Source organism: Flavobacterium sp. AC267 (assembly GCF_979258715.1).
This window is the reverse complement of the sequence record NZ_OZ409875.1, coordinates 2,649,165-2,879,850: the sequence shown is the minus strand read 5'-3', so window position 1 is coordinate 2,879,850 and position 230,686 is coordinate 2,649,165. Positions and strand designations below refer to the sequence as shown.

196 protein-coding genes and 46 pseudogenes (1 of these 242 running past the window's edge) are annotated in these 230,686 nt (G+C 33.3%); 124 read left to right on the top strand and 118 right to left on the bottom strand.

Annotation, left to right across the window (positions count from 1 at the left end; all coding sequences use genetic code 11):
- Positions 1-17: 17 nt before the first annotated feature.
- The 5 genes and pseudogenes from ACZZ95_RS15100 (at position 18) to hemN (ending at position 4,717) form a co-directional block, all read left to right on the top strand.
- Complete coding sequence (locus ACZZ95_RS15100) at positions 18-1,646, top strand: acyl-CoA carboxylase subunit beta (protein ID WP_463469670.1); 1,629 nt, start codon at positions 18-20, stop codon at positions 1,644-1,646.
- A gap of 121 nt (positions 1,647-1,767) precedes the next feature.
- A pseudogene (locus ACZZ95_RS15095) lies at positions 1,768-2,200 on the top strand (DoxX family protein).
- Between the two features lie 100 nt (positions 2,201-2,300).
- Complete coding sequence (locus ACZZ95_RS15090; RefSeq protein WP_463469669.1) at positions 2,301-2,648, top strand: hypothetical protein; 348 nt, start codon at positions 2,301-2,303, stop codon at positions 2,646-2,648.
- A gap of 107 nt (positions 2,649-2,755) precedes the next feature.
- Positions 2,756-3,232 (top strand): hypothetical protein, encoded by a 477-nt coding sequence (locus ACZZ95_RS15085; RefSeq protein WP_463469668.1) that lies wholly within the window; start codon positions 2,756-2,758, stop codon positions 3,230-3,232.
- Between the two features lie 119 nt (positions 3,233-3,351).
- Positions 3,352-4,717, top strand: a pseudogene (hemN, locus tag ACZZ95_RS15080) (oxygen-independent coproporphyrinogen III oxidase).
- Positions 4,718-4,735: 18 nt separating this feature from the next.
- On the opposite strand, the gene ACZZ95_RS15075 reads toward hemN, so the two are convergent.
- The 8 genes and pseudogenes from ACZZ95_RS15075 to ACZZ95_RS15040 form a co-directional block, all read right to left on the bottom strand.
- The gene (locus ACZZ95_RS15075; protein WP_463469667.1) at positions 4,736-5,437 is read right to left on the bottom strand and encodes a sulfite exporter TauE/SafE family protein; all 702 of its coding nucleotides are present in this window, start codon (positions 5,435-5,437) and stop codon (positions 4,736-4,738) included.
- A 15-nt stretch (positions 5,438-5,452) separates the two neighbouring features.
- Positions 5,453-5,904: pseudogene (locus ACZZ95_RS15070) on the bottom strand (FixH family protein).
- 12 nt (positions 5,905-5,916) lie between these two features.
- Complete coding sequence (gene ccoG / locus ACZZ95_RS15065; protein WP_463469666.1) at positions 5,917-7,335, bottom strand: cytochrome c oxidase accessory protein CcoG; 1,419 nt, start codon at positions 7,333-7,335, stop codon at positions 5,917-5,919.
- An 18-nt stretch (positions 7,336-7,353) separates the two neighbouring features.
- A complete protein-coding gene (locus ACZZ95_RS15060) occupies positions 7,354-8,283 on the bottom strand; it encodes a cbb3-type cytochrome c oxidase N-terminal domain-containing protein (protein ID WP_463469665.1) in 930 nt (309 codons plus the stop codon).
- A gap of 2 nt (positions 8,284-8,285) precedes the next feature.
- Positions 8,286-8,480, bottom strand: a complete 195-nt coding sequence (locus ACZZ95_RS15055; RefSeq protein WP_057118631.1) for a cytochrome c oxidase subunit IV — start codon at positions 8,478-8,480, stop codon at positions 8,286-8,288.
- 7 nt (positions 8,481-8,487) lie between these two features.
- Positions 8,488-10,676 (bottom strand): annotated as a pseudogene (gene ccoN / locus ACZZ95_RS15050) (cytochrome-c oxidase, cbb3-type subunit I).
- 2 nt (positions 10,677-10,678) lie between these two features.
- Entirely contained in the window at positions 10,679-10,870 is a 192-nt protein-coding gene (ccoS, locus tag ACZZ95_RS15045) for a cbb3-type cytochrome oxidase assembly protein CcoS (protein WP_095953298.1), read from the bottom strand.
- Between the two features lie 113 nt (positions 10,871-10,983).
- Positions 10,984-13,372, bottom strand: a pseudogene (locus tag ACZZ95_RS15040) (heavy metal translocating P-type ATPase).
- 199 nt (positions 13,373-13,571) lie between these two features.
- On the opposite strand from ACZZ95_RS15040, the gene ACZZ95_RS15035 reads away from it, so the two are divergent.
- Positions 13,572-14,255 carry a Crp/Fnr family transcriptional regulator gene (locus ACZZ95_RS15035; protein ID WP_463469664.1) on the top strand — a complete coding sequence of 228 codons (684 nt, stop codon included), beginning with the start codon at positions 13,572-13,574 and terminating at the stop codon, positions 14,253-14,255.
- On the opposite strand, the gene mazG is transcribed toward ACZZ95_RS15035, so the two are convergent.
- From mazG to def, 3 genes are all read right to left on the bottom strand, one after another.
- Positions 14,252-15,022 (bottom strand): nucleoside triphosphate pyrophosphohydrolase, encoded by a 771-nt coding sequence (gene mazG, locus ACZZ95_RS15030; protein ID WP_095953295.1) that lies wholly within the window; start codon positions 15,020-15,022, stop codon positions 14,252-14,254. The two genes, ACZZ95_RS15035 and mazG, sit on opposite strands and share 4 nt — an antisense overlap.
- Positions 15,023-15,096: 74 nt before the next feature.
- Positions 15,097-15,612: a DUF5606 family protein gene (locus ACZZ95_RS15025; RefSeq protein WP_463469663.1), complete on the bottom strand. Its 516-nt coding sequence runs from the start codon at positions 15,610-15,612 to the stop codon at positions 15,097-15,099.
- 58 nt (positions 15,613-15,670) lie between these two features.
- Positions 15,671-16,261, bottom strand: coding sequence for a peptide deformylase (gene def / locus ACZZ95_RS15020; RefSeq protein WP_463469662.1), 591 nt, complete (start codon positions 16,259-16,261; stop codon positions 15,671-15,673).
- Between the two features lie 201 nt (positions 16,262-16,462).
- Between def and ACZZ95_RS15015 the strand changes: the two genes are divergently transcribed.
- A complete protein-coding gene (locus ACZZ95_RS15015; RefSeq protein ID WP_463469661.1) occupies positions 16,463-18,745 on the top strand; it encodes an FUSC family protein in 2,283 nt (760 codons plus the stop codon).
- Here the strand turns inward: ACZZ95_RS15015 and ACZZ95_RS15010 are convergent.
- From ACZZ95_RS15010 to ACZZ95_RS14995, 4 genes and pseudogenes are all read right to left on the bottom strand, one after another.
- Positions 18,683-20,226: pseudogene (locus ACZZ95_RS15010) on the bottom strand (malate:quinone oxidoreductase). The gene ACZZ95_RS15015 and the pseudogene ACZZ95_RS15010 sit on opposite strands and share 63 nt — an antisense overlap.
- Positions 20,227-20,352: 126 nt before the next feature.
- On the bottom strand, positions 20,353-20,766 hold the full coding sequence (gene ruvX, locus ACZZ95_RS15005) for a Holliday junction resolvase RuvX (protein WP_463469660.1): 414 nt from the start codon (positions 20,764-20,766) through the stop codon (positions 20,353-20,355).
- A 112-nt stretch (positions 20,767-20,878) separates the two neighbouring features.
- A complete protein-coding gene (locus ACZZ95_RS15000) occupies positions 20,879-21,112 on the bottom strand; it encodes a hypothetical protein (RefSeq protein ID WP_463469659.1) in 234 nt (77 codons plus the stop codon).
- 133 nt (positions 21,113-21,245) lie between these two features.
- Positions 21,246-21,875 carry a PAS domain-containing protein gene (locus ACZZ95_RS14995; protein WP_463469658.1) on the bottom strand — a complete coding sequence of 210 codons (630 nt, stop codon included), beginning with the start codon at positions 21,873-21,875 and terminating at the stop codon, positions 21,246-21,248.
- 272 nt (positions 21,876-22,147) lie between these two features.
- Between ACZZ95_RS14995 and ACZZ95_RS14990 the strand changes: the two are divergent.
- The 3 genes and pseudogenes from ACZZ95_RS14990 (at position 22,148) to ACZZ95_RS14980 (ending at position 24,030) form a co-directional block, all read left to right on the top strand.
- Positions 22,148-22,965, top strand: a pseudogene (locus ACZZ95_RS14990) (2,3,4,5-tetrahydropyridine-2,6-dicarboxylate N-succinyltransferase).
- A gap of 362 nt (positions 22,966-23,327) precedes the next feature.
- Entirely contained in the window at positions 23,328-23,546 is a 219-nt protein-coding gene (locus tag ACZZ95_RS14985; RefSeq protein ID WP_463469657.1) for a glycosyltransferase, read from the top strand.
- A complete protein-coding gene (locus tag ACZZ95_RS14980) occupies positions 23,533-24,030 on the top strand; it encodes a hypothetical protein (RefSeq protein WP_463469656.1) in 498 nt (165 codons plus the stop codon). The genes ACZZ95_RS14985 and ACZZ95_RS14980 overlap by 14 nt, the downstream gene beginning before the upstream one ends.
- A gap of 122 nt (positions 24,031-24,152) precedes the next feature.
- On the opposite strand, the gene ACZZ95_RS14975 is transcribed toward ACZZ95_RS14980, so the two are convergent.
- Positions 24,153-24,905: a glycosyltransferase family 2 protein gene (locus ACZZ95_RS14975; protein ID WP_463471690.1), complete on the bottom strand. Its 753-nt coding sequence runs from the start codon at positions 24,903-24,905 to the stop codon at positions 24,153-24,155.
- A 127-nt stretch (positions 24,906-25,032) separates the two neighbouring features.
- Here ACZZ95_RS14975 and ACZZ95_RS14970 point away from each other — a divergent pair, with 127 nt between their 5' ends.
- From ACZZ95_RS14970 to ACZZ95_RS14955, 4 genes are all read left to right on the top strand, one after another.
- The gene (locus tag ACZZ95_RS14970) at positions 25,033-25,410 is read left to right on the top strand and encodes a glycosyltransferase family 9 protein (RefSeq protein WP_463469654.1); all 378 of its coding nucleotides are present in this window, start codon (positions 25,033-25,035) and stop codon (positions 25,408-25,410) included.
- A gap of 87 nt (positions 25,411-25,497) precedes the next feature.
- The gene (locus tag ACZZ95_RS14965; protein WP_463471689.1) at positions 25,498-26,097 is read left to right on the top strand and encodes a glycosyltransferase family 9 protein; all 600 of its coding nucleotides are present in this window, start codon (positions 25,498-25,500) and stop codon (positions 26,095-26,097) included.
- A 17-nt stretch (positions 26,098-26,114) separates the two neighbouring features.
- Entirely contained in the window at positions 26,115-26,558 is a 444-nt protein-coding gene (locus ACZZ95_RS14960; protein WP_463469652.1) for a glycosyltransferase family 2 protein, read from the top strand.
- Between the two features lie 28 nt (positions 26,559-26,586).
- Entirely contained in the window at positions 26,587-26,889 is a 303-nt protein-coding gene (locus tag ACZZ95_RS14955; RefSeq protein WP_463469650.1) for a hypothetical protein, read from the top strand.
- On the opposite strand, the gene ACZZ95_RS14950 is transcribed toward ACZZ95_RS14955, so the two are convergent.
- A complete protein-coding gene (locus ACZZ95_RS14950; RefSeq protein ID WP_463471688.1) occupies positions 26,870-27,589 on the bottom strand; it encodes a lipopolysaccharide kinase InaA family protein in 720 nt (239 codons plus the stop codon). The two genes, ACZZ95_RS14955 and ACZZ95_RS14950, sit on opposite strands and share 20 nt — an antisense overlap.
- A 242-nt stretch (positions 27,590-27,831) precedes the next feature.
- Between ACZZ95_RS14950 and ACZZ95_RS14945 the strand changes: the two genes are divergently transcribed.
- On the top strand, positions 27,832-28,110 hold the full coding sequence (locus tag ACZZ95_RS14945; RefSeq protein ID WP_463469649.1) for a hypothetical protein: 279 nt from the start codon (positions 27,832-27,834) through the stop codon (positions 28,108-28,110).
- Entirely contained in the window at positions 28,073-28,930 is an 858-nt protein-coding gene (locus ACZZ95_RS14940) for a glycosyltransferase family 4 protein (RefSeq protein WP_463471687.1), read from the top strand. Before ACZZ95_RS14945 ends, ACZZ95_RS14940 begins: the two co-directional genes overlap by 38 nt.
- Here ACZZ95_RS14940 and ACZZ95_RS14935 read toward each other — a convergent pair.
- Positions 28,927-29,622 (bottom strand): DUF5672 family protein, encoded by a 696-nt coding sequence (locus tag ACZZ95_RS14935; protein WP_463469648.1) that lies wholly within the window; start codon positions 29,620-29,622, stop codon positions 28,927-28,929. The two genes, ACZZ95_RS14940 and ACZZ95_RS14935, sit on opposite strands and share 4 nt — an antisense overlap.
- A 259-nt stretch (positions 29,623-29,881) precedes the next feature.
- On the opposite strand from ACZZ95_RS14935, the gene ACZZ95_RS14930 reads away from it, so the two are divergent.
- Positions 29,882-30,442 carry an L-threonylcarbamoyladenylate synthase gene (locus ACZZ95_RS14930; protein WP_463469647.1) on the top strand — a complete coding sequence of 187 codons (561 nt, stop codon included), beginning with the start codon at positions 29,882-29,884 and terminating at the stop codon, positions 30,440-30,442.
- Positions 30,443-30,551: 109 nt separating this feature from the next.
- On the opposite strand, the pseudogene ACZZ95_RS14925 reads toward ACZZ95_RS14930, so the two are convergent.
- Positions 30,552-31,678 (bottom strand): annotated as a pseudogene (locus ACZZ95_RS14925) (cysteine desulfurase family protein).
- Between the two features lie 87 nt (positions 31,679-31,765).
- Here ACZZ95_RS14925 and ACZZ95_RS14920 point away from each other — a divergent pair.
- Positions 31,766-32,755, top strand: coding sequence for a hypothetical protein (locus ACZZ95_RS14920; RefSeq protein WP_463469646.1), 990 nt, complete (start codon positions 31,766-31,768; stop codon positions 32,753-32,755).
- A gap of 146 nt (positions 32,756-32,901) precedes the next feature.
- Here ACZZ95_RS14920 and ACZZ95_RS14915 read toward each other — a convergent pair whose 3' ends face one another.
- Together ACZZ95_RS14915 and ACZZ95_RS14910 are read right to left on the bottom strand one after the other, a co-directional pair.
- Positions 32,902-33,453: a Smr/MutS family protein gene (locus ACZZ95_RS14915; RefSeq protein ID WP_095953279.1), complete on the bottom strand. Its 552-nt coding sequence runs from the start codon at positions 33,451-33,453 to the stop codon at positions 32,902-32,904.
- Position 33,454: 1 nt separating this feature from the next.
- Positions 33,455-33,628 (bottom strand): hypothetical protein, encoded by a 174-nt coding sequence (locus ACZZ95_RS14910; RefSeq protein ID WP_463469645.1) that lies wholly within the window; start codon positions 33,626-33,628, stop codon positions 33,455-33,457.
- Positions 33,629-33,752: 124 nt separating this feature from the next.
- Here ACZZ95_RS14910 and ACZZ95_RS14905 point away from each other — a divergent pair, with 124 nt between their 5' ends.
- Positions 33,753-34,019: a DUF2752 domain-containing protein gene (locus ACZZ95_RS14905; protein WP_463471686.1), complete on the top strand. Its 267-nt coding sequence runs from the start codon at positions 33,753-33,755 to the stop codon at positions 34,017-34,019.
- A 225-nt stretch (positions 34,020-34,244) separates the two neighbouring features.
- On the opposite strand, the gene ACZZ95_RS14900 is transcribed toward ACZZ95_RS14905, so the two are convergent.
- Positions 34,245-34,922 (bottom strand): DUF1003 domain-containing protein, encoded by a 678-nt coding sequence (locus ACZZ95_RS14900; protein ID WP_463469644.1) that lies wholly within the window; start codon positions 34,920-34,922, stop codon positions 34,245-34,247.
- A gap of 215 nt (positions 34,923-35,137) precedes the next feature.
- Between ACZZ95_RS14900 and epsC the strand changes: the two genes are divergently transcribed.
- The 3 genes and pseudogenes from epsC to ACZZ95_RS14885 all read left to right on the top strand — a co-directional run bounded on the left by epsC (position 35,138) and on the right by ACZZ95_RS14885 (position 37,945).
- Entirely contained in the window at positions 35,138-35,929 is a 792-nt protein-coding gene (gene epsC, locus ACZZ95_RS14895; RefSeq protein WP_463471685.1) for a serine O-acetyltransferase EpsC, read from the top strand.
- Positions 35,929-36,818: pseudogene (gene cysM, locus ACZZ95_RS14890) on the top strand (cysteine synthase CysM). The gene epsC and the pseudogene cysM overlap by 1 nt, the downstream one beginning before the upstream one ends.
- Positions 36,819-36,958: 140 nt before the next feature.
- On the top strand, positions 36,959-37,945 hold the full coding sequence (locus ACZZ95_RS14885; RefSeq protein ID WP_463469643.1) for an aldo/keto reductase: 987 nt from the start codon (positions 36,959-36,961) through the stop codon (positions 37,943-37,945).
- Between the two features lie 50 nt (positions 37,946-37,995).
- Here ACZZ95_RS14885 and ACZZ95_RS14880 read toward each other — a convergent pair whose 3' ends face one another.
- The gene (locus ACZZ95_RS14880) at positions 37,996-38,871 is read right to left on the bottom strand and encodes a sensor histidine kinase (protein ID WP_463469642.1); all 876 of its coding nucleotides are present in this window, start codon (positions 38,869-38,871) and stop codon (positions 37,996-37,998) included.
- Between the two features lie 331 nt (positions 38,872-39,202).
- Between ACZZ95_RS14880 and rlmD the strand changes: the two are divergent.
- The 4 genes and pseudogenes from rlmD to ACZZ95_RS14860 all read left to right on the top strand — a co-directional run bounded on the left by rlmD (position 39,203) and on the right by ACZZ95_RS14860 (position 41,944).
- A pseudogene (rlmD, locus tag ACZZ95_RS14875) lies at positions 39,203-40,616 on the top strand (23S rRNA (uracil(1939)-C(5))-methyltransferase RlmD).
- 9 nt (positions 40,617-40,625) lie between these two features.
- Complete coding sequence (locus tag ACZZ95_RS14870; protein ID WP_463469641.1) at positions 40,626-40,847, top strand: hypothetical protein; 222 nt, start codon at positions 40,626-40,628, stop codon at positions 40,845-40,847.
- Positions 40,831-41,160 (top strand): DUF6452 family protein, encoded by a 330-nt coding sequence (locus ACZZ95_RS14865; RefSeq protein ID WP_463469640.1) that lies wholly within the window; start codon positions 40,831-40,833, stop codon positions 41,158-41,160. Before ACZZ95_RS14870 ends, ACZZ95_RS14865 begins: the two co-directional genes overlap by 17 nt.
- A complete protein-coding gene (locus tag ACZZ95_RS14860) occupies positions 41,132-41,944 on the top strand; it encodes a DUF6048 family protein (RefSeq protein WP_463469638.1) in 813 nt (270 codons plus the stop codon). Before ACZZ95_RS14865 ends, ACZZ95_RS14860 begins: the two co-directional genes overlap by 29 nt.
- Before the next feature lie 171 nt (positions 41,945-42,115).
- On the opposite strand, the gene ACZZ95_RS14855 is transcribed toward ACZZ95_RS14860, so the two are convergent.
- Positions 42,116-42,352 (bottom strand): hypothetical protein, encoded by a 237-nt coding sequence (locus ACZZ95_RS14855; RefSeq protein WP_463469637.1) that lies wholly within the window; start codon positions 42,350-42,352, stop codon positions 42,116-42,118.
- Between the two features lie 174 nt (positions 42,353-42,526).
- Positions 42,527-43,690, bottom strand: a complete 1,164-nt coding sequence (locus tag ACZZ95_RS14850) for a THUMP domain-containing class I SAM-dependent RNA methyltransferase (RefSeq protein WP_463469636.1) — start codon at positions 43,688-43,690, stop codon at positions 42,527-42,529.
- Between the two features lie 151 nt (positions 43,691-43,841).
- Here ACZZ95_RS14850 and ACZZ95_RS14845 point away from each other — a divergent pair, with 151 nt between their 5' ends.
- Together ACZZ95_RS14845 and ACZZ95_RS14840 are read left to right on the top strand one after the other, a co-directional pair.
- Entirely contained in the window at positions 43,842-44,606 is a 765-nt protein-coding gene (locus ACZZ95_RS14845; RefSeq protein WP_463469635.1) for a class I SAM-dependent methyltransferase, read from the top strand.
- 95 nt (positions 44,607-44,701) lie between these two features.
- Positions 44,702-45,373 (top strand): annotated as a pseudogene (locus tag ACZZ95_RS14840) (ZIP family metal transporter).
- A gap of 181 nt (positions 45,374-45,554) precedes the next feature.
- Here the strand turns inward: ACZZ95_RS14840 and ACZZ95_RS14835 are convergent.
- The 3 genes from ACZZ95_RS14835 to ACZZ95_RS14825 all read right to left on the bottom strand — a co-directional run bounded on the left by ACZZ95_RS14835 (position 45,555) and on the right by ACZZ95_RS14825 (position 49,238).
- A complete protein-coding gene (locus tag ACZZ95_RS14835; protein WP_463469634.1) occupies positions 45,555-47,288 on the bottom strand; it encodes an outer membrane beta-barrel family protein in 1,734 nt (577 codons plus the stop codon).
- A 73-nt stretch (positions 47,289-47,361) separates the two neighbouring features.
- Positions 47,362-47,940 (bottom strand): carboxypeptidase-like regulatory domain-containing protein, encoded by a 579-nt coding sequence (locus ACZZ95_RS14830; protein WP_463469633.1) that lies wholly within the window; start codon positions 47,938-47,940, stop codon positions 47,362-47,364.
- Positions 47,941-48,095: 155 nt separating this feature from the next.
- On the bottom strand, positions 48,096-49,238 hold the full coding sequence (locus ACZZ95_RS14825; RefSeq protein WP_463469632.1) for a helix-turn-helix domain-containing protein: 1,143 nt from the start codon (positions 49,236-49,238) through the stop codon (positions 48,096-48,098).
- Between the two features lie 177 nt (positions 49,239-49,415).
- Here ACZZ95_RS14825 and murQ point away from each other — a divergent pair.
- The 12 genes and pseudogenes from murQ (at position 49,416) to ACZZ95_RS14765 (ending at position 58,765) form a co-directional block, all read left to right on the top strand.
- Positions 49,416-50,227: pseudogene (gene murQ, locus ACZZ95_RS14820) on the top strand (N-acetylmuramic acid 6-phosphate etherase).
- A 188-nt stretch (positions 50,228-50,415) separates the two neighbouring features.
- Positions 50,416-50,637, top strand: coding sequence for a DUF6095 family protein (locus tag ACZZ95_RS14815; protein ID WP_095953266.1), 222 nt, complete (start codon positions 50,416-50,418; stop codon positions 50,635-50,637).
- A 148-nt stretch (positions 50,638-50,785) separates the two neighbouring features.
- A pseudogene (locus ACZZ95_RS14810) lies at positions 50,786-50,836 on the top strand (hypothetical protein); the annotation flags it as partial.
- A 36-nt stretch (positions 50,837-50,872) separates the two neighbouring features.
- The gene (locus ACZZ95_RS14805; RefSeq protein WP_463471684.1) at positions 50,873-51,163 is read left to right on the top strand and encodes a pentapeptide repeat-containing protein; all 291 of its coding nucleotides are present in this window, start codon (positions 50,873-50,875) and stop codon (positions 51,161-51,163) included.
- Positions 51,117-51,275: a hypothetical protein gene (locus tag ACZZ95_RS14800; protein WP_463471801.1), complete on the top strand. Its 159-nt coding sequence runs from the start codon at positions 51,117-51,119 to the stop codon at positions 51,273-51,275. The genes ACZZ95_RS14805 and ACZZ95_RS14800 overlap by 47 nt, the downstream gene beginning before the upstream one ends.
- A gap of 204 nt (positions 51,276-51,479) precedes the next feature.
- Complete coding sequence (locus ACZZ95_RS14795) at positions 51,480-52,064, top strand: DUF1572 family protein (RefSeq protein WP_463469630.1); 585 nt, start codon at positions 51,480-51,482, stop codon at positions 52,062-52,064.
- Between the two features lie 125 nt (positions 52,065-52,189).
- A complete protein-coding gene (locus ACZZ95_RS14790; RefSeq protein WP_095953261.1) occupies positions 52,190-52,561 on the top strand; it encodes a DNA topoisomerase IV in 372 nt (123 codons plus the stop codon).
- A gap of 157 nt (positions 52,562-52,718) precedes the next feature.
- Entirely contained in the window at positions 52,719-54,638 is a 1,920-nt protein-coding gene (locus ACZZ95_RS14785) for a DUF294 nucleotidyltransferase-like domain-containing protein (RefSeq protein ID WP_463469629.1), read from the top strand.
- Positions 54,639-54,640: 2 nt separating this feature from the next.
- The gene (locus tag ACZZ95_RS14780; protein ID WP_463469628.1) at positions 54,641-55,270 is read left to right on the top strand and encodes a 3'-5' exonuclease; all 630 of its coding nucleotides are present in this window, start codon (positions 54,641-54,643) and stop codon (positions 55,268-55,270) included.
- 164 nt (positions 55,271-55,434) lie between these two features.
- The gene (locus ACZZ95_RS14775; protein ID WP_463469627.1) at positions 55,435-56,913 is read left to right on the top strand and encodes a PhoX family protein; all 1,479 of its coding nucleotides are present in this window, start codon (positions 55,435-55,437) and stop codon (positions 56,911-56,913) included.
- A 66-nt stretch (positions 56,914-56,979) separates the two neighbouring features.
- Entirely contained in the window at positions 56,980-58,599 is a 1,620-nt protein-coding gene (locus ACZZ95_RS14770) for a cytochrome-c peroxidase (RefSeq protein ID WP_463469626.1), read from the top strand.
- Positions 58,556-58,765 carry a hypothetical protein gene (locus ACZZ95_RS14765; protein ID WP_463469625.1) on the top strand — a complete coding sequence of 70 codons (210 nt, stop codon included), beginning with the start codon at positions 58,556-58,558 and terminating at the stop codon, positions 58,763-58,765. Before ACZZ95_RS14770 ends, ACZZ95_RS14765 begins: the two co-directional genes overlap by 44 nt.
- Positions 58,766-58,828: 63 nt before the next feature.
- Here the strand turns inward: ACZZ95_RS14765 and ACZZ95_RS14760 are convergent, their stop codons facing one another.
- Positions 58,829-59,602 carry a hypothetical protein gene (locus ACZZ95_RS14760; protein WP_463471800.1) on the bottom strand — a complete coding sequence of 258 codons (774 nt, stop codon included), beginning with the start codon at positions 59,600-59,602 and terminating at the stop codon, positions 58,829-58,831.
- 26 nt (positions 59,603-59,628) lie between these two features.
- Here ACZZ95_RS14760 and ACZZ95_RS14755 point away from each other — a divergent pair.
- Positions 59,629-60,277 (top strand): annotated as a pseudogene (locus ACZZ95_RS14755) (AAA family ATPase); the annotation flags it as partial.
- 66 nt (positions 60,278-60,343) lie between these two features.
- Here the strand turns inward: ACZZ95_RS14755 and ACZZ95_RS14750 are convergent.
- The 14 genes and pseudogenes from ACZZ95_RS14750 to ACZZ95_RS14685 all read right to left on the bottom strand — a co-directional run.
- Positions 60,344-60,583, bottom strand: a pseudogene (locus ACZZ95_RS14750) (hypothetical protein); the annotation flags it as partial.
- A gap of 199 nt (positions 60,584-60,782) precedes the next feature.
- Positions 60,783-61,544 carry a hypothetical protein gene (locus tag ACZZ95_RS14745; RefSeq protein WP_463469624.1) on the bottom strand — a complete coding sequence of 254 codons (762 nt, stop codon included), beginning with the start codon at positions 61,542-61,544 and terminating at the stop codon, positions 60,783-60,785.
- Positions 61,545-61,705: 161 nt separating this feature from the next.
- On the bottom strand, positions 61,706-63,958 hold the full coding sequence (locus tag ACZZ95_RS14740) for a DNA gyrase/topoisomerase IV subunit A (protein ID WP_463469623.1): 2,253 nt from the start codon (positions 63,956-63,958) through the stop codon (positions 61,706-61,708).
- Entirely contained in the window at positions 63,930-64,424 is a 495-nt protein-coding gene (locus ACZZ95_RS14735; protein ID WP_463469622.1) for a DNA gyrase subunit A, read from the bottom strand. Before ACZZ95_RS14735 ends, ACZZ95_RS14740 begins: the two co-directional genes overlap by 29 nt.
- 22 nt (positions 64,425-64,446) lie before the next feature.
- Positions 64,447-65,550 (bottom strand): PDDEXK nuclease domain-containing protein, encoded by a 1,104-nt coding sequence (locus ACZZ95_RS14730; RefSeq protein ID WP_463469621.1) that lies wholly within the window; start codon positions 65,548-65,550, stop codon positions 64,447-64,449.
- 21 nt (positions 65,551-65,571) lie between these two features.
- Positions 65,572-67,441: pseudogene (locus tag ACZZ95_RS14725) on the bottom strand (DNA topoisomerase IV subunit B).
- 159 nt (positions 67,442-67,600) lie between these two features.
- Positions 67,601-68,778, bottom strand: a pseudogene (pncB, locus tag ACZZ95_RS14720) (nicotinate phosphoribosyltransferase).
- A 51-nt stretch (positions 68,779-68,829) separates the two neighbouring features.
- Positions 68,830-69,753, bottom strand: a complete 924-nt coding sequence (locus ACZZ95_RS14715) for a transglutaminase domain-containing protein (protein ID WP_463469620.1) — start codon at positions 69,751-69,753, stop codon at positions 68,830-68,832.
- 52 nt (positions 69,754-69,805) lie between these two features.
- Positions 69,806-70,330, bottom strand: coding sequence for an NADPH-dependent FMN reductase (locus tag ACZZ95_RS14710; RefSeq protein ID WP_463469619.1), 525 nt, complete (start codon positions 70,328-70,330; stop codon positions 69,806-69,808).
- A 106-nt stretch (positions 70,331-70,436) separates the two neighbouring features.
- Positions 70,437-71,368: pseudogene (locus ACZZ95_RS14705) on the bottom strand (YihY/virulence factor BrkB family protein).
- Between the two features lie 91 nt (positions 71,369-71,459).
- Complete coding sequence (locus ACZZ95_RS14700; RefSeq protein ID WP_463469618.1) at positions 71,460-72,110, bottom strand: hypothetical protein; 651 nt, start codon at positions 72,108-72,110, stop codon at positions 71,460-71,462.
- Positions 72,111-72,148: 38 nt separating this feature from the next.
- Positions 72,149-72,826 (bottom strand): TIGR02117 family protein, encoded by a 678-nt coding sequence (locus tag ACZZ95_RS14695; protein ID WP_463469616.1) that lies wholly within the window; start codon positions 72,824-72,826, stop codon positions 72,149-72,151.
- A 239-nt stretch (positions 72,827-73,065) separates the two neighbouring features.
- Positions 73,066-73,584, bottom strand: a pseudogene (locus tag ACZZ95_RS14690) (DUF933 domain-containing protein); the annotation flags it as partial.
- An 86-nt stretch (positions 73,585-73,670) separates the two neighbouring features.
- Positions 73,671-74,164: pseudogene (locus tag ACZZ95_RS14685) on the bottom strand (GTPase); the annotation flags it as partial.
- A 257-nt stretch (positions 74,165-74,421) separates the two neighbouring features.
- Between ACZZ95_RS14685 and ACZZ95_RS14680 the strand changes: the two are divergent.
- Positions 74,422-77,057 (top strand): annotated as a pseudogene (locus tag ACZZ95_RS14680) (TonB-dependent receptor).
- 105 nt (positions 77,058-77,162) lie between these two features.
- Here the strand turns inward: ACZZ95_RS14680 and ACZZ95_RS14675 are convergent.
- From ACZZ95_RS14675 to ACZZ95_RS14665, 3 genes are all read right to left on the bottom strand, one after another.
- Positions 77,163-78,104 carry a hypothetical protein gene (locus ACZZ95_RS14675; RefSeq protein ID WP_463469615.1) on the bottom strand — a complete coding sequence of 314 codons (942 nt, stop codon included), beginning with the start codon at positions 78,102-78,104 and terminating at the stop codon, positions 77,163-77,165.
- A complete protein-coding gene (locus ACZZ95_RS14670) occupies positions 78,094-78,324 on the bottom strand; it encodes a hypothetical protein (RefSeq protein ID WP_463469613.1) in 231 nt (76 codons plus the stop codon). The genes ACZZ95_RS14675 and ACZZ95_RS14670 overlap by 11 nt, the downstream gene beginning before the upstream one ends.
- A gap of 173 nt (positions 78,325-78,497) precedes the next feature.
- Positions 78,498-78,848, bottom strand: a complete 351-nt coding sequence (locus tag ACZZ95_RS14665; protein ID WP_463469611.1) for a 4Fe-4S dicluster domain-containing protein — start codon at positions 78,846-78,848, stop codon at positions 78,498-78,500.
- 143 nt (positions 78,849-78,991) lie between these two features.
- On the opposite strand from ACZZ95_RS14665, the gene ACZZ95_RS14660 reads away from it, so the two are divergent.
- From ACZZ95_RS14660 to ACZZ95_RS14625, 8 genes and pseudogenes are all read left to right on the top strand, one after another.
- Entirely contained in the window at positions 78,992-80,065 is a 1,074-nt protein-coding gene (locus ACZZ95_RS14660) for an acyl-CoA reductase (protein WP_463469610.1), read from the top strand.
- A gap of 93 nt (positions 80,066-80,158) precedes the next feature.
- A pseudogene (serC, locus tag ACZZ95_RS14655) lies at positions 80,159-81,231 on the top strand (3-phosphoserine/phosphohydroxythreonine transaminase).
- A gap of 159 nt (positions 81,232-81,390) precedes the next feature.
- Entirely contained in the window at positions 81,391-82,341 is a 951-nt protein-coding gene (locus ACZZ95_RS14650; protein WP_463469609.1) for a D-2-hydroxyacid dehydrogenase, read from the top strand.
- A gap of 580 nt (positions 82,342-82,921) precedes the next feature.
- Positions 82,922-83,485: a DUF937 domain-containing protein gene (locus tag ACZZ95_RS14645; protein WP_463469607.1), complete on the top strand. Its 564-nt coding sequence runs from the start codon at positions 82,922-82,924 to the stop codon at positions 83,483-83,485.
- Positions 83,486-83,806: 321 nt separating this feature from the next.
- Positions 83,807-84,274, top strand: coding sequence for a DUF6146 family protein (locus ACZZ95_RS14640; RefSeq protein ID WP_463469606.1), 468 nt, complete (start codon positions 83,807-83,809; stop codon positions 84,272-84,274).
- The gene (locus tag ACZZ95_RS14635; protein ID WP_463469605.1) at positions 84,274-84,579 is read left to right on the top strand and encodes a DUF6787 family protein; all 306 of its coding nucleotides are present in this window, start codon (positions 84,274-84,276) and stop codon (positions 84,577-84,579) included. The genes ACZZ95_RS14640 and ACZZ95_RS14635 overlap by 1 nt, the downstream gene beginning before the upstream one ends.
- A gap of 371 nt (positions 84,580-84,950) precedes the next feature.
- Positions 84,951-86,720 (top strand): hypothetical protein, encoded by a 1,770-nt coding sequence (locus tag ACZZ95_RS14630; protein ID WP_463469604.1) that lies wholly within the window; start codon positions 84,951-84,953, stop codon positions 86,718-86,720.
- Positions 86,689-87,732 (top strand): T9SS type A sorting domain-containing protein, encoded by a 1,044-nt coding sequence (locus ACZZ95_RS14625; protein ID WP_463469603.1) that lies wholly within the window; start codon positions 86,689-86,691, stop codon positions 87,730-87,732. The genes ACZZ95_RS14630 and ACZZ95_RS14625 overlap by 32 nt, the downstream gene beginning before the upstream one ends.
- Before the next feature lie 24 nt (positions 87,733-87,756).
- Here the strand turns inward: ACZZ95_RS14625 and ACZZ95_RS14620 are convergent, their stop codons facing one another.
- A complete protein-coding gene (locus tag ACZZ95_RS14620; RefSeq protein WP_463471683.1) occupies positions 87,757-88,053 on the bottom strand; it encodes a hypothetical protein in 297 nt (98 codons plus the stop codon).
- Between the two features lie 266 nt (positions 88,054-88,319).
- Between ACZZ95_RS14620 and ACZZ95_RS14615 the strand changes: the two are divergent.
- The 4 genes and pseudogenes from ACZZ95_RS14615 to ACZZ95_RS14600 form a co-directional block, all read left to right on the top strand.
- Positions 88,320-88,532: pseudogene (locus tag ACZZ95_RS14615) on the top strand (ATP-binding cassette domain-containing protein); the annotation flags it as partial.
- 216 nt (positions 88,533-88,748) lie between these two features.
- Positions 88,749-89,198: pseudogene (locus ACZZ95_RS14610) on the top strand (ABC transporter ATP-binding protein); the annotation flags it as partial.
- 133 nt (positions 89,199-89,331) lie between these two features.
- On the top strand, positions 89,332-90,096 hold the full coding sequence (locus tag ACZZ95_RS14605) for a TIGR02757 family protein (RefSeq protein ID WP_463469601.1): 765 nt from the start codon (positions 89,332-89,334) through the stop codon (positions 90,094-90,096).
- Between the two features lie 201 nt (positions 90,097-90,297).
- Positions 90,298-91,650, top strand: a complete 1,353-nt coding sequence (locus ACZZ95_RS14600) for a DEAD/DEAH box helicase (RefSeq protein WP_095953238.1) — start codon at positions 90,298-90,300, stop codon at positions 91,648-91,650.
- A 119-nt stretch (positions 91,651-91,769) separates the two neighbouring features.
- Here the strand turns inward: ACZZ95_RS14600 and ACZZ95_RS14595 are convergent, their stop codons facing one another.
- Together ACZZ95_RS14595 and ACZZ95_RS14590 are read right to left on the bottom strand one after the other, a co-directional pair.
- Entirely contained in the window at positions 91,770-92,042 is a 273-nt protein-coding gene (locus ACZZ95_RS14595; protein ID WP_463469600.1) for a lactonase family protein, read from the bottom strand.
- Complete coding sequence (locus ACZZ95_RS14590; RefSeq protein WP_463469599.1) at positions 92,029-92,883, bottom strand: lactonase family protein; 855 nt, start codon at positions 92,881-92,883, stop codon at positions 92,029-92,031. Before ACZZ95_RS14590 ends, ACZZ95_RS14595 begins: the two co-directional genes overlap by 14 nt.
- Positions 92,884-93,150: 267 nt before the next feature.
- On the opposite strand from ACZZ95_RS14590, the gene ACZZ95_RS14585 reads away from it, so the two are divergent.
- The 5 genes and pseudogenes from ACZZ95_RS14585 to ACZZ95_RS14565 all read left to right on the top strand — a co-directional run bounded on the left by ACZZ95_RS14585 (position 93,151) and on the right by ACZZ95_RS14565 (position 98,128).
- Complete coding sequence (locus ACZZ95_RS14585; protein WP_463469598.1) at positions 93,151-95,079, top strand: BatA domain-containing protein; 1,929 nt, start codon at positions 93,151-93,153, stop codon at positions 95,077-95,079.
- A gap of 68 nt (positions 95,080-95,147) precedes the next feature.
- Positions 95,148-96,398: a dihydroorotase gene (locus ACZZ95_RS14580; protein ID WP_463469597.1), complete on the top strand. Its 1,251-nt coding sequence runs from the start codon at positions 95,148-95,150 to the stop codon at positions 96,396-96,398.
- A 4-nt stretch (positions 96,399-96,402) separates the two neighbouring features.
- Positions 96,403-96,729, top strand: coding sequence for a hypothetical protein (locus ACZZ95_RS14575; protein WP_463469596.1), 327 nt, complete (start codon positions 96,403-96,405; stop codon positions 96,727-96,729).
- 141 nt (positions 96,730-96,870) lie between these two features.
- Positions 96,871-97,516 (top strand): annotated as a pseudogene (locus ACZZ95_RS14570) (alpha/beta hydrolase).
- Between the two features lie 48 nt (positions 97,517-97,564).
- Positions 97,565-98,128: a cysteine hydrolase family protein gene (locus ACZZ95_RS14565; protein WP_463469595.1), complete on the top strand. Its 564-nt coding sequence runs from the start codon at positions 97,565-97,567 to the stop codon at positions 98,126-98,128.
- Between the two features lie 57 nt (positions 98,129-98,185).
- Here the strand turns inward: ACZZ95_RS14565 and ACZZ95_RS14560 are convergent, their stop codons facing one another.
- The 3 genes from ACZZ95_RS14560 to ACZZ95_RS14550 are packed head-to-tail and all read right to left on the bottom strand — an operon-like array spanning position 98,186 to position 99,936.
- Positions 98,186-98,611 (bottom strand): hypothetical protein, encoded by a 426-nt coding sequence (locus ACZZ95_RS14560; protein WP_463469594.1) that lies wholly within the window; start codon positions 98,609-98,611, stop codon positions 98,186-98,188.
- 44 nt (positions 98,612-98,655) lie between these two features.
- A complete protein-coding gene (locus ACZZ95_RS14555; RefSeq protein ID WP_095953231.1) occupies positions 98,656-99,159 on the bottom strand; it encodes a hypothetical protein in 504 nt (167 codons plus the stop codon).
- 12 nt (positions 99,160-99,171) lie between these two features.
- The gene (locus ACZZ95_RS14550; RefSeq protein WP_463469593.1) at positions 99,172-99,936 is read right to left on the bottom strand and encodes an MBL fold metallo-hydrolase; all 765 of its coding nucleotides are present in this window, start codon (positions 99,934-99,936) and stop codon (positions 99,172-99,174) included.
- 90 nt (positions 99,937-100,026) lie between these two features.
- Here ACZZ95_RS14550 and ACZZ95_RS14545 point away from each other — a divergent pair, with 90 nt between their 5' ends.
- Positions 100,027-101,487: a TonB-dependent receptor gene (locus ACZZ95_RS14545; RefSeq protein WP_463469592.1), complete on the top strand. Its 1,461-nt coding sequence runs from the start codon at positions 100,027-100,029 to the stop codon at positions 101,485-101,487.
- Positions 101,488-102,024: 537 nt separating this feature from the next.
- Here ACZZ95_RS14545 and bcp read toward each other — a convergent pair.
- Positions 102,025-102,477, bottom strand: a complete 453-nt coding sequence (gene bcp / locus ACZZ95_RS14540; RefSeq protein ID WP_095953228.1) for a thioredoxin-dependent thiol peroxidase — start codon at positions 102,475-102,477, stop codon at positions 102,025-102,027.
- Between the two features lie 336 nt (positions 102,478-102,813).
- Here bcp and ACZZ95_RS14535 point away from each other — a divergent pair, with 336 nt between their 5' ends.
- Positions 102,814-103,497 (top strand): endonuclease III domain-containing protein, encoded by a 684-nt coding sequence (locus ACZZ95_RS14535; protein WP_463469591.1) that lies wholly within the window; start codon positions 102,814-102,816, stop codon positions 103,495-103,497.
- Between the two features lie 69 nt (positions 103,498-103,566).
- On the opposite strand, the gene ACZZ95_RS14530 is transcribed toward ACZZ95_RS14535, so the two are convergent.
- From ACZZ95_RS14530 to ACZZ95_RS14515, 4 genes are all read right to left on the bottom strand, one after another.
- The gene (locus ACZZ95_RS14530; protein ID WP_463469590.1) at positions 103,567-104,106 is read right to left on the bottom strand and encodes a hypothetical protein; all 540 of its coding nucleotides are present in this window, start codon (positions 104,104-104,106) and stop codon (positions 103,567-103,569) included.
- The gene (locus tag ACZZ95_RS14525) at positions 104,066-104,611 is read right to left on the bottom strand and encodes a hypothetical protein (RefSeq protein WP_463469589.1); all 546 of its coding nucleotides are present in this window, start codon (positions 104,609-104,611) and stop codon (positions 104,066-104,068) included. The genes ACZZ95_RS14530 and ACZZ95_RS14525 overlap by 41 nt, the downstream gene beginning before the upstream one ends.
- A gap of 586 nt (positions 104,612-105,197) precedes the next feature.
- Positions 105,198-105,341: a hypothetical protein gene (locus ACZZ95_RS14520; protein ID WP_463469588.1), complete on the bottom strand. Its 144-nt coding sequence runs from the start codon at positions 105,339-105,341 to the stop codon at positions 105,198-105,200.
- A gap of 49 nt (positions 105,342-105,390) precedes the next feature.
- Positions 105,391-105,975 (bottom strand): RNA polymerase sigma factor, encoded by a 585-nt coding sequence (locus ACZZ95_RS14515; protein ID WP_463469586.1) that lies wholly within the window; start codon positions 105,973-105,975, stop codon positions 105,391-105,393.
- A gap of 541 nt (positions 105,976-106,516) precedes the next feature.
- Here ACZZ95_RS14515 and uvrA point away from each other — a divergent pair.
- Positions 106,517-109,311: pseudogene (gene uvrA, locus ACZZ95_RS14510) on the top strand (excinuclease ABC subunit UvrA).
- An 81-nt stretch (positions 109,312-109,392) separates the two neighbouring features.
- Here the strand turns inward: uvrA and ACZZ95_RS14505 are convergent.
- From ACZZ95_RS14505 to ACZZ95_RS14475, 7 genes and pseudogenes are all read right to left on the bottom strand, one after another.
- Positions 109,393-109,695, bottom strand: coding sequence for a hypothetical protein (locus ACZZ95_RS14505; RefSeq protein WP_463469585.1), 303 nt, complete (start codon positions 109,693-109,695; stop codon positions 109,393-109,395).
- Between the two features lie 304 nt (positions 109,696-109,999).
- Positions 110,000-110,134, bottom strand: a complete 135-nt coding sequence (locus tag ACZZ95_RS14500; protein ID WP_463471682.1) for a hypothetical protein — start codon at positions 110,132-110,134, stop codon at positions 110,000-110,002.
- 19 nt (positions 110,135-110,153) lie between these two features.
- Positions 110,154-111,578 carry a mechanosensitive ion channel family protein gene (locus ACZZ95_RS14495; protein ID WP_463469584.1) on the bottom strand — a complete coding sequence of 475 codons (1,425 nt, stop codon included), beginning with the start codon at positions 111,576-111,578 and terminating at the stop codon, positions 110,154-110,156.
- A gap of 95 nt (positions 111,579-111,673) precedes the next feature.
- A complete protein-coding gene (locus ACZZ95_RS14490) occupies positions 111,674-113,143 on the bottom strand; it encodes an oligosaccharide flippase family protein (protein WP_463469583.1) in 1,470 nt (489 codons plus the stop codon).
- Positions 113,144-113,188: 45 nt separating this feature from the next.
- A pseudogene (locus tag ACZZ95_RS14485) lies at positions 113,189-114,477 on the bottom strand (glycosyltransferase family 4 protein).
- A 63-nt stretch (positions 114,478-114,540) separates the two neighbouring features.
- Positions 114,541-116,996 (bottom strand): annotated as a pseudogene (locus ACZZ95_RS14480) (YfhO family protein).
- Between the two features lie 49 nt (positions 116,997-117,045).
- A complete protein-coding gene (locus ACZZ95_RS14475) occupies positions 117,046-117,327 on the bottom strand; it encodes a DUF4834 family protein (protein WP_463469582.1) in 282 nt (93 codons plus the stop codon).
- Between the two features lie 228 nt (positions 117,328-117,555).
- Here ACZZ95_RS14475 and ACZZ95_RS14470 point away from each other — a divergent pair, with 228 nt between their 5' ends.
- From ACZZ95_RS14470 to ACZZ95_RS14460, 3 genes are all read left to right on the top strand, one after another.
- Positions 117,556-117,702: a hypothetical protein gene (locus ACZZ95_RS14470; protein WP_463469581.1), complete on the top strand. Its 147-nt coding sequence runs from the start codon at positions 117,556-117,558 to the stop codon at positions 117,700-117,702.
- A gap of 26 nt (positions 117,703-117,728) precedes the next feature.
- On the top strand, positions 117,729-118,373 hold the full coding sequence (locus ACZZ95_RS14465) for a transporter (protein WP_463469580.1): 645 nt from the start codon (positions 117,729-117,731) through the stop codon (positions 118,371-118,373).
- Between the two features lie 78 nt (positions 118,374-118,451).
- Complete coding sequence (locus ACZZ95_RS14460) at positions 118,452-119,570, top strand: GTP cyclohydrolase (RefSeq protein ID WP_463469579.1); 1,119 nt, start codon at positions 118,452-118,454, stop codon at positions 119,568-119,570.
- Between the two features lie 231 nt (positions 119,571-119,801).
- On the opposite strand, the gene ACZZ95_RS14455 is transcribed toward ACZZ95_RS14460, so the two are convergent.
- Positions 119,802-120,287 (bottom strand): hypothetical protein, encoded by a 486-nt coding sequence (locus ACZZ95_RS14455; RefSeq protein WP_095953217.1) that lies wholly within the window; start codon positions 120,285-120,287, stop codon positions 119,802-119,804.
- A 120-nt stretch (positions 120,288-120,407) separates the two neighbouring features.
- Positions 120,408-121,672, bottom strand: a pseudogene (locus ACZZ95_RS14450) (aminotransferase class I/II-fold pyridoxal phosphate-dependent enzyme).
- Positions 121,673-121,942: 270 nt separating this feature from the next.
- On the opposite strand from ACZZ95_RS14450, the pseudogene nirK reads away from it, so the two are divergent.
- The 3 genes and pseudogenes from nirK to ACZZ95_RS14435 all read left to right on the top strand — a co-directional run bounded on the left by nirK (position 121,943) and on the right by ACZZ95_RS14435 (position 124,798).
- Positions 121,943-123,390: pseudogene (gene nirK, locus ACZZ95_RS14445) on the top strand (copper-containing nitrite reductase).
- A gap of 66 nt (positions 123,391-123,456) precedes the next feature.
- A pseudogene (locus ACZZ95_RS14440) lies at positions 123,457-124,181 on the top strand (formylglycine-generating enzyme family protein).
- Between the two features lie 14 nt (positions 124,182-124,195).
- Entirely contained in the window at positions 124,196-124,798 is a 603-nt protein-coding gene (locus tag ACZZ95_RS14435; RefSeq protein WP_463469578.1) for an SCO family protein, read from the top strand.
- Positions 124,799-125,231: 433 nt separating this feature from the next.
- On the opposite strand, the gene ric is transcribed toward ACZZ95_RS14435, so the two are convergent.
- The 3 genes from ric to ACZZ95_RS14420 form a co-directional block, all read right to left on the bottom strand.
- Positions 125,232-125,963 carry an iron-sulfur cluster repair di-iron protein gene (gene ric, locus ACZZ95_RS14430; protein WP_463469577.1) on the bottom strand — a complete coding sequence of 244 codons (732 nt, stop codon included), beginning with the start codon at positions 125,961-125,963 and terminating at the stop codon, positions 125,232-125,234.
- 125 nt (positions 125,964-126,088) lie between these two features.
- A complete protein-coding gene (gene azu / locus ACZZ95_RS14425; protein WP_463469576.1) occupies positions 126,089-126,613 on the bottom strand; it encodes an azurin in 525 nt (174 codons plus the stop codon).
- Positions 126,614-126,635: 22 nt separating this feature from the next.
- Positions 126,636-127,085: an RrF2 family transcriptional regulator gene (locus ACZZ95_RS14420; protein WP_463469575.1), complete on the bottom strand. Its 450-nt coding sequence runs from the start codon at positions 127,083-127,085 to the stop codon at positions 126,636-126,638.
- Positions 127,086-127,286: 201 nt separating this feature from the next.
- Between ACZZ95_RS14420 and ACZZ95_RS14415 the strand changes: the two genes are divergently transcribed.
- Together ACZZ95_RS14415 and ACZZ95_RS14410 are read left to right on the top strand one after the other, a co-directional pair.
- On the top strand, positions 127,287-128,066 hold the full coding sequence (locus tag ACZZ95_RS14415; protein ID WP_095953211.1) for an NYN domain-containing protein: 780 nt from the start codon (positions 127,287-127,289) through the stop codon (positions 128,064-128,066).
- Between the two features lie 37 nt (positions 128,067-128,103).
- Positions 128,104-129,618: an FMN-binding glutamate synthase family protein gene (locus ACZZ95_RS14410; RefSeq protein ID WP_463469574.1), complete on the top strand. Its 1,515-nt coding sequence runs from the start codon at positions 128,104-128,106 to the stop codon at positions 129,616-129,618.
- 118 nt (positions 129,619-129,736) lie between these two features.
- On the opposite strand, the gene ACZZ95_RS14405 is transcribed toward ACZZ95_RS14410, so the two are convergent.
- The 4 genes from ACZZ95_RS14405 to ACZZ95_RS14390 all read right to left on the bottom strand — a co-directional run bounded on the left by ACZZ95_RS14405 (position 129,737) and on the right by ACZZ95_RS14390 (position 132,742).
- Positions 129,737-130,108, bottom strand: coding sequence for a hypothetical protein (locus tag ACZZ95_RS14405; protein WP_463469572.1), 372 nt, complete (start codon positions 130,106-130,108; stop codon positions 129,737-129,739).
- Between the two features lie 255 nt (positions 130,109-130,363).
- A complete protein-coding gene (locus ACZZ95_RS14400) occupies positions 130,364-130,765 on the bottom strand; it encodes a hypothetical protein (RefSeq protein WP_463469571.1) in 402 nt (133 codons plus the stop codon).
- Between the two features lie 7 nt (positions 130,766-130,772).
- The gene (locus tag ACZZ95_RS14395; protein ID WP_463469570.1) at positions 130,773-131,951 is read right to left on the bottom strand and encodes a glycoside hydrolase family 88 protein; all 1,179 of its coding nucleotides are present in this window, start codon (positions 131,949-131,951) and stop codon (positions 130,773-130,775) included.
- Positions 131,952-132,139: 188 nt separating this feature from the next.
- On the bottom strand, positions 132,140-132,742 hold the full coding sequence (locus ACZZ95_RS14390) for a transposase (RefSeq protein WP_463469569.1): 603 nt from the start codon (positions 132,740-132,742) through the stop codon (positions 132,140-132,142).
- 175 nt (positions 132,743-132,917) lie between these two features.
- On the opposite strand from ACZZ95_RS14390, the gene ACZZ95_RS14385 reads away from it, so the two are divergent.
- A complete protein-coding gene (locus tag ACZZ95_RS14385; RefSeq protein WP_463469568.1) occupies positions 132,918-133,292 on the top strand; it encodes a ribosomal maturation YjgA family protein in 375 nt (124 codons plus the stop codon).
- 35 nt (positions 133,293-133,327) lie between these two features.
- Here ACZZ95_RS14385 and ACZZ95_RS14380 read toward each other — a convergent pair.
- Positions 133,328-135,106, bottom strand: a pseudogene (locus ACZZ95_RS14380) (ABC transporter ATP-binding protein).
- Between the two features lie 75 nt (positions 135,107-135,181).
- Here ACZZ95_RS14380 and ACZZ95_RS14375 point away from each other — a divergent pair.
- The 3 genes from ACZZ95_RS14375 to ACZZ95_RS14365 all read left to right on the top strand — a co-directional run bounded on the left by ACZZ95_RS14375 (position 135,182) and on the right by ACZZ95_RS14365 (position 138,868).
- Complete coding sequence (locus ACZZ95_RS14375) at positions 135,182-135,760, top strand: non-canonical purine NTP diphosphatase (RefSeq protein WP_463469567.1); 579 nt, start codon at positions 135,182-135,184, stop codon at positions 135,758-135,760.
- A 204-nt stretch (positions 135,761-135,964) separates the two neighbouring features.
- Positions 135,965-137,887: a DEAD/DEAH box helicase gene (locus tag ACZZ95_RS14370; protein ID WP_463469566.1), complete on the top strand. Its 1,923-nt coding sequence runs from the start codon at positions 135,965-135,967 to the stop codon at positions 137,885-137,887.
- 207 nt (positions 137,888-138,094) lie between these two features.
- A complete protein-coding gene (locus ACZZ95_RS14365) occupies positions 138,095-138,868 on the top strand; it encodes a carboxypeptidase-like regulatory domain-containing protein (protein ID WP_463469565.1) in 774 nt (257 codons plus the stop codon).
- A 302-nt stretch (positions 138,869-139,170) separates the two neighbouring features.
- On the opposite strand, the pseudogene ACZZ95_RS14360 reads toward ACZZ95_RS14365, so the two are convergent.
- From ACZZ95_RS14360 to ACZZ95_RS14350, 3 genes and pseudogenes are all read right to left on the bottom strand, one after another.
- Positions 139,171-140,630, bottom strand: a pseudogene (locus ACZZ95_RS14360) (aminoacyl-histidine dipeptidase).
- Between the two features lie 156 nt (positions 140,631-140,786).
- On the bottom strand, positions 140,787-141,080 hold the full coding sequence (locus tag ACZZ95_RS14355) for a type II toxin-antitoxin system RelE/ParE family toxin (protein ID WP_463469564.1): 294 nt from the start codon (positions 141,078-141,080) through the stop codon (positions 140,787-140,789).
- A complete protein-coding gene (locus tag ACZZ95_RS14350; RefSeq protein WP_463469563.1) occupies positions 141,070-141,288 on the bottom strand; it encodes a hypothetical protein in 219 nt (72 codons plus the stop codon). The genes ACZZ95_RS14355 and ACZZ95_RS14350 overlap by 11 nt, the downstream gene beginning before the upstream one ends.
- 84 nt (positions 141,289-141,372) lie before the next feature.
- Here ACZZ95_RS14350 and ACZZ95_RS14345 point away from each other — a divergent pair, with 84 nt between their 5' ends.
- The 4 genes from ACZZ95_RS14345 to ACZZ95_RS14330 are packed head-to-tail and all read left to right on the top strand — an operon-like array spanning position 141,373 to position 143,612.
- On the top strand, positions 141,373-141,888 hold the full coding sequence (locus ACZZ95_RS14345) for a DUF3810 family protein (RefSeq protein WP_463469562.1): 516 nt from the start codon (positions 141,373-141,375) through the stop codon (positions 141,886-141,888).
- Positions 141,869-142,435, top strand: coding sequence for a DUF3810 domain-containing protein (locus tag ACZZ95_RS14340; RefSeq protein WP_463469561.1), 567 nt, complete (start codon positions 141,869-141,871; stop codon positions 142,433-142,435). The genes ACZZ95_RS14345 and ACZZ95_RS14340 overlap by 20 nt, the downstream gene beginning before the upstream one ends.
- 41 nt (positions 142,436-142,476) lie before the next feature.
- A complete protein-coding gene (locus ACZZ95_RS14335; RefSeq protein ID WP_463469560.1) occupies positions 142,477-142,971 on the top strand; it encodes an RNA polymerase sigma factor in 495 nt (164 codons plus the stop codon).
- 8 nt (positions 142,972-142,979) lie between these two features.
- On the top strand, positions 142,980-143,612 hold the full coding sequence (locus ACZZ95_RS14330; protein ID WP_095953197.1) for a hypothetical protein: 633 nt from the start codon (positions 142,980-142,982) through the stop codon (positions 143,610-143,612).
- A gap of 100 nt (positions 143,613-143,712) precedes the next feature.
- On the opposite strand, the gene ACZZ95_RS14325 is transcribed toward ACZZ95_RS14330, so the two are convergent.
- Complete coding sequence (locus ACZZ95_RS14325; protein ID WP_463469559.1) at positions 143,713-144,522, bottom strand: lysophospholipid acyltransferase family protein; 810 nt, start codon at positions 144,520-144,522, stop codon at positions 143,713-143,715.
- Positions 144,523-144,647: 125 nt separating this feature from the next.
- On the bottom strand, positions 144,648-145,298 hold the full coding sequence (locus ACZZ95_RS14320) for an NUDIX hydrolase (protein ID WP_463469558.1): 651 nt from the start codon (positions 145,296-145,298) through the stop codon (positions 144,648-144,650).
- Positions 145,299-145,389: 91 nt separating this feature from the next.
- Between ACZZ95_RS14320 and ACZZ95_RS14315 the strand changes: the two genes are divergently transcribed.
- Entirely contained in the window at positions 145,390-145,830 is a 441-nt protein-coding gene (locus ACZZ95_RS14315) for a DUF4268 domain-containing protein (protein ID WP_095953194.1), read from the top strand.
- A 55-nt stretch (positions 145,831-145,885) separates the two neighbouring features.
- Here the strand turns inward: ACZZ95_RS14315 and ACZZ95_RS14310 are convergent, their stop codons facing one another.
- From ACZZ95_RS14310 to mnmA, 5 genes and pseudogenes are all read right to left on the bottom strand, one after another.
- Positions 145,886-146,344, bottom strand: coding sequence for a DUF6896 domain-containing protein (locus ACZZ95_RS14310; RefSeq protein WP_463469557.1), 459 nt, complete (start codon positions 146,342-146,344; stop codon positions 145,886-145,888).
- Positions 146,345-146,350: 6 nt separating this feature from the next.
- Positions 146,351-146,761 carry a hypothetical protein gene (locus tag ACZZ95_RS14305; protein ID WP_095953326.1) on the bottom strand — a complete coding sequence of 137 codons (411 nt, stop codon included), beginning with the start codon at positions 146,759-146,761 and terminating at the stop codon, positions 146,351-146,353.
- A gap of 19 nt (positions 146,762-146,780) precedes the next feature.
- Positions 146,781-147,727 (bottom strand): annotated as a pseudogene (locus ACZZ95_RS14300) (NAD(P)H-dependent flavin oxidoreductase).
- Between the two features lie 9 nt (positions 147,728-147,736).
- Positions 147,737-149,344: a S8 family serine peptidase gene (locus tag ACZZ95_RS14295; protein ID WP_463469556.1), complete on the bottom strand. Its 1,608-nt coding sequence runs from the start codon at positions 149,342-149,344 to the stop codon at positions 147,737-147,739.
- 42 nt (positions 149,345-149,386) lie between these two features.
- Positions 149,387-150,577 (bottom strand): annotated as a pseudogene (gene mnmA, locus ACZZ95_RS14290) (tRNA 2-thiouridine(34) synthase MnmA).
- A gap of 141 nt (positions 150,578-150,718) precedes the next feature.
- Here mnmA and ACZZ95_RS14285 point away from each other — a divergent pair.
- The 3 genes from ACZZ95_RS14285 to ACZZ95_RS14275 all read left to right on the top strand — a co-directional run bounded on the left by ACZZ95_RS14285 (position 150,719) and on the right by ACZZ95_RS14275 (position 152,596).
- Positions 150,719-151,621 (top strand): hypothetical protein, encoded by a 903-nt coding sequence (locus tag ACZZ95_RS14285; protein ID WP_463469555.1) that lies wholly within the window; start codon positions 150,719-150,721, stop codon positions 151,619-151,621.
- A gap of 86 nt (positions 151,622-151,707) precedes the next feature.
- Positions 151,708-151,959 carry a hypothetical protein gene (locus ACZZ95_RS14280; RefSeq protein WP_463469554.1) on the top strand — a complete coding sequence of 84 codons (252 nt, stop codon included), beginning with the start codon at positions 151,708-151,710 and terminating at the stop codon, positions 151,957-151,959.
- Positions 151,946-152,596, top strand: coding sequence for a PEP/pyruvate-binding domain-containing protein (locus ACZZ95_RS14275; protein WP_463469553.1), 651 nt, complete (start codon positions 151,946-151,948; stop codon positions 152,594-152,596). The genes ACZZ95_RS14280 and ACZZ95_RS14275 overlap by 14 nt, the downstream gene beginning before the upstream one ends.
- Here ACZZ95_RS14275 and ACZZ95_RS14270 read toward each other — a convergent pair.
- Together ACZZ95_RS14270 and ACZZ95_RS14265 are read right to left on the bottom strand one after the other, a co-directional pair.
- On the bottom strand, positions 152,561-153,151 hold the full coding sequence (locus tag ACZZ95_RS14270) for a DUF4956 domain-containing protein (RefSeq protein WP_463469552.1): 591 nt from the start codon (positions 153,149-153,151) through the stop codon (positions 152,561-152,563). The genes ACZZ95_RS14275 and ACZZ95_RS14270 overlap by 36 nt on opposite strands.
- 89 nt (positions 153,152-153,240) lie before the next feature.
- The gene (locus tag ACZZ95_RS14265) at positions 153,241-153,951 is read right to left on the bottom strand and encodes a toxin-antitoxin system YwqK family antitoxin (RefSeq protein ID WP_463469551.1); all 711 of its coding nucleotides are present in this window, start codon (positions 153,949-153,951) and stop codon (positions 153,241-153,243) included.
- Between the two features lie 310 nt (positions 153,952-154,261).
- On the opposite strand from ACZZ95_RS14265, the gene ACZZ95_RS14260 reads away from it, so the two are divergent.
- On the top strand, positions 154,262-155,314 hold the full coding sequence (locus ACZZ95_RS14260) for a fasciclin domain-containing protein (RefSeq protein WP_463469550.1): 1,053 nt from the start codon (positions 154,262-154,264) through the stop codon (positions 155,312-155,314).
- On the opposite strand, the pseudogene yidC reads toward ACZZ95_RS14260, so the two are convergent.
- The 5 genes and pseudogenes from yidC to ACZZ95_RS14235 all read right to left on the bottom strand — a co-directional run bounded on the left by yidC (position 155,296) and on the right by ACZZ95_RS14235 (position 162,559).
- Positions 155,296-157,210: pseudogene (gene yidC / locus ACZZ95_RS14255) on the bottom strand (membrane protein insertase YidC). The gene ACZZ95_RS14260 and the pseudogene yidC overlap by 19 nt on opposite strands.
- A gap of 78 nt (positions 157,211-157,288) precedes the next feature.
- Positions 157,289-158,904, bottom strand: a pseudogene (locus ACZZ95_RS14250) (CTP synthase).
- A 240-nt stretch (positions 158,905-159,144) separates the two neighbouring features.
- On the bottom strand, positions 159,145-159,378 hold the full coding sequence (locus tag ACZZ95_RS14245; protein WP_463469549.1) for a DUF3820 family protein: 234 nt from the start codon (positions 159,376-159,378) through the stop codon (positions 159,145-159,147).
- Between the two features lie 436 nt (positions 159,379-159,814).
- Complete coding sequence (gene nagB, locus ACZZ95_RS14240; RefSeq protein WP_463469548.1) at positions 159,815-161,743, bottom strand: glucosamine-6-phosphate deaminase; 1,929 nt, start codon at positions 161,741-161,743, stop codon at positions 159,815-159,817.
- A 24-nt stretch (positions 161,744-161,767) separates the two neighbouring features.
- Complete coding sequence (locus ACZZ95_RS14235) at positions 161,768-162,559, bottom strand: MFS transporter (protein WP_463469547.1); 792 nt, start codon at positions 162,557-162,559, stop codon at positions 161,768-161,770.
- Here ACZZ95_RS14235 and ACZZ95_RS14230 point away from each other — a divergent pair.
- Positions 162,559-162,777, top strand: coding sequence for a hypothetical protein (locus ACZZ95_RS14230; RefSeq protein WP_463469546.1), 219 nt, complete (start codon positions 162,559-162,561; stop codon positions 162,775-162,777). The genes ACZZ95_RS14235 and ACZZ95_RS14230 overlap by 1 nt on opposite strands.
- Positions 162,778-162,797: 20 nt before the next feature.
- On the opposite strand, the gene ACZZ95_RS14225 is transcribed toward ACZZ95_RS14230, so the two are convergent.
- The 4 genes from ACZZ95_RS14225 to ACZZ95_RS14210 all read right to left on the bottom strand — a co-directional run bounded on the left by ACZZ95_RS14225 (position 162,798) and on the right by ACZZ95_RS14210 (position 165,296).
- A complete protein-coding gene (locus tag ACZZ95_RS14225; RefSeq protein ID WP_463469545.1) occupies positions 162,798-163,148 on the bottom strand; it encodes a hypothetical protein in 351 nt (116 codons plus the stop codon).
- A gap of 166 nt (positions 163,149-163,314) precedes the next feature.
- Complete coding sequence (locus ACZZ95_RS14220) at positions 163,315-163,560, bottom strand: hypothetical protein (RefSeq protein ID WP_463469544.1); 246 nt, start codon at positions 163,558-163,560, stop codon at positions 163,315-163,317.
- Positions 163,517-164,197, bottom strand: coding sequence for a sugar phosphate nucleotidyltransferase (locus ACZZ95_RS14215; protein ID WP_463469543.1), 681 nt, complete (start codon positions 164,195-164,197; stop codon positions 163,517-163,519). Before ACZZ95_RS14215 ends, ACZZ95_RS14220 begins: the two co-directional genes overlap by 44 nt.
- 1 nt (position 164,198) lies before the next feature.
- Complete coding sequence (locus ACZZ95_RS14210) at positions 164,199-165,296, bottom strand: GHMP family kinase ATP-binding protein (RefSeq protein WP_463469542.1); 1,098 nt, start codon at positions 165,294-165,296, stop codon at positions 164,199-164,201.
- Positions 165,297-165,529: 233 nt separating this feature from the next.
- On the opposite strand from ACZZ95_RS14210, the gene ACZZ95_RS14205 reads away from it, so the two are divergent.
- The 3 genes from ACZZ95_RS14205 to ACZZ95_RS14195 are packed head-to-tail and all read left to right on the top strand — an operon-like array spanning position 165,530 to position 166,572.
- The gene (locus tag ACZZ95_RS14205; RefSeq protein ID WP_463471681.1) at positions 165,530-165,649 is read left to right on the top strand and encodes a LacI family DNA-binding transcriptional regulator; all 120 of its coding nucleotides are present in this window, start codon (positions 165,530-165,532) and stop codon (positions 165,647-165,649) included.
- Positions 165,606-166,376: a substrate-binding domain-containing protein gene (locus ACZZ95_RS14200; RefSeq protein ID WP_463471680.1), complete on the top strand. Its 771-nt coding sequence runs from the start codon at positions 165,606-165,608 to the stop codon at positions 166,374-166,376. Before ACZZ95_RS14205 ends, ACZZ95_RS14200 begins: the two co-directional genes overlap by 44 nt.
- Entirely contained in the window at positions 166,333-166,572 is a 240-nt protein-coding gene (locus ACZZ95_RS14195; RefSeq protein WP_463471799.1) for a hypothetical protein, read from the top strand. The genes ACZZ95_RS14200 and ACZZ95_RS14195 overlap by 44 nt, the downstream gene beginning before the upstream one ends.
- A gap of 2 nt (positions 166,573-166,574) precedes the next feature.
- On the opposite strand, the gene ACZZ95_RS14190 is transcribed toward ACZZ95_RS14195, so the two are convergent.
- Complete coding sequence (locus ACZZ95_RS14190; protein ID WP_463469541.1) at positions 166,575-166,904, bottom strand: hypothetical protein; 330 nt, start codon at positions 166,902-166,904, stop codon at positions 166,575-166,577.
- A gap of 37 nt (positions 166,905-166,941) precedes the next feature.
- The gene (locus tag ACZZ95_RS14185) at positions 166,942-167,226 is read right to left on the bottom strand and encodes a hypothetical protein (RefSeq protein ID WP_463469540.1); all 285 of its coding nucleotides are present in this window, start codon (positions 167,224-167,226) and stop codon (positions 166,942-166,944) included.
- Between the two features lie 641 nt (positions 167,227-167,867).
- Here ACZZ95_RS14185 and ACZZ95_RS14180 point away from each other — a divergent pair.
- The 5 genes from ACZZ95_RS14180 (at position 167,868) to ACZZ95_RS14160 (ending at position 175,507) form a co-directional block, all read left to right on the top strand.
- Positions 167,868-169,637: a SusC/RagA family TonB-linked outer membrane protein gene (locus ACZZ95_RS14180; RefSeq protein ID WP_463469538.1), complete on the top strand. Its 1,770-nt coding sequence runs from the start codon at positions 167,868-167,870 to the stop codon at positions 169,635-169,637.
- Complete coding sequence (locus tag ACZZ95_RS14175; protein WP_463469537.1) at positions 169,549-170,931, top strand: SusC/RagA family TonB-linked outer membrane protein; 1,383 nt, start codon at positions 169,549-169,551, stop codon at positions 170,929-170,931. Before ACZZ95_RS14180 ends, ACZZ95_RS14175 begins: the two co-directional genes overlap by 89 nt.
- Positions 170,932-170,941: 10 nt before the next feature.
- Positions 170,942-172,639 (top strand): RagB/SusD family nutrient uptake outer membrane protein, encoded by a 1,698-nt coding sequence (locus ACZZ95_RS14170; protein ID WP_463469536.1) that lies wholly within the window; start codon positions 170,942-170,944, stop codon positions 172,637-172,639.
- A gap of 90 nt (positions 172,640-172,729) precedes the next feature.
- The gene (locus tag ACZZ95_RS14165; RefSeq protein WP_463469535.1) at positions 172,730-174,052 is read left to right on the top strand and encodes a DUF3472 domain-containing protein; all 1,323 of its coding nucleotides are present in this window, start codon (positions 172,730-172,732) and stop codon (positions 174,050-174,052) included.
- A gap of 117 nt (positions 174,053-174,169) precedes the next feature.
- Positions 174,170-175,507, top strand: coding sequence for a Gfo/Idh/MocA family protein (locus tag ACZZ95_RS14160; protein ID WP_463471679.1), 1,338 nt, complete (start codon positions 174,170-174,172; stop codon positions 175,505-175,507).
- 346 nt (positions 175,508-175,853) lie between these two features.
- Here ACZZ95_RS14160 and ACZZ95_RS14155 read toward each other — a convergent pair whose 3' ends face one another.
- The 5 genes from ACZZ95_RS14155 to guaA form a co-directional block, all read right to left on the bottom strand.
- The gene (locus ACZZ95_RS14155; protein WP_463469534.1) at positions 175,854-176,255 is read right to left on the bottom strand and encodes an OsmC family protein; all 402 of its coding nucleotides are present in this window, start codon (positions 176,253-176,255) and stop codon (positions 175,854-175,856) included.
- The gene (locus ACZZ95_RS14150) at positions 176,255-178,318 is read right to left on the bottom strand and encodes a PBP1 and LysM peptidoglycan-binding domain-containing protein (protein WP_463471678.1); all 2,064 of its coding nucleotides are present in this window, start codon (positions 178,316-178,318) and stop codon (positions 176,255-176,257) included. The genes ACZZ95_RS14155 and ACZZ95_RS14150 overlap by 1 nt, the downstream gene beginning before the upstream one ends.
- A gap of 96 nt (positions 178,319-178,414) precedes the next feature.
- On the bottom strand, positions 178,415-178,870 hold the full coding sequence (locus ACZZ95_RS14145) for a hypothetical protein (RefSeq protein WP_463469533.1): 456 nt from the start codon (positions 178,868-178,870) through the stop codon (positions 178,415-178,417).
- Between the two features lies 1 nt (position 178,871).
- Entirely contained in the window at positions 178,872-180,329 is a 1,458-nt protein-coding gene (locus ACZZ95_RS14140; RefSeq protein WP_463469532.1) for a LysM peptidoglycan-binding domain-containing protein, read from the bottom strand.
- A 63-nt stretch (positions 180,330-180,392) separates the two neighbouring features.
- Complete coding sequence (gene guaA, locus ACZZ95_RS14135) at positions 180,393-181,922, bottom strand: glutamine-hydrolyzing GMP synthase (protein WP_463469531.1); 1,530 nt, start codon at positions 181,920-181,922, stop codon at positions 180,393-180,395.
- 27 nt (positions 181,923-181,949) lie between these two features.
- Here guaA and ACZZ95_RS14130 point away from each other — a divergent pair, with 27 nt between their 5' ends.
- From ACZZ95_RS14130 to ACZZ95_RS14115, 4 genes and pseudogenes are all read left to right on the top strand, one after another.
- Entirely contained in the window at positions 181,950-182,243 is a 294-nt protein-coding gene (locus ACZZ95_RS14130; protein WP_463469530.1) for a hypothetical protein, read from the top strand.
- Between the two features lie 122 nt (positions 182,244-182,365).
- Positions 182,366-182,893 carry a hypothetical protein gene (locus ACZZ95_RS14125; RefSeq protein ID WP_463469529.1) on the top strand — a complete coding sequence of 176 codons (528 nt, stop codon included), beginning with the start codon at positions 182,366-182,368 and terminating at the stop codon, positions 182,891-182,893.
- A 305-nt stretch (positions 182,894-183,198) separates the two neighbouring features.
- Positions 183,199-184,937 (top strand): annotated as a pseudogene (locus tag ACZZ95_RS14120) (thiamine pyrophosphate-dependent enzyme).
- A gap of 32 nt (positions 184,938-184,969) precedes the next feature.
- On the top strand, positions 184,970-186,232 hold the full coding sequence (locus tag ACZZ95_RS14115; RefSeq protein WP_463469528.1) for an MFS transporter: 1,263 nt from the start codon (positions 184,970-184,972) through the stop codon (positions 186,230-186,232).
- Positions 186,233-186,285: 53 nt separating this feature from the next.
- Here ACZZ95_RS14115 and ACZZ95_RS14110 read toward each other — a convergent pair whose 3' ends face one another.
- Positions 186,286-186,990 carry a hypothetical protein gene (locus ACZZ95_RS14110; protein WP_463469527.1) on the bottom strand — a complete coding sequence of 235 codons (705 nt, stop codon included), beginning with the start codon at positions 186,988-186,990 and terminating at the stop codon, positions 186,286-186,288.
- A 315-nt stretch (positions 186,991-187,305) separates the two neighbouring features.
- Between ACZZ95_RS14110 and ACZZ95_RS14105 the strand changes: the two genes are divergently transcribed.
- From ACZZ95_RS14105 to ACZZ95_RS14040, 14 genes and pseudogenes are all read left to right on the top strand, one after another.
- On the top strand, positions 187,306-188,238 hold the full coding sequence (locus ACZZ95_RS14105; protein WP_463469526.1) for a DnaJ C-terminal domain-containing protein: 933 nt from the start codon (positions 187,306-187,308) through the stop codon (positions 188,236-188,238).
- Positions 188,228-188,497: a chaperone modulator CbpM gene (locus ACZZ95_RS14100; protein ID WP_463469525.1), complete on the top strand. Its 270-nt coding sequence runs from the start codon at positions 188,228-188,230 to the stop codon at positions 188,495-188,497. Before ACZZ95_RS14105 ends, ACZZ95_RS14100 begins: the two co-directional genes overlap by 11 nt.
- 187 nt (positions 188,498-188,684) lie before the next feature.
- A pseudogene (locus tag ACZZ95_RS14095) lies at positions 188,685-189,069 on the top strand (RidA family protein).
- A 155-nt stretch (positions 189,070-189,224) separates the two neighbouring features.
- Positions 189,225-190,466, top strand: a complete 1,242-nt coding sequence (locus ACZZ95_RS14090; protein ID WP_463469524.1) for a voltage-gated chloride channel family protein — start codon at positions 189,225-189,227, stop codon at positions 190,464-190,466.
- Positions 190,467-190,693: 227 nt separating this feature from the next.
- Positions 190,694-191,698: a DHH family phosphoesterase gene (locus tag ACZZ95_RS14085; RefSeq protein ID WP_463469523.1), complete on the top strand. Its 1,005-nt coding sequence runs from the start codon at positions 190,694-190,696 to the stop codon at positions 191,696-191,698.
- A gap of 7 nt (positions 191,699-191,705) precedes the next feature.
- Positions 191,706-192,377 (top strand): gliding motility-associated peptidyl-prolyl isomerase GldI, encoded by a 672-nt coding sequence (gene gldI, locus ACZZ95_RS14080; protein WP_463469522.1) that lies wholly within the window; start codon positions 191,706-191,708, stop codon positions 192,375-192,377.
- Between the two features lie 16 nt (positions 192,378-192,393).
- Positions 192,394-193,467: pseudogene (locus tag ACZZ95_RS14075) on the top strand (peptidylprolyl isomerase).
- A 33-nt stretch (positions 193,468-193,500) separates the two neighbouring features.
- On the top strand, positions 193,501-194,649 hold the full coding sequence (locus ACZZ95_RS14070; protein ID WP_463469521.1) for a peptidylprolyl isomerase: 1,149 nt from the start codon (positions 193,501-193,503) through the stop codon (positions 194,647-194,649).
- Positions 194,650-194,871: 222 nt separating this feature from the next.
- Entirely contained in the window at positions 194,872-195,780 is a 909-nt protein-coding gene (locus tag ACZZ95_RS14065; protein WP_463469520.1) for an EamA family transporter, read from the top strand.
- Between the two features lie 77 nt (positions 195,781-195,857).
- Complete coding sequence (locus tag ACZZ95_RS14060; protein WP_463469519.1) at positions 195,858-196,214, top strand: DoxX family protein; 357 nt, start codon at positions 195,858-195,860, stop codon at positions 196,212-196,214.
- A gap of 24 nt (positions 196,215-196,238) precedes the next feature.
- A pseudogene (aqpZ, locus tag ACZZ95_RS14055) lies at positions 196,239-196,963 on the top strand (aquaporin Z).
- A gap of 140 nt (positions 196,964-197,103) precedes the next feature.
- Positions 197,104-197,931 (top strand): sterol desaturase family protein, encoded by an 828-nt coding sequence (locus ACZZ95_RS14050; protein ID WP_463469518.1) that lies wholly within the window; start codon positions 197,104-197,106, stop codon positions 197,929-197,931.
- Between the two features lie 120 nt (positions 197,932-198,051).
- Positions 198,052-198,330, top strand: coding sequence for a DUF2805 domain-containing protein (locus ACZZ95_RS14045; protein WP_095953147.1), 279 nt, complete (start codon positions 198,052-198,054; stop codon positions 198,328-198,330).
- A 111-nt stretch (positions 198,331-198,441) separates the two neighbouring features.
- A pseudogene (locus ACZZ95_RS14040) lies at positions 198,442-200,299 on the top strand (M61 family metallopeptidase).
- A 296-nt stretch (positions 200,300-200,595) separates the two neighbouring features.
- Here the strand turns inward: ACZZ95_RS14040 and ACZZ95_RS14035 are convergent.
- The 3 genes and pseudogenes from ACZZ95_RS14035 to ACZZ95_RS14025 form a co-directional block, all read right to left on the bottom strand.
- Positions 200,596-201,040: pseudogene (locus tag ACZZ95_RS14035) on the bottom strand (hypothetical protein).
- Between the two features lie 301 nt (positions 201,041-201,341).
- Complete coding sequence (locus ACZZ95_RS14030) at positions 201,342-203,696, bottom strand: GH92 family glycosyl hydrolase (RefSeq protein WP_463469517.1); 2,355 nt, start codon at positions 203,694-203,696, stop codon at positions 201,342-201,344.
- A gap of 14 nt (positions 203,697-203,710) precedes the next feature.
- Entirely contained in the window at positions 203,711-205,996 is a 2,286-nt protein-coding gene (locus tag ACZZ95_RS14025; RefSeq protein WP_463469516.1) for a GH92 family glycosyl hydrolase, read from the bottom strand.
- A gap of 126 nt (positions 205,997-206,122) precedes the next feature.
- Here ACZZ95_RS14025 and ACZZ95_RS14020 point away from each other — a divergent pair, with 126 nt between their 5' ends.
- Positions 206,123-206,746 (top strand): M949_RS01915 family surface polysaccharide biosynthesis protein, encoded by a 624-nt coding sequence (locus tag ACZZ95_RS14020; protein ID WP_463469515.1) that lies wholly within the window; start codon positions 206,123-206,125, stop codon positions 206,744-206,746.
- A gap of 21 nt (positions 206,747-206,767) precedes the next feature.
- Here ACZZ95_RS14020 and ACZZ95_RS14015 read toward each other — a convergent pair whose 3' ends face one another.
- The 3 genes from ACZZ95_RS14015 to ACZZ95_RS14005 form a co-directional block, all read right to left on the bottom strand.
- Positions 206,768-207,124: a hypothetical protein gene (locus ACZZ95_RS14015; RefSeq protein WP_463469514.1), complete on the bottom strand. Its 357-nt coding sequence runs from the start codon at positions 207,122-207,124 to the stop codon at positions 206,768-206,770.
- A gap of 87 nt (positions 207,125-207,211) precedes the next feature.
- On the bottom strand, positions 207,212-208,390 hold the full coding sequence (locus ACZZ95_RS14010; protein WP_463469513.1) for an AIR synthase related protein: 1,179 nt from the start codon (positions 208,388-208,390) through the stop codon (positions 207,212-207,214).
- Between the two features lie 402 nt (positions 208,391-208,792).
- Complete coding sequence (locus tag ACZZ95_RS14005; RefSeq protein WP_463469512.1) at positions 208,793-210,982, bottom strand: glutamine synthetase III family protein; 2,190 nt, start codon at positions 210,980-210,982, stop codon at positions 208,793-208,795.
- Between the two features lie 428 nt (positions 210,983-211,410).
- On the opposite strand from ACZZ95_RS14005, the pseudogene ACZZ95_RS14000 reads away from it, so the two are divergent.
- Positions 211,411-212,428 (top strand): annotated as a pseudogene (locus tag ACZZ95_RS14000) (glutamine synthetase beta-grasp domain-containing protein).
- Between the two features lie 335 nt (positions 212,429-212,763).
- Positions 212,764-213,732, top strand: coding sequence for a TerC family protein (locus tag ACZZ95_RS13995; RefSeq protein ID WP_463469511.1), 969 nt, complete (start codon positions 212,764-212,766; stop codon positions 213,730-213,732).
- Between the two features lie 78 nt (positions 213,733-213,810).
- Here ACZZ95_RS13995 and ACZZ95_RS13990 read toward each other — a convergent pair whose 3' ends face one another.
- The 4 genes and pseudogenes from ACZZ95_RS13990 to ACZZ95_RS13975 form a co-directional block, all read right to left on the bottom strand.
- Positions 213,811-214,056: a hypothetical protein gene (locus ACZZ95_RS13990; protein WP_463469510.1), complete on the bottom strand. Its 246-nt coding sequence runs from the start codon at positions 214,054-214,056 to the stop codon at positions 213,811-213,813.
- Positions 214,043-214,339 carry a hypothetical protein gene (locus ACZZ95_RS13985; RefSeq protein WP_463469509.1) on the bottom strand — a complete coding sequence of 99 codons (297 nt, stop codon included), beginning with the start codon at positions 214,337-214,339 and terminating at the stop codon, positions 214,043-214,045. The genes ACZZ95_RS13990 and ACZZ95_RS13985 overlap by 14 nt, the downstream gene beginning before the upstream one ends.
- Before the next feature lie 88 nt (positions 214,340-214,427).
- Positions 214,428-215,213, bottom strand: a complete 786-nt coding sequence (locus tag ACZZ95_RS13980; protein ID WP_463469508.1) for an alpha/beta hydrolase — start codon at positions 215,211-215,213, stop codon at positions 214,428-214,430.
- Positions 215,214-215,607: 394 nt separating this feature from the next.
- Positions 215,608-216,481: pseudogene (locus ACZZ95_RS13975) on the bottom strand (AraC family transcriptional regulator).
- Between the two features lie 450 nt (positions 216,482-216,931).
- On the opposite strand from ACZZ95_RS13975, the gene ACZZ95_RS13970 reads away from it, so the two are divergent.
- The 6 genes and pseudogenes from ACZZ95_RS13970 to ACZZ95_RS13945 all read left to right on the top strand — a co-directional run bounded on the left by ACZZ95_RS13970 (position 216,932) and on the right by ACZZ95_RS13945 (position 220,790).
- Positions 216,932-217,297, top strand: coding sequence for a DUF3244 domain-containing protein (locus ACZZ95_RS13970; protein ID WP_095953136.1), 366 nt, complete (start codon positions 216,932-216,934; stop codon positions 217,295-217,297).
- A gap of 551 nt (positions 217,298-217,848) precedes the next feature.
- Positions 217,849-218,254: pseudogene (locus tag ACZZ95_RS13965) on the top strand (T9SS type A sorting domain-containing protein).
- Between the two features lie 609 nt (positions 218,255-218,863).
- Positions 218,864-219,265, top strand: a complete 402-nt coding sequence (locus tag ACZZ95_RS13960; protein WP_463469507.1) for a T9SS type A sorting domain-containing protein — start codon at positions 218,864-218,866, stop codon at positions 219,263-219,265.
- 425 nt (positions 219,266-219,690) lie between these two features.
- A complete protein-coding gene (locus tag ACZZ95_RS13955; protein ID WP_463469506.1) occupies positions 219,691-219,879 on the top strand; it encodes a hypothetical protein in 189 nt (62 codons plus the stop codon).
- Positions 219,830-220,054, top strand: a complete 225-nt coding sequence (locus tag ACZZ95_RS13950) for a hypothetical protein (RefSeq protein WP_463469505.1) — start codon at positions 219,830-219,832, stop codon at positions 220,052-220,054. Before ACZZ95_RS13955 ends, ACZZ95_RS13950 begins: the two co-directional genes overlap by 50 nt.
- A 244-nt stretch (positions 220,055-220,298) precedes the next feature.
- Positions 220,299-220,790 carry a GNAT family N-acetyltransferase gene (locus ACZZ95_RS13945; RefSeq protein ID WP_463469504.1) on the top strand — a complete coding sequence of 164 codons (492 nt, stop codon included), beginning with the start codon at positions 220,299-220,301 and terminating at the stop codon, positions 220,788-220,790.
- A 419-nt stretch (positions 220,791-221,209) separates the two neighbouring features.
- On the opposite strand, the gene ACZZ95_RS13940 is transcribed toward ACZZ95_RS13945, so the two are convergent.
- The 5 genes from ACZZ95_RS13940 to ACZZ95_RS13920 all read right to left on the bottom strand — a co-directional run bounded on the left by ACZZ95_RS13940 (position 221,210) and on the right by ACZZ95_RS13920 (position 227,314).
- Positions 221,210-221,788, bottom strand: coding sequence for a hypothetical protein (locus ACZZ95_RS13940; RefSeq protein ID WP_463469503.1), 579 nt, complete (start codon positions 221,786-221,788; stop codon positions 221,210-221,212).
- A gap of 102 nt (positions 221,789-221,890) precedes the next feature.
- Complete coding sequence (locus tag ACZZ95_RS13935; RefSeq protein ID WP_463469502.1) at positions 221,891-222,571, bottom strand: glucosaminidase domain-containing protein; 681 nt, start codon at positions 222,569-222,571, stop codon at positions 221,891-221,893.
- Positions 222,486-223,721, bottom strand: coding sequence for a hypothetical protein (locus ACZZ95_RS13930; protein WP_463469501.1), 1,236 nt, complete (start codon positions 223,719-223,721; stop codon positions 222,486-222,488). The genes ACZZ95_RS13935 and ACZZ95_RS13930 overlap by 86 nt, the downstream gene beginning before the upstream one ends.
- Before the next feature lie 150 nt (positions 223,722-223,871).
- Positions 223,872-226,976 carry a methylmalonyl-CoA mutase family protein gene (locus ACZZ95_RS13925; RefSeq protein WP_463469500.1) on the bottom strand — a complete coding sequence of 1,035 codons (3,105 nt, stop codon included), beginning with the start codon at positions 226,974-226,976 and terminating at the stop codon, positions 223,872-223,874.
- A gap of 23 nt (positions 226,977-226,999) precedes the next feature.
- Positions 227,000-227,314, bottom strand: a complete 315-nt coding sequence (locus ACZZ95_RS13920; RefSeq protein ID WP_463469499.1) for a cobalamin-dependent protein — start codon at positions 227,312-227,314, stop codon at positions 227,000-227,002.
- A gap of 292 nt (positions 227,315-227,606) precedes the next feature.
- On the opposite strand from ACZZ95_RS13920, the gene ACZZ95_RS13915 reads away from it, so the two are divergent.
- The 5 genes from ACZZ95_RS13915 to ACZZ95_RS13895 form a co-directional block, all read left to right on the top strand.
- A complete protein-coding gene (locus ACZZ95_RS13915; RefSeq protein WP_463469498.1) occupies positions 227,607-228,518 on the top strand; it encodes a L,D-transpeptidase family protein in 912 nt (303 codons plus the stop codon).
- Positions 228,502-229,155: a L,D-transpeptidase family protein gene (locus ACZZ95_RS13910; protein ID WP_463469497.1), complete on the top strand. Its 654-nt coding sequence runs from the start codon at positions 228,502-228,504 to the stop codon at positions 229,153-229,155. The genes ACZZ95_RS13915 and ACZZ95_RS13910 overlap by 17 nt, the downstream gene beginning before the upstream one ends.
- A gap of 193 nt (positions 229,156-229,348) precedes the next feature.
- Positions 229,349-229,702 (top strand): hypothetical protein, encoded by a 354-nt coding sequence (locus tag ACZZ95_RS13905; protein WP_463469496.1) that lies wholly within the window; start codon positions 229,349-229,351, stop codon positions 229,700-229,702.
- 114 nt (positions 229,703-229,816) lie between these two features.
- Positions 229,817-230,326 (top strand): hypothetical protein, encoded by a 510-nt coding sequence (locus ACZZ95_RS13900; protein ID WP_463469495.1) that lies wholly within the window; start codon positions 229,817-229,819, stop codon positions 230,324-230,326.
- A protein-coding gene (locus tag ACZZ95_RS13895) for a hypothetical protein (RefSeq protein WP_463469494.1) crosses the window boundary here: on the top strand, positions 230,292-230,686 show its 5' portion. Its footprint extends 4 nt past the window's final position; the window shows 395 of its 399 coding nt (coding positions 1-395); it begins with the start codon at positions 230,292-230,294; the stop codon falls past the right edge of the window. Before ACZZ95_RS13900 ends, ACZZ95_RS13895 begins: the two co-directional genes overlap by 35 nt.

The window sequence follows — 230,686 nt, the reverse complement described above, 5'->3', positions numbered from 1 at the left end:
AAAATCAATACGATATCATGGATTTAAACTTCAATAAAAACGAAGATCACAATAAACTGCTCCTTTCTGAATTAAAACAAAAATTTGCCAAAGTAAAATTGGGCGGAGGCGAAAAAAGAATTGAAAAATTACATTCTGAAGGTAAAATGACAGCTCGTGAGCGAATTGCTTACTTATTGGATGATAATGCTAAAAGTATTGAAATTGGTGGTTTTGCCGGCGAAGGAATGTATCCTGAACACGGCGGATGCCCTTCTGGAGGTGTTGTCGTTAAAATTGGCTACATTAAAGGAAAACAATGTATTGTAGTTGCTAATGATGCCACGGTTAAAGCTGGTGCCTGGTTTCCGATAACAGGAAAAAAGAATCTTCGAGCGCAGGAAATTGCAATGGAAAACAGACTTCCAATTATTTATCTTGTAGACAGCGCCGGCGTTTATCTTCCAATGCAGGACGAAATTTTTCCAGATAAAGAACATTTCGGAAGAATATTTAGAAACAATGCTCAAATGAGCAGTATGGGAATTACCCAGATTGTCGCCGTTATGGGAAGCTGTGTTGCCGGCGGTGCTTATCTTCCAATTATGAGCGATGAAGCTTTGATTGTAGATAAAACCGGAAGTATTTTTCTTGCCGGAAGTTATCTTGTAAAAGCCGCAATTGGCGAAACTATTGATAATGAAACCTTAGGCGGTGCTACAACGCATTGTGAAATTTCTGGTGTAACCGATTATAAAGCTAAAGATGACAAAGATGCTTTAGATAAAATTAAAAATATAGTAGATAAAATTGGTGATTATGACAAAGCTGGCTTCAGCCGAATAAAAGCAGAAAAACCTGCTTTAGATCCAAACGATATTTACGGAATCCTTCCAAAAGCCAGATCGGAACAATATGATATGATGGAAATTATCAAACGCTTGGTTGATAATTCAGAATTTGAAGCTTATAAAGATGGTTACGGACAATCTCTTCTTACTGGTTACGCCAGAATCGACGGCTGGGCTGTAGGAATTGTGGCGAATCAGCGAAAGGTAGTGAAAACCAAAAAAGGCGAAATGCAGTTTGGTGGTGTTATTTATTCTGACAGTGCTGATAAAGCAACGCGTTTTATTGCCAATTGCAATCAAAAGAAAATTCCGTTAGTTTTTCTGCAAGACGTTACAGGTTTTATGGTTGGTTCCAAATCAGAACACGGAGGAATTATTAAAGACGGTGCGAAAATGGTAAATGCGGTAAGTAATTCTGTTGTACCTAAATTCACTGTTATTGTTGGAAATTCATACGGAGCAGGAAATTATGCAATGTGCGGAAAAGCTTATGATCCTCGATTAATATTTGCCTGGCCAAGTGCAGAACTTGCCGTTATGGGCGGCACACAGGTCGCAAAAGTATTAGCACAAATTGAAGCTTCTTCGCTTAAAGCGAAAGGAGAAATAGTAGACGAAGAAAAAGAAGCCCAATTATTTAATAAAATAAAAGCACGCTACGACGAGCAGACTTCTCCTTACTACGCCGCTTCCAGACTTTGGACAGATGCTATAATTGATCCTTTAGAAACTCGTAATTGGATTTCATTAGGAATAGAAGCGACAAACCATTCTCCTATCCAAAAGCCATTTAATTTAGGCGTAATTCAGGTATAACATTTAAGTATTCTCAAAACACGCAGTTCAAAATGGTAAAAAACTCAATTTCAGACTGTTAAAATTAAATATATTACTAAAATTTAGTAACTTAGTATATAATTTTTAATCACACAGCATCATGGAAAATGTAAAAAGTTTGAATAAGTGGGCCAATTCGCACACTTATTTACCGGTTGATTTAGTACGTATTGTTTTGGGTGGATTCTTATTTATGAAAGGTGTCTCATTTGTCACCAATATTCAATACCTGCATGAGTTAATTTCTCCAATAGATAGATTTGGCGGAGGTATGTTTATGCTTGCATTACATTGCTCCAGCTCACATGATTGGCGGCATAATGATTATTTTCGGACTACTAACCCGTTGGGCAATTGCGGCTCAATTACCTATATTGTTTGGCGCTGTTCTCATAAATTTCATGGGGAAAATGCATTCCGAAAGTTTAATTCTAGCTCTTGTAGTTTTACTAATCTGCATCTTTTTCTTGTTTTATGGAAGTGGCAAACATTCTGCAGATTACTATTTTAAGATGCGAGCAATAACTTCATAAATCCTCAGCTTTTTATAAAAATGGGCTGAGGATAGTTTTTGAGTGTTAATTAATTCTATAAAATTTCTTTAATTGTGTTTTATGACTTAAATTCGCCGACATGAATTGGATTCGTAAAACTGTTATTTTTATTGCACTTTTGATTGCAGGTTTGTTTGCTTATCAAGCAGACGCGACTTCTGTGCATATAACTGAAACGGAAAAATCAGATTCAAATTTCTGCAAAGACATAGCAGATTCGTCCGCATTTATTCAGCCTCAGGGAAGTTATCAGTTTGCGGCGAACATCAAAACAAATCCTTCTGGAATTATTAAATGTTTTGATTCTCTCTTACCTCTTATCCCTCAGCATCAAACTGTTACAAATACTACCGTTTATACTAAACTATTTACAACTCAAAGTAAAAAAGTCTTAGTCATACTCTATGCTTTCCATTTTTTCTGGTAAATAAATATTTGATTTTCACTTGAAGATTCATTCTTCAATTACCTCTAAACCGTTTTCTAACTGAGAACTGTTTTGTATATCATTTATTTATTTCATTAAAAAATAGTATGGAAACCACTACAACAATAATGGGTATTGTGATTTTAATAATTGTCGCAATTCCAGTATACTTTTCTGCTCGCTCAAGCGCGACAAGCAAATCAAGAATTTTGAACATTAAAAAGAGATTCAATCCGACAAATCCAGAAAGCTTTGATTTAACTGAATCAATCAATAATAAAACATTAACGCTGGATCAGAAAAACAACAAATTCATTCTAATGAATTTCAATCCAAACCAACAAGAATCTACTTTTGTCGATTTGAATACAGTTACTTCCTGCAAATTGATTCCGACAACAGATGCGCATTCTGATACCATCATTAAAATTGATTTTGAATTTCAAGATAAAGAAACATCTAAAAAAATAATAATCCCATTCTATGATTTTGACGATGACCGCATCAAACAGATAAGCGTCTACCAAGATCATCAGTTTGCAAAAAAATGGCATAAAATCATCCAAGATTCTATTTCACGTTAGTTATTTAATTCACTAAAGAGGCTCAAAATTGAGCCTCTTTTTTTTGTTGGTTATATGATATTTGTCATTTTCTGTCTCTCAATGATGTTTTAATTTTGATGTAAACTAAATCCGTCATTATGAAAATCTCTTTGACTCAAAAATACAATGTCCCAGGTCCAAGATATACTAGCTATCCAACAGTTCCTTACTGGAATGAAGCTGATTTTACAGCAGAAAGATGGATAACTTCTTTACAAAAATCATTTTCAGAAAGTAATTCAAAAAACGGAATTAGTTTATACATCCACCTCCCCTTCTGCGAAAGCATGTGTACTTTTTGCGGATGCAATAAACGTATAACAAAAAATCATTCTGTTGAAGAAACCTACATTAAAGCACTTTTAAAAGAATGGAGTTTATATTGCAGGGTACTTCCAGAAAAACCAATTATAAAAGAAATACATTTAGGCGGAGGAACGCCGACATTCTTTTCCAAAGAAAATATCGAAAGTCTTATCAACGGAATTTTTAGTTATGCAGTAAAAGCAGAAAATCATGAATTTAGTTTTGAAGGACATCCTAATAACACCACTTATGAACAGCTTAAAAAACTGTATGATTTAGGCTTTCGCCGAGTGAGTTTTGGCGTTCAGGATTATCTTGCTAAAGTTCAAAAAGCCATCAATAGAATTCAGCCCTTTCATAATGTTGCCAAAGTAACATTTTGGGCAAAAGAAATTGGATATACTTCTATTGGCCATGATATTATCTTTGGTCTTCCCTTTCAAACTGTTGAAGATGTAATTGATACAGTTGAAAAGACAAATTCTTTAAAACCAGACCGTTTAGCATTTTATAGTTACGCTCACGTACCTTGGATAAAAGGAAATGGACAACGTGGCTTTAATGATGAAAATCTTCCTAAAGATGCCGAAAAAAGAGAACTGTACGAAACTGGCAAAAAAGTCGCTGACTAAAAACGGTTACCAGGAAATTGGTATGGATCATTTTGCATTAGAAAGCGATACTTTGTATAAAGCAACTCATAATGGAAATTTACACCGAAACTTTATGGGTTACGGCGCTTCTAAAACACAGGCGATGATTGGCCTAGGAGTTTCCTCAATTAGTGACAGCTGGTACAGTTTTGCTCAAAACACTAAAAATCTGGAAGACTATTATCAATTATTAGAATGGGATAAATTACCTGTTGTAAAAGGTCATATTCTAAATGAGGAGGATCTAATTATTAGAAAACACATTCTAAATTTAACTTGTGAATTAGAAACTTCCTGGACAAATGATTCTCTTTATTTTAAAGAACTTCCGAGTGTATTAGAGGATTTAGAAGAAATAAAGAAAGATCAATTAATCGTTATTGAAGAAGGAAAACTTAAAATTACTAAAGAAGGAAGACCTTTTGTACGTAATATTTGCATGGCTTTTGACTTGCATCTAAAAAGAAAGTCACCAGAAACCAATTTGTTTTCGATGACTGTATAGCTTTTTACATTCTATTTGTTAGTGGCAGTTTGGAGTCTGCTGTACAAACAAACTCATACTTGAAGGTGAAATATAAGGGATTCCCAAACCTAAACCTCTAAGGATAAATAAAACTCCAATTACAATTGCTACATATGGAATTGCTTTTTGAATCTTATTTCTAAAAGGTAATTTTAATAAGGTGTTGACATATACCACAATCGTCATCAAAGGTATAGTTCCAATTCCGAATAAGAGCATATAGAGAACTCCATAAGAAGCACTCTGCATAGCAATTGCACCAAACAGCGCCACGTAAACCATTCCGCATGGTAAAAATCCATTTAGAAGACCAATTGTAAAAAGAGATTTGTAACTCTTATTTCTAAATTGAGCGCCAAGATTAGTTTTGATTTTTGAAATGATTTTATAAACGGGTTTTGAAAAGTTATATTCTGCAAATTTTTTCTCTGGAATCAAGACCACAATAATCATAATTACACCGATTATTATGGACATTTTTTGCCGCAATCCAGCTAGAAAAAAACCTCTGCCCAATAATCCAAAAATCAGTCCAATTGAAGCATAAGATGTCAACCTTCCAAAATGATAAGTCATAATCTGCGTTACCTTTTTCGCTTCATTTTGTCTATCTACCGGTAACATCATAGCAATTGGTCCGCACATTCCAACACAATGCAGACTACTTATTAGGCCGAGAAAGAAAGCTGAGAATAACATTTTTTTGAGATTAAATTAATTCACGTAGATAACTTCTTTAGTTAGATATTTTTTGCCTTCGTACTGCCATTCCATATTGACATCCCAACGGCCTTTTATCAATTTTTTCTGCGGAATCATTAATACTGAATTGGTTAAAGCAATTTGCGTATTAAAATCAAATTTTTTATTTGAAGGTCTGTACAACAGTATATTTCCTTTTACTTTATCACTTTCAAATCCAGCAGGAAAAGTTACAGCCACACCATTATCGGTGTATTTGATTGAAGGTTTATGCTTCGCAAATCATGTGCATTTTGAATTCGAGCCATTTCTTCTTGAAAATGCGTGTCGTGTTTGTAATATTCTTCTACAACCAAATCATTATCGTATTTAGAATTTGATTGTACTTCAAAAACAAAATATAAAATAAACGTCATGAACAATCCAAATGCTATGACAATTCCGGTACCCCAATTAATTTTCATGGTATAAATATTTTAATTAAAACTGCGTGGTCCTAAGAAATTTGTAGTTGTTGTTTCCAGGAGTTCAGAACCGTTATAAACTCCAATTTTTACTTTTGTTTTATCACTTTCTAATAAAACTTCTTTTATTTCTATAAATAATGTTCCTTGAGAAATCGCTTCTTTTGCAATTTTAAAATGCTGTTTTCCAACATTTTTAATTTCTCCCTTCTGATCTATTAATTCGAAATGAATGTTGCTGTAATCTTTCATGGTTTTGTTTACAATTTTATAAGTGTAAACATTACTAATTTTATCACCGTCATGTTGAAAAAGCTGTCCCGGCAAACGCAGAATAACAGCTTGAACATTAGTTCTTAAAAATAACATTCCAACAAAAACACTCAATAAAATAAACAGAACTGCAGTGTAACCTTTCATTCTTGCCGTAAATTTAAAAGGTTCTTTTTTAGCAATTTCATCTTCAGAAGCATATCGAATAAGACCTTTTGGCAATCCTACTGATTCCATTATATGATCACATTCATCAATACAAGCAGTGCAGTTTGTGCATTCTAACTGTGTTCCATTTCTAATGTCAATTCCCATTGGGCAGACATGAACGCATTGAAGACAATCAATACAATCTCCTTTTCCTGTTAAAGCCCTGTCTTCTTTTTTACTAAACTTTGCACGTCCTTTTTCTTTTTCTCCACGAACAAAATCGTATGCAACATTTATCGATTTATCATCCAAAAGAACGCCCTGCAATCTCCCGTACGGACAGGCAATTATACAAACCTGCTCTCGAAACCAGACAAAAACAAAATAAAAAACTCCAGTAAAAATTAGAAGTGCAATAAAATTACTTGCCTGCTGAATTGGCCCCTGCTCAATCATCAAAAACAAAGTATCACTTCCCACTAAATAAGCAAGAAAAACATTAGCTATAAGGAAAGAGATTAAAAAGAAAACAGTCCACTTTATTAGTCTTTTTCTAATTTTTTCCCCATTCCATTCCTGTCTTGCCAAACGTGATTGCGAACCACGGTCTCCATCTATCCAATATTCAATACGACGGAAAACCATTTCAAGGAAAATAGTCTGCGGGCAGATCCAGCCGCAAAATATTCGTCCAAAAACAACTGTAAATAAGAGTATGAATACAACGCCGATTAGCATTGAAATAACGAAGAGATAAAAATCCTGAGGCCAAAAAGGGAATCCAAAAATATTAAAACGACGTTCGAGAATGTTGAACATCATAAACTGGTTCCCATTTATTTTGATAAACGGATTTATGATTAAAATTGCCAGCAGAATATAGCTGACAATTTTTCTGTAATTGTAAAATTTACCAGACGGTTTCTTCGGAAAAACAAATTTCCGTTTACCACCTTCATCTATAGTTCCGATAGTATCTCTAAAAGCTCCGTCTGGTAAATTTGACATGGTATTTTATTTTATTTTTTAACTTCTGTGGTATCTTTTTGTGTATTTGAAGCATCTGTTTTCAGCGGCGCTTTCATCTACCCAAACTTCTCCTTCTGCTTCTTTCGGGTCTTTTGGATTCGATCCTTGCGGCGATAAAATGTAACTTGCTACTTTCTGAATCTCTTTTGGTTTTAAGGTTCCTTTCCAGGAAATCATTCCTTTTCCATCACGACCTCCATTTGTAATGGTGTGGAATAGGTTTTTAATTCCACCTCCTAAAATCCAATGATTATCTGTCAAGTTTGGACCAATCTGTCCTCCAGCATCGGCTCTGTGACAGGTCGCGCAATTGGTTGTGAAAATTTCTTTTCCTGCGACTAAACTTGGTTCATCAGTAAGTAAAACAACTGTTTTTTCGTCCATTAAATCTGGAGCTGTTTTTAAATATTCTTCAACATCAATTTTTGCCTGAGCCATTTCTTTTTTCAACTCCATCTCTTGGTTATCAGCCCCTAAGACTTCATAACGAACCACATAGATTACACCAAAAATGATACAGATGTAGAATAAATATACCCACCACGGCGGTAAATTATTATCAAGCTCTTTAATGCCGTCATAATCATGATCCATTAATAAATCGCCTTCTTTTTCAATTGGTGAAGTTTTCGTCAATTTTTGCATTAGGTTTTTAAACCATGTACTTTCTTTGAAACTTAAACTTTCTTCATGTTCTAATTTTGCCTTTTCTTCTGGTGACAATAATTGGTACATTACTTTATTTACGGCACTCAAGGTAATTTCAATTGCAATCAAAATAAATAAGAAGACACACAAAAAGAGTGAAACCATTGGGTATTTTATAAAAGCAGGTCTATCGCCCGAATCTATAAAATATTCCATTAAGGCAAATACGATGAAGAAAATCAACGGTACTCTAACATATACTGGGAAAAACTTTTTCATTTTTATCTGTCTTTTGTAATTACAACTAGTCCTTCATCTAAAGGTATACTACTCATTTCCTGAATTTTATCTTTTCTGTAAGAGAACACCCAAAAGCCTAATCCTACGAAAAAGAAGAAGAAAATCAAGAGAGAAAGAATCGGGTAAATTTCTATACCCGATATTGTTTCCATATTGTGTTTTATTTGTTCAAACATAATGCTGTTATTTAGAAGTTTCTTTTACTTTAATATCAGTACCAAGTCTTTGTATGTAAGCGATCAAAGCAACGATTTCTCTTTCATTCATAGGAATGAATTTTTCTCCTTTTGCAAGAGCTTTTTTCTTGCTTTCTTCATAACTTTTTACAAAGTCAGGATCGTTTTCTAAGCTTTTTTCTATTTTTACAGCCTGCTCTCTTAAAGTCTTTTGTGCATTTGTAACTTCTTCAGGAGTATATGGCACACCTAATGAAATCATTGCCTGCATTTTCTTTTGTGTTAATGAAATATCCATTGGTTTATTATCAAACAACCATTTGTATCCCGGCATAATAGATCCTGCAGAGATACTCTGCGGATTCCAGAAGTGGTTAAAGTGCCAGTTATCATTGTACTTACCACCTACTCTTAATAAATCTGGACCTGTACGTTTTGATCCCCATAAGAATGGATGATCGTACACAAATTCTCCAGCTTTAGATTGTACGCCATAACGCTCAACCTCACTTCTAAATGGACGAACTGATTGTGAGTGACAACCTACACATCCTTCTCTAATATATAAATCACGTCCTTCAAGTTCTAGCGGTGTATAAGGTTTTACACTTGAAATTGTTGGAATATTAGATTTTACCATAATAGTTGGTACAATTTGTATAATACCTCCAATTAAAATAGCGACTGTAGCCAAAATGGTTAATTGAATAGGTTTTCTTTCTAACCAAGAGTGGAATTTTTTCGCCTCTTACTCGACTGCTCGCTGATCCTTTGTAAAGCAGGTGCTTGAGCCAATTCATCTTCTACAGGAGATCCTGCTCTTACTGTCATTATAATATTATAAACCAATGTCAGCATACCTATTAGGTACAAAGTACCACCGATAGCTCTCATCCAGTACATTGGCATAATAGCTGTTACTGTTTCAAGGAAGTTACCATACGTTAAAGTCCCGTCTGGATTAAATTGTTTCCACATAGATGCTTGTTGAAAACCAGCAACATATAAAGGAATTGTATAAACGATAATACCTAAAGTACCAATCCAGAAATGGAAGTTTGCCAATTTCTTAGAGAATAAATTCGATTTTGTCATTCGAGGAATTAACCAATAAATGATACCAAACGACATGAATCCATTCCAAGCTAAAGCACCAACGTGTACGTGAGCAACGATCCAGTCTGTATAGTGCGCGATAGCATTTACGTTTTTCAAAGAAAGCATCGGACCTTCAAAAGTTGCCATTCCGTAACCTGTAATCGCTACTACGAAGAATTTTAAAACTGGTTCTTCACGAACTTTATCCCATGCGCCTCTTAAAGTTAAAAGACCATTAATCATACCTCCCCAAGATGGAGCAATTAACATTACCGAAAATGCAACTCCTAAATTCTGTGCCCAGTTTGGCAATGCAGAATATAATAAGTGGTGTGGTCCTGCCCAGATGTAAATAAAGATCAAAGACCAAAAATGTATAATAGAAAGTCTATATGAATAAACTGGTCTGTTTGCCACTTTAGGAATGAAGTAATACATTAAACCTAAGAATGGAGTTGTAAGGAAAAATGCTACCGCATTATGTCCATACCACCATTGTACAAGTGCATCCTGAACTCCGGCATAAACAGAATAACTTTTAAAAGCAGAAACTGGAATTTCAATATTATTAAAAATATGAAGCACTGCAACCGTTACAAATGTAGCAAGGTAAAACCAGATTGCAACATACAAGTGACGCTCTCTACGACGCGACATTGTACCAATCATATTTATTCCCATTACAACCCATATTAATGCAATTGCAATATCGATAGGCCATTCTAACTCTGCATATTCTTTAGAAGAAGTGTAACCTAACGGAAGTGTAATGGTACGCGCGACAATAATTAACTGCCAGCCCCAGAAATGAAGATTACTTAAAAAATCACTAAACATTCTGGCTTTTAGTAATCTTTGCAGTGAATAATAAAGTCCTGCAAAAAAGGCGTTACCTACAAAGGCAAAAATTACTGCATTGGTGTGTAATGGTCTTAATCGGCCGTAACTAAGCCATGAAATCCCATCTGTCATGTTGGGAAAAAGGTACATTACCGCCAAGGTAAGTCCCACTAACATACCCACAACTCCAAAGAGGATTGTGGCGTAAATGAATTTTTTTACAATTTTGTTGTCGTAATAAAACTGTTCCATTTCCATAATTATACTTGTTTTTCTTCGATTGGTGAATTATTATTTGGGGAAATAATTTTGGTCTCATCGTCAAAAAGAATTCTGACTGAGGGTGTATAATCGTCGTCGTACTGCCCAGACTTGACAGCAATAATGAAAGCAATAAAGAAGCAAACTGCCACGAAAATACTTACTGAAATTAATAGATAAATAACACTCATACCGTAAATTTATGTTAACAAAATTACAAGGTCAGCGGCGTTTAAAATATGATAATTATCATAGTCAAAGAAGAATGTTAAAAATAAAAAAAAATCTTTTTAATTATTTAAAATCAATATAAATTTCTCTTGCTTAAGTAGTTAGACATTAAAGTAACAAAACTGACGATAGTAATTGTACTCAACGGCATAATGATCGCAACAACAATTGGAAGAAGATTACCAGTAACCGCAAATGCAAGTCCAACCACGTTGTAGAGCAATGACAAAGCAAAGCTCATCTTGATTACCAAAATTGCTTTATGAGAGAGTTTTAAAAAGTAATTCAAACGAGAAAACTCAGAAGCATCTAAAATTGCATCGCAGGCAGGTGAAAAAACATTCACATTCTCTGAAATGGAAATTCCAACATTACTTTGCGCTAATGCTCCGGCATCGTTTAGACCATCCCCAACCATCATCACGTTATGTCCTCTTTCCTGAAGTTTCTTAATGAATTCAAGCTTTTGTTCTGGCTTTTGATTGAATATTAGTTCAGTATTTTTTGGCAGAATAACTTCTAAATTTGCTCTTTCACCATCATTATCTCCCGAAAGCACCTTGATTTGATATTCTTTACTTAAAGTAGAAAAAAGCTTCTCTAAACCTTCTCGATATTGATTTTGGAACACAAATTTTCCGAAATAAATCCCATCAATTTTAATATGCAAAGCCGTTTTTTCAATTTCTGAACTACCTATAACTATATCACTTATAAATTGTCCCGAACCTATTTTAATTTCTTTGCCAGCGGCATTTGCCAAAATTCCTTTTCCGGTAATCTCTTGAAAGTGATCAATATTAATTCGTTTTGTTTCTGGCAGAAAATCGTAAAGCATACGGCTCAGAGGATGATTTGAAGCACGAAGTACATTCTTAATTAGTATAATATCTGAATCAGAAATACTACTTCCTTCATATACTATATTCGATTTTTTATTGGTTGTAATCGTTCCCGTTTTATCAAAAACAATTGTATCAACTTTGGCAAGCTGTTCTATTACTACGGCATTTTTGAGATAGAATTTCTTTTTTACCTAAAATTCTCAAAATATTTCCAAACGTAAATGGAGCCGTAAGCGCCAATGCACAAGGGCAAGCCACAATTAAAACTGCTGTAAAAACATTAAAAGCAGTATTTGCATCTATAAATATCCAATAACCAAAACCAGCAAATGCAATCAGCAGTAAAATTGGGGTGAAATACCGGCTTATTGCATCTGTTATGGTTTTGTGTTTTTGATCTACTTTTTTCTGAAAAATTTCGTTACTCCACAATTGCGTCAAGTAACTTTGAGAAACAGAATGCAATACTTCCATTTCAATCACTTTACCAATTTGCTTACCTCCTGCAAACACTTTATCGCCAGATTTTTTAGTAATCGGCACTGCTTCGCCTGTTACGAAACTATAATCTATTTCGGCGCTTTCGCTGATTAAAATTCCATCAACGGGAATAAGTTCTTGATTTCTAATTAATAATCTATCGCCTTTTAAAACATCATAAATGGCAACATTTTCTTCTGAGGCATCTTTATTGATTTTGGTAACCGCAATTGGAAAATAGGATTTAAAATCTCTTTCGAAACTTAAAAAACTATAGGTTTTAATTTGAAACATTTTACCAAGAAGCATAAAAAATACTAAACTTGCTAAACTATCAAAAAATCCAGGTCCGTGATCCATCAGCATATCATAAGAACTGCGAATAAACATTACAATAATTCCCAAAGCAATTGGAATGTCGATATTGAGCATTCTGGTTCTAATACTGTGATATGCCGAAACATAATAACCACTCGCAGAATATAAAAAACTTGGAAGAGCTAAAATAAAAATCAGCAGTCTGAAAAACGGTTTATAACTATCTAACCAAAATTCTTTCATTTCGAAATATTCTGGAAATGAAAGCGACATAATATTTCCAAAACAAAAAAATGCTACACCAAGTTTATACGTTAAACTTCTGTCTATCTTGTTTTTTGTTGTTTCGTAATTTTCTAGACTTATATAAGGCTCGTAACCAATTGAGCATAAAAGATTAACTATTTCTTTTAATGAAACAGTTTCTGGATTAAATGTAATTCGGACTTTCTTTTCATGAAAATTAACTTGTGAAGTACTTATTCCTGACTGAAGTCGGTTTAGGTTTTCTAAAATCCAAATACATGAACTGCAGTGAATATGAGGAATATTCAAAGAAACAATAGCGGTATTTCCTTCTTGAAATTCTAAAATTTTTGAAAGTATTGATTCATTTTCTAAAAAATCATATTTGCCTGCAATGTCTTGTGGAGTGGCACCAGGCGATTTTTCGAAGTCGTAATAAGAGGTTAAGTCATTAGTGCTGAAAATTTCGTAAACGGTTTTACAGCCCGTGCAACAAAACTTCTTATCATCAAAATCGATTTCTTCATTTTTTTCAATGGATAAACCACAATGAAAACAACTTTGCTCCTTCATAAATTTGTTTTTATGTCGCAAATTTCAGATTAACTATCAATTATTTAGATGACAAATATCATGTATTTTGAAATTGAGTTCTAATTTAATAAAATAAAAGAGCCAAATTACCCTCTACTATTTTTTCTGAATATTTTACCCTATATTGATACCTTAAAACCTTAAATATCCTTAATTTTGCAAGCAAACAAATATTGTCATGAACAAATGTGATCAATGCATTGTACGTCAGCTAAGCTCATTAAAAGCTCTTAATAAAGAGGAAGTTATAAAATTAGCAAACAGCAAAACCACTTACAAAATTAAAAAAGGTGAAGCTCTTTTTGAAGAAGGCGAAGTAACTAATGGTGTGTTTTGTGTAAAAGATGGCGTTGGTAAACTCTCCAAATTAAGTGCAAACGGAAAAGACCAAATCGTAAAACTGGTAAAATCCGGCGAACTTCTTGGGCGGCGTTCTATGATTAGTAATGAGCCGGCAAATTTAACTGCCAAAGCCATCGCTGACATGGAGGTTTGTTTTATTCCTAAAGCTGAAATAATCAATTTCTTTAATAGCAACAATCAGTTTTCTTTAAATATGATGCAGTCTGTCTGCGAGGATTTAAAAGAATCTGAAAATGAAAAAATTGCTTTGGTTCAAAAAACCGTTAAGCGACGATTAGCTGAAACTTTACTTCATCTTCATGATGCTTTTGGTGAAGACACTGATAAAACCCTTAAAGTCCAACTAACTAGAGAAGAACTGGCAGGAATTATTGGTACAGCAACAGAAAGCTGTATTCGTTTATTATCTGATTTTAATAAATTAGAATTGATCGGATTAGTTGGAAAAAAGATTATGCTTAAAGATGTACGAGCTTTAAAAAAATTAGCTGATAATTAGAGCTTTTTAGCTTCATTCCAAAAAACATCCATTTCTGTAAGCGTCATATCCATTAAAGGTTTTCCTAGTTCACCTGCTTTGCTTTCCAGATATTGGAAGCGTTTGATAAACTTTTTATTAGTTCTTTCTAAGGCATCTTCTGGATTTACATTTAAAAATCGAGCGTAATTAATCATAGAGAATAAAACATCTCCAAATTCGTCTTCGATTTTGTCCTGATTTCCAGCTTGTACTTCGTCTTGCAGTTCTTGTAATTCCTCTTGTACTTTATCCCAGACTTGATGCGGTTCTTCCCAATCAAATCCTACGCCTTTCACTTTATCTTGAATTCTGCTGGCCTTAACCAAAGCAGGAAGACTTCTTGGAACGCCTTCTAAAACCGATTTTTTACCTTCTTTGAGTTTTAATTTTTCCCAATTTTGTTTTACTTCTTCTTCATTTTCCACTTTTACATCTCCGTAGATATGAGGATGACGGTGAATTAGCTTTTCGCAGATTTCATTGCAGACATCTGCAATATCAAAATCGTTTGTTTCGCTTCCGATTTTAGCATAAAAAACAATATGTAAAAGCAAGTCTCCAAGTTCTTTTTTAACTTCATTTAAATCGTTATCGAGAATAGCATCACCAAGTTCGTAGGTTTCTTCAATTGTTAAATGTCTCAATGTCTGCAGGGTTTGTTTTTTATCCCACGGGCATTGCTCACGAAGTTCATCCATGATATTTAATAATCTTTCAAACGCTTTTAACTGGTTTTCTCTATTCATTTTGAAGTTCTTTTAAATTAACTCGGTCTTGTAAAATTAAAAAATCCTGTCAAGAAAACTATCTTAACAGGATATTATATATTTAAAAAAGAATATTTATTATTCTTCTTCTTTTTTAGCTTTAGCTTTTTTAGGTTCGCTGGAGCTTTTTTAGGCTTTTCTGCGGCAACTGGAGCTTCTTCTTTAGTTTCTTCAACTGCAGGAGCTAAATCTGTAACTAATCCTTTTGATTGAAGTGTATTGTACCAGTTTAATACTTTTTTGATATCTGAAGGGTAAACTCTTTCTTCGTCGTAATCTGGAAGAATTTGTTTAAAATATGCGGCTAAAGTAGCATTATCCTCTTTGTGAGAAATAGCTTGTCCTTTATTTTCTTTAACGGCAATTTGTTGCATTACTTCAGTTAATGGTTTTTCACCTTCATAAGTATAAATCGAAATTTCAGACAATAAACTTACATTGCTTTTTAGATTTACAGTAATCTTCTTCCCATCAATTAATGATTCCGCCACAAAACCTGTACGAGTTTGTACTTTCAATTCGTATAGACCTGGTTTACCTGAAATGGCTAAAATTTTCGTTAAATTCATTTTTATTAAAATTAGTATTAAGAATTTGATTTATTTTTTGTTTCTAAGTATAGAAAACTTATCTCCCTTTTTTGGTCGCAAAAAACTTCATTCTATATTCCTGAAACGTTTTTCCCTCAGTAATATTTTTAAGTTTCTTTTGAATTAAACGTTTTTTAAGAGATGAAATTTTATCCGTAAACAAAATTCCTTCAATATGATCATATTCGTGTTGAATAACTCTTGCAATTAAACCATCGAATACTTCTGTTTTCATTACAAAATCTTCTTCGCAATATTCTATTGTCACTGTTGGTTTTCTGTATACGTCTTCGCGCACATCTGGAATACTTAAACAGCCTTCATTAAAACCCCATTCTTCACCTTCTTCCTTAACGATTTTAGCATTGATAAAAGTCTTTTTAAAACCTTTCAAATCTTTTTGTTCAGCTGAAGGAAGATCCTCATCATCACTAAAAGGCGTTGTATCAATAACAAACAAACGAATTGGTAATCCAACCTGCGGTGCGGCAAGTCCAACTCCATACGCATTATACATAGTCTCGTACATATTTGCGATCGTTTCTTTTAGATTTGGATATTCTGGTGTAACGTCCTGCCCTACTTTTCTCAAAACAGGATCACCGTATCCTACAATTGGTAAAATCATTTGTTTTTATTTATGTTTTTTATGTGCTGTAAAACAGAACTAAAATTCTAATATTTCAGCTGGCAAAAATAGTAAAAAATAGTCAATGAATAATTCGAATACTATTTTATATCATATTTTTTCCAAATCGTTAAAAATCTCAGCTATAATTGTGCCAAATTCATTCGTACAATTCTTACCTTTGCTAGTAAACCTCTCTTTATGTTTGATAAAATTTCGAAATTTACTAACAGTACTTCTTTTTTCAATGCTTCCAAAGTAACTATTGCTTCTGTTGTCCCTGTTTTAGTTTTAAATTTTTTAGGTCATTTTGAAATTGGTTTTACAATTGCATTGGGAGCTTTTTATACTTATCCCAGCGATATTCCAAGTTCACTGAGCCATAAAATTAAAGGACTTATTCTTGCATCTTTTATCGTTTCAGGTGTTAATCTTTTGGTTAATCTCGTTTATCCTTATCCGTTTCTGTTTTATATCTTTTTAGGTTTTCTATTGTTTCTTTGTTCTATGATTTCGGTCTACGGACAGCGTGCGACTTTAATTTCTTTCTCCGCATTATTATCCATTTCACTTTCGTTTGGACATCTGCACGAGGGCTGGGCGGCATTTGAATATTCTGGTTTTATTTTTATTGGTGGAATTCTTTATTTAATTGTTTCTCTAGTTTTTCATTTTGTACAGCCTTATAAATATGTAGAACTGCAGATTGCCGAAGGCATAAAACTTACTGCAAAATATTTAAAATTAAGAGGCGATTTATGGAGTCCGGAAGCAAATAGAAGAGCAATTATCGAAAAACAACTGGCCGTTCAGGTTGAGCTGAATCTTATTCATGAAGATTTAAGGAAAATGCTGATTGGAAATCAGAATGCGTCAGGAATTACGAGTCAGAACCGTAAAATGCTTTTGGTTTTTATTACTTTGGTTGAAATTCAAGAATTAGCACTTTATACTTCTTTTGACCACAGCAAACTTCACATAAAATTTGCTAGACATCCAGATGTTTTAAGAACGTATCAAAATGTGGCCTACAAACTGGCTTCGACTTTAAAAAAGCTTTCAAAAAATGTGAATCACATTAGTACTTATGTGGACAAACATGATTTGAAAAACGAACTTGACGCACTTGAATTTGCCATTTTTGACTACGAAAAAACATTAGGAAAAGAAGAAGGCGCAGAAGGTGTTTTGATGCTGACCAATATGCTGAAATATGCTAAAAATCAGGTTGGAAAAATCAAAATTATTCAACGTGCCTTTTCGCTGGCAATGCAGTCTTATAAATTAAAAGACAAGGATAAAGAACTTGAAAAGTTCTTAACACCACAATATTATCCATTGCGAACTTTAATTGAAAATTTAAGTTATTCTTCTTCTATTTTCAGGCATTCGCTAAGGCTGACAATTACGATTTTGATTGGTTTTTTCCTGGGACAAATTCTTCCTTTTCAAAATGTTTACTGGATTCTGCTTACTATCGTCGTAATCATGCGACCTGGTTATGGTTTAACCAAAGAACGTTCTTACAACAGAATGTTCGGAACCGTTTTGGGAGGTATTTTAGCTTTCGGAATTGTATCTATTATTCAAAATCACGTTGCACTGAGTATTTTCTCTATAATTTGCATGCTTTTGGGAATATCATTTACTCAAATCAATTACAAAATAAGCGCAACATTTGTGACCATGTATGTGGTTTTTATCTACGGAATTTTAACTCCAGACATAAACGAAGTTATTCAATACCGAATTTTAGATTCACTTGCAGGGGCAGTTTTAGCTTTTATTGCCAACCAATTTTTATGGCCGGCATGGGAATTTATTAATACACCTATTCATATTGAAAACGCCATTCGCGCCAACCGAAATTATCTTAAAGAGATTGCTGATTTTTATAATAAAAAGGGAGAAGTTCCAACTTCCTATAGATTAGCCCGAAAAAATGCTTTTGTTGAGATAGGGAACTTAATGACCTCTTTCCAAAGAATGATGCAGGAACCAAAATCAAAACAGAAAACAATGCCTTTGGTAAACAAATTGGTGGTTTTAAATCACTCTTTGTTGTCTGCATTGGCATCGTTATCAACTTACATTCAGTCTCATCAAACGACTTCTGCTTCTGAGTCTTTCAATTATATCATTAAAACTATTTTGGCCAATCTTGATCATTCTATTTCTATTTTAAGAAATGAAGTTATTCTAAAAGATACTTTTTTTGAAAAAGAAGATGTGACTTTACAATTTGAAGAATTAAAGCGAAGAAATTTTACACGATTAGCCGAAGATGATGATCTTGACAAAGAGACGCGTCAAGCGAAAATGCAGGAAGCCTCGATGGTAATTGAACAATTAATTTGGATGAGTAATCTGGCTGAAAAAATTCTTAAAAACACAACCGACCTAAAAAGCAACAAATCCAGATTAATTCATCTGGATTTGTTTTTTTATTCTATTATAAGTAAAGAAGTTTATTTTATTTTTTAAAACTTCTGCTGTATGTTTTCTAAGCTCCGCTAAAAGCTCCGGCTTATCATTTAAAGTCTGTCCGTAAGAAGGAATCATCGTTTTCATTTTAGCTTCCCATTCTGGTGTTTTAATTTGATTTCCAAAACATCTGCCAATTAAATCAATCATAATCGCTACGGCTGTAGAAGCACCTGGAGAAGCACCTAATAAAACTGCTAAAGTTCCATCGTGTGTATTAATTACCTCAGTTCCAAATTCTAAAACGCCACCTTCTTTTTCATCTTTTTTAATAACCTGAACACGTTGCCCAGCTTTTTCTAATTTCCAATCTTTAGAACGTGCCGTTGGTAAATATTCACGTAAAGCTTGCATTCTGTCTTTTGGAGACTGACGAACCTGCTCAATTAAATATTTTGTAAGCGGTATATTATGATATCCTCTTGCCAGCATCGGAATTAAGTTGTTACCCTTAATAGATAAAGGAAGGTCTAAATAAGAACCATTTTTCAAGAAACGAGTCGAAAACCCAGCAAATGGTCCAAAAAGAAGCGCTTTTTCGCCATCAATTACACGAGTATCAATATGCGGAACAGACATTGGAGGAGCTCCAACACTTGCTTTTCCGTAAACTTTTGCTTGATGTTTTGCAATTACATCCGGATTAGTACATTTCAGCCATTGTCCGCTTACCGGAAAACCGCCGTATCCATTTCCTTCTGGTACGTTTGCTTTTTCTAATAAAGGTAAAGAACCTCCACCAGCTCCAATAAATACGAATTTAGTATACGCTTTACGTATTTTTCCCGTAGACAAATCTTTAATTTTTATTCTCCAAGATTTATCTTCACGCTGTCTAAGTTTTTTAACCTCGTGATTGAAAAATAAAGAAACACCATCTAGTTTTTCTAAATAATTGAACATACTTCTAGTTAGAGCACCAAAATTTACATCGGTACCAATTTCCATATGTGTTGTTGCTAATTTTTCATCAGCATTACGTCCTTCCATTACCAGCGGCATCCATTTCTGAAGTCGCTCAAAATCGGTACTGAAAGTCATTTCAGAAAAAATGGGATTACTTTGAAGAGCTTCAAATCTCTTTTTTAAATAATTTACGTTTTTATCACCCCACACAAAACTCATATGAGGCACGCTTTTAATAAAATTATCAGGAGAAGGCACTTTGTTTTCCTGCACTAAGTAAGACCAAAACTGGCGCGAAATCTCAAATGATTCTGCAATACTTATTGCTTTTTTAGGATCGATACTGCCATCTGCCTTTTCTGGAGTATAATTTAGTTCACAAAAAGCAGAATGTCCAGTTCCTGCATTATTCCAAGCATCAGAGCTTTCTCTTTGCTGACAACATCTAATCTTTCGTAAATTTCAATTTTTATATCCGGTTGTAATTCTTTCAAAATTACTCCAAGAGTGGCACTCATTATTCCAGCGCCAATGAGTACTACATCACTATTTGAACGTATGGTTTCGTCAGGCATAACAGTATTTTTATTTAAAGTGCAAAGGTACTTTTTTAATTGCAAAAAAAAACTAATTTTTACATGATAAAAGTTAGGATTTTCTAAAAACCATTAAATTATAAACAAAAATTACGACGAACAACGTTATTTTTTTGAGGAAAGATAATCTTGAAGCAGAATTGTAGCAGAAATTTCGTCTATCAAACCTTTATTCTGACAGCGCTTTTTACTCAAACCACTGTCGATCATGGTTTGAAATGCCATTTTTGAAGTAAAACGTTCATCTACCCGAATTACTTTTATATCAGGAAATACGTTCGAAAAATGCGTTGCAAAACCATTAATCACAGAAGCACTTTCTGAGGGCTGACCGTTCATTTGCTTTGGTTCTCCAATCAAAACCGCTTCTACTTTTTCTTTTGCGAAATAATCTTTCAAAAAATCGACCAAAGTATGAGTCGGAATTGTTGTTAACCCAGAAGCAATAAGTCGCATTTCGTCTGTGACAGCGATTCCTGTGCGTTTTTGTCCGTAATCTATCGAGAGGATTCTTGGCATGTTTTATTTTTTTTCAACAATTCATTCTTAAATTTCCTTCTTTGCTTTAGGTTTGTCTTTCGAAATAAAATCCACTATATCCTTTAAATCAAAATTAAATTCAATAGTTGGTTTAATCTTCATACTTTTTAATTGTATCTTCGAGTAAACTATCTAATTCTTCAAAAGTACTATAGTGAGCAGTTCCATCATTTATTTTTTCTGCACGCTCCAACATTTTTTTTCTGTTTTCATCAAAATAGGGATCTTCCAGAGTTATTTTTAGTTCATCTGATGAAAATGAATTCAAAAAATTTAAGATTTTCTCTTTAATTTCTGGCTGAAATTCTAATCTAATCGCCTCCATAATACTTTCATTTTACAATACAAATATAAACCATTTTAAATTCATGTTTTTTAAATTAAATTTAAAAAAAAATCCGCCTCGAAAATTCAAGACGGATCCTATCCAAATATTCAAACCTAAAAAATAACTCCAATTATCTACCGAACAATCGACCAAAAAAACCTCTCTGTTCTTCCTCTTCTCCATCCTCTTCTTCAACATAATTAGCAAATTTTGATTGTGCTTTCTCATGTTCGTAAATCAACTCCTTAATATATTCAACATAACTTCTCTTCTTTTCTTCCAAAAATCCGATCAGGTATTTTTCGCTGAATTCAACTCCGCTCGTTGCTTCGATTTGTAATAGTTTTTTATACAATGGCTCAATATGCATAGCAATTACTTCCTGCGGTACTGATTGTCTTCGTCCAAAATAATTTACAATTACGTCATTTTCGTCACGGGCAATTTCAAAATCGGTAATCACCCAATAGTATCTTCCCGATTTAGCCAGATTTTTTACAATCGCATGAAAGTTTTTACCATTTTTAAGATTCTCCCAAAGCACTTTAAAAATAACTTTTGGCATATCTGGGTGACGTATAATATTATGGGGCTGTCCCATTAATTCGTAATCTTCGTAACCACAAACATCTACAAATACTTCATTGGCATATTCGATAATACCAAAAGCATTTGTTTTGCTCATAATAACTTGCGTTTTATCCCAAGTTACCTCTTTGTCAATAATTACTCTGTTCTGAAGTTGATTTTCTTGATTCATATTTTACTGCTTATATGATTAATTTTATTGAATGGAATGTTTTTCAATGGTGCGAAATTAGAGAGAAGAAAAAATAGAAAATCTGACTTTTGTCATATTATGACATAAAAAAAACTTCTAGAGGTAGTTAGAAAATAAATTATAAATAGCAAATTCAAAATTCCAAAAGACTTTACAAATAAGAAACAAAAAGTTAAACCTGTAACATTTTCAAGTCGTTTTGCTTTTTTGCATTTATACAAATACGTTATCTTTGCCAAAAATTTAAACGTATGAATTCTTTACAGACTATAATTGAACAAGCTTGGGAAAACAGAGCTTTACTACAAGAAACTACAACAACTGATGCTATTAGAGAAGTTATCGAATTGGTTGACGCTGGAAAATTGCGTGTTGCAGAACCAGTTGGAGACAAATGGCAGGTAAACGAATGGGTTAAGAAAGCTGTTGTTATGTATTTCCCAATTCAGAAAATGGAAACATGGGAATCTGGTATTTTTGAATATCACGATAAAATGTTACTAAAAAGAGATTATCTTTGCAAAAGGAATTCGTGTCGTACCAAATGCTGTTGCTCGTTATGGAGCTTACATTTCAAGCGGCGTTATCTTAATGCCTAGTTATGTAAACATTGGTGCTTATGTTGACGAAGGAACTATGGTTGATACTTGGGCAACTGTTGGAAGCTGTGCACAAATTGGTAAAAACGTTCACTTAAGCGGTGGTGTTGGTATTGGTGGTGTTCTTGAACCATTACAAGGTTGCTCCAGTAATTATCGAAGACGGTGCTTTTATCGGTTCTCGTTGTATTGTTGTTGAGGGTGTTCACGTTGGTAAAGAAGCAGTTCTTGGCGCTAACGTATGTTTGACTGCATCTACAAAAATTATTGATGTTACAGGTGCTGAACCAGTAGAAATGAAAGGTTTTGTTCCTGCACGTTCTGTAGTTATTCCTGGAAGTTACACTAAAAAATTCGGCGCCGGAGAATTTCAAGTTCCATGCGCTTTAATTATTGGTACTCGTAAGCCATCTACAGATTTAAAAACATCTTTAAACAATGCGTTACGTGAATATGATGTAGCGGTATAGATTTTAAAAAATCCAATATATAAAAATCCAAATTCCAATCTTATCAATTGGAGTTTGGATTTTTTTTATTTGGAATTTTTCTGTTGCAGTTTTAAAAAGCACTCTAAATTTCGCGGTTCTGTTTTCAAAAATTTTCTTCTTCTGTTAAAAATTACAATTATCTCTTTTGCAAAAGAGCTAAAACCCTCTTTTTATGACATTTAAAATTTGTAAGAATTTTTACCTTCTAATTATTGTAAACAATAAAAACTCATCATACATTTGTAATAAAAATATTACTTTATTTTTATATTTAAATACAAATAATGATTCCAAAAAAAATACATTTTTGTTGGTACGGAAGAGGTGAATATAATTATGCAATGAAAAAATGCATTGATACTTGGAGAAATATTCTTCCAGATTATGAAATAAAAAAATGGGATGAGTCCAATACTCCTTTTGACAAACTACCTTTTTTAAGATTATTATATAGACAAAAAAAGTGGTCGTTTATATCTGATTACATGAGATTATATTCTATTTACACAGAGGGCGGTATTTATTTAGATACTGATATAGAAATGCTTGCAAAATTTTGACGCTTTACTTACTGAGGAATCTTTTCTCGGTTTTCAAACAACTTTAGATAATAAGTATCCTTTGAATTCCGCAGTACTTGGAGCTGTAAAAAACAGTTCATTCATATTAGACTGTCTTAAAGCTACTGAACGCAAACAAAGATTGTTCTTTAATGCAATGGGTGGTCCTTCGGTTGTTACTACTGTTTTGTATGATTATGGTTTGAATAGCTATAAAAAACAATACCTTAAGAGTGTCCTTTTACTTCCTACTGAATATTTTTATCCGTTTCCCTGGTTCAAAAATTTTACTCCAGATTGTATCACCGAAAATACTATCTGCATTCATTGGTGGGAAGATTCGTGGAAAAACAAAAAGAAAGGCACTTCTTATTTTATTGAAAACATAAAACAAAAAATGCGGCGAGTGCCCTTAATTTTTATTAGCAGGCTTAGACTTGCCTTGAATGAAGAAAAATTTTATCATATAAATAATGACATTTAATTAATCTAATAAATTTATCTTTTGCAAGAATATAAATATGATGACGCGGTATAGATTTTAAAAAATCCAATATATAAAAATCCAAATTCCAATCTTATCAATTGGAATTTGGATTTTATTTTTTATTTGGAATTTTTCTGTTGAAGTTTTAAAAGCTTTGCATATTTCATATAAGAGAAAAATGCCTGAATCATTGCTATTGATAATCCGTCGATTCCGTTAAAAATACCTTTCTTAAAAAAATAACAGCGAATAAAGGCTACGGTTCCATTTAAAACTGGTTTAAAAGCATTTATTCTTTTTCCCTGATCAAATAATTGTTGTGCGTGCCAGCCAGAATACTGGTTTTTCTTAGCTATAATCTGGTCTAAAGAATCCCAGCCATAATGCAGAATATGCACAGCAACCTTTTTCTCGTTTTGTGTAATAATTTTTTGATGGACTTTAGAATCTGAAGGATGTGCAGTTTGTTTATTAAAGAAACGAACTTTATGATCTGGATACCATCCTGAAAAGTCGATTAATTTGTCTGCCAAAAAGTTTTTAACCCTAAAACTAAAGGCATCATAATTTCCTTCCAGATATTTTCCTTTTAGTATAAATTCTTCGGCATCTTTATCCAGAAATTCATCTGCGTCTAAATTTAAAATCCAGTTGTTTTTACAATACGGAAGACCATGCGTACAGCGCGGTCCGTCTCCTAAAAAGCTTTGCTGAATAACTATTGCGCCTTTTTCTTTGGCAATTTCAACTGTACGATCCTTGCTGAAAGAGTCTACTATAATTACTTCGTCACATACTTTTAACAAAGCATCGATACATTTTCCTATGTTTTTTTCTTCATTGAAAGTAATAACCAGACCACTAATTTCCATTACAAAATTTAATTTATGAGCCACAAAAATATAACATTTTTATTTTAGTTTATTCTTAATCTTCCGATACGGTTGCACACTTCATAAAATAGTTTGTAATTTAGCCCATAAATTGAATTTTAAATAGATGAGAATATTAGTCATTCAGCAAAAAAGAATTGGAGACGTTTTAACCAGTACAATAATCTGCAACAACTTAAAAACTAAGTTCCCTGATTCGGTGATCGATTATATGTGCTATCCTAATTCGGTAGATGTACTAAAAGAAAATCCAAATATTGACAATATTATTCCAATGACCAGTAAGGTCAGAAAATCTATTCCTGCATTATTTAAATTTATTTTTGAGATTCGCGACAAAAAATATGATGCTGTAGTAGATGTTTACAGTAAGCTCGGAACTAATTTAATTACTTTTTTTCTGGGGCAAAATACAAAGTTTCTTATCGTAAATGGTATACCAAAATATTTTACAATTATACTTACGAACGTTTTGATGCCGTAGAATCGGAACATGGATTAGCTATTGAAAATAGATTATTATTGCTTAAACCTTTTATTTCTGAAAAAATAACAGATGTAAAACCAAAAGATATTTTTAAAAGAATCTGAAATTGAAGAAGCCAAAAAACTTCTGAAAAGCCATAACGTAGACAGCGAAAAGCCGTTAATTATGTTCGGAATTTTAGGAAGCGAAGTTTACAAAACTTATCCTTTGGAAGGAATGGCAAAAATTATTGATTTTACAGTAGCTAAAACTAATGCAACCATAATTTTTAACTACGTTCCGTTTCAAAAAGATTTGGCTCTGGAAGTTTATAATTATTGCACTGAAGATTCAAAAAAGAATATTGTTTTCGATTTATATTGTACCGAACTACGTCCGTTTCTGGCTGTGCTTTCGCAATGTGAAATGCTGATTGGAAATGAAGGTGGCGCTGTAAATATGGCAAAAGCACTTGAAATTCCGACTTTCTCTATTTTTACTCCTTCTGTTAGAAAAGAAACTTGGCAATTGTTTGAAAACGAAGCTAAAAATGCTTCCATTCATCTAAAAGATTTAAAACCTGAGATCTACGAACAGCATACAGAACAATATATTAAAGAACATACTTTTGAATTCTACGCTGAGTATCCTTTACCCTTAATGCTGGAAAAATTAGAAGCTTATTTTCAAGAATACAAAAATTGAAAAAGTAAAAGCATCAGATGAATAGTTTTGAAAAACAAAAGTTATCGGTTTTAATTATTACTCTTAACGAGGAACGTTATATAAAATCTTTACTTGAAGATGTTGACTTTGCTGATGAAATAATTGTAGTTGATTCTTTTAGTTCAGATGCTACAGCCGAAATAGTAAAGTCCTTTACAAATGTCCTATTCATTGAAAACCGATTTATAGATTACACTTCGCAAAGAAATTTTGCTTTAGATCAGGCAAAAAACGAATGGATATTATTTATTGATGCTGATGAAAAGTTGACTCCTCAACTTAAAGAGGAAATAATCTCGACTATAAACAATAAAAACTCTGTAAGTGCTTATTTGATGTATAGAACTTTTATGTTCAAAAACAGCAAATTACATTTTAGCGGCTGGCAGACTGATAAAATATTCAGGCTTTTTAAAAAAGCCGATTGCTCGCTACACTGAAGACAGAATGGTTCATGAAAAACTAATCGTGAACGGAGAAATTGGTGTTTTAAAAAATAAACTAGTTCACTTTTCTTATACATCTTATGAAGATTATAAACTAAAGATGAAAAAGTATGGCATTCTAAAAGCCAGCGAAAAAATAAAAAAAGGACAGAAACCATCTATTTTTTTAATGGTTTTCCATCCTATTTATACTTTTTTATATCAGTACTTAATCAGACTTGGATTTTTAGATGGCATCAAAGGCATTACGATATGCTATTTAAATGCTTATAGTATTTATATACGTTACAAAGAGCTCAAAAGAATTACTTCTTCCAAAATTTAAGTTTCTTTTTTAAGCGTTTTTTTCTGTAAAACTGCTCTTGAAAATCGGCTGTGTATTTCCATAAAGTATCAAAAATCTTTTGCTCCGATTCTTCATAAAATTTAGCATATTCATTACTCATTACTGCTACCATTTCTTTTAACGGAGTCAAACGGCGGAGATTATGCATACGCTGTTCAAAAGTCAATTGCGAATGAAATTCCATTCTGTTTAAATCAACGAGAAAAAAATCATAAGTTCCTTCGCTATTCTTTTTAATTAAAGTATTTCCAGGCGAATGATCTATAAATTCAATTCCTTTTTCGTGGAGTTCAAAACTGAATTTGGTAAATTGTCTTAAAATATTTTCACGATCTGGATAATCTGGAATTTCTACAAGTTCTCTGTAAGTCAAATCAGCATTTAAGTGTTCGCTGACATAATAACTGTCTTTTAATCCAATGATATTAAAATTTTCGAGAAATGCGATTGGTTCTGGTGTTCCAATTCCTTTTTCTAACAATATAGTTGCGTATTCAAATGAACGTCTTGCTTTTGATTTTCTAAAATATCTATAAGCAACTTTATTAATTAAGTTCGGAATTTTAAATGATTTTATATTGATCGTTTTACCGTTCAAATCAAACAGTTTTATTTTATTACGATCTCCATTTCCAAAAAGTTCGCCTTCAGTTTGGAAATTATCAATAATATGCTTTATATCATTCTCTTTGGACTTAAATGCTCTGCATTAATTTTCAAAGACATATTGAGTGTTTATTTTTTAAAGTTCAAAAATAACTAAATGCATTCAAACTACTAATAAAAGACAATCTTTTATTATCGAGTCACTTTATTTATCCTCATTTAAATTGGCTTATTCTATTACTTTTAAATCTTCATGAAGCAACTGAAAATCCGTCGTTCTTTACTTTTACGTTGCTAAAAAACAGAACTAAAGAAATGAAGATATTAAATGTAACATCAATAACTGGATTACGCGACGGTGATGCCCAGATGTACACCATTTATAAACTTTTAAAGGAAAAAGAAGACCTAAAACAATTCATTTTATGTCCACATGATGCAACGCTTGCGTCTATTTGTAAAAATGATAAAGTCGCTTATTTTACTTATCATAAAAACTCATTTAAACTTATAAATCTTGTCCGTTCGATAATTAAAATCTGCAAAAAAAGAGTCTATCGACATTGTACATATTCACGATTCTACAGCGCTTAACGCAGGACTTATCGCGATGAAATTCCTAAAAAACACTTCTTTAATTTTAAGCAGAAAAAGAAACAATAAAATCAAAGATAAGTTTCTGAATAAATACAAATACTCGCATCCGAGCATAAAAAAAATAATTTGTGTTTCTAAAGCTGTTGAAGAAATTTTTGACAACATTATTAAAGACAAAGAGCGTTTACTTACAATTTACGACGCTATTGATGTCGAAAAATTTGCTCAAAAAACCAATCAAAACCTGCTCCATAAAGAATTTGGATTATTACCAGATACCAAAATTATTGGGAATATTGCGGCTCTTACTGATCAAAAAGACATTTACACTTTTATAGATACAGCAAAAAAAATTAAAGTTAGCGGTAAAATTAATTGTCCTGTAAAGTTTTTTGTAATTGGAGACGGTCATTTAAAAGCGGATCTAATCCAATATACAAAAGAGAATGATTTAGAAAACGATTTATTTTTTACTGGATTTAGAAATGTAATCGATTTACTTCCAGAATTAGATATTCTTTTACTGACTTCAATTACAGAAGGTCTTCCTCTTGCTGTTTACGAAGCGTTTGCGTGTAAAATCCCAGTTATCTCAACGAAAGCCGGCGGCATTCCTGAGGTAATAATTCATGGAGAAACTGGATTACTGGCTTCAATAAAAGACACCGAAACATTATCTCAAAATGTAATCGAAATGCTGTGCAATCCTATTTTGAATGAATCGATAAAAACAAAGTCTTTTGAATTAGTAAAGAAAAATCATGATTTACATGTGATGCAAAAAAACTATTATGACTTTTACAAAAACAACATTTAGTACTGATCAAGTATTGGTTTCCAAAACTCAATTACCTTTGGTTTATTTATTGCGTGACAGCCAAAAGGAAGTTCGTTATTTGTTAATTTCATAGCCAGTTCCGGCTTTCTGTCAATAGCAAAATAAACCGCTTCTTTATAATCTGGAATCTTAAAATTAGGATCAAATTCTATTGCTTTCAAAGACCAAAAAACATCTTCTGTAGCATAAATTTTCTTTTCTTTTTCAGTTAAGAAATCAGAAATAAATTGTTTTTGCTCTTTTGAAATTGCATAATGCGAAGCCACTTTACGAAGTGATAAACCTCCGTTACCCACTTTAAAGAAAATCTGCTGGCGCTCTCTTTTCTTTTTGGACCAAAATAAACTTGAAATTTTATTACCCAAAGAATCTGGCGAAGTTGCTATCCATGGTGCTCCAATGTAATCGTAACCTTTATTACACCATTTCATTAAATCATCTTTAAAAACAAAAGCATCTAATTGATAGATCAAAATATATTCTGAATCTAAAAAACTTTCATAAAACACAGAAGATAATAACAATTCATTATAACCGTCTATAGTACCAAAATACGATTTTGGAAAACTTTTAAAAGTTAAATCGCTGGAGATCTCTGAAAGATAAGAATGATTTAACCCTTCTGGATGTACAATTACAATTTCATAATCTTTTAGGACTTTGCAGAGCATTGCACAAATGATTTTTCTTCAAGTTCTCCAAAATATTCCTTATAAACTGGAATAACAATTTTTACTGTATTTTTAGACATGTGGTATTTTAAGATTAATCTTGTTTTTAAGATTTAAGCGAAAATTTCCTGCGAAAATCTGAACTTCAGGACAAAAATAATCTTATAAATTACAAAAACTAATTATTGTAAATTAAATTTAAACTTTTTACCAATTAGAAAGATTATTTTTGTGCCTCAATTACTTATTACTTTTTACAATGAACGAAGAAATAATCAACGCTTACGAAGTTATTAAAGAAGGCGGCATCATTCTTTATCCAACAGATACTGTTTGGGGAATTGGCTGTGACGCAACTAATCCTGAAGCGGTTGCTAAAATCTACAAACTCAAAAAACGTGCAGAGACTCAAAGCATGATTGTTTTGATGAATAGTGAAAAAATGATGTACAATGTTTTTAAAAACATTCCAGAAGTTGCCTGGCAGATCTGGGATTTATCAGACAAGCCAACAACTTTAATCCTTGATGATGCGAGAAATGTTGCCCCAAATATTATTGCCGCCGACAAATCGCTGGGTGTTCGATTGGTAAAAGAACCTTTCTGTTTCAAATTGATGGAAAGAATGAAAAAACCTTTAGTTTCAACTTCGGCAAATATCTCGGGACAACCAACACCTATTGCTTTTAAAGATATAAGCCCAGAAATTATAAATGGAGTGGATTATGTTGTAAAATTAAACCAAGATAAAATCAACGGAAAATCGTCTACAATAATCAAGTTAACGAACGATTCTCAGGTAAAAGTAATCCGTAAATAAATGGCTTCGACTTCGCTCAGCCTGACAATTCCTTAATGTCATTCTGAGCGAAGTCGAAGAATATTTTCATAAAAAACTTAGAATCTCAGCCTCTTAGAACCTTAGCATCTTAGATTGTCTCTAAACTCTCAATCAGCCAGTCGATATCTTCTTTTGTGTTGTAATGACTAAAGGAAATTCGGAGATTTGGTAATTTCAAATCATCTTCTGAAAGCATTTCTTTTAAAACGTGTGAAGGTTTTATACTTCCAGATTGGCAGGCGCTTCCTCTTGAAACCGCAATTCCTTTCATGTCTAAACTAAAAAGCAACGATCGAAGTTTTATCTGATGAAAAAGGCAGAATGATATTGATGATATTATAAAAACCCTCTTTTTTGCCGTTAATTCTAAAATCTGGGAAATGAATTTCAAGTCTGCGAAATAAGATATTTTTTCAGGTCTGAAATGTAAGCTCTTTCTTCCTCCAATTTTTCATACGAAATTGACAAAGCTTTTGCCATTCCGGCGATTTGATGTACAGCTTCTGTTCCTGCGCGAAGCCCTTTTTCCTGTTCGCCTCCAAAAAGCAATGGCTGTAATCCCGAATTTTTTCGAATAAAAGCAAAACCAATTCCTTTTGGTCCGTGAAATTTATGTGCACTAGCCAAAATAAAGTCAACTGAAGTCTTTTGCAGGTCGATTTCTGTTTTTCCAATAGACTGAACCGTATCAGAATGAAATAAGGTATTATACTGCTTACAAATAACACTTACTCTGTCTAAATCTAAAATGGTTCCAGTTTCGTTATTAACGTGCATCAAACTCACCAATGTCTTTTTTTCATCAGACAATAAATTTGATAAATGCGTTAAATCTATACTTCCATCAGAATTTATATTTACATAATCAACCTGAATATTGTATTCTTCCTGAAGTGCCAAAACGGGATACAAAACAGCATGATGTTCTATTTTAGAAGTAATAATTCGCTCGATCTTTAAATCTTCAACAGCAGAACGCAGAATCCAGTTATCAGCTTCGGTGCCTCCAGAAGTAAAAATTATTTCTTGGGCAGTACAATTTAAATGTTTAGCAATACTTTTTCTGGAAAGTTCCAAAATTGTCTTGCCATTTCGTCCAAAACTATGAGTAGACGACGGATTGCCAAAATCCTCGGCCATTATTTTTGTCATTTCCTGAATTACTTCGGGACGTATTGCTGTTGTTGAGGCATTATCTAGATATACTTTTTTCATCGGCACAAAGTTAAGAAATATCAATTGTCAAATCTTAAATATCATTTGCCATTTTTTTCACTATTTTTGACCCAAATAAATTTTACGATGAAAAAATATGCGACTCTTTTATTATTCGCCTTTTTATTGAATGGATGCGATGATGGAGATTTAATAGTAGAAACAATAGATTTTGAAAGCGTTACTGATTCTCAAGCCTGTGATCCATTAACGAATACATTAATTTACAAATTAAAAGCGCAAGAAGCCCTTTTACTGCAATTGCCACAAGATAAAATAATTAATGATAATGGATATTACGAATATCCAATTGATGCAAAAGGTAACGGACTATATCGTGTAGTTTACAGAGCCTATGATGGAACAGTTACCGCGACCAATATTTGCGGGGCAATTCCGCCAAGTACTCCAAAGGTAATGGAAGAATGGATTGCTACTGACGGAATAATCACAATTCAAAGTACCCAAATTGACAAAAAAAATGCCAACGATGACGGTACAAGAATTACAGGTTATGAGCATAGTATTATAATTAATAATGTGACATTTGCAAAACCATCTGGAGATCAAACTCAGGCTAAATATGTTTTCGGAACTTACAACACAACTGTAACTCCAGCTACTCTGACTTTTAGAACCAATACAAGCGGTTTGGCTTATTCTTGTTCCAACGTAAAAAGGATATTTAATTACAATACTTCGTTTTATTTGTCAATTGAAGATATTGATCCGGCCTTACTTGTAAATACAGTTACACCTGCTAACGAGCCAAGAAGAAGTGCAATAACCACTACAATGAACAAGGTTTTTTATAAAACAGCAAAAGCAGAAACAGGGATATTTACAGAAGATAATATCTGTACTCCAACATCATCATCTCCAGTTGTAGAGCAAACTTGGACTGGGCAAATTGGTGCAGGAGATAAAGGAATTATTGAGGTAACAACAACATTAGTTGGAACTACTTACACCCATACTATTGTTCTTAAAAGTGTAGCTTTAGAAAGAGGCAACAGCAGTTTTCAACTAGGAAGCAGTTTTCTTCTTGGAAAAATTGAAGTTAATACCGCTAATTAAAACTATAGATTATTCAGTATAATCTTAAAAAATAATTCTTACAAAAAACGTCTGTTTTTCGAAACTGATTTTAAACTAAATCAGATAGAAAAACAGACGTTTTTTTATGCCTTAAAATAAGATATTCTAAGCGTTTAAAACCAATCTTATTTATTATTTTGTCTAAAATAAACTTCAGTTGCACCAAGGCCATATTTTTGATAATTGGCATCTTGAAAATCAATTCCGTCGTAACGGCCTAATAAAAAATCCAATTCTGCTTTTAAAATCCCTTCACCAACACCATGAATAAAAACGATTTTCGGAATGCGGTTTCGAATCGCAAATTCGATATGTCTTTTTGCCGTTTCGGTCTGCAGTGTCAAAATATCATAATTCGACATACCTCGTTTATTTGGAACCAATTTTTCGATGTGTAAATCAAATTCTGGAACGCCGACATCGCGTTTTTCTTTCTTTTCTTTGACAAAACTTCTTGGTTTTGGCTCTGTTTTTTCTTTTGAAACTTGTTCTAAATCTATTCTTTTAATAGAATTCATTAAATTACTGGAATCCTGAATTTTAAGCAACTCATTGACAAAAAATGTCATCATAAATCCATCCTCAGTTTCAATTAAAACTTCATTGTTTTTAACCGAAACTACTGTTCCGTTTATGGCTTCGTCAAGTACAGAAACCTTATCTCCTTTTACCAGCATCCTACTCTTCTTTATCGTTATTTTTACTTGGTGTTTTTGCGCTCAGTCGCATCATTCCAAACATGAAAACTACAATGGCAATTATCATGATATAGATATTTTTTTCTTTTGAAACCTGCTCATAGAACGCAACCGAAATCGCAAGAATCATTATTATAATTTTAAAAGCTTTCATCAAATCAAAGTTTAAGATTTCAAAAGTATAAAACTTTCAAGTAGTACTTCTATTCTACTCCAAACGTTTGTCATATTTTTTTAGTAAAATTGCAAAAAGATCTGCTGTGAGTTTAGAAAAATATATGATCCCCTGCCTGTTCAAAACCATCTTCGGATTTGAGTGTCTGGGCTGTGGATTTCAGCGCTCTTTATTCTTACTTTTTCAGGGCGAGTTTTTAGTCGCTTTTAAAATGTATCCAGCGATATTTACCTGCCTTTTACTTTTCGTTTTTATAACATTTCATTTTTTAGACAAATCTAAAAATTACAAAAAATTAGTTTGGAAAATGGCTGTTGTAAATCTCATTTTTATGCTGGGAGGTTATTACTTCAAACACTTTTATTTTTAGATTTTAGCCCCGAAGCCTCGGGATAGATTTTAGTCCCGAAGCCTCGGGATAGATTTTAGTCCCGAAGCCTCGGGATAGATTTTAGTCCCGAAGCCTCGGGATAGATTTTAGATTTTAGATTTTAGATTTTAGATTTTAGATTTTAGATTTTCTAAAAATCGCTCCGCTCTTTTTTGGAATTTGGAATTTATCCCGAGACTTCGGAATTGGAATTTTAACTAACTTTCACTTCTTAATCTGATCCAAAATATCATTCATCATCTCGATTTGCACTTTCTGAATTTCGATTAATTCTTGTCGCTGATGCATAATCAAGTGATCAATTTTATCGTGAATCATTCTAATTTCCAATTCCGATTTTAGATTAATCATATAATCTTTTTTAGCACGATTTCTGTCTTTTTCTTCCTGGCGATTTTGGCTCATCATAATTACCGGCGCCTGCAAGGCCGCAACGCAGGAAAGAATTAAATTTAAAAGAATAAACGGATACGGATCAAAACCTTTATTCAAAAAAAGAAAAACATTTGAAGCAATCCAGATAGTAATAAAAACAACAAATGAAATAATAAAAGTCCAGCTTCCACCAAAATCGGCTACTTTATCGGCAATTCTCTGTCCAAAATTTCTATTTTCTTCTTCATCTTCCACAATGCTGACAATCGATTTATCTTGTTTCAATGACGAAATTACATTCTTCTCCATTGCCGAAAGCGCTCCAATTTCTGTAGAGAGATAATTTGAAATATACTTCTGGCGGTACACATTTAATTCATTTACAGCAATACAGTCTTCATCATTAAAGTTAGGAAACTCTTGTTTGATTAAACCCAAAATAGGATCATGAATTGATTTTCCGCTTATTTTCTCATTTTCAGAAAAAAGAAAGTCCCGAAATTGCACTCTTAAATGTTTGATTATTTTTCATTTTTTTATGTTTTGAAGGCTAATTTACGCAATAAACTTCTTAAGAATTACATAAATAAGAACGTTCTGGCTTTGGTTTTTTATCACAAATAGAGCATTCTACAGAAAATTTCTTTAGTTAAATCGTGACTTTATTTCCAAAAAACGCCTTACTTTTAACGTTCCAAAATTATTCATTCATTTTTACCATTGTGACAAAAGACACTATCATACAAAACATAAAGGCTCTAAAGAGCCATTCGCACATAAACTACGGCATTAAAACCAAAACAGAAGACTTTACAGAAAAGCTTTTTTACACCCTTTTTGATTCTAATGCGGCATTAGATGAAAGCATTGATGAACTCGAAAAATGTTTTAAAGAAATCGCTGTTTTAGCCTGCAAAAAACCAGAAAATTTATGCGAATCGATTTGGGATAAGTTTCTAGAAAAACTGCCGAGTGTTTTAGAAAAACTAAATCAAGATGCCGCGTATATTTTAGAAAACGATCCCGCTTCAAACAGCATTGACGAAGTTTATTTGGCCTATCCCGGTTTTTATGCCATTGCCATCTACAGGTTAAGCCACGAACTGTATTTGTTAGATTTATTATTGTTTTCTCGTTTAATGAGCGAATATGCGCATAGAATTACAGGAACAGATATTCATGCCGGAGCAGATATTGCTTCGCCATTTTTTATCGACCATGCAACTGGAATTGTAATTGGAGAAACAACGGTAATTAAAAAACACGTCAAAATTTATCAAGGTGTTACGCTGGGCGCACTTAGCGTAAGCAAAGAAATGAAAAACGCTAAGAGACATCCTACCGTTGAAGCAAATGTCTGTATTTATGCCAATGCCACAATTTTGGGCGGAGGCACAATAATAGGCAAAAACAGTGTTATTGGAGGAAATTCATGGGTAACAAAATCAATCCCTGAAGATTCGATAGTATTAAACACCACTACAACAGAAGTTAAAATAAAAGAAAAAAGATAATGGGTCCACAGAAATTATTAAACCTAATTGGGAATACTCCTTTGATGGAAACCGTCAATTTGGTTCAAAATAAAAATGTAAAGCTTTTACTGAAACTGGAAGGAAACAATCCCGGCGGAAGCGTAAAAGACAGAGCGACATATAATATGATCGCGGTAACGCTTTAGAGAGAGGCGAGATCAAAAAAGGAGACAAATTAATTGAAGCAACCAGCGGTAATACTGGAATTGCCCTTGCAATGATTGCGCAGTTATTTGGTATAGAAATAGAATTGGTTTTACCAGAAGATTCTACAAAAGAACGTACACAAACGATGCGTGCTTATGGCGCCACAGTTATTTTAACGCCTGCCAGCGAAGGAATTATTGGCTCTCGTGATTATGCTGATAAAAAAGTAGAACAAGGCGGTTATTTGATGTTAAATCAGTTTGCGAATGACGACAACTGGAAAGCACACTATAAAACAACCGGCCCTGAAATATGGAATGACACAGAAGGAACTGTAACCCATTTTGTTTCGGCAATGGGAACTACGGGAACTATTATTGGTACTTCGACTTATTTAAAAGAAAAAAATCCAAACGTTCAGATTATCGGTGCGCGACCAAGCGACGGTTCTCAAATTCCTGGAATTCGTAAATGGCCGGAAGAATATCTTCCTAAAATTTTTGATGCTTCGAAAGTGGACACCGTTGTTGACGTAAGTGAAGAAGAAGCACGCGAAATGACAAAAAGACTAGCTCTTGAAGAAGGCGTATTCGCTGGAATGAGCATGGCTGACTCTGTTGCGGTTGCCCTCAAAATTGCCGAACAATTAGAATCTGGAGTTGTGGTTGCCATTATCTGCGATAGAGGCGATCGTTATTTGTCTTCGGATTTATTTGATTAGAAAAAGGTTCAAAGTTGCAAAGCTTCAAAGGTGCAAAGGTTTTACAGAAGTCCAAAAACTTTGTGCCTTTGAAGCTTTGAGCCTCGAAAAAAACCTTTGCCACTTTGCACCTCTGAGCCTTTGAACCTTTAAAAAAAAAAATGAACTACAGAAAACTAGGAAAAACAAACTTTACTATCTCTGAAATCTCACTTGGCACTTGGCAGGTTGGAGGGAAATGGGGATCGGGTTTTGATGATAAAACTGCAGATGAACTTTTGAATACCGCTATTGACAATGGCGTTAATTTTATTGATACTGCCGATGTTTATGAAAATGGTTTAAGCGAAACTGCTGTCGGCAGAGTGGTTCGATCTCGATCGGAACGAATTTATGTTGCAACAAAATGCGGCCGTCAGGTAAACCCGCATGTAAATGAAGGGTATACCCCAAAAGCGCTTCAGAAATTTGTGGAAGACAGTTTAAAAAGAACCGGACTAGAAACATTCGACCTTATTCAGCCGCACTGCCCGCCGACAGAAGTATATTATCGTCCTGAAATCTTTGAACTTTTTGACCGATTAAAAGAACAAGGAAAAATACTTAATCTGGGCGTAAGTGTGGAAAAAGTCGAAGAAGCCTTAAAAGCAATAGAATATTCTAATGTAACGACTGTTCAGATTATTTTCAATTTGTTTCGCCAGCGTCCATCTGAATTATTTTTCTCTGAAGCTAAAAAGAAAGATATTGGAATTATAGCAAGAGTTCCATTGGCAAGCGGACTTTTAACGGGTACATTTAGCGAAAAAACAACTTTTGATCCTCAGGATCATCGTAACTTTAATCGTAACGGAGAAGCATTTGATAAAGGAGAAACATTCTCTGGAATTGATTATGAATTGGGCTTACAAGTGGTTGAAGCATTAAAAGCCTTATTTCCAGAAACACCAAACCTTGCTCCTATTGCTTTGCAGTGGATTTTAAGTTTTAATGAAATCAGCTGTATTATTCCTGGTGCATCAAAAGTCGATCATGTTGTATCGAATTTATCGGTTTATGATACTCCTAAATTAACTTCGGAACAAATTTCAGAAATGAATAAAATATATAATGAATACATTAAACCGTCTGTTCACCAGCTTTGGTAATATTTTACTCAAAAAAAGGTTATTAAGATTTACATTCTTAATAACCTTTTTTATATATCAAACTCAATTCTAAATTCGGCTCCTTTATTTTTACCTTCGCTTGTAGCACTCAATCGGCCTTTGTTTCGTTCTATGATTTTTTTGCATAAATACAACCCTATTCCTGTAGAACCTTCGCTGGCAGTTCCAAGTCTACTCATTTTGGTAAACTTTTTAAATAATTCTTCAATCTGATTTTTATCGAAGCCTATTCCAGAATCTTGAACAGTTAAAATCAATTTTGAATCTTCAGAAAAAATTCTGACCTTGATTTCACTGTCAAAGTAAGAAAACTTAACCGCATTACTGATCAAATTAACCAAAACCTGAATCAGAAGACCTTCGTCAATTTTTAGTTTTGCTTCAACACATTCTAAAACCAAATTCAATTTTATATTTTTATCGAATAAACGCTGTTCTACCTGCTGATTTATAAAAGGAAAAATATTAGGAAATAAAACTGTTTTTATCTCTGGATTAACTTTTACGACTTCATCCTGCTCTTTTAACAGTTTAATAAAATTTTCTATATATCGAAACTGTAGATCAGTTGATTCACAGATTAATTCTGCCAGATTTTTTACGGAGTCTGAAGGATTTTCGCTTATAATTAATTTGGCCAGACCCTGCGGATTTCCAGCAAAATTTTTCAAATCATGCGAAAGCATATATACTAAATCCTGTTTCTCATTAATAAAATTTTCTGCTTCATAAATAGACTCTTGTATATTACACATAAGTAATCCTGCTTCGTCTGAATATTCTGTTGGTAAAACAGATAATTTTCTGGTACTGCGATAATCATCTAAAGCTTTTGAAGCAGTTGCAATAGGTTTTATAAGCTTATTTAAAACTAAAAGTGTTATCGCCGTGGCAAGCAAAGTCATTATTAACGAAAAAACCAGTATTGAGGTTGGCGAAATACTGTATTCAAAGTATAAAACAAAAAACAATATTCCGATTAAAGGAATGTGAATCCCAATAAAAGCAACAAATAAAAATTTAAATGCATAACTTTTTTTCAGAAAGCTGATTTGGGAGAGCTTGTGGTACAACTTCATAAAAAGCAACAATATTGTAGGTTAATTCTAGTTTTAATGGGCAAATTTGGGTAAACAAAATTAACTTTTAAAGCTTAGCAAACTAATTTTTTGAAGAATTTCTAAAATATTTTTAAAATAAAATTTGTAAAAGTTTTCAAAGGCTTATTTTTGCGCTATGGGAAGAAAAAATACAGACAAAGTTGTCTTTCATCAAATTCAAGTTCTTGATGCTGGTGCAAAAGGAGTTTCAGTTGCCAAAGCACCGGACGGAAAAGTAATCTTTATTCCGAATGTGGTACCTGGAGATGTGGTTGACGTGCAGACATTTAAAAAAAGAAAAGCTTATTACGAAGGTAAAGCTGTAAAATTTCATGAATTATCTGATTACAGAGTAGAGCCGGTATGCGAACATTTTGGAGTTTGCGGAGGTTGCAAATGGCAGAATATGAAATACAGCCAGCGACTTGCATTCAAACAAAATGAAGTTAAAAATCACTTACAAAGAATAGGAAAAATTGAACTTCCGGAATTTGAAACCATTTTAGGTTCTGAAAAACAGTTTTTCTATAGAAATAAAATGGAATTTTCTTTTTCTAACAGCAGATGGCTTACAGAAAAAGAAATTGAAAGCACAGAAGATTTAGGAAATAGAAATGCTTTGGGATTTCATATTCCTAAAATGTGGGACAAAATTCTGGACATCAATAAATGTCACTTACAAGAAGATCCTTCGAATGCAATTCGTAACGAAATCCGTGCCTTTGCAAACGAACATAATTTAGCTTTTTTTAATCCGAGAGAACATTCTGGATTATTGAGAACTGTAATGATTCGTACTGTTTCGACTGGAGAAATTATGGTTTTAATTCAGTTTTTTGAAGAAGACAAAATAAACAGAGAATTAATCTTAGATCACTTATACGAGAAATTTCCTCAAATTACTTCATTGCAATACGTTGTAAACGGAAAAGCAAATGATACCATTTACGACCAAGATGTTGTTCTTTATAAAGGAAGAAATTATATTTTGGAAGAAATGGAAGGTTTGAAATTTAGCATTAATGCAAAATCTTTCTATCAAACCAATTCAGACCAGGCTTACGAATTGTATAAAATCACCCGCGATTTTGCAGATCTAACTGGAAACGAAGTCGTATATGATTTATATACAGGAACAGGTACAATTGCTCAATTCGTTTCTAAAAAAGCAAAAAAAGTAATTGGAGTAGAAAGTGTTCCAGAAGCAATTATTGATGCAAAAGCAAATGCAGAACGCAATAATATTACCAATTGCGAGTTTTTTGTTGGAGACATGAAAGTTGTATTTAATGAAGCTTTTATAGCGCAGACATGGCAAACCTGATGTAATTATCACAGATCCGCCTCGCGACGGAATGCATAAAGATGTAGTAGAACAAATCTTGAAAATCGCTCCTAAAAGAGTCGTTTATGTAAGCTGTAATTCTGCAACTCAGGCTCGTGATTTAGCTTTAATGGATGAAAAATACAAAGTTACACGTGTTAGACCTGTAGATATGTTTCCGCAGACGCATCATGTTGAAAATGTTGTACTTTTAGAACTTCGATAGAAAATATACATGAAAAAAATAATCTCTATTTTGCTTCTCTTTACTTTTGGCTTATCAAGCTGTGAGAAAGATGATATCTGCGATGGAAGTACTCCAACTACACCAAGATTGGTAATTACATTTTACGATAGCGCCAACCCTACAAGAACTAAAAATGTCAGCAATTTAAAAGTAATTGGTGAAGGCATGGACGAGGGAATTGTTTTCAACGAAAATGCTTGCAGAAGATGATGAAACAAGATATTTGACCAGCGGTTCAACAGTATCAATTCCTCTAAAAGTTAATGACAGTACAGTTACTTATAAATTTATTTATAACGCAACCAGCACAAATCTAAATACGGATGTGCTAACTATTAACTACACTGGCCAAAATGTATATGTATCTAGAGCTTGTGGTTTTAAAACTATTTTTGATTTAAAGCCCGGAAGCGAATTTCTACGCACAGATCCAGATGGAGACAGTGTTTGGATGACTGATGTACAATTAAAAAACCCTAATATTGAATCTGAAGATGAAACACACATTGAAGTTTATTTCTAGTTTTTGTTTATTGTTTTCAGTGCTTTTAGGACAGGCTCAAGAAATTCCTGAGACTACAGTAAAAAAGGAAACCACAACGGCAAAACCTAAAACGGAAGTCGCCAAACCACAAATTCAGGAAGTTAAAAAAGACAGCGTTATAAAAACAGATCGTTACGGTCTTCGTGTTGGTGTTGATTTATACAAACTTACTCGCGGTCTTTATGATAAAGATTATAAAGGTGTGGAATTTGTCGGAGACTGGAGATTAACAAAAAAATATTATCTGGCGGCAGAATTGGGTTATGAAAATAAAACAACAGATGACGACCGATTAAATTCGTCGGCTTCTGGAACATATATTAAAGCAGGTTTTGATTATAATTTTTATGAAAACTGGCTCGACATGGAAAACTTAATCACAATTGGTCTTCGTGGTGGTTTTAGTTCTTTCAGCCAAGATCTAAACAGCTATAAAATTTATAATCCTAATCCGTATTGGGGAGAATTGCCTGCTGTAGATGTAAATCAAAAATACAGCGGACTTTCTGCTAGCTGGCTTGAGGTTGCTTTGGGATTAAAAGCGGAGGTTTTTGACAATATTTTTGTTGGTTTTGGCGTACAGCTAAAACTTCTGGCAACTAATAAAAAACCTAGCGGTTTTGACAATCTTTATATTCCAGGTTTCAATAGAACATATGACGGAAGTTTTGGTGTTGGTTTTAATTATACTGTTTCTTATTTCATTCCAATTTACAAGAAAAAAATAAAAATACCACAAATCCAAGAGATTGAGAAAAAATAAGGTACTTAGAGTTTAAGGTACTGAGGCACTAAGGTGCTGAGGTGCTGAGATTGAAAAAGCAGCCAATTTAAGAATTGGCGGCTTTTTATTTCAGTCAAAAACTTAAAATCTCAAAGTATCAGAACCTTAGAACCTCAGTACCTCAGTATCTTAGAACCTTAGTTCCTTAACCTACCCTATTTCTTTAATTCCTTTTACGAAAATCCATTTCATAAAAAGTTTTTCTCCCTCTTTGGTTTTTACCGCCTGAAATTTTGGACCAATAATCGTAGCCACCACAAAAGCAGTCAGCGGAATCCAAAATCCAGTTAATCCTGTATATGCGGCAACTATAAATCGTACTAAAATAAATAGAATTGCGAAAGTTCCTAATTGATATAAAAAAGCTCTTACTTGTAGTTTTGACATTTTTTTCTTTTTTGAGGTACAAAGTTACAAAGGCTCAAAGGTGCAAAGGTTGTTCGCCTCTTTAATTTTGTTGTATTTGTTCCAAATTTTTAATATTCTTATCGAGTGAAAGTTTTAAGGTGGAAAGATGCAAAGTAATTCCCTTTGCCTCTTTGCACCTCTGATCCTTTGCACCTATTCAGAGACCTGAAATTTCGTTCTCTTACTTCCTTCGTACATTTCGTATTTCACCAAACGCGCTTCTAAACTAGCGTTGAAAAGTTTAATTTTTCTTGAAGGTTTTAGTCCAACGAATTTTAAAGCTTCTAGGTTTGCTGTAATAAACCAAGCATTTGTTCCTGGATAGTTTTTCTTTAGTGTATCTCCAATACTGGTGTAGAATTTCTCCATCTGAATATCCAAACGCTCATCATACGGCGGGTTGAACACAATATGAAGTTTTCCTTCTGTTTCTTTTTCCGTATCAAAAAAGTTATCCTCACGGATTGTTACATAATCCTCCAGATTTGCATTTCTAATATTGTCTTTTGCTTTGCTTACTGCACTTGGCGCTTTATCGTAACCTTTAATAGTATAATGAAACTCTTTTGTTTTTTTCATCAAACTATTTATAATTTCATCGAACAAATCATTGTCCCAATCTTTCCATTTTTCAAAAGCAAATTCTTTTCTGTTGATATTTGCTGGAATATTGCAGGCAATCATTGCCGCTTCTGCCAAAAAAGTTCCAGAACCACACATCGGGTCCAAAAAGTGACTTTGACCTTCCCAGCCTGACAACAATAAAATTCCCGTCGCCAAAACCTCATTAATAGGTGCAATATTCGTAGCGGTTCTGTAACCACGCTGATGCAGTGAGTTTCCAGAAGTATCTAAAGCAACCGAAACCTGATCTTTATCAATATGAACGTTAATACGTAAATCTGGATATTGTTTATCAATACTTGGGCGTTGTCCTGTTCTCTCTCTAAACTGATCTACAATGGCATCTTTACATTTTTGAGAAACAAACTCAGAATGATTGAAATACGTAGAATGCACTGTGGCATCAATTACAAAAGTCTGATTTGCATTTAAAAATTTCGACCAGTTTACACCCGAAATTCCTTTATACAATGCCTGCTCATTATTAGCTCTAAAAGAGTAAATTGGTTTTAAGACTTTAAGAGCCGTACGCAAAGACAAATTGGCTTTATACATAAAACCTTTATCTCCCTTAAAACTTACCATTCTCACTCCCTTTTCAACATCCTGAGCTCCAAGTGCGCGTAATTCTTGTTCTAATATTTCTTCAAAGCCAAAAAAACACTTGGCGATCATTTTAAAATTTTCTTCCATCTTATCTATTGATTTAAAAAAAACTAAAATTTAAAAAAGATGCATTACAGCGCATCTCTAGATAATGCAACAATGTATCGTTGCTAAATAGTTATTTTTCGGCAAAAATACACTAAATTTGCCGGACTTTGAATTAATTGAAATAGAATAAATGTCTGAAAAGCATAACGCATCAAACCCAAATCAAGAAGATGACAACCAAAATTGGTATACTTCGTGGTTTGACACTCCTTATTATCACATACTTTATAAGGACCGCAATTATCGTGAAGCTCAGGTTTTCATGGACAACTTAACGCACTACCTTAATTTGCCGGAAAAAGCAAAAGTGCTTGATTTGGCATGCGGAAAAGGCCGTCATTCTATTTATTTAAATCAGCTGGGGTACGATGTTCTTGGTGCAGATTTATCTGAAAACAGCATTGCAGAAGCCAGCAAAAACAGCAATGAAACACTTCATTTTAAAGTGCATGACATGCGCGAACCCTTTGAAGAAAAGTTCGATGCTATTTTTAATTTGTTTACAAGCTTTGGTTATTTTGAAAATGACGATGACAATCTCACTACGCTGAAAGCAGTTAAAGAAAGTTTATCTGAATATGGTTTTGCCGTAATCGACTTTATGAACGTAACTCAGGTAATTGAAACTTTAGTTCCTGAAGAAACTAAAACGGTAGACGAAATTGATTTTCATATTAAAAGATATATTGAAGATGGACATATTTTTAAAGAAATTGATTTTGAAGACCAAGGACGAAAATATCATTTTACCGAAAAAGTAAAAGCACTAAGTTTAAAAGATTTTCAGGATTTAATGGACGAAGCTGGTATTTACCTTTTAGATATTTTTGGAGATTATAAACTCAAAAAATTCCACAAAACCGAAAGCGAAAGATTAATCATGATTTTTAAGTAAGTTTATTCGTTTTAACTGTTAATTTGTTTAATCACTTAATCAAATTGACAAAAAAACCGATTAAACGATTAAACAAAAAACCGATTAAACATAAAATGAATTATCTACTACCCTTATTTTCTGTACTTTTAGGATATAGCGTGGCTTTGTTTATTAAACCAAATAACAAAAGCAATTTAAAACTTCTTGCTTGCTTTCAGCGGTTCATTTTTGTTGTCATTAACGGTAATGCATTTCGTCGCCGGAGGTTTACAAATCTCACAATCATAATATTGGTATATTTATAATGGTCGGGATTTTATTCCAGATTGTTTTGGAATTTTTCTCCAAAGGAGCAGAACACGGCCACGTTCACGGACACGCAAAAATGTCTCAAATTCCGTGGTTATTATTTATAAGTCTTTGTATTCATGCCTTTTTAGAAGGTTTTCCAGTAAGTCATCATCACGATTTAGCTCTTGGAATTGCCATTCATCATTTGCCGATTGCGGTAATTTTAACGACATTTTTCATCAATGCCGATTTAAACAAAAAAGCCATTTTTGCTTTTATGCTGACTTTTGCCATTATGACACCGCTAGGAACTGTCGCATCTGAATATTTACCATTTCTAAACGATTATTACACCGAAATAACAGCAATTGTAATTGGTATTTTATTCCATATTTCGTCAACTATTATATTTGAAAGCGGCTGAAGGACATAAATTTAATATTGCCAAAGTTTCCATGATTGTTCTCGGAATTTTATTGGCATTCTTTCTATAGATTTCCTAACAGGTTTTAAAAACCTGTTAGGTATAAATTTATAAAGTCTTATAATCTGTTGTATTGAAAAAAACCTGTTAAGTATAAATTTTATAATTCTTAGATATAATCTGTTGTATTAAAATACCTAACAGGTTGAAAAAACCTGTTAGGATAGTACATTAAATTTCAATTATCTAATTTAATTACCTGCTCTCTTTTTCTCTTCCTGATTTCCAAAAGCACGCTCTTTTACATTTATCTTTTTGTTTCCGAAATTATACACTACAGATAAACGTACAAACCTGTTGCTCTCTTTTTGATCATACACCTGTTTTACACCATTTACAACCGAAGTAAAATCTTTTAAATAAGATGTATTAAAAATATCATTTGCTAAAAACGCAACCTGCATCGTTTTATTAAACAAATCCTGTTTAAAACCAATATCAAAACTAGAGGTATAACCTACTTCATACAAACCACTTTTAAAAGGCGAACTATAACTAAAATCAATTTGCAGTTTTGTTGTTTTTCCTACTACAAAAGTATTGTTTGTAGAAAAATCAATTTGTAAACTATTTGACGGCGATGCATTTATATCTTTTATAAACTCTGTTTTTGCTCCCAAAAAGTACAACGAATTTTCACTTGACCACCATTCTGCAAAACTTGCCGAATAACTTTCACCAATTCCATAATTTACGTTTTTAAAATAGTTTTCGCGCGTTACAATCTGAGTATTCGTTTCTGGGTTTGCAGTAAACAAAACGCCATAACCGTTGGTAACCACATTTACAAAAACACTTGTTCTCAATATTTCTTTATAAGAATGCGCAAACTCAAAATTATCACTAAATGAAGGCCTTAAAAACGGATTTCCTTCTGAATAACTATTGCTGTTAATGTAAATTCTAAACGGATTTAATAAATCAAAACGAGGTCTGTTAATTCTTTTTCCATAATTCAAACTAAAAGTGTTATTTTCATTTTTCTTGTACGAAGCATAAAACGTTGGAAATAATTTCAAATAATTATTTTCTGTTTCCTGATTCATAGTTTCAGAAAATCCGTTTGTCTGTGTGTTTTCCAATCTTAATCCCATTTGGAAATTCCATTTTGAACCGAATTTTTTATCTCCATTAATATAAACCGCCTGATTATTTTCGGTGTATTTGAATCGGTTTGACTGCGCAGAATCTAATTCTGGAGTTCCTGTAATAGTATTGTAATACAGTACATCGCTTATACTATTTGTAAAACTCATTTTTGCGCCATACGATAAATTTAAAGCTTGAAATGGATGTTCCATATCGGCCTTAAAACTCCAGTTGTCAATATCTTGATTTGAAATATTCCTCCCCGACTGATTTACATCTACAAATACCATTTCTGGCGTATAATTATTGGCAATAAAATTTCTATCGAATTTCGAGTTGTAATCAAAATAATCCACATCAAAAGATAATTTTCTTTTTAAAGAATCCAATTTGGTTACCAAATGTGCATTGTAGGTTTGATTTTTAGATCCTTTATCCGTAAAACTATTATTCAGCGTAACATTATCCAATTTGTTTTGAATCGTATAATTATCAATTCGAATATCCGATTTAAAATCAGGGTTATTTCTGTCATTTAAATATTGAAAACCAATTGAAGTACGTTCAGAAAGATCATAATCTAAAGCCAGTTTTCCAGAAAGGTTTTCCGTTTTTACTTTCGTTACGCTTTTCATATGCGAAAGTCCGTCAGGAAAATACATTTTCAAATCATCAGTAGCATTCAAATAACCTGTTTTTGCATTTACGCTGGCAGAAAATCTAAATTTATTCTTGTTGTAAAAAAAGTTATCCCTTAAAGTGTAAATTCCGAATTTATTTTGATCGTAAGAAACTGTCGTTGCATTTTTCCAAGAATCACGTACCCCTTTTTTCATAATAATATTTATCAATCCGCCAGTTCCTTCTGCATCATATTTTGCCGGCGGATTACTAATGATTTCAATATTCTTAATATCGAGTCGCCGAAATAGATTTCAAAAAGTTGTTCAATTCCTCCCCTGCCAACTCAATTATTCTTCCATCAATCATCACGCGGGAAGTCCCTTTTCCTAATATTGTGATCATATCATTTTTTACCACGACACCAGGCGCTGTATTAATAGCACTTAAAGCATCTCCGCCAACTGTAGTCAAATTGTTTTCTAAATTGTAAACCAAACGATCTGGTTTCTGTTCGACTGTTTTCTTTTTAGATTGAATAACAACTTCTACTAAATTGGTTGTGCTTTCTTTCAAAATAATTATTCCTAAATCTGTATCCTTTTCAATTGTAATTTCTTTGTCATAATCTTCAAATCCTAACAGGCTTATTCCAATCTTATAAGAGCCTTTTTTGAGGTTAATTTCAAAATTGCCATTTTGTTTTGTTGTGGTTCCGTTAATGATTTTTCCTTCAGAATTTGATATCGAGATATCTGCCCATTCTAATGGAGTTCTTTCGCTGGCAATTTTCCCTTTTAATTGAAATGATTGTGCTAAACAAAATAAAGGCAGTACTAAAAAGATAAGAAGGTTTAATTTTTTCATGATTTCTAATTTTAAAACTTGTTCGATTAATTTGAAGCAAAGTTGCCTTAGAAATTTTCAGATATCGACCGACAAAAAAAAGTCGAACCAATTTCTGCAGTAGAAATCAGTTCGACTTTATAGGGTATGAAGTACGACTTTTTACAAACCTTTTATTATGAAGCGTTTCGGTAGGCGGTCGGCGTTAAATTCGTATATTTTTTGAAAGAAGTATTAAAGGACGATTTGGAGTTAAAACCAACTTCATATAAAATTTCCAGAACAGTAAGCTGGCTTTTGGACTCATCTTTTAAAATATTCATTGCTTTTTGAATGCGGTATTCATTCACAAAATCAAAAAAATGCTGATCCATTTTATGATTAATCAAAACAGATAAATCCCGAACCGGAATATCAATTTGGTTGGCCAGTTCTTGAATCGTAAGTGATGGATCTAGAAAAGGTTCTTTCTCTGCCATATATTGTTTCAATGTCGAAATTTGAGCGTCGACAACTTCATCTTGATGTTCTTTTACTTCAATTGTATTTTCATTCTTTTTCGGCAGAATATCTTTGGTTAATTTCAATTTGGAATTAACACCTCTAAAAAGTTCTGGATGTTTTAACGCTTTCATTATAAACCAACACGTTATAAACAAAGCTATACTGCCAACGAGTACATTTGACCATAAAAAAACTTCTCGAAAACCGCTGTAACGGATTATGTTTTTTAACGCTACTATAAAATGTGCCGCAAGAAATACACAAGTAATCTGAAAAAGCCATTTATAGGTAGAAGTGCTTGCATTGGCATAATTTTCCATATAGATTTCTCGATATTTCTTCAAAATCAAGAAAACACTCACGATATAAAATGCGTATTGAAATTCGATCAAAATCTGAATAAAATAAATTTCCGCCATTTGATTAAGCGATGGTAAAAAAGTCTCTAAATCTGTATCGTTTAAGTAAATTCTTGGAAGAAAAGATAAATTGACCACGACAAAAGGAATTGCATGCACTAAATGTTTCCATTTTAATCTAAAATCAGAATAACAAACGGCTAAAACAAAAAGATAAAACAAGGGCATACCAAACAAACAAGCTGTAGCTCTAAAAATCTCTAGATTTAATTCCATCCGCGTACTCGTGTCAATAAAAAAACCGCTGAGATCAATAGCAGAGAAAATAAAAAACCAAGCAAATAATCGGTTAGCTAATTTATTTTCCGTTTTTACGGTTAACAAAAAAAATGCTAATAATAAAGAAACGAAAACTGATATTCGAGCTATTCCTTGTAATAAATCTAATTTGTCCATTTATCTTTTAATATTAAACAAATATAATATTTTAGTTCATTTAATGAAGATGTAAGAAAGCATTCGCAACATCATAAATAAAACATAAAAAGATCTTTAATTCTTTGTGACTTTGCTCACATAATTTCGCGATTGATAGAAAAAAGATTAATTTTGACCAGTCTAAATAACGATAAAATGACATTTACGAAAACTACTGAGCAAGCATCAAAGTATGAACATTTAGAAAAAATGTCTGTTCATGAATTGTTATCCAATATTAATCAAGAAGACAAAACTGTTCCTTATGCAGTCGAAAAAGCGGCTACGCAAATAGAAACTTTGATTCCGCAAATCGTCGCTAAATTAAAATTAGGAGGCAGATTATTTTATATCGGAGCAGGAACTTCTGGTCGACTTGGTGTTGTTGATGCTTCTGAGTGTCCGCCAACATTTGGCGTTCCTTTTGATTTGGTAAATGGCATAATTGCCGGCGGTGATACAGCCATAAGACGTGCTGTAGAAAACGCTGAAGACAGCACTACAAACGCTTGGATTGATCTTCAAAATCATAATATCGATTCTAATGATGTCGTGATTGGAATTGTCGCTTCTGGTACAACTCCTTATGTTATAAGCGGTTTAGAAGCTTGTAATCAAAATAATATTATTACGGGCTGTATTACTTGTAATGAAGGAAGTCCGCTGGCATTGACGGCTCAATTTCCGATTGAAGTAGTTGTTGGACCAGAATTTATTACCGGAAGTTCGAGAATGAAAGCCGGAACTGCACAAAAATTGGTTTTGAATATGATTTCTACCGCGACGATGATTCAGCTTGGAAAAGTTAGAGGCAACAAAATGGTAGATATGCAGTTAAGTAATATAAAACTGGTTGATCGCGGCGTTAAAATGATTATGGACGAAATTCCAGTTTCATACGAAGAAGGTTCAGAATTACTAAAAAAATATGGCGCGTGAGAAATGCTGTTGATAATTATAATAGGTAAAAGGTTTTCTTTAATTTAACCGCAAAGCACGCAAAGTTTTTTGTTTGTAATGCTTTGTATAAAACACAAAGTCCGCTAAGCTTTATCAAAAAAACTTTGCGTCCCGAGGCTTCGGGATTGCGTAAATCTTAGCTCAATTTGCGGTTAAATGTAAGTCCAACAACCTGAAACAAAAAATTATAAAAATAATGTCTACAAATAAAGAATTACTGAGAAAAGGAGTAAAATATCTAACAGGCGCTCTGCCTTTGATGTTTTTGGGGCCATCGTTGATTTATAATGCTTTTATGAATCAGCATACCGATTGGCACTATCTTGTTCTGGGAATCGGAATTGTGGCTTGTTTGTGCTCTATGTTTTTGATCTTTTTAGGATTGAAAATCATTATGAAAGGTTTATTTAATGACTAAATAGTCTTCAAATAAACCTGACAGGTTTAATCATCTCTACACTTTTAATCTTTAGGAAGCAAAATGGAAAGTTTAATTCACATTCAGAAAACATTCGAAAAAGTTGTTTACATCGACAAAAAAATAAACAATCGAGAGTTTGAAGATTGTGTTTTTAAAAAATTGTGATTTTTCAAACAGCAACTTTGCGTATAATACCTTTTTGGACTGCGAATTTATTGACTGCAATCTTTCTATGACAAGTTTAGCCGGAACGAGTTTAAAAAATGTCACTTTTAAAGATTGTAAACTTCTCGGAATCGCTTTTAACGAATGTGATGACTTTTTGTTCCAAGTTTATTTTGAAGATTGTACTTTGGATTATGCTTTATTTTCGAATAAAAAAATGCCAAAAACAAAGTTCATCAATTCTTCTGTGCGTGAAGTAACTTTTATCGGAACCAATTTAACGAGTTCGGTTTTTGATAATTGTAATCTTGATGGCGCCATTTTTAACGAAACGCAGACTGGCTTCAGTCGATTTTAGAACAGCCTATAATTATAAAATTGATCCTGAATTTAATCCGATGCGAAAAGCGCAATTTTCTAATGATGGAATTATAGGATTATTGGATAAATATGATATTAAGATTGTATGATAATTATACTTCTAATGATATCGCCTCCATGAGGCTTAAAAAACTAATTCAATTTTGTTTTTTTCTATAAAGATGTTACTCCTAACGGAGTTTAGATTAGATTTAAAAAAATTCAAGCTCTATAAGAGCGCTATATTTATAGAAAATTGATTTTTGTTTAGTAAGAGCTCCTTCGGAGCGGTATAGCAACATAACTTTATAATCATGAAATCTGATCAGCATTATTTAGAAAGTGTCAAAAAGCAATTTTTATATTATAAAATGCTTGGACAAAAAGCTATCGATCAATTACAGCCAGAACAACTTTTTGCGGCGGTAAATGAAGATACAAACAGCATTGCCACAATTGTAAAACACATTTCTGGCAATATGCTTTCGCGCTGGACTGACTTTTTAACTTCTGATGGAGAAAAAGACTGGCGAAACCGCGATGCTGAATTTGAGAATGATTTACAGTCAAAAGAAGAAGTTCTGGAAGTGTGGAACAAAGGCTGGACTTGTCTCGAAAATGCTTTGGAAGGCTTACAGCCAGAACAGCTTTCAGAAATTATTTATATTCGAAATGAAGGCCATACTGTTATAGAGGCAATAAACCGTCAATTGGCGCATTATCCGTATCATGTGGGGCAAATTGTTTTTTATGCCAAACAATTGAAAAACAGTGAATGGGAAAGTTTATCGATTCCGAAAAATAAATCGGGAAATTACAATGCTGAAAAGTTTGCCAAAGAAAAAGAAATTAAGAACTTTACCGATGATGAATTAAAAAAGATTGAAATAACTTATTGACTGCGCTCAAGATGACACAAAGTATATCACTAGCCCTGATGGAAGCAGCATCCTTTTGTGCTGGGGTTCAGCACAAAAGATATAGCGGACAGCAGGATTAGCTTCTAACAAAACAACTTATTTAAATGAAAAAATTTATATTCTTATTTCCTTTTCTGGCTTTGGTTTCGTGCTATAATACAGAACACAATTGTAAAGATTTCAAAACTGGAAAATTCAAATTTGAGTTTGAAGTTAACGGCGTAAAAAAAACAACTTATTTTGAGCGTAAAGACGATATCGAAATCGAAACTTTTGACGGGAAAACTGATACTGCGACAATACGCTGGGTAAGTGACTGTGAATATGTACTGCAAAAAAAACATCCGAAAAATATGGCAGAGGAAAAAGCGATCAGTATGAAGATTTTAAACACTTCTAAAGATTCGTATACTTTTGAATTCGGAATGGTTGGTTCTGAAGAAAAACAACGAGGCAAGGTTTACAAAGTTGACTAATATATTAAAGTTCCATTTCGGGACTTTTTTTATGGGCGCAAAATGCAAAACCTCTGTCCCTCTGCGTCTTTGTACCTTTGCTCCTTAATAAAAAAATAAAACGTGTTTCTTTTACATTTCTATTTAAAATAGTATTTTAGAACTCTAATCTAACCCAATGAAAAATACCATTTCGCAAAGAGTTGCCGACTTTTTAAAAAGTTATCCGCCTTTCAATTTTTTACACCAGAAAGACTTAGAAAAACTCTCTGAACAGATTTCTATTATTTATAAAGATAAAGATGCTGTAATTTTTGCTGAAAATGACAAAACACATGATTCTTTTTATGTGGTTCATAAAGGTGCAGTTGCTTTGAAAAAAAGTACTAAAAATACAGTTTTAGATATGTGTGATGAAGGTGATATTTTTGGCCTTCGCCCGCTTTTGGCACAGGAAAATTATATTATGGAAGCTGTGGCTCATGAAGAAAGTATTTTATACGCCATTCCAATTGCGGTTTTTAAACCTTACGCGCTTGAGAATAGAAATGTCGGTAATTTTTTGATTGAAAGTTACGCTTCCAACACACGGAATCCGTACTCTGATATTCATAAAGACAAATTATATGGTGATGATCTGCTCAATGAAAATCTAAATTCAAGCAATCATTCTTTTGATTTAGCGCCAATTAAATATTCCAAAAAAATTGTAACCTGCAGTCCGTCAACTACGGTAAAGGATATTGCTAAAATCATGGGGAAAAAGAAAGTTGGTGCAATTTTGATTGTGGACGAAATGCTTCCAATTGGTATTTTGACAGATAAGGATCTTCGAAATAAAATTGTTACGGGAGATTTTCCGATAACAACGACTGCCGAAACGATAATGACAAAACCAGTTATTACGTATTCCAAAAAAATGACGGTTACAGAGGCGCAGATGGCAATGATGAAGAGCAATATCAGTCATTTGTGTTTAACGAAAGATGGTACAGTCAATACCAAAGCGGTCGGTATTTTATCGAAACATGACGTTATGGTGGTGCTTGGAAATAATCCAGCGGTTTTGATCAAAGCGTTGAAACGTACCAAAAAAATTAAGGAAATAAAACCTATCCGCAACCAAATAATGCAATTGCTTCAAGGTTATCTGGATCAAAATATTCCAATGACTTTGATAACCAAAATCATAACCGAACTTAATGAGGCTTGTACCACTCGTGTAATCGAAATTTGTATCGAAAAAATGAGCAGTCCGTCGCCGGTAAAATTTGCCTGGCTGGCACTAGGAAGTCAGGGTCGCGGCGAACAAATGTCGCATACCGATCAGGACAATGCCATTGTGTACGAAAATGTAAATGACGTTTTTAGGGATGAAACTAAAATCTATTTTCAAAAATTTGCCAGTCTTGTTAATAAAGGTCTTTTTGAAATTGGCTACGATTACTGCCCTGCAGAAATGATGGCGTCAAACCCGAAATGGTGTATGAGTCTGGATGAATGGAAAAGTCAAGTCCACCATTGGATCACCAATCCTGGTAAAAATGAAGTTTTGTTATCGTTTATTTTCTTTGATTACAGTATGACGTATGGAGATGCCGAAATTGTAAATCAATTGTCTGATTCTATTTTTGAAAACGTAAAAGCCAATCCTATTTTTTATATGCATTTGGTAAGCGGTGCTTTGCAAAGCCCTTCGCCTACTGGTTTCTTTAGACAATTTTTGGTTGAACAAGATGGTGCAAACAAAGATAATTTTGATATTAAAAGAAGAGCTTTAATGCCATTGACAGATCTTGCACGTGTTTTAATTTTATCTCATTCTGTAAAATCAATCAGCAATACGGCCGAACGTTTTGAAAAATTGGCTGAATTAGAACCAAATAATAGCGAATTGTATTTGTCATGTTCGTATTCGTTTAAAGCTTTGTTGAAATTTAGAACTAAACAAGGGTTATTGCATCATGATTCTGGTCAGTTTATCGAATTGGAATCTTTAACTAAAATGGAAAAAATTAAACTGAAACGTACTTTTAAAACCATAAAAGAACTTCAGGAACTTATTTCGGTACGTTTTAATATTTCAAATCTGGTATAGCAATGAGTTTATTTAATTTTTGGAAGAAAGAAGAAGACAATCTCTTTGATGAAAATATCACCATTGAAGAAACTCGTTTTGTTGTTTTAGATACTGAAACAACTGGTTTTGACTACGAAAATGACCGAATGTTATGCATTGGTGCGTTGGTGCTTCAAAATGGAATTATTTCTGTTCAAGACAGTTTTGAGATTTATCTTGAACAGGATCATTATGATAAATCGACCGCTCAGATTCATGGTATTTTAAGAGATTTATTAGTTAGACGTCCAACTGAATTAGAAGCTTTACAGCAGTTTTTAGATTTTTTGGGAGATTCAATTATCATTGCACATCACACCATTTTTGATGTTACGATGATTAACAAAGCCTTGGAAAGAAATGGGCTTCCGCATTTGACTAATAAAACGTTAGATACCGCATACTTGTATAAAAAGACTTTAATTCAATCGCATTTATTCGAACGTAAAGATCATTATACTCTAGACGATCTTGCCGATAAATTTGATATTTCTAAAAAAGACCGTCACACTGCTTTGGGTGACGCCTATATAACTGCCATTGCTTTTCTTAAAATTGTAAAAAAACTAAGAGAAAAAAAAGCGGTTAACTTAAATCAGCTTTTTAAATGATTTTAAGTTTTTTTTAGGAGTCTTAAATTTACATTCAAATACTATTTTTTACCATTTAATAATATAAGACTTATAAAAATTAGCAATAAGAAAAAATAGCCTTAACCTGTATTTTGTTTTTGTGAGATAGCTTTGTTCTGATCAAAAAAAACAAAAAAACAATTATGAAAGCTAACTTTTTAAAATCTATTACCTTGCTTGGACTTGCAGGTTTTTCTGCAATCAGTTGTCAGGATGATGACAAAAAATCTTCTAACGATGTAAATACCAGCATCGATTTTACTTCACATTCAAAAGTACCTGCTTTTGTTTATCCAATGACTGGATTCGAAAACCTAAAAATCAGTACTTTAATTGCAAGTTCAGACGTACTTCCAGAATCTCCTACATTCGTTTATGGTGCACAGCCAGATGGTGCCGGATTAATGAAAGACCCAAATGGAGACGGATATATCATGATTACGAATCACGAAATTCTTCAATCGGTTTCTAGAGTTTATTTAGACAAAACTTTCAAACCTGTAAAAGGAGATTACTTAGTTGATGGTGTTGGAGGTTTAACTCGTTTGTGTTCAGCAACGTTGGCTACACCAGAAATTCACGGATTTGGTCCAATCTTTTTAACTGCAGGAGAAAGCGGTCAGGAAAGTATGGTTCACGGAATCAATCCATTAGGATTATCTTCAGATAAAGGCAGAACTGACAGAGTTTTACCCGCTTTAGGAAAAGCAAGCATGGAAAACGCTGTGCCGCTTCCAAAAGAAGCTTATCCAGGAAAAACGGTTATCCTTATTGGAGAAGATCAATCGTATGCAACTTCTCACGTAAGTGCTGGACAATTAATTATGTACATGAGTACGGTTGGCGATTTATCAAACGGAAAATTATATGCTTTAAAAAGAACAGACGGAAATCAGGTTGAAACAACTATGACATTAAACAATTCATATCCTGTTCAATTTGTTGAAATTCCGAATGCTAAAAACTTAACTGGAGCGGTAATCAATACAACTGTAAATGATTTAAAAGCAATTCGTTTTTCGAGAGTTGAAGATGTAGATTACAGAAAAGGAAGCGCAAGCAACAATAGAGAAGTTTATTTTACTGCAACAGGTCAGGCAACTAATAATGCTCCAGTTGATGGATACACGATGTGGGGAAGAGTTTATAAATTGAAAATGGATGCTGCAGATCCGCTTAAGGGAACTTTAGAATTAGCTGTTGAAGGCGACAGTACTCCTGGAACTGGAATCATTAATCCTGATAACTTATGTGTAACAGAAAACTTTGTATACATTCAGGAAGATGGTGATAGTTATTATGCTGATGCTAAACATGACTCTTACATCTGGCAGTACAATATTGCTTCAAAACAAAATAAAGCGTGGTTAAACATGAACCACAAAAGAACTGACGTTGCTTGGAATACTTTATACAACCAATCTGGTGAAATGAGATTTGGAAGCTGGGAATTTGGTGCAATGGAAGATATATCTGATATCATTGGTGTTCCAGATACTTTTACCGTAAATATTCACCCTCACACTTGGCAGAGCGATGCATTTAAAAATGCTGACGGTTCTGGAACTCAAACTAACAAAGAAGGCGGACAAACTGTAATTATCAGAAACGTACAACGATAATAATTTGTTCCAACTATAAAGCAACCCTTATTTTTCGATAAGGGTTGTTTCTATTACAGTACTATTATGAAATTTAAATACCTTACATTTCTATTTTTAACAATTTGTTTGTTTTTTTCATGCAAAGAAAGTGAAACTTCAAAAGCAACAATCAAACAAGATTTACTGATTGATTTAACGAAATTAAATAACGAAATTGTTGATTTTCAAAAACTAGTAACGAGTAATTCTTCCCAAAAAGAAATAGTCGAACAATTCAAAAAATCACGTTTGGTTTATAAAAAAGTCGAATGGGCAATTGAATATTTTATTCCAGAAACAGCCCGATTTATGAATGGTCCTGCTTTGGATGAAATGGAATTAGAAGAAAACAGATCTTTTGAACCACACGGTTTTCAGGTGATGGAAGAAATGATTTATCCAGAATATAATCCAGAAAGCAAAGAAGATTTAATAAGAGAAATAAATATTTTTAAGTCGAATATTGAACAGCTGAAAAGGACTTTTGACGTTATTACCATCAGCGATGATTATGTTTTAGATGCAATTCAGCAAAATGTATTTAGAGTTATAGCTTTAGGAATTACAGGCTTTGACAGCCCTATTTTGCAATCTTCAATTCCAGAAGCTGGACAAAGTTTGGTTGTGATTCCAACATCACTTGAAAAAATTAATGCCAGTAATAAATCATTACAAGTATTAAAAAAATTAACTTCTAAAGCGCAAAAATATTGTCAAGAAAATAGCAATTTCAACGCTTTTAACCGTGCTGTTTTTATTACCGAATATCTGAATCCGATTTCGAAAAACTTAAAAGCTTTTCAAAAAGAAGATCATATTAAGAATGTAAAAAAAAGCAGTCCGCTAAAACCAACTATTGAAACTTTATTCGACCAAGATGCTTTTGATGTAAACGCTTTTGTACTTTCAGAAGAGTATAATTATACAAAAGAAAAAGCCCTTTTGGGAGAAAAATTGTTTTACGACAAAAGCCTTTCTAAAAACAATGACCGAAGCTGTGCGACTTGTCATAATCCAGAAAAAGCTTTTACAGACGGTTTGAAAACAAACCTTTCGCTAACTGGTTCTAACTTAGCCCGAAACACTCCTACTCTAACTTACGCTTCACTGCAAAATGCGCAATTTTGGGATATGCGTCAATTAGATTTAGAAAAACAAAGTGTCGATGTGATCCAGAATAAAGATGAAATGCATGGTTCTATGGAAAATATTCATGCTAAAATTTTATTAGATCAGGATTATATAAAACTATTTAAAAAGGCTTATCCTAAAACCTCTAAAGCTGAAGCATGGCAGATTCAAAATGCTATTGCCAGTTATGTACGCTCTTTAAATTCTTTTGATTCCAGATTTGATGACTATATGCGTGGAAATAAAAATGCCTTAAACAATCAGGAAATTGAAGGAATGAATCTTTTTATGGGAAAAGCAAAATGTACTACTTGTCATTTTACACCTTTATTTAACGGAACGGTTCCGCCAAGTTATTCTAAAACGGAACATGAAGTTATTGGAACTCCAAATGAAGCTTCTGGAAAATCATTGAGTCCAGATCAAGGTCGTTATTTATACAATAAAATGCCGCAGTTAGTAGGTGCTTTTAAAACACCCACTGTTAGAAATGCTTGCAGTTACTGCGCCCTATATGCACAACGGGGTTTTTAAAACTCTAGAAGAAGTGGTTTCTTTCTATAACAAAGGCGGTGGTCAAGGTTTAGGATATGAAGTAGAAAATCAAACTTTACCTTTTGACAAACTGAACTTAACAGTGAAAGAAGAACAAGATCTTGTTGTTTTTATGAAAACACTTACGGATAAAAAATACCAATAAAAACCAGTAATAACTTCCAATTGCAAAAACGCCAGAAATTATTTTTCTGGCGTTTGTTATTTCTTAGTCTATAATCAATCGATACGGAAACACGTTTGATGATCTATTTTTAAGATGCTTCATAAAGCTGTCACACAAATATTCCCATTCTGAATTTGACAAATTTTGTTTTTCTTCCTGATTTGTTTTTATGAAAATATCTACAGTACGGCTAAAACCAGCTTTTACCGAAATTTCTTTTCGCGTTCCCTTTTCAATTGTAATATCGGCTATTGAACTTTTAAAATGATTAAATCCAAAAGCTTTAATGTCTGCAAAAGTTACAATTCTGCCACGAGTCAGCAAGGCATTTCTATAGGCCAGAATTCTGTCTTTATTGTTTTGTTTGTTTAAACCTCCTACTGTATTGGTCATAAGAGTTGCTTCTTTACTTATAAAAGATAAATCTTTGCATTCTAAAACAGTTCCAGCTTTTATATCATTGCCTTCTTCTGCACATGTTGACCAATAATTAATTGAAAATTCTTTCCCAACACTCTCATCACTTTTAGGTTTAATCATTAAGTAAGGATCATTGTTTTGCGAAAAACGGCTTTCTTTTGCCTGTTGTTCTACAGACGCCAGCGACTGATTGATCTCAACCAATGAACTATTCATAAAATCTTTTCCTAATCCGGAGAAAGAAGAGCTTTCATCTTTTAAAACATCTAAAACATTTTGTAATAATTCTGATGCGCTTCTTGAATCAAACCGTGAAACTCCTCCTGTTCGTAAAACCGCGCTTCCTTCTTCGAGCACGCCGTCTTTAAATTCTTTTATCTCATAGTGATTGTTCAAAGGATCAATAACGGACTCTAAATCGTGGAGCTCCCCCAGGGTATGTTGGGTATGAGTCTGGCTGACTTACTAGTAAATAAAATTCGCCAAAAACCATATTCAATAGTTTTATTTGATGAAATTGAAAAAGCACATCCATCTGTTTTTGATGTTTTCCTGCAGATTATGGATGAAGGAAAACTGCATGACCGATTAGGTAAAGAAGGTGACTTCTCAAATGCCATAATTCTTTTTACCTCGAATATTGGAGCAGATCATATTGTCAGCACTTTCACTAATGGAGAAATTCCAACTTCAACTTCCTTAATGGAGATTATGGCAAATTATTTTAGACCTGAGTTTTTAGGACGTTTGACAGAAATTGTACCTTTTGCGCCTATCAGTAAAGAAAATGCTCTAAAAATATTCGAGATTCACCTTAAAAAAGAGTTTACTGATTTATTGAAAAATATCAATATTATAGTCGATATTCCGATGGAATCTAAAGTTTATCTTGCAGAAAATGGATACAATGCTAAATACGGGGCAAGACCAATAAAAAGTATTATTAGAAGCCATTTAAGAAGACCATTAGCTAAAAAAATAATTTCAGGTGAAGTCAAAGATGGCGATACTATTTCGGTTAGTATTGAAAATAATGAAGTAAAATGGACTAAAAAAGAAGTTTTAAATTAAACTACATTAAGTCAAAAAATAAAAAGCGCTAAGAATTATTATTTTTTTAGCGCTTTTTACTTATTATTAATCTAAAACGAGTCCTATTTGGCCATCATCATCCAATTCTGTTTCTACGGGATCATCATCTGATAATTCTGGTTTCTCTGGAACTTCTTCGACTGGTTCTTCATAAGGCAATGGATCTAATAAATTAACTTGTTTTAATTTATCTGTAGTTAATTGATTTCCTAAAGCTTTAAAACCTTTTACGGCTATGAAGTCTTCTACATCAATATGTAAATCTTCTTTTTGAATGCCTTTTACTTACTCAAAAACTAATTGAACAATCTCAAAAACTAAAAAATGTAAACAAAAAAACAAGTATTTTTTTCAGCATTAATTAATGTGATTTATTTGTATTCAAAAACAGAAGAATAAGTAGGTGAGATTTATTTTTATATAAAAAACCAAACACTTCGAATTTTAATGACGAAGAGTTCGGTTTTTTTACATTTAAGTTGTACTAATAAGCAAACTGGCTAGTCTCCGTAGAAATTGATCTTCCAATTTCATAGCTTCTTACCTGTTCTGTTGGGTAATTGTTTGCATCATACTTATAACTATAAGTTGTTGTATTTGTATAAATATCTGCTCCAGTTCCTGAAGTGTAGGTTTCTTTCATTACATTATTTAAAGTTGCTTCATTTAATAATGATTTAAAACCTGTAATATTTTTAAATGGATTATGATTATTATCATATTCATATATAGTCAAATAATTTGAGTCATTATATGACCTTTCTTTTTTTACTAAATTCCCATCTTTAAATGTAAATTTCCCCACCTCTCCATATAATTGCTCAATTCCTGTTGAAATATCAGTTCTAAATTCAGTGTAAGAAACTGTATCATCTGAATTATAAACAAACTTTGTTTTATAAGTATAAAATGTATAAAAATTTCTTCTAGTTAGGCTTATCAACTTATCACCAGAATACTCATAATTAATTATATAATAAATATTCCCATCATTTTCAAACTCTTCCATTTTTGTTATTAGATTCCCTGTGTAAGTGTACCTTTTTACAGAGCCATCTTTTTCTGTAATACTAACTATTTTATTTCCATTGTATACAATATTTTGAATATCTGAGTCCCCATCACTATATACAGTTGTTACTGTTTTCGGTAAAACTGAAGAAGTTGAATTGGATGAATCATCATCTTTTGAACAAGAAGTAAATACTAGTAAACTAGCAACAAATAAATAAAGTAATTTTTTCATGGTTTTTATTTTTCAAATTATTCCTGCAAAGAATATCATAAATCAATAATTACCTCTACTCTATAAGTTTTTAAAGTATCATAATAGGACACATTAGCTAACAAAAAAGTATTGACATAAAAAAAACGCTAAGAAGATTTCTTAGCGTTTTTTACTTATTATTAATCTAAAACGAGTCCTATTTGGCCATCGTCATCTAATTCTGTTTCTACGGGATCATCATCTGATAATTCTGGTTTCTCAGGAATTTCTTCAACGGGTTCTTCATAAGGCAATGGATCTAATAAATTAACTTGTTTTAATTTATCTGTAGTTAATTGATTTCCTAAAGCTTTAAAACCTTTTACGGCTATGAAGTCCTCTACATCAATATGTAAATCTTCTTTTTGAACGCCTTTTACTTTCGCAAATACCAATTGTGCAACCGGACGATAATCTGTCGATACAATTTCTAATTGCGAATTTGGATGGTCTGTTATAAAACTTTCTTCTTTACCTTCATTTTCAACAAGGAAACGTTTTAAGAAATAACGCTCTTTTTCTCCATCAAAATAAATCGCAGAAATTGGTTTTTTAGGTTTCCATTTCTCCAAAATAATCATATCTTCCTCAAAATGAGTCGACAATTCTGGAATAATTACTTTCAATTTACCTGTCTGACTTATCACTAAGATTTTATCACTTGGTTTAAACTCTCCCAGCAATTCTCCTCGCCCGTCAACATTCAAACGTTTTACGGTATCATCAAACCAAACTTTTCTTGGCGGCAAAGTTGAAATTCCTTTTTCTTTTAATTCTATTTTCTTAATTGGATATTTGGTTACCAAATTACCTTTAGAAGCACGGCCTTTAATTGCCAGTTTCGCAAAATCAATATCGAATTTTAGTTTTTTGATTGTTCCTATTTGACGTAATAAAATCGTAACAACCTCAGCTTCTCCATTGGGGTTATGCGAAAAATAAACCACTTGCGAGCCATTTGTTCCGTTTGTCAAATCGTAAGCCTTATCACGCGTTACGCCCGAAACATTAAAACGTTTGATATAAGAAGGGCCTGATTTACCATCACGATACATCATATTGTAAATCGTACGTTTATCGCTCTTATCAAAAACGGCGACATGTATAATATCTTTTCCAATAAATGTTTTGGCATCGACTTTTGTAATCATCATCGTTCCATCTCGCAAAAACACAATTACATCGTCAATGTCAGAACAATCAGCTACGTATTCGTCTTTCTTCAAACTTGTTCCTACGAATCCTTCTTCACGGTTTACAAAAAGTTTTGTGTTACGTAAAACTACTTTTGTAGCTTCAACGTTATCAAAAACACGAAGCTCTGTCTGACGTTCGCGTCCTTTTCCGTATTTCTCTTTTAATTTGGTAAAATAAGCAATTGCAAAATCGGTTAAGTGCTCCAGATTATGCTCTACTTCTTTCATTTCGTCTTCTAATCTTGCAATCAAATCATCGGCTTTATCAGAATCGAAACGCGTAATACGAATCATCGGGATTTGAGTCAAACGCTGTAAATCGTCGTCATTGATTTCTCTAACGAATGATTTTTTGAAAGGCTCAAAACGGTCGTATAAATATTTGTAAAGTGATTCTCTGTCTCCATACAATTTGAAATCAATATACATTTCTTCACGAATGAATATTTTTTCTAAAGTAGAGAAATGCCACTTATTTTTTAATTCTTCTAATTGAATTTCTAATTCCTGACGAAGTAAATCAACTGTTCTGTGAGTCGAAATTTTCAACATTTCAGAAACTCCAATAAACAACGGTTTATTATCTTCAATAACACATCCTAAAGGTGCAACAGAAGTTTCGCAAGCCGTAAAAGCAAACAAGGCATCAATTGTTTTGTCTGGAGAAACACCTGGGAAAAGATGAATTAAAATCTCAACATCGGCCGCAGTATTATCTTCAATTTTCTTGATTTTGATTTTACCTTTATCATTGGCTTTCAAAATACTGTCAATTAAACTCGACGTATTGGTAGAAAACGGAATCTGCGTAATCACCAATGTGTTTTTATCTAATTGCGAAATTTTAGCACGCACACGCACACGTCCGCCGCGAAGTCCGTCATGATAATTCGACACATCGGCGATACCTTGTGTCATGAAATCAGGGTATAATGTAAAAGGTTTTCCTTTTAAAATCTTGATAGAAGCATCTATTAGCTCATTAAAGTTATGAGGAAGTACTTTAGTTGAAAGTCCAACTGCAATACCTTCTGCTCCTTGCGCCAAAAGTAATGGAAATTTTACCGGGAGATTGTTCGGTTCTGCACGACGACCGTCATACGAAACACCCCAATCTGTAATTTTTGGAGAATACAAAACCTCTAAAGCAAATTTAGATAAACGCGCCTCAATATAACGCGAAGTCAGCTGCTCCATCACCTGTTAAGATATTTCCCCAGTTTCCCTGACAGTCAATTAATAAATCTTTCTGGCCAATCTGCACCATAGCATCTCCAATACTCGCATCTCCGTGAGGGTGATACTGCATGGTGTGACCAACAACATTGGCAACTTTATTATAACGACCATCATCCAGCTCTTTTAAAGAGTGCATAATACGACGCTGAACCGGTTTAAATCCGTCCTCGATAGCAGGAACTGCACGTTCCAGAATTACATACGAAGCATAATCCAAAAACCAGTCTTTGTACATTCCGGTTACTTTTGTAATAACGTCCTCGCCTTCTTCTTCCTGATTTTCGTAAAAATGCTGTCCTTCGAAATTCTTTGCATCTACATTTATAATTTCATCTGAATCATCTTGATTTTCATCAAATTGATTTTCATCTGAATTATTCTCGTCGTCGTTTGGAATTATGTTATCGTCTTCTTCGTCTTTCATTTAATTATCTCTAATTATAATTTTATTTGTTTTCGAGCAGTTCTTTTAAAGCTTCAACGCTTGGTAAAACGGTTTTATATTTACTGGCAAATATTTGCTCGTTGTTTTCTGGTAAAGTATATTTTACTACGGCTTCGCTTTTAGTTTGGCAAAGTACAATTCCGATAGTTTTATTTTCATCTTCCAAACGCATTTCTCTGTCATAATAATTCACATACATTTGCATTTGACCTAAATCCTGATGTTTTAATTCGCCAATTTTCAAATCAATAAGAACAAAACATCGTAAGATTCTATTGTAAAAAACTAAGTCAATTCTAAAGTGTTTATCATCAAAAGTAATTCTTTCCTGTCTTGCTACAAAAGTAAAACCATGACCTAATTCTAATAAGAAATGTTCTAGTTTACTAATGATTTCTTCTTCTAACTGAGATTCTGAATATTGATGCAATTCTGGTAATCCTAAAAATTCAAGAATATAAGGATCTTTAGTAATGTCTTTCGGTTTCTCGATAATCTGGCCTTTCTCTGAAAGCTTTAAGATTCCTTCTTTATCTCTGCTTAAAGCCAATCGTATATAAAGTGCCGTATCATATTGACGTTTTAATTCCCGAACACTCCAATTATGTTTTTCAGATTCAATTTTATAGAAACGTCTTTCTTTTTCATCTTCAATTCGCATTAAAAAGACATAATGAGTAAATGTCAATTTAAAAAAGGAAGACAAAGTTTGATAATCTACTTTATTAAATTCCGCAGTCACTGACTGTTTTTTTTGAGATTTGAATTCCGCTGACCCTGTCTGCGCTTTTTGAATTTGTAAAATCCGAGTCAGTGACTCGGAAATTGAGAAAGTCAAATAAAACTTTCTCATATTACTTAAATTATCAACTGAAAATCCTTTACCAAACTCTTTTGTCAACTGCTGAGAAAGACTTTGTAAAAGCTGTTTTCCATATTCAGCTCTATCTTTTCCATTTTGTTCTTCTTCAACAATTATTCTTCCTATTTCAAAATAAGTAATTGTCATGGTTGAATTTACGGTACGTAAAACCTGTTGTCGGGCATTTTGCAATAGCTCGGCAACTTGTTGGAAAATAACTTTATTTTGAAGACCGTCTGACACTATTTATTGTTCTAAAAATTCTTAAACCTCCTCCAATTCATCAATCTCCACTTTCAAATTCTTGATAATAAACTCTTGTCTATCCGGTGTGTTTTTCCCCATGTAGAAAGATAATAATTGCTCAATAGAAGTGCTTTTATCCATCATAACCGGATCAAGACGAATAGTTTCTCCAATAAAGTTCTTGAACTCATCTGGCGAAATCTCTCCCAAACCTTTAAATCGAGTGATTTCTGGTTTTGGCTTTAGTTTTTCGATCGCGTCTTTTCTTTCTTCTTCAGAATAACAATAAATCGTTTCTTTTTTGTTTCTAACCCTGAAAAGTGGCGTTTGTAAAATATATAAATGGCCTTCTTTAATTAATTCTGGGAAAAACTGCAAAAAGAAAGTAATTAAAAGCAAACGAATGTGCATTCCGTCGACATCGGCATCGGTTGCGATTACGATATTGTTGTAACGCAGTTTTTCCAATCCGTCTTCAATATCTAATGCGGCTTGCAGTAAATTAAATTCCTCATTTTCATACACGATTTTTTTAGTCATTCCGTATGAATTCAAAGGCTTACCACGCAAACTGAAAACAGCCTGAGTATTTACGTCACGCGACTTAGTAATTGATCCGGAAGCCGAATCTCCCTCGGTAATAAAAAGCGTACTTTCTAAGTTTCTTGGGTTTTTTGTATCTGGAAGATGCGCTCTGCAGTCTCTTAATTTTTTATTGTGAAGATTGGCTTTTTTAGCACGATCTGTCGCCAGTTTTCTAATTCCCGATAGTTCTTTACGCTCGCGTTCTGCCTGCAAAATTTTACGCAATAAAGCCTCAGCGGTTGTTGGATTTTTGTGCAGGTAATTATCTAACTTGGTTTTGATAAAATCGTTTACAAAAGTACGAACAGAAACCGCTGGCGTTCCGTCATCAGAACCCATATCTGTAGAACCTAATTTGGTTTTGGTCTGAGACTCAAAAACTGGTTCCATAACTTTAATACTTATCGCACTCACAATCGATTTACGAACGTCTGATGCTTCGAAATTCTTATTGTAAAACTCACGAATCGTTTTTACAACAGCTTCACGATAGGTCGCTAAGTGCGTTCCTCCCTGCGTTGTATTTTGACCGTTGACAAAAGAGTGATATTCTTCGCTGTACTGCGTTTTACTATGCGTTAACGCAACCTCGATATCATGTTCTTTTAAGTGGATAATTGGATATTCTAAATCTTCTTCACTGATTGTTTCTTCTAATAAATCACGAAGTCCGTTTTCTGAAAGGTATTTTTCTCCGTTGAAAAGAATAGTCAAACCATTGTTTAGGTAACAATAGTTTTTGACCATTTTGATCACATATTCTAAACGGAATTTATAATTTTTGAAAATTGTTTCATCTGGCGTAAAAGTTACTTTTGTTCCTTTACGTTTTGTAGTATCAATTACATCTTCTTCTGAAACTAAATTTCCCGCAGAAAACTCTGTCGCTTTTTGTTTATCATCACGAACAGATTCTACTCTGAAATAATTCGAAAGCGCATTTACCGCTTTTGTTCCGACACCATTCAAACCAACTGACTTCTGGAAAGCTTTAGAATCGTATTTTCCACTCCGTATTCATTTTCGAAACTACATCGACTACTTTCCCTAACGGAATTCCACGTCCGTAATCACGAACCGAAACCGTTTTATCTTTAATAGTTACTTCAATAGTTTTTCCAGAGCCCATTACGAACTCATCGATACAGTTGTCTAAAACCTCTTTTAATAGAATGTAAATACCATCATCAGGAGAAGAACCGTCTCCTAATTTTCCGATGTACATTCCTGGACGCATACGGATATGCTCTTTCCAATCGAGTGATCGAATATTATCTTCGGTATATTGATTTTGCTCTAGCATAAGGTGAATTGGATTTTTGGCTAATGTACCATTTATCGGTAAAAAATGAAAGCGTATTTTTTTTGTTATGAATAATAACAGTTTAAATTCTATTTAAATTGATTTTAAAATAAAACGAGCGCTAAAATTATAAAAAAACTGCTTTTTCATCAAAAAATACTATTTGATTGCGAGTACTTGTTTTGCCAAAGCAATCATTTCTGGAGTTCCTGTATTTTTATTTTTTTCGTCAGAAAGTTTTACAACACCCTGCCAATGCAGATTATCTGGTTTTGTATCGGTTAATTTAATAACCATATTCATTGCTGGAAGCCCCACATCGTTTGTGAAATTTGTTCCAATTCCGAAAGACATTTTTATTTTATCCTGACAAAAATCAACTATCGTTTTTACTTTATCATAATTGAGCGAATCGGAAAAAACAATGGCTTTTGATTTTGGATCGATTCCCATTTTTACGTAGTGCGAAATTACCTTTTTCGCAAACTCAATTGGGTCACCGCTGTCATGTCGAACGCCATCAAAAAGTTTTGAATATTTTTTATCAAATTGATTGAAAAAGATCTCTGTAGTGTAAGTATCGGTTAAGGCAATTCCGAGATCTCCGCCATACACTTGGGTCCAGTGTTCTAAACTTATGGAATTGGCCATTTTAAAACCGTACTGCGCCGCATGAAACATAAACCATTCATGTGCATGCGTCCCCAAAGGTCTTCTGTTATTAACCATTGCAAAATGCACATTACTAGTTCCTATAAAACTTTCCCCGCCATAGGTTTTCAAAGTTTCATTTACCAATTCGTGTACCTCATAAGAATGACGGCGTCTTGTACCGAATTCTAAAACAGAAACTCCTAATTTATTGTAATTGTCAATTTTATCTTTGGTCAGATTTTTTACATCTTCATCATTTAAACGAATTAAATGATTTGATTTATAAAAAAGTTCCGAAATCAGAGCCATTAAAGGCACTTCCCATAAAATAGTTCTGTACCAAAATCCTTCTACTGTAACTTTAATTTCTGAACCTTCCTGACTAATTTGAACTTCGGACGGATCAAAACTATACCCTTGCAGAAAATCTAAATAAGTCGGATCAAGATAAGGACAATAGTGTGCTAGATAATTTTTCTCTTCTTTTGTTAAACGAAGATCAGCCAAAGCGTCTACAGAATTTCTAAGTAATGCTCGCAAAACCGGCTGGAAAGATATGTTTGTCGCGGTTTATAAATCCGTAACGAACTTTCGCCTTTGGAAAAAGCTTTATTACGGCATGCTTGCATTGTAAATTTGTAGAAATCATTGTCTAAAATAGATTTCAAAAAGGTTGTCTCCATAGCATTATAATTCGATCATTACGTGCTAAGATACGGCAATTAAATCTATTTTTAAATTATTTTGAATGAGACAATACTATTTGTATCCACAAAAATAGTTATGTACTCTCCTACATTATTATCTGCCAGAATTTGAAATTCTAAACCGCCTCGTTTCTCTTTTGGATTTTGAACTTTAACGGGCTGATTCTTTTTATTGAGATAAAAAACCTGATTGGATTTTGAAACATTTTTGATTTCAAAATCAATTTTATCGCCTCTTTTTATTTCAATGATTCCAGAATCTGGACTTTTGATTTTATAATCTTTCTCGATTGTTGTATTGTAAATTAATGGTCCGTTTAAGAAATCTTCTTTGCTTAATTTATTTCCCAAAAAGGAACCTGACTCTGGAAAGTGTTTCGCAAAAAAATAATCAGGATCTGTATCGAAATAAATAGGCGCAAAATCATTAACCATTCTGCCTTTACTGCTGTCATAATACCCCTGACCCCAAGTAACATCTATCAAACGCCATTTTTTATCAATTAAAACCATATTCCATGCATGGTTAGAGGAAGTGTTTTTACGTCCGATATCTCGTAAGGAAGTTTTAGAATCCCCTCTAACTATTTCTGATTTTAATCCTACCAATCCAGCAAGATGCTGATACAAAGCTGTAAAACCTTCACAAACTGCTTTTTTAGAATTAAAAGCTTTCTGAATTAAATCATCATTTAGCTGTTTTATTTTTCGCTGTTTTTCGGCTTCAGAAGAATAACTGAAACCTCGCATTTTAGGCGGATTTAAAAATGCATTGTAATCGTATTTTATATTGAGTGCAATCCAGCTGAAGACAGCGCGTGCGCGTTCGGAATCAGAGTCAAAATCTTTCTCGATTTTATTCGCTAATTTTTCAGTCGTACTGAAGTTTTTAGGATATTTTGCAACAATTTGATCTACTTCGCTAAACTTTTGAGCAAAAGTAAAATTCATAAAAAAGAGATGCAGGAAAAGAAATATAAAAGCAGTTTGGGGTATTCTCATTTTAGAAACAATCTTTAATAATATCTTTTAGTTCTTTGTCTAATTCGGCATTTGAAATTTGATTTTTCTCTAAATCAAAATTTGCATTAAAAGCCGGCGACGAAAACGAAGCTTTAATTTCGGCTCCATATCTTGGTAAAGCATTGCGCGCAATCTCTAAAACAGACGCTCCTCCTCTTGTTCCCGGCGAAGTCGCCATTAACAGCATTGGCTTTTTCTGAAAAACTTCTTTATTAATTCTAGAACTCCAGTCGAATATATTTTTGAAAGCTGTTGAATAATTGTTATTGTTTTCGGCCAAAGAAACTACCAATACATCTGCACTGCCTAATTTATCAAGAAACGCTTTTGCTAGTTCGTGCTGACCTATTTCTTTCTCAGTATCAACACTAAATAAAGGCATTTCAAAATCATTTAAGTCTAAAACCTCAACATCTGTATTTTCGAATAAGCTTGACGCGTAAGTCGCTAAACGTTTATTGATCGAATGCTGGCTGTTACTTCCTCCAAAGGCTACTATTTTCATATTGTGGTATTTTATTGTTTTTAACCATTTAAGTTATAAAAGAACATTAAACTACGTTATCAAAATTCGTTCCGTTCTGATAAGATTAAATTATCTTATATTATTCCTATGGTTTATGCTCATCATTATCGATTTCGTAAATCTCCTTTTGAATCTCAACTGAGTATTCATTAGGATAAATTTTGCCTCCGTAAGATTTTGCATATACTTTAGTAAATTCTGCTCCAAAATACAGAATAATTGCCGAATAATACACCCAAACCAAAATAATTATCACAGATCCCGCAAGACCGTAAACTGAGGCCACAGTAGAACTTCCAAGATAAAAACCAATTGCAAATTTACCAATCATAAAAAGCACGGCTGTAACGCCAGATCCTATAAAAGCATCTTTCCATCTAATTTTTCCGTCTGGAAGCGTTCTAAAAATTATAGCAAAAAGGAGGGTAATACTAGCCAGCACAATTACAACATTTACGATGTAAAATAAATAAACGGTACTCTCTGGAAAATATATTTTTAAGCGCGAGCTAACTAAATCTAAAGTAGTATTAACCAAAAGACTCACCAGCATTAAAAAACCTACAGAAGCAATCATTGAAAAAGACATTAAACGATTCTGAATAAATTTCTTGACGCCTTTATCTGGTTTGGCGCGTAATCCCCAAATAAAATTAATTGAACTTTGTATTTCGGCAAAAACTCCAGAGGCTCCTATTAAAAGCATTACGATTCCAAATACGGTTGCAAACATATTATCGCCAGACAATTGCACATTTTTTATCGCTTCCTGAATTTGACCCGCGACGACTATTACCAACCATTCCATTTATTTGTCCGTACAATTGACCTGTTACCGCATCTTCTCCAAAAAAGAATCCGCAAATAGTAATGATTATAATTAACAAAGGAGGCAATGCGAATATGGTATAGTAAGATAATGCCTGCACTAAGTTTAATAGCATTGTCCTCGTTGAATTCTAAGAAAGTATTCTTTAATAGAAACCATGTTTTTGAGAAGATATTTTTGATTTTCATTTGCTGATTTTTTGAGATAGTCTCAAATTTACGCATAAATCAAAATCTTAAATTCTTGTTTTTTAACCGAATTTTATATTTTTTCCATGTTTTATTTTGTAACCTTTTTATATTCCCGATCGTATCCTAAATCTTTAATTTTAAATATCTTTTTGAACTCGTTTCTTGCTGGTTTTATCAGATAAGAAACAGAATCGAGACTTTTTGCTTTTATTTTGGTTACAGAATCAAGCTTTTTTAAATCTTTGATATCATACAGATCTTTAAACTTCAACACATTTTTATTAATGGAAACAAATTGAATATTCCAAAATATAGAATCTTTTCTACTCAAAATCAATTGTCCGTCGATACGTTTTGCTTTTTCATAAAATGAAAACCTAAATAAAGTATCAATGTGTTTTTGAATTAACTGTACTGAATCTCCTTTATACAGCATATCATATTTATCCTTCGTGTCTTTTAATATTAATTTTCCGTCAACAATATCACATGCGACTTTTAATGAATCTAATGTGAGCTTATGAATTGTGAATTTAAAAAAGGATTCTCGTAAAATTCTATCTTCTTCAATTCTAATATAAGTCGAATCATTACTTACATAAAATCCTCTGAATTTATTTGGAAAACGATCTAATTCAGAATCATTTTCAGGCTGTGGATTTTCAAAATAAAAACTTGCGCATCCTTGTACACATTCTACGGTCGCCTCTGCTTTTTTTGCAAGAAATACTGAATACAATTATCGCTATAATTAAAATTGTCTTTTTCATAACAAGATTATTTATAATGACAAAAAATCCCTTTATCATAAACGGTCCATAAACTTGCTTTTTGGTTTGCCGCTTTTAAGGCGCTGTTAGCCCAAGTATTGCAGGTATAAAAAAGACTGTAACTACCTTTAGCTTCATAAAAAGCATCTTTTTTTCCGTAGCTGTGACCTTCAATCCATTGTGGGTGAATGGGATCGCTGAAACTTTCTGAAATATAATTGACTAATTTTTGATAGTTTTCTTTTGAAATCCATATAAGCTTACAATCCTCACCTTCTTTTAATTGTTTAAAAAATGTAGTATGCATCGCTGATGAACTTACTCCAAATGCGGCTTTTAAAGCTGTGCTTGCTTTTAAATCTGACCATTCTGGCGTATCAAGATAAAAACCTTTGTCGCCCCAGCCGAAAGCTATAAAATTCATTAGCGAATCTTTGGATTGGGTTTGACTGAATTGGATTTCATTTCGCCAGTCTTTAATCTCATTTTTAACAGGAACGACTATATCGGTGTGAACGCCGTTCGAAAGAATATAGATTGGAATCGGCTTTTGCTCTTTTGCAAAATCGATGTTTGAATTAACAGTGATTTTTGAAATCAAAAAAACAGATACTACATAAAGAGCAAGAAAACCGAAGATTCCGAAAAATGTCCAGCCTAGAAATTTGAAAGTTTTTTTCAGCATTTTAATTGGTTGATTTTAGATTAGTAATTGGTTATTTTTCTGTAACCAATTTTTGAGCCAAACTTTTTTCTTATTAAAAATACCACATGGTTTTTTTGTCATTTCGACTGAAAGGAGAAATCACAAACTATACTTGGAAAATTTAAAGAAATCCCCTTTTTAGCATAAAAAAAACTGCTGAATTTCTCCAGCAGTTTAAATCTATTCTCTTTATTCTATACTCTATTCTCTAGAAAAAATTATACATTAAAACGGAAATGCATTACATCACCATCTTTTACCACATATTCTTTTCCTTCTACTTTAAATTTTCCTGCTTCTTTTGCTTTCGCCTCAGAACCGTATTGAACGTAATCTTCGTATGAAATAACTTCTGCACGGATAAATCCTTTTTCGAAATCTGTATGAATAACTCCAGCAGCTTGCGGCACGCAGTTGCTCCAATATTGATCGTCCACGCACGAACTTCTTTTACACCTGCGGTAAAATACGTTTGTTGTTTTAATAATTTATAAGCGAGCACGAATTAAAACAGATGCTCCCGGCTCAGTTAATCCCATATCTTCAAGGAAAACCTGACGCTCTTCGTAGCTTTCTAATTCTGTAATATCTGCCTCTGCTCCTACTGAAAGTATAATTACTTCAGCATCTTCATCTTTTACTAATTCACGAACTTGATCAACATATTTATTTCCGTTTACTGCAGAATTTTCATCAACATTACAAACATATAAAACTGGTTTTGCCGTAATTAATTGAAAAGATTCCATTAAAACTTCTTCATCATTACCTTGAGGAGTAATCGTACGAGCCGATTTCGCCTGCAATAATGCTTCTCTAATTCTGTCTAAAAGCGCTTTTTCAGTCTGCGCTTCTTTATTCCCCGTTTTAGCGAGCACGATTTACTTTTTCCAAACGTTTTTCAACAGTTTCTAAATCTTTTAGCTGTAACTCGATATCAATCGTTTCTTTGTCACGAATTGGGTTTACATTTCCGTCAACGTGAACAATATTGTCATTGTCAAAACAACGTAAAACGTGAATAATAGCATTACACTCTCTAATGTTTCCTAAAAACTGGTTTCCAAGACCTTCTCCTTTACTTGCTCCTTTTACTAAACCTGCAATATCTACAATATCTACAGTAGCCATTTGAACGCGTTCTGGTTTTACCAATTCTTCCAATTTGTTGATTCTTGGATCTGGAACGTTTACAACACCAATATTAGGTTCGATTGTACAAAATGGAAAGTTGGCACTTTGCGCTTTTGCATTAGATAAACAATTAAATAATGTTGATTTTCCAACATTTGGTAATCCTACAATTCCTGCTTTCATCTGTTTGTTTCTATATTACTATACACTAAACCTTGTAATTTAATGTATTATGATTTACTGTTTCTGCCAAAATGATATTTTTTGGCTTTAAAATTTTGCAAATATAAGATTTAATAGCTCTTGCGCGAACTAAAATTGTCCATTAATATAATTTTAAAGCTATTCTTGAAAATTTTTAAACATTTTATTAAGATTTTGTTAAAATGCATTACTTTTATAAAACTAATCAATAAAAACAAATCAATAAACCAATTACCATGAAAAAGATTGCATTATTTTTATTTCTGCTGAATTCAGCATTCCTCTTTGCGCAAAAAGAGGTCTCGGGTGTTGTAAAAGACAAATCTGGCGCACCGCTTCCTGGTGTAAATATTGTTGAAAAAGGAACATCGAATGGAGTTTCTACTGATTTTGAAGGTAGTTTTAAAATAAATGTAAAAGAAGGAGCAACATTAATTTTTAGTTATGTTGGATTCTCAACGGTTGAAAAAACAACTTCTAACGGCAAAATAGAAGTGGTTTTAGGAGAAAGCGACGGTCAGGTTTTAAATGATGTTGTAGTCGTGGGATCTAGAAATGCAAAAAGAACGGTTGTAAATTCGGCTGTTCCTATTGATGTAATTAACGTAAAAGATGTGACGACGCAAAGTGGAAAAATTGAAATTAATCAGTTACTGCAATATGTAGCGCCTTCGTTTAATGCCAATAAACAATCTGGTTCTGATGGTGCCGATCACGTTGATCCTGCTTCTTTAAGAGGTATGGGACCAGATCAGACTTTGGTTTTGATTAACGGAAAAAGAAGACATCAATCTTCGTTAATCAATTTATTTGGAACACGTGGTACGCGGTAATACTGGAACCGATTTGAATGCAATTCCTGCCGCTTCTATTAAAAGAATTGAAATTCTTCGTGACGGAGCTTCTGCACAATATGGATCTGATGCCATTGCGGGAGTTATTAATATTGTAACCAATGACAATGTAGACGAATTAACAGGATCTATAACGTATGGTGTATTTAACACACACGCAAAAGGTGATTTTCTTGAAGGAACTCCAAATACAAAAGGCTATCGATTGGATAAAAATGGAAATGGAAATTCATACGGAAAAGATCAGGATTTTGACGGAGGTTCTGTAAGAGTTGCTTGCAAACTACGGAACTAAAATTGGAAGCAAAGGTGGTTACGTAAATGTTACAGGAGAATTTTTAAACAAAAACAAAACGCTAAGACCTTCATATGATTTTAGAAAAGGTTTTGGCGATGCTGAAATGCAAGGCGTAAATTTATTTGCAAATCTTGCGATTCCAATTTCAGACAAAACAGAATTTTATGCTTTTGGAGGAAGTAATTTTAGAGATACAGATGCTTATGCTTTTACCCGAAATGATGGCGAAAGAGTTGTAGAATCTGTTTACCCAGGCGGTTATACGCCAAGAATTACTTCTAAAATTAATGATAATTCAGTTGTTGCGGGAATTAGAACAGAAACTTCTGGCGGATGGAAATTTGACTTGAGTAATACTTTTGGTAAAAATAAATTTCAATACGATATTAAAGGAACTATAAATGCTTCTCTTGAAGAAAATTCTCCACTTGAGTTTGATGCAGGAGGGCACAGCTTACTTCAAAACACAACTAATTTTGACATTTCAAAAAACTATGGAGATGTTTTAAGCGGTTTAAACATTGCTTTTGGAACGGAATTTAGAGTAGAAAAATTCGAAATTTTTGCTGGTGAAGAAGGTTCATATACTACTTATGATACTAATGGACAGCCAATAACTGATCCTACTACACAAAGCGCTCCAATTGATCCTATTTCTGGAGAACCAAGACCTGGAAGTTCTCAAGGTTTCCCAGGATACAGTCCGCTAAATGAAGTTAATAAAGATCGTACCAACTTCTCTCTTTATGCTGATGCCGAATTAGATGTTACAGACGCTTTAATGTTCAGCGGTGCAGTTCGTTTTGAAAATTATAGTGACTTTGGAAGTACTGTAAACGGAAAATTAGCTTCAAGACTTAAAATTACAGATCATATTAATGCAAGAGGATCTGTTAGTACAGGTTTCCGTGCTCCCTCTTTAGCTCAGGTTTATTATAATTTACGTTTTACCAATTTCAATGCAAGCGGTGCAACAGAAGTTTTATTGGCTCCAAATGACAGTCCTGTTACAAGAGCTTTTGGAATTGATAAATTGAATGAGGAAAAAGCTGTAAACGCTTCTTTAGGTTTCACAGCATCGTTTGGTGATTTCACTGCAACAATTGACGGATATTATATTCAGGTAAAAGATCGTATCGTTCTTACGGGATATTTTGATGCGAGCGCATTAAATCTTGGTGTTTCTGAAGCTCAATTTTTTGCCAATGGTGTTGACACCAGCACGCACGGTTTAGATATTGTTTTCTCTTGGAAGAAAAAATTTGATTTTGGTCAATTTGGCGCTACTTTGGTTGGAAACATTAACGACATGAAAATTGACAAGGTTAAAAATGGTTCTCTGGATGAAGCCACTTTCTTTGGAAAACGCGAGAAAGCTTTCTTATTGGCTTCTGCTCCAGATAATAAATTTGGTTTAAACCTAACTTACAATAAAAATAAATTTGATGCTGGATTGGCTTTTACACGTTTTAGCAAAGTGGTTTTAGTTGACTACGCAGACGAAGACGATGTTTACAATCCGAGATTGATTACCGACTTAACAATTGGATATCAATTTACTAAAAGTTTAAAATTGACTGTAGGAAGCAACAATTTATTTAATGTTTACCCAACGAAACAAGACGAGCAAGGAAATACTGAAGCAGGAGGTTATTGGGATGCTGTACAAATGGGTTTCAGCGGTGCTTATTACTACGCAAGACTTGGGTTTAATTTTTAATATACAAAAGCTTCAAATCCGCTCAGCCTGACAATGCATTATCAACAGTTTATAAACGAAAAATCCTGAACAATTAAGTTCAGGATTTTTTTTCTGCTTATATAATTACAATTTAAATTCTAACGAGGCAATAATCGCTTTTTCTTCATCGGTAGCGGTAAAACCAGAAATATCCCAATAATTCGTCAGGATTTTATTTCTCTTATTAAAAAGCGATTTTTCTTTAAAAACATCACTTTCGCTATAAGTGAAATTTTGTTTATTGAATTCCGTAGTGACAAAACTATTTCGGACTTGAATATTTTTAGGTTTATCTTTTAAAACAACCCTATAACCTATTTCTTCGTTAGAACTTAGCAGATAATAATCGGTTCCGTCACAGCGATAATTTACTTTTACAAATGATTTAGTGATATTTTTATCGCCTGTACCTGTTTTATCTTCAATTTTATCGAGACTCGCCGGAGTAACTGAAATCGTAAATTCTAAAATTATTTTCTTTATCGGATCATAAATTATTTCAAAATTATCTATCGCTTCCTTAGCTTTATCCAACGGACTAACCGACATCACATAATACTCTTTATTCTTAGAATGTCCTTTAACCGTAAAATCATATTCTTTCTTTGACTTAGAATCCAACAGCGGATCAAAATATTTAAAACTTGAATAATTTTCCATGATATTATTCAAATTATATCCCATCAAATCAGTGCTGACATCTGTAGTATCCAATAATCCGTACGAACGGTTTTGCTCTACCAGCAAAGTAGTTGAATTATTTTTATTGAATTGAAAATTAACCAATCCGTCATTATAATACGAATACTGGTTATCGAGCATAAAAAACTCTCTAACATATACTTTTAAACGGTGGGAGACGCTTATTTTTTGTTTCGAATTTGCAACTATTTTCTGAAGTGTTTTTTGAAGATTTTCATTTGAAACGACAACTTCGTCTAAGTTTTCTTTTTTGTTTTTTAGATAAACTACAAACTCATTTTCTTTTAATGAAGCCCAGCGTATTGTCAGATCTTCATAATTCATTTCTGAAACCTGAACATTCGAACCATGCGCTCAAAACAAAAGTAACCTTACCATCTTCGTTAGTCATTAAAACTTGCTTTGTTTTTAAGATAACGACAGTTGCATTTTCGATAGGCTCCAATGTTTCGATATCTCTAACAATTATGGAATACTCTTCGCTTTGTGCAAAAACGCTTACAGTACTGAGTAAAACGACAAATAAAAGTAGCAATCTATTCATAGGCGTTATTAATTTTTCAACTAAAGTATTAATTTTTTAACAATTACGCAACACATGAAAAATAAAACATTAGTTATCAATACACTAACTTTTAAAAATACCTGATATCAGGGTAAAAAAAAATCCTGAGTTTTATGGACTCAGGATTACTATTTGTTTATTTTTTTGAATACTTATTCTCCGTGTAAAAACGCTTGTCTTTCTAATAAAGTTTCTTCGTCTTCTACGTGATCGTCATCTGGCACACAACAGTCAACTGGGCAAACAGCGACACATTGAGGCTCATCGTGGAAACCTTTACATTCTGTACATTTTCCTGGCACGATATAATAAACCTCGTCAGAGATTGGAGTTTGTGCATCTTCTGCATCAACTTCAGTTCCATCAGGTAAAACTATTTTTCCCTTAAGGCTTGTTCCATCTTTATATCTCCAGTCATCTGCTCCTTCATATATTGCTGTATTTGGGCACTCAGGTTCACAAGCCCCGCAATTAATACATTCGTCAGTTATAATTATTGCCATTTGTTTTAGTCTTAAAGTTAAAAGTCTTAAAGTTATAAAGTCAAACAAACAAAAAGACATTTTCCTTTGACTTGATGACTTTCGACTTAATTATGCTTATTTTTGTGCAAAATTACAATCAAAACAATTCATAAACAAACATTATGACATTAGAAACAAAAAAAAGTGTTTTTGTTGAATTAGGAAAATTTTTAAGTCAGTTTTCTGAAGGTCACTCCATGAAAAAATCTGACGTTTTATATAATGACATCTTTTTTGATGATTTTGAAAAACTTATACATTTATCACAATCGCATAATGGATGGTATACACCTGAACAGGTTTATTTTGCTATTCAATCCTGGGCAGAAGCTTTAACAGAAGAAAACCTTGAAAAATGGCTTTCTCAATACGAAGCGGCATTTGGTCAAAGCGAGAAAAAAGAAAAAACTGTTGCTTTAATATTAGCTGGAAATATTCCGATGGTAGGTTTCCATGATTTTTTGTCTGTTTTAATTACTGGCAACAAAGCTTTAATTAAAACATCATCCAATGATCAGCATTTATTGCCATTTTTAGCCAAATATTTAATTGCTGTTGATGAAAATTTAAAAGATAAAATCACTTTCGTGGAAGGAAAACTGGAAAATTTCGATACAGTAATTGCCACAGGAAGCAATAATACGGCTCGTTACTTTGAATATTATTTTAAAGACAAACCTTCAATCATTCGTAAAAACCGAAATTCTGCGACCATTTTAACTGGAAACGAAACCCATGAAGAATTGGAAGAATTAGGCGAAGACATTTTTAGATATTTTGGTTTAGGATGCCGAAATGTTTCTAAGCTTTTTGTTCCAAAAGGTTATTCATTTGATGCTTTTTTTCAAGCTATTTTTAAATATCAGGATGTTATTCACTATGAAAAATATGCTAATAATTACGATTACAACAAAGCCGTTTTTTTAATGAGTAATTTCAAATTATTAGACAACGGATTTTTAACACTGAAAGAAGATTCAAGCTATGCCTCTCCTATTTCGAGCGTTTTCTATGAATATTATGAAAGCCTTGAGGATCTTCAAAAACGTCTTACAACCGATTCAGAGCAAATTCAATGCATTGTCAGCGACAATTTAAGTCCAGAAAGTATAACATTCGGAGAAACGCAAAAACCGCAATTGTGGGATTACGCAGATAATGTCGATACTATAACGTTTTTGTTAACAACAAAGTAATAAAATGTTTAATTATTTCGAATATTTTAACGCTTTTTCGTCTCTTATTACCGAAATTTGCGTCTTTAAAATTTTCGACTATTAACAACAACCATGAAAAAACACAACTACAGCGCAGGACCAAGTATTTTACCTCAGGAAGTTTTTGAGAAAGCATCAAAAGCAATTTTAAATTTTAATGATTCAGGATTATCTATTCTTGAAATTTCGCACCGAAGCAAAGATTTTGTTGCAGTAATGGAAGAAGCTCGCTCCCTTGCTTTAGAATTATTAGGACTTCAAGGAAAAGGTTATCAAGCTTTATTTTTACAAGGTGGTGCAAGTACAGCATTCTTAATGGCTCCATATAATTTATTAAAAGAAAATGGAAAAGTCTGCTTATTTAGACTCAGGAACTTGGGCTACTGCGGCAATCAAAGAAGCTAAACTTTTTGGAGAAACGGTTATCGTAGGCTCTTCAAAAGACGACAATTATACACATATCCCAAAAGGTTACGAAATACCGGCTGATGCAGATTATTTTCACTGTACAAGTAACAATACCATTTTTGGAACTCAAATGAAAGATTTCCCAGCAACAAATATTCCTGTTGTATGTGATATGAGTTCTGATATTTTTTCACGCGAATTAGATTTCTCTAAATTTGATTTGATCTATGCTGGAGCTCAAAAAAATATGGGGCCTGCAGGAACTACTCTTGTTGTAGTTAAAGAAGAAATCTTAGGCAAAAACGGAAGAACAATTCCTAGTATGTTAGATTACGCTAAACACATCAAAGCAGAAAGTATGTACAATACGCCTCCTGTTTTTTCTGTTTATGTTTCTCTTTTAACTTTACAATGGATTAAAGAAAAAGGCGGTATTCTTGCTGTTGAAAAATTAAACAATGCAAAAGCTGACTTACTTTATAATGAAATTGACAGAAACCCTCTATTCAAAGGTGCTTTGCGCAATAGAAGATCGTTCTAACATGAACGTTACTTTCTTACTAAACAATCCAGATCACACAGAAACTTTTGATGCTTTATGGAAAGCGGCAAACATTTCTGGATTACCAGGACACCGTTCTGTTGGAGGTTACAGAGCTTCTATTTACAACGCTATGCCTATCGAAAGTGTTCAGGTTTTAGTTGATGTAATGAAAGCATTGGAATCTAAAGTTTAGTTTTTTTCGGTTAATCGTTAATTTGGTTGATCGTAAAATTTCCTTCAAAATATCAAAAGAAAAAAATCACAATACTTGGTTCATCGATTACACAAATAAACGATTACACAAATAAACGATTACACAAATAAACGATCAACCAAATAAACAATAAATACAATGAAAGTATTAGCAAATGATGGAATTTCTAAAAGTGGAATTCTAGCCTTAGAAAAAGGTGGATTTGAAGTTATAACTACAAAAGTAGCTCAAGAACAAGTAGCTAACTATATAAATGAAAACAACATAGACGTAATTTTAGTTCGTAGTGCAACTAAAGTTCGTAAAGATATTATCGACGCTTGTCCTGGTATCAAAATCATCGGACGTGGTGGTGTTGGTATGGATAACATTGATGTTGACTATGCTAAAAGCAAAGGAATTCATGTAATCAATACTCCTGCTTCATCTTCAGAATCTGTTGCTGAATTGGTATTTGGACACTTATTTAATGGTGTGCGTTTTTTACACGATTCTAACAGAAATATGCCTCTTGAAGGAGATACTAATTTTGACGGTTTGAAAAAAGCATATGCTAACGGAACTGAATTAAGAGGTAAAACTCTAGGTATTGTTGGTATTGGCCGTATTGGTCAAGCTACTGCAAAAATGGCTCTTGGTTTAGGAATGAAAGTTATCGGCGCAGACAGCTTCATTCCTCAGGTTGATATAAAAGTTGAATTTTTCGACGGACAATCAATTACAACTACAGTTGTTTCTCAATCTTTAGAGTCTTTATTTAAAGAAGCTGATTTCATTACATTACACGTTCCTGCTCAAAATGGTTATATCGTTGGGGAGAAAGAATTTGAAATCATGAAAGACGGAGTTGGAATTGTAAACTGTGCTCGTGGAGGTGTTATTGACGAAGTTGCTTTAGTTAAAGCTTTAGATTCAGGAAAAGTTGCTTTTGCCGGATTAGACGTTTTCGAAAGTGAACCAAAACCAGAAATGGCAATTTTAATGCACACTAAAATTTCATTGACTCCACACATTGGAGTCGCAACTGGAGAGGCACAAGATAGAATTGGTACTGAATTAGCTTCACAAATTATTTCTTTGTTGAGCTAAACAGAAAATAAAAATTACTTTAAAGGGATTTACTATGTTAAGTAGTAAATCCCTTTGTTTTTTTTTAGTAGTTTGCACGTAAATTAAACGATATGAAGATTAATAAGAAAAAAATAATACGCAGGTGGATATTTCGTTTAATCTTGCTTACATTTCTAATCGTCTTATTTTGTACCTCTGTTTTTGGAAATATATTTTCACTTGTTATCGAAAAAGCATATTTTATTCCAAAACAGTCTTCTATTTTTACATTTACCGAGACTGTACATAATAACGGCTCTAGTGATGTTTGGAGATATGGCGAAGATTTCACGAATTATTATTTCAACTTGAGTTCCTTTAATAATGATGTGCTCCTTTTTCCGAAAAAGGACATCCACACTTGTCCAGGGTTTAATCCTGAGGACGTAACTACCTGGTGCAAAGCAAAAAACTCAAAAAAGTAGCCTCACAAATTATTACTTTGTTAAGCTAGTAATAAAAAAATAGATTATCTTTAAAGGTATTTATTATAGAATTGTAGTAAATATCTTTCTTTTTTTTTATTATTTTTGGCGTATAATTTAAACTCATATATATCATGTTTGAACAATTAACCCAATTAGTACAACAATATGGAGGCGACGCTGTTGTCAACAATACCGCTGTCCCAAACGAGCACAATGAAGCTGTAATTAGCGAAACTAGCGACTCTATTTTTGAAAGCTTAAAAAAAATTGTTTCTGAAGGCGGAACCGATCAAATTGCGGGATTATTTAACGGAAATTCAACTATCGACAGTTCCAATCCTGTAGTACAGCAAATTCAACAGCAGTTAAGCGGAAATCTTGGTCAGAAATTTGGACTTAGCAGTGCAGATTCAAGTGGAGTTGCATCCAATTTAATTCCACAGATTTTGGGTTCTTTGGTTAATAAAGCAAAAGATCCTAACGATAATAGTTTTCAAATCTCAGATATCATCAATTCCATATCAGGAAACAGCGGACAAGCTTCTGGAATAATGGATACCATCTCTAAATACGGAATGCAGTTTGGCCTAGACCAAAACAACGACGGAAAAGTTGATGTTGCCGATGTTTTAGTAGTTACCAAAACAAAAGGCGGTATAGCTGGATTTATTGGAAAATTGTTTGGAAGTAAGTAAAGAAAGGTTCAAAGAGGCAAAGGTTCAAAGGAACAAAGGAACAAAGGTTCAAAGGAACAAAGGAACAAAGGTTTAAAAAAGCACTTAAAAATGTTTACATCGTAATGTAAACATTTTTTTTGTACAGCTTTGAAACTCTGCATCTTTGCACATTTGAGCCTCTGCACCTCTGCACCTCTGCACCTCTGCACCTTTGAACCTTTGAACCTTTGAACCTCTGCACCTTTGAGCCTTTGAACCTCTGCACCTTTGCACCTCTAAAAAAACCTAAATTCTGTTAAAACCCTCCTGCCTCTCGTGATTTATTTGTAAATTTAATTCATGAAAAAATGCATTTCTATATTAATTGTTTTATTTACAATAATTGCTTGTTCTACAACATCGCAAAATATTGCCAGCAATGATAATGCATCAAACAAAAAAGAAAAAGACACTGTTAGAATTGCGAATGATTCTTTAGAATACGAAGTCATAATTATTGACAATGGTTTCAATACTTGGTTAAACTCTCGTGCACTTCCTAGAAATCATTACACCTTGAGTTATCTCGAAAATAAAAACTATCAGTATGTTTTGGAATGGAACATTCGAGCCACACAACCCAATCGTTATGATCCGAATTTATACGAAATGACAATAGATTACCAGTCGCAGATTCATTATGGATATGAAGTAAATTATTTGATTTACAACTATATGATTTATTTTCAAAATACTTACAAACAAAAGCTCGCGGGATATGTCTGCAAAGATAATGTTAGTATATTTGTAATGGTTATAAATAAATAATGGACAAACTTAAAAAACGCTGGGGAATTACATCCAACCTACAAGCCATCATCATATTTATTGTTTTTGCTATCACTGGATCGGCATCTGCATGGATTTCTAGACCTTTTTGCGATTGGGTAGGAATACACAAAGAAGACTTAGGAGTTGTTTGGTTTACTTTAATCCGTCTTTTAATTATTCTTCCTGTTTATCAAGTTTTATTAGTTGCTATTGGAACCATTTTTGGGCAATTCCGCTTCTTTTGGAATTTCGAAAAGAAAATGCTTAAAAGAATGGGACTTGGATTTTTATTTAAAGAATAGTTCCTTTTTATCATTTCTCATTTAAATGAACCACAGTCCAATCTGTTCTGGTTCAGTCTTTTTATTTTAATCACTTCATTTTTTTAACAAAACTTTTTTTAATTAATTTTTTCGAGACTATTTGAATAATCCCTTTGCTTATTAAATAAAAACATCTCAAAAGTTTATGATTTAAAAAACATATTACATTTTTTTTATACTAATTTTTTAAGAAAACAGCACACAGAACAGGATGGTGCAGGATAGTTTTATTTTAAGTATTAATAATCTTTACAATAGTTATAAATAAATTTTAAAACTGATATTCAGTAGTTTAAAGTTAAATTTTCAAACTAACTATTATTACTTACTAACCAAACCACACTATTGACATGCTGAAAAATTACTTGCAACGCTCGGTAATGATGACGATTGTTTGTCTCATTGTGCCGACAACAATGATTTTTGCCCAAAATCCAATTGTAAAAATTGACTTCGATCAGTCAGGAAGACCCAAAGCAGAAGTAAACGACCCTGATTACACCGCTTGGGTAATAGCTTCTGGAAACACAAGCACTTATACAGAAAATGGAGTTACATTTACTGTAACAAGAGTTGGCAATAATGGAGATGCTTTAGGAACCAATTGGTACAAAGCAGGAATACAAGCCCCATACTACGCCAGATTAGTTAGCGACGGACTTACCGTAAAGGGAACAACCGCAAATTTAGGTGCCCAAATCGAACTTAAAATAAGCGGACTAATTACAGGGGAACATTCGTTTCTAGCCTTTTTTAATGCTGTCGACAGTCCGTCAGGAAATAATTTTAGTCCAATTGATATTTCGATTGATGGGAACTTAGTTGTAGACAATTTAATTCCATCCGTTAGAGTTGCTAAAACTGCAGACGCCAAATCAATATATCTAAAATTTCAAGCTACTACAGGAACCGATGTTGTTATTTTAATCGGCGCAGAAACTTCGGGAACAGAAAATATTAAAAATATAATGTTCAACGGTTTTGAAATTAATACGCCAAATATTTTTTATCAGGCAACAAATCCAAATCCAAAACAAAATAACGAACACGTTGAGCTAAGTTCAGGAGGCAAATTACTGCAATGGACAGCGGCGACAAATGCAGTTTCGCACAATATTTATTTTGGAACAGATCAAGCTTCAGTGAATAACGCTACTACATCTTCACCAGAATATAAAGGAAATCAAGCATTAGCCAGCACATCTTACCAAGTAAGCGGCTTATACACTGGAGCTACATATTTCTGGAGAATCGATGAAGTTCTAGCAAATGGCATTGAAAAAGGAAATGTTTGGAGATTTCGTCCAGCACAACTTGCCTTTCCTGATGCAGAAGGATATGGACGTTTTGCGAGAGGCGGTCGTGGCGGCAAAGTAGTAGCTGTAACAAATCTAAATGACAGCGGACCCGGAAGTTTCCGCGATGCCGTTACAAATGATATCGGGCCAAGAACTATTATTTTTAATACTTCTGGAATTATCCAATTACAATCTCGGCTTGTTTTAAGCCAGCCATACGTAACTGTTGCCGGACAAACTGCACCTGGAAAAGGAATCTGTATTCGATCAGCCCCTTTTGGAGTTACTGGAAACGATGCTGTCGTTCAAAATTTAAGAGTTAGACTTGGAGCAGGACCAACTTTTGACGGAATGGGATTAACCGGCGCAGACAATAGCATTATCGATCATTGCTCTATCAGCTGGACAATCGACGAATCTTTCAGCTCCAGATCTGGAAAAAATATAACATTACAAAGAACACTTATTTCTGAAGCTTTAAATGCGGCAAATCACCAAAATTATCCAGTTGGAACTGAACATGGGTATGCCGCAACAATTGGCGGAGACATAGGCAGTTTTCATCATAATTTGCTAGCACACTGCTACGGACGTAACTGGAGTCTTGGCGGCGGATTAGACGGAAGCGGTGCTTACGCAGGACGAATGGACATTACCAACAATGTCGTTTATAACTGGGGAGGAAGAACAACCGACGGCGGTACTAAAGAAGTCAATTTTGTAAACAATTATTATAAACCTGGTGCCGGGACAAAGATATTCGTTGCTTTTAATCAGCAAAATGAAGGTGTTGGAACAGGTATGCGAGCAATGTTATTTTAATGGAAATGTCATGCCTGGTTATTTTGACGAAAGCAATCAAACTGCAGGAAGAAAAGTTTCCGGAAACACTGTTCCTTATGAAAACTTTGTAAACACACCATTTTTCCCTTCGTACGTCACTACGCAATCTGCAAAAAACGCCTATAAAATGGTACTTTCAGATGTTGGGTGTACACAGCCTGAATTCGACGATCACGATCAACGCATTATTTCAGAAACTTTAAACGGAACTTATTCTGCCGTTGGAAGCGTAACTGGAAAACCTGGATTCCCTGATAACGAGTCTGATGTGGGAGGTTTCGAAATTTATCCAATTGTAAATAGAGATGCTAATTGGGATACCGACCAAGACGGACTTCCAAACTGGTGGGAAAATATAATTGGTACAAATGTAAACTCGGCACTTGGTGATTTTTCTGATTCAAATGCTGATACTGATTTAGGCGGATACACCAATTTAGACAAGTATTTACAATGGATGTCGCTTCCTCATTATGAATCTCCAGATGGAACTAAAATCGATATCAACATTCAAAAATTATCAAGAGGATTTACAAGCGGTGTTTCGTACGCAATTTCAAATGTTGTAAACGGAAATGAGGTTCTCAATAATGACAGCGTAGCATTTACACCCACAGCAAACGGATTATGCTCTTTTGAGTTTACCGTAACCGATACTGAAGGTGGTACCATGAAACGAAAAGTAAATATTATAAGCGGACAAAGCCTGACTTTAGGAACAGACGAAGTGATTAAAGAAACTAAAAACAATTCTTTTAGCGTATGGCCAATTCCAACTAACGGTTCTTTTTCAGTCTTTATTCACAATGAAGAAACAGAGATTTCTGATCTTAAAATCTATGATATATCTGGAAAAGAATTACTACAGCAAAAAATTAGAGGAAACACTGCAGAAACAATTCATTTAAATTCGAAAGGAGTTTTTCTAATTAAAGTTGTTAATCCGCAGACAAAGAAAACGCAATACATCAAAAAGATAATTGTTCAATAAACAGAAAATATTTAAAGACGGTTTTTATAAGCCGTCTTTATCTTTTTGAAAAAAGTAAGTATAAATCCAAGTCAGCGTAAAAGACGGAATAACATCTGTAAAAGGAAGTAATTCCTCTAAAAACGTTAAAACACCAGCCACTTTCCCTACTCTTCCTCTATACATTCGAGTCATAATAACACCCGCAATAGGCGCCCAAATCACATCTGAAAACTCACCTAGAAGCGGAATCGAAAATGAGATCATACCAATTCCGTCCAAAATTAAACCAATTATTAATTTTGACATTCTATTATCTTCAACAACATTTAAATCTTGCATTTTTATCGATTTTTGAAGTTCATTCGAAATTAGAAATAAACTATTAATTTCTATTATTTCTTTTTCATGTTTTATTTCCAAAATTCCCATATCAATAAACATTCCATTTTAGATTTTAGATTTTAGATTTTAGTCCCGAAGCCTCGGGATTAGATTTTAGATTTTCTAAAAAAATCACTACGCTCTTTTTTTGGAATTTGGAATTTTAAATATTGTAATTTGTTTCTACACATAATCTTCGTTTCTTTGTAAAAAGAGTTTTCTAAATGATACACGCAAAAAACCTACATAAATTCTACGATAAACTTGAAGTTTTAAAAGGAGTTGATTTACATATTAAAAAAGGCGAAATTGTTTCGATCGTTGGCGCTTCAGGAGCTGGTAAAACAACTTTGTCGCAGATTTTAGGAACCTTAGACAAACCAGATCATTACCCCGATTCTTCCTTAACCATTAATGGCAAAAATGTTCTGGAATTACAAGATCTCAAAAACAACAATTCAAAACAAGAAAAGACATTTAAAATCGTTACTTGGGCGGGATCTCTTTATATAATAATTCTGGCTGTTTATTTATTATTTTTTAGAAAAGCAGTATTTGACGACACCCTCAGAGTAGTAGTTGTTGGTATTTTATTTTTACCAATAGTTTCAATGTTAGTTTATTATCAGAGATATTTCAAAAAGAAAAGTAAGCAAGATAAAATACTATCTGATTTCAGAAATTTAAATTTAGGTTTTATATTTCAATTTCATCAGCTTTTACCGGAGTTTACAGCTCTTGAAAATGTTTGTATTCCTGCACATATAGCTGGTAAAAAAACATCAAAAACAGAAGAAGAAGCAAAAAAACTTCTGACTTATTTAGGGCTTTCACACAGAATTAATCACAAACCCAGCGAACTTTCGGGCGGAGAACAACAGCGCGTGGCCGTTGCAAGAGCGTTAATCAATAAACCTGATGTTATTTTTGCCGATGAGCCTTCTGGAAATCTAGACACACATTCTGCCGAAAATCTGCACCAATTATTTTTCCAGCTTCGAGACGAATTCGGACAGACTTTTGTTATCGTAACCCACAACGAAGAATTAGCGAATATGGCTGATAGAAAATTAGTTATGGTTGATGGCCAGATTAGTAATTAGAAGATGTTTCCTGCTGTCCGCTATACTCCCGATAAACAAAACTACGGTTAATAAACCTCGTTTTTCTAAATCTGGAGGCGACACTTCCCCAAGCGTTGTGACACTTCAATAAACAAGAACATTTTATTTCAAAATGAATAAAAAAGAACTTAAAGAATTTCTAGACGAAAAAGTCATTCAATATAATAATCAGGATTTTATAGAAAGTGATCCTGTGCAGATTCCACATCTTTTCACTCAAAAAGAAGATATCGAAATTGCTGGTTTTTTAAGCGCATCCATTGCATGGGGAAACCGAAAAATGATTATTAAAAATTCACACAAAATGATGGAATTAATGGGCAATACGCCTTATGATTTCGTCATGTCACATTCTGACGAAGATTTGGCTCGGCTTGAAACCTTTGTTCACAGAACATTCAACGGAAATGATTTTGCAGGTTTCATAAAAGGATTACAGCACATTTACAAAAACCACAATGGACTAGAAGCTGTATTTGCCAAAAATCAGCAGGAAAATAGTCTTCAAAAAAGCATTCACGAGTTTAAAAAAATATTTTTTGAAACAGATCATTTGGCAAGAACTCAAAAACACATTTCAGATCCTTTAAACAATTCGGCGACAAAAAGAATCAACATGTACCTGCGCTGGATGGTGCGTCAAGATAGCAAAGGTGTCGATTTAGGAATCTGGAAAAGCATTTCTCCATCAGCATTATCTTGTCCGCTCGACGTTCATTCGGGAAACGTTGCCCGCAAACTTGAAATTCTTTCGCGAAAGCAAAACGACGCCAAAGCTTTATTAGAATTAGACACAAAACTAAGAGAAATGGACCCGCAGGATCCTGTAAAATATGATTTTGCTTTATTTGGTTTAGGAGTTTTTGAAGGTTTTTAGCATTAAAAATAAAATATCATAGTTAAAACTAGTGTTCATTTTTGTATTGTCTGGCCGAGCGTCTAGTGACTTCGGGAGAGGCCTCGAAATGCACTTCAACTTCGGTAATAGTGGCAATCAGTACAACAATCCTGCATCTAAAATTACAAATTCAACAAAAAACCATCAATTTAACGTACATTTGCACAAAATTTAAAGCAAATGAGCACGTTCGAAAAATTTAATCTTCCAAAATCAGTACAAAAAGCAATCGACGATTTAGGGTTTGTTACGCCAACTCCTATTCAGGAAAAATCTTTTTCAGTGATTACTTCTGGGCGAGATATGATGGGAATTGCGCAAACCGGAACTGGTAAAACATTTGCTTATTTACTGCCTCTTTTAAAATTATATAAATTTACAAATACCAATACACCAAAAATTGTAGTTCTAGTTCCAACACGTGAATTAGTTGTTCAGGTTGTTGATGAAGTTGAAAAACTGACTAAATACATGTCGGTTAAAACATTAGGAATTTACGGTGGTGTAAACATTAATACACAAAAAAAAGCTGTCTATGAGGGTGTTGATATTTTAGTTGGTACTCCTGGACGAACAATGGATTTAGCTTTAGATGCTGTAGTTCGTTTTGACGAAACTCAAAAACTGGTTATTGATGAATTTGACGAAATGTTGAATTTAGGTTTCCGTACACAGTTGACAGCGCTTTTGGCTATGATGAAAACGAAACGTCAAAACATTTTGTTTTCTGCAACAATGACTGACGAAGTTGATGCAATTTTAAATGATTATTTTGATTTTCCTGAAGAAGTTACTTTGTCTGCTTCTGGAACTCCGTTAGAAAAAATTACACAGCTTACTTATAATGTTCCTAACTTCAACACGAAAGTAAATCTTCTTAAGCATTTACTGGAAACAGACGAAAGCATGGAACGCATTCTTATTTTCGTTAATAATAAAAAGATTTCAGACATGCTTCATACAAGAATTGAAGAAATGTTTGAAGGTCAATTTGGAGTTATTCACTCTAATAAATCACAAAATTATCGTCTAAGCACGATGGCAGAATTTCAAGAAGGAAATCTGCGCGGTCTTATCACGACTGATATTATGGCGAGAGGTTTGGATATTTCTAATATTTCACATGTTATTAATTTCGAACTTCCAGAATTACCAGAACTTTATATGCACAGAATTGGGCGTACCGGTCGTGCCGATGCAACGGGAACTGCTATTAGTTTTGTAACGCCTCGTGAAGTAGAATTTAAAATTGAAGCTGAGGTTTTAATGAATCAGGAACTTAAAATTGCTGATTTTCCTGAAGAAGTTGAAATTTCATCTAAATTAATCGAACCTGAAAAAGACAGACAGCCGATAAAATTCTTAATGAAAAAACAGAAACTAGATGGCGACGGTGCTTTTCATGAAAAAACTAAAAAGAATAAAAAAGTCAACCTTGGAGGTCCTTCAAAAACCAAAAAGAAAACGCATGGTTCTGTTAATAGAAATATGCTGAAAACTAGGGATAAGAAGAGAAAAGATAAGGATAAATAGGTCTCTATTAGGCGCAAAGGTTCAAAGGAACAAAGCGACAGAGTATAAAAAAGGCTCAAAAGTACAGATTATAAAACCTCTGTACCTTTGAGCCTTTGTTGCTCTGAACCTTTACAAAACTATATCTTCGTAAAAACCAATCCTACCGGCGAACACAATTCGATTCTTTTTCCTGTATCTGTGATTTTTCCTGTTGTTTTATCTCTTTTAAAAATAACTATATCATTTGTATATTGGTGTCCTACTAAAAGGTAATTTCCTGTTGGATCGATGGCGAAATCTCTTGGACCTTTTCCTAAAGTACTTTGCTGTTCTACTAATTGTAAAGCACCCGTTTTAAGAATTTTATAAACCGAAATGGAGTTCGCATCTACACGATCAGACACATACAAGAAGTTCCCGTCTGGCGAAGTTTTGATTGCTGCTTGCTCCTGTTCCGCCTGTAAATCCTTTTGGCAGAATACTGGTTTCAGCAACTACTTTTAAATTTCCAGTTTTATCGTAGCTTAAAGTGGTTAAAGTTCCGTCCAATTCCTGCACTAGGTAAACAAATTTACCATCTTTACTAAAAGTCAAATGTCTAGGGTCGCTTCCTGCTTTTACATCAACACTTCCTTTTAAAGTCAGCATTTCATTTTTAGAAGCTGGATTGTACTTATAGATAAATATCTTATCCAAACCTAAATCGTTCGACAAAACAAATTTCCTGTCTGGAGAAAAGGCAACCATGTGTACGTGCGCTTTCTCCTGACGCGCGACATTTGGTCCTTTTCCTTCATGCTGAATTATCTGCTGTACCGCAGTAATACTTCCGTCTGGTTTCTTCGTGTAAACCACAATACTTCCGCCAGAATAATTGGCGACAATTACATTTTTATAGTCATTAATTAAATGACATGGATCTGCACCCAGAGAAGGATTTGTATTTAAAAACTTTAATTTTCCTGAAGCCGAATCATATCCAAAAGCACTTACAGCACTTTGTGTTCCGTTTTCGTTTACAGCATAAACAAATTTATTATCGTTCGAAACCGAAAGATAACTCGGACTGATAACATTTTCTGAAGAATTCTTCAATTTAAAATCGCCTTTAGTCGCATCAAATTCATAAACATAAATTCCGTTGCTTTGGCAGGTATTTGTATAAGTTCCAACCAATAAGTTGAATTTACTTTGAGCTTTTACCGTGGTCAGTGATAAAGCTGAAAATAAAAATAAATATATTCTTTTCATAGTTTGTTTTTTTGAATCAGCTAAAATAAGGAATAATATCGTTTTGAAATACTTTCTTTATTACAAATGAAATTCCAAAAGTTACATTTTGTCAACATGCTTTCCGTCGCATAAGTTCATTTTACACTTTCCATCAGTAAATCTTAATTGTGAAACATTACTTATAATTTCTAAAATAAACTTATATGGTTTAAATAATTTTTAATTCGTATTTTTGACCAGCATCTTCGCGAAAAACAAAACGTAGTGAAGTAAATCGAAGCCAGAATGCATTTTAAACATCCCGAAATTCTATACTTTCTGTTTTTATTGATCGTTCCAATTTTGGTTCACTTATTTCAATTAAGACGTTTTAAAACCTCCTATTTCACGAATGTTCGATTCTTAAAAGAACTTGCCATTCAGACCCGTAAAAGTTCAAAAATAAAAAAACGCCTTTTATTAGCGACGCGTTTATTATTGCTTACCTGCATTATTTTAGCTTTTGCACAGCCTTTTTTTGAAGCCAAAGACAGCAAAAATGCTTCAAACGAAATGTATATCGTTTTGGATAATTCATTTAGTATGCAGGCAAAAGGCAAAAAGGGCGAACTGCTAAAAAGAGCTGTTCAGGAATTACTAGAAAACACGCCAGAAAACACTCAATTTTCGCTATTAACAAACACCGAAAATTTTTGGAACACCGATATTAAATCTTCTAAAAGTGCTTTACAAAACCTAAAATATAGTGCGGCATCTTTTGATCTTTCGGCAATTACAGCAAAAATAAAAGCCCACAAATCGGCTCATAAAAAAGACATTGTAATTATTACCGATGCTGTAGGTTTGAAACAAAAAGATATTGCAACTATAGATTTCGACGAAAAACCCTATTTCATTGTTCCAGAAGCAGAACAAAAAAATAACGTTTCAATTGACAGCGTTTACATCAATCAAACCTTAGAAAACTTTTATGAAATCGGAATTAATTTATCGGCTTACGGCGAAGATTTTAAACCCGTTTCTACTGCATTATACAATCAAAACAAACTGATCGCTAAGACGATTATTAATTTTGATACAAAGAAAAAGAAAATCAATTTTACGATTCCAAAAGAAGCTTTTCACGGCTATGTAACAATTGAAGACAATGGTTTGACGTATGATAACAAACTGTTTTTTAGTATTTCTAAAAACAAAAAAACAAACGTAATAAGTATTGGTGAACCAGAGAAAAGTAATTTCTTGTCTCGCATTTATACGCCGGCAGAATTTAATTATCATAATTATTCTATCAGTTCTTTAGATTACAATAGTTTAGAAAAACAGAATACGATTATTTTAAATGAATTAATTGAAATTCCGCAGGCTTTGCAGACCACTTTAAAAGCTTTTGTTTCTAAGGGCGGTAATTTGGTTGTAATTCCTGCTGAGAAAAGTTCAGTTTCTAATTTGAATACACTTCTTAGTAATTTTGGAAAAGTTCAATTCAATACTTTAGAAAACAACAGCAAATTAATCACAAAAATCAACTTTGATCATCCGCTATTTTCTGGCGTTTTTGAAAACAAAATATCTAATTTTCAATATCCAAAAGTCAACAGTTCCTTTGGTGTTTCAAGTTCCTATCCTTCCGTTCTTTCATTCGAAGATCAAACGCCTTTTGTAACTGCCGTTCAAAATCAGGTTTCAGGAATAGCGGTTTTTACAGCGCCGATTAATAGTTCCAATTCTAATTTTCAGCAGTCGCCTTTAATTGTGCCTTTATTTTATAAAATAGCCCAGAACAATCAGAAAACAGGAGTAAATGCACTGACAATAGGAAACAATCAGCCTTATTTTGTGGATGTTTTATTGACGAAAGATGCTATCTTAGAAGTGAAAGGAAATGAAGATTCTTTTATTCCCATTCAACAGATTTTAAATAATAAAGTAAAATTAACCTTTAATGATTTTCCAGAAACTGCTGGCAATTACAGTGTTTTTGACAAAAAAGAATGGGTTGAAAATATCAGTTTTAATTACAAAAGAACCGAAAGCGATTTGAGTCAGGTAAATACAAATGTAGTTTCTGATTTTAAAACTGCCGATACGATTTCAACCATTTTTAATACCTTACAAACTGAGCGAACCGACAGCCAAATTTGGAAATGGTTTGTTATCTTTGCACTGTTATTTTTAGCATTAGAAATGGCAATTATAAAATTTGTGAAGTAGCTTTTACGTTTATTTTTTAAACCAATTACTTTTTACAAAAATCATTTTACGACAAAAAATATCTACATATGAAAATAATCATCAAAAGCGCCAAAATTATTGATTCAAAAAGTCCGTTTCACAATATGACCGTTGATCTTTTAATTGCAGATGGTTTAATAGAAAAAATAGGGCCTTCACTTCCAAACGATGATGCAGAAATTGTAAGATTCGAAGATCTTCACGTTTCTCAAGGATGGTTTGACAGCAGTGTTTCGTTAGGTGAACCAGGTTACGAAGACAGAGAAACCATCGCAAACGGATTGAATGTTGCGGCAAAAAGCGGTTTTACAGCAATTGCTTTACAACCTAACTCCTTCCCTATTATTGACAATCAGTCTCAAGTAAATTTTGTAAAAAATAAAGCGAATGGTTTTGCAACAGAAATTTTTCCAATTGGAGCTTTAACAAAAGCGAGCGAAGGAAAAGATATGGCAGAACTTTACGATATGAAAAAAGCCGGCGCTGTTGCTTTTGGCGATTATAATAAAAGTATCGATAATGCCAATCTGCTAAAAATTGCTTTGCAATATGTGCAGGATTTTGACGGCTTAGTGATTGCTTATTCACAAGATCCAAATATCAAAGGAAATGGAGTTGCCAATGAGGGAATTGTTTCTACGCGTTTAGGTTTAAAAGGAATTCCGAATTTAGCCGAAGAACTGCAGATTTCGAGAAACTTATTTCTATTAGAATATACTGGCGGAAAACTTCATATCCCGACTGTTTCTACTGCAAAATCGGTTGAATTAATTAGAGAGGCAAAAGCTAAAGGTTTACATGTGACGGCGAGCGCTTCTGTACATCATTTGGTTTTAACGGATGAAAAATTAGACGGATTTGATACTCGTTTTAAAGTTACACCGCCATTGCGAACTGAAGTAGACAGACAAGCTTTATTAAACGCCATTGCAGACGGAACGATCGATATGATTACATCAGATCATAACCCGATTGATGTTGAATTCAAAAAAATGGAATTTGATACCGCTAAAAATGGAACTATTGGTTTAGAAAGTGCTTTTGGCGCATTATTAACTGTTTTACCGTTGGAAACTGTAGTTGCAAAACTAACTTCAGGAAGAAACGTCTTTGGTCTTGAAAACAATACGATTGAAGAAGGCGCAAAAGCAAATTTCACCTTGTTTACTCCAGAAGGTCATTCTGCTTTTACGAAAGAAAACATTCTTTCAAAATCAAAAAATTCTGCATTTTTAGGAACTGAAATCAAAGGTTCTGTGTATGGAATTTTAAATCAAAATCAACTTGTTACAAAATAATATAATGAATAATTCAGTCGAAGAAGGAAAACCAATCGCTATTACCAGTTACATTCTAATCATTGGTGTTTTAATCGCCATGAGCATGAATTCTGAAAACAAAAATAGTTTTGCTTCTTTTCATATACGTCAGGCATTAGGATTGTCTTTAACCTTTATTTCTTTCGGTGCTATTATTAGTAATTTCGACAGTTTTTTCATCACTTTTCCAATGTGGATCTGTATTTCAATTCTGTGGACTTTCGGAATTTTTACTGCCATTCAAGGACAAACGAGACCTATTCCGCTAGTTGGGGAATTGTTTCAAAAATGGTTTAAAAAAATTGGTTAATTTTTAAAATCCCAAGTTTTAAAAATCCAAATTCCAAAACTGGAATCTGAAATTTGGAACCTTAAAAATCTTTGTCAAAGTTTGAAACTTTGACAAAGATCAAGCTGAACACTAAAAATCTGAACACTGAACACTAAAAAAATGAATCTATCTTTAGAATATCAAATAAGAGAACCAAAAGTAATTTTAGACAAAAATCCGTTATTGCTTTTATTACACGGATACGGAAGCAATGAAGCCGATTTGTTTTCGTTTGCGTCTGAACTTCCAGATAATTATTATGTCATTTCAGCCAGAGCGCCTTACGATTTACAATACGGAAGCTACGCTTGGTACGCCATTAATTTTGATGCCGATCAGAATAAATTTTCAGATAATGAACAAGCTAAAACGTCACGCGATGCAATTGCTTCTTTTATTGACGAATTAGTTTCTAATTATCCAATTGATGCCAATAACGTTACTTTAATTGGATTTAGCCAAGGATCTATTTTAAGTTATGCAACGGCTCTTTCTTATCCAGAAAAAATTCAAAGAGTTGTGGCAATGAGCTGGCTATTTTAATGAAGAAATAATCAAAGAAGGTTTTGAGAAAAATGATTTTAAAAACCTAAAAATATTTGCTTCACATGGAACTGTAGACCAAGTTATTCCTATTGACTGGGCTAGAAAGACACCTGCAATTTTAGAAAAATTAAATATTCCGGTTACTTATAAAGAATATCCTGTTGGTCACGGCGTGGCACCGCAGAATTTCTTCGATTTTAAGAATTGGCTGAATTCATAGTTTTACAGTAATCAGTCGCAGTTTTCAGTCCGTCAAAATCTTTACAAAATGAACACAAAACTTGACAATCCAGCATTAATTTTAATTGATATTCAAAAAGGATTTCACGACACATCTTACTGGGGAAATCGAAATAATTTGGATGCAGAGCAAAAGGCTGGGGAACTTCTTGAAATTTGGAGAACAAAAAATTTACCCATTTTTCACATTCAGCATTTTTCTTCAAATCCAAGTTCAATTTTGAACGAGTCAAATCCTGGAAATGAATTTCAAGATATTGTAAAACCACTTGAGAGCGAAACTATTATAAAGAAGAATGTTAATAGTGCTTTTATCGGAACAAATTTAAAAGAGCTTCTTGATGATGCAAAAATAAATAATCTTGTGATTGTGGGCTTAACCACAGATCATTGTGTTTCTACGACCACAAGAATGGCTGGGAATTTTGGTTATACGACCTATTTGATTTCAGATGCAACGGCAACATTTAATAAAAAAGGCGTAAACGGTGAAGAATTTACCGCAGAAATCATACATCAAACAGCCTTAGCAAGTCTCAATGAAGAATTTGCCAAAGTTGTAACTTCAGATTATATTAAAAAGATTGTTTAAATACTTAATCGCAGTTTTCAATCTGCTAATTGAGACTGAAAACTGCGACTATTAGCTTTATTCTCCAGTATAAATAATCTTCCCGTCTTTTTTCAAAACATAACCTTTCCAAGGAATTAACTGCAAATCGCCTTTAACCCACGAATCCCCTTCAGATTTTCTTTCTAGAATAATCGATTCTTTTTGGGTGTCAAGAAAAAGCTCTGCTTTATTGCCGTCAAAAATTACGTAAGTTGCAGTGGTATATGTTTTTCCATCATCATAATGAGATAATCTGGTTCCTTCAAAAGTTCTAATACATTCTTTTTTGAGGGTTGACCAAGTATAACCCGCAGAAGCTTTACATCCGTGTGCATCAGCGTCTGCTCCTACTACAGTTTCTTTTTGAGGCTCTTTTGGAGCAGTATTTACATTTTCTTGAGAAACCTTTTTGGCGCAAGAAAAAGTACCTGCAATAACTAAAAACAAAAACATCTTTTTCATAATCCTATCTTATTTAAGGTCAAAAAAAATAGGATTATAAAATCCTATTTTTGATATAACCAAGTTTGATTTACTTCAAAAGTAATACTATCATCGTTATCAACAAAATATTTTAACAAGACTTCTCCCCATAATTCTCCATTGCTATAATCAGCAATGATCCATCTGTGGTTTAAAATTTTTACTTTATTGATAATAAATTTATTCGGACCAATCTGATCCTGACCCGTATACGGATTCCCTTTTGGGTTTGCGTTATAGTCTAATAATTTTTCAGTTACAACTGGAATCAGTTTTTCGTACAAAATGACTTTTCCGCCAGAAGCACTGTTATCAAAGTAATTTTGAGCATTTTCGTTGTGTTCTAACGAAAAGTAATCAGCATCGGCTAATTGAGTTTTCACTAGATTAATACTATCTCTTAATTTCTTAGTTGTTTTATCATATCTATTCTCTGCAAATTTTACTTCACTGTTGTAGAACGCATAAGTAAAAATATTCATTAAAATAGCAAGAATAAAAAGATAAAGCAGTAAGGATTTTTTCATTTTGTGGTATAATTAAATTGTAATTTCTAAATTGTCGTAAGCCAGAAAAACATTTTCCGGAAGCATTTTCTGTACTTCTTCATGAAAACCTAAAACGTGGCTGATATGCGTTAAATAAGCCTTTTCCGGCTTAACGAGATTAATAAAATCAAGCGCTTCCTGAAGATTAAAATGAGTGTTGTGAGGCTCAACTCGTAAGGCATTTACAACCAAAACTTTTAAACCTTTCAGTTTATCAATTTCGGCTTGTTCGATAGTTTTTACATCTGTTAAATAGGCAAAATCGTCTACTCTATACCCAAAAACCTGTAAATCGCCGTGCATAGCGCTAATTGGAATTGCCGTTTTATCTCCAACCGCAAATGGAGCATTATTTTTTACCTCGATAGTTTTTACACTTGGAGCTCCTGGATATTTGTTTACGGTTTCGAAAACATAATCGAAACGACGTCTTAGATTGTCCAAAACACGCTGATGTCCATAAATAGGAATTTCTCCCTGCCTAAAATTAAAAGGACGAATATCATCTAAACCTGCAGTGTGATCTGCATGTTCGTGCGTAAATAAAATGGCATCTAGTTTTGTGCATCCGCAAGAAAGCATCTGCTGTCTAAAATCGGGGTAGCAATCGATAACATAAGAATGTTCGTCCCATGTAATCCAAATGGATACACGAAGCCTTTTGTCCTTAGCATCAGTGCTTTTACAAACTGGATGATCGATCCCGATAATCGGAATACCTTGAGAAGTACCTGTACCTAAAAAATAAACCTTCAATTGAACTTAATTTTTTTACAAAAATAGGATTATTTCTCTTTCATTAGAAGCCTAATTTGCTAACTTTGTAACAAATCTATTTAAAATAAAATGGGTACAGAAATAAAACTCAAGGGTGACAAGGTCATCGAACAGATTCCTTCTATAAAAGACAAAGCTTTACGCATTAATTTAAACGAGAATATTTACGGAACGTTTGCTGAAATTGGCGCTGGACAAGAGACTGTTAGGCACTTTTTTAGATCTGGAGGTTCATCGGGAACAATTGCAAAAGCAATGTCTGCCTATGATAAAGATTTTAGTGATGCGGTTTATGGAGTGGAAAGCGATGGAAGATATGTTACCGAAGAGCGTTTAAAAAAAATGCTGACTCACGAAGGTCAGATCATCGAAGAGCGTTTAAGCAGAGAGAAACATCCAACAAAACTTTTCTTTAGTTATGCTAACACTGTAGCCACAATAGATTTTGCCAAACAATTTAAAGGTCACGGCTGGGTTGGAATTCGATACCAAATTGAACCAGACGAAGCTTATAACGAAATTATCCTGCACATTCGTTTTAAAGAAACTGACGCCAGACTACAACAGGAAACACTTGGAATTTTAGGTGTAAACTTAATTTACGGTGCTTTTTACAAATACAATGACCCAAAAAGATTACTTCGTTATTTATACGATCACTTAGATAAAGACCAATTAGAGATTGATACAATCAACTTTTCTGGACCTCGTTTTGCCGATGTTGATAATCGTTTGATGAGTTTGCAATTGGTTAAAAACGGAATGACAGATGCCGTAATGTTTAATCCAGAAGGAAAAAACATTTTGCCAGTCGCGATTTTATACAAAAAGAACCTTTTAGCCTTAAGGGGAAGTTTCCGTCCGGTTACGAAAGTAAATATGGATATGTATGAGAAATCATTAAAAATGTTTCTCGAGGAAAATAAAGTTGAAAAAAATAATACGCTTGTTGTTTTTGAAATTACACTTTCGAATTTACGTTCGGATGGTGAAATTGACGAACGCGACTTTATGGACAGAGCCGAATTACTTTGTTCGCTAGGTCAAACTGTTATGATTTCAAATTTCCAGGAATATTATAAAGTGGTTGAATATTTTGCAAATTATACCAAAGCCCGTATGGGATTGGCAATGGGCGTAAATAACCTTGTTGATATTTTTGATGAGAAATACTACCGTCATTTAAGTGGTGGGATTCTTGAAGCATTTGGAAAATTATTCTACCGCGATATGAAGGTTTTCTTATATCCAATGCTTGATGAAGATGGTACTTTAATGGATTCTAACAACTTAAAAGTTCACCCAAGAATGAAGGAATTGTACAAATTCTTTAAATTCAACGGAAAAGTAGTTGATATTGCAGATTACGATCCGAATAACTTGGAAGTTTTCTCTCGTGAAGTATTAAAAATGATTAATCAAGGTAAACCTGGCTGGGAACCAATGCTTCCTCCTGGAATTCCAGAAATCATTAAGGAACATCATCTTTTTGGATACCATCCACAGAAAGAATTAGAACAAAATACATAATCAAAAAGTCCCGATTTTTTCGGGACTTTTTATTATTTGTCAGTCTCAGTTTTGAGTCTCAGTTCCAACTTTGTCAGATTGAGCGGAGTCGAAACCACATTGCAGATTTACGCTCTTCTTTCTAGTTTTGGATTGAGTAAAATTTTACCGCAAAGCACACTAAGGTTTTTTGCTAAACGAGGTTTTATAAAAACACAAAGTTCGCAAAGACTTTAAAGCGTATCAGATGCAAATATCAGTCACTATGTAAAAATTAGGCAGTCTCACTACGAAGAAATCTATATTTTTCATTCATCATATTAAAACATAGCCTGTGGTTTCAACCACAGACTATGTTTTAATATATATTGCGCCCCTGTTGAAAACAAAGGCTATTTTTGATAAAGACCCTGTGGTTGAAACCACAGACTATGTTTGATTAAACTTTGCGAACTTTGCTCAATATTACACCAAGTATATATAAAAACTTAGCGTGCTTTGCGGTAAAATTCTAAGTCAAGTTTACAACATGAAACCTTGAAACCTGAAACAAAAAATTTACTTCAAAATCTGCGAAGCGTGTTCTTTTGTTTTTACTTTTTCGATTACTTCCTCGATAATTCCTTTTTCATCGATTACAAAAGTTGTTCTATGGATTCCGTCGTATTCTTTACCCATAAATTTCTTTGGTCCCCAAACTCCAAATGCATTGATAACCGATTTATCTTCATCGGCAATTAATGGAAAAGGAAATTCGTATTTATCTTTAAATTTCAATTGCGCTTTTTGACTGTCGGCACTTACACCTAAAAGCTCATAATTATTGGCTTTAAAGCGTTCAAAATTATCTCTTAAATCGCAAGCCTCTGCTGTACAGCCTGGTGTACTTGCTTTTGGATAAAAGAAAACTACTAATTTTTTTCCAGCATAATCTGCTAGTTTATGTGCTTTTCCATCTTGATCTACCCCTGAAAAGTTTGGCGCTTTATCGCCTGCTTTTAATGTTGTCATATATTTTATTTTTGATTTTAGATTGTTGATTTTAGAGTTTTAGATATAAGATGCAAGATATTAGAAGCAAGATTATAGCTTTACTCTTCACTCTTTACTCTTCACTCTTTACTCTTCACTCTTTACTCTTCACTCTTTACTCTTTTTCTCATGCCCCAGATTGAAGTGAAAACCCCGCAGTTGTGGTAGTTTACATTTTTAGGATTAAGAAAGCGACCAAAGGAAGCTCTTGTTAATCCTAAAAAATGTTACTAACACAGCGAGGAGTTGAAACGGAAAGCTGGATTAGGCACATCATTAAAATTATACTATTTTTACGGGATTAAAATTACGGAAATGAATAAAAAAGCTCGCGTACAATTTGTTATAAATACGTTAAAAGAACTCTACCCTACTATACCTATTCCGCTTGATCACAAAGACCCTTACACACTTTTGATAGCGGTTTTACTGTCTGCTCAATGCACAGATGTACGTGTAAATCAGATCACTCCGTTATTATTTGCAAAAGCTGATAATCCGTATGATATGGTTAAAATGTCTGTGGAAGAAATTAAGGAAATTATTCGTCCGTGTGGTTTATCGCCAATGAAGTCGAAAGGAATTCATGGTTTATCGGAAATTTTGATTGAAAAATATAACGGAGAAGTACCGCAGAGTTTTGAAGCACTTGAAGCTTTGCCGGCTGTTGGTCATAAAACAGCAAGTGTGGTAATGTCTCAGGCGTTTGGAGTTCCCGCTTTTCCAGTTGACACACACATTCACAGATTAATGTACCGATGGAATTTATCAAATGGAAAAAATGTTGCTCAGACTGAAAAAGATGCTAAAAGATTATTTCCGAGAGAATTGTGGAATGATTTACATCTTCAAATTATTTGGTACGGACGTGAATATTCGCCTGCAAGAGGCTGGAGTTTAGAAAAGGATATTATTACAAAAACGGTTGGAAAGAAATCTATTATTGAAGAAATGGAAAAAACGCCGGTGTCATTAAAAAAACAAGGCACAAAGATTTAAACCTTTGTGCCTGCGCATATTTTTCTAGTTCGTCTAATTTTATAATATTACATTTTTGCTTTTAAGGCATTATATTCTGCTGTCATATCCAGAGAGCGATAAACACCTAATAATATTTTTGCGAGCATCTTGATTTTTAGGTTCAAGTGTAAGCGCCTTTTGTAAATACGGAATAGCACTTCTTGTTAAATCGTCTTTTCTAGCATTTAATTTATCGTATTTCTGCATTTCTGCGGCGCTGGTTCCTAATGATGAAATTTCATCTGCCAAATCTTTTTTCATCTGTAACTTCAAGTAAGCCAGATTGATATAAGCCTCAGTATTATTAGGATCTAATTCTAAAACATAATTATATGTTGTTTCCGATTTTGGATAATCCTTTTTCTCCAGATAAGAATACGCTAAATTAGTATTGACTTCTATTTGTTTAGAAGGAATCGATTCTGTTCTTGGTTTCTCATACAATCCCTGCTGAATAGCTGATTCTCTAGCTTTTGGAGAAATAAAAGCATCCTCTTCTTTTGTTTTCTTATTCGTTGCATAATACATAACTCCTTTTCCAGAAAAATTAATCTTTTTTAGGAGTTCGTAATAAGTAACTGCGAGCATTATAATCTTTTGCATTTAATGCTGAGGAAGCGGCGTTAAATAAGTTAAGCGTATCCTTCTTATCGAACAAATACACTTTATAACTTTTTTCTGAGCTTTCTTTGAATTTTTCAGCTTTGAAATCGGCGTACGCGCCGTTTACAAGACTGGCTTTCATATCTTTTAAAGCCATATTTGCCTTAACGGTAGATTTGAATTTACCTGATTCGTTCTCGTATAAAAACACATCTTGATAGGCCTGTGATGCTAATGTAAAATTATTAGCCGCATCAATATTTTTTACAGCTAAATCTTTTAAAACATTTCCTTTTAAGAAGTAAAAATCAGATTTGTCTTCATCTGGAGCATTCAGAATAAGGTATTCTGTTTTGGATAAAATTGCTAAAGATTCTTCGCTTCTTCCTTTATCGTACAAAGACTGCGCTTCCTTAATTTTATCTTTTTGGGCAAATGCACCAATCGTTACCATAAACAGACATGATAACATTGTTATTTTCTCTTTCATTTTGCGGTTAAGTTTTGGTTGGTTAAATGATTTTCTTGTTTATTATGAGGCGTAGTTCCGTAGATAATTAAACTGATTTAAATTATCTCCATTGACTACTTTAGCAGTTAAAAATATTTTCTGGTCCAAATATTTTTCTGCACTAAAATCAAATGAGCATTAACTTAACAAAATAAAGCAGGGTAGTTTTTCTTCATAAACAATTTAGTTTTGGGTTAAGTATTTAATTATTAATTCATTATTATTTTCGATTACAATTTCAAACAAATATCTCTCTAAGAAAAATTCGTCCTAAAAGCATTTTTAATGAATAAAAAATTACTTTTTAACTAAAATAAAATTAAAAACTAAATAAACACACAAAATCCAATCAAAATATTAAATTTTAACAAAACTTACGAGAAAATGATATAAAAAACTTATAAAAAATTAAGCGCTAAAAAATATCAAACATTAAAAGACAAACGGATATTTTTTGGCATAAAAAAACTCACTATCTGTAAGTACATACAAATAGTGAGCATTTAAACCAAAACGACCATTTGGTTTTTATTTTCATAAACATCCGACAGGAGCGACGGGGTGTTTAGTTAGCTATAATCTCAAAACTTTTTTCTTCAATCTTAACCACAGTTAAGGCTTGAGAATAATTTAATAAGAAAGAAACAATTTCTTTATTTGGTTTTAGATTTTTAGAAGCTAATGCTTTTTTTGAGTAAATTTTCGCCATATTGTAAAAATGATTATAACAATATAACGAGCTAATTATCAAAATAGTATTAGTTGGTTAAAATAATTTGATGTTTTTCAATTATTTTTCTCAAATTCATTAATGCATAACGCATTCTGCCTAGCGCTGTATTGATGCTCACACCAGTAATTTCAGATATTTCTTTGAAACTCATATCTTGATACATACGCATTACCAATACTTCTTTTTGATCTTCAGGAAGTTCTTCGATAAGCTTTTTTAAATCAATTTCAACTTGATCCACAATCATTTTACCTTCAATGGTCAGAGCATCGTCTGACATGATAGAGAAAATAGAAAACTCTTCTGTCTCTCTATACATTGGCATTTTTTTGGTTTTACGAAAATGATCCACAATTAAGTTGTGAGAAATACGCATTACCCAAGGCAGGAATTTCCCCTCTTCGTTATAAGAATTACTTTTTAAAGTTTTAATTACTTTAATAAATGTATCTTGAAAAATATCATTTGAAATATCTCTATCAGCGATCTTAGAATATATAAAACCATATATCTTAGATTCATGCCTTTTTATCAATGTTGCCAGAGCGACTTCACTGCCTTCAACATAGTTTTTAACTAATAGAGCGTCTGGAATATGCAGATCAGCCATAATACTACTTTTTTAGTTCTTGTTTTAAAATTTGGAGTAATTTTTTCTAAAAAGTAGTTTTGTAATATAGGCGAATCTTTTTTTTGAGTTGTGTTAATATTGTGGCCAAATTTAACAAATTATTCTTTTAAAAAGCAAATAAAACGATTAATAATTATTAGTAAAAAAATTATTAAAGTAAAATAAACTTAAAGTTCACATTGTAAGCATGATATATCTGTAAAACAAAACATTTTACCATGTTTTAAAAACAGCCGTAAATACCTTACAATAAGCGATGTGAAATTATATAATTTATCAAATCTGGACTTAAATTACAATTTTTTCCTGATTAAATCGATCCCAATATATAAATATTTTTTGATACGCCTTTATTTTTATTTCTAATCTTCTAAAAACACAGCACGTTTACTCTAAATATTTCTTCTTAGAAGTTCATTAACAGTACATTTAAATTATGGTAAAATAGTTAAAATTTGGAACTATATCCTTAACAAAATCCAATTCAAAATTGATTACTTTTGTAAAAATTGACTTTTTTATGCAAATTGATCTTTCTAAAATAGACCCAAAATCTAATATTATAATAAAAGGAGCACAAGTACATAATCTAAAAAATGTAGATGTGGTCATTCCGCGAAATAAGCTTGTTGTTATTACAGGACTTTCTGGATCAGGAAAATCGAGCTTAGCTTTTGATACTTTATATGCCGAAGGACAAAGACGTTATGTAGAAAGTTTATCCTCCTACGCACGTCAGTTTTTAGGACGTTTAGACAAACCAAAAGTTGAATATATTAAAGGAATTGCACCTGCAATTGCTATTGAACAGAAGGTAAATACGACAAACGCTCGTTCGACTGTTGGAACATCAACAGAAATTTATGACTACGTTAAACTTTTGTTTGCCAGAATTGGGCGTACATATTCTCCTGTTTCTGGAAAAGAGGTTAAAAAAAATACGGTTACGGATGTTATTACAGACGTTAAAACCCTTCCTATTGACAGTAAATGGCTTTTGCTCTCTCCTATTCATCTTGAAGAAGGAAGACAGCTGGAAGACAAACTAAAAGTATTACTGCGGCAAGGTTTCGCACGTATTTTGGTAGACAACGAAATGGTTCGTTTGGATGAGTTTACTCCTTCAGATCTTCATAAATTTGATAATAAAGATATACTACTTATTATTGACCGTATCGTTGTTAAAGAAGAAGAGGAATTTTATAACCGACTTGCGGATGCTGTACAAACTGCTTTTTTTGAAGGAAAAGGAATTTGCTATCTCCAGGAATTAAATCGTTGCTAAAAGATTTTCTTATTCGAATAAATTTGAACTGGACGGCATTACTTTTTTAGAACCAAATGTTCATTTATTCAGTTTTAACAATCCTTATGGAGCTTGTCCAGTTTGTGAAGGATATGGAAATATTATTGGTATTGATGCTGATTTAGTCGTTCCGAATACTTCTTTGTCGATTTTTGAAAGTGCCATTTATCCTTGGCGGCGACAGCATGAGCTGGTACAAAGATGAATTGGTTAAGCATGCTTATAAATTTGATTTCCCTATTCACAAACCTTATTTCCAACTTAGTGATCAACAGAAAGATTTAATCTGGACTGGAAATCAATATTTTCAAGGACTTAATGATTTCTTTAGAGAATTAGAAGAAAAAAATTATAAGATCCAGAACCGTGTAATGTTGTCTCGTTATCGTGGCAAAACCAAATGTCATGTGTGTAAAGGCAAGCGCTTACGCGAAGAAGCATCTTACGTAAAAATCAACGGTAAAACAGTTTCTGATTTGGTTGATTTACCAATAAAGCATTTGGTTACTTTCTTTAAAAACATCGAATTAAACGTTTACGAACAGCAGATTGCAAAACGTTTAATGCTCGAAATCAATAATCGTTTATCTTTTTTAACCGAAGTAGGATTAGATTATCTTACTTTAAACAGAAATTCGGCAACACTTTCCGGAGGTGAATCACAACGAATTAACCTTGCGACTTCTCTTGGAAGCAGTTTAGTAGGTTCGATGTATATTTTAGATGAACCAAGTATTGGTCTGCATCCAAAAGATTCTGAACGACTTATAAAAGTTTTGCTTTCGCTTCGCGATTTAGGAAATACTGTAATTGTGGTAGAACACGACGAAGACATCATGAAAGCCACTGATATGATTATTGATATTGGCCCTGAAGCTGGAACTTTTGGAGGAAACCTTGTTGCGCAGGGAACTTATGATGAAATCCTGAAATCTGATTCTCTAACTGCTCAATATCTAAATGGGGATTTAGAAATCTCTGTTCCAAAGAAAAGAAGAAAATTTAAAAATCATATTGATATTGTAGGCGCACGCGAAAACAATTTAAAAAATATCAACGTTACTTTTCCTTTGGATGTTTTGACCGTTGTAACAGGAGTTTCTGGAAGTGGAAAAAGTACTTTGATTAAAAAGATTTTGTTTCCGGCAATGCAGAAAAAACTAGAAAGCGCCGCTGAAAAGGCCGGTCAATTTAGTGAGCTGAAAGGTTCTTTTTCTCAGATTAAACATATCGAATATGTAGACCAGAATCCAATTGGACGAAGCTCGCGATCCAACCCTGTAACGTATATCAAAGCTTACGATGATATTCGTGATTTGTATGCCAAAGAAAAATTATCTAAAATAAGAGGCTATCAGGCTAAACACTTTTCTTTTAATGTTGATGGTGGTACGTGCGAAACTTGTAAAGGAGAAGGCTCTATAAACGTCGAGATGGTATTTATGGCCGATGTTTCGTTACCATGTGAAACTTGTGGAGGAAAGAGATTCAAAAAAGAAATTTTAGAAGTTACTTTCGATAACCAGAATATTAATGATATTCTAACTATGACCATTGATGATGCCATTGCTTTTTTTGAAAAGAACAAACAATCGAAAATCACGCAAAAATTACAGCCTTTACAAGATGTTGGATTGGGATATGTACAATTAGGTCAATCCTCTTCTACTCTTTCCGGTGGTGAGGCACAGCGTATCAAATTAGCTTCTTTTTTAGTAAAAGGCGCTACAAAAGATAAAGCTTTATTTGTATTTGACGAACCTACAACGGGTCTTCATTTTCATGACATCAAGAAACTTTTAGCTTCATTTGATGCATTAATAGAAAAAGGTCATTCTATTATTGTAATTGAACATAATCTGGATTTAATAAAATGTGCCGATTGGATTCTAGATTTAGGTCCAGAAGGTGGAGAAAACGGAGGACATTTATTGGCTTCAGGAACTCCAGAAGACATTGTAAAAGTAAAAGAATCAGTGACTGGTGTTTATTTGAAAGATAAATTGTAAAACATTTTATAAAAAATAAGCCCTAAATACATTTTGATAAGGAATGTATTTAGGGCTTTTAGTTTTTCTCTTCTTAAATCGTTAAGCTACCAAACATCTTTCCTCAAAAGGAAATCCATCTTCGTCGATAGCGACCAAAACCTTTTTTTGTTTTGATGCCTCAAAAGTTAAATACAGCCAAGCAAATGACCATAAACCCAGAGTTAAACAAAAAATCATGAAATTTAAACTGTGATTCACGACTTTCCCTCCTTTTGACAATACCGCAAATAGAAATTCATCGTTTCGTTCTTCCAAAGTAAATCCATTATGAACTTTATTTGATATCATATTAGAAAATACCTGCATGCTTTGTTCCTGGCTGAGATGATTGTTGTCTTTCATAATTATTCTAATCTACATTAATCATAAACTTTTTCTTGCACATTTTATTGCAAAAGTATTCAAATAAAAAGTATAAAACAATACCTACAATTGGTGATTTTGTTACAAATAATTATGTATTTTATCCAAAGTAGTGCTAAATTTTCAGTATAAAGTTAATTTTTATAAAAGTAATTACAAAATAAATAGGTGTTAAAATTTGTAATTTAATTCGCAGTTTTCAATTTCTTAACCTTTATTTTTCAAATTAAAAGCTGGTGCTTCGTAATCTTCTTTTAAATAATTAGGAGGAATTGTGGTTGTATTACCATCTCTCAGCGCGAGCATAATGTGGAGACATAATCTCAATTCCAGCCTGATTAAATGAGTCTTGAATGTTTTGATGAAGCGAAGAATAAATCCTAGGTCGCTTAGTGGGTTCTTTTGTATAAACGTTAATCTGATAGGAAACATAAAAATCATCCAGACTTGTCTGCGACTACAAATGGCTTAGGTTCTTTTTCTGTCATTTCGGTTTTCAATGTTGCATCGATCAAAGCCTCGTGAATTGCAGACCAAGGTACATCATACCCAATTGTAACTGTTGTATGAATTAATAGTCCATTGGTAGACTGTTTTGTATTTGCCGAATAGTTTGTAGATGTACTCGACAAAACTGTCGCATTAGGAATCGTAATATCTTCAAATTTCGGAGTTCTTATTCGGGTTACCAAAGCTGTTTTTTCGATTACCTCGTCGCTTACGTCTCCAATTTTTATATAATCACCAATTTTAAACGGACGCATATAGGTAATTACTAATCCTGCAACCATATTGGCAATTGCATTTGAAGAACCTAGCGAAAATAAAACCCCAATAAATACCGAAACTCCTTTAAAAATAGGAGAATCTGAACCGGGCAGATACGGAAAAATAATCACCAGCATAAAAGCATACATCAATAAGCGGATTACATTAAATGTTGGAATTGCCCAATCGCTGTAGAATCCATCAATTTGTATGTTTTCTGATTTAATTTCATAAAAGAAAAATTTAATTACTTTCAATGAATATTTGAAAATGATAATAATTACGAGTATGGTAAACAGACTTGGCAGGAAACTTAGAAATCCCATTAAGGCAGATTTTGCAGGTGTCAAAATCCATCGAAGAAGTGTTGTCGTGTATTCTTTTGTTGCAGGAAAAATACTAAACAATACGGGAAGCGATAAATAAACGATCAAAATAAGAGTAACGATTTTTATAAAACCAAACAACCGCATTAATAGAAACTGTCGCTTTTGTGGTGACAATATTTTAATATTGTTGTAATTGAAACCTTTAAAATATTTGTCGCTATTCTTTAAAATATAATATTTAATCCAATTAAAAATTTTGCCCACTAAATACAAAACCAATCCTATTATAAAAATCAACAAGAAAGTATATCCAAGTCTTTTTGGAAGCTGTGAATAATTTTCGCTCTGATAAATTATTGCACTTTTAATTGCTTTCAAATTACGATTGGCAATATTAGATACGGTTTGGTTTTCTGCTTTTGCATCAGCATTGAGAATAGACATTATTACTAAATCATCTTTGTAAATAATATCAAACGAAACATCTGAAGGAGTAATTTTAAGGGAATCTTTCTCAAAAAAAGATTCGTTATAAAGTTTCTTAATTTTATTTGAAATATACCCTGCTCTTTCTTTTGCCGAAAAAGATCCAACATTTGTATAGACATAAAAAAGCGTGTCTTTAAAAGGCGTTACAGGATAACCGACTAATTTTTCTGGTACTATCGCTTTTTCTGAAGTCTGCTTATTTGCAACTTGGCCAAACACCGAAAAAGAAATCAAAAGTAGAAAGAAAGCTAAAAACCTAAGTAATTCTTTTTTCATATTCAGCTAGAAATAAATTAGTTATCCTTTCTAACAAATATAAAAACAAAAAAGTTACGATTTTAAATTACTTTTATTTTTCCTACAACTTCCTATTATATCTTAAAACCAATTCTCTTAAAAATGGAATCAATAACATTATTAATATCCGAAGAGATTTTAAATTTATAATTCAAATACACATATAAAATCGTCACTAAAATCGATTTTAAAGCAATACTGATTAATTGGAAAAATGGAAATTCCCAGAAATAAAACAATAAAAACAATGCAAATGTGAGTACAATCGAATAGATCGTTTCTTTGGTAAATGGATATAAATGAAGTTTCTTAACTACAAAAAGCAATTTTGCCAAACTATATAAAGTAATAGATAAAAGCGTCGCAAAGGCAGAGCCGAAAATTCCAAAAATCGGAATAAAGATCATATTTAAAACTACAGTCAAAACGACTAACATTAATCCTAAATACAATACCATTCTATAATATTTTGTATTGAAAATAATGGCATTGTTATTTCCTAAAATTAAGTCGAAGTATTTAGAAATCCCGATCATAAATACAACAGAAATTCCGTCGCTGTATTCCTTTGGAACTAATTCATATAACTGATTGATGTTCACAAAAATACAAAGCATTACAAATCCTCCCACCATCTGCAGGTTGATAGATGTTTTTTTGTACAATTGATTCAGTTCATCATGTTTGTTTTCATGCATCAATTTAGCTGTAATTGGATATACAATTTGATGCATTGCACGGCTTGGAACGGAAATTACCAAGGCAATATATGTTGCTACAGAATAAAAGGCAATATTTTCAATAACCATATATTGATTTAATATCATTTTATCGCCATCCAGAAGTAAATTAGCAACACTTCCAGATAAAATAATATAAAAAGTATACACTAATATATCTTTGGTATTTTTAGGTATTGTAATTTGAAAAGTTGGTTTCTGAATACTAAATGCATATAACATCGTTACTAGGAATGCTAAAAAATATAAACCAGCTGTTGCGTAAACAAAACCTTCTACACTAAGCCAATCGTAGTAAACACCTATTAAGAGGAATAATGAGAATAATCGTAAAGCTACTTCTTTAATAAAGTTGCCAAAAACGGAATGCATATTTACCCGCGACCAGGCATAAAAAATTTCAAAGTATGCCATACACAATCCTATAAATGGTATCAACCAGATATAACTTTTGACAATAGCATTTTTCTTTGACAAAAAGAATAAAATCTCGTCATAAAAAACAAGCCCAATCAATAAAAGCGGGATTATTAATAGGAACGGGAATAAAACTGTAAAAGATAAAAAACGGGATTTTTCTTCTTCAGTTTGATATTGTGAATAAAATTTAACCAACGTATTTTGCATTCCAATAGCAAACAGCAGCATAATCACATTAGCACATGAGGTAACATAATTAGTCAAGCCATAATAGGTTGCTCCCAAATAAATGGGATATAGATACAACGTATTTATAGCTCCGATACCAAAACCAATATAGGTAATTATAGTATTTTTAAAAGACTGATTTAAGACAATACCCATGTTTGGATTTCTGAATTTAGATTTTAGGTTTTAGATTTTTATAATCTATGATTTACTAATCAGCTGTGCTAGCTGTTTGGTTAAATTTTTCTGGAATATTGTCGCAAACCAATTCCGTGTGCTTGTAATTTTCCTTCCAAAAACTGATTAAAAAAGTCCAAAATTACACTTTTTAACTTCGCTTTTTCAGAATAGTCAAAAAATACTCCTGTATTAGTTTGTGTTACAATATCTGCAAAATCAGAACCTTGTGGTCCAATTGCGATTATCGGACGGTTTGAGACCATGTATTCGAACAATTTACCAGGAATAATACTTTTAGTGTCTTCAGAATTAATCTCTATTAAAAGTAATACTTGTGATTTCCTTTGGTGCGCAACTGCTTCTTGATGCGAAACGTACCCTAGCAAATTCAAATAATCGTTTAATTGATGTTCTTGTATTGCATCTAAAACTTCCTGACTCACAGCACCAATAAGTTTGATTTCTAAGTGAGATTTAAATTCAGGAATTTCTTTTAACAGTTCAACTAAAACTTCCCATAAAAATGGCGGGTTTCTGTCTGATAAAAAAGAGCCGATATGGGCTAAAGTAAATTTACTGTCTAATGTCTGTTTTTCTACAGTCTCAACATCATAACCATTTGTAATAACCGTAATAGGCTTGTTTGTAATTGCCTCAAATTCGGTTTTTGTGGTTTTACTGGTTACGATAATTTCATCGGCAGTATTAAGAACTTTGTGTTCTAAACTTTTATGTTTTTTTTCAGCGTAAGATGATAAACGAAGTGCTTTATGATAGCCAATCGTTGTCCACGGATCACGGAAATCGGCAAACCATTTTACTTTTAATTTTTGTTGTAGTTCCAAACCAATTAAATGCAGACTATGCGGTGGTCCAGAAGTTACGATAGTATCTATATTATTTTCTCGAATGTATTTTTCAAGATACGAAACAGATGGCTTTACCCAAAAAACGCGAGCGTCTGGAATAAAAAGATTGCCGCGAACCCAAAGAAAAGTTTTATCTAAAAATGTCTGCTTTTTCTTTTGAGGAAAAATGCCTGAACTGATTTTTTTGGTTTTATTTTTCGAAAAAACAGAAGCCAGCTGATAAGGCTCCCAAATTTTATTTTTTAGAACAATGACTTTGTCTGATATCTGGCTCACTAGACCTTCATCTACAATTGGATAAGTTGGATTTTCTGGAACATATACAATTGGCTGTACATCAAATTCTGGCAGGTATTTTACAAATTTCAACCAGCGTTGCACACCCGGACCACCAGCAGGCGGAAAGTAATACGTAATTATTAAGAGCTTTTTTTGTTCCATTAGAATTTATTCAGTTCCACAGAGATCCACAAAGTATTCGCTAAGTGTCACAAAGATTTTAAATTATTTTTGAGTATCTCCGTTATTTCTTTGCGAGTCTTTGCGAAATTTTTCAAAATAAATTCCTCCAGCCAAAAGTAACAACATTCCAATTGAACTAATCAAAGTAATGGTTCCTCCTGTTTTTATAACCTGAGGCTCAAATTTAAACTCGATTGTATGTTTTCCGCCAGGAATTTCCATTGCTCTTAGAACATAGTCAACTGGGAAATGATCTGTTAATTTACCGTCTATGTAAGCGTTCCATCCATTTTTATAATACATTTCAGAGAAAACCGCTAAACCATCTTTCTCGTTTTCAGATTTGTATTTAATGTAATTTGGTTTGTACGTAACAACTTTGATTGTTCCATTTGTATCCCAAGGTTTCTTTAAACGAGCATTCGGGAATTTACCTTCATGTTCGTGAACATTAAACACCGCTACTTTTTTAGTATCTATAGTATTCAAGGCTTTCATAACATCATCTGCCTTGTTTACCAATTTTGCAGAGCTTACAAACCAAGCATTTCCGTTAGCATCTGGATTTTGAGTCGGAATCTGATTTCCTTCTTTATCTACTTGGATGACGTACTTAACATTAAGCATATTAAGAATTTCCAAATTGTTTTTAGCAATTTGATAATCGTATAACTCGTCGCATTCTTCTAGGTCTTACAGCACTGTATCCTCCAATTGTTTTATGGAAATAAGAAGATCTTCCCTGCAACTTGACCTTGAAGATCAAAAACACGGTAAACTGATGTATCTTTTAAAATCTGAGAATCGGCAGGTGTTTCTTGAAAAGGTGCCGCAATCTGAACTGGGCTTACAAAATCTTTAGCAGAAACGTATTTTTTGTCCACAAAAAACAAATCAAAAATCATTATAATTCCGACTACAATTAAAGTTGTTGTCTGAGAAAATTTATTTTTGATAAACATCCAAAGAATCCCGAAAGTAAGAACAATTAAAAATCCAGATCGTAACAGATCTGCATAATACATTGTCATTCTATCTTCTTTTAATGCATCAACAAATTCCGGTCCGTAGCTTTCCATGAAATATTGATCGCTTGTTCCTGTAAAATGGAAAAAGCCTTTTGCTATTACTAAAATAGCAATTATACCTAAACCAAAAACCCCAGTTTGAACTAATGCTTTCTGCTGTAATTTCGGTTCGTCTTTCGCTTTAAAGAAAGATTGTAATCCCATAACGGCTAAAACAGGAAAACACAGTTCTAGAATAACCTGAATAGACGAGACAGCTCTAAACTTATCGTACATTGGCACATATTCGATGAAAAAGTCTGTCAGTAAAGAGAAATTTTTTCCCCAAGAAAGTACCAGTGTAAATAAAGCTCCTGTTAGAAATACGTATTTAATTTTTCTTTCGTCTATAAACAAAGCTAAAACGGCCAAAAAGAAAACTACTGCCCCAATATATGCTGGTGCAGAAACGATTGGCTGATCGCCCCAATAAGTTGGCATTCCAGAAACAAAATCTTGCGCTTGACTATCTGGAACTCCTTTTTCGAGCATGAACTCGTACATACGGCTGTCCTTCCCTACATTTTCATGACTTGAACCTCCAAAAATTCTTGGAGCAATTAAATTTAAACTTTCTGCAATACCATAACTATATTCTGTGATATAATCTGTTGTCATAGATGCAGTGGTCTCGTTTTTAGATCCGTCTGGATTAAAAGTCAGCTCACTTTTATCTCTAATACTGTATTTAGCATATTCGCTTGTCGCTAATAAATTTCCTGCATTGGCTCCAATCGCAAAAATTCCTGCAACAACCAAAGTGCCAATTGAAATTAAAAGCGGTTTATATTCTTTATTTTTAATAAAATCGAAAGCAAAATAACCTGAAAGTATCAATAAGAAAATCAATAAATAATAGGTCATTTGAAAGTGGTTCGCATTGATCTCTAAGGCGACTGCAAGCATGGTGAGCAAGCCTCCCCAAATATATTTTTTCTGAAAAACGAGTATAAATCCGGCTATTACCAGAGGCATATAGGCAATTGCATGCGCCTTAGCATTGTGACCAACCCCTAAAATGATAATTAAATAAGTTGAAAAACCAAACGCAATAGCACCAATAAAGGCCTTTAACGGATCAGTTTTTAGAACCAATAACAAACCGTAAAAACCAAGAAAATATAAAAATAAATAATCTGCAGGACGAGGCAGAAAACGCAGTACATCATCTATTTTACCCACAAAATCATTTGGATAATTAGCTCCAAGCTGATAGGTTGGCATACCTCCAAAAGCTGAATTTGTCCAATAAGGTTCAGCTTTTTCCATGGCTCTGAAATCATTTTGCTCTTTTGCCATTCCGGTGTATTGCGCAATATCAGACTGGAAAATTTGTTTTCCTTGTAGAACTGGATAAAAATAAATTAATGAAACAAGGATAAAGCCCAGTACAACAAGGGCGTGCGGATAGAACTTATTTATTATTTTCAATTTTGGCTGGTTTGGGTTAAAATGAATCCTGATTTTTCAGGACACAAATCTAATCTATTTCTTCGTAATCAACATACTCTCCCACTTTTTTGGTTTCGCGCGGGTTTTTAGCGTTTGCAGTATTAATAATTATTTCATCTTTAGTATTGGTATTATTATTCTGCCAAGTATTACTTTGATATTGCTGTTGTCTCTGAAAATTTTGACCTGCGTTTTCAACAGCCTTTTTTACCAATACTGGTAAAAAGATTCGAGCTAGAAATTTAAAAATATAATAAAAGGCAATAATCCCAATAATTAATCTTAAACCTGAAAATGATGCTTCTTGCATAACTGTAAAATTTTTTCCAAAATTAATAAATCCGTCGTTTAAAAATAAAATATGAATCTTAAATAAATAATAAAATATGTACATTTGATACGCGTTATTATATTTTAATCCAAAAAAAATTATATGTTCAAAATTAAAAACTTACTTGCCCCGGTACTTTTTTTTATTCCACAACTGTTTTTTGCACAATATACTGATGTCATAAATTCAAATCGTCCAGGCGAAACTATGTCGGCCTATGGAGTTGGAAAATCGGTAATTCAAGCCGAATTAGGAGTTTACGGCATCAAAGAAAAACACGACTTATTAAATTATGATGCCAGTGGTTTCGGCACCGACTTTACGCGCGATACGGTGCTTTCTTTGAACAGTTAGAGTTTGTGCTTGATGTTCAGTATCAAATGGAAAATTTTGACACTCCGTACACCAGCTACAAAAAAAATAACTTCAGACAAACTGTTTTAGGAGCTAAATATTTGATTTATGATCCTTACAAAAACAAAAAAGACGTAAACATCTACAGCTATAAAGCAAATCACAGCTTTAAATGGAGTGAATTAATTCCAGCAGTTTCTATATTTGCAGGAGCAAATTTTGTTGGAGCTGATAATCCGTATTATTTTTCTCCAGACGGAGCAATTTCTCCAAAAGTATCTTTGATTACGCAGAATTCATTTGGAGGCGGAAAATGGGTTTTTGTAACCAATATTATCGCCGATTATATAGGAACAGATTATCCGAGTTATGGTTATGTATTAACTTTAACGCATGGATTTAACGACAGATGGTCTGGATTTGTAGAAAATCAAGGCTATAAAAGTGATTTTTACAGCGACGCGATCGTGCGTGGAGGAGTCGCTTATCTTCTTTCTCCAAATATGCAGGTTGACGCATCTATAAGTACAAACTTTAAAAACACACCATCTGTTTTATACGGAGGAGTTGGAGTATCATGGCGTTATGACGGCTGGTATAAAGAAAAACAGGCCAACAATAAAGCTCAGGAAAAAGCTAAAAAAGAATCCAGAAAACGAGAAAAACGTTGACTATCAAGAAAAAGAAAGAAAACGTAAGGCCAAATACGAATAAATTAATAAACAAACGCTCTGCAAAATACCATCTTAATGATTACAATTAAAGAAGCCAAAAGCAAAAAAGAATTAACCGAATATATCAAATTTCCTTTTTCAATATACAAGGACAGTCCGTATTGGGTACCGCCGATTATATCGGACGAATTGGAATCTTTTGACAAAACCAAAAATCCAGCTTTTGACAATGCTGAAGCTTACTTTTATTTAGCCTACAAAGACAATAAAATTGTTGGTCGTATTACTGCTATTATTAATTGGTCTGAAGTAAATAATCAGCACAAAAGAAAAGTGCGTTTTGGATGGTTTGATGTTATTGACGATGTCGAAGTAACGAAAGCTTTACTGGATAAAGTATTTGAATTAGGCCGAAAACATAATCTTGAGCATGCTGAAGGCCCAATGGGATTTTCAAATTTAGATAAAGTGGGACTTTTGACAGAAGGTTACGATCAAGTCGGAACAATGATTACTTGGTACAATCATCCGTATTATGTCACACATTTAGAGCAATTAGGGTTTCAGGTTGAAAAGCAATATATTGAAAGTATATTTCCTTTTTCTAACGTAAAACCTGAATTTTTCTTAAAAGCGCAGGCTTTAATTAAAAAACGCTACGAACTTAGAGCATTAAATTTCACTAAAACAAAAGACATTATGCCGCACGTGGACAAAATGTTTGATTTGTTTAACGAAAGTTATGCTAAACTGGCTTCGTTTGTAGCCATTTCTGATGTTCAAAAAGAATATTTTAAAAAGAAATACATCAGCTTTATTAATCCTGAATACATCAAGTTTGTGGTTGATAAAGATGATAATTTAGTAGCTTTTAGTATTGTAATGCCAAGTTTTACAGAAGCGCCGCAAAAAATAAGAGGTAAATTATTTCCATTTGGATTTCTGCAATTATTAAAAGCAAGAAAACACAGTAAAGATGTTGTTTTTTACCTAATCGGAGTTCATCCTGATTACCAAAACAAAGGTGTAACGGCTATTATTTTTGATGAATATTACAAAACTTTCTCAGAAAAAGGAATTATAAATTGCATTAGAACTCCAGAATTATTGGAAAATAATGCGATTCACTTGCTTTGGAAAAACTTTAATCCCACTATTCACTGCCAGAGAAAGACTTATTTGAAGAATCTTTAGGAGTGATTAGTTCATAGTTCTTAGTGATTAGTCCTTAGTGATTAGTCCTTAATAATTAGTGCTTAGTAATTAGTTCTTAGTAATTAGTGCTTAGTTTTTAGTGCTTAGTTCTTAATTCTTAGTTATTAGTGCTTAGTTTTTAGCGATTATTCCCCTATCCATATATAAGAAATAAAAAAAATCCATTCGCCCCCAAAACGAATGGATTTTTCACATTTTAAACATTTTTATTTATTCTACTTTGCAATCTACTTTTGTCAATGTATTTTTTGCGTCAAATTTTAGTTTTGTTTTATCTTTAAAAGAAACTTTATCATTTGCTGTTACGACATCGCCATATCCTTCAATAAAAGTTCCGTCTTTTTGTAAAAAAGCAACTTCTCTAATAGAAGAAACTCCTTCAGAATTAAAGGTATAATCGGCAATTAAAGTATCTCCCTTCATGTTACCAATCAAGGTTCCTTCGTTTTTATCTTTTCCTACTAAATTGTAGCTTAGTTTTCCGTTTACTTCTTGATGTGAATTTACGTTGAAACTCATTTCAATAATACTGCCGCCTGCTTTCCAAGAATAACATTGATCTCCAGCTGGTTCTACAATTTCTGCTTCTTTTGGCGGACTTGGTGTTATTTGTACCGGCTCTGTTGTAGTTGTTTCTTTTTTACAAGACACAAGAACCGTTAAAATAAGGGTCGTTAGTGTTAATACTCTTCTCATAATTGTTATTTTTATTTTGTGATTATGATATAAAGTTACCTTAAATAAAAAAAATCCATTCGCATAACGAATGGATTTTTTACATAATTCCCACCTAAGGAAATTGATATTCTCTAGAAATTAAGCGTCTAAATCAACTTTAGTTCTACTTGCAATTTCTTTGTAAGTTCCGTTTTCTAACTTTTCACGGATAGCTTCAAATGCAACTAACGTTTCATCGATATCAGCTAATGTATGTGAGGTTGTTGGAATCATTCTTAACAAAATAATACCTTTAGGAATTACTGGATAAATTACGATTGAAAGGAAAATACCGTAATTTTCTCTTAAATCATTTACCATTACCATTGCTTCAGGTACACTTCCTTCTAAATATACTGGTGTTACACAAGTATTTGTATCTCCAATATTAAAGTTTCTTGAACGTAAACCGTTTTGTAATGCATTTACGTTTTCCCAAAGTTTATCTTTTAATTCTGGATGATTACGTAATAATTCTAAACGTTTCAAAGAACCAATTGTCTGAATCATTGGCAATGCTTTTGCAAACATCTGTGAACGTAAATTGTATTTTAAGTAATCAATAATATCTTTATCTGCGACTACAAAAGCTCCAATATTTGCCATTGATTTTGCAAAAGTAGAAAAGTAAACATCAATACCATCCTGAACTCCCTGCTCTTCACCTGCTCCAGCCCCTGTTTTACCAAGAGTTCCAAAACCGTGTGCATCATCTACTAATAAACGGAAATTATATTTTTCTTTTAATGCAACAATTTCTTTCAATTTTCCTTGCTGACCACGCATTCCAAAAACACCTTCGGTAATAAATAAAATACCTCCTCCAGTTTCCTGAGCCATTTTTGTAGCACGTCGCAGGTTTTTTTCCATACTTTCAAGATCATTGTGTTTGTATGTAAAACGTTTACCCATATGCAAACGAACACCATCAATAATACAAGCATGTGAATCTACATCATAAACGATAATATCATTTTTAGTTACTAAGGCATCAATTGTAGATACCATACCTTGATAACCAAAATTCAATAAATATCGTTGCAGGCTTCATTACAAATTCAGCCAATTCATTTTCTAATTGTTCGTGATATTTAGTATGTCCAGACATCATACGTGCTCCCATTGGGTAAGCGACTCCAAATTGAGTTGCGAGCATCAATATCTGCTTGACGAACCTCTGGATGATTTGCTAATCCTAAATAATCATTCAAACTCCAGTTTAAAATATTTTTTCCGCCAAACTGCATTCTTGGGCCCAATTCACCTTCTAGTTTAGGAAATACAAAATAACCTTCTGCTTGCGAAGCCCATTTACCTAATGGCCCTTTGTTGTTCTGAATTCTTTCGAATAAATCTTTTACCATAATATATGTAGTAATATTTTTTTAACTTAATCAGCTAGCAAAAATAATCATTATTATTCTAAAATTCAGAGTGTCATTTATTTTTATTGAAAAATATTCCATACATTTTTTTTAACAAGATTTACCTTTAATATATCTTCAATATACTTTTAGTAAACTTTATAAAATCAGTCTTCCTATTCTCTGTAAACATGATTTTTATCATAATAAAAGACAAAGCAGTCTTTTATTTTTGATTCATATTTAAACGAAAAACAAAACCAAAGTAGTATGAAAAGGAATCACAAAAGTTGGATTAAAATGAACATTGTTTTTTGTTCGTTTTTTACGTCGCTTTTATTAGGAAGTCGCAAAAAAGAGGAAGCTCATAATTATACCGATATTATGACTGAAGGTGAAATGGAGGCTGAACTTACAGCACCGCCAATGGTTCCGAAACCAGTCGGAAACAGAACAGCCATGAAACTTAAATTAAACATGGAAATTAAGGAGCAAGAAGGAACAATGACAGACGGTGTAAAATATACCTACTGGACTTTTGGAGGTTCTGTTCCTGGAAGTTTCATTAGAACACGTGTTGGTGATGAAGTAGAATTTCACTTAAAAAACCATCCTGATAACAAGTTACCCCACAATATTGACTTACACGCTGTAACAGGACCTGGTGGTGGTGCAACTTCTTCTCTTGTAGCGCCGGGACACGAAAAAGTTTTTAGTTTTAAAGTCATAAATCCGGGATTGTATGTGTATCACTGTGCAACGGCTCCTGTTGGAATGCACATTGCAAATGGTATGTACGGATTAATTTTGGTTGAGCCAGAAGGCGGACTTCCTCCTGTTGACAAAGAATATTATGTAATGCAGGGTGATTTTTACACTCAAGGTGAATATGGAGTAAAAGGGCTACAGCCCTTTGACATGAATAAAGCGGTTAAAGAAACTCCTGATTATGTTGTATTTAATGGGAAAGTGGGATCTTTAACGAACGGAAATGAATTGACTGCTAAAGTAGGCGAAACGGTTCGTTTATTTGTTGGAAACGGCGGGCCAAACTTAGTTTCTTCCTTCCACGTTATTGGTGAAATATTTGATAATGTTCATGTTGAAGGCGGAACTGTAATTAATAAAAATGTACAGACTACTCTTATTCCTGCCTGCGGCATGCTGCAATTGTAGATTTTAAAGTAGAAACTCCAGGAACTTTTATTTTAGTTGACCATTCTATTTTCAGGGCATTTAATAAAGGTGCTCTGGGAATGTTGAAAGTCGAAGGAAAAGATAATAAGAACATTTATTCGGGAACAATTCAAGAAGGTATTTATCTGCCTGAAGGCGGAACAATTCAGAAAATGCCTGAAAGTACAGCGACTAAAACTGCGGCTCCAAAACGTACTGCTGAAGAAAAAGTCAAAATTGGTAAAGAAATTTTCAGCACAACTTGTTTCGCCTGTCATCAATCTGAAGGACAGGGAATTCCGAGCACCTTCCCTCCTTTGGCAAAATCAGATTACTTAAATGCCGATTCTAAACGTGCAATTAAGACCATTCTGCATGGTTTAACTGGAGAAATAAATGTAAACGGAAAGAAATACAACAATGTAATGCCAGCTCAGAATCTATCTGATGATGAAATCGCAAATGTACTAACCTACATTTATAGCGACTGGGGAAATAATAAAACCGAAGTTACGCCAGAAATGGTAAAGGCATTACGATAATAGCAAACAGTCTGAATGAAAAAATACATTTTCATACTAACTATCTTTTTCTCTGTACTTAGTGTCATGAAAGCGCAGGAAAAAGGAATGGTTCTCATAAAAGAGGGATCTTTTGTCCCTCTTTATGGAGCCGTTTCCAAAAATCCTGTTGTAGTAAAATCATTCTATTTGGATATTTATCCTGTAACAAACAATGCGTTTTTAGAATTTGTCAAAAAAATCCATCTTATCAAAAATCAATAATAAAAGGAGTTTTTGCAGACAAAAGCTATCTCTCTTACTGGAAAAATGATCTTGATTTTGGAACAGCAAATCCTAAATCGCCTGTTACCAGTGTTTCATGGTTTGTCGCAAAAAAATATTGTGAGTGTCAGGGAAAACGCTTGGCCACAATGGACGAATGGGAATATACCGCAATGGCCGACACCAAAAAAATCGATGCCAGAACCAAAAAAGAATTCAACGAATACATTTTATCGTGGTATGAAAAATCAAGAACGTATGAGAATGAAATTGGAAAAACATTCAAAAATTACTGGGGAGTTTACGACATGCATGGATTGGTTTGGGAATGGACTTCTGACTTTAACAGCATTTTTTTATCGGGAGAATCCAGAAAAGATAAAAGCAGTGATCAAAATTTATTCTGGCGAGCTGCATCAGTAAACGCAACTGATCTGATGGATTATGCAGCTTTTATGCGCTACGCATTTAGAGGAAGTCTTAAAGCTCAATATTCAACCCGAAATCTTGGTTTTAGATGTGCCAGTACAATAAAGCCAAAAATATAATTAAAGTAGTTAAGATGAAAAAAATAACAATCGCTTTCCTCGCTCTTACATTGTCCTTTTACAGTTGTAAAAAGATTGAAATAAAATCGGGAAGCAAAGCAGAAACAAAAAAAGAAATCAGCGATTTATCTATTTACAATCTGCCTTCTAAATGGACAACGCAAAACGGAAAAGATATCGAGTTAAAATCGCTTAGGGGAAATGTTTTGGTCATGGTAATGATTTATACAACCTGTAAAGCGGCGTGTCCAAGACTGGTAGCAGATATGCGTGATATTGAATCGAAACTAGAAAAAAAGACGAAACAAAATGTAAAACTTATTTTAGTCAGTATTGATCCAAAAACGGATACTCCGGAAAAATTAAAATCATTTGCGATTGCCAATAAAATGAATCAAGATCCTTGGATTTTCCTTCGCTCCTCTGAAGAAAATACGCGCGAATTTGCCGCAGTTTTAGCAGTCAATTATAAAAAAATATCGCCAATGGATTTTTCACATTCTAACATTATAAGCGTTTTTAATTCCGAAGGAGAATTAGTTTTTCAGCAGGAAGGTTTAGGCGTAAATAATGAGAAAACGATCGAGACAATAAATAGAGAAGCTTCAAAAATATAAAAATTTAAATAAGTTGATTAGTAAGAAACAAGAGTACGATTCTCAGCAGAAAATCGGCTCTTGTTTTTTTCATATAATTGAAATGAATTACAAGCATCGGAAAAACGAAATATTTATAGAAATCTTGTGGATTATTGACTCAAAGCTCCAGAGGAACGGTATATTTATAGCAAATTAAAAAGGTTTTGTTTGAAGCTCCAGCGGAGCGAAATCCCCATTTTTGCCTAATTCCAAAATGTGGCGCCCTCACAGGGCTTCTATCTGCAACGATGCTATTTTATAAATATATTGTTACTCTGTAACTTACCTGCCTTTTTTCTATTTTAAAACTTTGAAACTTATGTTTAGTTTTCATTAAATTAATCAAAAAAAAACACCGATAATTATCTTTAAAGACATTTATCGGTGCTTTTCAAACTATAATAAATTAACCTTACTCTACTTCAACAAAGTCTTTTTCTAAAACAACCGCTTTTGGAAATAAGATATTATTCTCCAAATGAATGTGTTTGTGTAAATCTGCTTCAAATTCTTTCAGCATAGAAAACGTTACTCTGTAAGTTGTACATGCATCTGCTGGCGGTGTATAATTATTTGTCAATTCGGCAATTTCTCTAAAACGCTCGCCTTCATTATCATGTTCGTGCATCATCATAGCAATTGGATTGGAAACGGTTCCGAAAGAAGGCTGGTGCAAAATACCGTCAGATTCCTTAGTTTTCACCATTCTTTTTACAAATGGAAACAAAACCAATTCTTCTTTTTTCATGTGCTGTGATAGTTCTCCTGCGCGACCAGTAAACAATTCATTAATTTTAAATAATTCAGGATGACTTGCACCATGAACTTTACACAATTTATCTAAAAAAGGAAGCAGTACATTTGTTTTTTCTTCTACATAACGGTGATGTGTTTTTTCAATATACTCGGCCAATAAATCTAATGGCCAGGCATTAAAATCTACATTTCCCTGATTTTCTGATTGCAAAACCTGCACAATATTATCCAATAAAGCATCTGCATCAATATTTTGTTTTTCGCAGACCTCGGTTACAGTTCTATTTCCTTTACAGCAAAAATCAATTCTATATTTAGAAAAAACCGCGACTGTTCTAAAATCTTGAGCTACAAATGATCCTATTGTTTTGTTTTTTAAATTCTCCATGATAATCAATTTTAATTAGTTATTTTTTTTTAATGTCAATTCTAATAATCAATAAAAGATAATTTTATCTTTTATTAGCGTTTAAAAAAACTCCAAACCCAATAAAGATTTGAAGTCTTTGCTATTTACTGTACAATTAATACACCTTTCATCATAGCGACATGGCCAGGGAAAGAGCAAATAAATTTGTATGTTCCTTTTTTATCAACTGTAAATTCGATTGTATCTTCTTCTCCGTCGCCTAATAATTTGGTATGAGCAATAATAGACGACTTCTCAGATTCTGGAATATAATCCGTAGCTTTTGCTTCATTCGCTTTAAGCGCAAAAGCAACTTCATCTGTTCCTTCTTTTAAAATAACTAAATTGTGTCCCATCGCTTCTTTAGGAATTTGACCAACATGTTTCAAAGTCAATGTAATTGGTTTTCCAGCAACAGCGTGCAATTCATTTGTATTAAACTGCATTTGATCATTTCCTTCAATAACTAATACATTTTCAGCAGTAGACGTTACTGGCGCCGCTTCTCCCTCAGTAGATGTTTCATTTACTTCTGTAGATTCAGCTGGAGCCGTTTCTTTTTTACCGCAAGAAGTCACTGCTAAAAATCCCATGAGGATCATTATTGAAATTTTAGTTTTTGTATTCATTTTTAAAATTATTTATAAAATATTAATCGTTTATATTTAATGTTTTTAGGAAGAAATCACCCGATTTTACATCTGAAGCCAATTGCTCTAAAGTCGTTTTGGTAAGCATTTCTAAAAGCAGTCCTCTAATTTTTTTAAATTCATTGTGTACAGGGCAGGGATATTCTTCAGAACATTCTTTAAGTCCAATCCCGCGATTGCTGTAAATCTTATTTCCGTCAATTGCGTCAACAATTTGAATTAGTTTTATAGTTTTTACTGCTTCATTAGAAACCTCAAAACCGCCTCCTACTCCTTTTGCCGAATGAATAATTCCGTTCTTGGTAAGAATCTGCATAATCTTGGCCGTAAAGGGTTCTGGAGAATCAATTTCTTTGGCAACATCTTTTATTCCAACTCTAATCCCTTTTGAAGATTTGGTCGCAATAAATATTGACGCTCTAATTCCGTATTCACAGGCTTTTGAAAACATAGATTTCTTAATTAATTCCATACAAATATAAAAAGATTGAAAATAAAAGACAAACTTATCTTTAATTAATTTTAAATTAACAAAGTATTATTTATAATGAAAATAATTAGTGCTGTTAAAAACACTTATTCATCATTGAATTCTTATAAAAACCAATTTTAATTTTAACTTTGAGACACTTAATTTTCTAATATTGAAATAATGCCTTTAAGCAACTCAAAAGATTTAAAACTAGCTGTTCTTATTGATGCAGACAATGTGCCTTACAGCAATGTAAAAGGCATGATGGAAGAAATCGCAAAACTGGGAACTCCAACTACTAAAAGGATTTATGCCGATTGGACAAAACCTAATGCAAACGGATGGAAAGGCGTTTTACTAGAACACGCCATTACCCCTATTCAGCAATACAGTTATACGGTTGGAAAAAACTCTTCAGATTCGGCTTTGATTATTGATGCCATGGATCTTTTATATTCTGGAAAATTAGATGGTTTCTGCATCGTTTCGAGTGACAGCGATTTTACGCGTCTGGCAATTCGTTTAAGAGAATCTGGAATGAAAGTAATTGGCATTGGAGAAAAGAAAACTCCAAGTTCTTTCATTGTAGCCTGTGATAGATTTATTTACATCGAAGTTCTTGACGGCGCCATACAGAAGAAAAAACCAAAAGCAACTGCCGCAGATACCAAAAAACCTGTGGAAAAACCAGCTGAAAAAGCACTTCATAAAGTAGACAAACAAACTATTGAACTTATAGAAGCTACAATAGAAGATCTTGAAGATGATGATGGATGGGCGTTCTTGGGCGATGTCGGCAATTTGGTTGTAAAGAAAAAACCAGAATTTGACCCCCGAAATTATGGTTATTCGAAATTAACGCCAATGTTGAAATCATTAACTGATATTCTGGAGATTGATGAAAGAGAGTCAGACAAAAAAGGAATCAAACACGTTTATGTGCGTTTAAGATTCAACTAATTACCATTATTTATTACCTATTTAATTTTTTAAAAACATGAGAAAGAAATTCTTTATTTACGGATTCTTATTGTTTCTAATTGTTGTTACAATTTATTATTACACTGAACGCGGTTTTTTACTTGTTATAATTCTTCCAATTTTATTAGTTGTCGGACTTTATAATACTTTACAAAAAAAACACGCTATTTTAAGAAACTTCCCTGTTCTGGGCTATTTCAGATATTTATTTGAAATGATTGCGCCAGAAATTCAACAGTATTTTATTGAAAAATCTACAGACGGAAAACCTTTCTCTAGAAACCAGCGTTCATTGGTCTACCAAAGAGCCAAAAATATTGATTCGAGTACTCCTTTCGGTACACAATTAAACTTAAATACGGATAATTACGAAGGAATTAAACATTCTATTTTTCCCGCAAAAGTAAACGAGGAATTACCTCGCGTATTAGTTGGCGGAAAAGATTGCAAACAGCCTTATTCTGCTTCGTTATTTAATGTTTCTGCGATGAGTTTTGGTTCGTTAAGCGAACATGCCGTTCGTGCCATAAATATTGGAGCGAAAAAGGGAAAATTTTATCAAAATACTGGTGAGGGCGGATTAACCGAATTTCATCTTGCCGGCGGAGGCGATATTACATGGCAGATTGGAACAGGATATTTTGGTCACTGCGATGCTGAAGGAAATTTTAGTCCTGAAAAATTCTCAGAAAAAGCGAATCTTCCAAATGTAAAAATGATCGAAATAAAACTTTCGCAAGGTGCAAAACCGGGTCATGGCGGTGTACTTCCAGTCGCGAAAAATACGGAACAGATTGCAAAGATCAGAGGTGTTGAACCGCATACTATGATTCTTTCTCCTCCTGGTCATCATGCTTTTTCTGATGCAAAAGGATTAATTCATTTTATCAAAAAGCTTCGTGATTTATCTAACGGAAAACCAATCGGATTTAAATTGTGTATTGGAAACACAGCCGAATTTGAGGCAATCTGCCAAGAAATGATCGCTGAAGATACATATCCAGATTTCATAACAGTTGACGGCGCCGAAGGCGGAACTGGAGCCGCACCGCTTGAATTTGCTGATGGTGTTGGAATGCCGTTTGAACCCGCATTGATTTTCGTAAATAAAACGCTAGTTCGTTTAGGAATTCGTGAAAAAATGCGCATTATTGGAAGCGGAAAAATAATTTCGGGCTATTCTATTTTACATGCCGTAGCACTTGGTGCTGATATGTGTAACAGTGCAAGAGGATTTATGTTTTCTCTAGGTCGCATTCAAGCTTTGCGCTGTCATAATAATGAATGCCCAACTGGAGTTGCCACACAAGACAAAATGTTAATGAAAGGTTTGGTTGTAACTGATAAGTCTGAAAGGGTATATCATTTTCATAAAAATACACTTCACGCTGCAAATGAACTTTTGGTCACTGCTGGAAAAAACAGTTTTGCCGATGTAGACATTAATATATTTATGCGCGGTGATGAATTTGCCAATTTATCGGATATGTATTTTCCAGATAACTTGAAAAACGTAACGCAGTTCTCATAAAAAAACAGCCTCTTTAAAATAGTAAAGAGGCTGTTTTTTTTAATCTATTTTATTCAATTACAATTTTGCAGTTTCTTTATTTGGTTCTGCGACTCCTTCTAAAACGGCTAATCCTTCTTTATTTACCACTTGCTTGCGCTAAAATAGCATTATTGTAGGCTAGAAAGTAAACATCAAAAGAAACTCCTTCGTTAACTAATTCTGCAGAAATTTGATCATTTTTAATCATTTCTTTCAATAAATCAGGAAATGATTCTTTGTAGGCAATTCTGTTTGCATCGGTTTCTTCTAAATTCGTTTCGATTCTAATCTCGATTTTATTGTCTTTTAGAAAAGCTTTTGCACTTGTACTCGTAATTCCACTCCCTTTTATACTCGAAGAGTTGTTATAAGTACTTACATGTTCCTGGATTTTCTGTTTGGTGTTTTTACAGCTTAATAAAAATAATGCAAAAGCAAATACCAATGCGATTAGGGTAATTTTTTTCATAAATTATTGGTTTTATAGTTATTTTTTAACTCAAACATAATTAATTTATAACATAAAAACAATGTTTTGTCGATAAAACACAACAGACAATCGACTGAATACAAATTGGTTACTCATTAAAAACAGAAAAAAATGTAAGAAATCAAAAAGCTATCTTCTGCTTTATTTGAACTATAATCATAAAAAAGTCTCTTTAAATAATAAATTAAAGAGACTTTCATATGTAGGAATTTAAACTTCTTAAAATACTGCTTTTTACTTTAAAAAATATTTAAGAGATTCTCCAGTTAAGATTTCTTTTCCGAGAACGGTGTTATCATTAGCTAAAAAATACACATCAAACTGAACTCCTTCTTCAATCAATTGTCTCGGAATCTGATCATTGGCAATAAGTTTCTTTATTAGTTTTGCAAAAGCGATTCCTGTAGCTAATTTGTTTGCTTCATTTTGTTCTAAATCGGTTTCAAAACGCAATTCAATTTTATTATCGTTTATGTAACCTCTGGCCGTTGTTAATGTTACATGGTCGGCTCTAAAACTTGGAGCAGTCTTATTATATTCCGTAACATATTCCTGAAGTTTTTGTTTGGTATTTTTACAGCTCGCAAGCATGAATACCATCATTATTGCAAATACAATTTGGCTTATTTTCTTCATGATAATTTTATTTTAGTTTTTGAAGTCTTAATAATGCCTCAAGATAGTAATAATCTGCGTAATTTATAGAACAATCTATTTCACTTCCTGCAGGTTTATGTCCGGTAGAATGCAGTAAAAATGCCGAATTAACATCGTGGCTTTGATAATGATCTGAAAGCGAAACGATCATCTTTTTAGCTTTTGCTAAATATTCTGTTTTCAAATTTTTATCTTTTGTATAAGAACTCAATTCCAAAAGTGCCGACGAAACAATTGCAGTTGCCGATGCATCTCTCGGCTCATTAGGAATATTTGGCGCATTAAAATCCCAATACGGAACTAAATCTTCTGTTGTTAATTTATCCAGATAAACCCTTGCCAGTTTATGTGCAAAATCTAAAAATTTAGAATCTTTGGTTTCTCTATACGTCATCGTAAAACCATAAATTGCCCACGCCTGACCGCGCGCCCACATACTGTCATCGCTATACCCCTGAGCCGTTCTTCCTTTTATCTTTTTTCCTGTTTCGTAATCGTAAATTATAACATGGTAGGAAGTATTATCCGGCCTAAAATGATTTGCCATTGTCGTTTCGGCGTGCTTTACTGCAATATCATATAGTTTTTTGTTTCCGCCATTTTTAGAAGCCCAAAACAGCAGTTCTAGATTCATCATATTGTCAATAATCGTATTGTGCCCGCCCATTTTATTGTGAGGCCAAGATTGAATTGTTCCCACTTTCGGATTAAAAAGTGTGGCCAACGTATCGGCAGTTTTTAAGACAATTTCTTTGTATTTTTTGTTTTTGGTTAAACGATATCCGTTTCCAAAACTATTAAAAACCTGAAAACCTAAATCATGGTCTGCCGCTTTACTAACAGACAAAGGCGTTAAAAAACGCGTAAATTTATCTGCCTCTTTTTCCCATTTTTTATCTTTTGTAGCTTCATATAAAAACCACAATTCTCCAGGCCAGAAGTCGCTGGTCCAGTCTTTATAATCTACAAATTTCCAATCTTTACTTCCGTTCGAAACTGTTCTTGGAGAAGTCCCGTCATTCGGAATCACTTTTAAGGTTTTTGAAGCTTGATCAGCGCAATAATCCAGCTGTTTCTTGATATTAAACGAATTTTCTTTTTGAGAATAACCTTGACTTCCCAAAAGAAACAAAGCAATAATTACTATATAAAATTTTGAAGTCATGTGGTTGTTTTTGGTAGATAGTTTATGAACTGATAAATTTATGAAATAAAGTAAATCAATTCGGGTTTTATATTTTTGATTACCTGAAAATGTACTGTAAGTTACCATCTTCTCTCTACTCTCTTTGTCTTTGTCAAAGTTCAAAACTTTGACAAAGATTTCTTAGAACCCAAAAAAAAAGTAACACCTTAAAACTTAAAATCGATTATATTACTATGACAAAATTTAAAATTCTCAATATCATCAAAACACTCAATTACTTCACTCCTTCTCAAATTCGTTTCCAAAGATGACAAAACCGTTTTATATGAAGAAAATTTATAAGTTTTAAAATCTTTCTTAATATCTATCGGGTTTTGATGAACGTATATAATTACATTCTTTAAATATTTTTCAGAATCAATTTTCTTCCTTTTAAAAGGAGATTCAAATAAAGGCCCGTGTCTATCAAAAACTTTATTGTATGCTTGAGTGTACGAACTTATAAATTTACTTAATTGCTTACTCGCAAGACTTTCTATTGAATGCAATCCTTTATTATTTGATCTTTTGTTTTTCTCTTCAAAAAAATCAGACAACTCTTTTTGCGATTTAATTTTGATTACAAAATGAAAATGATTTGGCATTAAACAATAAGCATATAAATCGCACACATCAACTAGATATTTTAGAAATTGTGCCATAAAAAACATGTAGTTATCATCGCTTTCAAAAACTTTATCACCATTAATTCCGCGATTATAGATGTGATAAAAACAGTCTGGCTCTAAATTTTGATTTCTAATATTCACCTATTATCTTGTTATTTTTAAGAGCAAAAATATAAATAAAATAAGATTTTTCTTAAAAATAAATATTTAAGAAATAAAGAATCTTTGTCAAAGTTTTAAACTTTGACAAAGAGAAGTTATCAGTATGGTCAAGAAAAAATAATATAAATTTGCCATTGTCTAAAATGATTTAAACTTGAAATCCAGAATCTATTACTTCATAATTTTGATCACCACAATTTTACTGGGAATCCTTTCCAGAAAAATCCCATTTGTTCCATTATGGATCGGTGATTTTCTGTATGCCGTTATGATTTATTTTTTGGTTCGAGTTTTTCTTCCATATAAAAAAGCCCTTTTAATAGCTTTTCTTTCTCTTGCAATTTGTTATTGTATTGAGTTTTTGCAATTGTACCAAGCAGATTGGATTGTAGAACTTAGAAAAACGCTGTTTGGAAGATACGTATTAGGACAGGGATTTTTATGGTCGGATATTGTCGCTTATACTTTGGGAGTTTGTACAGCATTTTTTCTTGAGAATATTTTTAACAAATATTTGTCAAAGTTTTGAACTTTGACAAAGACGAAACGAAATAAAATCATGGTTTAATCAAACGTCTGCGTGATTTTATCAATATTTAAACTGTTCGCCATTGCCATAAATATTTGGTAATACGTTCCTTTATTATCGTACAATTCGTCGTGTGTTCCTTTTTCAACACATCTTCCTTTTTCCAACACAATAATATTGGAGGCATCAATAATTTGAGAAATACTGTGCGAAATTATAATTACTGTTCTGTCTTTTTTGATGGCGTCTAGGGATTTTTTAATTTGCTCCGTAGCTATCGCATCTAAACTGGCTGTTGGCTCGTCTAGAAAAATTATGGGTGGATTTTTTAGAAAAAGTCTCGCGATAGCAATTCGTCACGCTGTCCGCCAGAAAGCAAATGAGCATCTGAATCGTAACCTTTTGGAAGATTAATAACCTGTTCGTGAATGTAAGCTTGTTTTGTCGCTTCAATAACTTCTGAATGGGATGCTTCTGGATTTCCGTATAAAATATTTTCTGCAATTGTACCTTTAAAAATATGGTTTTTCTGAAGTACCAATCCTATATTTTTTCGCAGAAAGTCTGTATTATAGTCTGCCAAATCAACTCCATCCAAAAAAATATGACCAGCTGAAGGCTTATAAAATTTATCCAATAAATTAATCACAGTACTTTTCCCAGCACCGCTGAGTCCGACCAAAGCAGAGGTTTCATTTGGTTTTACCGTAAAATTGATATCATAAAGCGCTTGTGTTCCGTTTGGATACACAAAATCTACATTTTTAACTTCTATTAAACCAATAATCTTTTCTGGTATAAAATCTCCTGTTGTTTCTTTTTCCTGTTCTGATTCTAAAATATCAAAAAAGCCTTCCGAATAAATTAAGGCATCATTTACTTCATCATAAATACGGTGCAATTGCCTAATTGGCGACGAAACATTATTAAACAACATAATATGAAACATGATTGCCCCAATTGTCATTTGATTATTCAGCACAAAATAAGCGGTTAGAATAATAATGATCACCACCCCTATCTGTTCGACAAAACTTTTAATACTTTCAAAAATAAAACTGGTCTTTCTGGTTGCCAGCTGATTTTCTGTCATTTCAAACTGAATTTTCTCGTGGCGGTCTGCTTCTGTTGATTCCCGTACGAAGGATTTAATGACCGTTATCGATTCAATCAAACTGATAATTCCGTTGTTTTTAGTTTCACGGTAATTACGCATTCTTCTTCTAAAGCCGCTTAGTTTAGCCGCCTGCAATTGACTGATATAAAAGTAAATGGGAATAATGCATAAACTTACCAAACCCACATATACATTGGCATAAAACATAATCACTAAAGCCACAAAAGCATTGGCAAATAAAGGCAGAATATCAATGAAAAAATTTTGTACTAATCTAGTTAAACTGCTAATTCCGAGATCAATTCTGGTTTGCAGTTTACCGCTTTCATTTTCATCAGAAGTATAAAATTCCATTCTATAACTCAGGATTTTTTCGACTATAGTTTGAGAAATATCTCGAGTTATAAAGATACGCAGTTTTTCTCCGTAGAATTTTTGTCCAAACTGCACAACAGAATTAACCAATTCCTTCGTTAAAAGCACAATACTTATAATTCCTAGTAAATGAAAACCTTTAGATAACGGCTCGTGCGCGACCATCAAATTATTTATGGTATCAACAGTATATTTTAAGATCAAAGCATTTACCTGCGCTAGCAAATGAACCTACAAATGTGAGCAGTAAAGTAGCAATTACCATTTTTTTGTACGGCTTTACAAAAGGCATTATTTTTTTATAAAGAACTGATAACTGCATTTATTTTATTTTTAGGTAACATATCAAATATAAGAATTCTAAATTTGTGTTGAAATCATTTAAACAGATAATTCTATGAAACTCGTTTTCGCCTCAAACAACAAAAATAAAATTGCAGAAATACAAAGTATGCTTCCAGAAAGCATTAAAATTTTAAGTTTAGAAGATATTAACTGCTTCGAAGAAATTCCCGAAACAGCTGACACTATTGAAGGAAATGCGATTTTAAAAGCCGATTATGTCACTCAAAAATATGGTTATGATTGTTTTGCAGATGATACAGGACTAGAAGTAAATGCCTTAAATGGTGAACCAGGTGTTTATTCTGCACGATACGCAGGCGAGCAAAAAAATGCAGATGATAACATGAATAAGCTTTTAGGAGCATTAAAAGACAAAGAAAATCGCGACGCCCAGTTCAAGACCGTTATTACTTTAAATCTTGAAGGAAAACAATATTTATTTACCGGAATTGCAAAAGGAAATATCACTGATGAAAAAGTGGGAACGAATGGTTTTGGATATGATCCGATTTTTAAACCAGAAAATTTCGACGAGACCTTTGCCCAATTGCCATTAGAAGTAAAAAATAAAATAGGCCACCGCGGAAAAGCAGTTCAGCAACTAATTGATTTCCTGAGTGCCGCAAAATAATTGTTTCAAATACAACATTTTAATAGTTAAATTTTACATTTTAAGACGTGTTTTTTAGCGATTTCAGCCAATTTTAAAAAGGAACGTTTTTAATAAAACTGTAACTTTTTGATAATCAAATCATAACAAATACATAATTCTTGAAATACCATTAGTTTATCTGAATAATTAACAGTAATTTTGCACCCTATTTTAAAAACACATATGAATAAATTTGAACAATTAGGATTAAATGAATCGTTACTGAAGGCGATTTTAGATCTAGGATTTGAAAATCCGTCAGAGGTACAGGAAAAGGCGATTCCCCTATTATTGGAAAAAGACACGGATATGGTTGCGTTGGCTCAGACAGGGACAGGGAAAACGGCGACTTTCGGTTTTCCGCTAATTCAAAAAATTGATGCTGACAACAGAAATACACAAGCATTAGTTTTATCGCCAACACGAGAACTTTGTTTACAGATTACCAACGAACTTAAAAACTACTCAAAATACGAGAAAGGTATTAATGTGGTAGCAGTTTACGGCGGGGCTAGTATTACAGAGCAAGCTAGAGACATTAAAAGAGGAGCACAAATTATTGTGGCTACTCCAGGGAGAATGCAAGACATGATCAACAGAGGTTTGGTTAACATTAAAAATATAGATTACTGTATTCTTGATGAGGCTGACGAAATGTTGAACATGGGATTTTATGAAGATATCGTATCTATATTATCTGACACTCCAGACGAAAAAAACACATGGTTGTTCTCTGCAACAATGCCGCAAGAGGTTGCCAGAATTGCAAAGCAATTCATGAGCGAACCAGTTGAAATTACTGTTGGAGCTAAGAACTCAGGTTCTGCAACAGTTTCTCACGAATTTTACTTAGTAAATGCTCGTGATCGTTATGAAGCACTAAAACGTTTAGCAGATGCTAACCCAGATATTTTCTCTGTAGTTTTCTGTCGTACAAAAAGAGACACACAAGCTATTGCTGAAAAATTAATCGAAGACGGATACAGTGTCGCTGCATTACACGGAGATTTATCTCAGGCACAGCGTGACGGGGTAATGAAATCTTTCCGCGGAAGACAAATTCAGATGCTTGTTGCTACTGACGTTGTCGCGCGTGGTATTGACGTTGATAACATTACTCACGTTGTTAACTATCAATTACCTGATGAAATTGAAACTTACAACCACCGTTCTGGACGTACTGGTAGAGCTGGAAAATTAGGAACTTCTATTGTAATTGTTACAAAAAGTGAGTTACGTAAAATTTCTTCTATCGAAAGAATCATCAAACAAAAGTTTGAAGAAAAAACTATTCCATCTGGAATTGAAATCTGCGAAATTCAATTATTGCACTTAGCAAATAAAATTAAAGATACTGAAGTTGATCACGAAATTGACAACTATTTACCAGCTATTAACAATGTTCTTGAAGATTTAACTAAAGAAGAATTGATCAAGAAAATGGTTTCAGTAGAATTTAACCGTTTTATTACGTACTACAAAAAGAACAGAGACATCTCTGCTCAATCTGGAGAAAGACGTGAAAGAAGCGATTCTGAACCAAGAGAATTCAATAATAACGGAGCAGTTCGTTATTTTGTAAACATCGGTTCTAGAGATAATTTCGACTGGATGTCATTAAAAGATTACTTAAAAGAAACATTAGACTTAGGTCGCGATGATATCTTTAAAGTTGATGTAAAAGAAGGATTCTCTTTCTTTAACACTGATCCTCAATTTACAGACAAAGTAATGGATGTTTTAAACAACGTTCAATTAGAAGGTCGTCGTATTAATGTTGAGATCTCTAAAAATGATGGAGGCGGAAGACGTGACCACAACAATCGTGGAGGTGGCGACGGACGCGACTCTGGACCAAGAAGAGAAGGAAGCTTTGCTCCAAGACGTGAAGGTTCTGGAGGCGGATTTAGAAGTGATAGAAACTCTTCAAGAGACGGAGGTTCACGCGAAGGAGGATTCAGAAGCGACAGAAATTCATCTGCTCCAAAAAGAGAAGGTGGTTTTAGAAGTTCTGCTCCAAGAAGCGAAGGTGGTTCTGACAGAGCTCCAAGACGTTCAGAAAACTTTGGCGACAGCCCAAGACCAAGAAGAACTAGAAGAGATTAATAATTTAAGATCTTAAAATACAAAATCCCAAATTCCAGACATAATTGGAATTTGGGATTTTTTTATATAAAGAATCTTACGCTCTAACAATGAGTTTTGTAATTACTAAAGCGAGACAGCTTCCTTTGTTAATTTTCTTATAATTAAATTCCAAGACTGCGAAATATTTAATCCCGATTTACTACTTTTAGAACTTTAAATCAGGATATGAAATATTTCGCAGTTTTCTTTTTTATTCTTCTAGCTAACATTGGTTTCGCGCAAGAAACGCGACCGAGTGTTCCTCAAAGAGTTTCAGGTTACATTATTAACGACAACAGTAAACAACCGCTTGCCGGCGTAAACGTTATCAACACTAATAAAGTGCGTGGTGCAAAATCTGACGAAAAAGGGTATTTTGAAATTGATGTTCAAGTCAATGATACGCTTCATTTTTCTATTCTAGGTTTTCAATCCCTAAGAATCAGGGTAACAAACGACTGGATAAAAAACAAAGTAACCCGCATTCAGCTTACTGAAAAGGCAATTGCTTTGGAAGAAGTTATTATTGCTCCTTTTACTTTAACAGGATATCTTGAAATTGATTCTAAATTGATTCCTACAAAAGAAAACTATCGTTACAGTATTTCTGGCCTTACACAAGGTTATGAGGCTGGAGAATACGCTCCAAATGCATTTGGTAAAGTTTTAGGGTCGATTTTTAACCCCGCGGATATGCTTTATAATTTCTTCGGAAAAAATGGTAAAGAACTCAAGAAACTAAAAGAAATGAAGAAAGATGACACAGTTAGAACTCTTTTAGAATCCAAATACGACCGTGAAACAGTTGCTGTGCTATTAGGCATAAGTAAAGATGAAATTCCTGAAATTATGCATCGATGCAACTATTCTGATTCCTTTATTCAATCAGCAAACGATCTTCAGATTATGGATGCCATCAGCGCTTGTTACGAACAGTATAAAGTATTAAAACGTAACTAAAAATGTCCTTCATAAGGAAAATATTTAAATCCTCAATTTTAAAATTGGGGATTTTTTTTGACGTTTAAATTTTTAAAAGCTTTACATTTACTAAAACATCATCAAAATCAATAAATTATGGCAAAGGGTCAAGATGCTAAAAAAACAGCAAAAAAAGAACCGTTAAAAACGGCTAAGGAAAAGAAAGAAGAAAAAAGAGAGAAGAAAAATACTCCTAAGAGAGATTAATTTCAGTCTCAGTTTACAGTCTCAGTTTACAGTTCTTTGAAACTGAATACTGAGACTGCGACTGAAAACTAAAACTATTTAACTGGAATATTCGAAAGAATTTCTAATACAAATTTCCAATATTTCTGAGCTGAAGAAATACTTGCTCTTTCATCTGGCGAATGCGCGCCGTGAATAGTTGGACCGAAAGAAATCATATCCATTTCTGGGTAATTTGTTCCTAAAATTCCACATTCTAAACCAGCGTGACAAGCCACTACTTTTGGCTTTTCTCCATTCTGTTTTTCGTAGATTTCTTTTAAAACTTCTAATATTTCAGAGTTTACATTTGGCGTCCATCCTGGATAAGAACCAGAAAGCTCAACTTCACATCCAACCAATTCAAATGCAGAACGCGACGAATTAGCCAAATCAAATTTTGAAGATTCTACAGAAGAACGTGTCAAACATCCAACCAAAATTTCACCATCTTTAATGATTACTCTTGCGATATTATTCGAAGTTTCAACCAAATCAGCCATATCAGCACTCATTCTGTAAACACCATTTTGCGTCGCGTAAATTGCTCTGATAATTCCTTCCTGAACACCTAAATCCATTACTTTTTCAGGTAAATCGCCTTTTACGATTTCAATAGTTAAGTTTGGTTCAGTTGTTTTATATTCTGCCTTGATATCAGCAATAATTTCCTGCATATCATACACATACGCTTCATCAAACATTTGAGAAATTATTACTTTAGCAACGCTTTCTCTCGGAATTGCATTTGAAGACTTCCTCCATTTACTTCCACGATTTGTAAACCAAAGTTTTCAAATGCGTCAAACAATAAACGGTTCATTATTTTATTGGCGTTTCCTAAACCTTTATGAATATCCATTCCTGAATGCCCTCCATTTAAGCCTTTTACCGTAATGGTGTAACCTACTGAACTTTCTGGAACTTCTTCTTCATGATAGGTTCTTGTAGCTGTAACGTCAATTCCGCCCGCACATCCAATATCAATTTCATCATCTTCCTCAGTATCCAAATTCAACAAAATCTGACCTTGTAAAATGCCTCCTTTTAGGTTTAAAGCACCTGTCATTCCTGTTTCTTCATCAATTGTAAACAAAGCTTCGATTGCTGGATGCGGAATATCTTTGCTTTCTAAAATCGCCATAATAGTTGCTACTCCTAATCCGTTGTCAGCACCAAGAGTTGTACCACGGGCGCGAACCCAGTCACCATCAATATACATGTCAATTCCCTGTGTATCGAAATCAAAGACTGTATCTGCATTTTTTTGGTGCACCATATCCAAATGCCCCTGCATTACAATAGCTTTACGATTTTCCATTCCTGGAGTAGCTGGTTTTCTGATAATTACATTTCGAATTTCATCTTCAAAAGTTTCTAGACCTAAGCTGTTTCCAAAGTTTTTCATAAACTCAATTACACGCTCTTCTTTTTTTGAAGGGCGAGGAACAGCATTTAAATCTGCGAATTTATTCCAAAGTGCTTTTGGCTCCAGATTTCTTACTTCTTGACTCATTATATTTTGTTTGATGTTTAACAATTAAGAGCTTCAAAGTTACAAAGTTTAAATGCTTTTTTCGTTACAATTTTTACGAATTAGTATAAATGATTCTACGTTAAATTGCATAGAATAAATTAAGATGTAAATCTTAAAAAAAAATCAGCTTTTTTTTTATAGTGGATATTTTGAAGGATTTAATGAGGTATTAAAAACAGACATTATATATACTGTTTTCAAATTTTCATCAATGAAATAAAAGATAATAAACGGAAATTTTTTAGTTGGAAGACCGTGATAATCTTTGTATCTGATTTGAAAAAAGGGATTTACAGATAATACTTCCAAATGTTCATCGATTACTTCGTAGAAATATTCGCCTAAGCCAGTTTGCTTAGATTCATAGTAATCAATCGCCTCTTGTATATCAAGAATTGCTCTTGGCTCAATTACAACCTTAAAAATCATTTTCCAGATTTAAATCGTAATTTTTTTTTGCTTCATTCCAAGGAAGAAAATCGTCTACTTTTGAAGTTGATCTTCTTTCATCCAACAAATTTTTCATCTCCTCAGTTACAGAAAATTCATTTATTACAGTTTCGTAATTGAATTTTTCAATTAATTGCATAAAGAATGACAATTCGTTATCTGGAATATTTAAAGTAATTTGTGTCATTTTTTCCTTATTATTGAATAACAAATTTACAAAAAATAACACAAACAATCTTTTAATTATTATTTTTATACAAAACGTAAAACTGTGAAACGAAAATATATTTTACCTCTATTTCTTTTAATTCAAATTATCTTTTTAAGGATTCTGCCATTCTATCCAGACTTTGTAGAAGGCTTTTACAGCAACAATTTATTTGTTAGAATTTCACACTTTTCAAGAACACTTTTAGGTAAAATTCCATTTTCAGTTGGAGATTGTATTTATGCCGTTTTAATTTTGTCCGCAATAATCTGGTTTTGGAAAATTAGAAAAACATGGAGAACAGATTGGAAAGATCACCTTTTAACGATTTTAGGCAAAATCTCTGTTTTTTACTTTTTCTTTCACCTGTTGTGGGCATTCAATTATTATCGTGAACCTTTATTTCAGAAAATGAATATTGAACGGGAATATAGCGATGCAGAGTTTTTAGCTTTTACAAAAAAATTAGTAACAAAAACTAACGAAATTCAGTTTGCGATTACTAAAAGTGACACAGCGAAAATTGTTTTCCCCTACTCTCAAAAAAGAATCTTTCAAGATGATTTTAAATGGTTATGATAATTTAGCAAAAGAACATCCTTATTTTAAATATGAAATTCTAAGCGTTAAGAAATCATTATTCAGCACGCCTTTGACTTATATGGGTTTCGGCGGCTATTTAAATCCGTTTACTAACGAGGCTCAGATAAACTATTTACTGCCAATGTATACTTTTCCGCAGACTACGGCTCACGAAATGGCTCATCAAATTGGTTATGCCAGTGAAAATGAATGTAATTTTATTGGTTTTCTAGCTTCTGTTAAAAATGACAATCTTTACTATCAATATGCAGGATATAGTTTCGCATTGCATTATTGCCTGTCAATTTGGAAGTTTAAAGATGAAAAAGTTTTTAATCAATTAAAGAAATCGGTTAATGTCGGCATCTTAAAAAACTATAAGGAAACTCAGGATTTCCACAAAAAATATGATACTTTTCTGGATGAAGGATTTTATTTTCTGTATGATAATTTCTTAAAATCAAACAACCAAAAAGACGGTATGGATAGTTACAGTAAATTTATTGACTTGGCGATTAATTATTATAAAACCAGAAAACTTTGATTCAACTGTAACAAAATTGCTTTCAATACTACTAATCAATTATGACCGAAAACCTAGAACAATCATTTGTTGCGCAATTGCAGGCAAATCAGAATATAATCCACAAGATTTGTAGATTATATACTGCCGGCGAAGACGCTCATAAAGATTTGTTTCAGGAAATTACCATTCAGCTTTGGAAGGCTTATCCAAAATTTAGAGGCGACAGTAAATTCTCAACTTGGACGTATCGTGTGGCTTTAAACACGGCAATTACCTTATACCGCAAAACCAAAAGAACTATTTCTACCGTAGATTATGAAAACCATCAGCATTTTGTAAAAGATGTTGACTACAATTACGAAGAAGAAGAACAAATAAAATTGATGTACAAAGCGGTTTATCAGCTTAATGACATCGAAAAAGCATTAGTTTTTATGTATTTAGAAGACAAAGATTATCAAGAAATAGCTGAAACCTTAGGGATCAGCGAAGTGAATGCGCGCGTGAAAATGAACAGGATTAAAGGGAAACTTAAAAAAATACTAAATCCTTAAAAATTATTATGAAAGAACTGGATTTATTAAAAAAAGACTGGCAGAAGAACTCAGGTTCTTTTCAACAAATTTCTGAAACGGAAATCTATAAGATGATTCACAAAAAATCGTCTTCAATTGTAAAATGGATTTTGATTATCAGTATTTTGGAAATTTCGTTTTGGACTTTTTCAAACTTATTTATTAATACGGATGAAGTTTTAAGAAAAATTAATCATCCTGAAATTGTTATGGCTTTAGAGTTTTTAACGTACTTTAATTATGTTGTAGTTCTAATTTTTGTGTACATTTTCTATAAAAATTACAAAACAATTTCGACAACTGTAGCCACAAAATCATTAATGAGCGCTATTTTAAAGACAAGAAAAACAGTTCAGTATTATGTGTGGTATAATTTGGGAATGATTGTAATAACGGCTATTTTAAGCTTCTTTATTGCTTTTGTCTACAATCCAGACATGGAATTCCTTAGAGATAAATTAGCCTTAAACGGAAAAGCGATGTTTGTTACAATCGGTATTTTGTTTCTGGTAATTCTTGGCTTCTTCGGTTTATTTTGGTGCTTCTACAGAATCATCTACGGAACTCTTCTAAGAAGATTATATGCGAATTATAAGGAATTGAAGAAGATTGATTTTTAAGGTTCTAAGATACTAAGTTTCTAAGGTTTCTTTGTTCAACCTGAAACCTGAAACAAAATCACAAATCTAAAATCTAAAATCAGAAATCAGAAATCTAAAACTAATACTCCCATTGTCTTAATTTATTAAGTTCTTCCTGCGCTTTGATTTCTTCAGCAGGAATAACTTTTAAGAATGATGGATGCTGTTCGATTGCGTATTCTACTTTTTCTACGATTTGTTCGATGGTATCATTTTCATAATCAATATCAAGAGGTTCTTTGATAATAAAAGACTGCAGAATTCCTTTTTTCTTCATTCGAAGTCCTTTTTTATCAAACGATCGGCGGAAACCATCAATAACAATTGGAATTACGATTGGTTTATGCTGTTTAATGATATGTGCAGTACCTTTACGAACGGGTTTGAAAGATTTTGTAGTTCCTTGTGGAAAAGTAATTACCCAGCCATCTTCAAGGGCTATTCTAATATTTTCGGTGTCATTCGGGTTAACATCACGTTTTTCTGCAACATCAACGCCTTTTGCACGCCAAGTTCTTTCTACGGTAATTGCTCCAACGTAAGCCAAAATTCTTGGCAGTAAACCAGCCTGCATTGTCTCCTTTGCGACCACATAATACAAATTCATTTTAGGTCGCCACAAATATCCAATATTCTTAATAGTATCTTGACGTCCGCTTAAACTTGCGTTAAACACATGAAACATTGCTACAACGTCTGCAAAATACGTTTGATGATTGGATATAAATAAAACATTAGAATCTGGGAGTGTTTTAATAATTTCAGATCCTTCAATCTGCAAATCGTTAAAACCTCTATATCTTCTATGCGTCATGGCTCCCAAAATTCGGATTAACCATTTCTTGATGAATAATATATGTCCAAAAGGATTTCGTTTAAACAATCCCATAACTAATTTGTATTATTTTTTGTTCGGTCGCAAACATACAAAAATTATTCTTTTAGCAATACTTTAAAACAATTTCTACAATTTACATCTATTAAAATGAATATCAAATTGTTAAATAAATATTTTTAAATTTCCTGTTCAAAACTTATTTTCAAAACGTCTCTCAATTCACTCAAAATCATCGCGGTTGCGCCCCAAACTACATGATTTTGAATATTAAAGGCGGGTACTAAAATATTGGAACCGTAAGAAGTTGACAATCTGGCTTCGATAATTATTTCGTCATTTAAAAAAACAGACAAAGGCGACTCAATAATACTGGCAACTTCTCTTATATCTGGATAAAATGAAAGCTCTTCTTTTGCGATTCCTAAAAAAGGATGGACCAAAAAATTACTTGGCGGAATATACATTGGAGTAAAATGCTTAATTACTTCAATCTTTTCGCTGGTTACTCCAACTTCTTCCTGTGTTTCTCGAAGTGCAGTGGTTTCGAAATCCAAATCCTCCTTTTCGTATTTTCCTCCTGGAAATGCAATCTGAGCAGAATGAACGCCTTCGTAAGCATTTCGTACAATTAAAACTAAATGTGTTTTTTCGTCTTTTGGATAAAAAAGCATCATAACTCCTGCCATTCTAGCATTTAAAACTTCAATATCAAGATTCTTTAATCCCTCTATGCGTTCTTTCGGCGCCATTTTTAAATGTGATTCTACTGCTGGCAGTTTAACTGGAATAATATTGGGAACATATTTCAAAAAGTCTTGAAAATTCATAATCAAAGCTTATTTTTGTACTTTTAAATAAAACATAAATATACTCTAGAAAACGCAGTGTTACAAGTTTTCTAAAATTAAAGCCTAAAAAATGTACAGCAGAGAAGAATCACAACGAATTAAAAGAGAATTTTGGGTAGCTTTTGCCGAAAAATATCCGCGTAAATGGGTACTTTATGACACGAAGATCAAAGATTTTTCTTTTAAATTTTTTGTTGACAATAAAAAAGCTCAGGTTTTAATTGACATTGAACACAGAAGCGATGAAAAACGTACTGCTTATTTTGAAAAAATTGAAGCTTTAAAAAATATTCTGGAAGAAGAATTTATTAAAGATTTGGTTTTTGAAAAAGATTATACTCTAGAAAGCGGTAAAACCATCAGCAGAATCTGGGTTGAAAAATTAGGAGTGGGTTTTAGCAACCGAAATAACTGGGATGTTATTTTTGATTTCTTTAATGAAAAAATGCATGCTCTGGAAATGTTTTATTTAGAATATGATGAGTTTATTAAGGATATAGATGTTTTGTAGAAAATGTTCTGAGGAGCTAAGATTCTTAGATTCTTCTAACGATTAAAAAGTCATTTTATATTTTCCTAAATTCAACTCTATAAACATGAACGACTTTTTTTTGTTTTTCTAATTCTCTAAGAAATAACAAAGTATCGTCAAATGGTTTTTCAAAATATTCAGTTAAATAGCAAAGGTTTTTTGTTGTTTCAAGAAACTTATAAAAAAAGTAAGGATCAATATTTCCAACACTTTCTATATCACCTAAACTAACCTCTAAAATTTGTCCTGTTGTCCTATTTTCAAACATACAATGCTCGCCATGTACATCAAAAAACCAATTATCAGTAAGATATTGGTTTCCGTTTAATAAATCTGCATTTTCAATTTCATAGTAATTTCCCTCTGCTATTTTTTCTTTCTCAGGCTGATCAGTTTCAGTTATTAACTTAGCAATTAATTTTTCGGCAATGCTTTTATAAGTATCCATTGCTTCCAATAATTTACTTATTACATCTTTTTCCAGTTTTTTCATCTCAGATTACACCGTAAAAATATTATAAACGATAATATGATCGTCATAATTGATATAAAGCTGTTTACGAAAATCTTGTTTTTTGCGTGTTATAATCGAGAGTTTACATTCGCGACCATCATTGTCTTTACAAAGAAAAGAATACACAATATCAGTATCATTTTCTTCGCGTTCGATATAATCTAAAATACTAAAAAGCTGAATTTCCTGCGAATACACAACAATTCTATGTTTATTAGTATCTAAAACCACCGAAAGATTTACTAAATCCAAGTTAGACCACTGTCCCCATTTCCCTCTTTCGTTTTTTTGTAAAACACTAAAACCAGACGTCTTAAATTGATAAGACTGACTTTGTGCCTGTTGAAAACCAAAAGCTAAAAAAAGGAAAAATATAAAGGTGCGTAACGAATTCATAAATATTTCTTGCGGATAATTAAAACTCAAATGTAGTCTTTTCTTTGCAGGCGATTTCAAATTCTGAAATCATTTGTTGAATAATTTCTTGAACTGGCAGAATTTCATGTATAAGTCCTGCAACTTGTCCAATCTCTAATTCCCCTTCTTCTAAATCTCCTTCAAACATGCCTTTTTTCGCTCTTGCGCGCCCTAAAAGCTGAACTAATTCTTCTTTAGAAGGACCTTTTTGATAAAGTTCCTGAATGTCTTGATAAAATTTATTTTTCACCAATCGAACTGGAGCTAATTCTCTCAAAGTCAATTGTGTATCACCTTCTTTAGTATTAACTATCGTTTGTTTAAAATTATTGTGTGCAGAAGATTCTACAGAAGCGACAGAAACGGCTTCCAACCTGAACACCATCAGCCCCTAAAATTATCACTGCAAGCATTCCTCTTCCTGTTGCAATACCGCCGGCGACAATTAATGGAATTTTGATTTTTTCTTTCACCATCGGAACCAAAGTCAACGTAGTGGTTTCTTCCCTCCCGTTGTGTCCTCCAGCTTCAAAACCTTCAGCTACAATGGCATCTACACCTGCTTCTTGTGCTTTTAAGGCAAAAACACTGTCTGCTCACAACATGTACAACCGTTATTCCCTTTTCTTTTAAAAACGAAGTCCAGGTTTTAGGATTTCCCGCAGAAGTAAAAACGATTTTCACGCCTTCTTCTACAACAATATTCATGATTTCTTCAATGTTAGGATATAACATCGGAATATTGACACCAAAAGGTTTATCTGTAGCTTTTTTACATTTCTGAATATGTTCTCTTAAAACTTCCGGATACATCGAGCCGGCGCCAATAAGTCCTAAACCTCCAGCATTACTTACCGCAGATGCTAGTTTATAACCGCTGTTCCAAATCATTCCGCCTTGAACAATTGGATATTTTATATTAAAAAGTTGTGTGATTTTATTCATTAAGAAAAATTATTGCTTGATTAGCTTTCCTGTTTTATGCAGATTAGCAACATCAAAACTATAAAAATAGAGTCCGCTTTGTAAAGACTGCAAAGAAAGAACGGGGTTTGAATTATTGATTTTTTTCTCTATTAATTTCTGACCCAAAACAGAATAAATGGTTACTAAAGCGGTATTGCTTTCATTTAAAAATGAGAAAACAACTTCGTTTTTCACAGGATTTGGATAAACTGCAAAAGAAGCTTCTGCAATAAAATTATCTACGCTTAAAGTCGCTCCGAAATTGGGAACTCCATAACCGTAATTATTATCTGGATTGGTAAATCTGTCAGCAGAAGCCAAAATCATCTGCCTGATTTCTTTGTTGGTTTTAGATGGAAAAGCCTGCCATAAAGATGTTGCCATTCCAGCCATTATGGGACAAGAAAAAGAAGTTCCATTTGCGGTTCCGATATTTCCGTTTGCATCAGAAACCACAGAAGCCGTTCCTTGTGCCATAATATCTGGTTTTATTCTGCCATCGAAACTTGGTCCAATTGAACTAAAACTAGATCTTGATTTAGCGACTGTAACCGAGCCAATTGCTAAAACAGAAACCGCATCTGCTGGAGAACCAATATGTTTTTCAACCCTAGTTCCTTCATTTCCTCCGGAAGCCAAAACTAAAATTCCTTTACCAAAAGCTATTTCGGCTCCACGTGATATAAAATTGGTAACTCCATTCATATCGCTGTAAGTATGATTATACCTAGATTCAGTACGCTCACCAAAATATCCTAAAGAAGTCGTAATAATATCTACTCCTAAAGCATCTGCTTTCTCCGCGACTTCTACCCAAAGTGATTCTTCTAGGGGATTTTCGAAAGCATCAATTTCTGTAATAAAAAGATAATAAGAAGCATTTGGAGCTGTTCCAACCAAAGAATTTTCTTTGTAACCGCCCATTGTTGAGAGCACTAAAGTTCCGTGATCATCTCCTGTATAAAAATTAGCATTTCGAGTAGTATAATCGTAACCTCCTAGAATTCGGTTGTTATTTCTAAGATTTTCAAAAGGCTGTGCTGTGTTTACACCTGGAAATCCTGCATCTAAAACGGCTATAATTTTTCCTTCTCCAGTAAAATTCTGATGATGCAAAACCTGCCCATTCAGCATCTGAATCTGATTGGCCGAATTCCCATAAGAATAGTCAATCGTAGTTTTTAACTTATCAGCAGTTTTGCTGGTTTTAGCTTCGGAAACTTTTTTTGCCGCAGTATTTAAAGTTATATCTGCGAATTCTATTTTTTGTACAAAAGCCAATGCTTTTAATGCAGTAATATTTGCTTGACTCCCTTGAATATGAAGTGCATTGAGCCATTTGGACTGAGCCATCACTGCTATTCCGGTACTAGCTTTAATTTGGTTTACATACGAAGTTTCTAAAGGAGCATCAGTTATATCTAAAGCGATATTTTGATTGGTTCTTCGATCTAAAGCTTTCTGAGAAAGTTCCATCAACGGATTATCTAAAAAAGTCTGCGCATTTGGTTTTCCATTAAAATAAACCCAAGCATCCTCTTGTGCAAAAACTGCAAACGAAAAAAGTAATAAAAGAAAAGTAAAGTTATATTTCATTAGTATACCTTTTGAGGAATTTCTCCCAAATAAGGTATAAAGCTAAGAAATTACTCCCGAACCAACTAATTCATTTTCTAAATACCAAGCGACAAACTGTCCTTCTGTAATAGCAGACTGCGATTCTTCAAATTCCACATACATTCCGTCTTCAAATTGATGCAAAACTGCTTTTTGCAAAGGCTGGCGGTAACGAATTCTGGCCATCACTTCCATTTTTTCGCCAACTTTTAATGTCATATCCTCTCTAATCCAGTGTACTTCGGATTTTTCAACGAAAAGAGCTTTTTTAAACAAACCTGGATGCAGACTTGATAAACCTGTATAAATTGTGTTCGTTTCAACATCTGTAGCGATTACAAACAAAGGATCAGTCGTTCCTCCTACATTCAGACCTTTTCTTTGCCCAACTGTAAAATAATGCGCCCCTTGATGTTTTCCAACTACTTTTCCCATTGTTGGAAGATAATCTAACTTTTGAGATTCTAACTTCAATTCTTCTTCTAAAGAAATTCCAGCTGGTTTTTCAGTAACATAAATCGGATCATTTTTATCGATCTGAACAATTTTACCCTCTTTTGGCTGTAATTTTTGCTGTAAAAATTCTGGAAGACGAACTTTACCTATAAAACATAAACCTTGAGAATCTTTCTTTTCTGCCGTAACCAGTTCCATTTCAGCGACTATTTCGCGAACTTCTGGTTTGGTTAACGCTCCAATAGGAAATAAAGCTTTTGACAACTGTTCTTGAGACAGTTGGCATAAAAAAATAAGATTGATCTTTATTAGTATCGGCTCCAGCAATTAATTGATAAACTGGTTTACCGTCGACTTCGATTTCGCTTTTTTGGCAGTAATGTCCCGTTGCTACATAATCGGCACCAAGACTTAAGGCGATTTTCATAAAAACATCAAATTTGATTTCGCGGTTGCAAAGCACGTCAGGATTTGGAGTTCTTCCTTTTTCGTACTCGTTAAACATGTAGTCAACGATTTTTTCTTTGTATTCTTCGCTTAAATCGACAGTTTGAAACGGTATTCCGAGTTTTTCAGCGACAAGCAAAGCATCGTTACTGTCCTCCAGCCATGGGCATTCATTAGAAATAGTTACCGAATCATCGTGCCAGTTTTTCATAAAAAGACCAATAACTTCGTATCCTTCTGCTGTCGCAGTAAATAAGCCGCAACACTAGAATCTACTCCACCTGAAAGTCCAACAACTACTCGTTTCATTTTGAAATGTTTAATTTTTTAAGGTTGCAAAGGTACGCCAAATAATAGAAAATCACACAAAGGTTTTCATTACTTTAAGCAATCCCGCAGTAGATAAAACTTATTACTTTTTTAAGTACTTTTAATATCTAATTGAATAGCATGAAAAAATACATTTACAGCTTATTTTTCTTGTTCGCCATAACCACTTTAAGTGCGCGGCGATTTGTTTCGTCTCTTCCTAACTATGAAGCTTACAAAGCATTTCGAGGAAAACCTTTGTCTGATAAATTTTCGAATATCGAGTCAGTTAAAGTGATTTATGACCTGAGAAAACAAAAAATGTATTATTTCAACAGCACTTTGATTCCGCCGCATTATGATTTTGTAACGGGTTATTTGGGCTATAGCAAAGATCTTGATGTTTTTAATAATGAAAACTACAGCGATACCGACAAGAACAGGGATTTTCTTCTAGGAAATTTAAATCATATTAAAGGAACGGAGAAATGGATTTTTGAACTCGCCGCTTCAGACCACATGCCGATTGTATTAATTGAACGCTTTTTTAATTTAGTCAAAAACTCCACTTTTATTGGACAGAATTTAAAATTTTACCTGAATAATCCAGAAATGATGGAAGGATTTCAACAGCAGAAATTTTCAATTCCTTGTGTAAAATCAGATTATATTTTTAATGAAATAAAATATCAGGAAGTTGTTCACGGCAGTACTATCGGGATTTTAAAAAAATACAAAATCAAAGAATTAGAAACCGTAAAACCAAATGCTGATGAGATTATTATTTTGGACGGAACGCCAGATATACTTCCTAACGTTCGAGGAATTATTGTAAATGAACTACAGACTCCTTTAAGTCATTTGGTTCTTTTGGGAAAAAACAGAAAGATTCCGATTATGGCGTATACCGATATTGAAAAGGATGCCAATATTAAAAGACTACTTTCTAAAAAAGTAGAATTTAAAATAGAAATAGACACTTTTTACATCAAAGAAACAACTAAAAAAATTACCGCAAAATCAACTGAAAAAAGAAAAAACTAGTCATTGATAATAGCGTCACTGAATTGGTTAATTTATCTGAAATTCCTAAAAAGGGTGTAAACTTCATCGGTTCAAAAGCACAAAATATGGCATATTTAATTGCGATTTCGAAAGAGATTCCGTTTAAAACTCCAGAAAATGCACATGCGATTCCGTTTTACTTTTATACCAAACACATTCAGAAAGCTTCAATTTCTCCTTTAATTACAGAGCTTTTAGCGTATCCGCATAAAGATTCGACTGTTTGGATTAATACGCAATTGAAAAAAATTAGAGATGCCATTAAAAAAGAGCCTGTAGATCCTGAATTACTTTCAAAACTAAATGCAGACTTTTAAAAATGCGCATTTCAAAAATTTCAGATTTAGATCTTCTACAAATGCAGAAGATTTGGATGATTTTAACGGCGCTGGATTATACGATTCTAAAACCGGAATTTTAGGTGACAGTATCAAAACATTCGAAAAAGCTATTCAACAAGTTTGGGCAAGTGTTTGGAATGAAGCTTCCTACAACGAAAGAGAACTTTTTGGAATCGATCAGCAGAATATTGCTATGGGCGTTTTAGTGCATCGTTCTTTTCCCGACGAATTGGCAAATGGCGTCATTATTACTAAAAATATTTTCAGAAAAAATTTCCCTGGAATTACGGTTAACATTCAAAAAGGCGAAAACTCTGTGGTGAAACCAGAAAAAGGAGAAATCTGTGAACAATTTGTTGCGTATCATTTTAATGACGGAAAAGACGAAACCGATTTTGATATCGACTATACTTCCAACTCCAACCTTAATAATAATGAGCCTTTATTGAATCGAAAAGAAATGAGCATTCTATATACTGTCAGTAAAAAAATCGAAACTAAAATGTATCGTTATTGGCGAAAAAACCAATTTCATCCAGTTGATATTGAGTTTAAAATTGTCGGCGAAAAAAGAGAATTATATATAAAGCAGGTTCGTCCGTTTAATGATTAATAGAAAACTAAAACATCTATTTCGTTTGCAAGCGGTATTAATTAAAACAATTCTAAAATCAAATTCTTCAATTCTAATTTTTTCCTGAATGGATTTTCTAATAAATTCCTGATTCAAAGAAAACTTCTCGTCAAGCGGAATTTTGACATCAACTGTATTTAGATATTTTGAAGCTTTTTTATTGACAATAATCGAAGCTATAATATAAAATCCGATGATGATTATTTGAAAAAACAGTAAAAGTTCGATCTTTTCAAACGGATACATAATATCTAAAATTGACAGCGTAATCGTCGCAAAAAGAAAGATTATAGCATTTACCGTAAAGGATTGTGTTCTAAATCGAAGTATGGAAAAAATGGCAAATAAACCAAATCCGATTCCAACGCCAATTTCAATTTTAGTAAAAAGGTAACAGAGCGAAAAAGTACAAAGTCCGACAATTACCATTAATGGATTTATGGTTGCATTATCTTTTCTGTTGGAGAAAAAATACAAAACCAAAATTGAGAAAAACAACAGCAGAAATCTTCCTAAAAGTTCATTTAAATCCATTGGTCAGAATAAATTGGTTACTCAAAAGTAAACAATTTATTCTTTGTCTATTTTATTTTCAATGAAGTATATACGAATTCCTTATATGCTTATTTTTTAGGCGCTGGACCTTTTTCAGAAGCTTTATTGGTATTTTTTGGATCGCTCATGTTTATTTCTTTTACCAATTTTCCTTTTTGATAAAACTGCCACATTCCCGCTTTTTTTCCATTTACAAATTTGCCTTTAGAAGCAACAGATTTATCTGAATCGTAAAAAACCGCATCACCGTTATATTCGTTATTTTTAAAATTAGATTCTTCCAGCAGCGTTCCGTCTACACCTATTTTTTTATACGGCCCTTCTTTTAAACCATTTTTATACATCATCTCTTCTGCCACTTTTTCATTAGCATAATAAATAGTTCTTAAACCTTCCTGTTTTCCGTTTTTATAATTTTCTACAGTCATCAAAACTTTAGAAGCTTTGTGGTAGTATTTCCATTCGCCTTCACGAGACTTTCCAACTTCTTTTCCTTCGCTGACTTTGTTTTTACTCTGATCATAAAAAATAGTGTACGAACTTCCGTCATTGGCACTAAAATCTCTCGTAGCCACTACATCTCCTTTTTTAGTATCATCAAAAAATTTAAAAATACCAGTTTCTTTTCCGTGATCAAAAGTTCCTTCGTAACGAGGTCGCTTAGATTCGGCGTAAGTACCTTTCCATAATCCGTCTTTTTTTCCATTAGCATCTAGCTTATTAAAATCTTGAGAATAAGCAACAATACTAACCAAAAATAAAATCCAAAAATTTTTCATAAGTAATTTTTCTATATAACAACTAAAATTGAGTTTTAGTATTGCAAAAGTAAAACCATTTTGACATAAACAGATTCTTTTTAGACAAAAAATATATTTTATATGTTGTTTAAGCTTTAGCAATAAACAAAAAGAAAGCAATTCGATCTTTCGCCTTACGATAGACTCAATTAATTAATAATCAGCAAGATAAAACAACTAAAACAAAAGTTAAATCTTTGCTCTTTTTAATAATTGTTTATTGTTTTAGGAATTTTCTTAAACAAAATTAACTAACTTAGTAGGTAACAAACAAAAAAAACTTTATATCATGAAAACAATCAAATTTAAATTAATTGCTTTATTAGCATTAATTGCTTTCGTCGGAATTTCATGCAACAATGACGATGATGATGATACGCAACAAGAACAAACCATCACGTCTATTGCAAAAGCAAATCCAAATCTTAGCTCGCTGGTTGCCGCCCTCGAGAAAGCAGATTTAGCCGCTACATTGAACGCTTCTGGTTCTTATACCGTATTCGCACCCAGCAATACCGCTTTTAGTGCTTTCCTCGCAACAAACGGCTATGCTAATCTTAATGAAGTTCCCGTACCTGCCTTAAAGGAAATACTACTCAACCACGTTTTAAGCACAAAGGTAAAATCTAGCGAAATTACCACTGGATATGTAAAAACTTTAGCTAAAGGAAGTGCCTCAACTTCGAATACGATTAGTATGTATCTTGAAAAAAGCACTGGAGTTGATATTAACGGAGGAAAAACAAATGGCGGTGCAACAGTAACAACTGCAGATATTGAAGCCTCAAATGGTATAATTCATTTGGTTGATGGCGTGATCGGACTTCCAACTATTGTTAACCATGCTGTGGCAAATAAAAATTTCTCCACTCTTGTTGTCGCTTTGACCTATAATCCTTCATCTGGTTTTGCTGGAATATTATCTGGAACTGCAAATTCACCTTTCACAGTTTTTGCACCAACAAATACAGCTTTTACAAGTTTCTTAACGGAAGCTGGATTCTCAGGTCTGCCGGCAATCCCCGCAAATGTTCTAGAAACTACTTTGAAATATCATGTTGTTGCCGGCGCAAATGTACAGTCAACTGCTTTGACAAACGGACAGGTAGTTAGCACCTTTGCAAATCAAAATTTCACAATTGGTCTTACTGGCGGTGCAAAAATTACTGACGCAAGTAACAGAGTCAGCAATATAACAGCAACAGATGTACAATGTTCTAATGGTATAATCCACGTAATTGATAAGGTGCTTCACGCCGAAATTTTAAACAAAAAAACCGTCTCGTTTTTTAACGAGACGGTTTTTAAATATTCTATGTATTCTTATTTCTTTTTATTCTGAGCTTTTGTCGCTTCTTGTTGTTCCATTACATCTTGAAGACGCTGTTGAAACTTACTTGGCTTTTTAGGCTCTCTTTGTTTGTTTTCTTGAATCTGAGCGTGAATTTTATTACTATCAACAATGTAATTTTTAATTACGAACATAATTCCAATTGTAATTAAGTTTGAAATAAAGTTATACAAACTCAATCCTGCACCATAACTATTGAAGAAAATCAACATCATTAATGGCGAAACATAAATCATGATTTTCATCATTTTAGCCATATCCGGCATACCTTCTTGCTGAGGCGCTGCCATTTGCTGATCTCCTGATGTCATTTTCATGTAGAAGAAAATTGCAATTGCTCGCCAAAATTGGGAACAAACTGATATGATCTCCATACATTGGAATTGTGAATGGTAATTTAACTACCGAGTCAAAAGAAGATAAATCGTCTGCCCAAAGAAAACTTTTTTGTCTTAATTCAAACAGCCGCAGGGAAAAACTGGAACGATGCATACATAAAAGGAAGCTGAATCAATGCCGGGATACATCCTGCCATTGGGTTTACTCCTGCTTTATTGTACAGTTTCATTGTTTCCTGTTGTTTCTTCATTGGGTCTTTCTTGAATTTTTCTCCCAACTCTGCAATATCAGGTCTTAAAACTTTCATTTTAGCCTGAGACAAGAATGACTTATACGTAATTGGCGACATTGCCAATTTGATCAAAATTGTAAAAATGATAATTGCAATTCCTAATGACAATCCGATTGTTGAACTTAAAAATCCGAATAACGGAATAAAGATAAATTTGTTAATCCATCCAAAAATTCCCCATCCTAATGGAATGATTTTTTCGAAATTTTTATCGTATGCTTTTAATGTTTTGTAATCTGCAGGACCAAAATATAAACTCATTTTATAATCAATCTCACCATTTGAGAATGCTAAAGGCAAATCTGCTTTAAACTGTTTTGTAAAAACAGTATCAATTTTTTCGTCTTTAACTAAATCGTCAGATTGTAATTTTGAAGTTTCAAATGGTTTTTCTGTAGCTAATATCGTTGCAAAGAAATGCTGTTTAAAAGCAACATAACTAACTTTTTCAGGAGTTTCTTCTTTTCCTTGCCCGTGTGCACTAACGTTACTGTATTTTGATTCGTTGTATTTGTAATCAATTTGAGCAAAACGATTTTCGTAAGAAATACTTTTTTCGTTTCTATACGTTTTTAAATCCCAGTGTAAATCAACTGGTTTAGCAGAATTTAAAACTCTATTTAATCCTTGAGAACGAATATCAAAACCAACTAAGTAATCGTTTGGTTTCAAAATATATTTATATTCTAAAAATTCATTTGCACCTGCTTTCAAACGCATAGATAAAACTTGGTCTGCACCAATTTTTTCTAATGTTGGTTCAAAAAATAAATCTTTAGAATTTAAAGTTCTATTATCTGTAGTAAGAAGCTGTAAATTTAAGTTTGAATTGTTGTTTTTGATTAACTCAACTAACTGTCCTGAACCTTTTTTAAATTTTTCGAATTCTTTTAAAGTCGCTTCAACAATGTAACCACCTTTATTAGCGATTTTAAGTTTAATCTTCTCATTTTCAATTGTAGTAAAAGCTTCTTTTGCAGAAGGAAGTGTTGCTGAATAAGCAAATCCTCCCAAAGTTTTTTGCAATTGCGCCAATTGTAATGTATCGCCAGGAGTTACTGCGGCACTGGTAGTGATGCTGTTTTAGCTTTATCAGCTTTTGCTTGTGCTTCTTGTTTAGCAACTAATTCTTTCTTGGCTTTTTCAGCGACAATTTCTTTATCAGAAGGCTGATTTTGGTACATAATCCAAATCAAAATTCCGAATATCAATACAAAACCAATGATCGAATTGAGGTCAAATTTTTTTTCTTCCATTATATTTAAAAAAGTTATTCTTTGAAGTTATTAGTAATGAGTTTAACTCAAAAGTTACATCTTCTGGAATATTAATTATTATTTTTTATGCGCATTTACCGCAATTGCCACAAAGTTTACAAATATTGGGTGCGGATTTGCAACTGTACTTTTGTATTCTGGGTGGTATTGTACACCAATAAAAAATGGGTGGTTTTCAAGCTCAACGATCTCAACTAAACCTGTATCAGGATTTACTCCAGAAGCTTTTAAGCCCGCTTTTTGCAATTCATCTGCATATTTATTATTGTACTCATAACGGTGGCGGTGACGCTCCGAAATAGTTTTTTCTCCGTAAATTCTGTGTGCTAAAGTATTTGGTTTAATATCACATTTCCAAGCACCTAAACGCATTGTTCCTCCTTTATCGGTAATCGTTTTTTGCTCTTCCATTAAATTCACAACAGGATGAGGCGTTTTATCATTCATCTCTGTAGAATTCGCATCAGCATAACCTAAAATATTTCTAGAATATTCGATAACAGACATCTGCATTCCTAAACAAATTCCGAAGAAAGGAATATTATTTTCACGTGCAAAACGAACAGCTTCAATTTTTCCTTCTATACCTCTTTCTCCAAATCCTGGAGCTACTAAAACCCCGTCAAGCGGTCCTAATTTCTCCTCAACATTATCAATATTAATGTGTTCTGAGTGAATCGAAATTACATTTACTTTAGTTTCGTTTGCAGAGACCTGCGTGAATGAACGCCTCTAAAATAGATTTGTAACAATCCTGCATTTCTACGTATTTACCAATCAAACCAATATTTACAGTTTGCTTTGGATTTTTTAATCTTTTTAAGAAAGTATTCCAGTTTTTAAGGTCTGGAGATGCTTTTTTAGGTAAATCTAATTTCTTTAAAGCAACAACATCTAATCCTTCTTCAAGCATTAAATTTGGAACTTCATATATAGTAGAAGCATCAATTGACTGAATAACTGCTTCTTTTTTCACATTACAGAACAAAGCTAATTTCTGGCGTAATTCCTGAGACAATTCGTGCTCCGTTCTACAAACCAAAATATCTGCTTTTATACCACTTTCCATTAAAGTTTTAACAGAGTGCTGTGTAGGTTTTGTTTTTAACTCACCTGTCTGCGACCAAATAAGGAACTAAAGTTAAGTGAATAACAATTCCGTTATTTTCACCTAATTCCCAAACCAATTGACGAACAGATTCTATATAAGGTAAAGATTCAATATCTCCGACAGTTCCGCCAATTTCAGTAATTACAATATCATAATCGCCAGATTTACCCAGCAATTGCATTCTGTCTTTGATTTCGTTTGTGATGTGAGGTACAACTTGAACTGTTTTTCCTAAAAACTCTCCTCTTCTTTCTTTTTCGATAACCGAAAGATAAACTCTTCCTGTAGTAACGTTATTAGCCTGAGAAGTAGGAACGTTTAAAAAACGCTCGTAGTGTCCTAAGTCTAAGTCCGTTTCTGCCCCATCATCTGTCACATAACATTCTCCGTGCTCATAAGGATTTAGTGTTCCTGGATCAACATTAATGTATGGATCAAATTTTTGAATAGTTGTACGGTATCCTCTTCCTTGTAACAATTTTGCCAAAGATGCCGCGATAATCCCTTTTCCTAACGAAGAGGTCACACCTCCTGTAACAAAAATATATTTTGTTTGATTCATTCTGTTGTTGTTTGTAAGTAGTTGTGTAAAAAACTTGGCAAAAGTACAAATTTAATTAGACAATTTGAACATTCGACTTCTTAGATTTTTAGAATTTTAGATTGCGACATTTTCAGCTTTTTCAAATCAAAAGAAAACCTTTCAATATATTATTCTTTATCTAACTTTTATGATTTTTTCAAACAATATAAACACCTTTCTATCCATTTATTTGAAAATATATCAATCTTCAAAAGTCTACTACAATGGTTTCGGATACTGCTTCTTAATATTTCGAATCAATTCCTCCAATCCATTCAGTTTTAATTCATAAATCAATTGCAACTGCTGTCCTAGTTCTCCTTTTGGAAATCCTTTGTTATGATACCAAACCACATAATATTCCGGAAGATCAATTAAAAATTTACCTTCGTATTTACCGAAAGGCATTTTGGTATGTGCTAGTTTGATGAGAAGTTTTTTGTCTGGTTCCATAGTTTTTAAGAAGAAAGAAGCAAGAGGAAAGACTTATGCTTTCTTATTTCAGGCTTCAATTACTGCAAAACTATCACTTATTTTTTCTTTTGCCACAGATTAAAAAAATAGTTTTCAGTCGCAGTTTACAGTTAAAACAAAATCGAAGACAGAAATTAAAAACTTAGAACCTCATAATCTTAGTCCCGAAGTATCGGGATAGCATCTTAAAAAAAAGAAGCAAGAAAAAAGAACCTTTTTCGATTCTCTCTTCCTGCTTCAAATTATTATGTAAACAAAGTTTTCAGTCGCAGATTTCAGTCGCAGTTTTCAGTCGCAGTTTTCAGTCGCAGTTTTCAGCTACAGATCACACCGACTGATAACTGACACTGTTAACTGAGACTGTTAACCGAGACTGTCAACTGACACTGTTAACTGAGACTGTTAAATGAGACTTTTAATAATGCCATCTCACGAAAGCTTCCATCGCCGCATAAGTCGCTAAACCTAATTGGTGATATAAAGTCGCTGTTTCGCGGTTTCTGTCTTCTGCTCTCTGCCAGAACTCTCTTGCATCTGTTCCTTGAAAAACAACTCCGTCTTTTTGTGATTGGTGTTTGAAGATTCCGTGACGTTTTTCTAAAACTTGGTCTGGACTCATCGGAACTGCCATTTCAACTTCGTCAATTCCCCATTCTTGCCAAGCACCTCTGTATAACCATAACCAGCAGTCATCCATAAATGATTTTGGTTTTAAAATTTTTACAGCTTCAAAAATAGCATCCAAACAAACTTTATGTGTTCCGTGTGGATCTGCTAAATCTCCAGCGGCATAAATTTGGTGCGGTTTAATTTTTTCAATTAAATCAACTGTCAGCTGAATATCTTCTGCACCAATTGGTTTTTTCTCGATTGTTCCAGTTTCATAGAAAGGCAATTCCATAAAATGAATCTGACTGTCAGGAAGACCCACAAAATGACTCGTCGCTCTCGCCTCTCCTTTTCTAATCAAACCTTTAATGTAACGAACTTCAGGAATATCAATTTCGCTGTTGTTTTTATTCTCTAAAAATGAATGTGCTTTTTTGTAAATGTTATCTGCTTCTTCACTTTTGATTCCGAATTTTTCGTTGTAATCAATTACGAATCTTGCAAAACGTAATGCTTCATCATCTGCAACGGCAATATTTCCAGAAGTTTGGTACGCCACATGCACTTCATGTCCTTGATTTTGCAAACGCATAAAAGTTCCTCCCATACTGATAATATCATCATCTGGATGCGGACTGAAAATTAATACACGTTTTTTAGCAGGCTCAGCTCTTTCTGGACGGTTAGAATCGTCTGCATCTGGTTTTCCACCTGGCCATCCTGTAATGGTGTTCTGTAATTTATTGAAAATATTAATATTGATATCGTAAGCTGGACCAGAATCTGCTAATAAATCGCTCATACCATTTTCGATATAATCAGCATCTGTAAGCATTAAAATTGGTTTTTTAAGATCTAATGCCAATCCTAAAACTGCTTTACGAGTTAATTTATCTGTCCAAACGATTTTTTCTACCAGCCAAGGTTTATTAACTCTCGTTAATTTTGAAGAAGCTTCTTTATCTAAAATAAAAACTGCATTATTATGCTCTTGCAAAAATGACGCAGGAACTCTGTTTGTAACTTCGTCTTCAACAGATTTTTTGACAACATTTGCTTTTCCTTCACCCCAAGCCAATAAGATTACTCTTTTAGCTTCCATGATTTTTTTCACTCCAAGTGTAATCGCAGTTCTTGGCGTATTATTTAAACCGAAGAAATCTTTACTTGCCGCAACTCTTGTAATATGATCTAACGCAACCAAACGAGTTTTAGAGTTCTGAAGTGAACCAGACTCGTTAAAACCGATATGTCCGTTTCCTCCAATTCCAAGAATCTGCAAATCGATTCCGCCTAAAGCTTCGATTTTAGCTTCATATTCATGACAATAATCTGCAATTTGTTCTTTTGTTAAAAGTCCGTCTGGAACGTGAGCGTTTTCAGGTAAAATATCGACATGATCAAACAACAGCTCTTTCATAAAACGAACATAACTATTGATAGAATTTGGCTCCATTGGATAGTATTCATCCAAATTAAAACTAATTACGTTTTTAAAACTCAAGCCTTCTTCTTTATGAAGACGAACCAATTCTGCATATAATCCTTTTGGAGAAGAACCTGTAGCCAATCCTAAAATACAAGGTTTGCCTTCTTTCTGTTTTTCTTTGATTAAAGCTGCAATTTCCTGCGCTACTTCTTTTGAAGCTTCTGTTGAGTTCTCAAAAACAACTGTATTAATGTTTTCGAATCTTTTTTCGAAACCTGTTGCTTTGTCAATTTTACTTTTTAACATGATATATTATTTTTATTTTCTTATTCAACTACTCCATTTCCTGTATTTATGCCCTTTTACAGCATAAAACAAAATCATTGCATACGACGGCGACAACATTAAATACGCTACCTGATTACCGCTTCTAGAAACATTTTGCATATTTTTTGCAACAATTGAAGCATTTATACTTTCCGTAATCATTCCGTAAAACAATGGAAAAACTGCACCGCCAATAATTCCCATTATCAAAATCGCGCTTCCTATTTTTGTATAACCGCCTAAATCCTGCAAAGCCATTGGCCATATTGCAGGCCAGCATAACGCATTTGCTAATCCTAAAAGTGCTACTAAAAAAATTACCAACGGTATATTTGGAATTCCCGGCAGTGCGATCATAATTTTTGGCGAAACCAAAACAATTGCTAAAACCAACAGTATACCTAATATACCTGAGATTTTTAAAGCGGAGACTTGCGAAACATATTTAGGTATTAAGACTATTCCCAATATATACCCAACAACCATTGCAGACATGGTAAACGAAGTTAATTTTAGATAGAAATTCCCATCATTACCATACACTCCCAATTGTTTACCGAAACCTCCGATAGAATCTCCTGCTAAAACTTCGGCAGACAAATACAACATTAATGTAATAACTCCTAAAACCAGTCGCGGATGCCTGAATGCATTTTTGATTTGTTTAAAAACACTTAAATGAGTAACATTCCCTTCTTCATCCAAATCAATTTCCGGTAAAGGAGAAAATTTTACCAATAATGCTAAAACAGTAATTATCAAACCCATATAAAGATACGGTCTTTGTAATTGCAATGCAAGCGAATTTAGTGCGTTTGTTTTTGCAGACTTCATCCATCAAGGCTATTTTGTCTGCTGTAAAATCCTGCATATTTGACAATACCAAAACCGTAAGCACAATTGGCGCTACAAATCCTGCTAGTTTATTTGCAATACCCAAAACGCTGATTCTTGCCGCAAAGACTTTCTCTTGGACCAATTACTACAACATACGGATTGGATGCTGTCTGTAAAACCGCCAAGCCTGTCCCCATTACAAACAAAGCCAGTAAAAATAAGATAAATGTTCGGCTTGTACTGCAGGATAAAACATAAAAGCTCCAGCGACTATTACTAAAAGTCCTAGAGAAATTCCGTTTTTATATCCCACTTTTTCAATAATATAGGAAGACGGAATTGCCATTACAAAATAAGCTATATAAAAGGCAAAAGTTACAAAGTAAGCTTGAGAAGAAGACAATTCGCAAGCCAATTCAAAAAACGGAATCAGTGGTCCGTTAAGCCAGGTTACAAATCCTAAGATAAAAAACGACAAGGTTAAAATAACCATTGGAACAATGGTATTCTTTTTCTCTAACTGTATTGCACTCTGAATGTTTGTCATAATTTTTGGGTTGATTGGTTAGTAGATTTAATTTTTTCAAAATCTAAATTAGAATCAACGCTTTAATTACCTGATGCGTAATTTATGCAAATATCTGCATTTTTTTTGCAAAACAAAAGTAGTACATTAATTTTCCTTAATCTCTAATTTAGATATGAATATTTTGTTAATTTTTATTGTCCCAATTTAAATAAGGGTAATATTTTGCCAAATATGCTTTTACATCGGCAATATCTTCTTTGGCAGTTAAGTCGGGAACATGCTCTGAGAACGGAATTCCAACTGTAGTATTCGGATTTTCCTTTACGGAGTTTAAAAGAACGGTTGGTAATTCTTTCTCATCACGCTCCGGATGAACCGGACAATTTTTAAGATGTGTATATAATGTCGTCGCCGTTAAACTTAAAAGCATTCATACTAACTCTTATTTTTCCTTCGCTGTCTTTATAGTGCTCCAAAACCTCTTCCGAAGGTTTTTCCAGAATATCCAGCAGTTGCTTATGCTGATCTAATTTTGCAATTGCAAAACGCGAAATACGTTCTTGCGGAAATTCCATTGCATCGCGGTCATAACTAATAAAAGCGTTCGGACTTTCTGTTTCTCTTAATGCGCGCAGTGCTTCTGCAGAATACAAATTATCGCTGTTGCAAACCGAATAAAATTGAGAATTCAATTCTGGATATTGTTCTACAGCCTGAAACAAAGCATCTGCAGTTCCAAAAGGCTTCACTCTTCCCTCAAGAATATATTGAACTGCAAAAGAAATATTGAGACCGTGAAAATCATTATTTTTCATTTTGGTTCCGTAAAACTCTTTAAACAATTCTCCTTGTTCACCTATAATAATGTAGATATTTATGTAACCTGCTTTTTTTGCATTCCATAAAAGATAATCTAAAAGAGGTCTTCCGCTTGCGCCGACACCAATTAAACCTTTGCTTCTTTCGTTGGCCTGCGCTATTTCTTCTGGAGATAAATTATCTAAAACTGCTTCTTTTTTCATACGCGAAGAAGCGTCGCCTGCTAAAATCACTAAATTGTCGTGCATCTTATTTTAAAATTTCAATATTATCAATAATTCGTACTCCGGGATCCACATTCACCACATAGGCCTCTTCTGCTCCCGCATTTAAAATTGCTTTTATTACTGCATCTTCATTTTTAGGATCGGCAATTACAACAATACTTCCTCCTCCGCCAGAACCCACAATTTTTGCTCCGTATGCTCCCGATTTCAAAGTCGCATTAATCATGGCATCAATTCTAGGAACAGTTATTTTGAGAAGATCACGCAATACTTCATGATGACCATTCATTAAAGCACCAATTTTTTTAAGGTCTAAAACTGGTTTTTCAAATTCTTTTAAAGCTTCTTTCGTATAATGATAGTTTTTAATCGCCGCTTCAAAATAGGGAATCAAACGATCTGGAAGACAATTTCGATATTGATCTAAATCTTCAATTTCTGAAGCATTTAGATCAAAATGGGGGTAATTTTGTTTTACAACATCAATTGCCATTAACGCATTTCCTTTTAACTCGCCAATTAATCCAATTGTCTCTTTGGGAACTCCCGAAACTCCAGTTATTAAACCTTTTAGCTCTGTTCCGATCACATCAAAAGAGAAAGGTTTTTTGGTATTAATATAAACGATATTCCCTACTCCAATACTAAAATGATCCATCATGCCGCCTGGTTCTCCATGTTCCAAAACTTCTGATTCGTATCCTAATTTCGAAAGGAATTCGGGTGTAACTTCATGATCGATTCCAAAAGCTTCAATCAGAAATCGGATCCAAGCCATTAATAAAGCCGACGAACTCGATGTTCCAGAATTAATTGGAATGTCTCCAGTAATGGTAATCGTATAGCCTGTGGTAGGTTTACAGCCGTATCTTCGTAAAACGCGAAGGGAAGATGCAAAATAATCTCGTGGTTCTAATTTTTCAAAAGATGCATGAATATCTATAACTCGAATTTCGTCAATATCGATCATATTTAGAACAAACGATTCGGTCTTATTTTCCTCAGCAATTAATTTTATATTTCTATCTATGGCGCAGGCTATAACAGGAAGTCCTAAATAATCTTGATGGTCTCCAAAAAGACAGGTTCTACCCGGCGCTGAAGCTGTAATTTTCCTCATTTAAAAAGAAGCTATTAAAATACTAAAAAACAATGTTTTAAAGTATATTTTGATTAGTAAATTTACTTTGATTTTGGGTTTTGATTGTACGAAACTATAGATTATATTTTGATAAAACAAATAAATTCAGAAAAAATGTGCTCGAACACACTTTTAAATGTTCTCGAGCACATTTTAAAAATTCAGAAAAACTATATTCCGAAAAATTAAATGTAATTTATATATTTGCTTCTATGGATAAAAAATATACTATTAAAGACATTGCGCAAATGGCCGGAGTTTCTAAAGGAACTGTCGACCGGGTTTTGCATAATAGAGGAAAGGTTTCTCCTCTTTGCGCTGGAAAAAATTAATGAGGTCTTAAATGTTATTGATTATGAACCGAATTTAATTGCCCGAAATCTAAAGAATACCAAGATTTATAAAATCTGTGTTCTTCTTCCAGATCCGGAAATAGATTCTTATTGGCTTCCTTGTGTTAATGGAATCCAAGATGCCGTAAAGGAATTCAAGCCTTACAGTGTCAATATTAGTATTCACTATTTTAATCCAGAAAATAAAAAGTCGTTTGTAAGCACCAATAATACGGTTTTAAATCTTGAACCTGACGCGGTATTAATTGCACCAGTATTTCATAAAGAAACTCTGGAAGTAGTAAAAGTTTATGAAGAGGCAAATGTTATTGTAAACACTTTCAACAATCAAGTACAGTCAAGTTCTGTAAAATGCTTTGTGGGTCAGGATCTTTACAAAAGCGGCCGGGTTGCCGCCAGTTTAATGAACTTAATTTTATCTAAAGGACAAATTGCAATTGTACATATTGACGAAAGCCTGAAGAACGCTGTTCACATGCAGGAAAAGGAAAAAGGTTTTAGAAGTTATTTTGAAGAAAAAAAACTGGATTCTTTTTCACTGACCACTCTTAAACTCAAACACCCAAATGTCGAAAGTAAATTTTTAAATTTTTTAGAAGAAAATCCAGATTTAAGCGGCGTTTTTGTTACTACATCCAAAGCGTATCAGATTGCCACAACTATTGTCTGCTCAAAAAAACAAAAAAATAGCTTTGATTGGGTATGATTTAATAGCTAAAAATTTGGATTATTTAAATCAAGGATTACTCCATTTCTTAATTCATCAAAATCAAAAAAGACAAGCTTATTTAGGCGTTAGCACATTGGCAGAACATTTCTTGTACAGTAAAGAAATACCTGAAACAATTTTACTGCCTATTGATATTATTAATGTTGAAAATGCCGATTTTTATATCTATTAATTTTACTCTTCGAGAATAAATTTCCCAAATGAAGAAGCGGTATGGAAATTAGGTTTTTCCGTTTTAGGATTAACCCAGGAAATCCATGTGGGTTCATATTCTAGATTTTCATTCTGCAAAAATTTCGCGCGATAAATTCCTGTTTGTATAACATTATCTTGAATTAAATCTAATTCTTTTAATGATGTCATGCTTATTTTTCCCTGTACAGTAAATGATTTTTGGTCTTGAAACGAATATATTTCTAAATGTCCTGTTGGCCATTTCCAGTTATAATCAAAATTCCACTCCGGATAAGCTTCAAAGTCTAAAACGCGAGTATCTACATCCATCTCCAGACAATAATACGGACTTAGTTTTTCATCTTTTCTAAAAAAAAAGCTCCACTCTATCTGAATTGCAAATACTGTCTGTAGAATTATCTGTTCTATCTGTATAAACTTCCGAATCAAAAACCTGAAAATTAAAATACAGATAATCTAAATTCCATCTCGCTCTAAATTCAATTTTAGAAAATGAATCTGTTTTCCAAGGCGAACAAAAATCTGTTAGACAATTTGCTTTTTCCCAAAAATCAGGATCTAAATTTTCAATGTTTATCTTTTCATTTTGTTTAACGAGATTGACTTTGTAGGCTTTTAAATCTGAATTCATTTTTTCGGTTTTATTTTAATTTTTCAAAATAAGAAATGACATTTTAAGATTGTGTTTTTAACTTTCAAAAAAACACCATTTCTATTTCTTTTAAAAATGCTAATATAAGGCAAACTTTTTCAGAAAATCTAATCGCCTTTTTTTTACTTCTGCAATAAAAATTTTTACAGAAAGAAAAAACTCACATATCCAAATTCTAAAAATACTTAATTAATTCTTAGCATTAGAAAATAACAATTGCGAAATTCTTAGTAAAAAACTGATGCGCTTTATATTCTTTAAAAAACAAAACTACCCGCTAAGAATCCGATTAAATCTGACAACTGTCGTTTGTACAATTTATTTTAGAATATCAACAGCTTTTTATCTTAAAAAAAATCACTAACACAATTTTATGTGCTCGAGAACATAAATTTTGTGTGTTCGAGCACATTTTTTGTGTTTTTTCTTGTTTTATAATTTTTTAATCTATAGTTTCGTCGAACAATTAGAATTTAGAGCTTAAAATTCGTATTCATTTTTAACCTTTTTTAGTTAAAAAAACGAATTCAAAAACGTCAACAAAAGCAAAATTTTAATCGTAGAAAAGAAAAAATCAACTAAACAAAAAACTCAATTATTAACCAAAACCTAACCAGAGTATGAAAAAAGTATTCGCTAAAAAGTCCAGCACTTTTAGAATGCATTCTGTACTTGAAAAAAGCTTAAAAACTGCTTTGTTTTCATTGTTGTCTTTAAGTATTCAAGCGACGCCTGCAAGACCAATTAGTGAAATTGCTTCAAACAAAACCAGTTTATTGGCATTTCAAAAAATTGTAAAAGGGAAAGTAGTCGACGAAAAAGGATCTCCAATTCCTGGAGTTAATGTTGTGATTAAAGGAAGTAAAACCGGTGTTCAAACCGATATGGACGGAAGTTTTGCTATCGAAGTTCCAAGCGCCTCAACCGTATTAGTATTTTCATTTCTTGGAATGCAGGAACAAGAAGCTCCCGCTGGAAATTCTTCTTTAAAAATTACAATGAAAGAATTGGGCCAGCAAATGGATGAAGTTGTTGTGGTAGGATACAGTAAAGTAAAAAAAGAGAGTTTAACTGGATCGCCGCAAACTTTGGATAATAAGAAAATTGTTGACATTACTACTCCTGCTGTCGAAAATATGCTGGCAGGAAAAGCTACTGGTGTTTTTGTAAATACAGGCGGAGGCCAGCCAGGCTCTGTTGGGAAAATTATTATACGTGGTAGAACCACCGTAAACGGAAGCACAGATCCGTTATGGGTGATTGATGGGGTAATTGTTGGAAGCAGTTCTGGAAATATGAATCCGGCAGATATTGAAACACTTACTGTGCTTAAAGATGCCGCTTCGACTGCAGTTTACGGTTCTCAAGGTGCCAATGGAGTTATTGTAGTAACCACTAAAAGCGGTAAGAAAGGAAAACCATCTATCAATTTTTCTGCTAGAACGGCAATGACTACAATCAATAATGGAAATTTTGACATTATGAACGGTGCAGAATTATATGATTTATATGATTCTTTTGCAAATAAAGAAGATTTTGAAAATGTTTGGTGGTGGACTCCTGAATTAAGAAACCAAAATTACGATTGGTGGAAAAATGGTTCTCAAACAGGAATAGCAAACGATTACAACTTATCTATCAGCGGTGGCGGCGACAACTTTAAAAGTTATGTTTCGCTTGGATATTATGATGAAACTGGCGCTGTAAAAGGCTATGAATATAAAAAATACAATGGTTTAATGAAATTTGAGTACAAACCAAATACGTGGTTTACATTACGTCCTCAAATAAACTTAACCAAAGAAACTACTTTCGACCAACAGCATTCTGTAGGTGCTCTATACGGAAATATGCCTTGGGATAGTCCGTATTTAGAAGATGGAACTTTGGTTGGAAATGCGCCAAATCCAACTTGGGTAAACACAACCGGCTCTAATTATTTATATGATTTACAATGGAATTATGGTGAATCTGAGAGCTATACCGTTCGTGCCAACCTCGATTTTGATATCAAATTTACAAGCTGGCTTACTTATGCTTCTGTAAACAATTATATTTTAGGAAACTATAATTCATCGTATTACTCAGATCCTAGATCTTCATCAGGAGAAGCGGTTAAAGGTAGAATAGAAGATTATTTTAGCACCTACAATAGGGTTTACAGCAATCAGCTTTTACGATTTAATAAAACTTTTGACAAACATAGTTTCAACGCTGTTGCGGGTTATGAATGGAACGAATACAATTCTAAATACAGCAACGGAATAGCAACTGGAATTCCACCGGGAATTGTTGTTGCCGATGCTTCTTGCGGTTCCAGAAAAAGTAGCGGGAGGAAGATCGCAATGGGCTGTACAATCTTTGCTGTCAAACTTGAATTATTCTTATGACGATCGTTACTTGGGGCAAGTTTCTTTCCGCCGAGATGGAGCTTCAAATTTTGGAAAAAATGCACAATACGGAAATTTCTTTTCTGTGAGCGGTGGATGGAATATTCATAAAGAAAGCTTTTTCCATGCCGATTTTATTAATAATCTAAAATTGAAAGCCAGTTATGGTTCTGTCGGAAACAGACCGAACAGCTTATATCCTCACCTTCCATTATATTCTTTTTCACAAAGTTATAATGAAAACCCAGGGGCTTTAATTTCACAATTGGCAAATCCAGATTTAAGCTGGGAAAAAACATATACCGGAGATATCGGTTTGGATATCGGATTGTTTAATCGTGTAAACATTACTTTGGATTATTACAATAAAAATACTTCTGATCTTTTATACAGAGTGCCTCTTCCAGGTGTAATTGGAGTAACCAGCATCTGGAGAAACGTTGGCGCGGTAAACAACAGAGGTTTTGAAGCATCGATTAATGTAGACATTATTAAAAATGATAATTTAAAATGGTCTGTTGATGCCAACATCGGTACAAACAAAAATAAAGTTACAAGCCTTTACGGTGGTAAAACTCAGATTATTGTTGGAGACGGAAGCGGTATTGCAGGTTCTGCTTCTAAACTTCTTAGTCCGGGAAGAGATGTAGACAGCTGGTATTTAACAGAATGGGCTGGTGTTGATCCCGAAAACGGAAAACCGCAATGGATGACAACAGATGCAAATGGAGCTCGTGTTAAAACGTACGACTATGGAGATGCATCTAAAAACCAAAAAGTAATTGGAGCCTATACGCCTGACTTTTTTGGAGGTTTTTCAACTAATTTAAACTATAAAAATTTCGATTTCGCGACTATCTTCAGTTATTCTGTAGGCGGAGAAATTTACAATTATGCAAGAGCAGAGTTTGATTCAGACGGCGCTTATACAGATCGTAATCAAATGAATTTGCACAGCGGCTGGAGCCGTTGGGAAAAACCTGGAGATATTGCAACGCATCCGCAGGCTATTTACAACAATCCAAGTAACTCCAACAAAGCTTCTTCTCGTTTCTTAGAAACTGGAACGTACCTTAAAATGAGAAGTGTGACTTTGGGTTATAATATGCCGATTGAAAGCCTGTACATTTCAAATTTAAGATTGTACATCGCTGGAGAGAATTTATTTACTATCACACATTATTCTGGAGTTGATCCTGAAATCCCGCCAATTAATGGTGCAATTTCTGGTGTTGCGACACAGGTTTATCCTTCGACAAGAAAAGTGGTATTAGGACTTAACTTAACTCTTTAAAAACAAAATCATGAAAAAGATATTTCTATTATTTACAGCAATTAGTTTCCTGTCTTCATGTGAGTTAGACAGAGAACCATTTGATTCCTACACACAAGACAAAATTCAGGAAGATAAAGAAGCTTCTATTGAAGTTTTATTAAACGGATGTTATGCGCGACTAAAAGGCTGGTCAGACGTTATGCACAGAGTTGGCGAATATCCTGGTGATAACATTATGATTAGAGGAACATCTACTGATTCTTTTTATTCTTTTATCTCGTATCAGCATGTTACTAATAATGATCGTTTATCTGTTTTTTGGAACAATAGTTATAAGATTATTTCGCAGTCTAGTGATTTAATTAAAATTATTAAAGAAGGAGAAAGTCAAGCTGTAGACCAGCAGTTAGGAGAAGCTTATTATTTAAGAGGCATGATTTACTTCTACTTATGCAAAACTTACGGAAGACCTTATGCACAATCTCCTGAAAGCAATTTGGGTGTTCCAATTGTAAATGGTCTGCCAGATGATTTAAACAATTTGACTTTACCGGATCGTTCAACTGTTCAAGACACTTACGCGCAGGCAATAAATGATTTGAAAAAAGCTGAATCTTTAATGAATGCAGATAAAACTGTCGCTTATGCAACGAAAGAAGCGGCTCAGGCGATGCTTTCTAGAATTTATTTGTACATGAGCGGTACTTATGAAACACCAAATCAAGAGTATGCAACGCAGTCTATAGAATATTCAAATAAAGTAATTGCGAGCGACCGTTACAATTTATTAAGCCGTTCAAGCTTCATGAAATATAATACTTATGCACCTGACGCTCCAGAACAAACGGAAACTATTTTTGCCGTAAAACAAGTTGCTTCTGAGTTTTCTGGTTACGATCACTATTACGGAATTGGAGGTATGTATGCCAACATTCAAGGTCAAGGCTGGGGAGAAATGTATGCCAGTGCCAAATATTTAGATTTACTTCATAAAGCTGGAGGAAAAAATGATGCGCGCTGGGCCTTTATTGATCCGCAATATGTAACTGACGCCGCAGGTAATAAAACAGAAGCATTTCGTTTTATCTACGATGTTTTTAATGCTGGAGGAACTCAAACAGGATACAACTACATGCGCAGACCTTTAAAACGCAATCCTGATGGTTCATTTTATATTACTATCGGAAGTACAAATTACAATCTGACAACCATAAATGCGGCAGAAAATCAATATTCTATTGTATATGAAGGAAAAACATATACCGGCGAAAAAGATTATATGATGCTTCTCAATCGTGTTTATCCAATGTATTATATCACAAAATGCTCACTTCAAGACAATGATTCTCACTTGCACTCTCCTATCATTTCGAGATTGGCAGAAATGTATTTGAATCTTGCTGAAGCGTATGCAAAAAAAGGAGATTATACTAATGCCTTGACCAACTTGAATATCGTGAGAGAAAGAGCCATTATTGGCGACGGTTATACCTCGCTTAGCGACTCAAATGCAGTACAGCGAATAGACGAAGAACGTCAGCTAGAGCTTGCTTTTGAAGCGCATCGTGGTTATGATGTTTACAGAAACGGACAGACAATGACCCGCCGTTATCCAGGTCCGCATCTGCCAATGAATGATGTTCCTGCAACGAGTTTACGTGTGGTACAATACATTCCACAATCAGAAATTAATGCATATCCGGGAACTTTAACCCAAAACCCATAATCGTTTTAGAGTTGTTTATTGTTTTTAACAGCCTCTTTAGTTGTAAAAATTAGAGAGGCTTTAAAAAAGTTAATCATTCAATACTTACTAATGAGAAATTTATTAAACCTGATTTTAGCTTTTTCACTTGTATCTTTTTCCTGTGCAGATCACAATGAAATTAATACAGAAAATAATGTTCTAGAAAACCCAAAAACGGAGATTTCTCTACCATTGGCTGGAAATGCATACAGTTCTAAGCATTTAGAAGAAAACAATACCATTACTGATAATGGCATCGAGAATTGGAAAAATGCTGATGAAACATTTACGGTTTATTTCAGAATTTTTAAACCGGGAACTTTCCAGATTTCTATTGAGGAATCTGTTGAAGTTTATGGGAAATCGGAGCTTGAATTTTCAATTTATAATGAAGTAAAAAAAGTAACTTTTAATACTTCAAAAAAAGAGATTTTAGTCGGAAACTGGAAAATCAATCAGGAAGGTTATGTGGCAATGAAAATAAAAGGAATTAGTAAAAGTGGCGATCGTTTTCCATCCATCAATAGATTAAAAATTTCCAGCGTTGATTACGACGGAAAAATCTCTTTTGTCCCAAATAATGAAGGAAATTTTTATCATTGGGGACGTCGCGGTCCATCTGTTCACTTAAATTATAGTGTTCCAGAAAACATAAATGCCGAATGGTTTTATAACGAAATTACCGTTCCTGAAAATGAAGATAAAATAGGTTCTTATTTTATGGCAAATGGTTTTGGTGAAGGATATTTCGGAATTCAGGTAAACGCGGCGACCGAAAGAAGAATTTTATTCTCAGTTTGGAGTCCTTTTAATACAGATGATCCTAAGAGTATTCCAGAATCACACAAGATCAAAATGCTTAAAAAAGGAGAAAATGTTCATACAGGTGAATTTGGAAATGAAGGTTCTGGCGGACAAAGTTATCTGAAGTATAATTGGAAAGCAGGTATAACATACAAATTCTTGCTCAAAGGATCTCCAAACAAAGACAATACCACAACGTATACCGCTTATTTTTATGCCACTGAAACAAATAAATGGATGCTCATTGCAAGTTTTAACCGTCCAGAAACCAATACTTATTTAAAAAGATTTCACTCTTTTTTAGAAAATTTTATTCCAGAGCAAGGCGATTATTCCCGTAAAGTTTTATTCAATAATCAATGGATTTGCGATGAAAAAGGGAATTGGACAGAAATTAATACTGCCCGATTTACCAATGACAATACTGGTGCAAAAGAGTATCGTATGGATTTTTCCGGAGGCACAGAAAACGATTCTTTCTATTTAAAAAATGGAGGCTTTTTTAATAATTATACAACACCAAAAACTAACTTTACAAGACCGATGACCAATAAAAAACCTGAAATAAATTTTAATTCTTTACCGTAAGCAATTTCTAAAAATAAAAAAATCTCAATATTTCCGATAATCAAAAATTATCAAAACATTTAAAACAAATTAATTATGAAAACCAGTAATTTAAAATTCATTTTGGCCGTTTGCATTATGTTGTGGGGAACATTTGCAACGGCTCAAATGATAAAAACAAAAACTCCATCGCGCGCAAAAGGTCAAACAGATGTTTTACGTTTAGTCGCGCCGTCAATTCCAACTGTTCGTGTGGCTTTTATAGGCCTTGGAATGCGTGGTCCTGGAGCTGTAGAACGCATGACGCATATTCCGGGTGTAGAAATCGTAGCATTATGCGATATGACTCAAGAAAATACAACGAAAGCTAATGAAATTTTAACGAAAGCCGGCTTTCCAAAAGCACAGGAATTTTATGGAGACGAAAATGTCTGGAGAAAAGTTACGGCACTGCCAAATGTAGATTTGGTTTACGTAGCAACAGACTGGCTTCATCACGCTGTTATTGGGGTTCAAGCAATGAAAGACGGAAAACACGTTGCGATTGAAGTTCCAGGCGCTTTGACTATGAAAGAAATTTGGGAGCTTATTGATACTTCAGAAAAAACTCGTAAACACTGTATGCAGTTAGAAAATTGCGTGTACGATTTCTTCGAATTGACAACTTTAAACATGGCACAGCAAGGTTTATTTGGAGAAATTCTTCATGCTGAAGGTTCTTATATTCATGGTTTACAGCCATTCTGGGGAGAATATTGGAACAACTGGAGAATGGACTATAACATCAAACATCGTGGTGATGTTTATGCCACTCACGGAATGGGGCCAGCTTGTCAGGCTTTAAATATTCACCGTGGAGATAAAATGAATTTCTTGGTTTCTATGGATACAAAAGCAGTTGGAAATCCTGCTTATATCAAAGAAAAATCTGGAAAAGAAATTAAAGATTTTAGAAACGGAGATCACACCATGACGATGATTCGTACGGAAAATGGAAAAACAATTCAGATTCAGCATGATGTAACTTCTCCTCGTCCGTACAGCAGAATGTATCAATTAAGCGGGACAAAAGGTTTTGCCAATAAATATCCGTTAGAAGGTTATGCTTTAGACGGAAAAGAATTAGGCGATGACGTTAAGCCAAATCATGAAAAATTAAGCGCACACTCCTTTGTTCCTGCTGATGTTAAAAAAGCTCTGATGGAAAAATACAAACATCCAATTGCTAAAGGCATTGAAGAACAGGCTAAAAAAGTTGGAGGTCACGGCGGAATGGATTTCATTATGGACTACAGATTAATTTACTGTTTACAAAAAGGACTTCCGTTAGATATGGATGTATACGATTTAGCAGAATGGTCTTGTCTTGGACCATTAACTGAAATTTCATTGGATAATAATTCTGCTCCTGTTGAAATACCCGATTTCACTCGAGGCGGATGGAATAAATTGAAAAAATTAGAATTTTCAGAATAAATATTGGTTAGTTAAAGAAGACAAGAGGGCAGCGTAAAAAATTGCTCTCTTGTTTGTTTTATAACATTTGTAAAATCAAAAGACCAACATAAAAGGCATATTATTTGAAAATATGTTTTTTTTTTACAAAGCTCCGTAGGAGCGAAATATTTATAGAATTTAAATAAGATAAATGAGAAAAAGCTCCAGCGGAGCGACATAAATTTTAGATTAAAAAATATGTCGCTCCGCTGGAGCTTTAAATTGTATGCATCTATTCTTTGCTATAAATATTTCGCTTCTCTGAAGCTTACAAAAAAAGGAGCTATTCTTTTCAGAAAGCTCCTTTTAAATATTAATTCAAAAACTACTTCCAGTTAAAAGTAATTTTCTTTTCAATTTCACTGCTTAAACTTAGAAATACCGGACAAGTCATTGTCGCGCGTTCTAAGATCGTTTTGTTTTTTTCGTCTGCTACGCCTTGCATTTCGAATACAATTTCAATTGTACCGATTCTTCGTGGCTCTGCATTCATGATTTTTGTTACTTCGGCTGTAGAGCCAACAAAATCAACTTCTAAATCACGGGCTTTAATTCCCATAATTGTCATCATGCGACTTGCCAAAGCATTTGCAACTGTATCTGTAGGAGAGAACGCCTCTCCTTTTCCGTTATTATCTAATGGTGCATCAGAAATAATTTCGCTTCCCGACTGCACATGAATTGATTTTGTTCTTAAATCGCCTAAATAGGTTACTTTTGATGTCATTAATTTGCTACTTTTAAAGTTAAGTCACTATCGTAATACAAGATGTAAACACCTTTATTAGCGTGTCCGCCATCTTCTTTTCTATAATATTGAAATTTATTGTCTACTTGCTGCGTAGTCATTAAATCTGCTGTTTCCTGAAATGTTTTTCCCTGCACCAAACGCATCATCGTATCAAACGTAACGTCAAATCCTCTGGTTGCATATGTATTTGGATTCACTTTGTTTTTCAGACGGTATTGTTTTTCAAAAATTAAAACGTTCTGTTCGTCACTTTCGCGGGTAACAGACGGATACATTAATTTTAGTTTTACTAAATTATCGAAACTAATTTCATCGGTGTCCAATGTACTGTTTGGTTCTAAAATTACTAACTGAACCTGACATGTTTTTTGAGAATCAATTAAGGCTTTAATAGTCGTTTTAATCATTGCAGTATTAGCCGTTTCCATAACCACATAATTCATACGGTTTGGCATTAGCAGACTTTTTAAATTAGCAACGTCTATACCTCCAGTTTCTGTCAAAGAAGCAAACGCAACACCTCTCTGATTTTGTTTGATATAATTGATAATTGACTCTTTTTTCTTGTCAACTACTGCCACAATATTTCCATTTTTAGAACGCATATAATCAAAAATTGAATTTTTAATTACATCACCAGCAGGTATTGATTGATACAAATTCTCAATCGGATTTGCGCTGTCTTTTGACAATGGCGAAATAACCGGCACATTATATAAACGAAGTGTATTAGCTGTTGATTCGGCATTATTTTGGTAAAACGGTCCAATAACAGCATCAGCATCCTGAAGTTTATTCGTTAAATTAGATACATTTGAAGTCGTTTTAGTTTCTTGCGAATCGTAAATGGCAACATCAATTGGCAGTTTTAATGTTTTTGCAGAGTCAATTGCCATCATTGCACCAGAATAAAAATCTAAAGTCATGTTTAAGAACTTATCACTTTTAATTCTGTTAGCTGTTCCAGAAGTATCACTTTGAACTTTAGCCAAATTAAAAGGCAGTAATAAAACTACTTTTTTACGCTCATTCGTACCTCTTTTTTTAGTTAATTCAACAACTTCTACATTATCATTTTCAGTTGATTTTACTTTATCAATAATCTTAATACCGCCTCCATTACTGTTAACTGAAGACTCAGCCGTTTTTTCAGTCGGCACCTGCGCCGCTACAATTGGAGCTGGAGCAATATATCCTGCAGGAACTTTTAAAACCATTCCTTCTTTTACTCCTTCAGAAAGTGACGGATTTAACGCTACTAATTCTTCTTGCGATAAATGAAAAACTCTTCCTAAACTATAAAAAGTTTCTTTTGGTTTTACTTGATATTCCATGTAAGAAACTGCTTTTTTAGATTCAGCGACTTTTTTAGGTTCTTCCGTTTTTGCTGGAACTGCAGAAGCTGAAGTTTCAGTTTTTGGAGCCGTTCCTTTTATCGTTACTCTGTATCCAACTGGTAAACTCGAAACGATTTCAGGATTTCTTTTCTCTAAATCTTCAACTGTTGTATTGTATTGTTTAGCAATCGAATACTTAGTTTCTTTTGCTTGAACATCATGATACACATATTTTTCAGAACCTTTTTCTTTTGCAGGTTTCGTTGCGGCTTTTGGAACAGTTCCTTTTGCTGGAATCACCAATTTTTGTCCAATCTGAACTCCATTTTTTTCCAAAAACGGATTTGCGACTTTTAATGCTTCGTCTGAAATTCCGTATTTCTTCTCAATACTGTAAAAGGTTTCTTTTGGTCGCACTTCATGAATTATTTCTTTTCCAGAAACGGCCGCAGTTTTAGTTTCAGAAACTTCTTTTTTAGCATCACCGTTTTTAGTTGGAATCAATAATACAGAATTCGGAACCAAACCTGTTCTCGCATCTGGATTCAGCTGGTAAATATCGAAAGGTGTTACCTTAAATTTTTGTGCAATCTGATTAATAGTTTCTCCGCTGGATACCTTATACTTAACCACCTTTTCCTGAGAAAAAGCACTTGTAGAGATAAAAAATACGAAGGACAATAATGTTAAATAATATTTCATAATAAGGCTTAAAAACAATTTAATTTCTAATTCTAAAAGCAAGTTACAAATTTTCCTGAAAGCAAAATTCGCGCCGTTTCTTCATTTTGTCAAAAATTACCTCAGATCGATTTCTACTTTGGCAATAATGATTTCTTTATATAACTCATCTTCTTCTTTTTTCTTGCATTGATAAAGCACTTCTTCCATGTTTTCGAATTTATCGCCGTAAACATAGTACGAAAGGCTGTTAATATTAAAGAAGAAACTAGCATTAAAATCGCCAGAATCAATGAGTTTCATAATAAACTTATCGCGCTCAACTGCGTCTGTAAATATACCCAAAACTAAGTAATACCCATTGGAAACTTCTCTAAGATTATCATAAACTTCCACTTTTACTGTTTTATCAGGTCTTAATGGATTGTCTTTCAACTCTTGTTTCATTTCTTCCAATGAAATAGTTTTGGAACTTTCGGCTGTATTATTTTTTTGCTGTTTTTTAACGGCTTCATCCTGATACTTTTTCAATTTTACCAAAGCCAGTTTATCATCAAATTTTCTAGCTTCCATACTATAATAAGAAGCTTTGCTGATATGTCTTTTTACTTCGATTTTCTTTTGAGTATCTAATGAATCGATTTTTGCAATCAAAAGTTGATTTTGCGCATCGCCCTGCTCCTGCTCTATTTTGTAACGTTTGATTTCTTCTAATGACAAACGTTGCTCGCAAAGATGTCGAGTTATTATTCTTTTCGCTTTCGCGGATTTTCTTCTTATACTCCTGATTTTCCTCAACTGCAATTCGCTCTACTTTATTCATTAAACCCGCATACGCTTTTCTGTTTTCTGCCAGTTCTTTCTTTAATTGAGACGATAATTCGTTGGTTTTGTTAATTCCGTCAAATGACTGTTTTTCCAGTCTTTTCGATTCATCGACATTTAAAATATCCATTTTTTTTAATTCTTTCAAATCACTATTCATCGAGTTTACCAGCGAATCTAATTTGGTCATTAAAATATCCTGAACATTTTTATTGGCCTCTAAAACCAAACGCAGTTTTTCAACTGAATTTTCTTTGGAACCATTCATATCATTCAGATTCACTTTCAAATCATTAATCTTTATAATTTTCTGATTCATTTCTTTTTGAACAACAAGACGGTCTTTCAAATCATCAATTTCAACCGTTTTGGCTTTTGTTTTTTCAACAACCACTTGTTTTTCAGCCAAAGCCAGCATCAATTCTTCGCTTTCGTTTGCAGGTTTTATTTCTTTGGTATTGATCGCTAGTTTGTTGCCAACAATTAATCCGTTTACAATTTCAGGATTTTGAGATTCTAATTGGTCAATCGAAATTCCGTATTTCTTTGCAATAGAAAATTTTGTTTCTTTTGGTTCAACCACATGAAAAACAGTTTCCTGATTGATAACACGAACTCTTCCGTCTAAGGTTTTTCTTTTATTTGGAATAATAATCGTCTGACCAATCTGTAATCCGTTTTGAAGAATGTCTTTGTTTAAATTTTCTAAATCCTGAACCGAAACATTGTATTCTCTGGCAATACTGAATAAAGATTCTTTAGCCAAAACTTGATGTACTACTTTAGAAGAAACAGCATTTTCTTGTTTAACTGATTGATCCGAATTTTGAGGAATTATTAATTCTTGACCGATTTGAAGTCCGCTGGCAAGAATTTCTTGATTGGCATTCTGAATAGCTTCTAAAGAAACATGATATTGTTTGGATAAGCCGAAGAGCGTTTCTTTGGGTGCAACAATATGAGTTTGTTGCTGCGCTTTATTTTTTTGGGAGTTGTGAACTGGAATCTTTATAATCTGATTATCCTTGATTCCGTTTTGCGATTCGGGGTTGAGTTTGTAAATCTCATCTATCGAAACCTTATACTTTTGGGCAATAAAATAAGCAGTTTCTCCTTTTTGAATCTTGTGCTCAATAATTGACTCTTGTGCAACTATTCTGTTAAAAGACAAAACAAACACAAGAGAAATCGTTAAAAGTTCTCTCATAAATAGTAGGTTATTAAAAATTAAGGCCTTACAAATGTAAGGCCTTAATTTTAAAAACTGGTACTATTCCCACTCAATTGTTGCTGGTGGTTTTGAACTAATATCGTAAACTACACGATTCACGCCCTTTACCTTGTTAATAATATCGTTTGATATTTTCATCAAGAAATCATAAGGTAAGTGAACCCAGTCAGCAGTCATACCATCTGTTGATTCTACTGCTCTAAGCGCTACTACTTTTTCGTACGTACGCTCATCGCCCATAACTCCAACACTGTTTACTGGAAGTAAAATTGCTCCAGCCTGCCAAACTTTATCGTATAATCCCCAAGATTTTAACCCGTCGATAAAGACAGCGTCAACATCTTGTAAAATTTGTACTTTTTCTGGAGTAATATCTCCTAAAATTCTAATGGATAATCCTGGACCTGGGAAAGGGTGTCTTCCTAATAATTCAGGATCTATTCCTAAAGTAGCTCCAACTCGTCGCACTTCATCTTTGAAAAGCATTCTAAGTGGTTCTACAATTTTTAATTTCATATAATCTGGCAATCCACCAACATTATGGTGTGATTTAATAGTTGCCGATGGTCCTTTTACAGAAACCGATTCGATAACGTCTGGGTAAATAGTTCCCTGCGCTAACCATTTTACGTCTTCGATTAAATGTGATTCATCATCAAAAACTTCGATAAATACACGTCCAATTGTTTTACGTTTGGTTTCAGGATCGCTGATTCCTGCTAATTCAGAAAGAAAACGATCTCCAGAATCTACACCTTTTACGTTTAATCCCATTCCTTTGTATTGGTCTAATACATTTTGGAATTCATTTTTACGAAGTAAACCGTTATTTACGAAAATACAGTAAAGGTTTTTACCAATTGCCTGATTCAATAAAACCGCGACAACAGTTGAATCTACACCACCTGATAATCCTAAAACAACTTTATCATTTCCAAGTTTCTCTTTTAATTCTGCCACCATTTCTTCTACGAAAGCATTTGGTGTAAAGTTTTGAGGAACTTCGGCAATTTTTACTAAAAAGTTCTCCAGCATTTTTGATCCATCTGTAGAATGGAAAACTTCTGGATGATATTGAATTGCATAAGTAGTTTCGCCTTCAATTTTATAGGTCGCATATTCTACATCATGCGTGCTTGCTAATTTTACAGCATTCGTTGGAAGCGCTTTGATACTATCGCTGTGGCTCATCCAAACCTGGCTGTTTTCTGAAACTCCTTCAAAGAAAGTTTCATTATCCTTAATATAAGATAAATTTGCTCTACCGTATTCTCTGGTATTTGAAGTCGCTACTTCTCCGCCGCTAAAATGAGCTAAGTACTGCGCTCCATAACAAACGGCCAGCATTGGCATTTTACCTCTAATTTGCGATAAATCAGGATGAGGCGCATCTTCTCCTCGAACAGAAAAAGGGCTTCCTCCTAAAATTACGGCTTTATAACTTGATAAATCACTTGGAATGTGATTGTAAGGAAAAATTTCGCAGAATATATTTAATTCGCGAACTCTACGCGCAATAAGCTGAGTATATTGCGATCCGAAATCTAAAATAAGTACGTTGTGTTGCATGCGCAAAAATACTTTTTATATTCGAAATTGAAAAATCCGCAGGTTGAAAAAATAAATATTTTTTCAACCTGCGGATTTTTAGGTTCAAAGGTTCAGAGTTACAAAGGCTCAGAGGCTTCTTTTTTTACTTTGAATCTTTGCTCCTTTGCTTCTGTGAACCTCAAAACTATTTTTTCAACGTTCCGTTTTTTAGGTGCAAAGGTTCAGAGCTACAAAGGCTCAGAGGCTCCTTTTTTTACTTTGAACCTTTGCTCCTTTGCATCTTTGAACCTCAAAACTATTTTTTTTTTCATCGTAGTTTCTAAGGAGCTAAGATTCTAAGGTTCTGAGGTTTTTTCAAAGGCGAAAAACTTAGCATCTTAGAACCTTAGCGCCTTAGTATCTTCAAAAAACTAAAACCCCACTTATTTCGTATCTAACAAAAAACCCATTTAAACCTAACCATGAAATCAAAATTTATTGCCATTGCCTTTTTACTTTCGCTATCAGTAACGTCTTGTGATGCGGTTGATGACTTATTAAGTTTCAATATTTCGAATGAAACTTCCATTAAAATTAAAAGCACTTCGCCCATTAATCTGCCTACAGTAATTATAATGCCGGATGTTACCACCAATTCTTCTGCCGAATTTGAAAACAATAAAACGAAAGCGAGTTTGGTGAAAGATATCAAAATCAGATCGCTTAAATTATCAATTGTCGCTCCTTCCGATAAAACATTTACTTTTTTGAAATCGGTTCATTTATATATTTCAACGACAAATTCTGATGAAATTGAATTAGCCTATCAGGATAATATTAATGCGATGACAAATACAATTGATTTAATTTGTACCGATAAAAAACTAGATCAATACATAAAAGCAGACAGCTACAAAATAAGAACGCAGGTAACCTTAAAAGAAACACTGACAAAAGATGTGACTGTAAAAGCAGATATGAAGTTTAGAGTTACTGCGGATCCATTTTAAGGTTCTGAGGTACAAAGTGGCAAAGGCTCAGAGGTAAAGAAGTGTAAGTACTTCGTTACCTCTGAGCCTTTTTTAATTTTATCTAAAAAGCAAAAACCTTTGTTGCTTTGTCTCTTTGAGCCTTTGAACCAAAAAAACTCTGCAACTTTAAACCTTTGTCCCTTTGCACCTCCCAAAAAACCAATTCTTTTCCTTAATTTTATAGAAGCCCTATATCTACCCAGTGATATTAAAATACAATTGAGTAAGAAGTAAACCATAACCAATGTTGTACTGCTTAAATATTAATTTTAAAAACATAACACATGAGTAAAATAGTTGCTGAACAATTAGTCGACATGTTGGTTGAAGCCGGAGTAAAACGCGTTTATGCCGTTACAGGAGATAGTTTAAATCATTTTAATGATGCGATACGCAGAAACGGAAAAATAAAATGGATTCATGTACGACATGAAGAAGTCGGCGCTTATGCGGCAGCGAGCTGAAGCAGAACTGGATGGTTTTGCTGTTTGTGCGGGAAGTCGCGGGCCTGGACACGTTCACTTAATTAACGGATTGTATGATGCGCATCGCTCACACGTTCCTTTATTAGCAATCGCCTCTACAATAAACACTCCCGAAATGGGAATGGATTATTTTCAGGAAACGAATACCATAAAACTCTTTGACGATTGCGATCGCTATAATCAAATGATTATGACAGCCGAGCAGGCGCCTCGTATTATTCAAACCGCAATACAGCATGCTTTAGGTAAAAAAGGTGTCGCCGTTATTGGTTTACCTGGAGATGTATCTGAATTAAAAGCGGTTGAAAGTAATATATCGACTCAGTATTTTCATTGCAATCCTGTCATCAGACCTTCTGATACTGAATTGCGAGCAATTAGCAAAAGTCATTAATGAAAGTACCAAAATAACTTTATTCTGCGGTATTGGAGCTGAAAAAGCACACGATCAGGTGGTAAAATTATCGCATCATATTAAAGCTCCTGTTGGATATTCTTTTAGAGGAAAAATGAGCATTCAGCCTAATAATCCAAACGAAATAGGAATGACAGGATTATTGGGACAGCCTTCTGCCTATCATAGTATGCACGAATCGCATTTGGTTTTATTATTAGGAACTGATTTTCCTTATGATAAATTCATGCCCGCTGATAATAAAATTATTCAAATCGATACCAGTACCGAACGTTTAGGAAGAAGAGCCAATCTTTATATGGGATTGTGTGGTGATGTTGCCGATACTATAGAAGCACTGCTCCCGCTTCTGGAAAACAAAACCGACGATAGTTTTTTAGAAGCACAGCTGAAATTCTACAAAAGCGTTAAAGAAAATATGAATACCTATATTAATGATAACGGCGGAGAAGACACTATTCAACCTGAATATGTTGCACATATTATTGATAAGTTAGTCGCTAATAACGCCATTTTTACTGTAGATACAGGAATGACTTGCGTTTGGGGAGCACGTTTTATTAAAGGAACGGGCGAACGAAAAATGCTGGGTTCTTTTAACCACGGATCTATGGCAAATGCAATGCCAATGGCAATTGGCGCCGCTTTGGCACATCCAGAAAAACAAGTTATCGCCATGTGCGACGACGGCGGTTTATCTATGTTATTAGGTGATTTGGCAACCATCCATCAATATAATATCCCCGTTAAAATTATTGTATTCAACAATCGTGCTTTGGGAATGGTAAAACTAGAAATGGAAGTTGGCGGTTTACCCGATAACGAAACTGACATGGTGAACCCAGACTTTGGATTAATTGCACAGGCAATGGGGTTTCAAGGCATCAATGTTCACAAACCGGAAGAAGTTGAAGGAGCAATAGAAAATGCATTTCGACATAATGGTCCCGTTTTATTGAATATCTTTACAAACCCAAATGCTTTGGCAATGCCTCCTAAAGTAGAATGGGAACAAGTTGTAGGTATGGCAAAATCAATGACTAAATTAATGCTTGGAGGTAAAATGGATGAAGTTTTTGACACCATTAAATCCAATTACAAACACTTAAAAGAAGGCTTGTAAAAAATACATGCCCAATTTAAAAGAATAACTTTATGAATATAAACAGTACAAAATCGTATACCAAATATTACATCATTGCGTGGGTATTTGGTCTAGTTTTTTATTTCTTAGATTACGTAATACGCTCTGCTCCTGCGGTAATGCTTCCAGAACTTTCACACAATTTTTCGGTAAATGAGATTGGATTAGTAACAATTATTGGAACCTATTATTACACCTATTCTACCTGCAGTTTAATTGCGGGAATAGCGCTGGATAGATTTGGAGCCAAATATTCACTTTTTGCTGGAGCGCTTATTTTAGGAATTGGCTGTTTATTGTTTATGATTTCAAGTCAGTTTAGCGACGTTGTCGGTAGATTATTTCAAGGTGCTGGATGCGCTTTTGCTTTTCCTGGCTGTGTATATTTGGCAAGTAAAGGATTCTCGGCAAAATCTCTTGCAACGGCAATTGGCTTTACCCAATGTCTCGGAATGCTTGGTGGTTCTGCAGGACAATTTGTTGTTGGTCCTTGGATTGAAGAAGGAATGAATATCAATACTTTTTGGCTCTTAATTGGAATTTTCACTATTATTGTTGCCTTCGGACTATGGTTTGTAACTCCAGCAAATGTTGCAGACAAAAATGCCGAAATCACAGAAAAGAAACAAAGTCTGCTAAATCCTTACAAGATCGTTTTTAGTAATCCGCAATCATGGTACTGCGGGATCATTTCAGGATTATTGTTTGCACCTACAACTATATTTGCGATGACTTGGGCAGTTGCCTTTTTTCAAAAAGACCGTGCTTTCGACTTTCATACGGCAACAATATCAAGCGCAATGGTCGCTTTTGGCTGGGTATTCGGCTGTCCGCTTTTAGGATATATTACAGATAAAATAAATAAGCGCAAACCTGTTTTAATATTTGGTGCCGTCTTTATGATTTTAGCTTTAATTCAGCTGTTGTATTTTCCAGATTTATTTCCAACGAAATACAGTATGTTTGCATTAGGAGTAGCTTCAGGCGCCGCTATGATTCCTTATTCTATCATTAAAGAAGCCAATCCAGATAATGTAAAAGGAAGTGCCACAGGAGCAATTAATTTTATCACTTTTGGAGTAACAACACTTTTAAGCCCTTTATTCAGTCGTTTATTTGGACAGACTCTCGAAGATACACTTGATAAAACAAATCATTTTCAACAAGCAGGCCTATTTTGGATTATCGGAATTGTGATAGCTATTTTAGTAAGTTTTCTGCTGAAAGAAACAGGCGAAGGAAAAAAATTAGAGCCTGAAAGAATTAGTATATAAAAAACATGGATTAAGATAGGATCACGAAATAGTGGTCTTATCTTATTCTTTTGTCACAACAATTGAAGCTTTAAAACCTGCTTCGCAAGATTATCCCAGTAATCGCTGGTTACCATTACACCTTTATCATCATAAACTTGGATTTCAGCTGTGTTTCCACCAAGAGTTCCAATATTTAAAGCTTCGAAATCTAATTTATTAAAACCTGGGTTAAGATTAATTTTTACTTGTTGGAAATTCGAATCTAATAAAAGTCGGTCACGAACCACAACTTCATTGGAAGATACTCTTACTAAATCGCCATCAATTGCACCAAAATCACGAAACTTAACAATAAAATATTCTGATTTGGTTTTAAAATCTCCAAGCGAAATATTTTTCTTTACCAAAACACCGCGTCCTTCTTTTAACCCGGCATCTTTTAAAGCTTTATCTAAATCCTTTTCCATTTTTGCTACATAACGATCGCCTGGATTAGCAAAATCAGTTTCGGTAGACATGGTGAATTTGCTTTTTTCCTCTCCAATCTGAAATTTAGATTTTTGAGTTATTGTAGTGTTTTCAAAAACATTTGGTGTTTTTATATTTGGAATATCATTTAATTCTGCCTGTGGATCTTTTGTCTCAGGAGCTGGAATCTTTTTTGGTTTTGCGCTAAACTTTGGTGCAGGAATAGGCTTGAATTTTGTACCAAATTCCGTTTGCGCTGAAACACTTACAGCGGTAAAAAATAATATAAAAATTAAAATGTGCTTCATTGAAAAAGTATTATCTAATCGGCTTTTATAATTAATCTTAAAAATTGTCCAGCATCACAAAAATAGCATAATTTAATTAGGCACTGCAACTTTAGGACTTTTATAACAATATATTAAGCTAATTTTTGGAATCAAAAAACCTGCCAGAATTTCTTTTGTTTAAACTTAATTTAAATTCTAAATTTAAAAATTCAAAATTCCAATCCTACCTTTTTATAGAATAAAATCAAATACAAACCCAATATATCATTTTGATAATTAACAACTTATTCTTAACTTCAAGACTTTATTTTACGATTTAAAAATCTCAACAAAATGGATTATATCGATTATTACAAAGTATTAGATGTTACAAAAGTCGCGACCGAAGCAGAGATCAAAAAGGCCTATCGAAAACTGGCGAGAAAGTACCATCCCGATTTGAATCCGAATGATAAAGAAGCTGAAAAAAAATTCAAAGAAATTAACGAAGCGAATGAAGTTTTAAGCAATCCTGAGAACCGAAAAAAATACGACAAATACGGTAAAGACTGGAAACATGCTGACGAATTTGAAAAAGCGGGTTACGATCCGAATCAGCGACAAAGCAGACAACAAAGCGGTTCTCAATATTCTGGAGGCGATTTCTCTGGTTTTGGAGGCGGTGATTTTTCTGGAAGCGATTTTTCAGATTTTTTCAATTCTATGTACGGTTCTTCAGGAAGAAGTTCAAGAGGTCAGGCAAAATACCGCGGACAGGATTTTAATGCTGAATTGCAACTTGAATTAGCTTCTGCTTATACTACGCACAAACAAAATCTAACGGTAAACGGAAAAAATATCCGAATTACAATTCCGGCTGGAGTTGAAAACGGGCAGATTATTAAAATTCCAAATCATGGCGGACCAGGTGTAAATGGCGGTCCAAACGGTGATTTATTTATTACTTTTTCTATTGCTAATAATTCAGAATTTAAACGTGAAGGCAATAATTTGTATGCCGATGCGCCGCTTGATTTATACACAGCAATTTTAGGAGGAGAAACCTATGTGGATACTTTTGATGGAAAAGTAAAAATTAAAGTACCGGCAGAAACACAGCCTGGAACCAAAGTGAAACTGAAAGGCAAAGGTTTTCCTGTTTACAAAAAGGAAAATCAGTTTGGAGATTTATATATTACTTATACGATACAAGTTCCAACAAAATTGTCAGATAAAGAAAAAGAATTATTCGAAGAATTAGCAAAACTAAGAAATCATGAAAAGTAAAAATTTAATCCAGATAAAACAGTTTTGTTTGTACCACGAAATTGAAAATACGTTTATAACCGAACTTTACAATTATGGTTTAATTCATATTATTATAGAAGAAAACGATGAATTTCTGGAGCCGGAACAACTTCCAACGGTAGAAAAAATGATTCGAATGCATTACGATCTGAAGATTAATCTGGAAGGAATTGATGCGATTGCACATTTGTTGAATAAGATTGAAACCTTGCGAGCAAAATTTAAATACAGCACATAATAAGCTTCGACTTTACGAAGAAAAACATATCGAATAACAATTTAATATCACAAAAAAGCTTGATTTCCGATTTGATTTCAAGCTTTTTTTAATGAATGCCAAAAGCATAATTCTTAAATTGCAGCATCTTAATTAACCTGAATTTGCTTTTTAAAAACCCTGTAAACAAATTCGCAAAATATAAAAAATGAAAAGAGAAAACATCTTAACTGGATCTCCGTGGGAAGACAAAATGGGATATTGTCAGCGCAGTTAGAATTGGTAATATTGTTGAAGTTTCTGGAACTGTCGCTATTGTTGACGGTGAAAAAGTAAAAGCAGATGATGCTTATGCTCAGACGTATAATATTTTAGAGCGAGTTGAAAAAGTGTTAGAAGATTTAAATGTAGGGATGAAAGATGTAATTAGAACACGAATTTTTACTACTGATGTTTCTACTTTTGAAGAAGTTGCAAGAGCTCATTCTTCTTTTTTTAAAGATATAAAACCAACTACAGGATTTTATGAAATCAGTAAACTAGTTGCTCCGGAATATTTGGTAGAAATAGAATTTACTGCTGTAGTGCAATAATATTTATTTGCCGCGAATTTCACTAATTTACACTAATTATTTTTGCCACAGATTAGAGAATTTAGAGATTCATCTTTATTTTCCTCAATTAAAAACTGATTAATTCGTGAAAATTCGTGAAATTCGTGGCTAAAATATATTTCACAAAATCATTCATGACTCTAAACCTAAAAGAAACACTGTTATCTATTCCAAAATGGATTTTAATCTGTGCTTTAATAGGTATACTTTCAGGATCTGCATCTGCTTTTTTCTTAGTTTCTTTAGAATGGGTTACAAAATATAGAATGCGACACGAATGGATTATCTGGCTTTTGCCTTTCGGCGGATTTCTTGTTGGATTGAGTTATTATTACTGGGGAGAATCTGTAGTAAAAGGAAATAATTTACTGCTGGAAGAATATGAAAATCCAAAAAAAGTGATTCCGTTTAAAATGGCTCCTTTAGTACTTTTAGGAACACTGATTACACATTTATTTGGCGGATCTGCAGGACGCGAAGGAACGGCAGTACAAATGGGAGGCGCCATTGCTGATCAATTTACTAAAATCTTTAATCTCGATAATTCTGAACGTAAAATTTTAATTATTCTCGGAATCAGCGCTGGTTTTGCTTCTGTTTTTGGAACACCGCTGGCGGGAGCTATTTTTGCTTTGGAAGTTTTATATTTCAGTAAAATAAATTTCAAAAGTATCATTCTATCATTTTTAGTCGCTTATGCGACTTATTTTACTGTAGAATTTTGGCAGGTAAAACATACTCATTACAGCATTCCTGTTATTCCAGATCTTAGCATAAACAATATTATTTTTACACTAATTGTTGGAATTCTATCTGGATTCGCCGCTTTATTATTTTCAAGAAGTACGCATTTCTGGGGTTCGCTTTTTTCAAAAAACATTAAATATCCGCCACTTCGCCCCGTAATTGGCGGGGTAGTTTTAGCCATTGCATTTGCAGGTTTTAGTTTTACAAAATTCTCTGGATTGGGAGTTCCTGTAATTGTCGATTCTTTTTCAAATCCAAATCAGTGGTATGATTTTTTACTTAAAATTCTCTTTACAGGATTTACACTTGGAGCTGGTTTTAAAGGCGGAGAAGTAACTCCATTATTCTTCGTTGGTGCCACTTTAGGAAGTGCATTATCAGCAGTTATTCCAATGCCGATTGCTCTTTTAGCTGGAATTGGATTTGTTGCCGTTTTCTCTGGCGCTACTCACACGCCTATCGCCTGCACTATTATGGGAATGGAATTATTCGGAATTGCGCCAGGAATATTTATTGCTATTGCCTGCACAATTGCCTATTTTTCTTCGGGTACTGTTGGAATTTATAAATCGCAGATTGTCAAAGGAGCGAAATCTAAATTATACAAAAGAATAAATTCCAATTTTTAAGTTTTAAGTTCTAAATTTTAAATTCCAAATTCCAACTCTTATTAGAAACTTTCAGATTTACTTCAAAATAAATCTGCTTAAAAATGCGTTTTTGTGTGCAAACTCTTTGAATGTGTCTACCAATTTCAAACACTTAAAATAGATTCTAAAAATAACTGAAAACTGAAACTGAAAACTGCGACTAAATATTTTCAGCATTACATTAAAAAAATGTAAATTCGCACACTATGAAAATACAAGACATTCAAGCGATTCAATTATTACTCGTCGCCCCAAAGAAAATTGTCATCATTCCGCATAGAGGACCAGATGGCGATGCAATGGGCTCTACATTAGCATTATATCATTTTTTAATTAAAAATAATCATCAAGCAACAGTAATTGCGCCCAATGATTTCCCTAATTTTTTAGCTTGGCTTCCAGGATCAGAAACTGTAAAAATATTCGAAAAGGATACGGAAAACTGCACCAAGATTTTAGAAGAAGCTGAAATCATATTTACACTCGACTTTAATGCTTTTCATCGTACAGGCGAAATGGAACATACTTTGGCTAAGCTAAAAGCTATTTTCATTATGATCGATCATCATCAAAAACCTGATGATTATGCCGCTTATACCTATTCTGACACAGCATTTGGATCAACTTGTGAAATGGTTTATAACTTTATCACATTCTTAAACAAAAAAGAAGATATTGATAAAAACATTGCAACTTGTATTTATACGGGAATTTTAACCGATTCAGGTTCGTTTCGTTTTCCAGGAACTACAGGAAATACGCATAGAATTATAGCCGAATTAATTGATTTGGGAGTTGAAAACACACAAATTCCAGTCTTATTATTTGATAATAGTTCTTTCAGCAGACTGCAATTATTAGGACGTGCTTTGCAGAACATGAAAATTTTCGAAGCGCACAAAACTTCTTATATGACCCTTACACAAGAAGAATTGGATTCTTTTAATTATGTGAAAGGCGATACTGAGGGAATTGTTAATTATGGTTTAAGCATAAAAGATATTGTTTTTACTGCTATTTTTATCGAAAATAAAGACGAAGGCATTATCAAAATTTCATTTCGTTCGCAAGGAGGTTTTGATGTAAACCAGTTTGCAAGAGACCATTTTAATGGCGGCGGACACAGTAATGCAACCGGTGGAAGATCTGAAGTTTCGATGGAAGAAACGGTAAAGAAATTTGAAGATTTAGTACAAAAACTAACATTATAACCGAATCATGAACAACCTAAAACTTAGCATTTATAGCTTGCTTTTTGCTGTTTTGTTAATCAGCTGTAAGCATCATGAAGAAGCCAGAAGACCTATTTCCAGCGCTTCGGGAACATTCATGAAAAAATCTGCCGATCGTAACAAAAAATTAGTAGCAAACGAAGAGGATGTCATTAAAAAGATCATCAAAAGCAATCCGAAGGTTAAATACTATGCCACTCCAAAAGGCTATTGGTTTAATTATGAAGAAAAAACGCAACGAGAAACAGCATCACCAAGAAAAGGCGATATTGCTTATTTCAATTTGGAAGTAAAAGATATAAAAGGCAGTGTAATTTATTCAGAATCTGATCTTGGCCCGCAGACCTATTATGTGGACAAACAGGATATCATGATGGGATTGCGCGACGGAATCAAGAGAATGCATAAAAATGAAACTGTAACTTTTTTATTTCCATCGCATATGGCTTATGGCTATCATGGAGATAACAAAAAAATTGGTCCAAACGAATCTTTAATCGTTACCGTTACACTTAGAAATTTTGTTGCAGATCCAACTGCTCAAACTGCCGCTTCTGCAGTCCAAGCTCCAAAAACAGCAACTCCAAAGACAGCAACTCCAAAGCCTGCGGCGCCAAAACCTGCAACACCAGTAAAAAAAGATACATTAACTCCATAAAAAACAATCTCTTAAGATGAAAAAGATTATTTTGTTATTATTAATAGCCGTTAGCTCATTTTATTCTTGTAAAGACGACCACAGTAATCTGCCTGATGGTTTATATGCCAATATCGAGACAAACAAAGGTCATATTATTGTTGAGCTTGATTACAAAAAAGCACCAATAACTGTTGCTAACTTTGTGACTTTGGCTGAAGGTAAAAACGAATTTGTTACACATGAAAACTTAAAAAACAAACCATTTTTTGATGGTTTGAAATTCCATAGAGTTATTGAAAGCTTCATGATCCAAACTGGTGATCCTTTAGGAACTGGTTCTGGAGATACTGGATATAAATTTAAAGATGAGTTTTCAGATTTAAAATTTGATAAAGCTGGTGTTTTAGCAATGGCCAACAATGGACCTGGAACAAACAGCGACCAATTTTTTATTACACATGTTGAAACTCCTTGGTTAGACAACAAACACACGATTTTTGGTCATGTAGTTGATGTAAAAGATCAGGAAGTGGTAAATAAAGTAATTCAAGGCGATAATATCGTTTCTGTAAAAATTATCAGAAATGGTGAAGCGACTAAAAAGTTTGATGCTGTAAAAGTATTTCATGATTATTTTTCTGAAATCGCAAAAGAACAAAGCAAATATGCAAGCAGTTCAAAAAGAAAAAGTGGCTTATTACGCTTCTATTAAACCAAAAGCAACTAAAACAACAAGCGGACTAGAATTTGTAATTACTGAAAAAGGAAGTGGTAAAAAACCTGCGAGCAGGAACTCAAATACACATTCAATATGCAGGTTTTCTTGAAGATGGAACTCTGTTTGACACAAGCTTAGAAGACGTTGCAACACAATTTGGAAAATTTGATCCTGCGAGAGTCGCAGACAAAAGCATATAATCCAATTGATTTTAAAGCGGGCAGTAAAGGTGGTTTAATTCCAGGTTTTATTGAAGGAGTTGAACAGCTTTCTATTGGAGATAAAGCAGTTCTTTTTATTCCGTCTCACTTAGCGTATGGAGAAACTGGTGCTGGTGCTGTCATTCCGCCAAATGCAAATATTATATTTGAAATTCAAATCACAGAATAACCGTAAAACTTTTATAACCATAAATTTAAAGTAATGAAGTTTAAATTTTTATTTTTATTTTGCTTAGCAATAGTAAATATTCAGGCTCAAACTAAAAAACCTGCGACTAAACCTGTCGCGAAGGCAAAAACAACTACAGTCGCGAAACCTGCCGCTAAACCAAATACAAATCCTAACGAAGGAATTTTTGCAACAATTTCAACTACTAAGGGTGATATTGTTGTTACTTTAGAATATGTAAAAGCTCCAGTAACTGTAGCTAATTTCATTTCTTTGGCAGAAGGAAAAAATCCGAATGTAAAAGTCGAAAAATTAAAAGGAAAACCATTTTACGACGGCTTGAAATTCCATAGAGTTATTAATGATTTTATGATTCAAGGTGGAGATCCCGACGGAAATGGTTCTGGAGGCCCTGGATATTCATTTAAAGATGAATTTAGAGAAGAACTAAAATTTGACAAAGGCGGAATTCTGGCAATGGCAAACTCTGGTCCAGCAACAAACGGAAGTCAATTTTTTATTACACACAAAGATACTCCTTGGTTAAATGGAAAACATACCATTTTTGGACATGTTGTTTCTGGAATGGACAATGTAAATAAAATTGTTCAGGACGATATTATGACAAAAATCACTATTACACGAAAAGGTGCGCAGACTAAAAAATTTGATGCTGTAAAAGTGTTAACTGATGAAGCAAAAAAAGAAGAAGCAAAAAAATTAGAAGCTGAAAAAGTGATTAAAGACAAAGTCGCTTATTTTGTCGCAACAAAAGCAAAAGCAACTGCCACTGCCTCTGGTTTAAAATATGTTATTACTAAAAAAGGAACTGGTGTAAAAGGTGCTGAAGGTTCAACAATCTATTTCCATTACGCTGGATATTTTGAAGATGGTAAATTGTTTGACAGCAGTATTCCCGCAGTAGCAAAAGCGTACGGAACATATGATGCAAACAGAGATGCTCAAGGAGGTTACAAAGCTTTTCCTTTTACTGTTGGTAAAAAAGAAGGCATGATCCCTGGTTTTATAGAAGCTCTTGATATGATGACAGACGGAGATAAAGCAATTTTCTTTCTTCCTTCTAATTTAGCTTATGGTGAAAAAGGAGCTGGAAGCGTGATTCCACCAAACTCTACTTTGGTTTTTGAAATTGAAACGTATCAAAATCAGCCAGCAAAATAATTAAAAGAGAATTCTATTTTCTATTAGATACAAAAAACATCAAAATATATTTTTGATGTTTTTTTTGTTTTACAATTATTCTAATCATTAACATATTAATAATTTAAGCATTCAAAATCAATATTGACCAATAGTAAACTCAGTATTTAACTATTCTTTCTGCTGAATCCTAAACAAAATAACTTACCTTTGCCGGCTTTAATTTTTTAAAACAAGTAAATTATGACGTCTCAAAACAATGTATTAAAAGGTGTTTTTCTGGTAGCTTTAGGAGCAACTACATACGGAATGCTCGCTACTTTTGTAAAAATGGCTTATACTGAAGGATACACGACTGCAGAAGTTACGACCTCACAATTTATTTACGGAATTACAGGTATTTTACTAATTAACCTTTTTCAAAGAATAAAAAATAAAAACACAGCTGTAAAAGCAACTCCAAAAAATATATTCAGTTTAATGCTTGCCGGAACTTCATTAGGAATGACAAGTTTGTTTTACTATTTGGCTGTAAAATATATTCCTGTTTCTATTGGAATCGTTTTATTAATGCAGACTGTTTGGATGGGTGTTTTACTTGAAATGATTTTAGAAAAAAAACTGCCTTCTAAACAAAAAGTCATTGCGGTACTTATCGTGCTTTTTGGAACCGTTTTAGCCACAAATATCATTCATAACGACATTTCATTAGATTGGCGTGGTTTGCTTTGGGGAATTTTAGTCGCAGCTTCTTTTACTACCACTATGTTTACAGCAAATCGTGTAGCAACCGAAATTTCATCGGCACAAAGAAGTCTTTATATGCTTTTGGGTGGTTCAATAATTGTTTTTTCATTTGCGTTTGCTACTCAGGTTACTCCTTTTAATCTTGAAATTTTCTTGAAATGGGGAATTGTATTGTCTTTATTTGGGACTATAATTCCACCAATGCTTATGAATATTGGTTTTCCTTTAACAGGAATTGGACTTGGAAGTATTGTTTCTGCTCTTGAGTTACCTGTTTCTGTTATGATGGCGTATGTTTTATTAAACGAAGCAGTAATCTTCTCTCAATGGGTTGGAATTGTTTTAATTATACTTGCGATAATTATTATGAATGTAAATTTTAAGACAAAAAATAAATCAATTTAAGTATTATAAAAAAAACATTTCTTGTAATGTAATAATTGTTAATTTTTTTATAAATTCGTGATAAATAATTATTTATCATGACATTACCTTGGCATTTATATTTGATGGCTTTATTATATATAGGTGCTGGAATTAATCATTTTAGAAAACCCGGAATGTACATAAGAATCATTCCGCCAGTATTTAAAAACCCCAAATTACTAAATATTTTAAGTGGTGCTGCTGAAATTATTTTAGGCCTTCTCCTAACCCTGCCTTTTACTACACACTTCGCCGCCTGGGGAATTATAGCTTTATTAATTGCTGTTTTTCCTGCAAATTTCTACATGTTTCAAAATAAAAAAGCAGGTTTTGGTTTACCAAGATGGATTTTATTTGTACGTTTGCCCTTACAAATCATTTTGATTTATTGGGCATACCAATATACATTCTAACATTAACCATTAAATTATTTTATTATGAAAAAATTATTTGCTGAGTTCTTCGGAACTTACTGGCTTGTTTTTGGAGGTCGCGGAAGTGCCATTTTTGTCGCCGCATATCCTGAATTAGGCATTGGATTTGCAGGTGTTGCACTTTCCTTTGGTCTGACAGTAGTGGCAATGGCTTATGCTGTTGGACACATTTCTGGAGGACATTTTAATCCAGCAGTTTCTTTTGGATTATGGGCAGGAGGAAAATTTCCGATTAAAGATCTTATTCCGTATATAATAGCGCAATGTATTGGAGCTATAGTCAGCAACTGGTACATTGTATACTATTGCATCTGGAAAAGCTGGTTTCGTAATTGATAACACTAAAGCTGGAGCATTTGCCTCAAATGGTTTTGGAGCGTTTTCTCCTGACGGCTATTCTTTACAGGTCGCTTTCATTGCAGAATTTGTTCTCACCTTGTTCTTTATTTTAATCATTCTTGGCGCAACAGACAAATTTGCTAACAGTAATTTTTGCGGTATTGCAATTGGTTTAACACTTACTGTAATCCATTTAGTTAGTATTCCAATTACAAATACCTCTGTAAATCCTGCAAGATCACTTTCTCAGGCAGTTTTTGCGGGAGGCGGACCATTATCTCAAGTCTGGCTTTTTTTGGGCGGCTCAATTTTGGGTGCAATTGCAAGCAGGATTCATCTATAAAAATCTATTACAGCAAGAGGGTGAACCAGAAAAAATAGTTCTATAAAAATTACTTCATAAATAATTATAAATTAGCCTATAATTAGTATTTTTAAAGAGAAAATCAGATACATTTCTATTTGGTTTTCTCTTTTTAGTTGGATAAAACCGAAAAGAAAACTGTCTCAACTCAAATATTGATGTATTATGAACGAAATTATTTCTTACTTCAGTACAATTCCATCTTCGCATAGAAGCTTGATTCTGGTTGGCGGTATTACATTATTCTGGCTGATCGAAAATTCTTTTCCATTGTTCCGAATGCAGTATAAAAAATGGTCGCATGCAGGAATCAATTTCTTTTTCACATTTACTACTATTGTTGTCAATTTTATTTTGGCATTCATTCTAATTAGAACCGTCGCCTGGACTGTAGAAAATCATTTTGGTCTTCTACAATTGCTTCCACAAATTCCTCTTTGGCTTTACACCATAATTGGATTATTACTTCTGGATTTAATTGGAGCTTATTTAGCTCATTTAGTAGAGCATAAAGTAAAATTTCTTTGGCAGTTTCACTTGGTGCATCATACAGACACTTGGATCGACACCACCACTGCTAACAGGCATCATCCCGGCGAAAGTGTTATTCGTTTTATATTTACCACTTTGGGAGTTTTGATTGTTGGAACTCCAATGTGGATGGTTTTTCTTTATCAGTCCTTATCCGTTATCGCTTCTCAGTTTAATCATGCCAATATTTCGCTTCCTAAAAAATTAGATCTATTCCTGAGTTACTTTATAGTTTCTCCCAATATGCACAAAGTACATCATCATTATGTATTGCCTTACACTGATAGTAATTATGGAAATATTTTTTCTATCTGGGATAGGATTTTTGGAACTTTTACCTATTTACCAAAAGATCAGCTGGTTTATGGTGTAGACACGCATATGAGGCCTGAAGAAAACAATGAATTGAAGAATCTGCTAAAAATACCATTTCAAAAATCACGATCTTTCAAAAACAATTAAAATCACTAAAAAAAGTATACTTTACTGAAACAACTTATTATTTTTTTTTTAATATTGATACAGAAATTGAAAATCAATCTATTAATCATTAACACCCTATTTTGAATTAATTTTCACGAGATGAAAAAGAGTAACCGTAAAGAATTGACTTGGGAACAAACTGAAAAACTTGTTTCGTTAGCTTTAGAAGAAAGGAATCCATTTGAAATTATAAAAAAAGAATTTGGATTCGCAGAAAAAGAAGTCTTGGATATCATGAAAAAGAAGATGCCTCTTGAAAAATTTGAGATGTGGAAAAAGAAGGCAATTGCAAACAAACCAAAACCAAAACCAGTAAAAATAGATGATTTTGATGAAGATTTGGATGGAAAATATTATATAAAAAATAAACTAGACTAAATTTGAAGCTCCTGTTTTTCAGGAGTTTTTTTTTATTTTTTATTTTAATGTAATTTTTTAGTAACTTTTCTATGTTTTTTGTGACAAATACAAATAACTAAACATATACAAATGAAAAAAATACTTTACACCTTAGCTCTAGCGGTAACATTTTGGAGCTGTAAAACAGGTAGTACTGGAGCCGCTGAAAAGCAATACAGTAGAGGTTAACATCAATTTGACTGACGTAAAAGACGACAAAGTTTTGGTAACTGTTACGCCGCCAGCTATAAAAACAGACGAAATTGTTTATAGTATTCCTAAAACCGTGCCTGGAACTTATTCTACAGATAATTACGGAAAATATGCGGAAGATTTCAAAGCATTTGATGCTAAAGGAACTGCATTAACTGTAAAAAGAATAGATGACAATTCTTGGTCTATTTCTAATGCGAAAACATTAAAAGCAATCACTTACCTCGTAAACGATACTTTTGATACTGAAAAAGGTACTGGATTTGGTAACGATGATGTTTTCTCTCCAGCAGGAACCAACATTGACGCAGGGAAAAACTTCATGTTGAATACACATGGTTTTGTAGGGTACTTTAAAGACAAATTAGATGTTCCGTACAAAGTTACTGTTACACACCCAGAAACACTTTGGGGTGCAACTTCTATGACAGATGAAGATGCAAGCAATACAGCTGATGTATTTACAACTCCTCGTTATGCTGTTTTAGTAGAAAATCCGATTATGTATGCTAAACCAGATTACACTACATTTAATGTAAACGGAATGGATATTTTAATCGCTGTGTACTCTCCTACTGGAAAATTTACTGCAGAAAGCATTACGCCAGAAATGAAAACGATGATGACTGCTCAGAAAAACTTTTTAGGAAAAGTAAATGCTACTAAAAAATATACTGTTTTATTGTATTTATCCAGCATGGCAAAAGACGATGCACATGGTTTTGGAGCATTAGAACACCCAACAGCAACAACAGTAGTTTTACCAGAATCAATGCCAAAAGAAAAATTGGTAGAATCTATGAAAGACGTTGTTTCTCATGAGTTTTTCCATATTGTAACGCCATTAACTGTTCACTCAAAAGAAATTCAGTATTTTGATTATAACGACCCAAAAATGTCTGAGCATTTATGGATGTATGAAGGTGTAACAGAATATTTTGCAAATCTTTTCCAGATCAACCAAAGTTTGATTGACGAAGCTGAATTTTATTCTCGTATCGCTGATAAAATAGAACAAGCGAAAGGTTTAAACGATACAATGTCGTTTACTGTAATGAGTAAAAACGTACTTGAACAACCTTATAAAGATCAATACTTAAATGTATATCAAAAAGGAGCTTTAATCGGAATGTGTATTGACATTATCATTAGAGAGAAAAGCAACGGAGAAAGAGGTATTCTTGATTTAATGCATAAATTATCTAACGAGTACGGTGTTGAAAAACCATTTAATGATGATGAGCTTTTTGCAAAAATAACTTCATTGACGTATCCTGAAGTGGGGGAATTCCTTAAAAAATATGTAGCAGGAACTACTCCAATTCCTTACGATTTTTACTTAGCTAAAGTGGGGGTAACAAAAGCATCTGAGAAAAAACCTGGAAATGTTTTCATCAAAGGACAAAGTCCATATATTACTATTGACAAAGCAACAAAAGAAATTGCTGTTCGTGGTGATATCGAGCCAAACGCTTTCTTCAAAAACCTGAATTTAAAAGGCGGCGATAAAATCTTAGCTGTTAACAACAAACCATATTCTCTAGATAACATCTATGATTTGATTACTGAAAGTGAAAACTGGAAAGAAAATGATCCAATTACTTTAAAAGTAAAAAAAGGTACAAAAGAAGAAACAATTAAAGGAACTGTAAAGTTACCATACGAAGAGTCTGAAACTTTTAAAGCAACTGATGCTTCAAAAGACAAACTTAAAAATGCATGGTTAAAAGGATAATTTCTTTTAAAACAAAAAAATAACCGACAAGTGATTGTCGGTTATTTTTTTGTTTACTAACGGTTAAACTGTTATTTGGTTGTTAGGCTGTTATTACGTTTTTCAGAATGAGGGCACCAAGGATCACACTGGTATTTCCTCACTGTCATTCTGCCAATCTTTGTCGAGTTTCGAGTGTGATCCTTCGTTCCTCAGGATTGACAAGATTGTCTGCATAAGTATACCTTTGTCAAAGTTTTAACCTTTGCCAAAGGTTTTTTGTTTTGTCATCCTAACAAAGAATGACAAAATTATTTTTATTTCTTCACCGGAAACTTCCAGTCAAATTCGTCTTTACTATTAATGATCGCTCCAATTTCGAATTTTACAACCTCATCATATTCTGTCTGAAGAATAAACCAATTGTCTTCATTAAAGTAATTTTCGAAAGTATCAAAAGTTTCCTGATTGTATTTTGTAATTCCTTTTGCAGACAAAATCTTTCTTTACCTCTTCAATTTTTCTTCCGATTATTTTGAATCCGAAAACTTCTAAATCAGCGCTTGAAGCAACTAGGTAACCTAATTTTAAATCTTCTTCCTCATAAAATGTCAATCTGATTTTTTGTGCATTGTAAACAAAAATCACATTATCATCTTCGTCTTTATAGTTTTTATCAGGTTTTCCTAAAACAGCTGTTACATCATTCTGCTTCATCCCGAAAAGCAATTTATCAATTCCTGATTTTAAGTTTATTTTCATCTTTTGTTTTCTTTATTTGAAATGCAAATTTCGTGAAGTTTTTTGTTCTTCTGCCACGAATTACACAAATTTTATCGAATTTTAATAATCTTATTAATTGACTATACAGCCTTGCAATCTTTAGTTTATCCTGCAAGGTTTACAAAACCTTGCAGGTATTTATATGCATCACGAAAATACACCTAAGAGGTTTTGTAAACCTTGCAGGAGCTTGGAATCAAAACCTAACAGGTTTTTAAAACCTGTTAGGTCTATATCTCAATTAAATACTAAAACCTTAAATACTTAGTACCTCAGAATCTTAGAACCTCAGCACCTTATCTAATTTTTTCTTCGGTTTACTACTCATGTAAAACGTAATCTTACCGCCATTTAAGATATCATTATGTTTTAAAAATGGCTTATCTAATTGTTTTCCATTCAACAGCACTTTGCTTACAAAAACATTTTTATCCGATTGGTTTACTGTTTCCACTTCAAAGTTTTTTCCGTTTTCTAAATTAAAAACTGCTTTTTTAACCAGCGGACTTCCTAAAGCATATTCGTCAGAACCTGGAGCGACAGGATAAAATCCTAAACTGCTGAAAATGTACCAGGCACTCATTTGTCCGAAATCGTCATTACCGCCCAAGCCATCAGCTCCATTTCGGTACATTTTTTTCAAGATCATTCTGATTTTATCTTGGGCTTTCCAAGGAGAATCTGTCCAGTTGTACAAATACACTACATGGTGCGAAGGTTCGTTTCCGTGGACGTAATTTCCAATGATTCCATCTCTGGTAATATCTTCTGTATTTTCAAAATACTTGTCTGGCAAATGCATATTAAATAGAGAATCTAAACGAACTTTAAATTTGTCATTTCCTCCCATCATTTTAATCATATCTGCTGGATCTTGAGGTACGTATAAACTATAATTCCATGAATTTCCTTCTATAAAACCCTGACCGTGCGTATCTAGCGGATCAAATTCTTTTTTAAAAGTTCCGTCATTCAGTTTAGGGCGCATAAAACCTGTTTTCTCGTCATAAACGTTTTTATAGTTTTTAGACCTTTCGATAAACTCATTATAGATTTCCGTTTTTCCTAATTTCTTTGTCGCCTGAGCAATTGCCCAGTCATCATAAGCATATTCTAAAGTTTTAGAAACCGATGCACCATTTTTATCTTCTGGAACGTAACCTTTTTTCATGTAATAATCCAGTCCGTCGTAATACGGAACTTTTGCTGTATTCACGCATGCCTGAAGTGCTTTTTCTGCATCAAAAGTAATATTCCCTTTTACAATCGCATCAGCAACAACAGATACGGAATGATAACCAATCATACACCAGTTTTCATTGGCATAATGCGACCAGATTGGAAGCATTTTATGAACGCTTTGATCCGAATGTGCCAGCATTGAACTCACCATATCAGCATTTCGTTTTGGCTGTACAATATTGAATAACGGATGCAAAGCTCGATAAGTATCCCAAAGGGAATAACTGGTATAATTCGTGAAATTTTCGGCTTTATGAACATTCATATCCAAACCTTTGTAATTTCGGTCTAAATCCATGTATTCTGTTGGACCAAGAAAAGCATGGTACATTGCCGTATAAAAGTTAACTAAATCTTCTTTCTGAATTGTTTCAACCTGAATTTTATTCAATTCTTTGTTCCAAACTTCCTGACTTTGTTTTTTTACTTTTTCGAAATCCCAGTCTGGAGCTTCTTTTTTCATATTTTCTAATGCTCCGGCAGAACTAACGGGAGATAAAGCCATTTTAATTTTGATTTTCTCTCCTTCATTCGTATCAAAATCAAAAAACAGTTTTAAGTTTTGACCTGCCATTTCTGGAAAATTTTTGGTTTGATCGAATCTTCCCCAAAAACCTCTATAAACACTTTTTTCCTGCGCCGCTTGTCCGTAGCTTTTAATTGGCTTGCTAAACGACATTGCAAAATATACGGTTCTCGTTCTTGCCCAGCCGTTTGTCTGGCGGTAACCGGTGATTAAAGTATCGTTTTCTACTCTGACAAACGTCCAAACATTCTTTTTATCATAATTGTAAATCCCTGAAGTTAAATCCAGAATAATATGCGCGTCATCTGACTTTGGGAAAGTATATTGATGCATTCCAACGCGAGTTGTTGCCGTGAGTTCTGCTTTTATTTTATGGTCTTCTAGAAAAACGCTGTAATATGCAGGTTCTGCTTTTTCTGTGGAATGAGAAAATGCCGATCTATATCCAGACAAAGGTTTTGAAGCAACTCCGGGATTTAATTGTAGTTTTCCTGTTGTCGGCATGATTAAAAAATCACCTAAATCCGAATGGCCTGTACCGCTGAAATGCGTGTGGCTGAAACCTACAATTGTTTTATCTTCATATTGATATCCCGCACAATATTTGTACACTTCGCCATTATATTTTCCGTTTAAACTATAGGCAATCGTATCTGTCTCGGGGCTTAACTGCACGCTCCCAAAAGGAACTGTTGCACCTGGATAAGTATGACCCATTTTTGCAGTTCCAATCATTGGATCTACGTATTGAATTAGATTTTTTAAGTTATCCTGTTTTTTTTGAGCATGAATTTCATTACAACAGTTTATTGCCAGTAACAATAAAAAAACGCTTTTAAAAAACTTTAGAAGATTAATTTTATTCATATTTTAGGTTTAATTTATTTTTCTTTAGAAAGTGAAAATGGAGCTGTTTTTGGTTTTCCAATTTTATTTTGAGTATTATTCATTTCAAAATCGATTACTGCTCCGTTCATTAAATCTTGATGCGAGAAATAGCTTTTATTATATTCTGCACCGTTTAAAGATGTATTTTGAATATATTTATTTTGATCGCTGTTATTTTTGGCATTGATTATAATTTGTTTTCCGTTTTCGAGATTGATCGTGACTTTCTTAAACAACGGAGCACCAATAACATATTCACTGCAAGTTGGGCATACAGGATAAAATCCTAAGGCAGAAAATACATACCACGCAGAAGTCTGTCCATTATCTTCATCCCCGCAATAACCATCTGGTGTTGGTTTGTACATTCTATTCATGGTTTCCCGAACCCAATATTGTGTTTTCCAAGGTTCATCTGCGTAAGCGTATAAATAAATCATATGTTGAATTGGCTGATTTCCATGCGCATACTGTCCCATGTTGGCAATCTGCATTTCGCGAATTTCGTGAATTACTTCTTTATAATACGCTTCATCGAAAATAGGTTCTAATGAAAAAACTTCATCTAGTTTTGCCGCAAATTTTGCTTTTCCGCCCATCAGGTTTATCAAACCATCGACATCATGAAAAACAGACCAGGTGTAATGCCAGCTGTTTCCTTCTGTAAAGGCATCTCCCCATTTAAATGGATTAAACGGACTCATAAATTTTCCATCGGCTAATTTACCACGCATTAATTTGGTTTCAGGATCGAATAGATTTTTATAATTCAAACTTCTTTTCCTGTATAATTCTATTTCTTTTTTAGGTTTTCCTAATGCCTTTCCGAGCTGATAAATCGAAAAATCATCATAAGCATATTCTAAGGTTCGTGCCGCACTTTCGTTAATAGAAACGTCATATGGAACATAACCAAGTTTATTATAATAATTAACTCCAAATCTCCCAACAGCGTTTAACGGTCCTTCGTTATTTGCTCCATGAATCAAAGCCTGATACAAAGTTTCTATATCATATTTATAGGCGCTTTTATTTTTCAAATAAGCTTCTGCTACAACCGATGCTGAATTGTTTCCAACCATAACGTTGCGCAGTCCCGGACTTCCCCATTCTGGAAGCCAACCGCTTTCTTTATACGCATTCAAAAGTCCTTCCTGAATATTGGAGTTTAACTCTGGTTCTAGAATGTTCAAGAGAGGAAACAACGCCCTGAAAGTATCCCAAAATCCAGTATCGGTAAACATGTATCCTGGAGCTACTTCTCCATTGTACGGACTATAATGAACTATCTTTCCGTTTTTATCGTATTCGAAAAATTTTCTCGGAAAAAGCATTGTTCGGTACAAACAAGAATAAAAAACCTGATTTTGTTCTTTTGTTCCTCCTTCGGTAATAATAGTCCCCAGTTTCTTATTCCAAATTGCTCTTCCTTTTTCTTTTATAGTCTCAAAATCATTAGAACCAATTTCTTTTAAGTTTAATTCGGCCTGCTCAAAACTTATAAATGAAGACGCTACTTTTGCCGTAATAATTTGTCCTTTTTTAGTTTTAAAACCAACCACGGCACCAGTATGATCTGAAGTAACTTCTTGTTCCTTTTTTAAAGTTTTATCACTAAAAGTATTTATTTCTTCAAAAGGCTGATCAAACTGAATGACAAAATAGTTTTTGAAATTAGTTGGAACTCCTCTGCTATTTTTGGTCGAATATCCTATTATTTTGTTTTCATTGGGAATGATCTTGATATAAGATCCTTTATTAAATGCATCAACAACTATATATGATTTATCATTTTCTGGAAACGTAAATTTAAAATAAGCGACTCTTTCTGTCGGACTTATTTCTGTTGTTACATCATAATCTGCCAAATAAACGCTGTAATAATATGGTTTTACAATTTCAGATTTATGCGAAAACCAGCTTGCTCTTTCGTCTTCGTTAAAAACAGGTTTTCCTGTAACGGGCATTATCGAAAACTGTCCGTAATCGTTCATCCAAGGTGAAGGTGCATGCGTTTGTTTGAAACCGCGGATTTTATCTGCAGAATAAGTATAAATCCAGCCATCGCCCATTTTTCCCGTTTGCGGAGTCCAAAAGTTCATTCCCCAAGGTAATGCTATCGCCGGATAAGTATTTCCGTTTGAAAGATCTGGTTTAGAATCACTTCCTATTAACGGATTTACAAAATCTACTGGCTCGTGAATTTCTGTTGTCGTTATTTTTTGTGCATTAATAAACTGATTGTAAAAGAACAACGAGAAAAGTATTAATAACCTCATAGTTGGATTAGTTTTAGGAATTTAAAAATGTAACTTCTGGTTAGAAAATTACAATAAAATAGAGTTTTTAAAAAATTTTAAACTAAAATCTATTTAAATATCTTTGAACATCTAAAGTAAATCTCAATGAAAAAAATATTATTGTTCCTGATTTTAATTAATTCAACTCTTGGTTTCTCTCAGAAAACGGAAAGTTATAAATTAACGAAAGAGCAGATTGCACAAAGAGAACTTAATGAGATTACAGATTTTCCAATTTACAAAGCAATTGAATATAATGATAAAGGAGGTGTTTATGATTTGGTTTTCACCGAAAATCAAAAGACAATTTCTAAAAAAGATACGCTGAATACCAAAATTCAGGCAATTTGCGTCATGAATGATCACGGCGGATTTTTAGAAAAATGGCGAATTAATGATTTGCTGGAAGATTATATTCCGAAAGAAACTACAATATGGTTTTGGACAAAATACTGCAGTACAAAAGATCTTGACGGCGATGGTTATATTGATCCTGTAATTGTGTACGGAACTAGAACAGAATATGATTTAATAAGACGTGTAAAAATTATTACGGTTTACAATAATAAAAAGTACGTGATTAGAGCTGTAGAATGCGATTTGGATGATTGTAGAAGTTTTAAAAAAGATGCCAATTGGAATTTACTTCCACAGAAAATAAAAACTTATGTTGATCAATTAGTGATAAAACTTAGAAAAGAACAGGATCTGCTTTTGAAAGATGGATAGTGTTAATTGTTAATTTCAATTTTACTCACTCATTTCATCATAACGTTCGGGAACTTGAGGGTCGTAAAGCGGGCATTTGAATTCTTCCATGACATCAACTAGTTTGTTCATGGTTTTTCCTTCTGTGCCATAGCAGTCAATTTTTATGCTTTGCGGAGTTGTAACAACCTGAAATGCCCCTTTTCCTTTTGGGTTTTTCCAGCTGTTTTCATCGACTCTTTCCCAGTCAGAAAAAACAGAATTAATTCTGTTTACAATTACTTCTATTTGAAGAACGGCTAAACCTTCTACTTCTTGTTTCTCAATAAGCGCTTCGTAAACTTCTTGATTGTTCAAGTAGATTTCGTCTATATATTTCCAAAAAAGTAATTCGTACATATACCTCGTTTTATAAGTTGTAGAGACGCACAGCAGTGCGTCTAAAATGCCGAAAGACGCACTGCTGTGCGTCTCTACAGAAAAAAATTAATATTCAAATTTGCCGTATTCGCTATTGATTGTAAGTTTTTTAGAATCTGAAGCTTCTACTCTACCCACGATTTGAGCGTCTACATTGAATGATTTTGAAATTTCAATAATATCTTGTGCAATATTTTCTGGAACATAAATTTCCATACGGTGGCCACAGTTGAAAACCTGATACATTTCTTTCCAATCTGTTTTTGACTGTTCTTGAATTAACTTGAATAATGGCGGTACTGGAAATAAATTATCTTTTATAACGTGTAAATTCTGCACGAAATGAAGGATTTTTGTCTGTGCTCCTCCACTGCAATGCACCATTCCGTGTATATCTTTTGGTGTATATTTATCTAAAATTTTCTTGATAATTGGCGCATAAGTTCTTGTTGGAGAAAGCACTAATTGACCTGCATTAATCGGGCTGTTTTCAACTTCGTCGGTTAAATTTACTTGACCAGAATAGATTAATTCTTCTGGAACTGCGGCATCAAAACTTTCTGGGTATTTTTTAGCCAAGTATTTTCCGAAAACATCATGACGCGCAGAGGTAAGTCCGTTACTTCCCATTCCCCCATTATAGCCTTTTTCATAAGAAGCCTGGCCGAAAGAAGCTAAACCTACAATTACATCTCCTGCCTTGATATTAGCATTGTCTACAACATCAGCGCGTTTCATACGAGCTGTTACTGTAGAATCTACAATAATAGTACGAACTACGTCTCCAACGTCTGCAGTTTCACCGCCTGTTGAATGAATAGTAACGCCAAACGATTTTAATTCGTTGATTAATTCTTCTGTTCCGTTGATAATTGCCGAAATAACTTCAGCTGGAATTAGGTTTTTATTTCTTCCAATAGTAGAAGAAAGTAAAATATTATCTGTTGCGCCAACACATAATAAGTCATCAATATTCATAATTAATGCATCCTGAGCAATTCCTTTCCATACCGAAAGATCTCCCGTTTCTTTCCAATACATGTAGGCTAAAGATGATTTTGTTCCTGCTCCATCGGCATGCATGATAAGGCAATGCTCTTCGTCCTGCGTTAAATAATCTGGAACAATTTTACAAAATGCCTGTGGAAATAAACCTTTGTCAATATTTTTGATGGCGTTGTGTACGTCTTCTTTTGATGCCGAAACACCTCTTTGTGCGTACCTTTTGCTAGAATCTGAACTCATGAAAATTAGTTTGTGTTGATGTGGTGCAAAGATAATCCCTTTTTTTAATTCTTTGGTTTATTTGAATATTTGATTAATAAAAAAATCGGCTGAAGATGATCTTCTGCCGATTTTCCTAAATAAAATTGGTTATGAAGCTTTTGGCTTGCTATTTTCTACTTTTAATACCCTTCAGTAATTAGTCCTCAAAAATTAATCTACATCCTAATATCTAACCAAAATTAGAAAACTTATCCCAATAACAATCATACACAAACATCTATTTTACAACAACTTACAATCTTTCCGACGAACTGTAAGACTAACCCGATGAACTTCATAATTTCTAAAATAAAAAAAGGAAATTACTTTGTATTTAAATTAATACTATAAATATCTCGCTTCTCTGAAGCTTACAAAAAACTATTTTGTAAACAGTAACTCTCTATATTTTGTTAACGTCCAGCTTTCGTCATCAACCAATAGTTCTAATTTATCGCAGTGATTACGAATATCCTCAAAATAAGGTTTCACTTTATTGCAATATGCTTCAGCCATTTTTTGAGCATCTGTCAATTGATTTGCTTTTTTTCTTTCGTTTGTCATTGCCAGTACTTTAGAATTTATACCTTCTATATGACCCGAAATTTCTTTAATCAGCACAATTTGTTCGCTAGCAATGGTTTCAAACTCTTTTCCGAAGATTTCTTTTAATCCTTTTACGTTTTCAATTAATGTATTTTGGTAACGAATCGCAGTCGGAATTACATGGTTTCTTGCAATATCACCCAAAACTCTTCCCTCAATCTGGATTTTTTTAGTGTATTCTTCCAGTTCAATTTCGTAGCGAGCTTCGGCTTCAACGTGATTTAGAATTCCTAATTCATCAAATAAATCAAGAGCTTGTTTAGAAATTTTCGCTTTTATTGCTTCTGGAGTTGTTTTAAAATTGCTCAATCCTCTTTTTGTCGCTTCTTTTTCCCATGCATCGCTGTAACCGTCGCCTTCAAAAAGAATCTTCTTAGATTGTTTGATATATTCTCTAAGTACATTAAAAATAGCATCATCTTTTTTCATGTCTTTCGACTCGATCAAATTTTCTACCTCATTTTTAAAGTCTTTTAATTGTTTTGCTACAATTGCATTCAAAGTTGTCATTGCGTTTGAACAGTTTGAATTTGAACCAACGGCTCTAAATTCAAATTTATTTCCTGTAAAAGCAAAAGGAGAAGTTCTGTTTCTGTCTGTATTATCTAATAATACGTCTGGAATTTTACCAACAACATTTAGTTTTAAATCTGTTTTTTCTTCTGGAGATAATTTTCCCGTTGTTACACTTTCTAATTCAGACAATACTTTTGATAATTGCGCTCCAATAAAAACCGAAATAATTGCCGGCGGTGCCTCATTAGCTCCTAATCTATGATCGTTACTTGCTGTTGCAATAGAAGCTCTTAACAAAGTTTCATAATCGTTTACCGCTTTTATTGTATTTATAAAGAAAGTCAAAAACTGTAAATTGCTCATTGGCGTTTTACTTGGACTTAATAAATTAACTCCAGTATCTGTTGCCAATGACCAGTTGTTGTGTTTTCCTGAACCGTTTACTCCTTTAAATGGTTTTTCGTGAAATAATACTTTAAAGTCATGACGTTCTGCAACGTGCCGCATAACATCCATTAATAAAGAGTTATGATCTACGGCAAGATTTGTCTCTTCAAAAATAGGTGCCAGCTCAAACTGATTTGGTGCTACTTCGTTGTGACGTGTTTTAACTGGTATACCTAATAACATACATTCCTGCTCCAAGTCTCTCATATAAGTAAGAGCACGAGTTGGGATTGATCCAAAATAATGATCGTCTAACTGCTGTCCTTTTGCAGAGGTATGTCCTAATAAGGTTCTTCCTGTCATCATTAAATCAGGACGCGAATTTGCCAATGCTTTGTCGATCAAGAAATATTCCTGCTCCCAGCCTAAAGTTGCTGTTACTTTTTTTACGTTTTTATCAAAATATTTACAAACTTCTGTAGCGACTTCATCGATCGCAGATAATGCTCTTAATAAAGGTATTTTATTATCTAAAGCTTCACCCGTGTACGCGATGAAAACTGTCGGAATACATAATGTTGTACCATATATAAAGGCTGGCGAAGTGGGGTCCCAAGCGGTATAACCTCTTGCCTCAAAAGTATTTCTAATTCCGCCGTTTGGAAAACTAGAAGCATCTGGTTCTTGTTGAACCAATTGTGCTCCGCCAAATTTTTCTACAGGATCGCTTCCATCATAAGATATATCAAAAAAAGCATCGTGTTTTTCTGCCGTTGTTCCCGTTAAAGGCTGAAACCAGTGTGTATAATGCGTAACCCCTTTTGCAAGAGCCCATTCTTTCATGCCCATAGCAATATAATCGGCCAGCTTTCTGTCAATCTTCGTTCCATGCTGAATGGCATCTCTAACTCCTTTTAAAGCATCAGAAGTTAAATATTGCTTCATTGCTTTTTCATTAAACACATTTGAACCAAAAAGATTTGATTTTCTATCAATCTCTTCAAAATGTACCGGCTTTCTTGTAGAAGCTTCTTTTAAAGCTTGAAAACGTAATGTTGACATGTATGTAAATTTTAAAATTCGTACTAATTTTCATTAAAAAAGGATCGACAAATATAAACAATAAAAAGACCTGTTTTAAACATAAATTAGAGAATTTTAGCCAATGATTTTTCAATGGAAGAACCGTATTTTAAAGAATAATTAATTGAAACGGAAGAAATATAACAAAACTGTGCGGTAATATTGATTAAATAAACATTTTTTCATAATTTCTTAACTCAGAAATTCAAAAAAGGGCCTTAATTATTACGAATTTATTTTTTTAAGGTAATTAAAATTGCTTTTTTAAAAATATACCCCCAACAAAATTGCGCTTATCCAAAAAATTATAGTTCGTTAAACAAAATAGCCCCCTAATTTTTAGGACTAAAAAAATAAATCTATATTTGACCCAACGAAAAAAAACAAAAAAATTAATTTATATTATTATGGCTAAAATTAAGTTAGAGTACATTTGGTTAGATGGATATGAACCAACTCAAAATCTTAGAAGTAAAACTAAAGTTGAAGAACATGAAAATTTCAAAGGAACATTAGAAGAACTTGGAAATTGGTCATTTGATGGTTCATCAACAAAACAAGCTGAAGGTGGTTCTTCTGACTGTCTTTTGGTTCCTGTTGCAATCTATCCTGATCCAACTCGTATCAACGGATATTTAGTAATGTCTGAAGTTATGTATGCTGATGGAACACCACACCCTTCTAACGGTAGAGCTACAATTGATGATGATAATGATGATTTTTGGTTTGGTTTCGAACAAGAGTATTTCATCATGGATACTAAAACTTTATTGCCATTAGGTTTCCCTGTTGGAGGTTATCCTGCTCCACAAGGTATGTACTACTGTTCTGTAGGTGGAAAAAACACTCACGGAAGAAAATTAGTAGAAGAGCATGCTGACTTATGTATTGTTGCTGGAATCAACTTTGAAGGTATTAACCAAGAGGTTGCATGCGGACAATGGGAATTCCAATTATTCGCTAAAGGTGCTAAAAAAGCTGGAGACGAAATCTGGGTTGCTCGTTACTTATTAGATCGTTTGACTGAGAAATATGGTTACTATATTGAATATCACCCAAAACCTCTAGGAGATACAGACTGGAATGGTTCTGGAATGCACGCTAACTTCTCTAACGAGGTGTTAAGAACGTGTGGAGACCAAGCTACTTACGAAAGAATTTGTGAGGCTTTCCGTCCTGTAACTGCTGAGCACATCGCGGTTTACGGAGCTTACAATGACCAACGTTTAACTGGTAAACACGAAACTGCTTCTATCCACGATTTCTCTTATGGAGTTTCAGACAGAGGATGTTCTATCAGAATTCCTTTAATGACTGTTCAAAAAGGATGGAAAGGATGGTTGGAAGACAGAAGACCAGCTTCAAACGGAGATCCATACAAAATTGCTCGCAAGAATTATCAAAACTGTTAAATCAGCGCTATAATTCAAAGCTTAAATTATATTTTAAAAGTGCCATCGTAATGTTGGCACTTTTTTTATTTATAAAAAACAAGCATTTCTACTTCGCTCAATGTGACAAACTTGTAACGACAATTAACGATCTTAGTTGCTATCAGCTTTGTCAAAGTTTAAACTTTGACAAAGTTCTCTCTAAAATAATTTCACAAAATGTCGGTTCGAGCGAAGTCGAGAACCTTATCACATTTTACCTTTAAGATTTAAGAAAATTTACGTAATTTAAACCTAAGTTTCTTATAAAATTAATTTTTAAGTTAAACATCATAACTTATCTTTGTAGATCAATTAAAAAAAATTATCATGATAGTCTGGACTCTCTTTTTACTTGCTGTAGTTTTTATTCTTGCTTTAGACTTAGGTGTCTTCAACAAAACGCCACATATTATTAGTACTAAAGAAGCCAGCAAATGGACCCTTGTCTGGGTTACTTTGTCTTTCCTGTTTTCAGGAGTAATTTATTGGCTTTACACTACAGATTATATTGCCAATCCAGATGGTTTAAAGCCCTCGGTTGCTGCCATGAAGTTTATTACGGGTTATTTGATAGAACTTTCGTTAAGTGTAGACAACATCTTTGTGATTGCCATTATTTTTGCTTCCTTTAAAATTCCGCAAAAATACCAGCATCGCGTTTTATTCTGGGGAATTCTAGGCGCTATTGTTTTCCGCGGTTTAATGATTTTCTTTGGAGTAATGCTGATCAATAAATTTACTTGGACAACTTATGTCTTTGGAATCTTCTTGGTATTTACGGCTTTAAAAATGTTATTTTCTGGAGAAGAAGAAGATTTTCACCCAAAAGATTCATTCGTATACAAAGCTTTAGGAAAAATTATTCCGATTACTTCGCACATGGAGAATGAGAAATTTTTCATTTTAACCGAAAAAGGTAAAAAAGCCGCTACCCCGCTTTTCGTTGCTTTAATTGTAATTGAAGTTATGGACGTTCTTTTTGCCGTAGACAGTGTTCCAGCAATTTTAGCAATTACATCAGATCCGTTTTTAGTATTCAGTTCTAATATTTTTGCTATTCTTGGATTGCGTTCTATGTATTTCTTCTTAGCAAATATGCTGGCTAAATTCAGTTACTTAGAATACAGCTTAGTTGCAATTTTAGCTTTTGTGGGATTAAAAATGTCGCTTCATGATTTCTTCCACGTTCCAGAATGGGCGTCTTTAGGATTTATCGCTCTATCGCTTTTAGTTGGAATTCTGGTTTCGTTAAAATTTGGAGAAGAAAAAGTACTTACAGATTCAGAGAAAGAATAATATCTTTTGAAACATATATTCACAAAAAAAAAGGAAACCTTGCGATTTCCTTTTTTTTGTTTTATGCTAATATAAATCTTAGTTTAATTTCTTAACATTACTATCGTCGATATTATATCTTTTAATTACTTCATTGTAATCAGAATAATCAGGCTTACTAACAGATTTTCCTGTTGTTGAAAAATCACCTGGAACAATTACAATTCTAAAAGTTTGATTTCTAATAAGATCAGGAGTCAATGCCAAGTCATAAGTCCCTCCCGCATAGATTGTAAAATCTGCTCTACTAAAATCAAAATCATAATCAAGCTCACCTTGAGACACATAAAGTGTTCTTGGAATTTCGTCGCCAAATTGGAGTTGTAGGATTAACCGTTCCTGCTAATCTATAAATCAACACAACATCAGAATCCACAATATTTGGAGTTAATTTTCTATAAATATTATAACCATCATCGCTATTAAAATCAAAATTTACGTTTTGAAGTTCAAAAACTTCAGCAACAGGCGCATCATATCCCGGAGGCCCCATTGGCCCTTCTGGCCCTTCACAACTCGAAAACGCTATTAAACCAACAACAGCGAATAAGGTAAGTATCTTTTTCATAATTATTTTTTTTAAGGATTATATATAAAGGTATTCCAAAAATTAAACCAAAAAAAGTGATTTGGCTTATTTTACCATAAAAATGTCCTTATTTTTTCACAGTCACCTGATTTCTAGCTAATATTTTATTAAAAAATAATACATGATACGGAAGTGAGTTTTCCCAATAATCCCAAGTATGTGCTCCTGGGCGTTCTGTGTAATCATGATCTACCTTTGTATAAACCAATCTTCTATGCAATTCTCTATTAGGTTCAATTAAAAAATCATCAACACCACAATCTATAATCAGCGGCAATTTGTTAGCTTTTAATTTATCTGCCATTCTTAAAACAGAATTTTGTTCGTATAATTCTGTGTTACCACTTTTATCTCCAAAAACAGGTCGCATTAATTTAACTACCTGAGCAGAAGAATCTCTGTTTAGCATTGTACTCATATCTACAGCGCCGCTCATACTTCCTGCCGCACAAAACAAATCGGGATGTTTAGCCGATAAATACAAAGCACCGTGTCCGCCCATAGACAAACCTGTAATAACGCGTCCATTTCTATTGCTAATGGTTCGGTAGGTTTTATCTACTTTCTGAATAACTTCCTGCGTAATAAAAGTCTCAAACTGACTCTCTTTATTCACAGGACTATCTAGATAAAAACTAAACGTCTCCCCTTCTGGCATTACAATAATCATATTGTATTGGTCGGCAAGACTGTGAACTAATTTTTTGTTTGGAGTATTTTTAAGCCAGTCGCTAAAATGTCCATATGCTCCATGCAGTAAATACATGACAGGATAAGTCGTTTTGCCTTTAGCATAAGAATTGGGTAAAACTACCCCTGACTTTATAGGTTTTCCCCATAGCGGTGCTGGCAACTTGTAAAGTGTCTACTTTTGCCGCATATGTCATGGTGGTAAGACAAAGCAAAATTGCAGACAAAAGCAATTTAAATTTCTTCATTTTGATATATTTTTTCTGATTAGGGTTTGTAAATATACCTTTTTTCAGAATAAAATATATGAAAAATCCGACTATGTGTTTTTTTTTGTTTGCCACGAACTTCACAAACTAGCACGAATTGTTTGCCTTAGATTAAATCTGCTCGATCTGCTTAATCTGCGGGAAAATTTACTCTCGCACATTTAGCAGATTAGGAAAATAAAATCGTTTTAATCTGTGAAATCTGCGGCAAAAAAAATCCGATTGAAATTATATCAATCGGATTTATATATTTTTATCGATTCGTGCTATTATAAGGTAAATCAAAAACTAGCTGATTATAATCTTATGCTCATGACGGTATTGCGATGCGCTTTTACCCGTATACTGTTTAAACGATTTACTAAAGTGGCTGAAGTTGTTAAAACCGCTTTCATAACAAACCTCATTAATACTCATTGGCTGTTCTGCCAAAAGTTTAGAAGCATGGACCAAACGATATTCATTTACAAACTCCGTAAATGTTTTATTGGATATCTTTTTAAAATAACGGCAGAAAGAAGGCGTTGTCATACTAACCAAACTCGAAACCTCATCTATTGAAATAGATTCTTGAAAATGGTCTTTCACAAAATTAAAAACCACATTAATACGGTCGTTATCCTGAGTCTGTAATTCTAACGAAAATCCGTCGGCATTCAATATGGTGTAATCCTCAGCCGATTCCAATTCGTCCAAAACACTTAAAAGTGTGATCAAACGTTGAAACGGAGGTTCATTCTCCATCATTTCAATTTTCTTTCCTATTCTCTTTTTTTGTTTCACCGCCAAAAGCGATACCGCCTTTAGCCTGATTCAAAATATTCTGAACTTTTTTCATTTCGGGCGCGACAAAAAAATCGCTTCCTAAAAATTCAGGTTTTATATGAATTACAGTTTCGTTTGTATTACCTGTATTTTCATTTGTAAAACCGCAATGGGGCAAATTGGCTCCTATTAAAAGTAAACTACCATTCGTGTAATAAGAAACGTGGCTTCCTATTTGTCTTTTCCCTGCCCCGCCATTTATATAAACCAACTCAATCTCTGGATGATAATGCCATAAATGAGCTTTGCTATTGGTCTTTTCGGCGTGTTTAGTGTAGGTAAAAGAACTTCCGTATGAGTTAGTTATCACTTCAAGAGCTGGGGCAATTGTCTTCATGATAATTTCTTTAAAAAATAATAGCAAATTTAACAAAAATACCTAAAATAATTTAAATTTTAACCTATAACGGTTTCGCAAATGCGAATTTTACATTAAAATCACATTTTCTTAACTGAGAATTCAATACCAAAATCGTCTTTTTTTTGGGGTCTGATTTTTTTTTCCACTATTTTTTTTATTAATCTCATTTAAAACGTGATTTTATACAAATATGTTAAATTTTGTAAGAAATACGGTAATTTTAGGATGTATTCGGTTTTGACAAAACATTGAAAAATAACAATCAAATTAACAAAAATACCTAATTAAAATCAAATTTTAACCTATAACGGTTTCGCAAATGAGAATATAGCACATAAATTGGAAAATATAGATGTTAAAATAACACACATGCTCGCTATAACTTTGCATCAGAGAATTGAACTAAAAATTTAAACACCTAGGAATATGAAAAAGATTATGAAATTAAGTTTAGTATGTGCGGTACTTCTAACTGGAATGAGTACTTATGCAATTGATGGAAATGAAGCTTTAAATCTTCATGTATTAAAAGGAAATGGCAAGGTAATTGCTTTTGGTATTAACCAACTTCAGAAAGCAGTTATTAGTATATATGATACAAATGGTAATTTAATCTATACTGAGAATGCTTCTGGTAAAGCAGGAATTTTAAGAACTTTCAGCTTAGAAGAATTTCCTCAAGGAAAATATATTTTAGAAGTTGCTGATACTTTCAAAAAAGTAAAATACGATATTAATGTAAATGCAAATAGTTCTGTTTTGTCTTCAAAAGGAACCACTTCATTATACTAAGAAGATATTAACGTTAAGTGCATTACTTCACAGCACTTAAAATTTTATACTCTAATACAGTATAAAAAGTGAGGTTAGATAGTTAGTAAGTTAAAAACTTTCAAAAGTTTTAAAAACAGCTCTTTGTGGTTACTGAGCTGTTTTTTTTTGCTCCTTACTTTCGGATCGCATAGTTTTAACCGCGAAGCACGCAAAGTTTTACGCAATCCCGAAGCCTCGGGACGCAAAGTTTTATTTACAAAGCTTTGCGTCCCGAGGCTTCGGGGTTGCGTTTTATAAAATCTTTGCGTGCCTTGCGGTTAAACCTATTAATCAATTCCTACATTTATAAAGAAATTATTAAATCAATGTAAATTAAAAATCAAGAAAAACGTTGAAAAATAATAACTGAATTAACGAAAAGGATAAAAATAATTCAAATTTTAACCTATAACGGTTTCGTAAATGAGAATACAGCATATAAATAGGAAAATATAGTTGTGCTTTTTCACTTACAACAGAAGTAATTTAGCATCAGAGAATTAGAACTATTAATTTAAAAACTAAGTACCATGAAAACGATTATCAAATTGAGTTTAGTAGCGGCTGTTGTTTTTTACTGGAATTAACACTTACGCAATTGATGGAACTGAAGACTTTAATCTTCATGTTATAAAAGCTAATGGAAAAACGATCACTTTCGGTTTGAATCAGACTCAGAAAGCGAACTTAGCAATTTATGATAAAGACGGATCTCTTATATATTCTGAAAGCGCTTCTGGCAAAGAAGGAATCTTAAGAACTTTTAGCCTGGAAGAATTCCCAGAAGGAACTTATTTCTTGGAAATTGAAGACAATATGAAAAAATCAAAATATGAAATTAAAGTAACTGATACTGTTTCTGTATTATCTCAAAATGCAGTTTCTTCAGTTTACAAATCAGGTTTTGGTAAAAATACAAGTGTGGCAACACGCTAAAAAAGTTTATACTCTCATAAAGTATAAAAGTGAGGTTAGATAGTTAGTAAAGTTTAAAAACTTTTTAAGTTTTAAAAACAGCTCTTTGTGGTTATAGAGCTGTTTTTTTTTGCTTTATAGTTACTGTTTTTTTTTGCTTTATAGTTACTGTTTTTTTTTTACCGCAAAGACCCTAAGATTACCCAATTCCCGAAGCCTCGGGACGCAAAGATATTTACCGCAAAGGACAACAAAGTTTTTTGTTTAAGATTTCGCAATCTCAAAGTTCACAAGGCCTTATCCAAATAGCTTTGCGAACTTTTTTATTTAAAACTTAATCAAAAAAACTTAGCGTGCTTTGCGTAGATCTTAGTGCTCTTTGAGGTTAAAAACTCACCTAGTTTTTATAAATAATTCCTCATTCAATTGCCAACTTAAAATCAAGCAAAACATTGAATAATAATAACTGAATTAACAAAAACGTTAAAAATAATTCACGTTTTAACCTATAACGGTTTCGTAAATGAGAATATAGCATAGAAATAAGAAAACACAGTTGCGCTTTTTCATGTAATTCATAAGTAATTTAGCATCAGAGAATTAGAACTATTAATTTAAAAACTAAGTACCATGAAAAAGATTGCAAAATTGAGTTTAGTAGCGGCGTTGCTATTCACTGGAATAAGCACTTACGCAATTGACGGAAATGGAGAATTTAATCTTCACGTATTAAAAGCTAATGGAAAAACGATCACTTTCGCACTTAATAAAGTACAGAAAGCCAATTTAGCTATTTATGACAAGGACGGAACACTTATTTATTCTGAAAGCGCTTCGGGTAAAGAAGGAATTTTAAGAACTTTCAGCTTAGAAGAATTCCCAGAAGGAACTTACTTTTTAGAAGTTGAAGACAACGTAAAAAAAGCAAAATATGAAATCACAATCAATGATAATGCTTCATTATCTAGAACTGCGTTTTCTTCAGTTTACAAAGCTGGTTTTGCTAAAAATTCAAACGTTGTCGCACGCTAAAAATTTTATACTTTCAGAAGGTATAAAATAAGGTTAGAAAAAATTAAAATATTTTATTGTTGAAGAAGAGAAACAGCTCGCGGTTGGTTACGGAGCTGTTTTTTTTACTCAAAATTAAATGTGTTTTTTACACTAAATCTCTTTCTGAAAAAATATTCTTATAAATTCAAATCTTTGATTTTTAAACGTTAAAAAATAATTAAAACTTAACAAACCACGAGCCCAGTAATTACGTACATAGTTCAAACAAAATACTGATATGATTACAATTCAGCAACTTAAGTATCTAAAAATGCTAAAATTTTGCTAAAAATTAAATTTGTATTTGTAGTTTTACGCGTTCCACATTTAGTAATTAACAATTAAAAAAAACATGACAAAATTTACCAAAGCTGGTTTAGTTCGTCGCCTTTTTTTTAGCGACTGTGTTTACCTATGCCATTGATGGAAAAGGTGATTATATTTTAAATATAAAAACAGGAAACGGAAAAGTAGTTAGCTTTACTTTAGACACTGTTGAGAATTCATCTTTCTCTATCTACGACGAGAATCACAATTTACTTTATGCAGGAGACAGCTGCGACAAACAAATTGGAGGTTTCAAAAACAATTAGTTTAGAAAGTTTTCCTGCGGGAACTTATGTTCTTGAATTGAAAGCAAACGACAAAGTTGCGAAACACGAAATTAAAGTTGCTTGCAAAAAAGGTAAAAGCAGTGAAATTAGACGAATCTGTGAACGTAAGTCCAGGATTTCGCCGTTAACCCACTCTTTTTGCCCAAAAAGTTAGAAAGCATCAGTCATTTGGCTGGTGCTTTTTTATTTATAACTTTTAATAAAAATTAACCACAATCTTGTCATTTCGATCCCGAGACTTCGGGAGAGAAATCTCCAGAAATAGCTCCGCAAAGATTGGCGATTTACAATGTCGACTTTCTACTGCGCTTTCTCCCTTCGGTCAGAAATGACAAACTGGAGAGGGTAAACTTTGCGTTCCACGAGCAGGAAAAATTTATTTTCAATATATTTGAAATATGAATGAAAATAAAGACATATTGATCAGGCCAGCGGTGAATAATGATTTACCTAAACTTGCCGAATTTTTACAATTTTTAGTACGTGCAGAAAGACCCTTCGACGTTACCTTAAAGGAAGGAGAAATTTTTTATTATGATATACAGGAGCTTATTTTAGACAGCAACTCAGAAGTTTTGGTTATAGACATAAACAATCAAATTGTTGGTTGTGGATATGCTCAAATCCGATCAGCTAAACCCTATCAAAAACATGAATTTTTCGGGTATCTGGGCTTTATGTATGTAGATCCCCAGTTTAGAGGACGAGGTCTTATTAATCTTTTAATTAACCATCTTAAAAAATGGGTTTTATCTCAAGGAATAACCGAGGTTAGATTAGACGTATATCATGACAATGAGGCGACAGTCAACGCTTATAAAAAAGCAGGTTTTAAACCAATAATCACAACCATGCGTTGCGATGTAAGCCAAATGGATGATACTATTTAACCGCAACATTTAGACTCAATACTTGTCATTTCGATCCGTAATTGCGCAAAGATTGGTGACAGCCGCTATATTCCGTTCCAAAATTATTTTCATATTCTTTATGGATTATTGGAACGGGTACGAATTCAGGAGACTTCCCACAGCAATTGAGAATATTTTGTGGAGCGGGTTTGATATATTAACTAGTTTCCATAATACGCTCTTTCCAAACTTTTTCTTGAGATTTATTAGATGATTTAATTTTGATACAATAAAATAAATATGAAATTATCAAACATATTATTATAATAAGACTTAATAAAATACTTTTTTTAATCTTTCGTTTCATCTTATTTATTTTTTGGGCTTTCATAAAGCCAAATATTTTTTATCGCATTTTGATCAGGCGCCCCGTTTGTAAACATTTTGCTGTATTTTTTCTAAAAATTTTTGATTATTTGATACTGTTTTTTCAAATCAGTATTTATATCTTCCTTCAAAACAATTGAGTCTACTTTAATATCTTCCAGATAGTTCAAATTCAGCCTACATTTTATTAAAGTATATTTATAAGTAGAATCAGTCACAACAGGATTGTCTGCCCTAATGAACTCTAATCCATCTTTTGTTCTGATCCACAAAAAAATTAACGATGTTCTAAAATCATCCATTAGTTTCTTTTCATTTTTCAAATCAATGACATACAAAGAAAGTGTATTAGGCATGCTCACAATAGGCAATATTAATATGCTATCTTTGTAAATGGAATATTTCTCTGATTTTAAATATTTTGAATCTAAATGACCAATACCATTTATTGGAAACGCAACTTCTGAATAATCAAAGTATCTCATTTTGAAAGAATGTTCTTTTTTGTCATGTTTTAATTTATAATCCAGTTTTAAAAAACCATTCTCTAACTTCTGAATTTTCAAATAGAAATCTTTCTCTTTCCTAAAAATCGTATCTAATGCTACCGTATTAATGGAATCATTAATTTTTTCTTTGTATTGAATCATTAATTTTTTTCTGCGCTGTTGTTATATCAACATTATCAGCCTTTTTGTTAACGCAGGAAGCCAATAGTAAAATAATTACACTGTATATATATACTTTCATCCTTAATTTTCTATATCTTTTTTAATTTCTGTTAATCTCTTATTTTCATTTTGTAATATTTCGATTGTTATATCAGTAAAATCTTTTATAGGCTCAATTAATATTATTCTATTTAAATTAGAATTGTTTGACTCTTTCTTTTTATTTATTTTAGTAATTTCTTTTCTATTTTTCTTTATTTGATAATCTATACTGTTAATTAATCTTTTCTTAAAATCAACCATTTGTTTCACTAATACTTCACCATATTTATTATTATTTGAAATTATAGTTCCTTTTCCATCAGGTTTTGAAGTTTTTACATCCTCAAAATTATACGCACCGTGTCCAGTTTTATTTCTAGTTTTTTCATCTTCTATATATATTCCTGTATAAAAAGCTTTATTTATATCGTCATCTGTGAAATTTTCATTTTTAATCACTTTTTCGATGCCTGGCCATTTTTTAAATTTACCGATAAAATAGTCTTTAATAGAGGCATCATAACCACCTACATTTGAATAGTCCTTAATTTTAATTTGAGAATTTTTTACTTTATAATCATTACCTGTAGTTGAAGTTCCAAACAAATTATAGTCTCCTCTACGAATAGCATCTTTACCATAGCCAGATTCTATACTTGCCTGAGCCATTATTAATAAAGCTCCTTTTCCAGTAGCTCCTTTTGATTTTGCGAGCATCATAGATTTGAAGGGCCGTTGCAATTAAAAATTGATGATGTAATGGATTTTCCGGATCTTTTTCAATCGAATCTATTAATCTTCTTTTATTATAATCTTCTTTTAGTTTAAACTGATAATTTATATTATCTGATGAAGTTCCTGAAGCTTTAAAATACATATTCTCTACTCCAATCTCAGGATACATTTTTTGAAGGCCTAAATCGGGATATACAGTCTTTTGTGTTTGAAATGTTATTTTTTCTGGCAAATCTGGAAAAACCGTTTTTAGCAATAAGAACAATTCTTCATGTTCTGAAAATAATTGCTGAATATTTAAATTAGGTGATCTAATCTTTTTAATTAAAACATCGTAATTTTCTTTCAAATATATATTTTTTTCTTCTTTCGACAACTCCAATAATTTAAAAATCATCAAGTCACTTACTTTTTTCCAACTCATATTATTAATAGAGCTTTCAGAAATTTTATATAGATTCTCACTTTTATCCTCTTTATCAATATTTCCTTGTTGAGCAAAATATTCTTTATCTCTTTTGTTATCTATATCTTTAGGAATAGTCGTTTCGTAATTTTTTAAGTCAATTTCTTTTTCAATCAATTCTACATTTAATTTCTTTTTGAGTTCCGTTTTAATTACACCTGAATAAGTCTCATTATCAGTCATTATAATTTTTGATGGAATTAAAAGACTTTGTTCTGTTGACACACTAGTAATATATATTTGAGAGGTTAGACTGTTACTTAAGTTTTCTAAAACGTTTTCCTCTTTTAGTGTTCGAGAATAAATATTATTTACTTGTAAAGACTCTATTACCTTATCAATATTATCTAGGGTCTTAAAAAAACCAAATTCAAGAGTTCCTTCTGAAATATTGAAATCTTGTTTTGTTTTCTTTAAAGTTGATATAATTGGACTTTGAATTCCTTCTAAAGTATTATTTTCAATTCTTTCTGTTGAGATATTTGAAGAAGTGAAAACACTGTTATTTTGATATTCTTGCCATAGCTGTTCTATATCTTTTCCCTGACTCATTTTTTTTGAAACTTTTGCCAGTTCTTTTAGGAAGATTTCTTTTAAATACTCTGAACTCTGTGAACTTGCGTTATTCTTTATTACAATATCGAAATTGTGAATTACATTTTTAGGCATTATCTTTTTTAAAGTAAAATTAATCTTACTTTTTCTGTTTTGAAAAATTTCAACTTACCGTATTCAATAGTTTCAGTAAGCTTTTGTTTTACTAAACAAAAAAACCTCCCATTCCTGAGAGGTTTTCCATAAATTATAAAACAGTAAAATTTACATATTCCTTCTATACTGCCCACCAACCTCAAACAGCGCCGAAGTAATCTGACCCAAAGAACAAACCTTTGTAGCCTCCATTAAATGATCGAATAAGTTTTCGTTTTTAATAGCGGCTTGCTGTAACGTGTTTAAATGCTCATTAACTTTTGCTTCGTGGAAATTGTGCAGATTATCCAACATCGTAATTTGATATTGTTTTTCTTCTTCGGTGGCACGAATGACTTCTGCCGGAATTACCGTTGGCGAACCTTTTGAACTCAAGAAAGTATTTACACCCACAATTGGGAAATCTCCATTGTGTTTTAAGGTTTCGTAATACAAACTTTCTTCCTGAATTTTAGATCTTTGATACATTGTTTCCATTGCGCCAAGAACTCCTCCTCTTTCTGTGATTCTGTCGAATTCCTGAAGAACTGCCGCTTCAACCAAATCGGTTAATTCTTCTATAATAAACGAACCTTGAATTGGGTTTTCGTTTTTCGCTAAACCTAATTCTTTATTAATAATCAACTGAATTGCCATGGCACGACGTACCGATTCTTCTGTTGGCGTTGTAATTGCTTCGTCGTAAGCATTGGTGTGCAATGAATTACAGTTATCATAAATCGCATACAAAGCCTGTAAAGTCGTTCTAATATCGTTGAAATCAATTTCCTGCGCGTGTAACGAACGTCCTGAAGTCTGAATGTGATATTTCAGCATTTGTGCTCTTTCGTTGGCTCCGTATTTGTTTTTCATGGCTTTTGCCCAAATTTTACGCGCCACACGTCCAATTACTGAATATTCTGGATCTACTCCATTTGAGAAGAAGAACGATAAATTGGGTCCAAAATCGTTGATGTTCATTCCACGGCTCAAATAATATTCCACGTAAGTGAAACCATTCGAAAGCGTAAACGCCAATTGCGTAATTGGGTTTGCTCCCGCCTCAGCAATATGATATCCAGAAATAGAAACCGAATAGAAATTACGAACGTTTTTGGTAATAAAATATTCCTGAACGTCGCCCATTAATCGCAAAGCAAATTCGGTTGAGAAAATACAAGTATTCTGCGCCTGATCTTCTTTTAAAATATCGGCCTGAACTGTTCCGCGAACCTGCGATAACGTTTTTACTTTTATTTCGTTATAAATGTCCAAAGGTAAAACCTGATCTCCAGTTACGCCCAAAAGCATTAATCCTAAACCATTGTTTCCTTCTGGTAAATCGCCTTGGTATTTCGGTTTTTCGATTCCTTTTTCTTTATATAAATTGTTGATTTTTGCCTCAACTTCTTTTTCTAAATCATTTGCTTTGATATAAATCTCACATTGCTGATCGATTGCGGCATTCATAAAGAAACCTAATAACATTGGCGCAGGCCCGTTAATGGTCATACTTACCGAAGTTAAGGCATGAACCAAATCGAAACCTGAATATAGTTTTTTAGCATCGTCTAAACAGCAGATTGAAACTCCTGCATTTCCAATTTTTCCGTAAATATCCGGACGCAAATCTGGATCGTTTCCGTATAAAGTAACACTGTCAAAAGCAGTCGAAAGTCGTTTGGCAGGCATTCCCGCACTTACGTAATGAAAACGCTTGTTGGTTCTTTCTGGTCCGCCCTCGCCCGCAAACATTCGCGACGGATCTTCACCTTCACGTTTAAACGGATATAATCCCGAAGCAAATGGAAATTCGCCAGGAACATTTTCCTGTAAATTCCAACGCAAGATATCGCCCCAGCCTTCATATTTAGGTAAAGCAATTTTCGGAATCTGTAAATGCGATAAACTTTCAGAGTGCGTTGCAATCTTGATTTCTTTATCGCGAACTTTAAAAGAGTAAACTGGATTTTTGTATTTCGCAACCTTTTCATCCCAATTCAGGATAATTTCCCAATTGTACGGATCTAAGTCCATTTTTACTTTATCAAATTGATTGAGTAAAAGATTTAAAAAGATTCTGTTTTCGTCGTGCGCTTCGACTGCGCTTGGTAAAACTGTAGAATCATCAATTCCTGCTTTAGTAATTTGCGGAACTTTCCCAGAAACCGATTCAATGGTTTTGAAAATTCCGTATAATTTCTGCGCTACTTTTCTTTGCGAAAGTGCGATTTCATCATAAGATCTGTTATTCTCTGCAATTTCAGATAAATAACGTGTTCTGTGTGGCGGAATCACGAATATTTTCTCGCTCATTTCTTTGGTGATTTCAAAAGTCGATTTCAAATCAGAATCGGTTTTTTCAACCACTTTATCCATAATCGCTTTGTAAAGCGTGTTCATTCCGGGATCGTTAAACTGCGAAGCAATCGTTCCAAAAACCGGCATTTCATCTGGATTTTTATCCCATAAATTATGATTGCGCTGATATTGTTTTTTTACATCGCGCAAAGCATCCAGCGCGCCTCTTTTATCAAATTTATTTAAAGCTACTAAATCGGCAAAATCAAGCATATCAATTTTTTCCAATTGTGTCGCCGCTCCAAATTCTGGTGTCATTACATATAAGGATACATCAGAATGATCCATGATTTCGGTATCAGACTGACCAATTCCTGAAGTTTCCAAAATAATCAAATCGTATTTTGTCGCTTTTAGAACCTGAATCGCTTCGGCTACATATTTAGACAAAGCCAGATTCGACTGACGTGTTGCCAGCGAACGCATATAAACTCTTGGATTATTAATAGCATTCATCCTAATTCTGTCTCCTAAAAGTGCTCCTCCCGTTTTTCTTTTTGAAGGATCAACAGAAACCAATCCTATCGTTTTTTCTGGAAAATCAATTAAAAAACGGCGGACTAATTCGTCAACCAATGAAGATTTTCCGGCACCACCCGTTCCTGTAATTCCCAAAACTGGAATTTTAGAATTGGCATTACTTTCATGAATTTTATCAAAAACAGATTTTGCAATTTCTGGGAAATTTTCTGCCGATGAAATCAGACGTGCAATTGCTGTGGGTATTTTATTTTCGATATAATCAATTTCTCCGTTTAATTGATCTCCTATAGGAAAATCAGAACGTTCAACCAAATCATTAATCATTCCCTGCAGTCCTAAAGAACGGCCGTCGTCTGGAGAATAAATTCTAGTAATACCATATTCATGCAATTCTGAAATCTCGCTTGGCAGAATTACACCATGCAGCCATCGCCAAATATCTTAATATGTCCCGCTCCTTTTTCGTGAAGCAGATCATACATATATTTAAAGTATTCATTGTGTCCTCCTTGGTAAGACGTCATTGCAATCGCATTAGCATCTTCCTGAATAGCGGTATTCACCACTTCTTCGACACTTCTGTCGTGACCGAGATGAATTACCTCAACTCCTGTTGACTGGATAATACGGCGCATAATGTTTATCGCGGCATCGTGACCGTCAAAAAGTGAAGCGACTGTTACAATTCTTACTTTATTTTTAGGAATATATGGTATTTGTTGTTCCATTTTATGAATATGATAATTTTATGGAGGCAATTTACAAAATATTTTAATATTCGATCATTACTATAAGCTTATCTTAACAAAAATAAATCGATTTCGTAAACCCAACGGGCAATTTTTTACGTAACTAATTGATATAGTTAATGAAAGCATAAAGACATGGCAATTTCGCAACATTTAAATAAAATCAGGAAACATGTTTGAAGGCACTGTAGCGTAATTTAGCATTGTAGAAAAGCCCCAATTTTTACCCAACCACTTACATAAAAAAAGTACTAACGTAAAAATTTAAAAAATGAAAACATTTTATTCATTCACTCTAATTTTAAGTTTGAGTTTCTTTATATTTTCTTTCAATGGAATTGAAAATAATACTCCTACAAATAAAAGAACTTTAACGAATGCGGCAGTTTACAATTCAGATGTAAACGAAATTTCAAACGACTTCTTTAAGAGATATTCCGATTTGAAAAAATATAAATCTGATGTCATGTCATTATATAAAAACAGAACCCTGGGATCTATTTGGTTTGATGAAAATGATATCAATGAGTTTGGAACTGTTTTATATGAAAAAGCAAAAAAAACAAACGATCTAATTATTCCCTATCAAAAAGAGATTGATCAATTATTTGATAACTCATCAGAAACAAAGCTTTCAAAAACCGACGCTGACATGCTTTTAAGTTCACTATATGTATTGTACACTAAAAAAAGTAATGCAGATAAGAAAAAATTGTCTTACAACGAAACGCTGAAAGACTTCTTAAACTACAGCACAATCGAAGAAGCAACTGCGGTTGCCTCAACAGATGAAAAAGTGCAATTTGAACAGTACTATAAACTACAGGATGTACTAACAAAATATAAAAGAATTGAAAAAACGCATAAATGGAAACCCATTGTTACGGAAACTCCATATAAAGAATTGCGTCCAGATGCAGTTTCAAACACAATTGCGCAAGTAAGAACGAGATTGTATTTAATGGGTGATTTAAAACATGATTCTAAAAGCGATTTTTATGACCGTGAACTAATGGATGCTGTTATGAAATATAAAGTTCGTAACGGATTTAAACCTAATTATATCCTTGCAGAAGAACATATTAATGAAATGAATATTCCGCTTTCTGATAAAATGGAAACTTTATCGCTGAATATGGAAAGATGCCGTGCGATTGCCGCTCAAATTGCTCGCAAGCGATGAATATGTTTTGGTAAACGTTCCTTCGTATGAATTGGTTTATGTGAAAAACGGAAAAGTACAATTAACTTCAAGTGTTTTTGTTGGAGCTCCTTTGACTAAAACAACGATCTTTAACAGTGAAATTGACAGAATCGTTTTCAGCCCTTATTGGACAGTTCCTCAAAGTATTGTACAAAACGAACTTAAATCTAAAATCGCTTCAGATCCAAATTATCTTGCAGAAAAAAATATGGAAATGGTAAAAGGACAAGTTCGACAAAAACCAGGTCCAGATAATTCGTTAGGTTTGGTAAAATTTATGTTTCCAAATCCAGACGATATTTATATGCATGATACACCTTCTAAAACTTTATTCGATTTCGAAAAAAGAACTTTCAGCCACGGTTGTATTAATGTAAAATTAGCTAAAGAATTGGCCGTTGCAATGTTACAAGATTATCCAGAATGGACAGCGACTAAAATCGACAAAGCAATGGATGGTAAAGCTGAAAACAGTTTTAAATTATCTAAAAAAGTTCCTATCTATATTACCTATTTTACATCATTGGTAAATGAAAATGGAGAAATTGGTTTCTTCCAAGATGTATATGAAAAAGATAAAGAGTTCAATCCTGAAAGTTCAGTAGCCGCTCAATAATATAATTTTATTAATTTTTAGAGAGAAATTATCATTCTATGGTAATTTCTCTCTTTTTTTATTCAATTTCAGAAATAAAAAAAAGCTTAACTTATTATTTTAAAACCTTTTACAGGCAAAAACACCTTGTCAGGCATATTAATTTTGCCCTATAATTATACCACTAATTTTATAATACTTAAAACTAATTATTATGAAAACGAACAACATCGAAGGTCTTACAATGTTTGAAATAAATGTATTAGTACAACAAGGAGGAAGATTTGTAATTTTTCCGAATACCATTTCAAAACTTATGAAAAAATTTAAAGCTTCAAATGTTTATTTTATTCGCCCAGAAGAAAAAACATTTAAATATGCTTTAAAACATTTCTTTAGAAACTTATCTGCTGGGTGGCGCATATTTCCTTACGGACCAATATATGTAGTGAAATCTTTTTATTATTTAATTAAAGGAGGGAAAGATTATACCCAGACTATATTATCTGAATTGAACAAAAATAATCCTGTTTACAATCCAGATACAAAATATTTAAAATACACTTAGAAGTCGCTCTTTTTGTCTTAAACTATCATTTTAAAACCTTATTGAAGCTTACATTGTGCGCGCTTAAAAAGAAATTTGCCAAAATTTAAAAATCTCTTTTTAATTAAATTCACAATGAAAAAGCACCTTTTATTTTTGGGTATTACGTTGATTCTCTTTTCTGCTTGCAGTAAAACAGCAAAAATATCTGAAAATTCAATTGATTCACTAAAAATCAATAAACCTCAAGCGCCAAAGGCACTTGGTCCTACTCGCATATTATTCGTAGGAAACAGTCAAATCGAATACTTTGTTAGTGCTCCAACATTGTTCAAAGAGCTTTGCTATGCTAATAACCAACGAGTCTACGTACAGCAGTTAGTAACAATGGGCGTGTCGCTTGATAAAGTATACGCTACCAATAAAACAGAAGCGAACGAGAACTTTTCTAATAGAGACAAGGATGGGAATTATTACGATTATGTTGTACTTCAGGAATCTACGCCAATCGCATTAAATGAAATTGAAAAGTATAGAGATAATTTAAAATTTATAGTTGAAAAAATACATAAAAATAGTCCTGATCTCTGCGGTTTATATTTACCAAGGAATGTCTCCAGTAGCTTATACAGATTCAAATTATAATAATTATTATCAGGATTTACGCAAAAATGCCATCATGGCCTCTGGTTATATAAAAAATGCTGGTGTACTGCGAGTTGGCGACGCTGTAAAAGATGCCTATGACGGAAAGAATGGCTACAACTACCTAAAAAACAATACTGATTGTCTGCGATATGGAAAAAACAATCTAAACTTTTTAAACGATGGCGGCTTTTTGCAAGCAGTTTTATTATATGCTTCAATTTTCGATAAAAAACCAATCATTCCTAAAAAACTTTTGTTAAGCACTGGAACGGGAGATAATGACAATATGCGAAAACAAGAAGTTACTAAAACAATTAGTAATCCAGAAGCGTTAGTAGAAATTGCTTTTAACAATCG

Coding starts and splice junctions, on each gene's coding strand:
- ACZZ95_RS14415 (WP_095953211.1), top strand. CDS start 127,287: ATGCCTTTAAGCAACTCAAAAGATTTAAAACTAGCTGTTCTTATTGAT.
- ACZZ95_RS14575 (WP_463469596.1), top strand. CDS start 96,403: ATGAATAATTCAGTCGAAGAAGGAAAACCAATCGCTATTACCAGTTAC.
- ccoS (WP_095953298.1), bottom strand. CDS start 10,870: ATGAGTGTTATTTATCTATTAATTTCAGTAAGTATTTTCGTGGCAGTT.
- ACZZ95_RS13915 (WP_463469498.1), top strand. CDS start 227,607: ATGAAAACATTTTATTCATTCACTCTAATTTTAAGTTTGAGTTTCTTT.
- ACZZ95_RS14325 (WP_463469559.1), bottom strand. CDS start 144,522: ATGGGATTGTTTAAACGAAATCCTTTTGGACATATATTATTCATCAAG.
- ACZZ95_RS14850 (WP_463469636.1), bottom strand. CDS start 43,690: ATGGAAGAAAATTTTAAAATGATCGCCAAGTGTTTTTTTGGCTTTGAA.
- ACZZ95_RS14825 (WP_463469632.1), bottom strand. CDS start 49,238: ATGGACAAATTAGATTTATTACAAGGAATAGCTCGAATATCAGTTTTC.
- ACZZ95_RS14715 (WP_463469620.1), bottom strand. CDS start 69,753: ATGAATTTTACTTTTGCTCAAAAGTTTAGCGAAGTAGATCAAATTGTT.
- ACZZ95_RS14160 (WP_463471679.1), top strand. CDS start 174,170: ATGTTGTGGGGAACATTTGCAACGGCTCAAATGATAAAAACAAAAACT.
- ACZZ95_RS14835 (WP_463469634.1), bottom strand. CDS start 47,288: ATGAAAAAAGGGGTACGTGATTCTTGGAAAAATGCAACGACAGTTTCT.
- azu (WP_463469576.1), bottom strand. CDS start 126,613: ATGAATACAAAAACTAAAATTTCAATAATGATCCTCATGGGATTTTTA.
- ACZZ95_RS13960 (WP_463469507.1), top strand. CDS start 218,864: ATGAAAAAGATTGCAAAATTGAGTTTAGTAGCGGCGTTGCTATTCACT.
- ACZZ95_RS14365 (WP_463469565.1), top strand. CDS start 138,095: ATGAAATATTTCGCAGTTTTCTTTTTTATTCTTCTAGCTAACATTGGT.
- ACZZ95_RS14085 (WP_463469523.1), top strand. CDS start 190,694: ATGAAAATACAAGACATTCAAGCGATTCAATTATTACTCGTCGCCCCA.
- ACZZ95_RS14675 (WP_463469615.1), bottom strand. CDS start 78,104: ATGAATTATGAAGATCTGACAATACGCTGGGCTTCATTAAAAGAAAAT.
- ACZZ95_RS14505 (WP_463469585.1), bottom strand. CDS start 109,695: ATGAAAGACAACAATCATCTCAGCCAGGAACAAAGCATGCAGGTATTT.
- ACZZ95_RS14125 (WP_463469529.1), top strand. CDS start 182,366: ATGAAATCAAAATTTATTGCCATTGCCTTTTTACTTTCGCTATCAGTA.
- ACZZ95_RS14225 (WP_463469545.1), bottom strand. CDS start 163,148: ATGACAAACATTCAGAGTGCAATACAGTTAGAGAAAAAGAATACCATT.
- ACZZ95_RS14025 (WP_463469516.1), bottom strand. CDS start 205,996: ATGAGGTTATTAATACTTTTCTCGTTGTTCTTTTACAATCAGTTTATT.
- ACZZ95_RS14100 (WP_463469525.1), top strand. CDS start 188,228: ATGAAAAGTAAAAATTTAATCCAGATAAAACAGTTTTGTTTGTACCAC.
- ACZZ95_RS14735 (WP_463469622.1), bottom strand. CDS start 64,424: ATGAAAGACGAAGAAGACGATAACATAATTCCAAACGACGACGAGAAT.
- ACZZ95_RS15035 (WP_463469664.1), top strand. CDS start 13,572: ATGAACAAATGTGATCAATGCATTGTACGTCAGCTAAGCTCATTAAAA.
- ACZZ95_RS15090 (WP_463469669.1), top strand. CDS start 2,301: ATGAATTGGATTCGTAAAACTGTTATTTTTATTGCACTTTTGATTGCA.
- ACZZ95_RS14110 (WP_463469527.1), bottom strand. CDS start 186,990: ATGAAGCACATTTTAATTTTTATATTATTTTTTACCGCTGTAAGTGTT.
- ACZZ95_RS14650 (WP_463469609.1), top strand. CDS start 81,391: ATGAAAGTATTAGCAAATGATGGAATTTCTAAAAGTGGAATTCTAGCC.
- ACZZ95_RS14395 (WP_463469570.1), bottom strand. CDS start 131,951: ATGACTTCAAAATTTTATATAGTAATTATTGCTTTGTTTCTTTTGGGA.
- ACZZ95_RS14155 (WP_463469534.1), bottom strand. CDS start 176,255: ATGACATCAAAAGTAACCTATTTAGGCGATTTAAGAACAAAATCAATT.
- ACZZ95_RS14205 (WP_463471681.1), top strand. CDS start 165,530: ATGGATAAAAAATATACTATTAAAGACATTGCGCAAATGGCCGGAGTT.
- ACZZ95_RS14605 (WP_463469601.1), top strand. CDS start 89,332: ATGAATAAAAAAGAACTTAAAGAATTTCTAGACGAAAAAGTCATTCAA.
- ACZZ95_RS14525 (WP_463469589.1), bottom strand. CDS start 104,611: ATGAAAGAGAAAATAACAATGTTATCATGTCTGTTTATGGTAACGATT.
- ACZZ95_RS14995 (WP_463469658.1), bottom strand. CDS start 21,875: ATGAATCAAGAAAATCAACTTCAGAACAGAGTAATTATTGACAAAGAG.
- ACZZ95_RS14860 (WP_463469638.1), top strand. CDS start 41,132: ATGAAACACACATTGAAGTTTATTTCTAGTTTTTGTTTATTGTTTTCA.
- ACZZ95_RS14960 (WP_463469652.1), top strand. CDS start 26,115: ATGAATAGTTTTGAAAAACAAAAGTTATCGGTTTTAATTATTACTCTT.
- ric (WP_463469577.1), bottom strand. CDS start 125,963: ATGGAGAATTTAAAAAACAAAACAATAGGATCATTTGTAGCTCAAGAT.
- ACZZ95_RS14015 (WP_463469514.1), bottom strand. CDS start 207,124: ATGTACGAATTACTTTTTTGGAAATATATAGACGAAATCTACTTGAAC.
- ACZZ95_RS13905 (WP_463469496.1), top strand. CDS start 229,349: ATGAAAACGAACAACATCGAAGGTCTTACAATGTTTGAAATAAATGTA.
- ACZZ95_RS14470 (WP_463469581.1), top strand. CDS start 117,556: ATGTCGGCCTATGGAGTTGGAAAATCGGTAATTCAAGCCGAATTAGGA.
- ccoG (WP_463469666.1), bottom strand. CDS start 7,335: ATGTCAAATTTACCAGACGGAGCTTTTAGAGATACTATCGGAACTATA.
- ACZZ95_RS14150 (WP_463471678.1), bottom strand. CDS start 178,318: ATGAAATATTATTTAACATTATTGTCCTTCGTATTTTTTATCTCTACA.
- ACZZ95_RS14970 (WP_463469654.1), top strand. CDS start 25,033: ATGAGAATATTAGTCATTCAGCAAAAAAGAATTGGAGACGTTTTAACC.
- ACZZ95_RS13970 (WP_095953136.1), top strand. CDS start 216,932: ATGAAAAAGATTATGAAATTAAGTTTAGTATGTGCGGTACTTCTAACT.
- mazG (WP_095953295.1), bottom strand. CDS start 15,022: ATGAATAGAGAAAACCAGTTAAAAGCGTTTGAAAGATTATTAAATATC.
- ACZZ95_RS14920 (WP_463469646.1), top strand. CDS start 31,766: ATGAAAAAATATGCGACTCTTTTATTATTCGCCTTTTTATTGAATGGA.
- ACZZ95_RS14375 (WP_463469567.1), top strand. CDS start 135,182: ATGAAACTCGTTTTCGCCTCAAACAACAAAAATAAAATTGCAGAAATA.
- ACZZ95_RS14865 (WP_463469640.1), top strand. CDS start 40,831: ATGCTTGCAGAAGATGATGAAACAAGATATTTGACCAGCGGTTCAACA.
- ACZZ95_RS14215 (WP_463469543.1), bottom strand. CDS start 164,197: ATGCACGACAATTTAGTGATTTTAGCAGGCGACGCTTCTTCGCGTATG.
- ACZZ95_RS14180 (WP_463469538.1), top strand. CDS start 167,868: ATGAAAAAAGTATTCGCTAAAAAGTCCAGCACTTTTAGAATGCATTCT.
- ACZZ95_RS14870 (WP_463469641.1), top strand. CDS start 40,626: ATGAAAAAAATAATCTCTATTTTGCTTCTCTTTACTTTTGGCTTATCA.
- ACZZ95_RS14885 (WP_463469643.1), top strand. CDS start 36,959: ATGAACTACAGAAAACTAGGAAAAACAAACTTTACTATCTCTGAAATC.
- ACZZ95_RS14765 (WP_463469625.1), top strand. CDS start 58,556: ATGCTTGCAGTTACTGCGCCCTATATGCACAACGGGGTTTTTAAAACT.
- ACZZ95_RS14790 (WP_095953261.1), top strand. CDS start 52,190: ATGAAAAAATTTATATTCTTATTTCCTTTTCTGGCTTTGGTTTCGTGC.
- ACZZ95_RS14005 (WP_463469512.1), bottom strand. CDS start 210,982: ATGTCAACATTACGTTTTCAAGCTTTAAAAGAAGCTTCTACAAGAAAG.
- ACZZ95_RS14190 (WP_463469541.1), bottom strand. CDS start 166,904: ATGGATGTAGATACTCGCGTTTTAGACTTTGAAGCTTATCCGGAGTGG.
- ACZZ95_RS14880 (WP_463469642.1), bottom strand. CDS start 38,871: ATGACTTTGCTTGCCACGGCGATAACACTTTTAGTTTTAAATAAGCTT.
- def (WP_463469662.1), bottom strand. CDS start 16,261: ATGATTTTACCAATTGTAGGATACGGTGATCCTGTTTTGAGAAAAGTA.
- ACZZ95_RS15060 (WP_463469665.1), bottom strand. CDS start 8,283: ATGAAAAAGTTTTTCCCAGTATATGTTAGAGTACCGTTGATTTTCTTC.
- ACZZ95_RS14565 (WP_463469595.1), top strand. CDS start 97,565: ATGAACACAAAACTTGACAATCCAGCATTAATTTTAATTGATATTCAA.
- ACZZ95_RS14775 (WP_463469627.1), top strand. CDS start 55,435: ATGAAAGCTAACTTTTTAAAATCTATTACCTTGCTTGGACTTGCAGGT.
- ACZZ95_RS14210 (WP_463469542.1), bottom strand. CDS start 165,296: ATGAGGAAAATTACAGCTTCAGCGCCGGGTAGAACCTGTCTTTTTGGA.
- ACZZ95_RS14695 (WP_463469616.1), bottom strand. CDS start 72,826: ATGCTGAAAAAAACTTTCAAATTTCTAGGCTGGACATTTTTCGGAATC.
- ACZZ95_RS14050 (WP_463469518.1), top strand. CDS start 197,104: ATGAACGAAATTATTTCTTACTTCAGTACAATTCCATCTTCGCATAGA.
- guaA (WP_463469531.1), bottom strand. CDS start 181,922: ATGCAACACAACGTACTTATTTTAGATTTCGGATCGCAATATACTCAG.
- ACZZ95_RS15100 (WP_463469670.1), top strand. CDS start 18: ATGGATTTAAACTTCAATAAAAACGAAGATCACAATAAACTGCTCCTT.
- ACZZ95_RS14640 (WP_463469606.1), top strand. CDS start 83,807: ATGAAAAAATGCATTTCTATATTAATTGTTTTATTTACAATAATTGCT.
- ACZZ95_RS15000 (WP_463469659.1), bottom strand. CDS start 21,112: ATGGAGGCGATTAGATTAGAATTTCAGCCAGAAATTAAAGAGAAAATC.
- ACZZ95_RS14020 (WP_463469515.1), top strand. CDS start 206,123: ATGAAAAAAATATTATTGTTCCTGATTTTAATTAATTCAACTCTTGGT.
- ACZZ95_RS14770 (WP_463469626.1), top strand. CDS start 56,980: ATGAAATTTAAATACCTTACATTTCTATTTTTAACAATTTGTTTGTTT.
- ACZZ95_RS14270 (WP_463469552.1), bottom strand. CDS start 153,151: ATGGATTTAAATGAACTTTTAGGAAGATTTCTGCTGTTGTTTTTCTCA.
- ACZZ95_RS14165 (WP_463469535.1), top strand. CDS start 172,730: ATGAGAAATTTATTAAACCTGATTTTAGCTTTTTCACTTGTATCTTTT.
- ACZZ95_RS14045 (WP_095953147.1), top strand. CDS start 198,052: ATGAAAAAGAGTAACCGTAAAGAATTGACTTGGGAACAAACTGAAAAA.
- ACZZ95_RS14670 (WP_463469613.1), bottom strand. CDS start 78,324: ATGAATAGATTGCTACTTTTATTTGTCGTTTTACTCAGTACTGTAAGC.
- ACZZ95_RS14060 (WP_463469519.1), top strand. CDS start 195,858: ATGACATTACCTTGGCATTTATATTTGATGGCTTTATTATATATAGGT.
- ruvX (WP_463469660.1), bottom strand. CDS start 20,766: ATGCCAAGAATCCTCTCGATAGATTACGGACAAAAACGCACAGGAATC.
- ACZZ95_RS14170 (WP_463469536.1), top strand. CDS start 170,942: ATGAAAAAGATATTTCTATTATTTACAGCAATTAGTTTCCTGTCTTCA.
- ACZZ95_RS14490 (WP_463469583.1), bottom strand. CDS start 113,143: ATGGGTATTGTCTTAAATCAGTCTTTTAAAAATACTATAATTACCTAT.
- ACZZ95_RS14265 (WP_463469551.1), bottom strand. CDS start 153,951: ATGAAAAATTTTTGGATTTTATTTTTGGTTAGTATTGTTGCTTATTCT.
- ACZZ95_RS14815 (WP_095953266.1), top strand. CDS start 50,416: ATGTCTACAAATAAAGAATTACTGAGAAAAGGAGTAAAATATCTAACA.
- ACZZ95_RS14260 (WP_463469550.1), top strand. CDS start 154,262: ATGAAAACAATCAAATTTAAATTAATTGCTTTATTAGCATTAATTGCT.
- ACZZ95_RS14310 (WP_463469557.1), bottom strand. CDS start 146,344: ATGAAAAAACTGGAAAAAGATGTAATAAGTAAATTATTGGAAGCAATG.
- ACZZ95_RS14845 (WP_463469635.1), top strand. CDS start 43,842: ATGTCTGAAAAGCATAACGCATCAAACCCAAATCAAGAAGATGACAAC.
- ACZZ95_RS14435 (WP_463469578.1), top strand. CDS start 124,196: ATGAAAAAAATAACAATCGCTTTCCTCGCTCTTACATTGTCCTTTTAC.
- ACZZ95_RS14665 (WP_463469611.1), bottom strand. CDS start 78,848: ATGGCAATAATTATAACTGACGAATGTATTAATTGCGGGGCTTGTGAA.
- ACZZ95_RS14355 (WP_463469564.1), bottom strand. CDS start 141,080: ATGATTTTTAAGGTTGTAATTGAGCCAAGAGCAATTCTTGATATACAA.
- ACZZ95_RS14185 (WP_463469540.1), bottom strand. CDS start 167,226: ATGAATTCAGATTTAAAAGCCTACAAAGTCAATCTCGTTAAACAAAAT.
- ACZZ95_RS14030 (WP_463469517.1), bottom strand. CDS start 203,696: ATGAATAAAATTAATCTTCTAAAGTTTTTTAAAAGCGTTTTTTTATTG.
- ACZZ95_RS13995 (WP_463469511.1), top strand. CDS start 212,764: ATGATAGTCTGGACTCTCTTTTTACTTGCTGTAGTTTTTATTCTTGCT.
- ACZZ95_RS13935 (WP_463469502.1), bottom strand. CDS start 222,571: ATGATGCTCGCAAAATCAAAAGGAGCTACTGGAAAAGGAGCTTTATTA.
- ACZZ95_RS14830 (WP_463469633.1), bottom strand. CDS start 47,940: ATGAAAAAATTAAACCTTCTTATCTTTTTAGTACTGCCTTTATTTTGT.
- ACZZ95_RS15075 (WP_463469667.1), bottom strand. CDS start 5,437: ATGTTATTCTCAGCTTTCTTTCTCGGCCTAATAAGTAGTCTGCATTGT.
- ACZZ95_RS15085 (WP_463469668.1), top strand. CDS start 2,756: ATGGAAACCACTACAACAATAATGGGTATTGTGATTTTAATAATTGTC.
- ACZZ95_RS14520 (WP_463469588.1), bottom strand. CDS start 105,341: ATGGCGAAAATTTACTCAAAAAAAGCATTAGCTTCTAAAAATCTAAAA.
- ACZZ95_RS14985 (WP_463469657.1), top strand. CDS start 23,328: ATGAAAAAATGCATTGATACTTGGAGAAATATTCTTCCAGATTATGAA.
- ACZZ95_RS14740 (WP_463469623.1), bottom strand. CDS start 63,958: ATGGAGCAGCTGACTTCGCGTTATATTGAGGCGCGTTTATCTAAATTT.
- ACZZ95_RS14010 (WP_463469513.1), bottom strand. CDS start 208,390: ATGAGTTCAGATTCTAGCAAAAGGTACGCACAAAGAGGTGTTTCGGCA.
- ACZZ95_RS14530 (WP_463469590.1), bottom strand. CDS start 104,106: ATGCTCGCAGTTACTTATTACGAACTCCTAAAAAAGATTAATTTTTCT.
- ACZZ95_RS14460 (WP_463469579.1), top strand. CDS start 118,452: ATGATTACAATTAAAGAAGCCAAAAGCAAAAAAGAATTAACCGAATAT.
- ACZZ95_RS14495 (WP_463469584.1), bottom strand. CDS start 111,578: ATGAAAAAAGAATTACTTAGGTTTTTAGCTTTCTTTCTACTTTTGATT.
- ACZZ95_RS15025 (WP_463469663.1), bottom strand. CDS start 15,612: ATGAATTTAACGAAAATTTTAGCCATTTCAGGTAAACCAGGTCTATAC.
- ACZZ95_RS14285 (WP_463469555.1), top strand. CDS start 150,719: ATGAAAAAATACATTTACAGCTTATTTTTCTTGTTCGCCATAACCACT.
- ACZZ95_RS14315 (WP_095953194.1), top strand. CDS start 145,390: ATGTACAGCAGAGAAGAATCACAACGAATTAAAAGAGAATTTTGGGTA.
- ACZZ95_RS14245 (WP_463469549.1), bottom strand. CDS start 159,378: ATGGAACCAGACAAAAAACTTCTCATCAAACTAGCACATACCAAAATG.
- ACZZ95_RS14220 (WP_463469544.1), bottom strand. CDS start 163,560: ATGCTTTTAAGTTTAACGGCGACGACATTATATACACATCTTAAAAAT.
- ACZZ95_RS14475 (WP_463469582.1), bottom strand. CDS start 117,327: ATGCAAGAAGCATCATTTTCAGGTTTAAGATTAATTATTGGGATTATT.
- ACZZ95_RS14400 (WP_463469571.1), bottom strand. CDS start 130,765: ATGAAGAAAATAAGCCAAATTGTATTTGCAATAATGATGGTATTCATG.
- ACZZ95_RS14175 (WP_463469537.1), top strand. CDS start 169,549: ATGCTTCTTGCGGTTCCAGAAAAAGTAGCGGGAGGAAGATCGCAATGG.
- ACZZ95_RS14930 (WP_463469647.1), top strand. CDS start 29,882: ATGAACGAAGAAATAATCAACGCTTACGAAGTTATTAAAGAAGGCGGC.
- ACZZ95_RS14295 (WP_463469556.1), bottom strand. CDS start 149,344: ATGAAATATAACTTTACTTTTCTTTTATTACTTTTTTCGTTTGCAGTT.
- ACZZ95_RS14855 (WP_463469637.1), bottom strand. CDS start 42,352: ATGTCAAAACTACAAGTAAGAGCTTTTTTATATCAATTAGGAACTTTC.
- ACZZ95_RS14410 (WP_463469574.1), top strand. CDS start 128,104: ATGAGAAAGAAATTCTTTATTTACGGATTCTTATTGTTTCTAATTGTT.
- ACZZ95_RS14945 (WP_463469649.1), top strand. CDS start 27,832: ATGAAGATATTAAATGTAACATCAATAACTGGATTACGCGACGGTGAT.
- ACZZ95_RS14340 (WP_463469561.1), top strand. CDS start 141,869: ATGATTTTAAATGGTTATGATAATTTAGCAAAAGAACATCCTTATTTT.
- ACZZ95_RS14070 (WP_463469521.1), top strand. CDS start 193,501: ATGAAGTTTAAATTTTTATTTTTATTTTGCTTAGCAATAGTAAATATT.
- ACZZ95_RS15055 (WP_057118631.1), bottom strand. CDS start 8,480: ATGTTTGAACAAATAAAACACAATATGGAAACAATATCGGGTATAGAA.
- ACZZ95_RS14420 (WP_463469575.1), bottom strand. CDS start 127,085: ATGTTTTCAAAAGCCTGTGAATACGGAATTAGAGCGTCAATATTTATT.
- ACZZ95_RS14600 (WP_095953238.1), top strand. CDS start 90,298: ATGAGCACGTTCGAAAAATTTAATCTTCCAAAATCAGTACAAAAAGCA.
- ACZZ95_RS14405 (WP_463469572.1), bottom strand. CDS start 130,108: ATGAAAAAAATTACCCTAATCGCATTGGTATTTGCTTTTGCATTATTT.
- ACZZ95_RS14555 (WP_095953231.1), bottom strand. CDS start 99,159: ATGAAAAAATCCTTACTGCTTTATCTTTTTATTCTTGCTATTTTAATG.
- ACZZ95_RS14330 (WP_095953197.1), top strand. CDS start 142,980: ATGAAAGAACTGGATTTATTAAAAAAAGACTGGCAGAAGAACTCAGGT.
- ACZZ95_RS13950 (WP_463469505.1), top strand. CDS start 219,830: ATGCAGGAGACAGCTGCGACAAACAAATTGGAGGTTTCAAAAACAATT.
- ACZZ95_RS14935 (WP_463469648.1), bottom strand. CDS start 29,622: ATGCTCTGCAAAGTCCTAAAAGATTATGAAATTGTAATTGTACATCCA.
- ACZZ95_RS14780 (WP_463469628.1), top strand. CDS start 54,641: ATGAGTTTATTTAATTTTTGGAAGAAAGAAGAAGACAATCTCTTTGAT.
- ACZZ95_RS13940 (WP_463469503.1), bottom strand. CDS start 221,788: ATGATTCAATACAAAGAAAAAATTAATGATTCCATTAATACGGTAGCA.
- ACZZ95_RS14975 (WP_463471690.1), bottom strand. CDS start 24,905: ATGGAAATTAGTGGTCTGGTTATTACTTTCAATGAAGAAAAAAACATA.
- ACZZ95_RS14105 (WP_463469526.1), top strand. CDS start 187,306: ATGGATTATATCGATTATTACAAAGTATTAGATGTTACAAAAGTCGCG.
- ACZZ95_RS13900 (WP_463469495.1), top strand. CDS start 229,817: ATGAAAAAGCACCTTTTATTTTTGGGTATTACGTTGATTCTCTTTTCT.
- ACZZ95_RS14515 (WP_463469586.1), bottom strand. CDS start 105,975: ATGGCTGATCTGCATATTCCAGACGCTCTATTAGTTAAAAACTATGTT.
- ACZZ95_RS14280 (WP_463469554.1), top strand. CDS start 151,708: ATGGCATATTTAATTGCGATTTCGAAAGAGATTCCGTTTAAAACTCCA.
- ACZZ95_RS14745 (WP_463469624.1), bottom strand. CDS start 61,544: ATGAAAAAATTACTTTATTTATTTGTTGCTAGTTTACTAGTATTTACT.
- ACZZ95_RS14620 (WP_463471683.1), bottom strand. CDS start 88,053: ATGCAAGATTTAAATGTTGTTGAAGATAATAGAATGTCAAAATTAATA.
- ACZZ95_RS14800 (WP_463471801.1), top strand. CDS start 51,117: ATGGCGCCATTTTTAACGAAACGCAGACTGGCTTCAGTCGATTTTAGA.
- ACZZ95_RS13945 (WP_463469504.1), top strand. CDS start 220,299: ATGAATGAAAATAAAGACATATTGATCAGGCCAGCGGTGAATAATGAT.
- ACZZ95_RS14805 (WP_463471684.1), top strand. CDS start 50,873: ATGACAAGTTTAGCCGGAACGAGTTTAAAAAATGTCACTTTTAAAGAT.
- ACZZ95_RS14785 (WP_463469629.1), top strand. CDS start 52,719: ATGAAAAATACCATTTCGCAAAGAGTTGCCGACTTTTTAAAAAGTTAT.
- ACZZ95_RS14335 (WP_463469560.1), top strand. CDS start 142,477: ATGACCGAAAACCTAGAACAATCATTTGTTGCGCAATTGCAGGCAAAT.
- ACZZ95_RS14585 (WP_463469598.1), top strand. CDS start 93,151: ATGCATTTTAAACATCCCGAAATTCTATACTTTCTGTTTTTATTGATC.
- ACZZ95_RS14915 (WP_095953279.1), bottom strand. CDS start 33,453: ATGCTGGTAAAAGGAGATAAGGTTTCTGTACTTGACGAAGCCATAAAC.
- ACZZ95_RS14905 (WP_463471686.1), top strand. CDS start 33,753: ATGATCCCCTGCCTGTTCAAAACCATCTTCGGATTTGAGTGTCTGGGC.
- ACZZ95_RS14660 (WP_463469610.1), top strand. CDS start 78,992: ATGACATTAGAAACAAAAAAAAGTGTTTTTGTTGAATTAGGAAAATTT.
- ACZZ95_RS14370 (WP_463469566.1), top strand. CDS start 135,965: ATGAATAAATTTGAACAATTAGGATTAAATGAATCGTTACTGAAGGCG.
- ACZZ95_RS14710 (WP_463469619.1), bottom strand. CDS start 70,330: ATGAAAATAGTAGCCTTTGGAGGAAGTAACAGCCAGCATTCGATCAAT.
- ACZZ95_RS14145 (WP_463469533.1), bottom strand. CDS start 178,870: ATGGAAGCTAGAAAATTTGATGATAAACTGGCTTTGGTAAAATTGAAA.
- gldI (WP_463469522.1), top strand. CDS start 191,706: ATGAACAACCTAAAACTTAGCATTTATAGCTTGCTTTTTGCTGTTTTG.
- ACZZ95_RS14580 (WP_463469597.1), top strand. CDS start 95,148: ATGAAAATAATCATCAAAAGCGCCAAAATTATTGATTCAAAAAGTCCG.
- nagB (WP_463469548.1), bottom strand. CDS start 161,743: ATGTTAAAAAGTAAAATTGACAAAGCAACAGGTTTCGAAAAAAGATTC.
- ACZZ95_RS14545 (WP_463469592.1), top strand. CDS start 100,027: ATGGGTACAGAAATAAAACTCAAGGGTGACAAGGTCATCGAACAGATT.
- ACZZ95_RS14090 (WP_463469524.1), top strand. CDS start 189,225: ATGACTCTAAACCTAAAAGAAACACTGTTATCTATTCCAAAATGGATT.
- ACZZ95_RS14630 (WP_463469604.1), top strand. CDS start 84,951: ATGCTGAAAAATTACTTGCAACGCTCGGTAATGATGACGATTGTTTGT.
- ACZZ95_RS13930 (WP_463469501.1), bottom strand. CDS start 223,721: ATGCCTAAAAATGTAATTCACAATTTCGATATTGTAATAAAGAATAAC.
- ACZZ95_RS14230 (WP_463469546.1), top strand. CDS start 162,559: ATGCAAGCGAATTTAGTGCGTTTGTTTTTGCAGACTTCATCCATCAAG.
- ACZZ95_RS14305 (WP_095953326.1), bottom strand. CDS start 146,761: ATGAATTCGTTACGCACCTTTATATTTTTCCTTTTTTTAGCTTTTGGT.
- ACZZ95_RS13920 (WP_463469499.1), bottom strand. CDS start 227,314: ATGGAACAACAAATACCATATATTCCTAAAAATAAAGTAAGAATTGTA.
- ACZZ95_RS14455 (WP_095953217.1), bottom strand. CDS start 120,287: ATGAGAAGAGTATTAACACTAACGACCCTTATTTTAACGGTTCTTGTG.
- ACZZ95_RS14320 (WP_463469558.1), bottom strand. CDS start 145,298: ATGAATTTTCAAGACTTTTTGAAATATGTTCCCAATATTATTCCAGTT.
- ACZZ95_RS14560 (WP_463469594.1), bottom strand. CDS start 98,611: ATGAAAAAGATGTTTTTGTTTTTAGTTATTGCAGGTACTTTTTCTTGC.
- ACZZ95_RS14795 (WP_463469630.1), top strand. CDS start 51,480: ATGAAATCTGATCAGCATTATTTAGAAAGTGTCAAAAAGCAATTTTTA.
- ACZZ95_RS14140 (WP_463469532.1), bottom strand. CDS start 180,329: ATGAGAGAACTTTTAACGATTTCTCTTGTGTTTGTTTTGTCTTTTAAC.
- ACZZ95_RS14275 (WP_463469553.1), top strand. CDS start 151,946: ATGCAGACTTTTAAAAATGCGCATTTCAAAAATTTCAGATTTAGATCT.
- ACZZ95_RS13985 (WP_463469509.1), bottom strand. CDS start 214,339: ATGAAAAAGATACTTACCTTATTCGCTGTTGTTGGTTTAATAGCGTTT.
- ACZZ95_RS14115 (WP_463469528.1), top strand. CDS start 184,970: ATGAATATAAACAGTACAAAATCGTATACCAAATATTACATCATTGCG.
- ACZZ95_RS14910 (WP_463469645.1), bottom strand. CDS start 33,628: ATGAAAGCTTTTAAAATTATAATAATGATTCTTGCGATTTCGGTTGCG.
- ACZZ95_RS15015 (WP_463469661.1), top strand. CDS start 16,463: ATGTTTGATAAAATTTCGAAATTTACTAACAGTACTTCTTTTTTCAAT.
- ACZZ95_RS14535 (WP_463469591.1), top strand. CDS start 102,814: ATGAATAAAAAAGCTCGCGTACAATTTGTTATAAATACGTTAAAAGAA.
- ACZZ95_RS14635 (WP_463469605.1), top strand. CDS start 84,274: ATGGACAAACTTAAAAAACGCTGGGGAATTACATCCAACCTACAAGCC.
- ACZZ95_RS14350 (WP_463469563.1), bottom strand. CDS start 141,288: ATGACACAAATTACTTTAAATATTCCAGATAACGAATTGTCATTCTTT.
- ACZZ95_RS14590 (WP_463469599.1), bottom strand. CDS start 92,883: ATGAAAAGAATATATTTATTTTTATTTTCAGCTTTATCACTGACCACG.
- ACZZ95_RS14065 (WP_463469520.1), top strand. CDS start 194,872: ATGACGTCTCAAAACAATGTATTAAAAGGTGTTTTTCTGGTAGCTTTA.
- ACZZ95_RS14645 (WP_463469607.1), top strand. CDS start 82,922: ATGTTTGAACAATTAACCCAATTAGTACAACAATATGGAGGCGACGCT.
- bcp (WP_095953228.1), bottom strand. CDS start 102,477: ATGACAACATTAAAAGCAGGCGATAAAGCGCCAAACTTTTCAGGGGTA.
- ACZZ95_RS14465 (WP_463469580.1), top strand. CDS start 117,729: ATGGAAAATTTTGACACTCCGTACACCAGCTACAAAAAAAATAACTTC.